Annotated in this window: 200 protein-coding genes, 3 tRNA genes, 1 other RNA gene and 10 pseudogenes (1 of these 214 only partly in view); 115 read left to right on the top strand and 99 right to left on the bottom strand. The window is 63.8% G+C overall.

Annotated features, from left to right (window positions below):
* On the top strand, positions 1-393 hold the 3' portion of the coding sequence (locus DTS01S_RS11485; protein WP_034367439.1) for a type II toxin-antitoxin system VapC family toxin. The gene continues 54 nt to the left of window position 1, outside the view; only the last 393 of its 447 coding nucleotides appear in the window; its start codon lies beyond the left edge, outside the window; it ends in the stop codon at positions 391-393.
* Between the two features lie 63 nt (positions 394-456).
* Positions 457-1,662: an MFS transporter gene (locus DTS01S_RS11480; RefSeq protein ID WP_061287739.1), complete on the top strand. Its 1,206-nt coding sequence runs from the start codon at positions 457-459 to the stop codon at positions 1,660-1,662.
* Positions 1,663-1,674: 12 nt separating this feature from the next.
* On the opposite strand, the gene DTS01S_RS11475 is transcribed toward DTS01S_RS11480, so the two are convergent.
* From DTS01S_RS11475 to DTS01S_RS11460, 4 genes are read right to left on the bottom strand one after another with little or no spacing between them, the layout of a single operon-like run.
* Positions 1,675-2,808, bottom strand: coding sequence for an ABC transporter permease (locus DTS01S_RS11475; protein WP_061287738.1), 1,134 nt, complete (start codon positions 2,806-2,808; stop codon positions 1,675-1,677).
* Position 2,809: 1 nt separating this feature from the next.
* A complete protein-coding gene (locus tag DTS01S_RS11470) occupies positions 2,810-4,024 on the bottom strand; it encodes an ABC transporter permease (protein ID WP_017406195.1) in 1,215 nt (404 codons plus the stop codon).
* A gap of 13 nt (positions 4,025-4,037) precedes the next feature.
* Positions 4,038-5,087: an HlyD family secretion protein gene (locus DTS01S_RS11465; RefSeq protein WP_016448246.1), complete on the bottom strand. Its 1,050-nt coding sequence runs from the start codon at positions 5,085-5,087 to the stop codon at positions 4,038-4,040.
* On the bottom strand, positions 5,084-6,535 hold the full coding sequence (locus DTS01S_RS11460) for a TolC family protein (RefSeq protein WP_061287737.1): 1,452 nt from the start codon (positions 6,533-6,535) through the stop codon (positions 5,084-5,086). The genes DTS01S_RS11465 and DTS01S_RS11460 overlap by 4 nt, the downstream gene beginning before the upstream one ends.
* A gap of 283 nt (positions 6,536-6,818) precedes the next feature.
* Between DTS01S_RS11460 and argA the strand changes: the two genes are divergently transcribed.
* Positions 6,819-8,165 (top strand): amino-acid N-acetyltransferase, encoded by a 1,347-nt coding sequence (argA, locus tag DTS01S_RS11455; protein ID WP_012206372.1) that lies wholly within the window; start codon positions 6,819-6,821, stop codon positions 8,163-8,165.
* Positions 8,166-8,336: 171 nt separating this feature from the next.
* On the opposite strand, the gene bla is transcribed toward argA, so the two are convergent.
* Entirely contained in the window at positions 8,337-9,248 is a 912-nt protein-coding gene (gene bla / locus DTS01S_RS11450) for a class A beta-lactamase (protein ID WP_012206373.1), read from the bottom strand.
* A 109-nt stretch (positions 9,249-9,357) separates the two neighbouring features.
* Between bla and DTS01S_RS11445 the strand changes: the two genes are divergently transcribed.
* The 3 genes from DTS01S_RS11445 (at position 9,358) to DTS01S_RS11435 (ending at position 11,734) form a co-directional block, all read left to right on the top strand.
* Positions 9,358-10,215: a LysR family transcriptional regulator gene (locus DTS01S_RS11445; RefSeq protein WP_012206374.1), complete on the top strand. Its 858-nt coding sequence runs from the start codon at positions 9,358-9,360 to the stop codon at positions 10,213-10,215.
* Between the two features lie 93 nt (positions 10,216-10,308).
* Positions 10,309-10,980 (top strand): glutathione S-transferase, encoded by a 672-nt coding sequence (locus DTS01S_RS11440; RefSeq protein ID WP_013801706.1) that lies wholly within the window; start codon positions 10,309-10,311, stop codon positions 10,978-10,980.
* Between the two features lie 106 nt (positions 10,981-11,086).
* On the top strand, positions 11,087-11,734 hold the full coding sequence (locus DTS01S_RS11435; protein WP_016453272.1) for a LysE family translocator: 648 nt from the start codon (positions 11,087-11,089) through the stop codon (positions 11,732-11,734).
* Positions 11,735-11,769: 35 nt separating this feature from the next.
* On the opposite strand, the gene DTS01S_RS11430 is transcribed toward DTS01S_RS11435, so the two are convergent.
* The 7 genes from DTS01S_RS11430 to rpiB all read right to left on the bottom strand — a co-directional run bounded on the left by DTS01S_RS11430 (position 11,770) and on the right by rpiB (position 18,829).
* Entirely contained in the window at positions 11,770-12,726 is a 957-nt protein-coding gene (locus tag DTS01S_RS11430; RefSeq protein ID WP_012206377.1) for a sugar-binding transcriptional regulator, read from the bottom strand.
* A gap of 45 nt (positions 12,727-12,771) precedes the next feature.
* Positions 12,772-13,893 (bottom strand): erythritol/L-threitol dehydrogenase, encoded by a 1,122-nt coding sequence (locus DTS01S_RS11425; protein WP_012206378.1) that lies wholly within the window; start codon positions 13,891-13,893, stop codon positions 12,772-12,774.
* A 48-nt stretch (positions 13,894-13,941) separates the two neighbouring features.
* Entirely contained in the window at positions 13,942-14,922 is a 981-nt protein-coding gene (locus tag DTS01S_RS11420; RefSeq protein WP_016448253.1) for an ABC transporter permease, read from the bottom strand.
* A 48-nt stretch (positions 14,923-14,970) separates the two neighbouring features.
* On the bottom strand, positions 14,971-15,735 hold the full coding sequence (locus DTS01S_RS11415) for a GolD/DthD family dehydrogenase (protein ID WP_017406190.1): 765 nt from the start codon (positions 15,733-15,735) through the stop codon (positions 14,971-14,973).
* On the bottom strand, positions 15,732-16,787 hold the full coding sequence (locus tag DTS01S_RS11410) for a substrate-binding domain-containing protein (RefSeq protein WP_016453276.1): 1,056 nt from the start codon (positions 16,785-16,787) through the stop codon (positions 15,732-15,734). Before DTS01S_RS11410 ends, DTS01S_RS11415 begins: the two co-directional genes overlap by 4 nt.
* Positions 16,788-16,850: 63 nt before the next feature.
* Positions 16,851-18,353: a sugar ABC transporter ATP-binding protein gene (locus DTS01S_RS11405; RefSeq protein ID WP_061287736.1), complete on the bottom strand. Its 1,503-nt coding sequence runs from the start codon at positions 18,351-18,353 to the stop codon at positions 16,851-16,853.
* Between the two features lie 2 nt (positions 18,354-18,355).
* Entirely contained in the window at positions 18,356-18,829 is a 474-nt protein-coding gene (rpiB, locus tag DTS01S_RS11400; protein ID WP_012206383.1) for a ribose 5-phosphate isomerase B, read from the bottom strand.
* Positions 18,830-19,123: 294 nt separating this feature from the next.
* On the opposite strand from rpiB, the gene dhaL reads away from it, so the two are divergent.
* Positions 19,124-20,932, top strand: a complete 1,809-nt coding sequence (gene dhaL / locus DTS01S_RS11395) for a dihydroxyacetone kinase subunit DhaL (protein ID WP_061287735.1) — start codon at positions 19,124-19,126, stop codon at positions 20,930-20,932.
* 3 nt (positions 20,933-20,935) lie between these two features.
* Here dhaL and DTS01S_RS11390 read toward each other — a convergent pair whose 3' ends face one another.
* The 7 genes from DTS01S_RS11390 to DTS01S_RS11360 all read right to left on the bottom strand — a co-directional run bounded on the left by DTS01S_RS11390 (position 20,936) and on the right by DTS01S_RS11360 (position 27,519).
* The gene (locus DTS01S_RS11390; protein WP_016453280.1) at positions 20,936-21,442 is read right to left on the bottom strand and encodes a disulfide bond formation protein B; all 507 of its coding nucleotides are present in this window, start codon (positions 21,440-21,442) and stop codon (positions 20,936-20,938) included.
* A 98-nt stretch (positions 21,443-21,540) separates the two neighbouring features.
* A complete protein-coding gene (locus tag DTS01S_RS11385; protein ID WP_016448258.1) occupies positions 21,541-22,668 on the bottom strand; it encodes a sulfate/molybdate ABC transporter ATP-binding protein in 1,128 nt (375 codons plus the stop codon).
* 36 nt (positions 22,669-22,704) lie between these two features.
* Positions 22,705-23,703 (bottom strand): sulfate ABC transporter permease subunit CysW, encoded by a 999-nt coding sequence (cysW, locus tag DTS01S_RS11380; RefSeq protein WP_061287734.1) that lies wholly within the window; start codon positions 23,701-23,703, stop codon positions 22,705-22,707.
* A 1-nt stretch (position 23,704) separates the two neighbouring features.
* A complete protein-coding gene (cysT, locus tag DTS01S_RS11375; protein ID WP_026062881.1) occupies positions 23,705-24,610 on the bottom strand; it encodes a sulfate ABC transporter permease subunit CysT in 906 nt (301 codons plus the stop codon).
* 74 nt (positions 24,611-24,684) lie between these two features.
* Positions 24,685-25,686, bottom strand: coding sequence for a sulfate ABC transporter substrate-binding protein (locus tag DTS01S_RS11370; RefSeq protein WP_026062880.1), 1,002 nt, complete (start codon positions 25,684-25,686; stop codon positions 24,685-24,687).
* A 157-nt stretch (positions 25,687-25,843) separates the two neighbouring features.
* Positions 25,844-26,479, bottom strand: coding sequence for an RBBP9/YdeN family alpha/beta hydrolase (locus tag DTS01S_RS11365; RefSeq protein WP_017407343.1), 636 nt, complete (start codon positions 26,477-26,479; stop codon positions 25,844-25,846).
* A gap of 110 nt (positions 26,480-26,589) precedes the next feature.
* Entirely contained in the window at positions 26,590-27,519 is a 930-nt protein-coding gene (locus tag DTS01S_RS11360) for a LysR family transcriptional regulator (RefSeq protein WP_017407342.1), read from the bottom strand.
* A gap of 175 nt (positions 27,520-27,694) precedes the next feature.
* Here DTS01S_RS11360 and DTS01S_RS11355 point away from each other — a divergent pair, with 175 nt between their 5' ends.
* Positions 27,695-28,333 carry an FMN-dependent NADH-azoreductase gene (locus tag DTS01S_RS11355; protein ID WP_012206392.1) on the top strand — a complete coding sequence of 213 codons (639 nt, stop codon included), beginning with the start codon at positions 27,695-27,697 and terminating at the stop codon, positions 28,331-28,333.
* Positions 28,334-28,420: 87 nt separating this feature from the next.
* Here DTS01S_RS11355 and DTS01S_RS11350 read toward each other — a convergent pair whose 3' ends face one another.
* Complete coding sequence (locus DTS01S_RS11350) at positions 28,421-29,536, bottom strand: NHL repeat-containing protein (RefSeq protein WP_026062879.1); 1,116 nt, start codon at positions 29,534-29,536, stop codon at positions 28,421-28,423.
* Positions 29,537-29,877: 341 nt separating this feature from the next.
* Between DTS01S_RS11350 and DTS01S_RS11345 the strand changes: the two genes are divergently transcribed.
* Complete coding sequence (locus tag DTS01S_RS11345) at positions 29,878-30,282, top strand: hypothetical protein (protein WP_017407339.1); 405 nt, start codon at positions 29,878-29,880, stop codon at positions 30,280-30,282.
* A 91-nt stretch (positions 30,283-30,373) separates the two neighbouring features.
* Here DTS01S_RS11345 and DTS01S_RS11340 read toward each other — a convergent pair whose 3' ends face one another.
* From DTS01S_RS11340 to DTS01S_RS11325, 4 genes are all read right to left on the bottom strand, one after another.
* Positions 30,374-30,922 (bottom strand): NADPH-dependent FMN reductase, encoded by a 549-nt coding sequence (locus DTS01S_RS11340; RefSeq protein WP_016448265.1) that lies wholly within the window; start codon positions 30,920-30,922, stop codon positions 30,374-30,376.
* An 84-nt stretch (positions 30,923-31,006) separates the two neighbouring features.
* Positions 31,007-31,837: a MetQ/NlpA family ABC transporter substrate-binding protein gene (locus DTS01S_RS11335; RefSeq protein WP_017407338.1), complete on the bottom strand. Its 831-nt coding sequence runs from the start codon at positions 31,835-31,837 to the stop codon at positions 31,007-31,009.
* A 62-nt stretch (positions 31,838-31,899) separates the two neighbouring features.
* Positions 31,900-32,565 carry a methionine ABC transporter permease gene (locus tag DTS01S_RS11330; protein WP_012206396.1) on the bottom strand — a complete coding sequence of 222 codons (666 nt, stop codon included), beginning with the start codon at positions 32,563-32,565 and terminating at the stop codon, positions 31,900-31,902.
* Between the two features lie 50 nt (positions 32,566-32,615).
* Positions 32,616-33,497 (bottom strand): methionine ABC transporter ATP-binding protein, encoded by an 882-nt coding sequence (locus DTS01S_RS11325; RefSeq protein WP_016448267.1) that lies wholly within the window; start codon positions 33,495-33,497, stop codon positions 32,616-32,618.
* A gap of 386 nt (positions 33,498-33,883) precedes the next feature.
* Here DTS01S_RS11325 and DTS01S_RS11320 point away from each other — a divergent pair, with 386 nt between their 5' ends.
* The 6 genes from DTS01S_RS11320 (at position 33,884) to DTS01S_RS11295 (ending at position 39,330) form a co-directional block, all read left to right on the top strand.
* Positions 33,884-34,624 (top strand): energy-coupling factor ABC transporter ATP-binding protein, encoded by a 741-nt coding sequence (locus DTS01S_RS11320; protein WP_061287733.1) that lies wholly within the window; start codon positions 33,884-33,886, stop codon positions 34,622-34,624.
* 17 nt (positions 34,625-34,641) lie between these two features.
* The gene (locus tag DTS01S_RS11315; RefSeq protein WP_017406442.1) at positions 34,642-35,235 is read left to right on the top strand and encodes an energy-coupling factor transporter transmembrane component T family protein; all 594 of its coding nucleotides are present in this window, start codon (positions 34,642-34,644) and stop codon (positions 35,233-35,235) included.
* Between the two features lie 74 nt (positions 35,236-35,309).
* Positions 35,310-35,903: a biotin transporter BioY gene (locus DTS01S_RS11310; protein ID WP_016448270.1), complete on the top strand. Its 594-nt coding sequence runs from the start codon at positions 35,310-35,312 to the stop codon at positions 35,901-35,903.
* Positions 35,896-37,404 carry an AMP-binding protein gene (locus DTS01S_RS11305; RefSeq protein WP_017406443.1) on the top strand — a complete coding sequence of 503 codons (1,509 nt, stop codon included), beginning with the start codon at positions 35,896-35,898 and terminating at the stop codon, positions 37,402-37,404. The genes DTS01S_RS11310 and DTS01S_RS11305 overlap by 8 nt, the downstream gene beginning before the upstream one ends.
* Complete coding sequence (locus DTS01S_RS11300) at positions 37,401-38,600, top strand: thiolase family protein (RefSeq protein WP_017406444.1); 1,200 nt, start codon at positions 37,401-37,403, stop codon at positions 38,598-38,600. The genes DTS01S_RS11305 and DTS01S_RS11300 overlap by 4 nt, the downstream gene beginning before the upstream one ends.
* Positions 38,601-38,604: 4 nt before the next feature.
* Positions 38,605-39,330 (top strand): nitroreductase, encoded by a 726-nt coding sequence (locus DTS01S_RS11295; protein WP_017406445.1) that lies wholly within the window; start codon positions 38,605-38,607, stop codon positions 39,328-39,330.
* A gap of 184 nt (positions 39,331-39,514) precedes the next feature.
* On the opposite strand, the gene DTS01S_RS11290 is transcribed toward DTS01S_RS11295, so the two are convergent.
* The 4 genes from DTS01S_RS11290 to ydiJ form a co-directional block, all read right to left on the bottom strand.
* Positions 39,515-40,333, bottom strand: a complete 819-nt coding sequence (locus tag DTS01S_RS11290) for a MetQ/NlpA family ABC transporter substrate-binding protein (protein WP_016448274.1) — start codon at positions 40,331-40,333, stop codon at positions 39,515-39,517.
* 134 nt (positions 40,334-40,467) lie between these two features.
* Positions 40,468-40,818 (bottom strand): single-stranded DNA-binding protein, encoded by a 351-nt coding sequence (locus DTS01S_RS11285; RefSeq protein ID WP_012206405.1) that lies wholly within the window; start codon positions 40,816-40,818, stop codon positions 40,468-40,470.
* 201 nt (positions 40,819-41,019) lie between these two features.
* Positions 41,020-41,096 (bottom strand) — tRNA-Pro (locus tag DTS01S_RS11280).
* A 107-nt stretch (positions 41,097-41,203) separates the two neighbouring features.
* The gene (gene ydiJ / locus DTS01S_RS11275; protein WP_017406895.1) at positions 41,204-44,263 is read right to left on the bottom strand and encodes a D-2-hydroxyglutarate dehydrogenase YdiJ; all 3,060 of its coding nucleotides are present in this window, start codon (positions 44,261-44,263) and stop codon (positions 41,204-41,206) included.
* A gap of 53 nt (positions 44,264-44,316) precedes the next feature.
* On the opposite strand from ydiJ, the gene DTS01S_RS11270 reads away from it, so the two are divergent.
* Positions 44,317-45,315 carry a LysR substrate-binding domain-containing protein gene (locus tag DTS01S_RS11270; protein WP_074931561.1) on the top strand — a complete coding sequence of 333 codons (999 nt, stop codon included), beginning with the start codon at positions 44,317-44,319 and terminating at the stop codon, positions 45,313-45,315.
* Between the two features lie 100 nt (positions 45,316-45,415).
* Here DTS01S_RS11270 and DTS01S_RS11265 read toward each other — a convergent pair.
* From DTS01S_RS11265 to DTS01S_RS11220, 10 genes and pseudogenes are all read right to left on the bottom strand, one after another.
* Positions 45,416-45,492, bottom strand: a tRNA-Pro gene (locus DTS01S_RS11265).
* Positions 45,493-45,522: 30 nt separating this feature from the next.
* Positions 45,523-45,933 carry a MerR family transcriptional regulator gene (locus DTS01S_RS11260; protein ID WP_016453295.1) on the bottom strand — a complete coding sequence of 137 codons (411 nt, stop codon included), beginning with the start codon at positions 45,931-45,933 and terminating at the stop codon, positions 45,523-45,525.
* Between the two features lie 181 nt (positions 45,934-46,114).
* Positions 46,115-46,447 carry an integration host factor subunit alpha gene (locus DTS01S_RS11255; RefSeq protein WP_061287732.1) on the bottom strand — a complete coding sequence of 111 codons (333 nt, stop codon included), beginning with the start codon at positions 46,445-46,447 and terminating at the stop codon, positions 46,115-46,117.
* A gap of 33 nt (positions 46,448-46,480) precedes the next feature.
* Positions 46,481-48,928 carry a phenylalanine--tRNA ligase subunit beta gene (gene pheT, locus DTS01S_RS11250; RefSeq protein WP_017406031.1) on the bottom strand — a complete coding sequence of 816 codons (2,448 nt, stop codon included), beginning with the start codon at positions 48,926-48,928 and terminating at the stop codon, positions 46,481-46,483.
* A 211-nt stretch (positions 48,929-49,139) separates the two neighbouring features.
* A complete protein-coding gene (pheS, locus tag DTS01S_RS11245; RefSeq protein WP_012206411.1) occupies positions 49,140-50,192 on the bottom strand; it encodes a phenylalanine--tRNA ligase subunit alpha in 1,053 nt (350 codons plus the stop codon).
* Positions 50,193-50,302: 110 nt separating this feature from the next.
* On the bottom strand, positions 50,303-50,662 hold the full coding sequence (gene rplT, locus DTS01S_RS11240) for a 50S ribosomal protein L20 (RefSeq protein ID WP_012206412.1): 360 nt from the start codon (positions 50,660-50,662) through the stop codon (positions 50,303-50,305).
* A 26-nt stretch (positions 50,663-50,688) separates the two neighbouring features.
* Positions 50,689-50,892, bottom strand: coding sequence for a 50S ribosomal protein L35 (gene rpmI, locus DTS01S_RS11235; protein ID WP_012206413.1), 204 nt, complete (start codon positions 50,890-50,892; stop codon positions 50,689-50,691).
* Positions 50,893-51,095: 203 nt separating this feature from the next.
* Positions 51,096-51,716: a translation initiation factor IF-3 gene (infC, locus tag DTS01S_RS11230; protein WP_074923479.1), complete on the bottom strand. Its 621-nt coding sequence runs from the start codon at positions 51,714-51,716 to the stop codon at positions 51,096-51,098.
* Between the two features lie 81 nt (positions 51,717-51,797).
* Positions 51,798-53,729 carry a threonine--tRNA ligase gene (thrS, locus tag DTS01S_RS11225; RefSeq protein ID WP_016448317.1) on the bottom strand — a complete coding sequence of 644 codons (1,932 nt, stop codon included), beginning with the start codon at positions 53,727-53,729 and terminating at the stop codon, positions 51,798-51,800.
* Between the two features lie 301 nt (positions 53,730-54,030).
* Positions 54,031-54,261, bottom strand: a pseudogene (locus DTS01S_RS11220) (isocitrate lyase); the annotation flags it as partial.
* 500 nt (positions 54,262-54,761) lie between these two features.
* Here DTS01S_RS11220 and DTS01S_RS11215 point away from each other — a divergent pair.
* The 3 genes from DTS01S_RS11215 (at position 54,762) to DTS01S_RS11205 (ending at position 57,366) form a co-directional block, all read left to right on the top strand.
* Positions 54,762-55,658 (top strand): hypothetical protein, encoded by an 897-nt coding sequence (locus DTS01S_RS11215; RefSeq protein WP_143343394.1) that lies wholly within the window; start codon positions 54,762-54,764, stop codon positions 55,656-55,658.
* A 191-nt stretch (positions 55,659-55,849) separates the two neighbouring features.
* Positions 55,850-56,017: a hypothetical protein gene (locus DTS01S_RS30370; RefSeq protein WP_156493767.1), complete on the top strand. Its 168-nt coding sequence runs from the start codon at positions 55,850-55,852 to the stop codon at positions 56,015-56,017.
* A gap of 29 nt (positions 56,018-56,046) precedes the next feature.
* Complete coding sequence (locus DTS01S_RS11205) at positions 56,047-57,366, top strand: hypothetical protein (protein ID WP_061287729.1); 1,320 nt, start codon at positions 56,047-56,049, stop codon at positions 57,364-57,366.
* Here DTS01S_RS11205 and DTS01S_RS29555 read toward each other — a convergent pair.
* The 8 genes and pseudogenes from DTS01S_RS29555 to DTS01S_RS11165 form a co-directional block, all read right to left on the bottom strand.
* Positions 57,363-57,506: pseudogene (locus tag DTS01S_RS29555) on the bottom strand (DUF3418 domain-containing protein); the annotation flags it as partial. The gene DTS01S_RS11205 and the pseudogene DTS01S_RS29555 overlap by 4 nt on opposite strands.
* 250 nt (positions 57,507-57,756) lie before the next feature.
* Positions 57,757-58,929, bottom strand: coding sequence for a site-specific integrase (locus tag DTS01S_RS11200; protein WP_061287728.1), 1,173 nt, complete (start codon positions 58,927-58,929; stop codon positions 57,757-57,759).
* A gap of 285 nt (positions 58,930-59,214) precedes the next feature.
* A complete protein-coding gene (locus tag DTS01S_RS11195; protein ID WP_082774897.1) occupies positions 59,215-60,423 on the bottom strand; it encodes a DUF3631 domain-containing protein in 1,209 nt (402 codons plus the stop codon).
* 1,035 nt (positions 60,424-61,458) lie between these two features.
* The gene (locus DTS01S_RS11185; RefSeq protein WP_061287725.1) at positions 61,459-61,935 is read right to left on the bottom strand and encodes a hypothetical protein; all 477 of its coding nucleotides are present in this window, start codon (positions 61,933-61,935) and stop codon (positions 61,459-61,461) included.
* A 120-nt stretch (positions 61,936-62,055) separates the two neighbouring features.
* Positions 62,056-62,424: a hypothetical protein gene (locus DTS01S_RS11180; protein ID WP_061287724.1), complete on the bottom strand. Its 369-nt coding sequence runs from the start codon at positions 62,422-62,424 to the stop codon at positions 62,056-62,058.
* 141 nt (positions 62,425-62,565) lie between these two features.
* On the bottom strand, positions 62,566-63,189 hold the full coding sequence (locus DTS01S_RS11175; protein ID WP_061287723.1) for a hypothetical protein: 624 nt from the start codon (positions 63,187-63,189) through the stop codon (positions 62,566-62,568).
* Positions 63,186-63,674, bottom strand: coding sequence for a hypothetical protein (locus DTS01S_RS11170; protein WP_061287722.1), 489 nt, complete (start codon positions 63,672-63,674; stop codon positions 63,186-63,188). The genes DTS01S_RS11175 and DTS01S_RS11170 overlap by 4 nt, the downstream gene beginning before the upstream one ends.
* A gap of 1 nt (position 63,675) precedes the next feature.
* Complete coding sequence (locus DTS01S_RS11165) at positions 63,676-64,119, bottom strand: DUF4177 domain-containing protein (RefSeq protein ID WP_223275331.1); 444 nt, start codon at positions 64,117-64,119, stop codon at positions 63,676-63,678.
* A gap of 79 nt (positions 64,120-64,198) precedes the next feature.
* On the opposite strand from DTS01S_RS11165, the gene DTS01S_RS29550 reads away from it, so the two are divergent.
* On the top strand, positions 64,199-64,531 hold the full coding sequence (locus DTS01S_RS29550) for a helix-turn-helix domain-containing protein (RefSeq protein ID WP_074931555.1): 333 nt from the start codon (positions 64,199-64,201) through the stop codon (positions 64,529-64,531).
* Between the two features lie 938 nt (positions 64,532-65,469).
* Entirely contained in the window at positions 65,470-67,056 is a 1,587-nt protein-coding gene (locus DTS01S_RS29545) for an NYN domain-containing protein (protein WP_074931552.1), read from the top strand.
* 221 nt (positions 67,057-67,277) lie between these two features.
* Here the strand turns inward: DTS01S_RS29545 and DTS01S_RS11160 are convergent, their stop codons facing one another.
* Positions 67,278-69,053 carry an ATP-binding protein gene (locus tag DTS01S_RS11160; protein ID WP_061287752.1) on the bottom strand — a complete coding sequence of 592 codons (1,776 nt, stop codon included), beginning with the start codon at positions 69,051-69,053 and terminating at the stop codon, positions 67,278-67,280.
* Positions 69,054-69,059: 6 nt separating this feature from the next.
* Entirely contained in the window at positions 69,060-70,082 is a 1,023-nt protein-coding gene (locus tag DTS01S_RS11155; protein ID WP_217649254.1) for an SIR2 family protein, read from the bottom strand.
* A 614-nt stretch (positions 70,083-70,696) separates the two neighbouring features.
* Here DTS01S_RS11155 and DTS01S_RS11150 point away from each other — a divergent pair.
* Complete coding sequence (locus DTS01S_RS11150; protein ID WP_061287750.1) at positions 70,697-72,061, top strand: DUF2130 domain-containing protein; 1,365 nt, start codon at positions 70,697-70,699, stop codon at positions 72,059-72,061.
* 232 nt (positions 72,062-72,293) lie between these two features.
* Here DTS01S_RS11150 and aceA read toward each other — a convergent pair whose 3' ends face one another.
* Entirely contained in the window at positions 72,294-73,625 is a 1,332-nt protein-coding gene (gene aceA / locus DTS01S_RS11145) for an isocitrate lyase (protein WP_016448318.1), read from the bottom strand.
* A gap of 362 nt (positions 73,626-73,987) precedes the next feature.
* Here aceA and DTS01S_RS11140 point away from each other — a divergent pair, with 362 nt between their 5' ends.
* The 8 genes from DTS01S_RS11140 (at position 73,988) to DTS01S_RS11105 (ending at position 79,483) form a co-directional block, all read left to right on the top strand.
* A complete protein-coding gene (locus tag DTS01S_RS11140) occupies positions 73,988-74,938 on the top strand; it encodes a DMT family transporter (RefSeq protein WP_026062532.1) in 951 nt (316 codons plus the stop codon).
* Between the two features lie 216 nt (positions 74,939-75,154).
* Positions 75,155-75,454, top strand: a complete 300-nt coding sequence (locus tag DTS01S_RS11135; protein WP_012206418.1) for an SWIB/MDM2 domain-containing protein — start codon at positions 75,155-75,157, stop codon at positions 75,452-75,454.
* Between the two features lie 101 nt (positions 75,455-75,555).
* A complete protein-coding gene (locus tag DTS01S_RS11130; RefSeq protein WP_026062531.1) occupies positions 75,556-76,683 on the top strand; it encodes an alpha-hydroxy acid oxidase in 1,128 nt (375 codons plus the stop codon).
* Positions 76,684-76,789: 106 nt separating this feature from the next.
* Positions 76,790-77,062 (top strand): (2Fe-2S)-binding protein, encoded by a 273-nt coding sequence (locus DTS01S_RS11125; RefSeq protein WP_016448321.1) that lies wholly within the window; start codon positions 76,790-76,792, stop codon positions 77,060-77,062.
* 101 nt (positions 77,063-77,163) lie between these two features.
* Positions 77,164-77,868, top strand: a complete 705-nt coding sequence (locus DTS01S_RS11120; RefSeq protein ID WP_061287720.1) for an energy transducer TonB — start codon at positions 77,164-77,166, stop codon at positions 77,866-77,868.
* A gap of 15 nt (positions 77,869-77,883) precedes the next feature.
* A complete protein-coding gene (locus tag DTS01S_RS11115) occupies positions 77,884-78,606 on the top strand; it encodes a MotA/TolQ/ExbB proton channel family protein (RefSeq protein WP_016448323.1) in 723 nt (240 codons plus the stop codon).
* A 3-nt stretch (positions 78,607-78,609) separates the two neighbouring features.
* Positions 78,610-79,023: an ExbD/TolR family protein gene (locus DTS01S_RS11110; protein WP_016448324.1), complete on the top strand. Its 414-nt coding sequence runs from the start codon at positions 78,610-78,612 to the stop codon at positions 79,021-79,023.
* Between the two features lie 238 nt (positions 79,024-79,261).
* Positions 79,262-79,483: a hemin uptake protein HemP gene (locus DTS01S_RS11105; protein ID WP_016448325.1), complete on the top strand. Its 222-nt coding sequence runs from the start codon at positions 79,262-79,264 to the stop codon at positions 79,481-79,483.
* 265 nt (positions 79,484-79,748) lie between these two features.
* On the opposite strand, the gene DTS01S_RS11100 is transcribed toward DTS01S_RS11105, so the two are convergent.
* Positions 79,749-80,156, bottom strand: a complete 408-nt coding sequence (locus tag DTS01S_RS11100) for a GlcG/HbpS family heme-binding protein (RefSeq protein ID WP_017405970.1) — start codon at positions 80,154-80,156, stop codon at positions 79,749-79,751.
* 190 nt (positions 80,157-80,346) lie between these two features.
* Here DTS01S_RS11100 and DTS01S_RS11095 point away from each other — a divergent pair, with 190 nt between their 5' ends.
* On the top strand, positions 80,347-81,039 hold the full coding sequence (locus DTS01S_RS11095) for a Bax inhibitor-1/YccA family protein (protein WP_012206426.1): 693 nt from the start codon (positions 80,347-80,349) through the stop codon (positions 81,037-81,039).
* 68 nt (positions 81,040-81,107) lie between these two features.
* Complete coding sequence (locus DTS01S_RS11090) at positions 81,108-81,536, top strand: hypothetical protein (protein WP_016448327.1); 429 nt, start codon at positions 81,108-81,110, stop codon at positions 81,534-81,536.
* Between the two features lie 88 nt (positions 81,537-81,624).
* Here the strand turns inward: DTS01S_RS11090 and rlmD are convergent, their stop codons facing one another.
* Positions 81,625-83,091 carry a 23S rRNA (uracil(1939)-C(5))-methyltransferase RlmD gene (gene rlmD, locus DTS01S_RS11085; RefSeq protein ID WP_061287719.1) on the bottom strand — a complete coding sequence of 489 codons (1,467 nt, stop codon included), beginning with the start codon at positions 83,089-83,091 and terminating at the stop codon, positions 81,625-81,627.
* Positions 83,092-83,167: 76 nt separating this feature from the next.
* A complete protein-coding gene (locus DTS01S_RS11080) occupies positions 83,168-83,485 on the bottom strand; it encodes a hypothetical protein (RefSeq protein WP_043791529.1) in 318 nt (105 codons plus the stop codon).
* A gap of 187 nt (positions 83,486-83,672) precedes the next feature.
* Between DTS01S_RS11080 and DTS01S_RS11075 the strand changes: the two genes are divergently transcribed.
* Genes DTS01S_RS11075 through DTS01S_RS11060 form a run of 4 tightly spaced genes read left to right on the top strand, consistent with a single transcriptional unit; the run spans position 83,673 to position 86,008 of the window.
* Positions 83,673-84,227, top strand: coding sequence for a GbsR/MarR family transcriptional regulator (locus DTS01S_RS11075; RefSeq protein WP_046985774.1), 555 nt, complete (start codon positions 83,673-83,675; stop codon positions 84,225-84,227).
* 38 nt (positions 84,228-84,265) lie between these two features.
* A complete protein-coding gene (locus DTS01S_RS11070) occupies positions 84,266-85,135 on the top strand; it encodes an NAD-dependent epimerase/dehydratase family protein (protein ID WP_016448330.1) in 870 nt (289 codons plus the stop codon).
* Positions 85,128-85,532: a DoxX-like family protein gene (locus DTS01S_RS11065; RefSeq protein ID WP_017405965.1), complete on the top strand. Its 405-nt coding sequence runs from the start codon at positions 85,128-85,130 to the stop codon at positions 85,530-85,532. Before DTS01S_RS11070 ends, DTS01S_RS11065 begins: the two co-directional genes overlap by 8 nt.
* The gene (locus DTS01S_RS11060) at positions 85,529-86,008 is read left to right on the top strand and encodes a DUF2269 family protein (RefSeq protein WP_012206433.1); all 480 of its coding nucleotides are present in this window, start codon (positions 85,529-85,531) and stop codon (positions 86,006-86,008) included. The genes DTS01S_RS11065 and DTS01S_RS11060 overlap by 4 nt, the downstream gene beginning before the upstream one ends.
* Positions 86,009-86,036: 28 nt before the next feature.
* Here DTS01S_RS11060 and DTS01S_RS11055 read toward each other — a convergent pair whose 3' ends face one another.
* From DTS01S_RS11055 to DTS01S_RS11025, 7 genes are all read right to left on the bottom strand, one after another.
* A complete protein-coding gene (locus tag DTS01S_RS11055; RefSeq protein WP_012206434.1) occupies positions 86,037-86,252 on the bottom strand; it encodes a TOBE domain-containing protein in 216 nt (71 codons plus the stop codon).
* 54 nt (positions 86,253-86,306) lie between these two features.
* Positions 86,307-87,287 carry an ATP-binding cassette domain-containing protein gene (locus DTS01S_RS11050; protein ID WP_061287718.1) on the bottom strand — a complete coding sequence of 327 codons (981 nt, stop codon included), beginning with the start codon at positions 87,285-87,287 and terminating at the stop codon, positions 86,307-86,309.
* A 15-nt stretch (positions 87,288-87,302) separates the two neighbouring features.
* Positions 87,303-88,154, bottom strand: coding sequence for an aliphatic sulfonate ABC transporter permease SsuC (gene ssuC, locus DTS01S_RS11045; protein ID WP_012206436.1), 852 nt, complete (start codon positions 88,152-88,154; stop codon positions 87,303-87,305).
* Between the two features lie 11 nt (positions 88,155-88,165).
* Complete coding sequence (gene ssuD / locus DTS01S_RS11040; RefSeq protein WP_012206437.1) at positions 88,166-89,326, bottom strand: FMNH2-dependent alkanesulfonate monooxygenase; 1,161 nt, start codon at positions 89,324-89,326, stop codon at positions 88,166-88,168.
* Between the two features lie 38 nt (positions 89,327-89,364).
* On the bottom strand, positions 89,365-90,420 hold the full coding sequence (locus DTS01S_RS11035) for an aliphatic sulfonate ABC transporter substrate-binding protein (RefSeq protein ID WP_017407895.1): 1,056 nt from the start codon (positions 90,418-90,420) through the stop codon (positions 89,365-89,367).
* A 23-nt stretch (positions 90,421-90,443) separates the two neighbouring features.
* Positions 90,444-91,445: a sulfonate ABC transporter substrate-binding protein gene (locus tag DTS01S_RS11030; RefSeq protein ID WP_016448337.1), complete on the bottom strand. Its 1,002-nt coding sequence runs from the start codon at positions 91,443-91,445 to the stop codon at positions 90,444-90,446.
* 372 nt (positions 91,446-91,817) lie between these two features.
* Positions 91,818-92,840 carry a sulfate ABC transporter substrate-binding protein gene (locus DTS01S_RS11025; RefSeq protein ID WP_012206440.1) on the bottom strand — a complete coding sequence of 341 codons (1,023 nt, stop codon included), beginning with the start codon at positions 92,838-92,840 and terminating at the stop codon, positions 91,818-91,820.
* A gap of 144 nt (positions 92,841-92,984) precedes the next feature.
* Here DTS01S_RS11025 and DTS01S_RS11020 point away from each other — a divergent pair, with 144 nt between their 5' ends.
* The 8 genes from DTS01S_RS11020 to DTS01S_RS10985 all read left to right on the top strand — a co-directional run bounded on the left by DTS01S_RS11020 (position 92,985) and on the right by DTS01S_RS10985 (position 101,897).
* Entirely contained in the window at positions 92,985-93,257 is a 273-nt protein-coding gene (locus DTS01S_RS11020) for an oxidative damage protection protein (protein WP_012206441.1), read from the top strand.
* A 172-nt stretch (positions 93,258-93,429) separates the two neighbouring features.
* Positions 93,430-94,098: a trimeric intracellular cation channel family protein gene (locus DTS01S_RS11015; protein ID WP_016453307.1), complete on the top strand. Its 669-nt coding sequence runs from the start codon at positions 93,430-93,432 to the stop codon at positions 94,096-94,098.
* A gap of 15 nt (positions 94,099-94,113) precedes the next feature.
* On the top strand, positions 94,114-96,063 hold the full coding sequence (mnmC, locus tag DTS01S_RS11010) for an FAD-dependent 5-carboxymethylaminomethyl-2-thiouridine(34) oxidoreductase MnmC (protein WP_061287717.1): 1,950 nt from the start codon (positions 94,114-94,116) through the stop codon (positions 96,061-96,063).
* A 189-nt stretch (positions 96,064-96,252) separates the two neighbouring features.
* Positions 96,253-98,307, top strand: coding sequence for a TonB-dependent receptor plug domain-containing protein (locus tag DTS01S_RS11005; protein ID WP_017407412.1), 2,055 nt, complete (start codon positions 96,253-96,255; stop codon positions 98,305-98,307).
* 132 nt (positions 98,308-98,439) lie between these two features.
* Positions 98,440-98,991, top strand: coding sequence for a DUF2478 domain-containing protein (locus DTS01S_RS11000; RefSeq protein WP_026062896.1), 552 nt, complete (start codon positions 98,440-98,442; stop codon positions 98,989-98,991).
* 5 nt (positions 98,992-98,996) lie between these two features.
* A complete protein-coding gene (locus tag DTS01S_RS10995; RefSeq protein WP_017407414.1) occupies positions 98,997-100,058 on the top strand; it encodes an iron ABC transporter substrate-binding protein in 1,062 nt (353 codons plus the stop codon).
* Positions 100,058-101,071, top strand: a complete 1,014-nt coding sequence (locus DTS01S_RS10990) for a FecCD family ABC transporter permease (RefSeq protein WP_061287716.1) — start codon at positions 100,058-100,060, stop codon at positions 101,069-101,071. Before DTS01S_RS10995 ends, DTS01S_RS10990 begins: the two co-directional genes overlap by 1 nt.
* Entirely contained in the window at positions 101,064-101,897 is an 834-nt protein-coding gene (locus tag DTS01S_RS10985) for an ABC transporter ATP-binding protein (RefSeq protein ID WP_013801651.1), read from the top strand. Before DTS01S_RS10990 ends, DTS01S_RS10985 begins: the two co-directional genes overlap by 8 nt.
* Here DTS01S_RS10985 and DTS01S_RS10980 read toward each other — a convergent pair.
* On the bottom strand, positions 101,833-102,750 hold the full coding sequence (locus DTS01S_RS10980; protein WP_017407098.1) for a hypothetical protein: 918 nt from the start codon (positions 102,748-102,750) through the stop codon (positions 101,833-101,835). The genes DTS01S_RS10985 and DTS01S_RS10980 overlap by 65 nt on opposite strands.
* 381 nt (positions 102,751-103,131) lie before the next feature.
* Between DTS01S_RS10980 and DTS01S_RS10975 the strand changes: the two genes are divergently transcribed.
* The 8 genes from DTS01S_RS10975 to DTS01S_RS10940 all read left to right on the top strand — a co-directional run bounded on the left by DTS01S_RS10975 (position 103,132) and on the right by DTS01S_RS10940 (position 110,399).
* Positions 103,132-104,964, top strand: a complete 1,833-nt coding sequence (locus tag DTS01S_RS10975) for a nitrite/sulfite reductase (RefSeq protein WP_017407097.1) — start codon at positions 103,132-103,134, stop codon at positions 104,962-104,964.
* A 28-nt stretch (positions 104,965-104,992) separates the two neighbouring features.
* Positions 104,993-105,376: a DUF934 domain-containing protein gene (locus DTS01S_RS10970; RefSeq protein WP_017407096.1), complete on the top strand. Its 384-nt coding sequence runs from the start codon at positions 104,993-104,995 to the stop codon at positions 105,374-105,376.
* Between the two features lies 1 nt (position 105,377).
* The gene (locus DTS01S_RS10965; RefSeq protein WP_013801647.1) at positions 105,378-106,136 is read left to right on the top strand and encodes a phosphoadenylyl-sulfate reductase; all 759 of its coding nucleotides are present in this window, start codon (positions 105,378-105,380) and stop codon (positions 106,134-106,136) included.
* 40 nt (positions 106,137-106,176) lie between these two features.
* A complete protein-coding gene (gene cysD / locus DTS01S_RS10960; RefSeq protein ID WP_016448348.1) occupies positions 106,177-107,109 on the top strand; it encodes a sulfate adenylyltransferase subunit CysD in 933 nt (310 codons plus the stop codon).
* Positions 107,109-108,476, top strand: a complete 1,368-nt coding sequence (locus DTS01S_RS10955; protein WP_016453316.1) for a sulfate adenylyltransferase subunit 1 — start codon at positions 107,109-107,111, stop codon at positions 108,474-108,476. Before cysD ends, DTS01S_RS10955 begins: the two co-directional genes overlap by 1 nt.
* A 165-nt stretch (positions 108,477-108,641) precedes the next feature.
* A complete protein-coding gene (fdxA, locus tag DTS01S_RS10950; protein ID WP_012206456.1) occupies positions 108,642-108,971 on the top strand; it encodes a ferredoxin FdxA in 330 nt (109 codons plus the stop codon).
* A gap of 16 nt (positions 108,972-108,987) precedes the next feature.
* Positions 108,988-110,040, top strand: a complete 1,053-nt coding sequence (locus DTS01S_RS10945) for an NAD(P)/FAD-dependent oxidoreductase (protein ID WP_017406952.1) — start codon at positions 108,988-108,990, stop codon at positions 110,038-110,040.
* A 71-nt stretch (positions 110,041-110,111) separates the two neighbouring features.
* Positions 110,112-110,399, top strand: coding sequence for a hypothetical protein (locus DTS01S_RS10940; RefSeq protein WP_016448351.1), 288 nt, complete (start codon positions 110,112-110,114; stop codon positions 110,397-110,399).
* Positions 110,400-110,447: 48 nt separating this feature from the next.
* On the opposite strand, the gene asd is transcribed toward DTS01S_RS10940, so the two are convergent.
* Positions 110,448-111,302, bottom strand: coding sequence for an archaetidylserine decarboxylase (asd, locus tag DTS01S_RS10935; protein ID WP_026062786.1), 855 nt, complete (start codon positions 111,300-111,302; stop codon positions 110,448-110,450).
* A gap of 453 nt (positions 111,303-111,755) precedes the next feature.
* On the opposite strand from asd, the gene infA reads away from it, so the two are divergent.
* Positions 111,756-112,004, top strand: a complete 249-nt coding sequence (gene infA, locus DTS01S_RS10930) for a translation initiation factor IF-1 (RefSeq protein WP_012206460.1) — start codon at positions 111,756-111,758, stop codon at positions 112,002-112,004.
* A 60-nt stretch (positions 112,005-112,064) separates the two neighbouring features.
* Positions 112,065-112,141 (top strand) — tRNA-Pro (locus tag DTS01S_RS10925).
* A gap of 93 nt (positions 112,142-112,234) precedes the next feature.
* Here the strand turns inward: DTS01S_RS10925 and DTS01S_RS31170 are convergent.
* Positions 112,235-112,417, bottom strand: a complete 183-nt coding sequence (locus DTS01S_RS31170) for a hemolysin III family protein (RefSeq protein ID WP_017406950.1) — start codon at positions 112,415-112,417, stop codon at positions 112,235-112,237.
* Positions 112,418-112,493: 76 nt separating this feature from the next.
* A pseudogene (trhA, locus tag DTS01S_RS31165) lies at positions 112,494-112,889 on the bottom strand (PAQR family membrane homeostasis protein TrhA); the annotation flags it as partial.
* 204 nt (positions 112,890-113,093) lie between these two features.
* On the opposite strand from trhA, the gene DTS01S_RS10915 reads away from it, so the two are divergent.
* Both DTS01S_RS10915 and DTS01S_RS10910 read left to right on the top strand, forming a co-directional pair.
* The gene (locus DTS01S_RS10915; protein ID WP_017406949.1) at positions 113,094-113,513 is read left to right on the top strand and encodes a CopG family transcriptional regulator; all 420 of its coding nucleotides are present in this window, start codon (positions 113,094-113,096) and stop codon (positions 113,511-113,513) included.
* Positions 113,514-113,523: 10 nt separating this feature from the next.
* Positions 113,524-114,633: an extracellular catalytic domain type 1 short-chain-length polyhydroxyalkanoate depolymerase gene (locus DTS01S_RS10910; protein ID WP_026062785.1), complete on the top strand. Its 1,110-nt coding sequence runs from the start codon at positions 113,524-113,526 to the stop codon at positions 114,631-114,633.
* 642 nt (positions 114,634-115,275) lie between these two features.
* On the opposite strand, the gene DTS01S_RS10905 is transcribed toward DTS01S_RS10910, so the two are convergent.
* A complete protein-coding gene (locus tag DTS01S_RS10905; protein ID WP_016449500.1) occupies positions 115,276-115,563 on the bottom strand; it encodes an H-NS histone family protein in 288 nt (95 codons plus the stop codon).
* Positions 115,564-116,227: 664 nt separating this feature from the next.
* Here DTS01S_RS10905 and DTS01S_RS10900 point away from each other — a divergent pair.
* Complete coding sequence (locus tag DTS01S_RS10900) at positions 116,228-116,662, top strand: YbaY family lipoprotein (protein ID WP_061287715.1); 435 nt, start codon at positions 116,228-116,230, stop codon at positions 116,660-116,662.
* Positions 116,663-116,733: 71 nt separating this feature from the next.
* On the opposite strand, the gene DTS01S_RS10895 is transcribed toward DTS01S_RS10900, so the two are convergent.
* Positions 116,734-117,357, bottom strand: a complete 624-nt coding sequence (locus tag DTS01S_RS10895) for a glutathione S-transferase family protein (RefSeq protein WP_017406946.1) — start codon at positions 117,355-117,357, stop codon at positions 116,734-116,736.
* A 101-nt stretch (positions 117,358-117,458) separates the two neighbouring features.
* Between DTS01S_RS10895 and DTS01S_RS10890 the strand changes: the two genes are divergently transcribed.
* A complete protein-coding gene (locus tag DTS01S_RS10890; RefSeq protein ID WP_074931549.1) occupies positions 117,459-117,923 on the top strand; it encodes a ribonuclease HI family protein in 465 nt (154 codons plus the stop codon).
* 17 nt (positions 117,924-117,940) lie between these two features.
* On the opposite strand, the gene DTS01S_RS10885 is transcribed toward DTS01S_RS10890, so the two are convergent.
* Positions 117,941-118,267, bottom strand: coding sequence for a tetratricopeptide repeat protein (locus tag DTS01S_RS10885; RefSeq protein WP_017406945.1), 327 nt, complete (start codon positions 118,265-118,267; stop codon positions 117,941-117,943).
* 610 nt (positions 118,268-118,877) lie between these two features.
* Between DTS01S_RS10885 and DTS01S_RS30365 the strand changes: the two genes are divergently transcribed.
* Positions 118,878-119,138, top strand: a complete 261-nt coding sequence (locus DTS01S_RS30365; RefSeq protein ID WP_139223781.1) for a hypothetical protein — start codon at positions 118,878-118,880, stop codon at positions 119,136-119,138.
* A 102-nt stretch (positions 119,139-119,240) separates the two neighbouring features.
* Here DTS01S_RS30365 and DTS01S_RS10880 read toward each other — a convergent pair whose 3' ends face one another.
* Complete coding sequence (locus DTS01S_RS10880; protein ID WP_061287714.1) at positions 119,241-123,062, bottom strand: ExeM/NucH family extracellular endonuclease; 3,822 nt, start codon at positions 123,060-123,062, stop codon at positions 119,241-119,243.
* Between the two features lie 466 nt (positions 123,063-123,528).
* Between DTS01S_RS10880 and DTS01S_RS10875 the strand changes: the two genes are divergently transcribed.
* Positions 123,529-123,825, top strand: a complete 297-nt coding sequence (locus DTS01S_RS10875; protein WP_034364579.1) for an H-NS histone family protein — start codon at positions 123,529-123,531, stop codon at positions 123,823-123,825.
* A 62-nt stretch (positions 123,826-123,887) separates the two neighbouring features.
* On the top strand, positions 123,888-124,106 hold the full coding sequence (locus DTS01S_RS10870; RefSeq protein WP_061287713.1) for a hypothetical protein: 219 nt from the start codon (positions 123,888-123,890) through the stop codon (positions 124,104-124,106).
* A 299-nt stretch (positions 124,107-124,405) separates the two neighbouring features.
* On the opposite strand, the pseudogene DTS01S_RS10865 reads toward DTS01S_RS10870, so the two are convergent.
* Positions 124,406-125,791: pseudogene (locus DTS01S_RS10865) on the bottom strand (IS701 family transposase).
* A gap of 232 nt (positions 125,792-126,023) precedes the next feature.
* On the opposite strand from DTS01S_RS10865, the gene DTS01S_RS30360 reads away from it, so the two are divergent.
* Complete coding sequence (locus DTS01S_RS30360) at positions 126,024-126,182, top strand: hypothetical protein (RefSeq protein WP_156493766.1); 159 nt, start codon at positions 126,024-126,026, stop codon at positions 126,180-126,182.
* 231 nt (positions 126,183-126,413) lie between these two features.
* Here DTS01S_RS30360 and DTS01S_RS30355 read toward each other — a convergent pair whose 3' ends face one another.
* Positions 126,414-127,334 (bottom strand): ribbon-helix-helix domain-containing protein, encoded by a 921-nt coding sequence (locus tag DTS01S_RS30355; protein WP_139223780.1) that lies wholly within the window; start codon positions 127,332-127,334, stop codon positions 126,414-126,416.
* Positions 127,335-127,623: 289 nt separating this feature from the next.
* Here DTS01S_RS30355 and DTS01S_RS10860 point away from each other — a divergent pair, with 289 nt between their 5' ends.
* Positions 127,624-127,815: an AlpA family transcriptional regulator gene (locus DTS01S_RS10860; protein ID WP_061287712.1), complete on the top strand. Its 192-nt coding sequence runs from the start codon at positions 127,624-127,626 to the stop codon at positions 127,813-127,815.
* 251 nt (positions 127,816-128,066) lie between these two features.
* Entirely contained in the window at positions 128,067-128,720 is a 654-nt protein-coding gene (locus DTS01S_RS29540) for an inovirus Gp2 family protein (RefSeq protein WP_074931546.1), read from the top strand.
* A gap of 286 nt (positions 128,721-129,006) precedes the next feature.
* Here DTS01S_RS29540 and DTS01S_RS10855 read toward each other — a convergent pair whose 3' ends face one another.
* From DTS01S_RS10855 to DTS01S_RS10840, 4 genes are all read right to left on the bottom strand, one after another.
* Positions 129,007-129,840, bottom strand: coding sequence for a hypothetical protein (locus tag DTS01S_RS10855; RefSeq protein ID WP_139223779.1), 834 nt, complete (start codon positions 129,838-129,840; stop codon positions 129,007-129,009).
* Between the two features lie 92 nt (positions 129,841-129,932).
* A complete protein-coding gene (locus DTS01S_RS10850) occupies positions 129,933-130,961 on the bottom strand; it encodes a hypothetical protein (RefSeq protein ID WP_139223778.1) in 1,029 nt (342 codons plus the stop codon).
* Between the two features lie 135 nt (positions 130,962-131,096).
* Complete coding sequence (locus tag DTS01S_RS29535) at positions 131,097-132,062, bottom strand: DUF2628 domain-containing protein (RefSeq protein ID WP_139223777.1); 966 nt, start codon at positions 132,060-132,062, stop codon at positions 131,097-131,099.
* A 236-nt stretch (positions 132,063-132,298) separates the two neighbouring features.
* The gene (locus DTS01S_RS10840) at positions 132,299-132,745 is read right to left on the bottom strand and encodes a zinc ribbon domain-containing protein (RefSeq protein ID WP_139223776.1); all 447 of its coding nucleotides are present in this window, start codon (positions 132,743-132,745) and stop codon (positions 132,299-132,301) included.
* Here DTS01S_RS10840 and DTS01S_RS10835 point away from each other — a divergent pair.
* On the top strand, positions 132,735-132,998 hold the full coding sequence (locus DTS01S_RS10835) for a helix-turn-helix domain-containing protein (RefSeq protein WP_061287707.1): 264 nt from the start codon (positions 132,735-132,737) through the stop codon (positions 132,996-132,998). The two genes, DTS01S_RS10840 and DTS01S_RS10835, sit on opposite strands and share 11 nt — an antisense overlap.
* Before the next feature lie 762 nt (positions 132,999-133,760).
* On the opposite strand, the gene DTS01S_RS31160 is transcribed toward DTS01S_RS10835, so the two are convergent.
* The 4 genes from DTS01S_RS31160 to DTS01S_RS31155 all read right to left on the bottom strand — a co-directional run bounded on the left by DTS01S_RS31160 (position 133,761) and on the right by DTS01S_RS31155 (position 137,430).
* Positions 133,761-134,921 carry a recombination directionality factor gene (locus DTS01S_RS31160; protein ID WP_061287706.1) on the bottom strand — a complete coding sequence of 387 codons (1,161 nt, stop codon included), beginning with the start codon at positions 134,919-134,921 and terminating at the stop codon, positions 133,761-133,763.
* Positions 134,922-135,032: 111 nt separating this feature from the next.
* Positions 135,033-136,061, bottom strand: a complete 1,029-nt coding sequence (locus tag DTS01S_RS10825; RefSeq protein WP_061287705.1) for a YqaJ viral recombinase family nuclease — start codon at positions 136,059-136,061, stop codon at positions 135,033-135,035.
* 166 nt (positions 136,062-136,227) lie between these two features.
* Positions 136,228-137,205, bottom strand: coding sequence for a DUF932 domain-containing protein (locus DTS01S_RS10820; protein WP_061287704.1), 978 nt, complete (start codon positions 137,203-137,205; stop codon positions 136,228-136,230).
* Positions 137,206-137,223: 18 nt separating this feature from the next.
* A complete protein-coding gene (locus tag DTS01S_RS31155; RefSeq protein ID WP_255247314.1) occupies positions 137,224-137,430 on the bottom strand; it encodes a hypothetical protein in 207 nt (68 codons plus the stop codon).
* Between the two features lie 338 nt (positions 137,431-137,768).
* On the opposite strand from DTS01S_RS31155, the pseudogene DTS01S_RS10815 reads away from it, so the two are divergent.
* From DTS01S_RS10815 to DTS01S_RS10745, 18 genes and pseudogenes are all read left to right on the top strand, one after another.
* Positions 137,769-138,439: pseudogene (locus DTS01S_RS10815) on the top strand (DUF932 domain-containing protein); the annotation flags it as partial.
* Between the two features lie 21 nt (positions 138,440-138,460).
* Positions 138,461-139,765, top strand: a pseudogene (locus DTS01S_RS10810) (IS4 family transposase); the annotation flags it as partial.
* 18 nt (positions 139,766-139,783) lie between these two features.
* Positions 139,784-139,879, top strand: a pseudogene (locus tag DTS01S_RS31550) (DUF932 domain-containing protein); the annotation flags it as partial.
* Positions 139,880-139,960: 81 nt separating this feature from the next.
* A complete protein-coding gene (locus tag DTS01S_RS29525; protein ID WP_074931537.1) occupies positions 139,961-140,197 on the top strand; it encodes a hypothetical protein in 237 nt (78 codons plus the stop codon).
* A gap of 143 nt (positions 140,198-140,340) precedes the next feature.
* Entirely contained in the window at positions 140,341-140,586 is a 246-nt protein-coding gene (locus DTS01S_RS10805; RefSeq protein WP_437438703.1) for a helix-turn-helix domain-containing protein, read from the top strand.
* Positions 140,586-143,348, top strand: a complete 2,763-nt coding sequence (locus DTS01S_RS10800; protein WP_061287703.1) for a DUF499 domain-containing protein — start codon at positions 140,586-140,588, stop codon at positions 143,346-143,348. The genes DTS01S_RS10805 and DTS01S_RS10800 overlap by 1 nt, the downstream gene beginning before the upstream one ends.
* Positions 143,348-144,367 (top strand): hypothetical protein, encoded by a 1,020-nt coding sequence (locus tag DTS01S_RS10795; RefSeq protein ID WP_061287702.1) that lies wholly within the window; start codon positions 143,348-143,350, stop codon positions 144,365-144,367. Before DTS01S_RS10800 ends, DTS01S_RS10795 begins: the two co-directional genes overlap by 1 nt.
* Before the next feature lie 34 nt (positions 144,368-144,401).
* A complete protein-coding gene (locus DTS01S_RS10790; RefSeq protein WP_061287701.1) occupies positions 144,402-145,430 on the top strand; it encodes an AAA family ATPase in 1,029 nt (342 codons plus the stop codon).
* Positions 145,430-148,051, top strand: coding sequence for a S8 family peptidase (locus tag DTS01S_RS10785; RefSeq protein ID WP_061287700.1), 2,622 nt, complete (start codon positions 145,430-145,432; stop codon positions 148,049-148,051). The genes DTS01S_RS10790 and DTS01S_RS10785 overlap by 1 nt, the downstream gene beginning before the upstream one ends.
* The gene (locus tag DTS01S_RS10780) at positions 148,052-151,318 is read left to right on the top strand and encodes a DUF1156 domain-containing protein (protein ID WP_061287699.1); all 3,267 of its coding nucleotides are present in this window, start codon (positions 148,052-148,054) and stop codon (positions 151,316-151,318) included.
* Positions 151,315-151,827 (top strand): hypothetical protein, encoded by a 513-nt coding sequence (locus tag DTS01S_RS10775; RefSeq protein ID WP_003058379.1) that lies wholly within the window; start codon positions 151,315-151,317, stop codon positions 151,825-151,827. The genes DTS01S_RS10780 and DTS01S_RS10775 overlap by 4 nt, the downstream gene beginning before the upstream one ends.
* A 9-nt stretch (positions 151,828-151,836) precedes the next feature.
* Complete coding sequence (locus DTS01S_RS10770) at positions 151,837-153,960, top strand: DEAD/DEAH box helicase (RefSeq protein WP_239009705.1); 2,124 nt, start codon at positions 151,837-151,839, stop codon at positions 153,958-153,960.
* A 101-nt stretch (positions 153,961-154,061) separates the two neighbouring features.
* Positions 154,062-154,987: pseudogene (locus DTS01S_RS29520) on the top strand (IS5 family transposase).
* Between the two features lie 215 nt (positions 154,988-155,202).
* Positions 155,203-156,477: an aromatic ring-hydroxylating dioxygenase subunit alpha gene (locus DTS01S_RS10765; RefSeq protein WP_047219865.1), complete on the top strand. Its 1,275-nt coding sequence runs from the start codon at positions 155,203-155,205 to the stop codon at positions 156,475-156,477.
* 41 nt (positions 156,478-156,518) lie between these two features.
* Entirely contained in the window at positions 156,519-157,505 is a 987-nt protein-coding gene (locus tag DTS01S_RS10760) for a Bug family tripartite tricarboxylate transporter substrate binding protein (protein ID WP_052862776.1), read from the top strand.
* A 3-nt stretch (positions 157,506-157,508) separates the two neighbouring features.
* A complete protein-coding gene (locus DTS01S_RS10755; protein WP_047219863.1) occupies positions 157,509-158,288 on the top strand; it encodes an SDR family NAD(P)-dependent oxidoreductase in 780 nt (259 codons plus the stop codon).
* A 4-nt stretch (positions 158,289-158,292) separates the two neighbouring features.
* Positions 158,293-159,270 (top strand): PDR/VanB family oxidoreductase, encoded by a 978-nt coding sequence (locus tag DTS01S_RS10750; RefSeq protein WP_047219862.1) that lies wholly within the window; start codon positions 158,293-158,295, stop codon positions 159,268-159,270.
* 156 nt (positions 159,271-159,426) lie between these two features.
* Complete coding sequence (locus tag DTS01S_RS10745) at positions 159,427-160,236, top strand: IclR family transcriptional regulator (protein WP_082138180.1); 810 nt, start codon at positions 159,427-159,429, stop codon at positions 160,234-160,236.
* Here the strand turns inward: DTS01S_RS10745 and DTS01S_RS10740 are convergent.
* Both DTS01S_RS10740 and DTS01S_RS10735 read right to left on the bottom strand, forming a co-directional pair.
* Positions 160,196-160,810, bottom strand: a pseudogene (locus DTS01S_RS10740) (DDE-type integrase/transposase/recombinase); the annotation flags it as partial. The gene DTS01S_RS10745 and the pseudogene DTS01S_RS10740 overlap by 41 nt on opposite strands.
* 115 nt (positions 160,811-160,925) lie before the next feature.
* Entirely contained in the window at positions 160,926-161,693 is a 768-nt protein-coding gene (locus tag DTS01S_RS10735; RefSeq protein ID WP_034369210.1) for an IclR family transcriptional regulator domain-containing protein, read from the bottom strand.
* Between the two features lie 109 nt (positions 161,694-161,802).
* Between DTS01S_RS10735 and DTS01S_RS10730 the strand changes: the two genes are divergently transcribed.
* Genes DTS01S_RS10730 through tphA1I form a run of 5 tightly spaced genes read left to right on the top strand, consistent with a single transcriptional unit; the run spans position 161,803 to position 166,453 of the window.
* The gene (locus DTS01S_RS10730) at positions 161,803-162,771 is read left to right on the top strand and encodes a Bug family tripartite tricarboxylate transporter substrate binding protein (protein ID WP_047219861.1); all 969 of its coding nucleotides are present in this window, start codon (positions 161,803-161,805) and stop codon (positions 162,769-162,771) included.
* 15 nt (positions 162,772-162,786) lie between these two features.
* Positions 162,787-164,028, top strand: a complete 1,242-nt coding sequence (gene tphA2I / locus DTS01S_RS10725) for a terephthalate 1,2-dioxygenase terminal oxygenase subunit alpha TphA2I (protein ID WP_047219860.1) — start codon at positions 162,787-162,789, stop codon at positions 164,026-164,028.
* Positions 164,025-164,489, top strand: coding sequence for a terephthalate 1,2-dioxygenase terminal oxygenase subunit beta TphA3I (gene tphA3I / locus DTS01S_RS10720; protein WP_034369201.1), 465 nt, complete (start codon positions 164,025-164,027; stop codon positions 164,487-164,489). Before tphA2I ends, tphA3I begins: the two co-directional genes overlap by 4 nt.
* Complete coding sequence (tphBI, locus tag DTS01S_RS10715) at positions 164,486-165,433, top strand: 1,2-dihydroxy-3,5-cyclohexadiene-1,4-dicarboxylate dehydrogenase (protein ID WP_047219859.1); 948 nt, start codon at positions 164,486-164,488, stop codon at positions 165,431-165,433. Before tphA3I ends, tphBI begins: the two co-directional genes overlap by 4 nt.
* Before the next feature lie 9 nt (positions 165,434-165,442).
* On the top strand, positions 165,443-166,453 hold the full coding sequence (gene tphA1I, locus DTS01S_RS10710; RefSeq protein WP_034369195.1) for a terephthalate 1,2-dioxygenase reductase TphA1I: 1,011 nt from the start codon (positions 165,443-165,445) through the stop codon (positions 166,451-166,453).
* Positions 166,454-166,619: 166 nt separating this feature from the next.
* On the opposite strand, the gene DTS01S_RS10705 is transcribed toward tphA1I, so the two are convergent.
* A complete protein-coding gene (locus tag DTS01S_RS10705) occupies positions 166,620-167,552 on the bottom strand; it encodes an IS5-like element ISAav2 family transposase (RefSeq protein WP_047219986.1) in 933 nt (310 codons plus the stop codon).
* Positions 167,553-167,561: 9 nt separating this feature from the next.
* Here DTS01S_RS10705 and DTS01S_RS29515 point away from each other — a divergent pair.
* Positions 167,562-168,245: pseudogene (locus DTS01S_RS29515) on the top strand (TolC family protein); the annotation flags it as partial.
* Here the strand turns inward: DTS01S_RS29515 and DTS01S_RS10700 are convergent.
* The 4 genes from DTS01S_RS10700 to DTS01S_RS10685 are packed head-to-tail and all read right to left on the bottom strand — an operon-like array spanning position 168,232 to position 172,750.
* The gene (locus tag DTS01S_RS10700) at positions 168,232-168,846 is read right to left on the bottom strand and encodes a recombinase family protein (protein ID WP_061287698.1); all 615 of its coding nucleotides are present in this window, start codon (positions 168,844-168,846) and stop codon (positions 168,232-168,234) included. The pseudogene DTS01S_RS29515 and the gene DTS01S_RS10700 overlap by 14 nt on opposite strands.
* Positions 168,847-168,906: 60 nt before the next feature.
* The gene (locus tag DTS01S_RS10695) at positions 168,907-170,124 is read right to left on the bottom strand and encodes a TniQ family protein (protein WP_061287697.1); all 1,218 of its coding nucleotides are present in this window, start codon (positions 170,122-170,124) and stop codon (positions 168,907-168,909) included.
* Positions 170,121-171,029: a TniB family NTP-binding protein gene (locus DTS01S_RS10690; protein WP_061287696.1), complete on the bottom strand. Its 909-nt coding sequence runs from the start codon at positions 171,027-171,029 to the stop codon at positions 170,121-170,123. The genes DTS01S_RS10695 and DTS01S_RS10690 overlap by 4 nt, the downstream gene beginning before the upstream one ends.
* A 2-nt stretch (positions 171,030-171,031) precedes the next feature.
* Complete coding sequence (locus tag DTS01S_RS10685) at positions 171,032-172,750, bottom strand: Mu transposase C-terminal domain-containing protein (protein ID WP_061287695.1); 1,719 nt, start codon at positions 172,748-172,750, stop codon at positions 171,032-171,034.
* Positions 172,751-172,889: 139 nt separating this feature from the next.
* On the opposite strand from DTS01S_RS10685, the gene DTS01S_RS10680 reads away from it, so the two are divergent.
* Positions 172,890-173,585 (top strand): hypothetical protein, encoded by a 696-nt coding sequence (locus DTS01S_RS10680; RefSeq protein WP_239009703.1) that lies wholly within the window; start codon positions 172,890-172,892, stop codon positions 173,583-173,585.
* Positions 173,586-173,829: 244 nt separating this feature from the next.
* Here the strand turns inward: DTS01S_RS10680 and DTS01S_RS29505 are convergent, their stop codons facing one another.
* From DTS01S_RS29505 to ompA, 5 genes are all read right to left on the bottom strand, one after another.
* A complete protein-coding gene (locus DTS01S_RS29505; protein ID WP_074931536.1) occupies positions 173,830-175,071 on the bottom strand; it encodes a tyrosine-type recombinase/integrase in 1,242 nt (413 codons plus the stop codon).
* A 282-nt stretch (positions 175,072-175,353) separates the two neighbouring features.
* Positions 175,354-175,731, bottom strand: a transfer-messenger RNA (tmRNA) gene (gene ssrA, locus DTS01S_RS10675).
* Positions 175,732-175,743: 12 nt separating this feature from the next.
* On the bottom strand, positions 175,744-176,409 hold the full coding sequence (locus DTS01S_RS10670; RefSeq protein WP_016449508.1) for an HAD-IA family hydrolase: 666 nt from the start codon (positions 176,407-176,409) through the stop codon (positions 175,744-175,746).
* A gap of 5 nt (positions 176,410-176,414) precedes the next feature.
* Positions 176,415-177,137: a bifunctional 2-polyprenyl-6-hydroxyphenol methylase/3-demethylubiquinol 3-O-methyltransferase UbiG gene (gene ubiG / locus DTS01S_RS10665; protein ID WP_017406940.1), complete on the bottom strand. Its 723-nt coding sequence runs from the start codon at positions 177,135-177,137 to the stop codon at positions 176,415-176,417.
* 85 nt (positions 177,138-177,222) lie between these two features.
* On the bottom strand, positions 177,223-177,882 hold the full coding sequence (gene ompA, locus DTS01S_RS10660) for an outer membrane protein OmpA (protein ID WP_016449510.1): 660 nt from the start codon (positions 177,880-177,882) through the stop codon (positions 177,223-177,225).
* Positions 177,883-178,111: 229 nt separating this feature from the next.
* Here ompA and gyrA point away from each other — a divergent pair, with 229 nt between their 5' ends.
* The 17 genes from gyrA to DTS01S_RS10575 all read left to right on the top strand — a co-directional run bounded on the left by gyrA (position 178,112) and on the right by DTS01S_RS10575 (position 198,196).
* Positions 178,112-180,778, top strand: a complete 2,667-nt coding sequence (gene gyrA, locus DTS01S_RS10655; RefSeq protein ID WP_061287694.1) for a DNA gyrase subunit A — start codon at positions 178,112-178,114, stop codon at positions 180,776-180,778.
* A 123-nt stretch (positions 180,779-180,901) separates the two neighbouring features.
* A complete protein-coding gene (gene serC, locus DTS01S_RS10650) occupies positions 180,902-182,011 on the top strand; it encodes a 3-phosphoserine/phosphohydroxythreonine transaminase (RefSeq protein ID WP_016454363.1) in 1,110 nt (369 codons plus the stop codon).
* An 18-nt stretch (positions 182,012-182,029) separates the two neighbouring features.
* The gene (pheA, locus tag DTS01S_RS10645) at positions 182,030-183,130 is read left to right on the top strand and encodes a prephenate dehydratase (protein ID WP_016454364.1); all 1,101 of its coding nucleotides are present in this window, start codon (positions 182,030-182,032) and stop codon (positions 183,128-183,130) included.
* Complete coding sequence (locus tag DTS01S_RS10640) at positions 183,130-184,008, top strand: prephenate dehydrogenase (protein WP_016449514.1); 879 nt, start codon at positions 183,130-183,132, stop codon at positions 184,006-184,008. The genes pheA and DTS01S_RS10640 overlap by 1 nt, the downstream gene beginning before the upstream one ends.
* 102 nt (positions 184,009-184,110) lie before the next feature.
* Complete coding sequence (locus tag DTS01S_RS10635; protein ID WP_026062204.1) at positions 184,111-186,138, top strand: bifunctional 3-phosphoshikimate 1-carboxyvinyltransferase/cytidylate kinase; 2,028 nt, start codon at positions 184,111-184,113, stop codon at positions 186,136-186,138.
* Between the two features lie 145 nt (positions 186,139-186,283).
* Positions 186,284-188,008 carry a 30S ribosomal protein S1 gene (rpsA, locus tag DTS01S_RS10630; RefSeq protein ID WP_255247313.1) on the top strand — a complete coding sequence of 575 codons (1,725 nt, stop codon included), beginning with the start codon at positions 186,284-186,286 and terminating at the stop codon, positions 188,006-188,008.
* Between the two features lie 90 nt (positions 188,009-188,098).
* Positions 188,099-188,437, top strand: coding sequence for an integration host factor subunit beta (locus tag DTS01S_RS10625; protein ID WP_017404723.1), 339 nt, complete (start codon positions 188,099-188,101; stop codon positions 188,435-188,437).
* A gap of 80 nt (positions 188,438-188,517) precedes the next feature.
* Positions 188,518-188,835, top strand: a complete 318-nt coding sequence (locus DTS01S_RS10620) for a LapA family protein (protein ID WP_017404724.1) — start codon at positions 188,518-188,520, stop codon at positions 188,833-188,835.
* Positions 188,825-190,000, top strand: a complete 1,176-nt coding sequence (lapB, locus tag DTS01S_RS10615; protein WP_061287693.1) for a lipopolysaccharide assembly protein LapB — start codon at positions 188,825-188,827, stop codon at positions 189,998-190,000. The genes DTS01S_RS10620 and lapB overlap by 11 nt, the downstream gene beginning before the upstream one ends.
* A gap of 260 nt (positions 190,001-190,260) precedes the next feature.
* Positions 190,261-190,662, top strand: a complete 402-nt coding sequence (locus DTS01S_RS10610; RefSeq protein WP_016449520.1) for a ComEA family DNA-binding protein — start codon at positions 190,261-190,263, stop codon at positions 190,660-190,662.
* A gap of 139 nt (positions 190,663-190,801) precedes the next feature.
* On the top strand, positions 190,802-193,780 hold the full coding sequence (locus DTS01S_RS10605) for a monovalent cation/H+ antiporter subunit A (RefSeq protein ID WP_016450500.1): 2,979 nt from the start codon (positions 190,802-190,804) through the stop codon (positions 193,778-193,780).
* Complete coding sequence (locus tag DTS01S_RS10600) at positions 193,780-194,145, top strand: Na+/H+ antiporter subunit C (protein ID WP_016450499.1); 366 nt, start codon at positions 193,780-193,782, stop codon at positions 194,143-194,145. Before DTS01S_RS10605 ends, DTS01S_RS10600 begins: the two co-directional genes overlap by 1 nt.
* Complete coding sequence (locus DTS01S_RS10595; RefSeq protein WP_017404727.1) at positions 194,142-195,938, top strand: monovalent cation/H+ antiporter subunit D; 1,797 nt, start codon at positions 194,142-194,144, stop codon at positions 195,936-195,938. The genes DTS01S_RS10600 and DTS01S_RS10595 overlap by 4 nt, the downstream gene beginning before the upstream one ends.
* On the top strand, positions 195,935-196,426 hold the full coding sequence (locus DTS01S_RS10590; RefSeq protein ID WP_016450497.1) for a Na+/H+ antiporter subunit E: 492 nt from the start codon (positions 195,935-195,937) through the stop codon (positions 196,424-196,426). The genes DTS01S_RS10595 and DTS01S_RS10590 overlap by 4 nt, the downstream gene beginning before the upstream one ends.
* Positions 196,423-196,701 carry a K+/H+ antiporter subunit F gene (locus DTS01S_RS10585; protein WP_012206532.1) on the top strand — a complete coding sequence of 93 codons (279 nt, stop codon included), beginning with the start codon at positions 196,423-196,425 and terminating at the stop codon, positions 196,699-196,701. Before DTS01S_RS10590 ends, DTS01S_RS10585 begins: the two co-directional genes overlap by 4 nt.
* On the top strand, positions 196,698-197,084 hold the full coding sequence (locus DTS01S_RS10580; RefSeq protein ID WP_017404730.1) for a monovalent cation/H(+) antiporter subunit G: 387 nt from the start codon (positions 196,698-196,700) through the stop codon (positions 197,082-197,084). Before DTS01S_RS10585 ends, DTS01S_RS10580 begins: the two co-directional genes overlap by 4 nt.
* A gap of 242 nt (positions 197,085-197,326) precedes the next feature.
* The gene (locus DTS01S_RS10575; protein WP_016450495.1) at positions 197,327-198,196 is read left to right on the top strand and encodes an LOG family protein; all 870 of its coding nucleotides are present in this window, start codon (positions 197,327-197,329) and stop codon (positions 198,194-198,196) included.
* Between the two features lie 70 nt (positions 198,197-198,266).
* On the opposite strand, the gene DTS01S_RS10570 is transcribed toward DTS01S_RS10575, so the two are convergent.
* The 6 genes from DTS01S_RS10570 to DTS01S_RS10545 all read right to left on the bottom strand — a co-directional run bounded on the left by DTS01S_RS10570 (position 198,267) and on the right by DTS01S_RS10545 (position 205,382).
* Complete coding sequence (locus DTS01S_RS10570) at positions 198,267-199,448, bottom strand: MFS transporter (RefSeq protein ID WP_017404731.1); 1,182 nt, start codon at positions 199,446-199,448, stop codon at positions 198,267-198,269.
* A gap of 1 nt (position 199,449) precedes the next feature.
* Positions 199,450-200,940, bottom strand: a complete 1,491-nt coding sequence (gene rmuC / locus DTS01S_RS10565) for a DNA recombination protein RmuC (RefSeq protein ID WP_026062205.1) — start codon at positions 200,938-200,940, stop codon at positions 199,450-199,452.
* 110 nt (positions 200,941-201,050) lie between these two features.
* On the bottom strand, positions 201,051-202,058 hold the full coding sequence (locus tag DTS01S_RS10560; protein ID WP_016450492.1) for a 2-hydroxyacid dehydrogenase: 1,008 nt from the start codon (positions 202,056-202,058) through the stop codon (positions 201,051-201,053).
* A gap of 37 nt (positions 202,059-202,095) precedes the next feature.
* Positions 202,096-203,523 carry a sodium:proton antiporter gene (locus DTS01S_RS10555; RefSeq protein ID WP_047218008.1) on the bottom strand — a complete coding sequence of 476 codons (1,428 nt, stop codon included), beginning with the start codon at positions 203,521-203,523 and terminating at the stop codon, positions 202,096-202,098.
* 61 nt (positions 203,524-203,584) lie between these two features.
* A complete protein-coding gene (gene pncB, locus DTS01S_RS10550) occupies positions 203,585-204,805 on the bottom strand; it encodes a nicotinate phosphoribosyltransferase (RefSeq protein WP_047218007.1) in 1,221 nt (406 codons plus the stop codon).
* 115 nt (positions 204,806-204,920) lie between these two features.
* Positions 204,921-205,382 (bottom strand): acyl-CoA thioesterase, encoded by a 462-nt coding sequence (locus DTS01S_RS10545; RefSeq protein ID WP_017404735.1) that lies wholly within the window; start codon positions 205,380-205,382, stop codon positions 204,921-204,923.
* A 323-nt stretch (positions 205,383-205,705) separates the two neighbouring features.
* Between DTS01S_RS10545 and DTS01S_RS10540 the strand changes: the two genes are divergently transcribed.
* From DTS01S_RS10540 to DTS01S_RS10530, 3 genes are all read left to right on the top strand, one after another.
* Positions 205,706-206,254, top strand: a complete 549-nt coding sequence (locus DTS01S_RS10540; protein WP_016450488.1) for a phasin family protein — start codon at positions 205,706-205,708, stop codon at positions 206,252-206,254.
* A 276-nt stretch (positions 206,255-206,530) separates the two neighbouring features.
* Complete coding sequence (locus DTS01S_RS10535) at positions 206,531-207,577, top strand: extracellular solute-binding protein (RefSeq protein ID WP_016450487.1); 1,047 nt, start codon at positions 206,531-206,533, stop codon at positions 207,575-207,577.
* Between the two features lie 131 nt (positions 207,578-207,708).
* Positions 207,709-208,467, top strand: coding sequence for a 3-hydroxyacyl-CoA dehydrogenase (locus tag DTS01S_RS10530; protein ID WP_034363673.1), 759 nt, complete (start codon positions 207,709-207,711; stop codon positions 208,465-208,467).
* Between the two features lie 153 nt (positions 208,468-208,620).
* On the opposite strand, the gene DTS01S_RS10525 is transcribed toward DTS01S_RS10530, so the two are convergent.
* On the bottom strand, positions 208,621-209,475 hold the full coding sequence (locus DTS01S_RS10525; RefSeq protein WP_061287692.1) for a hypothetical protein: 855 nt from the start codon (positions 209,473-209,475) through the stop codon (positions 208,621-208,623).
* Positions 209,476-209,496: 21 nt separating this feature from the next.
* Complete coding sequence (locus DTS01S_RS10520; protein ID WP_061287691.1) at positions 209,497-211,212, bottom strand: cyclic peptide export ABC transporter; 1,716 nt, start codon at positions 211,210-211,212, stop codon at positions 209,497-209,499.
* 247 nt (positions 211,213-211,459) lie between these two features.
* On the opposite strand from DTS01S_RS10520, the gene DTS01S_RS10515 reads away from it, so the two are divergent.
* From DTS01S_RS10515 to DTS01S_RS10495, 5 genes are all read left to right on the top strand, one after another.
* Positions 211,460-212,425, top strand: coding sequence for an alpha/beta hydrolase (locus tag DTS01S_RS10515; RefSeq protein WP_061287690.1), 966 nt, complete (start codon positions 211,460-211,462; stop codon positions 212,423-212,425).
* 143 nt (positions 212,426-212,568) lie between these two features.
* Complete coding sequence (locus DTS01S_RS10510; protein ID WP_061287689.1) at positions 212,569-213,681, top strand: GNAT family N-acetyltransferase; 1,113 nt, start codon at positions 212,569-212,571, stop codon at positions 213,679-213,681.
* Positions 213,682-213,692: 11 nt separating this feature from the next.
* Positions 213,693-214,991, top strand: a complete 1,299-nt coding sequence (locus DTS01S_RS10505; RefSeq protein WP_061287688.1) for a lysine N(6)-hydroxylase/L-ornithine N(5)-oxygenase family protein — start codon at positions 213,693-213,695, stop codon at positions 214,989-214,991.
* Between the two features lie 214 nt (positions 214,992-215,205).
* Positions 215,206-215,805, top strand: coding sequence for an RNA polymerase sigma factor (locus DTS01S_RS10500; RefSeq protein ID WP_061287687.1), 600 nt, complete (start codon positions 215,206-215,208; stop codon positions 215,803-215,805).
* An 11-nt stretch (positions 215,806-215,816) separates the two neighbouring features.
* Positions 215,817-216,851: a FecR family protein gene (locus DTS01S_RS10495; protein ID WP_061287686.1), complete on the top strand. Its 1,035-nt coding sequence runs from the start codon at positions 215,817-215,819 to the stop codon at positions 216,849-216,851.
* A 76-nt stretch (positions 216,852-216,927) separates the two neighbouring features.
* On the opposite strand, the gene DTS01S_RS10490 is transcribed toward DTS01S_RS10495, so the two are convergent.
* A complete protein-coding gene (locus tag DTS01S_RS10490) occupies positions 216,928-219,327 on the bottom strand; it encodes a TonB-dependent siderophore receptor (RefSeq protein ID WP_061287685.1) in 2,400 nt (799 codons plus the stop codon).
* 179 nt (positions 219,328-219,506) lie between these two features.
* Positions 219,507-226,937 (bottom strand): non-ribosomal peptide synthetase, encoded by a 7,431-nt coding sequence (locus tag DTS01S_RS10485; protein WP_255247312.1) that lies wholly within the window; start codon positions 226,935-226,937, stop codon positions 219,507-219,509.
* Between the last annotated feature and the right edge of the window lie 40 nt (positions 226,938-226,977).

Below are 226,977 nucleotides of genomic sequence, written 5' to 3'. Positions count from 1 at the left end.
ATCCCTGCCGTGCGCGAACAGCTGGTTCGCGTACCCATGCACCAGATCGCAGTGTCGGCGGTCACGCAGGCCGAACTGATGTACGGGGTCGCCAAGCGCGGCCACCCTGCCGGGCTGTCGCTGCGGGTGACAGGGTTCCTGGCCCGCGTCGAGGTGCTGCCCTGGACGGCCCAGGTGGCCGATGCCTACGGCCACCTGCGCGCCGCTTGCGAGGCGGCCGGCATCACGCTGGCCTCCATGGACATGATGATTGCCGCGCACGCCCTGCTCCTGCAGCAGCAGGCCGCGCAGGCCGGCGAGCGCTCGGTGCTGGTCACAAGAGACCGGGTGTTCAGCCGCATTCCCGAACCCGGACTGGCCATCGCGGACTGGACGACCGGCCCGGCTGGCTGAATCGGCGCTTAACCCAGCCCTCATGCTTTTCGGTGAAGATGCGGTCTTTCCGCCGCACAAGCCATGACACCAGAACAACACACTCCAGCGCTGCAGCGCCGCAACCTCGGCCTGCTCGTGGCCGCGCAATCGCTGGGGGGCGCGTCGCCACCCATCATCATTTCGCTGGGCGGCCTGGTCGGCCAGCAGCTGTCCACCAATCCCACGGCCACCACGCTGCCGGTCAGCATCTACCAGCTGGGCCTGGCGCTGTCCACGCTGCCTGCGGCCTGGCTGATGCAGCGCATGGGGCGGCGCACGGCCTATGTGCTGGGCGCCATCCTGGGCGTGGTCTCGGGCGTGATCGCGGCCCAGGGCATTGCGCACTCCGATTTCGTGACCTTCTGCATCGGCACGGCGCTGGCGGGCTTTTACGCGGCCTGCGTGCAGAGCTACCGCTTCGCGGCCACCGACGCCATGACCGCCCCCGCCGAGCAGGCGCGCGCCATCTCGCGCGTGATGATCGGCGGGCTGATCGCGGCCATCATCGGCCCGCAGGTGGTGATCTGGACGCGCGACGCCCTGCCCATGACGCCGTTCGCCGGCAGCTTCTACAGCCAGGCCGTGCTCGCCCTGCTGGCCCTGCCGCTGCTGCTGGGCCTGAAGCTGCCGCCGCCCCAGGCCCGCGCCGTGGCGGGCGAGGCCCGGCCGCTGGCCGAGATTGCGCGCACGCCGCAGTTCATCGTGGCGGCTTCGGCCGGCGTGGTCAGCTACGGCCTCATGGCCTTTCTGATGACGGCCGCGCCCATGGCCATGGTGGGCTGCGGCCACACGGTGGGCGAGGCGGCGCTGGGCATCCAGTGGCATGTGCTGGCCATGTTCGCGCCCAGCTTCGTCACGGGCCGGCTGATCGCGCGCTTCGGCAAGCGCCGCATCACGGCGCTGGGGCCGGTGATGATCGCCGCCTCGGCCCTGATGGCGCTGATGGGGCTGGAGCTGCTGCACTTCTGGGGCTCCCTGGTGCTGCTGGGCGTGGGCTGGAACTTCGGCTTCATCGGCGCCACCGCCATGGTCACCGAGTGCTACCGGCCCGCAGAGCGCGCCAAGGTGCAGGCGCTCAACGATTTCCTGGTCTTCGGCACCGTGGCCGTGGCCTCGTTCGGCTCGGGCCAGCTGCTGCACACGGCCGGCTGGGACGGCATCAACACCTGGCTGCTGCCCATCGTGGGCGTGGTGCTGCTGATGCTGGCCATGCAGGGACGGGGTCGCGGCGCGGGCGCGCCGGCCTGAAGCCCCGACCGGTCAATCGCCAGGGTCCGCACGGCGGCTGCCCAGCCAGAGCACGGCCACCCAGCCCAGCAGCGCCAGGGCCAGCAGCACGGACAGATGCCATAGCGCCGCCTCCAGTGGCGCGCCGGCCTGGTTCAGTCGCAGCGAGGCCTGGATGGCGGCCGTGCTGGGCGACAGCCAGCGCAGCGCCTGCAGCAGTTGCGGCAGGGCCTCGGCCGGCCAGCTGAAGCCGCCGACGAAGGCCAGCGGGATGGAGGTGAACAGCACCACCTGCATGGCACGCTCGCGGTTGGCCAGCCACCAGCCCAGCAGCGCCGCCGCTCCCGCCACGGCCGGGACGAAGACGGCCAGCAGCGCCAGCGCGCCCCAGGGATTGCCGCCGCGCGGATAGTCGTGCCAGACAAAGATCCAGCCGAAGTAATACAGGCTCGAGAGCCAGCCCAGCGTGCACAGCGCCAGCAGCCGCGCCAGCCAGGTGCGTGCCGGCGCCCTGTCCAATCCCTGCTCGCGCCAGGTTCCCACCAGCAGCGCGCCGCCCATGAGCAGCGTCTGCTGCAGGATGATGATGGCCACGGCGGCGACGACGAAGCTGCCGTAGCCTTCCGTCGGATTGAACAGGGCCTGCATCTGCAGGTTGACGGGCGAGCGGCTGGCCTGGGCCTGCAGTGCGCTCTGTCCGCCGGCCGTCAGCCGCCGCAGCTCCACGCCTGCCGAGACCGTGCCGAAGGCTTCGGCAAAGCCGTACTGCACCTGCTTGGCGGCCAGCGGGTAGGCACCGTTGGCATAGACGGGGACCACGGCCTCTTCGCTGCGCACCACGCGGCGCTTGAGGTCGCGCGGCAGCAGCGCGTAGCCCATGACGCGGCCATCCAGCAGGGCCTGCTGCGCCTGGGCCTCGTCGCCCGTGACCAGAGCGACTTCGATGCGCGGGCTGGCCTGGGCAAAGCGCATCATCTGGCGTGCCAGCCCGCTGCCGTCGTGCTGCACCACGGCCACGGGCACGCGCTGCACCACCTCCTGCCCATAGAACCAGGGATAGAAGAAGCCGTAGAGCACGGGCGCGCCCACCAGCAGCATGAGCACGCCCACGTCGCCGAACACGGCACGCAGGGCGTTGAGGAAGTCATGCGCAAAGCCCCTGGCCATCTCAGCGCCCTCCCCATTTGTCGGGGCGGGAAAGGCCGCGCGCCAGGCCTGCCGTGGCCAGCAGCAGCAACACCAGCGCGGCCAGCAATAGCCCGGCCACCACGGGCAGGCTCTGCACGATGGGCGCGCCCATCTGCAACTGCTCTATCTGCAGCCGCGCATAGTGGGTATAGGGCATGGACAGGGCCCAGGCACGTGCCGAATCCGGCATGGCCAGCAGCGGAAAACCCACGCCGCTGAACGCAAAGGCCGGCGCCGACAGCAGGCCCGCGCCCGAAAGCGCCGTGCGCAGCGACAGCGTGAGCGCCGCCAGCAGCGCCCCGGCCGCCAGGCTCACGGCGATCAGCAGCAGCAGGGCCAGCGCCACCCAGGCCAGGCTGGCAGCGCCCTGCCCCGGATGCCAGCCCCGTCCGGCCGTGAGCCACAGCATGGCCAGCGTACCGCCCAGGCCCAGGCTGGCCCAGGACAGCGCCAGCTTGCCCGCCAAGGCGCCCGCAATGGCGCTCCAGCCGGGCTTTGCCGGGCCCGCAGCCTCGGCCATCCACTGGCCCAGCGTGCGGTCGCGCAGCTCGCGCCCCACGGACCAGGCGCCGGCCGTCATGCCCAGGATGTGCAGCAGCGCGGGAATCAGCGCCGCCGCCAGGAACTGCTCGTAATTGGTGGAGATGTTGAACAGCGACACCAGGTTGGTGCGTATGGGCTCCATGCGCACGCGCAGCGCCTGGGCCGGGTCGCCGCGCTTGGCACGGGCCTGCATTTCCACGCCGGCCGACAGCGTTCCCACCACCTGGCGCAGGTCGCGCTGGATCAGGCTGGAATGCGTGGCCAGCTGGGCGTTGTGCATGAGCACCACGTCGGCCCCCTGGCCCCGCTTGATGTCGCGCGCAAAGCCGGGCGGGATCTGCACCACGGCGTAGGCATTCATGGACTGCAGCGCCCATTGCGCCTCGGAGGCATTGAGCGCCTGCGACTGCACGGCCAGGCCCGGCGTGGCGTCCAGCATGCGCACCAGCTGGCGCGACAGGGCGCTGTGGTCCTGGTCCCAGACGGCGACGGGCAGGCGCTGGACCAGGCCTGCCGAGAAGATCCAGACCATGAGCAGCAGCGCCAGCAGCGGCACCCAGCTGACCATGGCCAGGTCCCAGGGCCGTCCGCGCAGCAGACGCCATTCGCGCCGCAGGCTGGCGGCAAAGGCCGTGGGCGGGTTCGCGCTCACTGCCGCCGGCCGCTCAACGGCCGCCTTCCACGACCACGCTCATGCCGGGCCGCGCGCCTGCAATGGGCTGCTGCGGCCGCGCGCGGACCTCGAAGGTGCGCGCATCGAAGCCCTGGCCGGCGCGCGTGGCGCGCCAGGTGGCGAAGTCGGGCAGCACCCCCAGGTAGTAGACCTCGAAGCCGGCCTCGCGGTTGTCCAGGCCCGGCAGGCGGCCGGTGAAGCGGCTGCCCTGGGCAAAGCGTGCAAGCTGGTCCTCGCGCACATTGAGCACCACCCACTGGTCGGCCAGGTCCACCACGGTGACCACGGCCACGCCCTGCGGGGACAGCTCGCCCTGGCGGGCCAGCACCTGGACCACCTCGCCGCCCACGGGGCTGCGCAGCTCGGTCTCGGCACGCGCGGCCTCCACCTCGGCGACCACGCCCTGCACCTGGCGTGCCTGGGCCTGGGCGGCACTGCGATCCTCCTGGCGCGCGCCCGAAGCCGCCATTTCATATTGCGCGCGCGCAGCCAGCGCCTGGTCGCGCGAGGCGCGCCAGTTGGCATCGGCTTCATCGCGCTTCTGGGCCGCAACCAGTCCCTGGTCGAACAGGCTTTGCACGCGGCGCAGCGAGGTCTGGGCCAGGTCGGCGGCCGTCTGGGCGCGCTGCCAGTTCAAGCGCGCCATCTGCACTTCCTGCGGGCGGGCGCCGGCCTGCGCCTTGTCGGCCTGGGCCTGGGCGGCATCGCGCGCGGCCTCGGCCTGGGCCAGCTTGGCGCGCACCTCGGGGCTGTCCATCTCCACCAGCAGATCGCCGGGCTGGATCTTCTGGCCTTCGGTGACCCGCACCTTGGCGATGCGCGCCGTGACCTTGGGCGCGATGTCGGTCTCGCGTGCCTCCATCTGGCCCTGGAAATACAGGGGGGCGGGCTGCGCCGCACGCCAAAAGCCCCAGGCCACGAGCAGCAGCACGGCCAGCACGATGGCCAGGGCCAGCCAGGGGCGCCTGCGCCCCGGCGGCACGGGCGCGGGGCCGGGTGCTTCGGTGGCGCTGCGGGGATGGTCGGGCGTGGCTGTGCTCATGGTGCGTCGGGTGGGATCTGTATGTCGGCCTGGGCCATGAATCGGTCGAATTCCTCGCTCTGGCCCGTGCTCTCCAGCAGTGCGGCCAGGGCCTGCACATACTGGTTGGCCAGTTCGGCACGCTGGGTCTGGACCTTGGCGAGATTGAGGCTGGCATCGATCAGGTCCAGCGTGGTGCTGGTGCCTTCCCGCAGGCCGGCCTCGCGCAGCCGCAGCAGCTCGCGCGCAAGATCCTCCTGGGCCTGCTGGGCCTGGTACTGGCGGCGTGCCTGCTCCACGCCCAGCCAGTTCTTCTCGACCAGCAGCGCGATGTCGCTGAGCGCCTGGGCTTGGGTCAGCTCGGCCTGCTCTATCTTGCGCTGCGAGGAGGCGGCCAGCGCATCGCGGTCGATGCTGTCCCACAGCGTCCAGCGCACGGCCACGCCTGCCACCCAGTTGGGCTTGCCGCTGGTGTTGACCTCGCGCGAACCGAAGGCCAGCAGCTGCGGCCGGCGCAGCGCCTCCTGGGCCTCGTGCAGGGACTCGGCCTGGCGCTTCTTGGCCTGGACCTTGTCCAGACCCGGATGGTGCGACTGGGCCGCGGTGACGAAGCCGTCCAGCGGCGGCAAAGGCCGGCTGCTGACGAACAGCGGCGTGCTGGGCAGCACCTGCCGCTGCGCCTTGACCGTGCGCGCCAGCGCCGCTGCGGCCAGGTCTGCGTCGTCGCGCGATTTGCGCGCCTGCTGCTCGGCGTCGGCCAGCGCGGCACGGGCCTGCAGGCGCTCCAGCCGGGAGATCACGCCCGCCTTGAGCATGCTTTGCGCGGCCGCGTCATGCACGCGCACGCCTTCAAGCGCACGCTCGCGCAGCCGTGCGGCCCGCTCGGCCAGCTGGGCGCCGAAGTAGCGCTGCACCAGCAGCGAATGCAGGGCGTGGCTGCTGCTGGCGGCATCGGCCAGGGCTTCGTCGGTGGCAGCGTCCAGGCCACTGCGCACCGCATCGGACAGGCCGCCCAGGTACAGCGGCCAGACCAGGGACAGGCTGGCCGAGGCATTCGTGCTCTTGCGCTGCAAGGCATAGGAGGTGGGCAGTTGCGGCAGCGAGGGAATGGCCGGCCCCACCGAGGGCGGCAGCTGGCCGAGGACGCCGTCCAGGGTGCGCCGCGCAGGATCGAGATCGATGTCGGCATTGGCCGAATAGCGGTAGCCCAGGCCCGTGATGGCCACGGAAGGCCCGCCCAGCCCCTGCGTACCCTGGCGTCTGAGCCGCGCGCTTTCGACGGCCTTGGCCGAGGCGGCCAGTTGGTCGGAGCCCTGCAGCAGCGCCTGGCGGGCCTGCACGAAGCTCATCGCGGCGGCAGCCTGGGAGGCCGGAGCCTCCCCTGCAGCCTGGGCCGCCCCTGCGACCATGCCCAGCGCCGCCAGCCACGGCACAAGGCGCGCGGGCCGCGCAAGCAACGGAAAAAACATGGAAGCGCTCAATGGCATGAATGGGGGCGCCTTGCGTGGTTCACCGATGGTGGCGAAGCTTACACGGGCTTGCAGGCGGGCTACCGTCGGACAAGGTCCTGTGCCTTGTGCCCCCGGCACTGTGCAGCAGGGTCGATTTGCCTGGCGTTCCATCCCATTTCTGTGCGCAGGTGCCGCGCCATGCCGCTACACTGGCGCCTGCCTGCGCGAGCATGTCCTGGCGGACCTGTCCGCAGGCCTTTTTTTTCTGCCCGGCATCGGCCCGATGCCCCGACTGACCACCATGTCCACCGTCTTCAACTTCACCTTCGTCCCCTGGTTCCGGTCCGTGGCTCCCTATATCCACAAGTTCCGACACCAGACCTTTGTGGTGGGACTGACGGGCGAGGCCATCGCATCGGGCAAGCTCAGCTCCATCGTCCAGGACCTGGCCATGATCCAGGCCATGGGCGTGAAGATCGTGCTGGTCCATGGCTTCCGTCCCCAGGTCAACGAACAACTGGCCGCCAAGGGTCATGAGGCCCAGTACTCGCGCGGCGTGCGCATCACTGACTCCGTGGCGCTGGACTGCGCCCAGGAAGCCGCCGGCCAGCTGCGCTACGAGATCGAGGCAGCCTTCAGCCAGGGCCTGCCCAATACGCCCATGGCCGGCGCGCGGGTGCGGGTGATCTCGGGCAACTTCCTCACGGCCCGGCCCGTGGGCATCGTGGACGGCGTGGATTTCAAGCATTCGGGCCTGGTGCGCAAGGTCGATGTCAGCGGCATCCGCAGCGCCCTGGACATGGATGCCATGGTGCTGATGTCGCCCTTCGGCTTCTCGCCCACCGGCGAGGCCTTCAACCTGAGCATGGAAGAGGTGGCCACGCGCGTGGCCATCGAGCTGAAGGCCGACAAGCTGATCTTCATGACCGAGGTGCCGGGCATCCGCATGGACCCCACGGGCCCGGCCGATGAGACCAACCCCATCGACACCGAGCTGCCGCTGGCCACGGCCCGCCGCATGCTGGCCGAGCTGCCCACGCCCGAGCAGCCCACGGACACGGGCTTTTACCTGCAGCACTGCGTGCATGCCTGCGAGCACGGCGTGGAGCGCAGCCACATCCTGCCCTTCGCCATCGACGGCGCGCTGCTGCTGGAGATCTATGTGCACGACGGCATCGGCACCATGATCATCGACGAGAAGCTGGAAGAGCTGCGCGAGGCCACGCCCGACGACGTGGCCGGCATCATCCAGCTGATCGAGCCCTTCGAGAAGGACGGCACCCTGGTCAAGCGCAGCCGCACCGAGATCGAGCGCGACATCGCCCACTACACCATCATCGAACACGATGGCGTGATCTTCGGCTGCGCCGCGCTCTACCCCTATCCCAGCGCCAGGACGGCCGAGATGGCGGCCGTCACCGTCTCGCCCAAGAGCCAGGGCACGGGCGATGGCGAGAAGCTGCTCAAGCGCATAGAGCAGCGCGCCAAGGCCCAGGGCCTGGACAGCCTGTTCGTGCTGACCACGCGCACCATGCACTGGTTCATCAAGCGCGGCTTCCAGCCCGTGGACCCCGACTGGCTGCCCGAGGCGCGCAAGGCCAAGTACAACTGGGACCGCAAAAGTCAGGTCCTGGTCAAGAAGTTGTAACCCCCTGAGGCGCTGTGCGCCTTCCCCCTCGCGAGGGGGGCATACGGGCGACCGGCGACACCCTCGGTGCGGGGGCGGCGCGGCCGGCCCAGGCCCTTCCTCGGTGTCTCTCGTCTTCAGGCAGCGCCAATTTTTTGAAATCGCCCAAATCAAGCGACATGGTGGCGCAACTTAGCCTTGCACTGCTGCCTGCCAGCGTGCGGCCGCCTTGCCGGCCGCTGCCAGCGCCGCATCGCGCTGCGGCGCGTCGGCCGGGCATTCGGTGAGGTAGCCCGTCACCAGCAGCGGTGCGCTTTGCGGCGTGGGCCAGGCGATGACGGCATCGTTGGCCGTGCCGCGATCGCCGGTGCCCGTCTTGCCACCCACACGCCAGCCGGCCGGCATGCCCGCGCGCAGGCGCTTGTCGCCCGTGCGGCTGGCCACCAGCCACTGCTGCAGCAGCGCGCGGCCATGGCCGTCCAGCACCGATCCCAGCAGCAGGCGCTGCATGCTTTGCACCATGGCCAGGGGCGTGGTGGTGTCGCGCTCGTCGCCGGGCAGGCCTTCGTTGAGCTCGGGCTCCATGCGGTCCAGGCGCGTGGTCTCGTCGCCGCTGGCGCGCAGCCACTGCGTCAGCGCCTGCGGGCCGCCGCTGGCGTCCAGCAGCAGGTTGGCGGCCGTGTTGTCGCTGAGCACCACGGCGGCCTCGCACAGCTCGGAGATGGTCATGCCGCCGCCATCGCCGGCACGCGGGCCGCTGGCCGGCGAGTAGGGAACCAGCCGGGAGCTGGCGTAGTGCACGCGGCGCGACAGGCGCTCATCGCCCTGCTGCACGCGGTCCAGCACCTGGGCGGCCAGCAGCAGCTTGAAGGTGCTGCACATGACAAAGCGCTCGTCGCCGCGGTGGTCCACGCTGGCGCCCGACTCCGCCTCCAGCACGGCCACGCCGAGCCGGCCGCCCACACTTTTCTCGATGCGCGCCAGCTCGGTCCTGAAGGCCTGGTCGGCAGCCCCCTGTTTTTTTGATGGCAGGGCGCAGCCTGCCAGCCCGGCCGCCATCCAGGCGGCCGCGCCGCCCGTCATCAGAAAATCGCGTCTTTGCATTGTTTTTCCTTTTCAGTTGCAGATCGACAAACGCAACGATAGCGCCGCGCCCAATCTGCGACCAGCGTGAATAATTGGCAGCATCCCTTAGAAAAACTATTGGCTCACCATGCAACTGCCCCTCAATGCCCTGCGCATGTTCGACGCGGCCGCGCGCCATCTCAACCTGACGCGGGCGGCCGACGAGCTGTGCGTGACCCAGGCCGCCGTCAGCCAGCACATCCGCAACCTGGAGGAGCGCCTGGGCAAGCCGCTGTTCCGGCGCCTGCCGCGCGGCCTGGCGCTGACCGACGAAGGCCATGCGCTGTGGCCTGCCGTGGCCGAGAGCTTTGCGCGCATAGAGCATTCGCTGCAGCAGGTGGCCGAGCCACGCCCGCGCGAGGTCCTCACCGTGGGCGTGGTCGGCACCTTCGCCATCGGCTGGCTGATTCCCAGGCTGGGCCAGTTCCAGCAGCAGCACCCCTACATCGACCTGCGACTGCTCACGCACAACAACCGCGTGGACCTGGCCGGCGAAGGGCTGGATGCGGCCGTGCGCTTCGGCGACGGCGCCTGGCAGGGCACGCGCGCCGAGCTGCTGCTGCGCGCGCCGCTGACGCCCATGTGCACCCCGGCCCTGGCCCAGCGCCTGCGCCAGCCGGCCGACCTGGCCGGGCAGACGCTGCTGCGCTCGTACCGCCTGCAGGAGTGGGAGAGCTGGTTTGCCACGCTGGACCAGAGCGCGCCGCTGGCGCGCGGGGCCATGTTCGACTCCTCGCTGACGCTGGCCGAGGCGGCCGCCCAGGGCGCGGGCGTGGCCCTGCTGCCGGCGCGCATGTTCCAGCACCTGCTGCAGCAGGGCCGGCTGGTGCGCCCCTTCGAGCAGGAGGTGGACACGGGCGCCTACTGGCTGACCCACCTGCGCTCGCGCGCACCCAGTGCGGCGCTCAAGACCTTCAGGCAATGGCTGCTGGCGCAGTTGCAATAGCCACGGACGCCCGCGGCAAGACCCGCAGGCCGCCCGACTTTGGCCCCGGCGCTATCATCTGCCGCTTTTGGCCCCTAGCCCCGTTCCCGCTCCATGACCCAGACCCTGCCGGTTCTCTACTCGTTTCGCCGCTGCCCCTACGCCATCCGCGCCCGCCTGGCGCTGGCCCATGCCGGCCTGGCCTGCGAGCTGCGCGAAATCAACCTGCGCAACAAGCCGCAGGCGCTGCTCGACGCTTCGCCCAAGGGCACGGTGCCCGTGCTGGTGCTGGAGGACGGCCGCGTGATCGAGCAAAGCCTGGATGTCATGCTGCACGCGCTGCGCGCCAATGACCCGGACGGCTGGCTGGCACCGACCAGCGGTTCGCTGCCGGACATGCTGGCGCTGATCGAACGCAACGACGGCTTTTTCAAGCACGCCCTGGACCGCTGCAAGTACCCCGAGCGCTACACGGCCGAAGAGGTCAACCACGCCCAGGCCGATGCCCTGACCTGGCTGGCCGAGCTGGACGACCAGCTGGAGGCCACCGGCTACCTGTTCGGCCAGAACCCCAGCCTGGCCGACATGGCGCTGCGCCCCTTCGTGCGCCAGTACGCGCGCATCGACGAGTCGCAATGGAACGAGCAGCCCTGGCCGCACCTGCAGGCCTGGCTGCAGCGCTGGATCGACTCGGCCCTGTTCGCCGAAGTGATGGAAACCTACCCGGGCTGGGTGCCCGGCACGCGCGGCCCGGTCTTTGCCGCCGGCGGCGTGGGCAGCGACTGACGCCTGCCCGCCCCGTGTGCCCTGCCCCGGGTCGGCAGGGGCTGCGCAAGGCAGGCAAAGCTGGCACAGTGGCAGGCTGTTGCCAACCGCATGAGCCTTCGCCGACATGACCCTCGCCACCCTGCTCGTCTTCTCCCTGGTCGCGCTGATCGCGATCATCACCCCCGGCCCCACCGTGCTGCTGGCGCTGGCCAATGGCTCGCGCCACGGCGTGCGCCGCGCCCTGCCGGGCATGCTGGGCGCCGTGCTGTCGGACTTCGTGCTGGTCGGCGCTGTCGCGCTGGGCCTGGGCGCGCTGCTGGCGGCCTCGGAGTTCTGGTTCTCGGTGGTCAAGTGGGCGGGAGCGGCGTACCTGGCCTGGCTGGGCCTGCGCATGCTGCGCAGCCAGGGCGGATCGCTGTCGGCACCCCAGGGTGACGGCAAGGCAGAGGCCGGCGCCGACGGCTACAGCGCCCGCACCGTGCTGCTCAAGTCGTTCCTGGTCGCCGTGACCAATCCCAAGGGCTACCTGTTCTGCTCGGCCCTGCTGCCCCAGTTCATCGACCCGGCGGCCGCCCAGGCGCCGCAGTACATCGCCATTGCGCTGGTGTTCGCGCTCATCGATTTCCTGGTGATGCTGGCCTATGCCTTCGCCGGATCGCGCGCCGCGCGGCTGCTGCGCGGGCGGGCCGTGATGTGGCTGGACCGCCTGTGCGGCGGCATGCTGCTGGCGCTGGCAGGCTCGCTGGCCTTCTACCGCCGCGCGTCGAACTAGGCGCGCCGCCCAAGAGCCGCGCCTCCCCCGCTGCGTCAGCGCGTCGTCCCCATGACATCGTCCAGCTGCAGCACGGCCGCCGCGTTGGCCGTGGTGGTGGCAAGGGTGTCGATGGCGCCGGTGCGCAGGGCGCCCAGGATGGCCGTGACCTTGCTGGATTCGGCCGCCACGGCGATGACGTTGGGTATGCGCAGCAGGTCCTCGCGGCTCAGGCCGATGACGCGGTCCTGCATGGGGGTTGCGGCCGGCTGGCCGTGGATGTCGATGAAGTCGTAGCCCATCATGTCGCCCACCGTGCCCGCGCGGCGGGCGTCCGAGATCTCCTGCGCGGAAAACCAGCCCATGCGGGCCATGTTGCTGTCCACGCTGACATCGCCCACGCCGATGAGGGCGATGTCGGCACGGCGCGCCTTGTCCAGGGTGTGCCTGACGGTGTCGTTGTCCAGCAGTGCCTTGCGCAGTTGCGGATCGCCCACCAGGGCCGGCGCATAGAGCGATTCGGACTTGCCGCCAAAGCGCGCGGCCAGGCGGCGCGCGATGTGGTCGGCGTTCATCGCCTCCCCGCCACGGTAGGAGCCGCCGATGGCACTGACGAAGTGGCACTCCCGCCGTGTGGCGGACAGGGCGTGCTCGGAGACCGAGGACACGTTGCGCCCCATGCCCACGGCCACGATGGAGCCATCGACCAGGATGCGCTCCAGCTCGCTGGCCACCAGGCCTGCCAGCAGTTCGCGCTGCCGGTCGGCATCCTTGTGGTCCACCGCGATCAGTGCGCGCTTGATGTGAAAGCGCTCGGTCAGCTGCCGCTCCAGGTCGGCGGACACCAGCGAATGCGGCCGCACGCGGATCTCGACGATGCCCTCTTCCTGCGCGCGGCGCAGCAGCCGCCCGACGGTGGCGCGCGAGATGCCGAACTCCTTGGACAGTTGGTCCTGCGTGCATCCATCGACGTAGTACAGGGTCGCCAGTCGCGTCAGGTCGCTTTCAGTCAAGGGTGCCTCCAAGGGTGCCGGGAAAGGCGCGCAGTGTAGCGCCGCTCACCGGGCCTCGCCAGCGTGGGGCAGCAGCAGGACCTTGACCGAGTCCATGGAATCGGCCACCCGGATGGCGCTCTCCCACTCCGACAGCGCATAGCGGTGGGTGACGATGCCCTCGGAGGTGACCAGCCCGCGCGCCAGCAGGTCGATGGCGATGGGGTAGCAATGGGCGCTGAGGTGGGCGCCGCGCAGGTCCAGCTCCTTTTCCTCGCCGATGATGGACCAGTCCACCGTGGTCTCGCGCCCGAAGACGCTGAACTCCACGAAGCGGCCGAGCTTGCGCACCAGGTCCAGCCCTTGCGTCACGCCCGAGGGCGCGCCCGTGGTCTCTATGTACACATCGCAGCCATAGCCGTCGGTCAGCGCGTGCACGATGGCGCGGGCATCCTCGCGCGCGGGGTTGATGGTCACGTCGGCGCCGCAGCGGCGCGCCAGCGCCAGGCGCTGGTCCGACAGGTCCATGACCACCAGCCGGCGCGGCGTCTTCAGGCGCGCCACCTGGGCCATGAGCAGGCCCAGGGTGCCCGCGCCGGCGATGACCACCACATCGTCGAGCTGGATGTCGCCGCGGTTGACGGCATGGATGGCGCAGGACAGCGGCTCGGTGATGGCCGCATCCTCGAAGGCCACGCTCTCGGGAATCCGGTGCACCACGGCGCGGGCGGACAGGCGCATGTACTCGGCCATGCCGCCATCGGCCACCTGGCCCTGGAAGCCGTAGACATCGTGCACCTCGCACATCCAGCGAAAGCCGGTCCTGCAATAGCGGCAGGCATGGCAGGGCACGATCTGCTCGGCGATCACCCGGTCACCCAGCTGCACGCCGTGGTGCTCCTGGGCACCCTCGCCCACCTGCACCACATGGCCCCAGAACTCGTGGCCCGCGATCACCGGCGGGCGCACATAGGCGGGGCGGCCTTTTTCCGGATCTCCCCAGAAGCGCGGCGCGCCAGCCCAGCATTTGCAGTCGCCCGCGCAAATGCCGCAGGAAGCCACGCGGATGACCAGCTCGCGCGGCCCGGCCTGCGGACGCGCGACGCGTTCGAGCCGGTAATCCCTGGGGCCGTGGCATACCACGGCCAGCATGTTCGTATCGGCGGCGTCAGGCAGGGTGTTTTGCATGGAACTCTCCCGGGTTGCAGATGGTGGACAGGACGTGGGCGCAGCGCTTCATGCCCTGCGGCGCGAACTGTCGAGCAGCACGGCGCCGACGATGATCACGCCCTTGATCAGCTGCTGGTAGTACGAGGACACGCCCAGCAGGTTCAGCCCGTTGTTGATCACGCCGATGAGCAGCGCACCGACGACCGTGCCGCCCAGGCTGCCCGTGCCGCCCGACAGGCTGGTGCCGCCGATCACCACGGCCGCGATGGCGTCCAGCTCGTAGGACACGCCGGCCTGCGGCAGCGCCGCCGTGGTGCGCGACGCCAGCAAAATGCCGGCCAGCCCCGCGAGCAGGCCGCTGACCACATAGACCAGCAGCACGATGGCGCGGGTGTTGATGCCGCTGGTCTTGGCGCTGCGCAGGTTGCCGCCCACGGCGTAGATGTAGCGGCCATACACGGTGTAGCGCAGCACGAAGGCGAACACTGCGACGGCAACGGCAAAGATCACGATGGGCATGGGCACGGGGCCCAGCTGGCCGGCGCCGATGGCAAGAAAGCCGTCGGGCAGCTCGGACACCGGCATGCCGTCGTTGTAGATGTAGGTCAGGCCGCGCGCCGCACTGAGCATGCCCAGCGTGGCCACGAAGGGCGGCACCGCGAACCAGGCCACCAGCAGTCCGTTGACGCCGCCCAGCAGCATGCCCACGCCCAGCCCGGCGCCCACGCTCACCGCCAGCCCCTGGCCATCTGCCGCCAGCCAGGCGCCGACCATGCCGGCCAGCGCCAGGATGGCGCCCACCGACAGGTCGATGCCCGCCGTCAGCACCACGCACGTCATGCCGATGGCCAGGATGCCGTTGATGGAGGTCTGGCGCAGGATGTCGGCCCAGTTGCCCCAGGTCATGAAATGGGGGTTGGCCAGCGCCAGCGCCGCGCACAGTGCAACCAGCGCGATGACCACGCCGTAGCGCTCGCGCAGGCTGCGCAGGTCCAGCGCGCGCCGCCCCAAGAGCGGCGGCGAAGATGCGGCTTGAAGATTCGTCATGGAGGACTCCCGCGTTGATGGAAGAAAGGCGTGGGGCCGGCAGGCCGCTCACTGGATGGAGTAGCCCCCGTCGATGACGATGTTCTCGCCCGTCAGCATGCCGGCGTGCGTACCGGCCAGGAACACGGCCAGCCGCGCCACCTCCTCGGGCTGCGCAAAGCGGCCCGTGGGGATGAGTGCCCGCATGGCCTCCCCCACCTGCCCGGCCCAGGCCTGGCGGCCCAGCGGCGTGTCCACCACGGTCGGCGAGATGGCGTTGACGGTGATGCCGTCGGACGCCCACTCCAGCGCCAGCACGCGCGTCAGCCCCACCAGGCCCGCCTTGCTGGCGCAATAGGCGGCATGGCGCCGGAGCGCGACCACGCTGGCCTGCGAGGCCAGGTTGATGATGCGGCCGTGGCGCTGGCGGCGCATGGCCGGGGCCACTGCCTGGGCCAGCAGCAGCGGCGCCGTGAGGTTGACGGCCAGCGTGCGCTCCCAGGCCGCCTCGCTGATTTCGCCGGCCGGCTCCAGCAGCGCCACGCCGGCGCTGTTGACCAGGATGTCGATGCGGCCCGTGGCCTCCAGCACCGTGGCCACCGCCTGCTCCACGCCCTCGGGCCGGGTCACATCCGCCGCCAGCGCCAGGTGGCGCCGGGGCTCCGCCAGGCTGGCAGCGGCCACGTCCAGTGCCTGCCGCTCCAGGTCCACCAGGACGACACGCGCACCGCCTTGGGCGAGCTGCCGGGCAATCGCCAGGCCGATGCCGCCCGCGCCGCCGGTGACCAGGGCCGTGCGGCCGTCGAAGTCCCGCTCCAGGCCGGCGGCGCTCATTTGCGCACCTTCTGCAAGAAGGCGTCGGCATTGGCGGGCACGATGGCGGTCCAGGGCACCTCGTAGGATTTGGCCGTGCCATCGCCCCAGGGCATGGCCTGGGCATACTCGCTCCATACCACCGAGCGCGGCCGGTAGGACGGGCCGACAAGCTGGCGCAGCAGCACATCCAGCGCGCCCTGCGCCTGGGCCTGGGCATCCTGGAAATTGGTGGTCATCTCCCCGCGCTTGACGGCCGTGATGGCGGCGGCCACGCCGTCCACGCCCACCACCGGGATGGTCTTGATGTCGATGCCCTTGGTCTTGATGGCCTGCACCGCGCCCAGGGCCTCGTCGTCGTTCTGGGCGATCACGCCCTGGATCTGGCCCGGGAATGCGGTCAGCCAGTTCTCCATCAGTCCCATGGATTCGGCACGCGACCAGTTGGCGGTCTTGCGCGCCAGCACCTTCACGTCCTTGTGGCGGGCCAGCACCTCGTCATTGCCGCGCGCCCGCTCGATCTGTGCCGACTGGCCTATGGGCCCCTCGATGACCACGATATTGCCCTTGCCGCCGATGGCCTTCATCAATGCCTCGGCCTGCATGCGGCCGGCCACCACATCGTCATTGCCCACGTAGGAGGTCAGCACATCGCCCTGCACGCGCGTGTTGGAGCCCACCACGGGAATGCCGGCCTTCACCGCCTTGTGCACGGGCGCCGCGCCCGCCTTGAGGTCGATGGGCACGAAGAGGATGCCGTCGTACTTCTGCGTGATCATGGTGTCGAACTGGTTGCTCTGCGTCAGCGCGTCGTAGTTGCCGTCGAACACGGTGATCTGCACCGTGCCGTCCTTCACGGCCGGATGCGCCTTCAGCTCCTTGGTCCACATCTGCATGAACTCGCCCTTGAGCCCATAGACGGCCGCGCCTATGCGGTAGGGCTTGGCCGGTGCGGGCACTGGTGCTGGTGCCGACAGCGGGGCCGGAGCCTGGGCCCGGACCTGCGCTGCGGCCAGGAACAGCCCACCGGCAAGCGCGGCGGCAAGCACGGTGGTGAAGCGGAAAAACGGCATGGTCATGTCTCCTGTGTGTTGTGAAAGGCAAGGGGAAAAACGCAGCACGGGCATCGCCCGGGCTCAGGACGCGAGGTGCATCAGCGCCTCCTGCGTGATGCCGTGGCCGGCCACCACGCGGTCAAGCCGGCCTTTGCGGAAGATGGCGATGCGGTCGCTCAGCTCCAGCAGTTCCGGCGCCTCGGAGGACACCACCACCACGGCATGGCCCTGCTCGGCCAGCGAGGCCAGGAAGGCGTACACCTCGCGCTTGGCGCCTTCGTCGATGCCGCGCGTGGGCTCGTCGCACAGCAGGCAGACGGGGTTGGTGGCCATGCAGCGGGCCAGCACCACCTTCTGCTGGTTGCCGCCGCTCAGGCCGGAGACCGGCATTGCCGGGCTGGCCAGCTTCACGCGCAGGCGCTGCAGCAGGCCGCCCACCAGCACGCGCTCTGCCGCGCCATCCACCACCCCGGCGCGCTGCAGGCCCGGCAGTGCGGGCAAGCTGGTGTTGAAGCGCACCGAGGAGCTCATCACCAGCCCCGTGGCCTTGCGGTCCTCGGTCACCAGGGCCAGGCCCGCCTTGATCGACGCCGCCGGATTGCCGCGCGGCAGGGGCCGTCCGCCCAGGCTCGCCCGCCCCTGGTCGGCGCGCGTGAGGCCGTACAGGCAGTTGAGGAATTCGCTGCGGCCCGATCCCATCAGTCCGTAGATGCCCAGCACCTCGCCGGGGGCGACGTCCAGGCTGATGTCCTCGAACTCGCCCCGGCGCGTGAGCCCCTGCACCGACAGCAGCGGCTCGCCCGGCGCCGCAGCCCTGCGCTCGCTGGCGGCAGCGCGGACCTCCCGGCCCACGATGAGCTTCACCAACTGCCGCCGGTCGATATCGGCCAGCGCGCCGGTCTGCACGAAGCCGCCATCGCGGAACACCGTGTAGCTGTCGGCAATGGTGAAGATCTCCGTCAGGCGGTGCGACACGTAGAGGATGCCGGCGCCCTGCGCTGTCACGCGGCGTATCGCGTCGAAGAGGATGGCGGTCTCGCTTTCGCCGATGGCCGAGGTGGGCTCGTCCATGATGATCAGCTCGCTTTGCCGGCTCAGGGCCTTGGCAATCTCCACCAGCTGGGTCTGCGCCAGGCTCAGGCGGCCCATCTGCGCACGCGGATCGATATCGAAGCCCAGCTGCCTGAGCAGCGCATCCGCCTGCTCCAGCAGCGCGGCATGGCGGACCACCACGCCGGCGCGCCGGGGCTCGCGGCCCAGGAAGATGTTCTCGGCCACGCTCATGCCCGGGATGGGCGACAGCTCCTGCGTGATGATGGACAGGCGGTGCGCCAGCGCCTCATGCGGCGTGGCGAAATCCACCGGCCGGCCCTTGAGCAGTATCTCGCCGGCATCGCGTCGCAACAGGCCCATCACGATGTTCAGGAAGGTGGATTTGCCTGCGCCATTGCCCCCGCACAGCGCGTGCACGCTGCCGGCCTGCAGCTCAAGGCAGCCGTTGCGCAGCGCAGGCACGCCGCCGAAGCTCTTGGCCACGCCGCGCGCCTGCAGCAGTGCGGTGCCGGTGCTGGTGCCGGTGTCCATGGTCACGCGCCCTGCCCGCGCCCGGCCGCGGCGGCCTGCGAGCGTTCGAAGCCGGTGATGGCATCCACCTTCAGGGCCGAGCTGCCGCCATCGAAGCGCGATGCGAGGAAGCGGTCCACGATGGCCTTGGCCAGCTCCACCCCGATCACGCGCGAGCCCAGCGTGATGATCTGCGCGTCGTTGCTGCGGCTGGCGCGCTCGGCCGAATAGGTGTCATGGGCCTGCGCGGCGCGGATGCCTGCCACCTTGTTGGCCGCAATGGCCATGCCTATGCCCGTGCCGCACAGGAGAACGCCGCGCTCATGGCGGCCCTGGACGATGGCCTGCGCCACCGCGATGCCGATGTCGGGGTAGAGCACCGGCTCGCCGTCGTGCGTGCCGAAGTCGGCCACTTCGTGGCCCTGGGCCAGCAGATGCTGCTTCACGGCGTTCTTGAGGTCGCAGGCGGCTTCGTCGCAGCCGATGGCCAGCTTCATGGCATCCCCTTCATTACAAAAGACCAACACATGATCATTTGATCAATGTTTTACGAGAGTCTTCTCAATCGAAGAGAAGTTGTCAAACAACGATAGCTATGTGATCCGGCAAGATGAATACGTAACCCGTTGAATTTTCTACAAAATTCATCAAACCCTATCGTTTTCCCTTGGCTATTGAATAGCCAAAAGGCATTGACATGCCAATTTCAACAAATCAAAAATGACCACTCAATGATCATATGAACAGTCTTCGGCACACCCGCCGGGACTGCACCTGGAGGAGACAACGGCATGACGACCAACCGCGTGATCAACGACCCCGACCGGGTGGTGGAGGACATGCTCCAGGGATGGATCGCCGCCCATGGCGACACCCTGCGCATCGACGAAGGCAATGCCCGCGTCGTGCGCCTGCATGGCGCGCCACGCAGGGGCAAGGTGGGCATCGTGACGGGCGGCGGGTCGGGGCACGAGCCGGCCTTTCTGGGCTATGTGGGCGCAGGCCTGTGCGACGCCGCCGCCGTGGGCGAGGTCTTCTCGTCCCCCACGGCCAGAAGCTTCTACGACGCCATGCGCGCGGCCGATGGCGGCGCCGGCGTGGCCTGCCTGTATGGCAACTACGCAGGCGACAACATGAATGTGGCCATGGCCGTGCAGATGGCCGCGGCCGAAGGCATGGCGGTCAGGACCGTGGTGGCCAACGACGACGTGCCTTCTGCCGCGCGGGGCGACGAGGCCAGCCGCCGCGGCGTGGCCGGCGAGATCCTGATGTGGAAGGTGGCGGGCGCCCGGGCGGCCATGGGCGCCAGCCTCGACGAAGTCATCGCCATCGCCCGGCACGCCATGGCCCGCACGCGCAGCATCGGCATCGGTCTGTCGGCATGCACCATTCCCGCCGTGGGCAAGGCCAATTTCCATATCGAGCGCGGCAGCATGGAGGTGGGCATAGGCCACCATGGCGAGCCCGGCATGTCCGTGCACCCCACGACCACGGCGGCTGGGATGGCCGAGCGCATGCTGGGCGCCCTGCTGCCCGACCTGCCCTTCGCCCCGGGCGACCGCGTGGCCGTGCTGCTGTCCGGCCTGGGCGCCACGCCGCTGATGGAGCAGTACATCCTCTATGGCGAGGTCGCCCGGCGCCTGCAAGAACGCGGCATGCAGGTGGCCTTCCGGCTGGTGGGCAATCTCTTCACCTCGCTGGAGATGATGGGCATCACGCTCACGCTGATGCAGCTGGACGATGCGCTGGAAGCCTGCCTCAAGGCGCCCTGCCAGTCAGTCGCCCTGACCCTGGCCGGCGGGCCGCCGCCCCAGGCGCTGGAGGCCATTCCAACGCTGCCCGCTGTTCCGGCACGGACGCCGGCACAGGCGCAGGAACAGGCGCAGGAACAGGCACAAACCGCCCGCCCCCCAGCCGCAAGGCGCACCAGCCAAAGGCCGGCCATCGCGCTCGATGGCGCGGGCAGCATCGTGCGCGAGCTGATCACGGCCATCGTCGGCCACCGGGAGTTCCTGAGCGAGATCGACGGCCTGATCGGCGATGGCGACCACGGCATCAACATGGCCAAGGGCTTTTCCGGCTGCGGCGCACGGCTCGATGCCATGGACGCCAGCCAGGCGGCGCAGCTGCCTGCGGCGCTGCAGCAGCTGTCCCAGGCCTTGATGGACGATATCGGCGGCTCCATGGGCCCGCTGTACGGCAGCTTCTTCCAGGGCTTTGCCGATGTTCTTGGGCCGGAGCAGGAGATGGATGCCGCCCTGTTCGGCCAGGCGCTGGCGCGGGCCGTCGCCGATGTGCAGGGGATGGGCAAGGCCCGGGTGGGCGACAAGACCCTCATCGACACGCTGGCCCCGGCCCTGCAGGCCTACCGGCAATCGCTGCAGGCCGGCGCCGGTTTCCGCGAGGCGCTGCAGGCCATGGAGGCCGCAGCCGAAGCGGGCAAGGAATCCACGCGCCACCTGCAGGCCCGCATCGGGCGCTCGGCCCGGCTGGGGCCGCGCTCCATCGGCGTGCTGGACGCGGGCGCCACGTCCTGCTGGCTGATTCTGAGCACCCTGGCGCAGTCGCTGCAGCGGCGACTGGCGCAAGCCTCAGCCTAGGGCTCAGCGCCTGCGGGCAGCGCCGCGCACCAGCAGCACCAAGACGGCCACGCTCATGATGGCGAAGCAGATGAAGGACCAGTTGGCGATGGAGCCGCCCAGGAAGCTCCAGTCCACGGCAACGCAGTCACCCGAACCACGGAAGATCATGGGCACGGCACGGCTGATGGAGTAGTTCTCGATCATTCCGTAGAAGTCGCGCCCGCAGGTGGCGAACTCGGGCGGATACCACTGCAGCCAGCTCTGGCGCGCGGCGACGAAGGCGCCAAAGCCTGCGGCGACCAGCGCCGCGATGCCCCAACCCATCAGCCAGCCGCGCCCGCCGCGTGCGCTGCCCAGGCCCGCGAAGATGGCCACGCCGATCAGCGCGTAGCGCTGCACGATGCACATCGGGCAGGGCTCCAGCCCGACCACATGCTGCAGATACATGCCGAAGGCCAGCATGGCCACGCAGGCCAGGCTGATGAGCGCCAGGATGCGGCGCGGAGCGTTGTCAAACCATTGAAGCATTCTTGTCTTTCGTCACCCGGTTGAATGAAATCAGGGCTGCGGCGCCGGCCCGGCGCTGCAGCCCTGTTCAGCGGGTGCAGGAAACCGTTGCCGCGCCGTCAGATGCCAGCCGCCTCGTCCAGGAACACCTTGGCGCGGCGCGGTGTCACCACCAGGGTTTCCCCCTCGCGCAGCGCCATGTCCCTGAACTGCTGCGCAGGAATCTGCGCCTCGATCAGGCCACCCTCTTCGGCATTGTCCGTGCTTTCGGTGCTCTCCGATGGAATAAGTTCCAGGCGCGCAATGGGCCCCACGACGATGGCGCGGGCCAGCTGCACGACGATGCCCGTGGGCCGTCCCTGGACGTCCAGGTTCTGGCCGGGCGAGTAGCGCTCCACCTCCAGATCGTGCGGGCGCACATAGGCGAAGGCCTTGCTGTCGCTGGCGCCCTTGGCGTCGTGGCTGTCCAGCTGGGTGCCGTCGTCCAGGTAGACGCGGCCATCGCTGGCGCGGCCCTTGAACAGGTTGACGTCGCCCAGGAAGCCGTAGACGAAGGGCGTGGCCGGGTTGTCCCAGACCTGCTGGGGCGTGCCTTCCTGCTCGATGCGGCCCTGGTTGATGACGACCACGCGGTCGGCCACTTCCAGTGCCTCTTCCTGGTCGTGGGTCACGAAGATGGAGGTCACATGCAGCTCGTCATGCAGGTGGCGCAACCAGCGGCGCAACTCCTTGCGCACCTTGGCATCCAAGGCGCCGAAGGGCTCGTCGAGCAGCAGCACCTTGGGCTCCACCGCCAGGGCGCGGGCCAGCGCGATGCGCTGGCGCTGGCCACCCGACAGCTGGGACGGAAAGCGGTCCGCGATCCAGTCCAGCTGCACCAGCTTGAGCAGGCTCATCACCTTGTCGCGGATCTGGGCTTCGCTGGGGCGCTGGCTGCGGGGCTTCACGCGCAGGCCGAAGGCCACGTTCTCGAACACCGTCATGTGGCGGAACAGCGCGTAGTGCTGGAACACGAATCCCACGTTGCGCTCGCGCACATGGACGTCGGTCGTGTCCTCGCCGCTGAAGTGGATGCTGCCCACGTCGGGCGTCTCCAGCCCCGCGATGATGCGCAGCAGCGTGGTCTTGCCGCAGCCCGAGGGACCGAGCAGCGCGATGAGTTCGCCGGACTGGATGTCCAGGCTCACATCGCGCAGGGCCTGGAAATCGCCGAACTGCTTGCTGACGTTGCGTATTTCAATGCTCATGGTCTTGCTCTTGCTCTTTTCTGGTCGGGGCGGGCCTCAGGACACCTGCGGCACACGGGATGCCTGGGAAGCCGGCGTGGGGCGCTCGGGAGGCAGCTCGGCTGCGGCCTTGGCCTGGTGCTCGGCACGCCACTCGGCCACCGACTTGATGACCAGGGTCACCAGGGCCAGCAGAGCCAGCAGCGATGCGGCAGCGAAGGCGGCAACGGACTGGTACTCGTTGTAGAGGATCTCCACATGCAGCGGAATGGTGTTGGTCTGGCCACGGATGTGGCCCGAGACCACGGACACCGCGCCGAACTCGCCCATGGCGCGCGCATTGCACAAAATCACGCCGTACAGCAGGCCCCACTTGATGTTGGGCACGGTGACCTTCCAGAAGGTCTGCCAGCCCGTGGCGCCCAGCACGATGGCGGCCTGCTCCTCGTCGCTGCCCTGCGCCTGCATCAGCGGGATCAGCTCGCGCGCGATGAAGGGGAAGGTCACGAAGATGGTGGCCAGCACGATGCCGGGCACGGCGAAGATGATCTTGATGTCATGCTCGGCCAGCCAGGGGCCGAACCAGCCGTGGGCACCGAACACCAGCACGTACATCAGGCCCGCCACCACGGGCGAGATCGAGAACGGCAGGTCGATCAGGGTGATCAGAAAGGCCTTGCCCCGGAACTCGAACTTGGCGATGCACCAGGCCGCCGCCACGCCGAACACCAGGTTCACCGGCACGGCGATCAGCGCCGTGATCAGCGTCAGCTTGATGGCCGACCAGGCATCGGGCTCCTGCAGGCCGGCGACATAGGCATCCCAGCCCTTGCGCAGCGCCTCGGTGAATACGGCCGCCAGCGGCAGCACCAGGAACAGGCCGATGAAGGTCAGCGCAATGCCCGTGAGAATCCAGCGCACGGCGCGCGGCTCGGTGGTGGAGAGCTTTTCACGCCGGCCCTTCGGGGGCGCCGTGAGCCTGTACAGCACCAGCACGGCGACCAGCACCGCGCCAATGATCTTGAGAAGCAATGCTTCCTGTGGAGACAACGCCATCTCAAGCCCCTCCCGAATGCTTGCGCTGCCATGCCTGCAGCGCGTTGATGACCAGCAGCATCACGAAGGAGAACAGCAGCATCACCACGGCCACGGCCGTGGCGCCTGCGTAGTCGTATTGCTCCAGCTTGCCGATGATGATCAGCGGTGTGATCTCGGAAATCATGGGCATGTTGCCCGCGATGAAGATGACCGAGCCGTACTCGCCGATGGCGCGCGCGAAGGCCATGGCAAAGCCCGTGAGCAGCGCGGGCGTGATGGCCGGCAGGATCACCTTGTAGAAGATCTGCCAGCGCGAGGCGCCCAGGCTGGTGGCGGCCTCCTCCAGCTCCTTCTCCGAATCCTCCAGCACAGGCTGCACCGTGCGCACCACGAACGGCAGGCCGATGAAGATCAGCGCAATCACCACGCCGTTCGGATTGAAGGCCAGCTGGATGCCGTAGGGCTCCAGGTACTGGCCCACCCAGCCATTGCCGGCCAGCAAGGCGGTCAGCGAAATGCCGGCCACGGCCGTGGGCAGGGCAAAGGGCAGATCGACGAGCGCATCGACGATCTTCTTGCCCGGGAACTTGTAGCGCACCAGCACCCAGGCGATCAGCAGGCCGAACACCAGGTTCACGCAGGCCGCCGCGAACGAGGCGCCAAACGTCAGCCGGTACGAGGCCAGCACGCGCGGCGAGGCCACGGCCTCCCAGAACTGGGGCCAGGTGAGCGAGAAGGTCTTGAACAGCAGTGCCGACAGCGGGATCAGCACGATCAGGCTCAGATAAAAAAGCGTATAGCCCAAGGTCAGCCCGAAGCCGGGCAAAACGCGCTTGGCGCCGCGCCCCTTGCGCGCCGCACCGGTCGGTGCGGGCACAGGAGCGTCGGCGCCAGGCCTTGGGCTGGTCGGAACGGCAGACACCATGTTGGATTCCAAATCAGCCAGTGTGGGGAGGGGGCCTCAGGCGGACTGCGCCGCCTTCATGCCTGCTTGCGTGCTTACTTGCCGGGGACGTAGATCTTGTCGAACTGTCCGCCGTCGTTGAAGTGCACCTTCTGGGCTTCGGACAGCGAGCCGAAGTACTTCGCCACGGTGAACTGCTTGATGGGCTTGAACACGTCGGCGTGCTTCTTGAGCACGGCCTCGGAGCGGGGGCGCAGCGCGTGCTGTGCGGCGATTTCCTGGGCCTCGTCGGAGTACAGCCAGGCCAGGTAGTCGTGCGCCAGCTGGCCCGTGCCCTTCTTGGCCACGGTGCGCTCGACCACGGCCACGGGGTTCTCGGCCACGATGGACACCGAGGGATGGACGGCATCGACCTTGCCCTTGCCGAATTCGCGCTCCACGGAAACCACTTCGGACTCGAACGTGATCAGCACGTCGCCGATGTTGCGTTGCAGGAAGATGCTGGTCGCATCGCGCCCGCCCTTGCCCAGCACGGGCACGTTCTTGTAGAGCTGCTGCACGAACTCGGCCGCCTGCGCGTCGGTGCCGCCCTTCTCGCGCACCGAGCCCCAGGCCGCCAGGTAGGCGTAGCGGCCATTGCCGCCGGTCTTGGGATTGACCACCACGACCTTCACGTCGGGACGGGTCAGATCGCTCCAGTCCTTGATGTTCTTGGGGTTGCCGTTGCGCACCAGGAAAAGCATGGTCGAGGTGGTGGGCGATGCGTCATTGGGGAATTTCTTGGCCCAGTCCTTGGCGACCACGCCGCTGTCGGCCAGGAACTGCACGTCGGTCGTGGTGTTGAAGGTCACCACATCGGCAGCCAGGCCGTCGTTGACGGCGCGCGCCTGGGCGCTGGAGCCGCCGTGCGACTGGTCCACCTTGATGTCCACGCCCTTGGTCTTCTTGTAGTGGGCGACGAAGGCGGCGTTGTAGTCCTTGTAGAACTCGCGCGCCACGTCGTAGGAGACGTTGAGCAGCTGGTTCTGCGCCGATACGGTTCCTGCGGCGGCCAGCGCCAGGGTGGCCAACAAAGTCTTGAGCTTCAAAGAATGCATGGTTCGCTGCCTTTTATTAGTGGACATCTCTGCGGTGGATTCACAGACAGTCACATTGTGCGAACGCTGGCTTAAAACTCAAAAGAATATATTTTTGTTTGTTAATGGCCTGCTTCCATATAAGAAGCCTGGCCCACCGTCTTCGCCAGCCGCCACCTCACAGCCCGGCGGCCCAGGGGGCGCCCGCGCCTGCCGGCACCGCTGCCCGTGCAGCGGCAACGCGCGGCGCACGCACGGCAGGCCGGGGTTGCGCGGGCTGCCAGCTGTCACCCTGCATCAACGACTGCAGCAGCGCCAGGCCCAGGGGCCAGTCGCCAAAGCCTGATTCGACATTGATGTGCCCCGCGTTCTGCAGCCGCACGAACTCGCTTCCCCAGGCCCGCGCATAGGCGCCGGCCCGGCGGATCGGACAGTAGGGATCGTTGCTGCTGGCCACCAGCACGCTGCGGTAGGGCAGCGGCGCATAGGGCACGGGCGCAAAGTCGGCCAGCTGGGCACGGCGCTCGGGATCGGCCGGCGCCACCAGCAGCGCACCCTGCACGCGGGCGCTGGCCTCGGGCCCCATGTGCGCGGCCGTGATGCAGCCCAGGCTGTGGGCGGCCAGCACCACGGGCTCGGGCCGGGACAGCACCAGTTGCTCCAGCGCGGCCACCCAGGGATCGCGGTGCGGCACGAGCCAGTCGTCCTGCTCCACCCGCTCGGCATGCGGCAGCTGCTGTGCCCACAGGCTTTGCCAGTGGTCAGGGCCGGAGTTGCGCCAGCCGGGCACGATGATGATGCGGTGGGGATTCATGGGTTCTCCTGGACTGTCCATTGCTGGACATGGGCCCCGATTGTGGAGAACGCCGCCGACGATCCCAACGAACGATTTGTTGTTTTCTTATGGCATGGCGGGGTGCAGCCTCAGCGCACCACCGGCTCGCGCGTGGCGTGGCTGTTGCGCCCCGGCACGGTCTCTCCCAGGAAGTCCAGGAAATGCCGCACGGCCGGCGCCAGGCCGCGCCGCGAGGGGAAGACCGCATGCACGATGCCCTGCGGCGGCTCCCAGCCCGGCAGCAGATGGACCAGCCGGCCTTCGGCCAGTTCCTCATGGCACATGTAGTCGGGCAGCCAGCACATGCCGCTGCCGGCCAGCGCCGCGAATTTCAGCGTCAGCAGGTCATCCACCACATAGCGCGGCTGCAGCTGCAGGCGTTGCTCGCGGCCTTCGGGGCCGACCAGCAGCAGGCTGGACTGGCCATCCACCGCCGACATGGACATGCTGTCCAGGTGCTGCAGGTCGGCCAGTGCACGCGGCGTGCCCTGGCGCTCCAGCAGCTCCGGGCTGGCCACGAGGATCTGGCGCGCCACATCCAGCCGCTTGACGACCATGGAGCCGCTGTCCTCCAGGCTGGGGCGCACGCGCAGCGCCACGTCGATGCCCTCCTCCACCAGGTTCACGGGCCGGTTGGTCACCTGCATTTCCACATGCACCAGCGGGCAACGCTGCAGGAACTGGGGCATGAGCTCGCCCAGCACGGTCTGGGCCAGGGTGACGGGACAGCTCACGCGGATGGTGCCGCGCGGCTCGGTCTGCACCTCGGCCACGGTGTCGGCGGCGGCCAGGGCCGCATCGCGCATGGCCTGGCAATGGCGCAGATAGGCCTCGCCCACCTGGGTCAGCGAGAGCTTGCGCGTGGTGCGCTGCAGCAGGCGCACGCCCAGCCGGGCCTCCAGCTCCGCCACGCGCCGCGACAGCCGCGACTTGGGTATGCCCAGCGCCCGCCCGGCAGAGGCGAAGCCGCCGCGCTCCACGACCTCGGCGAAGTACAGCATGTCGTTGAGATCCATCATGTCGCTCGTCCCTCCCTGTGCTCATTGGCTGCAAATTCAGGACAATCTATCGCAATTTCTGCGGCTTATCAAAGACTCTGTCCAAATTCACAATTGATCCCATCGTCGGCCCTACAAGCTTTCCCGAATGGCCGATCCCAACCGCGATCCCAACCGACATCCCAGGAGCTTTTCCATGCAAGTGCTGCACATCGACTCTTCCATCACCGGCGCCGCTTCGGTGTCCCGCCAGCTGACCGCCCAGACCGTGGCCGCCCTGGTGGCCGCCAATCCCGGCGCCAAGGTCGAGTACCTGGATCTGGCCGTGAACGCCCCCGACCACCTGAACGCAGTGTCCATGGGCTTTCGCACCGGCCAGGCCGCCACGACGGAAGCCGAGCGCGCACAGAACGCCATCTCCGAAGCCCTGGTGAGCCAGTTCCTGGCGGCCGATGTGGTCGTGGTCGGCGCTCCGTTCTACAACTTCACCATCTCCAGCCAGCTCAAGGCCTGGATCGACCGCATCGCCCAGGGCGGCCGCACCTTCCGCTACACCGCAGCCGGCCCCGAAGGCCTGGCCAAGGGCAAGAAGGTCATCGTGGCCTCCACGCGCGGCGGCGTGTACTCCACCAGTGAAATGGGCCAGGCCCTGGAGCACCAGGAAAGCTACCTGAAGACGGTGTTCGGCTTCCTGGGCATCACCGATGTGAGCATCGTGCGCGCAGAAGGCGTGGCCATGGGCGATGAGTCCAAGGCCAAGGCTCTGGAATCGGCCCGCAGCGACATCGTGCGCGCAGCGGCTGCCGCCAATCAGGAAGCGGCCATCGCCGCCTGAGCTCGGTCTTGCGCATGAAAAAGCGCAGGCACCCTGACCGGGGCGCCTGCGCTTTTTGCTGGCCGCCGAGCCTGGCAGCCGTCGCAATCAGCGCACCAGCGGACTGGTGCGAACGACGGCGTACGCGCCGGCGATCAACAAGCGGTCCTGGCGGTCGAAAGCAATGGCTTTGACGTGCAGCAGCTTGCCAGGCAGCGGCCCCAGCTCGTATGCCAGGGGTGCGCTGTCCACACGTCCTGCCACGATGCTGAGCTGCCCGCTATCCGAAAGTTTTTGGACCAGGGTGCTGCGGTTGCTGGTCACAACGTAGATGCCATTCCTGCTGTCCAGGGCCATGGAAGTCACGTTGTCATCCAGCCTAGCCAGCGTTTGGCCTGTCGTGTAGTTGAGGATTTCTCCACCACGGGCCACCAGCAGTTGCCCATTGCTGGCGACGGCGAGCGCGTTGAAACCTTCGCCTGGCAACGTGGTGACCTCACCATCGGCCGTGACCTGGCGCAGCCTGTTCCCATCCAGCACGAACAGCCGGCCATCGGGCGTACGTCGCATGGCATGGGGGCCGGAAAAAATCGCTGCAGCGCCAACGCCATCCTTAGGGCCACTTGAATTGGGCCCACCACCGGCCAGCGCCCGCACTGCGCCCGATGCCTGCTGCACCCAGACGCCCATGCCATTGCGGGGCATGCCTCCACTGAAGACAGCGCACTCTGCACAGGTCAGGCCATCCGCAACAAAGACCTCGCCACTGCCACCTGCTGCAATAGCGCGCGGATACAGATAGTTGCGGGGCTCGCCCCAGTCGCGGTCACCCCCTGTGGAGAAGGTGGACACCACACCTTCCCCCGCAATCCGGCGAATGCGAGAACGCTCGGGTGTGGGGCAAGGCGGCTGCGGTGACACAGGCGGATAAACATCTTCCGACACATAAATGTCGCCAAGCGGCGAAAGGGCGAGATCGGTGATTCTCGAAAACCGCGCCTGCGCGCCCACGCCGTTGACCTGACCACAGTGGTCCTGAGCCAGTGCGTCGGGCTTGCTTGCAAGCGAACCCGCCAGCAGCGACATCTGCACAGGCGCCGGCTGCGGCTCGACAACTGAGCCATTGCCATCGCCTCCCCCACCGCCGCACGCCGCCAATACGGTCACCAATGCCACGCTCAGCGCGGCGCCCCTGCACAGATTTTTCCAGCCCTTTTTTTGCATCTTGTCTCGCCCTTATGGATGAATGCCGTCATGAACGTCACGCCAGCAGTCTAGTGGGCGTTACCAAACAAAACAGGTATCCGCTTTTTCCGCTTCTTTGAAAAATCCAATGCCTGCCTGGCCTTGCACGACACACGAAGCTGTTAGGCTGAACCATCACCGCCATATTCGCGGCTTTGTCCGACACGAACCGTCTGTATTTCAGAAAGTCGGCGGACCTGCCGATATCCAGGCAGCCTCATTGCATTCACTGCCTTCCATCCATGCCAGCCACAAGTCCCCGCCCCCATGTCCGGCCCCGCGGCCCTGTCCATGCCCGCCCTCCGTCCGATGAAAACCTGGTGATCACGGTGATCGCCGTGTCCCTGCTGGCCATCACCGTGGTGGGCATTGGCGTCTACCAGTTCCTGCAGTACCAGCGCGAGCAGGATCAGGAGCAGCTCAATTCCCGCGTGTACCGCAGCTATGTGCGCAACACCGACGAGGCACCTGCGCCCGAGGAGCCCGATCAGCCTGCCGCAGCGCCCACCCCCGCCAAGCCCAGCCAGCAGCAGCTGAATCAGGAAATGACGCGCAAGCTGCTGGCCCATCCCGGCGTGACGCCCGGTGCCGGCTTTTCGGCGCCCGGTGTCAAGTCGACCGGCGTGGTGATCATCGACGCCATCGACCAGGCCCAGGCGCGCGAGAAGGCGTCGTCCGCCGCGCGCCCTGCTGCGGCGATTGCCAACCCGTCTCCCGCTTCCTGACGCGTCCTGACCTCTGCGCTCACAGGAGCTGCAACGCAAAAGCCCGGCATTGCCGGGCTTTTTTGTGTCTTGAGCGGCCTTGCCGCACCGCTCACTGGTGCTTGCGCGCCCAGGCCGCGAACTTCTGCACGAAGCCGTTCACGAAGTCGCGGCTGCCGGCGCCAATGGAGCCGTCTTCGGCAAACAGGCCGTCCTTGGCCTGGATGAAGATTTCGGGCTGGGCCAGCGTGGGCATGTCCAGGTAGGCCAGCACATTGCGCAGGTGCTGCTGCGCCAGCGCCGTGCCGATGGCACCCACGGAGACGCCGGCCACGGCAGCGGGCTTGCCGGCCCAGACGCTCTTGCCGTAGGGGCGCGAGCCCTGGTCCAGCGCGTTCTTGAGCACGCCGGGAATCGAGCGGTTGTACTCGGGCGTCAGGAACAGCACGGCCTGGGCCGACTGGATCTGGGCGCGGAACTGCTTGACCACGTCCACCTCATTGCCGTCATGGTCCTGGTTGTACAGCGGCAGGGCATCGATGGCGACCTGCTCGAAGACCAGGCCTTCGGGTGCCAGGCGCGCAATGGCGTCGGCGAATTTGCGGTTGAAGGAATCCTTGCGCAGGCTGCCCACGATGACAGCGACCTTGATCTGGCTCATGCATTGCTCCTGGAGGAAGTGGCGAAAAACGGGCGGGAGGCGTACCTCCCGCAGGCAGCCATTATGTGGCTGCCTGCACGGCGCTTACTGTAGGAAAGTGGGCTTGGCATAGCCCTGGAACTTGCTGTCCACCACGGCCTTGAATTCGGCGGAGCGGTAGACCTCGGCCAGGTCCTTGGCCCATGCCGCGCCCTGGTCCTTCTTCTTGATGGCCACCACGTTCAGGTAGTGGTCGGGGGTCTTTTCCAGCGAGACGGCCTCGGTCAGCTTCAGGCCCGAGGAAATGGCGAAGTTGCCGTTGATGATGGCGTATTCGGTATCGCCCAGCGAGCGCGGCAGCTGCGCGGCTTCCAGCGGGATGAACTTGAGCTTGCGCGGGTTCTCGGCCAGGTCCTTTTCGGACACGCGCAGCGGGTCGATGCCGGGCTTGGCCTTGATCAGGCCGGCCTGCTCCAGCAGCACCAGCGCGCGGGCCAGGTTGCTCGGGTCGTTGGGCAGGGTCACGCGGTCGCCTTCCTTGGCCTCGGCCAGGGTCTTGCGGGTCTTGGAGTACACGCCCAGGGGGGCGATGGGGCCTTGCACCAGCTCCACCAGGTCCAGCTTCTGGTCGGCCGCGAACTTCTGCAGGTAGACACGGTGCTGGAAGAAGTTGGCATCCAGCGAGCCCTGGGCCAGCGCCAGGTTGGGCTGCACGTAGTCGTTGAACTCCACCAGCTTGACCTGGTAGCCCTTCTTTTGCAGCAGCGGCACGATGCCCTGCTTGAGCTGGTCGATGTTGGAGCCTGCCGTGCCGCCGATCACCAGCTGCTTCTTGTCGGCCTGGGCATGGGCGGGCAGCGCCAGCACGCTGACGGCGGCAAGGGCGGCGGCCGAGGCCAGCAGGTGGCGGCGCACGAAGGAAAGGGATGCGGTCATGTCGGAATCCTTTTTTTGGGAGGGAGCGGGAAGAAAGAAGAAAGCGGGTCTGGACAGCGCGCTCAGCCGCGCTTGTCCAGGCGGCGGGCCGCCGTGTTGCCCACGAACTGGATGACCTGGACCATGGCCACGAGGATGGTCACGGTGAGCACCATCACATCGGTCTGGAAGCGGTAGTAGCCGTAGCGGATGGCCAGATCGCCAATGCCGCCGCCGCCCACCACGCCGGCAATGGCCGAGTACGACAGAAAGCTCACGGCCAGCACGGTCAGCGCCAGCACCAGGCCCGAGCGCGCCTCGACGATGAGCACGCGCCAGACGATCTGCAGCTCCGAGGCGCCCATGGCGTGCGCGGCCTCGATCACGCCGCGCGGCACGTCGCGCAGGCACTGGTCCACCAGGCGTGCCAGGTAGGGAATGGCCGCCACGGACAGCGGCACGGCCGCAGCCAGCGGGCCGATGGAGGTGCCGGCCAGCCAGCGCGTGAAGGGCACCAGCGCGACCAGCAAGATGATGAAGGGGAAGGACCGCACGGTATTGACCGTCCAGTTCAGCACGGCAAAGGCCGGGCGGTTGTCCAGCGACTGGCCGGGGCCCAGCAGGAACAGCAGCACGCCCAGCGGGCCGCCGATCAGCACGGCGGCCGACAGGCCGATGCCCAGCATCAAAAGGGTCTGGCCCATGGCCAGCCACAGCTCGGGCAGGATTTCGACGATGTTTTCAGACATGGGAATGCGGAAGCTAAAAGAAGAGGAAAACGGGACCGGGCGAAAGCCCGTCAGTGCTCGGAGCCGCCCACGGCGCGCAGCACCACGGGGCGGGTGGCGCCGCGCTCGCGCAGGGCCTTGTCGGCACGCTCCACGCGCAGGGCCTCGAGTTCGCTGCCCAGCAGCGTGGCGCGCTGCGGCGCCTCGTAGGCACGGCCTTGCGGCAGGGCGGGCAGCGTGAAGCGTTCTGCCACCTGGCCCTGTTCGATGATGGCCACCTCGCTGCACAGCGCATCGACCACGGCCAGCTCGTGCGTGACGATGACGATGGTCACGCCCAGGCGGCTGTTGATGTCCGCCAGCGTGGCCAGGATGGAGCGCGTGGTCTCGCTGTCCAGCGCCGAGGTGGGCTCGTCGCACAGCAGCACCTGCGGGCGCGGCGCCAGGGCACGCGCAATCGCCACGCGCTGCTTCTGACCTCCGGACAACTGGGCCGGATAGCTGCCGGCCTTGTCGGCCAGGCCCACGATGTCCAGGCATTCGCGCACGCGCTGCTCGATCTGGGCGCGCGAGTGGCCGCCATGGATGCGCAGCGGAAAGGCCACGTTCTCGAACACGCTGGCGTTCTGCAGCAGGTTGAACTGCTGAAAAATCATGCCGATGTTCTGGCGCGCCTCGCGCAGCGCGCGGCGGCCCAGGTCGGTCAGGCGCTGGCCTGCCACCACCACCTCGCCGCTGTCGGGGCGCTCGAGCAGGTTGATCAGGCGCAGCAGCGTGGACTTGCCCGCGCCGCTCTTGCCGATCAGGCCGAAGACCGTGCCCTGGCCAATGTCCAGCGACACCGAACGCACGGCATCGAAGTGCTTGCCATCGGCTGTTACAAATTTCTTTTGCAGGTCGCGCAGGCGGATCAGCGCGTTTTCCGGGGCGAAATCGGCGGTCTGGACGGTCATGGAGTCTCGGTTCGGCAGTGAAAACGGTCCTGGGATCGGCAACGGCAGCCTTTGCACCGCCATCTCCAGGCAATGGCGCGCAATTTCCGGGTCCTGTGCTACGCAGTTGGACGCAGTTGCAAGCCGATGGGCATGCGTTGTCTTGCGTCGTCGCCAAGCACAGGCGAATCCCCAGGATCTGCCGTCATTAGTGTTCTAACAAGTGTGTTGCAAAACGTTGTTCAAACAAAAGAATAAAAAATACGGTGCTTATATCGATTGCCGTCTTTCAAGCCTTGATGTACGGCCTGGACGGCATTGCTAGAATCCGCCCCCGACAGGCCTGTACAACGGCAAGATTCCTTGTGGTTGCGTGCATTACAGGTAAGTACCCGCTTTCATTCGCCATGCCTGAATCCTCCCGAACTGCCGACTGCCCCGCCTGCGCCGCCAGCCTGCGCGTGGAAGCCGTGCGCCTGCGGCGCGGCATCACGACCGTCTTTGACGGCCTGGACCTGCAGCTGGACGAGCCGCGCGTGGGACTCATCGGCGACAACGGCGCGGGCAAGACCAGTCTGTTCCGGCTGCTGTGCGGCCTGGATGCGCCGCAGGCCGGGCGCGTGCTGCTGGACGGCACCGAACTGCACGAGGCCCGCGCCAGGCGGCCGGGCCAGGTCGGGCTGATGTTCCAGAACCCCGACGACCAGATCATCTTCCCCACCGTGGAGGAAGAGCTGGCCCTGGGATTGCGCCCTTCGGGCATCTCGCGGCGCGAGGCCACGGAGCGCGCCCGCGCCCTGCTGAGCAGCCGCGGCCTGGCCGACTGGGCACCGCGCGCCGTGGCCGGGCTCAGCCAGGGCCAGCGCCAGCAGGTGTGCTGGCTGGCCCTGCTCATTGCCGCGCCGCGCGTGCTGCTGCTGGACGAGCCCTTCGCCAGCCTGGACCTGCCGGGCCAGGCGCGGCTGGCCCGGGACATCGCGGCCGCCGAGCAGCAGGTGCTGGTCTCCACCCATGTGCTGGACCACGTGCGCAGCTTTGGCCGCGTGCTCTGGCTGGAGCGCGGCCAGGTGCGCGCAGACGGCCCCGGCCATGAGGTCTGCGCAGCCTATGAAGCCGACGTGGCCCGCCGGCTGCAAGCGCAGGACTGACGCAGGAGCCGGCCGCCATGGGAAGCCTCTACAGCGAATACACCAGCTGGCTCCATGCCTGGAGTGCGGGCCGCAAGCTGCTGCTCATGGCGCTGCTGGGAACGGGCCTGTTCCTCATCGATTCACCGTGGCTGCTGGCCCTGGCCGGCGCCGCCTGCGGCCTGCTGTGGCTGTCGCTGGGCCGCGCCACCGAGGGCGCACGGCGGCTCATGCTGTCGGTCACCGTGGCCGCCCTGCTGGTGGCCGCCTTCCATGTGTGGATGCAGCATTACGCCCTGGCCGCCTCCAGCGCGCTGCGCCTGGTCTGCGCCTCCACGCTGGGCATGGCGCTGACCGTGAGCACGCGCCCCAGCGATCTGGTCGATGTGCTGGAGCGGCTGCTGGCGCCGCTGGAGCGCATCGGCATCTCCCCCGAACAGGTGGCCCTGCAGCTGGCATTGATGCTGCGTTTCACCGAGCATTTCTTCGTGCAGTGGAAGCGCATGGACGATGCCCACCGGCTGCGCACGGGCCGCGCCGGCGGCCTGCGCCTGATTGCGCCGCTGACCATCCACATGCTGCAGGCCACGCGCCGCGTGTCCGATGCGCTGTGGGCGCGCCTGGGCCGCTGAGGCCTGCCCTGCCGATTTGCCCTTCCGATTTGCCCTGCTGAACTGCCCTTCCTGACCGACAGCGAGAACTCTCCATGACCGCTCCCTCCACCGTCTCACGCGCCTCGGCGCGCTCCATGGCCCAGGTCTCGCTGTTCGCGGCACTGATGGCCGTCATGGGCCTGATTCCCAAGATCGACCTGCCGCTGGGCGTGCCCATCACCATCCAGTCGCTGGGCGTGATGCTGGCCGGCGTGATGCTCGGCCCCTGGCGCGGCATGCAGTCCATGCTGCTGTTCCTCGCAGCCGTGGCCGTGGGCCTGCCCCTGCTGTCGGGCGGGCGCGGCGGCATTGCCGTCTTCATGGCACCCTCGGCCGGCTACCTGCTGGGCTACCCGCTGGCGGCCTGCATTGCCGGCCTGGTCATGCGTGCGCTGCCCCAGGGCTCGCCCCGGCGCGCGGCGCTCAGCGCCTTTGCGGCCTCGGCGCTGGGCGGGCTGGTGGCCCTGCATGCCTTCGGCGTGCTGGGCCTCATGCTGATGGCCAAGCTCAGCCTGTCGCAGGCCTTCATGGCCACCTTGCTGTTCGTGCCCGGCGATCTGGTCAAGTGCGTGCTGTGCGCCCTGGTGGTGCACACGGTGGCGCGCGGCATGCCGGACTGGCCGTTCGGAGGCCGCCAGCATGGCTGAGCCATTCGCGCGTCATCCGCTGGCCGCGCCGCTGCAGCACCCGTGGACCCTGGTCCATGGCCCGCTGGAGCATTGGGCCCGGCAGCGCCCCGATGCGATGGCGCTGCAAAGCGAGGCCGGCCAATGGAGCTTTGCCGCGCTGCATGCCGCCGTGCTGCAGCGCTCGGCCGCGCTGGTGGCCAGCCAGGTGCCAGAGATGCTGCTGGTGGACACGGGCGGCAGCGCCAGCACCGTGGATGCCATCGTCGAATTCCTCGCCATCCTGCACAGCGGCCGCTGCGCCGCCGTGGCCGATCCTGATTGGCCCGATGCCGTGCGTAGCCGCATCGAGGGCTGGCTGCCCACGGCGCCCAGCGCTCTGGCCGAGGCCACGGCCACCGGCGCCTTCTACACCGGCTTCACCTCGGGCAGCACCGGGCTGCCCAAGGGCTTCATGCGCCACCACCGTTCGTGGACAGAGAGCTTTCGCGTCTGCCTGCAGGACTTCGGCGCCGTGGCCGCGCAGCGCACCATGGCGCCCGGTCGCATCTCGCATTCGCTGTTCCTGTTCGGCGTGATGCAGGGCCTGTGGTGCGGCGAAGGCGCCGTGGTGCAGGAGCGGTTCTCGGCAGCACGCTGCCTGGCCAGCCTGGCGCGCGGCGAAGCCCCCTGCCTGGTCGCCGTGCCCAGCCAGCTGCTGCTGATGCTGCAATGGGCCGCACACCGCGCGCTGGCGCCCATCCCCGAGGTGGAGCTGATCATGATCAGCGGCGCGCGCTGGATGCGCGCCCAGACCCCAGCCCTGCGCGCGCTGTTTCCGCGCGCACGCATCATCGAGTTCTACGGCGCCTCGGAGGCCAGCTTCATCGCCTGGATGGAGGCCGACGAACAGGCCCCGCCCCAGGCCGTGGGCCGGCCCTTCAGCAATGTGCAGTTGCAGATCCGCCCCGCCACCCAGCAGACCGGCGACCACACCCTGCAGCCGGGCGAGGACGGCCTGATCTACATGCGCAGCCCCATGCTGTTCATGGACTATGTGGGCGAGGCGCGCGACGGCACGGCCGCGCTGCGCGACGGCGAATGGCTGTCCGTGCGCGACATGGGCCATATCGATGCCGGCGGCCAGCTGTGCCTGGCCGGGCGCCAGAGCCGCATGCTCGTCACCCAGGGCAAGAACCTGTTCCCCGAAGAAGTCGAAACCCTGCTGGCCGCGCACCCGGGCGTGGCCCAGGTCTCCATCCAAGGTCTGCCCGACGCGCTGCGCGGCATGCAGGTGCACGCCGTCGTGCAATGGCACGGCGCCGCGCCCGCAGGCTCCGCACAGGCGCTGGCGGCCTGGCTGCGCGACCGGCTGGAAAGCTACAAGCTGCCGCGCCAATGGTGGAGCTGCACCGACTGGCCGCAGACCGCCAGCGGCAAGACCGACCACGGCCGTCTGGCGCGTGCACTGGCCGCCACTGCCACTGGCACGGACGCTGGCCAGGCACTGCCCGGCGAACCCGCGCTGCTGCCCCTGCCATGAACCCGCACGACGCCCCCGTCATCCTGGCCTGGGCGCGCAGCCCTGTCGCCCCCGTGGGCGGTGCATTGCGCGAATTTGCCGCGCACGAGCTGGGCGCGCCCGTGCTCCAGGCCTTGCTGGCCCGGGCCGGCCTGCCTGCCCGGGCCGTGGATGCCGTGGTCTTAGGCAACGCCCTGGGCGCAGGCGGCAACCCGGCCCGCATGCTGGCCCTGGCGGCAGGCTTGCCCGAGCGCTGCGCAGCACACAGCGTGGACACCCAGTGCTGCTCGGGCCTGGACAGCGTGGCCCTGGCTGCAGGCCTGCTGATGTCGGGCCAGGCCGATATCGTGGTGGCCGGTGGTGCCGAGGCCTGGAGCCGTGCCCCCATCCGCCAGACGCGCCCGCGCCATGCAGGCGAGCTGCCCGTCACCTATGACCGCCCCGCCTTCGCCCCCGATCCCGCACGCGACCCGGACCTGCTGCAATCGGCCGCAGACCATGCCCTGGCCCACGGCATCACCCGCGCCGTTCAGGAGGCCCATGCCATGCACAGCCACGCGCAGGCGCTCGCGCACCGCGACCGGTTGGCCCAAGAGATCGTGCCCATGGCGGGGCTGGACCACGACGCCTATCCGCGCGCCTTGAACCCGGCCCGCGTTGCCCGCATGCCCGTGGTGGCCGAAGCGGGCAGCGCCTTTGATGCCCAGGCGCGCCAGCGCCATGCGCTGAGCACGCCCACCATCTCGCCCAAGGCCGATGGCGCTGCCCTGGTGCTGCTGGCCACGCCGCAGGCCTGTGCACGCCTGGGCCTGCAGCCACGCGCCCGCTGGGTGGCCAGTGCCTCGCTGGGCCATGCGCCCGAAACACCGCTGGTCGCCGCCGCACTGGCGGCCCAGCAGGTGCTGGAGCGTGCAGCCGCAGCGCTGCAGCTGCCTGGCCTGACTGCGGCAGAGCTCCAGGCTGTGGAGCTGCACGATGCCTTCGCCGTGCAGGCCCTGGCCTTTGCCGAAACCCTGGGCCTGCCGCTGCAGCAGCTCAACACCGGCGGCGGTGGCCTGGCGCGCGGCCATCCCATAGGCGCATCGGGCGCGGTTGCGCTGGTGCGCATGCTCTCAGACCTGCACCGCACGCCAGCAGCCCACAGATCGGCCCTGGGCCTGGCCGCCATTGCAGGGGCTGGCGGCATAGGCGCGGCCTGCCTGGTGCAGGCGCTTTGAATCCATGGACTCCGCATTTCCCATGTCCGCCAACCCACCGTCCGACACCCTTCCCTTTGGCGATGCGCATGAGGCCCTGGTGCACGCGCGCCGCTCCGTGCGCGCCTACCGGCCCGATCCCGTGCCGGACGCGCTGCTGCACCATTTGCTGCAATCGGCCCGCCGGGCGCCCAGCGGCGGCAACCTGCAGCCCGGCCAGTTCATCCAGGTGCGCGGCAGCCTGCGCGGCGCACTCACACAGGCGCTGCTGGCCGACTGGCAAGGCGGAGCACCTGAGCGCGAGGACTACGGCTACTTCCCCCGCCCCATGCCCATGGCGCTGCGCAAGCGCCAGGTGGCGTCGGCCCAGGCCCTGTACAGCGCCCTGGGCGTGGCCCGCGAGGACCGCGCCGGGCGCGACGCGCAGTTCGGCCGCAACTACCGCTTCTTCGATGCGCCCGTGGCCCTGGTCGTGAGCATTGATGCCCGCTTCGGAGCAGGCGGCTACATGGACCTGGGCATGACCCTGTACGGCCTGCAAATGGCCGCAGCCGCCCAGGGCCTTGGCAGCTGCGCCATCGGCGCCCTGGCCTCCTACCCCGACACCGTGCGCCGCGTGCTCGACCTTGCGCCCGGCGAGCACATCGTCTGCGGCCTGGCCCTGGGCTGGCCCGACGAGGCCGCCCCCGTCAACCGCACCCAGACCACCCGCGCACCGCTGAGCGAATATTTCAAAGTGCTGGGGGAATGAAAAAAAGCTGCCAATGGCAGCTTTTGCAATTCAGCCCTCGCTCGCACTGAACACGGCGACCGAAACCGGCGCAACCCAAGGCGAGGGACACCGAGCAAGGGCCGCCCCGAAGCGAGGGTGTCGTCCCCCTCCCGCGAAGCGAGAGAGGGGGAAGCGGCGTCAGCCGCTCAGGGGGTGCTTCCTATCAAAACGCAGGGATCACCGACCCCTTGAACTGCACATCAATGAACTGGCGCACTTCATCGGAGTGGTAGGCCTTGATCAGCTGCGCCACCCAGGGCTTGCCCTTGTCGGCATCGCGCGCGACCAGGATGTTCACATAGGGGTTCTTGGCGGCTTCCTGCGCAATGGCATCGGTCTTGGGGTTCAGGCCTGCCGAGATCGCGAAGTTGGTGTTGATGGCCGAGGCGTCCAGGTCATCCAGCGAGCGTGGCAGCTGGGCTGCGTCCAGCTCCACGAAGCGCAGCTTCTTGGGGTTGGAGACCACGTCCAGCGGCGTGGCCTTCAGGCCCGCGCTTTCCTTGAGCTTGATCAGGCCCTGGGCCTGCAGCAGCAGCAGCACGCGGCCACCGTTGGTGGGATCGTTGGGGATGCCGAACTTGGCGCCCTGGGGCAGGTCGGCCAGCTGCTTGATCTTCTTGGAATAGATGCCGATGGGGAAATTCACCGTGTCGGCCACCCAGCCGATCTTGTAGCCGCGGTCGCGCACCTGGGCGTCGAGGTAGGGGCGGTGCTGGTAGCTGTTGGCGTCCAGGTCACCGGCAGACAGCGCGGCATTGGGCTGCACGTAGTCGCCGAATTCAACGATCTGGATCTTCAGGCCGTTCTTCTCGGCGACCTTCTTGACCTGCTCCATGATCTGGGCGTGCGGGCCGGCCGTGACGCCGACCTTGATGGGCTTGTCCTGCGCCTGCGCGGGCATGGCCAGCAGGGTCATGGCGGCGGTGCTGGCAATCGCGGCGGCCGTGAGCGTGCGGCGGAGGAAATGGCGCTTGGTGGGCATGGATGCGGTTCCTTGTAACCTGTCAAAAACACAGGCGCACACTGTAGCGCCAACACAGCGCGCGGCGACCGTACCGGCACACTGCGGCTAGACAGTTTTTTCAGTAGCTCACAACCGGCGCCGCAGCGCGGGCGTCAGCGGTCCTGGAACTCGGGCGTTGCCATCACCTGGTGGGCCACGACATCCAGTACGGGATGGGGTTGCTCCTGGCGGTCTATCCAGACCTTGGGCGTGAAGCTGCCACGCAGCGCCACGGCATCGCCTTCGATCAGATTGCGCAGCACCTCGCAGGCCTGGGCGTCGAATGCAACCACGTTGACCGGGATGGAAGTGCCATCGGATGCCTCGGAACGCACGCGGGCCACCATGAAGGGGCGCCGATTGCGGTCGCTGCGGTGTTCGGGCGTACCGGTGAGTCTGCCGGTAATCAGTCCATCCATCATGTGCGAGACCAGGAAGAAATCGTCAGTTACAAAAGACGCCATTGTAGGTGCAGGTCTTACGCATCCAGACCTGGCGGCGCATCTTCACGGTGCATGGAGTTTTCTGCGCTGGCTACCCTCGCCATCCGCGAGGGAGCCGCCTGGCGGAACTGCACCCGCTCTTCGCCGCAAGGCACAATCGCGCGCAAAATCGAACGTACAAAGCAAAAAGCTCCTGACGTTTCCGTCAGGAGCTTTGCGTTGTGGTCGGCGTGGCGGGATTCGAACTCGCGACCCCTTGCACCCCATGCAAGTGCGCTACCAGGCTGCGCTACACGCCGAAGCATTGAATTATAGGGACTAAAAACGGGCCTTCAGGGAAAACGCAGAGTTTTTTCCAAAATGTCTGCAAATTCCTGAAATGGCGACGATCAGCCCCCGCATCTTCTCACCCCAGATGCGTGGCGCGCACATGGTCCAGCAAGGCCTCCAGCGGATGGCGCAGCTGCCGTGCAGACAGGCGCTTGACCTGGCTGCGGCAGGAGTAGCCGGTGGCCAGCGGCTCGCCCAGCTCCTGCTTGCCTTCGATCTGCCGGGCCCATGACTGGGCATAGATCGTCTTGGAGGTTTCGAGGTTGCGCGCCTCATGCCCGTAGGTGCCCGACATGCCGCAGCAGCCCGTGGCCTCCACGCTCAGGCGCAGGCCCCGTCGCTCGAAGAGCTGTGCCCACTGCTTGCCGCTGTCGGGCGCGTTGGTCTTTTCGGTGCAATGGGGCAGCAGGCGGTACGCAGTGCCTGCACTGCCCTCGTTCGTGCGCGCCTCGGGCAGCACCTGCTGCAGCCATTCCTGGGGCAGCGCCACCTTGGGCACCTCGCCCATGCCCGGCACCTTGAGGTATTCCTGCCGATAGGCCAGCGTCATGGCCGGGTCCAGCCCCACCAGCGCCACACCGGGCTGAGCCAGTTGCGCCAGCTGCGCGGCATTGCGGATGGCCGCCTTGGCAAAGGCGCCCATGAATCCCTGCACATGCAGCGGCTTGCCATTGGGCAGCAGCGGCGCCAGCCAGACCTGGAACCCCAGGCGCGCCGCCAGCTCGATCAGCACCTGCAGCTGGCCGGTCTCGAAGTAGCGGGTGAAGCTGTCCTGCACGATGACCACGCTGCGCGCGCGCTGCTCGGGCGCGAGCGCGGCCAGCGCCTGCGCATCGGCCGCGCGCACCTTCCATTGCCGCAAGGTGGCTGCCAGGTCCAGCCGGCTCAGCAGCGGGCCGTCGACCATGCCGATGCGCCGGCTGAGCACATCGCGCATCCATGGCGAGCCCATCACCCCGTTGTAGAGCGCGGGCATGCGCGCCAGCCAGGGCATGGTGAACTCCAGCGAGCCGATCAGGTAGTCGCGCACGGGCCGCAGGTAGCGGCGGTGGTACAGCTCCAGAAAGCGCGAGCGGAATTCGGGCACGTTGACCTTGACGGGGCACTGCCCGGCGCAGGACTTGCAGGCCAGGCAGCCGGCCATGGCGTCATAGACCTCGTGCGAGAAATCGGCCTCGCCGCGGCGCGCCGCGCGGCTGTTGCGCCAGCGCGCGGCCAGGCTGGACAGAAAGGGCTGGGGCCGCTGCGCGACCTCCAGCACATTCACGCCTGCCTGCCCCTGCAGGCGCAGCCATTCGCGCATCAGCGAGGCCCGGCCCTTGGGCGAATGCACGCGCTGGCGCGTGGCCTTCCAGGACGGGCACATGGCGTCGTCCGGGTCGAAGTTGTAGCAGGCGCCATTGCCGTTGCAGTGCATGGCCGCGCCATAGCTTTGCCATACGCGCTCGTCGATCTGCCGGTCCAGCTCGCCGCGCGTGGTGACGCCATCCACCTTGAGCAGCAAGGTCTTGCTGGCCGGCGGCGTGGCGATCTTGCCGGGGTTGAGCTGGTTGTGCGGGTCGAAGGCGGCCTTGAGCTGCTGCAGCGAGGGATACAGCTCGCCGAAGAAGGCCGGCACATATTCGGAGCGCAGGCCCTTGCCGTGCTCGCCCCACAGCAGGCCGCCGTGGCGCTGCGTGAGTTCGGCCACCGCGTCGGAGATGGGGCGCACCAGGGCGGCGTCCACGGGGTTCTTCATGTCCAGGATGGGGCGCACATGCAGCACGCCGGCATCGACGTGGCCGAACATGCCGTACTGCAGGCCGTGGCTGTCCAGCAGCGCGCGGAACTCGGCAATGAACTCGGGCAGGTTCTCGGGCGGCACGGCCGTGTCTTCGACAAAGGGCTGGGGCCGCGCCTCGCCCGCCACGTTGCCCAGCAGGCCCACGGCGCGCTTGCGCATGGCATAGACGCGGTGCACCGCTGCATTGCCGGCCGCCAGCGTGTGGCCCAGCCGCTCCACGGAGGTATCCGCGCCCAGGTGCGCGATGAAGGCCTGCACGCGGCCATCGACCTCCTGCGGATCGTCGCCGCTGAATTCCACCAGGTTGATGCCCAGCGTGGGGCGCTGCCCGTCCTGCGGGAAGTACTCGGCCACGCTGCTCCAGACGAAGTCCTTCATGGCCAGCAGCAGCACCTTGGAATCCACCGTCTCAATGGACAGCGGCCGGTGCGCCATCAGCGCGCGCGCATCGCGCAGCGCATCCATGAAGCCCGCATAGCGCACGTTGACCAGGACCGAGTAGCGGGGAATGGGCAGCACGTTGAGCCGCGCCTCCACCACGAATCCCAGCGAGCCTTCGGCGCCGCACAGCACGCTGTTGAGGTTGAAGCGCCCGTCGCCTTCGCGCAGATGGGCCAGGTCATAGCCGGTGAGGCAGCGGTTGAGCTTGGGGAATCTGGCCTCGATCAACTCCGCCTGGTCCTCGCTGATGCGCCGCGCCGTGCGGTGCACCTTGCCGATGCGCCCCGAATCGGCGCACATGCGCTCCAGCGCCTGAGCATCCAGCGGCGCGCTGTGCAGGCGCTCGCCGCCCAGCAGCACGAAGTCCAGCGCCAGCACGTGGTCGCGCGTCTTGCCATAGGTGCAGCTGCCCTGCCCGCTGGCATCGGTGTTGATCATGCCGCCGATGGTGGCGCGGTTGGAGGTGGACAGCTCGGGCGCAAAGAACAGTCCGTATGGCTTGAGCGCGGCGTTGAGCTGGTCCTTGACCACGCCGGCCTGCACGCGCACCCAGCGCTGCTCGGCATTGATTTCGAGGATGCCGTTCATGTGCCGCGACAAGTCCATGGTCACGCCATGCGTGAGCGACTGCCCGTTCGTGCCCGTGCCGCCGCCGCGCGGTGTCAGCACCACATCGCGGAACTCAGGCCGCGCCAGCACCTGCGCCGCCCTGGCCACATCCTCGGCGTGACGCGGGTAGATGGCCGCCTGCGGCATGCGCTGGTAGATGGAGTTGTCCGTGGCCAGCACGGTGCGGCTGGCATGGTCCGTGTCCACGTCGCCCTCGAAGCCGGCGGCCTTCAGCGCTTCAAGAAACTCAAGGTATTGGGCAGGCACGGGGGCGCTGGCATGGGGCAGTGGGGCAATCGACATGGAAGGCAAGGTGGGGAGATTTGTTGCTGGTGATCAGCCCAGGAAACCCATGCATGAAATACACGATTTCAGGCCGACCATGGCCGCAAGTATCTCTACACTCTTCCTGTGCAACAAACGAAAATTGCGGCTGCGAACACTGCATAAAACTCATGAATTACCGACGCCTGACACCCTCCATGTCCCTGCTGCTGGTCTTCGAGGCGGCCGCGCGCCACGAAAGCTATGCGCGAGCGGCCGAGGAGCTGTCGCTCAGCCAGAGCGCCATCAGCCGGCAGGTGCAGACACTGGAGGCGCAGCTGGGCATCAGCCTGTTCCGCCGCGAGGGCCGCACGGTGCGCCTGACTGATGTGGGGCGCCGCTACTTCATCGACCTGGGCGCCGCGCTGGGCCGCATACGCAGCGCCACCCTGCAGGCCATGTCACGCCAGTCCGGCGGTGGCACGCTCAACCTGGCCACCCTGCCCACCTTCGGCTCCAAATGGCTGCTGCCGCACCTGCATGGCTTCTACCAGGCGCAGCCCGGGGTGACGATGCACATCCACTCGCGCATCGGCGATATCGACTTCGACAGCGCAGAGATAGACGCCGCCATCACCGTGGGCACGGGAGACTGGCCCGGGCTGACCGCGCATCGCCTGTACCACGAGTTCCTGGTGGCGGTGGCCAGCCCGCAGGCGCTGCAGCAGGCCGGGCAGGCAGCAGCCTCGCCGGACTGGGCGGGCCAGCAGGTGCTGCTCACGGTGGCCAGCAACCGGCAGGCCTGGAGCGAGTGGTTCACGCACTATCGGCTCGATCACCGGCAGATGCGGATAGGGCCGAGCTTCGAGCTGACCTCGCACCTGATACAGGCCGTGCTGGCAGGCATGGGCGTGGGCCTGGTGCCACGGGTGCTGGTGGAAGAGGAGATGGCGCGCGGTGAGCTGCACGTGGTGGGAGACGCCATCCCCAGCCAGCGCAGCTACTACCTGGTCTATCCCGAGAGGAACGCGACACTGCCGGCGCTGGCAGCCTTCCGGCAATGGCTGCTTGAGACCTGCGCCCAGGGTTGATTCCCGCGCAACGGCCGCTCCCCTTCAGCGGTTGGTAGCGGTTGGCGATGGCACAAAGAAAAACGGACCACAGCCAGAAGCTGTGGTCCGTTTTCATTTATGGTCGGCGTGGCGGGATTCGAACTCGCGACCCCTTGCACCCCATGCAAGTGCGCTACCAGGCTGCGCTACACGCCGAAGAATTCAATTATATACAGCTTTTTGCTCTCAAATAGAAAGCAGCGCACGAATCTGCAAAAGCTCCTCGCGCACGGCCTCCGGCTCCAGCGGAACGCTGGCCGCGGCATCGCCACCGAGCAGCGGCGCGGCAGCCGGCGCCGACACCGCGACACCGGCCTGCAGCGCGGGAACCACGGCAGACCCCGAGGCTTCGCGCAGGCGGTTGCGCGCACCGTTGATGGTGAAGCCCTGCTCGTAGAGCAGCTCGCGGATGCGCCGGATCATCAGCACTTCGTGGTGCTGGTAGTAGCGGCGGTTGCCGCGCCGCTTCATGGGGCGCAGCTGCGTGAACTCCTGCTCCCAGTAGCGCAGCACATGCGGCTTGACGTCGCACAGATCCGCGACCTCACCGATGGTGAAGTAGCGCTTGGCGGGAATCTGGGGCAGAAGTGAAGCCATGGCAAATGTGGATGAAGTCAGGATGTGCAATGCCGCTGGCGCGCGGACGCTGATCCGGGAAGAAGGCCGAGCCTACTGCACAGCTCGCCTGCAGGCCAGCACCCTGTCGTAAAAACAGCCCATCCACCGCGAGGCAGACAGGCTGGCGACAGCTGGCCATGCAGGCCCGGGCAGGCTTTCCTCAGGCCAGGGAGCCCGATGTGCCTTCCTGGATCTGCTCCTTGAGCTTGCTGCTCGCATGGAAGGTCACGACGCGGCGCGCCTCGATCGGAATGGCCTCGCCCGTGCGCGGATTGCGCCCCGGACGCGGCGCCTTGGTGCGGATCTGGAAGTTGCCGAAGCCCGACAGCTTCACATCCTCGCCCGACACCAGGCTTTGCGAGACCAGCTCGAAGAACGCATCCACCATTTCCTTGGATTCGCGCTTGTTCAGGCCGATCTCGTCGAACAGCAGATCCGCCAGCTGCGCCTTGGTCAGCGCAGGCGAATCAAGACTTTCCACCGCCAGTTCCATCACAGGATCTCCTTTCACGGCATGCACCCTCCATCATGCGCGCAGGCGCGCACCCAGACGCTGCTGCAGCTGCTCGAGCACGGCCTGCACGGCCTGCTCGATCTGCACATCCGTCAGCGAGCTGTCGTCATGGCCCAGCGTCAGGCGCACGGCCAGGCTCTTTTCGTCCTGCGCCAGCGCGCCCGGTGCCGCTGTCTCGCCGGCCTTGAGCGCCTTGGGACGGAACACATCGAACAGCACGGCAGAGCGCAGCAGGCCGCCGGTCTGGGCAGCTTCCACCGCCTGCATCAGCTGGGCATGCGTGGTCTTTTCGTTCACGACCACGGCAATGTCGCGCTCCACGGCCTGGTGCTTGGCCACGGGCTTGAACACCGGCACCTCGCGCGCCAGCACGGCATCGAGCTCCAGCTCGAACAGCACGGGCGCCTGGGCCAGATCCCATTGCTGGCGCCACTGGGGATGCAGCTCGCCGATGAAGCCGATGGACTGGCCATCGAGCAGCACGCGTGCGCAGCGGCCCGGGTGCATGGCCGGATGCTCGGCCGGCTCGAACACGGGCTTGCGCGGCGCCAGCAGCGCCTCGACATCGCCCTTGACGTCGTAGAAGTCGACCTTGGTCTCGCCACGAGCCCATTGCAGCTGCTCGGCAGCTCCCCAGGCCAGGCCCGCCACGCGCATGGGCTGGTAGAAGCCCTTGACCGTGGTGTCGCTGTCAACAACGCTGTCATCCTTGAGGAAGACACGGCCCAGCTCGAACACGCGCACGCGCTCGGCCTTGCGGTCGGCATTGAACTTGAGCACCTGCATGAGCGAGCCGATGAGGCTGGAGCGCATCACGCTGAGCTGGCTTGCGATGGGGTTGAGCAGCTGGATGGGATTGGCGTTGCCGGCCAGATCCTTCTCCCACGCGGCTTCCACAAAGCTGAAGTTGATGGTTTCCTGGTAGCCCAGATCGGCCAGCGCGCGGCGAACGGCGAACTGGCTGCGGCGGTTCTCGGCGCGCAGCTTGGGCGCAATGGGCGCCAGCGGCTTGCTCGTGGGCAGGTTCTCGTAACCCACCATGCGCGCCACTTCCTCGATCAGGTCTTCCTCGATGTTGATATCGAAGCGGAAGCTGGGCGGCGTGACGGTGAGCACGCCATCGCCCTGCTCCACCGGCAGGCCCAGGCCGGCCAGCGCATCGTGGCACTGCTGCTGCGTGAGCGGCATGCCGATGACCTTGGCCGCACGCGCCACGCGCAGCGTGACGGGCTTGGGCTGGGGCATGTTGGACTTCTGGTCGTCGATGGGGCCGCAGACGGTCTCGGGCGTGCCGCAGATCTGCAGCACCAGTTCCGTGATGCGCTCGATGTGCTCGACGGTCAGCTCGGGATCGACGCCGCGCTCGAAGCGGTGGCCCGCATCGGTGGAGAAGTTGTAGCGGCGCGAACGGCCGGCAATCGACTTGGGCCACCAGAAGGCCGCCTCGATGTAGATGTGGCGCGTGTCGTCGGACACGGCCGTGGCGTCGCCGCCCATGATGCCGGCCAGCGATTCGACTTCGCGCTCATCGGCGATCACGCCCACCTGTCCATCGACGGTGACGGTGTTGCCGTTGAGCAGCTTGAGCTGCTCGCCTTCCTTGCCCCAGCGCACCTGCAGGCCGCCGTGGATCTTGTCCAGGTCAAAGATGTGGGAGGGGCGGCCCAACTCGAACATCACATAGTTGGAGATGTCCACCAGCGGCGCCACGCTGCGCTGGCCGCAGCGCGCCAGGCGATCGACCATCCACTGCGGCGTCTTCGCCTGGGTGTTGACGTTGCGCACCACGCGGCCCGAGAAGCGGCCGCACAGGTCGGGCGCCTCGATCTTCACGGCCAGCCTGTCCTGCACGCCCACCGCAGCAGGCGTGAACGACTGGGGCTTGAGCGGCGCACCGGTCAGCGCAGCCACTTCGCGCGCCACACCATAGACGCTCAGGCAATGCGCCAGGTTGGGCGTGAGCTTGAGCGTGAACAGGGTGTCATCCAGGTTCAGGTATTCGCGGATGTTCTGGCCCAGGGGCGCGTCCAGCGGCAGCTCCATCAGGCCGCCATGGTCCTCGGACAGCTTGAGTTCGCGCGCCGAGCACAGCATGCCGAAGCTCTCCACGCCGCGCAGCTTGCCGATCTTGATGAGGAAGGGCTTGCCGTCTTCACCGGGTGGCAGCTCGGCGCCCACCGTGGCGCAGGGCACGCGGATGCCCACGCGCGCGTTGGGCGCGCCGCAGACGATGGTCAGCAGCTCGGGCCCGCCCACATCGACCTGGCACACGCGCAGGCGATCGGCATTGGGATGCTGCTCGGCAGCCTTGATCTCGCCGACGACGATCTTGGTGAACGGCGGTGCCACGGGCTCCAGCTCCTCCACCTCCAGGCCGGCCATGGTCAGGGTGTCGGCCAGCTCTTGGGTGGTCAGCGGCGGATTGCAGAACTCGCGCAGCCAGGATTCGGGAAATTGCATATCAGACTCTTTGGCGTTGGTTCGGTCCGCGCGCCGCGGCGCTGGCGGACCCCATGAACGTATTGACGACTCTCATTCCACCCCCCGAACAGCCTGACCATGCGACTGGCGTGGTTCAGGCCGGAGACGCCGAGCAAGAGCCGCCTCGCGGCGAGGGCGTCGTCCCCCTCCCAGGGGGATGGCGCGCAGCGCCTCAGGGGGCGGTCCATTTCTAACGGAATTGCGACAGGAAGCGGATATCGCCGTCAAAAAACAGACGCAGATCGTTGACGCCATAGCGCAGCATGGTCAGGCGGTCAGGGCCCATGCCAAAGGCAAAGCCGATGTACTTCTCGGGGTCCAGCCCCATGTTGCGCACCACGTTGGGGTGCACCTGGCCGGAGCCGGCCACCTCCAGCCAGCGGCCGGCCAGCGGGCCGCTCTGGAACTGGATATCGATCTCGGCGCTGGGCTCGGTGAAGGGGAAGAAGCTGGGACGGAAGCGCAGCACCAGGTCGTCGCTCTCGAAGAAGGTCTTGCAGAAGTCGGTGAAGACCACCTTCAGATCCTTGAAGCTGACGTTCTCGCCGATCCACAGGCCTTCGCACTGGTGGAACATGGGCGAGTGCGTGGCATCGCTGTCCACGCGGTAGGTGCGGCCCGGCGCGATCACGCGGATCTCGGGCATGCCCTGGCCGGCGTCCAGCCGCTCACGGTATTTCTTGACGTGCTGCACGGCATGGCGCACCTGCATGGGGCTGGTGTGCGTGCGCAGCAGATTGGGGGCCTGCTCCGTGCCGCCTTCCACGTAGAAGGTATCGTGCATGGAACGGGCGGGATGGTCTTCGGGCGTGTTCAGCGCCGTGAAGTTGAACCAGTCGGACTCGATCTCGGGGCCCTCGGCCACATCGAAGCCCATGGAGCCGAAGATGCCCTCGATGCGCTCCAGCGTCAGCGACACGGGGTGCAGGCCGCCCTGGCCACGGCGACGGCCTGGCAAGGTCACATCCAGCACCTCGGCCTTCAGGTGGGCCTGCAGTTCGGCATCGGCCAGGGCCTTGCGGCGCGCGGTCAGCGCGGCCTCGATGCCTTGCTTGGCCACGTTGATGGCGGCTCCGCGCGACTTCTTCTCTTCGACGGAAAGCTGCGCCATGCCCTTCATGAGCTCGGTCACCTTGCCCGACTTGCCCAGAAACTGCGCCTTGGCGTTTTCCAGATCAGCGGGGGTTTGTGCCTGCGCGAACAGCTGCTGCGCGCTCTCGACCAGAGAATCCAACTCGTTCATATCGACTCTTTATCGACTGTGAAAAGAAACAAGGGCTAGCAGCCTTTTCAAGCCCTAGCCCTTGCTGTTTGCGCTGCAGACCATCACGAGGATGGCCGCAGACCGTTATCTCAAGCAGCCAGCTTGGCCTTGACTTGATCAACGATGCTGCTAAACGCAGCCTTGTCGTGCACCGCGATATCGGCCAGCATCTTGCGGTCGATCTCGATGGCTGCCTTCTTCAGGCCGTTGGCGAACTGGCTGTAGGTCAGGCCCAGTTCACGTGCAGCGGCGTTGATACGGGCGATCCACAGACGGCGGAACACGCGCTTCTTGGCACGGCGGTCACGGTAGGCATATTGCCCAGCCTTCATCACCGCCTGCTTGGCGATGCGGAAGACATTGCCGCGGCGGCCGCGGAAACCCTTGGAAAGGGCCAGAACTTTTTTGTGACGGGCGCGGGCCGTTACACCACGTTTGACGCGAGGCATGTGTTTTCTCCTTGTTCGTCAGTGAATTACAGGCCAGCCATCGGCAGCATTTGTGCGATCGAGCCCATGTTGGTCTCATGCACAGACACTGCACCACGCAGGTGACGCTTGTTCTTGGTGGTCTTCTTGGTCAAGATGTGACGCTTGAAGGCTTGACCGCGCTTGACGGTGCCACCGGGACGAACGCGAAAACGCTTCTTCGCGCTGCTCTTGGTCTTCATTTTGGGCATTTGAATGCTCCTGTTGTTTGTGCTCGTGAGGCGGCTCGCAACACTGCGCGCACTTGCTGGCCCCGAGACACTTCTGTGCCAGCCCGGAGGCCGGCAAGAACAAGGGACATGGATACCATGTCCCTTGCATCGCACGCCCCGCGCAATCGACTCGCGCAAGGCCTGCAAATTCTGTCGCCCCTCAGCGAAGGGCGAAACCGCGATTATGCCTTATCAGCCACCGCAGGTGCAGCAGAAACCTCTGCTTGCGGTTTGCCACCGGTGGTGGGCTTCTTGCGCGCAGGGGCGATCATCATCACCATCTGGCGGCCTTCGAGCTTGGGGAACTGCTCCACCTGGATGGAGTCCGCCAGATCGTCACGCAGACGGTTCAGCAGGTCCAGACCGATCTGCTGGTGCGTGATTTCACGGCCGCGGAAACGCAGCGTGATCTTGCACTTGTCACCATCGGCCAGGAATCGGCGGATGTTGCGCAGCTTGATGTTGTAGTCGCCGTCGTCGGTACCAGGGCGGAATTTCACTTCCTTGATTTCGATGACGGTCTGCTTGGCCTTGGCTTCGGCAGCCTTCTTCTGTTCAAGGTACTTGAACTTGCCATAGTCCATCAACCGGCAGACAGGCGGAGTGGCCGTGGCGGCGATTTCCACCAGGTCCACGTCCAACTCGCCCGCCATGCGCAGCGCTTCCTGCAGAGGCACGATGCCCAGCGGCTCGTTCTCCGGGCCGGACAGACGCACTTCAGGCGCCATGATTTCACGGTTGAGACGATGCTTGCGCTCTTCACGGTGGCGCCGATCACGAAATTCAGTAGCTATGGTTCTCACCCTTGGATTTAAGTTGCTACAACAGCGTAGCCGCTTGTGTGCAGTACACGCCAAACGGCTAACGCCTTTGGAGATGCTCCGTCAGGCCTTCGCCGCGATGTCCTTGGCCACGAGTTCAATGAACGCGTCGACCGACATCACTCCGAGGTCCTTGTTGCCCCGTGCGCGCACTGCCACTGCACCAGCGGCCTTCTCCTTGTCGCCTGCAACAAGGATGTAAGGCAGCTTTTGCAACGAATGCTCCCGTATTTTATACGTAATCTTTTCGTTGCGCAGATCTGTCGCCACCCTAAGGCCTTGATTCGGAAATGCTTTTTGCAGCTTTTGCGCGACTTCCCGCACATAGTCCGCCTGCGCGTCAGTGATATTGAGCACGGCCGCCTGAACAGGAGCCAGCCATGTCGGCATGGCACCGGCATGCTGCTCGATGAGGATGCCGATGAAACGCTCCAGGCTGCCGACGATGGCACGGTGCAGCATCACGGGGCGATGGCGATCGCCGTCTTCACCCACGTATTCCGCATCCAGGCGCTCGGGCATGGAGAAGTCGACCTGGATGGTGCCGCACTGCCACTGGCGACCGATGGCGTCCTTGAGCGTGTACTCGATCTTGGGACCGTAGAACGCGCCATCGCCGGGCGAGATCACGTACTCGCAGCCCGAAGCCTCCAGGCTGTTGATCAGCGCGGCCTCCGCCTTGTCCCAGCTTTCATCGGAGCCGATGCGCGCCTCGGGGCGCGTGGCGACCTTGTAGATGATGTCGCTGAAACCGAAGTCCGCGTAGACCTTTTGCAGCAGCGTGGTGAAAGCCAGCACCTCGGGCTGGATCTGGTCTTCGGTGCAGAAGACGTGGCCGTCATCCTGCGTGAAGCCGCGCACGCGCATGATGCCGTGCAGACCGCCCGTGGGCTCGTTGCGGTGGCACTGGCCGAACTCGCCGTAGCGCAGCGGCAGGTCGCGGTAGCTCTTGATGCCCTGCTTGAAGATCAGGATGTGGCCGGGGCAGTTCATCGGCTTGAGCGCATAGTCGCGCTTTTCCGACTCGGTCGTGAACATGTTCTCGCGGTACTTGTCCCAGTGGCCGGTCTTCTCCCACAGGGTCTTGTCCAGGATCTGCGGACCCTTGACCTCCTGGTAGCCGTTGTCGCGGTACACGCGGCGCATGTACTGCTCGACCTCTTGCCACAAAGCCCAACCCTTCGGATGCCAGAACACGGTGCCTGGCGAATGCTCGTCGATGTGGAACAGATCCAGTTCACGACCCAGCTTGCGGTGGTCGCGCTTTTCGGCCTCCTCCAGCATGTGCAGGTACTGCTGCAGGTCGTCCTTGGTAGCCCAGGCCGTGCCGTACACGCGCTGCAGCATCTCGTTGCGATGGTCACCGCGCCAGTAGGCGCCAGCCACCTTCATCAGCTTGAAGAACTTGAGCTTGCCGGTGCTCGGCACGTGCGGGCCGCGGCACAGATCCTCGAAACCGCCTTCGCGGTACAGGCTCACATCCTCGTTCGAGGGGATGCTGGCGATGATCTCGGCCTTGTAGTTCTCGCCCATGCCCTTGAAGTAGGCCACGGCCTCGTCGCGCGGCAGCACGCGGCGCACCACGGGCTCGTCCTTGGCAGCCAGCTCGGCCATGCGTTTTTCGATGGCGACCAGGTCCTCGGGCGTGAAAGGACGCTTGTACGAGAAGTCGTAGTAGAAGCCATTCTCGATGACGGGGCCGATGGTGACCTGGGCGTCAGGAAACAGATCCTTGACGGCGTAGGCCAGCAAGTGGGCCGTCGAATGACGGATCACGTCCAGGCCATCTGCATCCTTGGCCGTCACGATGGACAGGGGCATGTCCTTGTCGATCACAAAGCTGGTGTCCACCACCTTGGCGTCGTCGCCCGTGCCAACCTTGCCAGCCAGTGCAGCCTTGGCAAGGCCCGTGCCTATCGATGCAGCCACTTCGGCCACGGTGACCGGACCGGGATACTCGCGTTGCGAACCATCGGGAAGCGTAATGTGGATCATGGGATTCCTAAAAATATTTCTCAGGGGGTGCGCCATCCCCCAAAAGCAAAAAAGCGCGGAGCCTGGTCCGCGCTTTGTTGGGGTCGAGTGAATCTCGTGCAGGCGCGAACCGCCAGCCGCTAGCGGCCGGTGTACATCTCCGATGTAGTTCGCGGTGTCATAACCATGATGCCTTTCTCGCCCTTGTCAGTTGAAAACTCCTTGCATTTTAACCCCAGCAAAGAAAAAGCGCCCGAAGCACAAGGCCCCGGACGCTTTTTCACCCCTATCTACCTGAAGTTGCACTCACCGAAGCCGCGCTTCAGTGGAATTGCTCCTCTTCCGTGGAGCCGGTCAGTGCCTTGACGCTGGACGAGCCACCCTGGATCACCGTGGTCACGTCGTCGAAGTAGCCTGCGCCCACTTCCTGCTGGTGAGACACGAAGGTGTAGCCTTGTTCGCGGGCTGCGAATTCGGGCTCCTGCACCATGTTCACGTAGTGCTTCATGCCTTCGCCGTTGGCGTAGGCGTGGGCAAACTTGAAGGTGTTGAACCTTCCAGCAATACTGTAAGTAGCAGATTTTCAACGGGTTTTTCCATTTTTCGTGTCTGCTCTTCACACCCACCCAACAATGCCCCAAGCCGCCAAGGTGGCCCGTTGCCGGTTGAGCGACTGCTGCACCCTTGCCCTGCCGATAGTGGGGCAGCCCAGCTCCCACGCCCCTCCCAACCCCATACGATGGGCAGGTGATCGCGTCCGGGGTGCGCCACTTCTGCCTAAATTTTAGGCAGTTTTTTTAGACACTGGGTCTCCAACTTGTTTCCATCACTTTTGCCGCTGCATCCCATGATGCCCGCAGTCTAGTAACGCACAGGCTGCGCCACAACGCCATCGTGCGGCCTGCATCTGTGCAGGTTCTGCACAGATGCCCCCTCCTTTGAAAAATACCCAATCTCAGTGATAGCACAAACGGCACTGCATCGCTCTAATGGGCCGCGCCGATGCTTCAGGTTTTGAGGGCATCGCACCTCTCTTTGGAGCTGCGCAGGCAGATGCATCAGATGAGACACATGGGGAGCCAGGTGGGACAGACGGATTTCTTCACGCGACTAGGGCCGATGCGGCCGGCGCAGCAGTTGCGGCAGCTGCTGTGCTGCAGCCTGCTGTGTCTTTCACCGCTTGCGCAGGCTGCGCAGCTGCAGGTGGGAGCAGGCTCACGCGTGGACTTCGGAGATGCCACGGTGAGGCTGGGCTGCGCGGACCTGCATGTGAACGGATCGGCCGCAGCATCGGCATCGACATTGAACGGCATCGCCACTCTGAACATTGGAGCTGCAGGCGGGCTGCAGGCCGGAACGGCGCAGGTGGCGCTGTCCGGGGATTTTGTGCGCAGCGGCAGCTTCGATGCCGGGGGTTCCACCGTGTCCATCATGGACAGCTGCGCGCACAGCATATCGCGCGTGAGCGGTGGCACGGTGTTCAACCACCTGTCCGTGACCAGCGGCACGGGCAAGACCCTGGAGCTGGCGGCAGGCCAGAGCACGACGGTGCTGGGCCAGCTCACGCTGCAGGGCGCACAGGGCCGGTTGCTCAGGCTGCGCAGCTCGGCCGCAGGGACGGCGGCACAGCTGTCGGCCACGGCCCAGCAAAGCGTGCAGTTCGTAGATGTGGCCGACAACCGGGCCACGAGCGAGGTATTGGCCTTTGGCAAGCCGGACCAGTTCCAGTCCCAGGCCAGCGGCAATCTGTTCCGCTGGTTCCAGTTCGATGCGCAGGGACAGGACCAGGGCGGCGGCAGCGGCGGCAGCGGCGGCAGCGACATACGGCGCGTTCCTTCCCTTTCCATTGCGTGGACCGCCACGCTGGGAGCGCTGCTGGCACTGGCCGGCATGGCACGCATGGCGGCCCTGCGCCGCAAGCCACAGCGCAGCCCCCTACGCCGGTTCTAGCCCACACAACGGCGCCACAGCGCTGCAGAAAGATTTCCATGCATTGCATGCCATCCCAGGCCATCGCGGCGCTAATCCTGTTCATCGGGGGTTGCGCCAGCCCAGCGGCCTTTGCCCAGCCATCCGGACTGCTTGCCTCCGAGCAGGCACCCGCAGAGCACCCATACACAGCGCAGGCCGCACAACGGGCGGTGAACGAAACATCGCAGGAATCCAGCGTGCTGGCATCGGAGCAAGGCCTGGAGACCCTGGACAGCGAACGCGCCCGTGCTCGGGTCGAGGCCCGGAGCATGCCCCGGCTGATGCAGGCGCCCCAGCCACTGGCCTCAGACAGTCCCGCCGAAGCGACGGGGCAATGAACCCCCTACCCAGAAAAAGGAAGACCAACATGCCCTTGAACACCTCACGCACCACTCCACCGCTGGTGCTGGCCCTGGTTTGCGCAATGGCCTCGGCATTCGCTCCTGCACAGGCGGCCGATGTAGTGGTGCAGCCGTCCGCAGGCAGCTCCCTGATCGTCACCGACAGCGCGGGCGGCGCGCAGCGGCTGCGCGTGCAGGAGGACGGGCGCATCGCCCTGCCCGGCTGGCAGGGTTTGGCCCAGCAGACGGGGCCCATGTGCATCGACGTGACCCTGGGCTTTGTGGGGCCCTGCCCGGCGACCACGGGCTTTTCCCTGCCCTATTCCGCCACGGTCGGTTCGGTGGTGCCGCTGTTCGCCCTGAACCAGTCGGGCAGCGCCGGCGGCATCAGCGTGCAACTGCCAGCAGGCAATTCGGCCGCCGCCATCAGGGTCCAGCACACAGGCAACGGGGCCGGCATCCAGGTCGATACAGGATCAGGATTTTCCGTCCATGGCAGAACCGATGTCCGCACCTCGGCGGCCTTCGTGGGCGACAACTCCTCTGGAGAAGCCATTGTCGGACGGCAAAGCGGCACCGGCTGCAAAGATGTCCTGCCCGATAGGTGCAAGGGCATTGGCGCCGTCGTGGGGCGCCACGATGGCCCGGGCGGCTACGGCGTGCGTGGCTTCGTCACCAGCGCCGACGGAGCCATCGGCGTGCTGGGCCAGGTGGGAATCAATGGGGGCCAGGGGGTTGCAGGCCGCTTCGAGAACCAGAATGCGGCGAACACCTTCAACACCCTGGAGGTCTCGACCACGGGCAGCGGCGCTGCGGTGCATGTGACGGGCGGAGCCAACACGCAGGACCTGGCGGTGCTGACCTCGTCCGGCACCAAAGTGGCGCGCATAGACAAGACCGGCAGGGGCTTTTTCAACAACGGCACCCAGACCGGCGGCGCCGACATTGCCGAGGTGATCGACACCCAAGGCCCGCTGCCCCAGCCCGGCGACGTGGTGGAGATCGACCCCGACCACCCCCTGCACTACCGCCTGTCCAGCGGCGCGCAGAGCCCGCTGGTGGCCGGCGTGGTGACCACGCGGCCCGGCGTGCTGATGAATGCGGATGTGCAGGACGCCACGAACCTGCCCGCGCTGGCGCTGGCAGGCCGCGTGCCGGTGAAGGTGACGCTGGAGGGCGGCCCCATACAGGCCGGCGACCTCCTGGTGTCGGCCAGCATCCCGGGCCATGCGGCCAGGGCGCCGACCCCTCCGGTGCCGGGGACGGTGATCGGCAAGGCCATGCATGGACATGACCAGCCCCAAGGCCAGACCGGCGTGGTCGAGATGCTGGTGATGCTGCGCTAGTTCTGCAGTTGCTGCCAGACTTTGTCCAGCCGCTTGATGCTCACCGGGTACGGCGTGCGCAGCTCCTGGGCGAAGAAGCTCACGCGCAGCTCCTCCAGCATCCAGCTGTGCTCCTGCATGCGCGCATCGATGTGACCTTCACTACTGCCAGAGCGTGCAGGGCGCGCTCAATCTTAATGGACCTGCCCGCGACTGTATTGACCCAGTGAAAACCTGCTCAGGCGTTAACGTCGAGAGGAAGACGCCATGCCCACACAGTGACCTGTTGCCGGTTGATCAACTGTGGCACCGTTGCCCGCAGCCCAGTCGCCACACCTCTCCCAACCCCATGCGATGGGCAGGTGATCGCGTGCGGGGCGTGTCACTTCTGCCTAAATTTTAGGCAGTTTTTTAGACACTGGGTCTCCAACTTGTGTCCACCACTTTTGCAGCTGCATCCACAGCAGACATCAGCGTCTCGTCTGCCAAGTGGCTGTAGCGCGCCGTGGTCTTGATCTGGGAGTGGCCAAGAAGTTTGCTCACCACATAGATGGATTGCCCCGAGTTCACCAGGTTGCTCGCGAACGTGTGGCGCAGGTCATGCATCCGCAGGTCTGCGATCCCCGCCGCCTTGCGGACCTTGTCCCAGAGATAGAACAGGTTGCCAAACGGCCGCTTGGTATCCGGGTTGGGAATCACATAAGGGCATCCGCTCCAACGTGGCAGCCCCCGCAACACCTCCAGAGCCCTGTCAGAGATCGGAATGCATCGGGCTTTCCCGCTCTTGGAAAGAGGAATGCGCCAGTTGCGCCGCTCCAGATCAACGTCTTCCCAACGTGCATCCAGCAGCTCACGCTTGCGGCATCCGAGCAGCAGCAAAAGAGCAACGATGCTCTTCAACTGGGGAGAACCACGCTGGGACAGGGCCTCGTGCAGGCGCTGGGTTTCAGCCGCGCTGAGATACCGCTCCTTCGCGTTGTTCGGGTTGAACAGCACCACACCGTCGGCAGGGTTGGACTCACTTCCCGGGATGCCTTTCTTCCTCGCCAGATTGAACATGATCTTGAACAGGATGGGTATCTTGTTGGCATGAGCCAACGCATAGCCCTTCGTGCGCAGATCCTGGTGAGCCTCGGCCAGCATGTTGGTCGTGATTTCGTCCAGGTGCTTGGCTCCAAAACGCGGCAGGACATGGCACTTGATGAAGCTCAGCGTGGACTGAAAATTCCTCCGGTGCAGGTGGATGTGCGGCACATAGGTATCGCGGATGAACTCGGCCAAGGTCGGCACCGCACGCAAGGCTTGGCGCTCCTCCAGCGGATTGCCGCCCAGCTCCACCTCCGAGCGCAACCGCATGGCCTTCTGCCGGGCCTTGTCGTAGCTGACCGCAGCAGCGTCACCGATCTTGCATTGGCGCAGCTTGCCGTGGCTATCGTGATAGCGCAGGTAAAAGGTTTTGCCACCTGAAGGTCGAGCCTCCAGGATGAACCCTTTGAGTGCGTTGTCGTAATAGTCCACCTTGGATTTTCCGGGCGGGCAAACCGCTTCACGCACGAACTGCGCACTGAGTTTGACAATGGGCATACAGCCTCTCCTTTCATGAAGTTGATTGATAAAGATCCGCGCCCATGGAGATCGGCGCCTAAGCAATAGACGCACGAACGCCTCTCCACATGGGCGTGGCCATTAACAAGACAATGGGTTAATAAAGATGCGGAACAGTCCCGCAGAGACCATCACCGCAGGAATCGACGATGATCAAAATCATCGGCTTAGGAAAACTCACTTGAAAACTCCAGGAAACGGCCACCACTGGTTTCACAAGTGAGCCCACCACCTTTCACTGTGACGGCACCCCCGATCACTATTTCAGAACTCTGGAATCGGCGGCTTTCCTGCACGCAAAGGCTTCTCTTCTTCCGGGGGCAGCTCACTTGGCAACTCTGGCAGATACCGTGCAAAAGCATCAGCAAAATCACGCACCTCATAGCCCTTGGGCGTATAGTCCGCATTCATGCGCACAGTCTTGGTTTTTATTCCATAGGCACTCATGAATTTTGCCAGCTGACGCGCCGAAAGCGGTTTACCGCCATTGTAGGTGCCCCAGTCCATATCATCATCGTCATGGAGCTCTTGCAACAAATATGCCGACGGAATGTACTTTTCCGAATAGTCAGACAAGACCTCGCGAATATCCTCCAGCAATTGATTGGAAGATGCCTTAGGCGGCGCTGTTTCTTCACAGTTTTTCAGGGCTGCCTCACACGCTTTTTGATACCACTCTTCGCCAAGGCACTTTGCAATGGCCAGCAAGGGCTCCCAATTATCTTGCTGGCGATCACTGAGTTCCTGTGGCATCTCATCCCAGCCTTTCGCTAAGGCGTCCTTGTTATCTATAACAAATTTCAGAATACGAGAACGCAGGCCTTTAAAAACCTCTGGATCGGCAGAACGTAAGCGCTGAACATTGTCGCCCTTGGTCTTGCGCCTCATGGGAATCTGAATACCTCGACTCATTGTGGCGCTCGGCAAGTGCCGCTCAAGCATGATTCCGGCCATGACTTTAGGGCCATAAACCACATAGGCACGCTCGACAAGCTCTTTCCCCACGGCCTCTACCCGCAAGACAAATCCTCCTTTTTCGTAGCCCTTGTTCACTACCCCAGCAAATTCTGTTTTTCCCTCCATAAATGTGTCTGCTTCATCGATCAGTAGCGTGGGCATGAAATTAGTGATCAACCTAAAAAGTGCTGCCAAGGTAATATTGGCTGACTCCATTGGTCGAAACACAAATTTCTCCACCACCTTTAGCAGCTGAGTTTTCCCACATTCTTTCTCTGGAGCATTAATCAGCAACAGAGGGCAACGCTGAAAATCCCTATAGCACCATGTATTAATAGACCATAGCCCCACAATCAAGGCATCATGATCCGATATGATCACGTGATTTTTAATGGCACGCATAATTTCAGTCATCAGCATGCCGCAATCGATCGCACCCTCAAACGGCTCGACATTATTCGCGTCCAGGCTCTTTGAAATGATCGACGAAGTTGAACTCACAGGCTTAGTTTTCATGATCCATCCTTTGAAATTTTTCGGTTGCTTTGAAATTACGCGGTTGAGAAGATGGATTGGCCAATCCGTGGTTCGCTGAGTGCAGGCAGCGATCCAGGACTGAATTCTTCATAAAAACCGCATCCTCGCAACCCACGCCACTTAACCCTCCATGGCGCTCCCCTTAAAATTCATGCCAACTCTCGGATCACGGTAATCAAAGCACTAAGGATGGAGGCACAGCAAACAAGGAAATTAAAATATATAAGCCTTAACGTACTTCTGTATGGGATTGAATTTTCTCTAGAAATAGAGCGCCTTCAAGAAGCGAGTCGCAAAAATCTAAGGAATGGAGGCACACCAAACAAGGAAAACAAAATTCCTTGGCTTGGAAGCACTTCTAGCTGGGGATTTTTTTGAGCTTAGGAAAGAAGTACTTCTGCGAAGGAGCAAAGAAGGCAAGAAGCCAACCATCGCACTCCAAATGTACAAAATTTGAAACTCTTGTAACCAATGACAATAATTCTCTTGCTTACAACATCACTGCTTTTCAGGCAACATATTGGGCAGCACCCCCTCTGCCCCGCCCCGATACGCAACATCCGCAACGCCGCAACGTTGTTGCAGGGCATGGCCCGATGGGTGGCGCCGTGGCAGATGTGGCGGAGTCCGGGGAGGGCAGCCCCCGGGGGCCGGGGGGGCCGGGGGGCTGGGCAGCACCGCGTCGCCCCGGCTGGTGCCCAGGTTGCCCCCAGGCGAGCCCGGCAGGGGTCCGGGATCACCCCCCTCATGGAGCGGCCGTCGCGCGCCGCCCTGGCCCAACCCCCGCCCCCCAGGGCGCAGAGGCTGGAGCGGACTTCCTCCGGGAGCTTGGCTCAGGCTATTTCCGAAGGTAGCCCACCCACAGGGCAGCCCCCGCACCAACCAGAATCACGATCAGCAACAGGGGATACATAAAGGTCAGCGCAGCGGCAGCAGCTATGGACATGGGGCGTGTAGCGTTGAACCACATTCCCAGTACCAATACCGTAACCAAGGCGGCCTGTATGCCCGGGGTCAAGCCCCCTCCTTTGCCTTCCGGCGCGACTTCCCTGCCATGCTGGCGGCACTGCCCTCGTCCTTCGCCTTGGGCGGGTTGCGCGTGATCCCCTCCAGCGTGGCTCCGGGCACATGCTCATGGAGCCGCGTGTTCACCTCGCCCGGCCGGATGAGCCCAAGATCCCGTAGCGCAGCCAGCACGAAGCCGCCTGTGTTGATGGACTTGCCTGGATGCAGGCTATGGAAGCTCTTGGCGGTCAGCTCCTGCGCTCCCGAAACGATCGCCTCGATGGCCGAGGCTGGCGCCCAGTCCTTGCACCACACGCCGTTGCCGGTGCTATCGGCGATACGCAGGTACAGCGCGTTGTCGCCCTTGCCCTGGCCCACCGTGTAGGTGAGCGTGCTTCGGCCCGACACTGACAGGCACTTGCCGTTGTAGATGCTGTCGATCGATACGGGTTGCTGCCCGTTTTCTGTCGCTTCGAATTCACTCATAAAGTTCTCCTTAGTAGATCGATGCAATAGGCAGGTGGCCTATCAGATAAGGTGGCAAAACGCCCTCAGACAAAAAAAAGCCGCCTCGATGGGCGGCAGGTGGTGGGCGATGAAGGCAGGTCACTGTGATCTGGCCCTCACTTGGCTGGCGCAATAGGCCGTGAGCAGGGGATCAAGATCCGCATGTTTGGGCACGTAGATCACGACACCGAAGCCGTCATCACTGAGCACCAGGGTCAGTTCGAACCAATCCCGATGGCTTTCGGCGACATCGCAATGGCGGCCAAGAAGTGAAAAACCCAGTTCCGCATCAATAGTAGTCAATGCGTCACTGGGCTCCAGAACCAGGATTTTGATGAGACTGGACAGGTCATCCACCTCATATTCGGCCAACTCTTCAATACGCAGGCTGATCAGTTTATCCAGCTCGATGCACCGGACTTGACCGCAGGCTTCATGAATAGATAGGAAATCCGCATAAACGCGCATAAAACTCCTTTCTGTTAGAAAAATAAAGCCCGCCGAGGATCTCTCCAGGGCGGGCCAACAAGGAAACAACCAAACAGCTACTCTTATTCAGTCAATAAATACCCTTTAAATGGTTAGCACAAGAAACATGGCCATTAAATTTCACTTTGACTTGAGTGCAGAAAAAGTGACACCTCCGATTGACACCAGCAAAGGCACTCCGAGCATTACGGCAAACAAAGGCAGCAAACGTCCCGTTCCTATCAGAGAGACCCCCTCCGATATCAACCCCAGCGTTAACGCGTTGACACCTGTGCTGAACAAGGCGATCAAGTGCCAGGTCGCCATTCCCACCGCCAGCAACAATGTGCCTATCCAGACCCGCTTGAGCACGGTGTAGGTCGCCTGCGGAAGGAACGAGCACCAAGCCATAGCAGCAAGCAGCGCAGCCGCCACGCTCGTCTTGGGCCAGAGATACATGAGCAGCAGCACCCACACGCAAGCAGAGGACAGGATGGCCGTGGCCCAACGGGCGAAGTACTCACTCGCTGGCAACTGGTCAATGGCCTGCAGATAGGGCCCTGACAGCTTCTCCCCGAACAGCTTCAGCAGCAGACCGCCCAGGATCAAGGTCACGCTCAGGATGATGTTGACCAAGCGGTCATGCATCAAGCCGTTGTTTGTGATCCTTCTGCCGCCCATGCCATCAACAGCAACATCGCTGCCCAAGGCGAGGATGAGCATGACGATCCCCACAAGCATGATCGCGGTTGAAACCCTCTTCATTCGTTGCTCCCTTCTTTGGATTGAGCCAACTCGGCCCTGATCTCGGTTTCGTGGCGATTGCTTACCTTGGTGACGTAGTAGCACGTCCAAATCAGCATTCCCAGGCCAAACCACCACGCCATAAAGAAACCAAGGGCGGTGCCCAGCATGAGGAGGCCAAATGCCCAGTTTTCTCCTTTCGTGAATCGTTTTCCGGCAAGTGCGCTGATATGCGCATCTACCTTCTTCTTGGCCTCCTGGCTTACTCGCTCATCCAGCACGGGAGCTGTATCAGTTGATACTTGGTCCTTGGTGCCGTGCAGTTGGGCCTCGATCTCTTGAATCTTCTGCGCCGCCTCCTTCTCGGCAGACTCTTTGATCGCCCTCTCGCGCGCTTGCTCCTGTTGCCTCTTTTCAAGCAACTCCTGCCGCTTGAGCGCGTCCTGCGCCGCCTCTTCCTTCTGCAATTGCGCCCTTCTCTCGGCAATTTTTTGGTTCAGATCCAATTTATTCCTCGCTCAGTAGACTGCTCAAAGCCGCTCCTGCGGCAACCATGCCCGCTGCCCCAACGGCAGCTCCACGCCCCTTGCGCTTGGCTGCGTCTTCAGCACGAATCACTTCGTCAATGCACCTCGCGGCTCTTGCGGCACGCTCGGATTCCGGCACTCTCCTTTCAAAAGTAATCATCAAGGTTTCTCTGTCTGCAACGACGAGATGTCTTTGCATGACCTTTTCCATAAAAACCAGGCGCCATCCTTCCGACGCCATGGCATTTATATAGGCCTCTAGGACTTCAGTTTCTATTCTCCCTTCTCCTAGTAATAGCGAGCTGATCGCCCCATCTGCCACGTCAATGACCTTGTATTCGTAATCCATATAATCCTCCAAGTTGAAATAAATATATACACGGACAAATTTTTTCGCCACCTCAATTAGTTTATTGAAACCCATTAATAATCAATCAACCACCTTTTAATGATGTAACGTTTTTCGTGACGACAGAATATCACAGTGTAACGAAACTCGCTACATGAATTCCGTCTCTCTCGAGCCTTCCAATGTCGTAGGACGCCGTATGCGTGCCCAGCGTGAAGCCCTTCAGTGGTCCCAGGAAAAAGTGGGAGTACTGATCGGCATTGATGAGTCCTCAAGCCGTGCGCGCATCAGTAGGTATGAGCTGGGGACACACGAACCCCCTGTGAAAACCGCTCGACAGATCGCCGAAGTACTAAACGTCCCCTTGGCCTATCTTTATTGCGAGGATGATGAGATCGCCGAACTTCTTTTGGTGCTGTTCAAGCTCAGTTATCCACTTCGCCATCAGATCGTTGCTTCATGGATAAATCAAGCAAATGAAATATAGCGCTGTTGCGTGCGATCTGCATATGCATCAATGGACCGCAATTTATGTCCGATACCATTTTTCAATTTATTCACAATTGGCTAAATAAATTAATCAAGAAAACTCAAAACCCCCTACGTTCAACATAATAATTTTGAAAACTTTAATTCACCAAAACCCCAATTAAATAAGAAAACCAACCGGGTTAACACTCATAAGCAAGAGCGCACTCCGGCGTCACCGCACAGACTGCAAGGAAGTGACTCGGCAAACATCTAACTGGTGGCGAAGCTACCCTGGCCGATTCGTACTCCAGGCCAGCGCACCAGCCCTAGCGCTATCGAAGAGTCCACGCTGATGCTCTTCAGCATCGAATTGCGCCACCGTCGGATGCTGTAGTCGCGGATTGCCAGCTATGGGAGGCCCCCCCCCACTGCCGACAGTATTCTGATTAGTACTGGCTTGTCTCACCCCAGCGACGTACAGCCCACTGAGTCGGTGATTTGCATGAGCATGAGGCACTTGGTGACATACTGCACATTGACACCTAGAAGCTCGGCCGCGTCATCAGACTCATCGAGTAACGGGCAACCCGCGCGACTTGGTCGAGGTATAGTCTGAAGACCTTTTTATGTGACTATCGAAGATGGTATGCGAATCACCTTCACTGCTATGCATCCCGACAAGAAGAGTCATGATTCTTTCGTACTCCCTCAGAACACAGTGGCGTAGGAGATGCCTGTCAAACGAGGGGATCACTTGAGACTCGCTTGCCGATGTATGCTGCATGGCGAATTGCCATCGTACTTGCGAAGTCTTTAAGCCAAATAATGCACAAGACTTCCTAGAACCATATCGCTGAAATAGGAAATAATGGGATAGAAATTCCGGAACTTAGATATTTTTTCTGTTAATTTTCAGCATCGGTCACCGCATCACCAAATCTTGGGAGAGAGACTTTGAAAACAGCTTTGTTTGTTGATTTCGATAATGTATATTCCGGCCTACGGCGTATCAGTACACTGGGGGCGGATCGATTAGCCCGTCAGCCTGCAAAGTGGCTGCAGTGGCTCACTGACAACCTTCCGACGACAGTGTCGGAGTCAGAAGCGATTAGAAATCGTAGAGTACTGGTGCGCCGCTGCTACTTGAACCCGGTTATGTTCAATCAGTTTCGACGTCCTTTTCACGAGGCGGGATTTGAAATCGTCGACTGCCCACCTACAACTGCTTCTGGAAAAACCAGTACAGACATACACTTGGTGCTAGACACTATCGACGCTTTACAGGATGCTACACACTTCGATGAGTTCGTCGTTTTCTCCGCCGACGCCGACTTTTCACCATTATTGCGTCGTTTGCGAAGACATGACCGGCGCACCATCATTTTTGCAGCGGGTGCCATGTCAGAGTCCTACAAAGCTGCTGCAGATGCCGTGATAGATATCTCGACTTTCATTCGGGAAGCCCTTCAGCTAATCGAGGACGAAATAGACATAGAAACCGATCAAGTTGTTGGCAACAGCATGCCATCCTTACGCATGGTTGAACTCCGAAAGAAAGCTGAGGGATCAATACGTCGCCTGGTCCTTGACGCAGCAGATCCGGTCCCGCTACCAAGGCTAGCACAACAGTTACAACGCGAAATTCCTGGACTGAAGGAATCTATGTGGGCAGAAGCCGGCTCTTTTAGCAATTTGATACGTCAGCTGTCTCCCGCAGGCGTCCAATTCGACTTTAAGGATGAAATGGCATTCGATATAGTTAGGAAAGAGCAAGCCAATTTCAGACAACCAAGCTCTGCATTAATAACATCGACCCCTGCAGAAAAAAATAGAGCACCCAACAACTCGCTCTCAGCTGAAATGCAGGAATTATTACCCATATCAAGTGATCAAATCGATGAAGCTGCAGTCCGTATGATCCGTCAATGGATAGGGGCAGCCACGCGTCCCATGCTATTCTCGACTCTTGGAACCGAGCTCAGGAAGGCGCTTCCGCAACTAGCGGATGGATGGAACGGTGCTCCAACGCTGGCTGCATATCTTCAACGGCTTCCCCTAGAGCCACTAATGCGGGGATCGCTGGAAGATGGTTCAACATTCGTTCTCTACGACCCAGAGCAACATCAAGCACCGGCCGGGGTTGTCGGGGACTCAATGGTTTCAGCGATGCTCCGAGCAGCAGAACTGCCAGTTATCCGCGCACAGGACTTCGTACGCATACTGCATCAAGCACGTGTGCATATGGGCCAACAAGAACCTTTTGAGATTGCTGCAGTCAGTCGGAAAGTTTCAGAGTCGCTTGGTGCCGAAAACCGACATATTCCGATCAAACGCATTACAGCCACCCTTCAAGCCTTAATATTTGGAGGCCTTGACACCACTCAGGCATTTTCTTCTCCGCAAGCATTAGTTACTGCAGCAATGGGCGTGATCTTGGCATCTTGGTCGCGTGAAACCCAAGTCCAAACAGACAATGAGGCAAGGAATCGTCTTATTTCATGGCTTACCAGAACCAGCCCTTCTACCGCTAACGAAAAATGAAATAGCACTCCTGATTCACAGCTCTGCCCTGTCGCTTATCTGTGAATCGCTCATCCACAAAGTGAGAAACATACCGCCGGCCACAAAGAAGTTGGCACCTTGGTTGGAGCAACTCAATTCCCTACGATCAGCCAAAACGTGGTTGCCGTGGCGTAGGCGCCCAATATGTTTAGGAAAACCTGAGCTATCACGGCATGATGGCATGGGTGGGGCAGTATATTTTATTCGGTAGGAACTTTAGAAGTATTCATGGTCTGTTTACGCCAACCGTCGACTGCAATCGAGAGGTCAGCAACCGCCTCGCCCGAAGCCCAGCGTTCCCAGAATTCCACAGTGCCACTGTTTGGTCGATGCTCCGGCATTGAAACCCGGATCCGAGTAGGCAGCAGACTAGCATCCCCAACCACCAATGCTTCACCAGTGTCAAGCACCGGTAGGAGGTCGCCGAATCCCGCCAAGCTGTCTGGGAGCAGCCTACGCACCACTGACTGGTCGTCGCCATTAGTGAGACGCATAGCAACCAAGTTGTTGCACTGACTCAGGACGGTACGGTTGACCTCGGAGGGTCGCTGGCTGATTACGACCAATCCGACGCCATACTTGCGGCCTTCCTTAGCAATCCTCTCGAATATCTCAACAGATATCTCTCCAGCTCCACCGGACTGTTGCCGCTCAGGAATATAGAGATGCGCCTCATCGCAGAAGATCGCTATTGGGTGGCGCATACAGGCTTCGGTCCACTGCTGCACAGAAAAGGCGAGCTTCGCAACCAGACTTACCATCAAAGGCAAAACATCTGATGGCACTTCGGAAAAGTCGATGATCTTCACACCACCTCCGCCATCCTTCTGGTTAATCGAACCAGCCAACAGTGCCTTGACCAAACGCTCAAGCCAGTCAAACATGTGCGTTTCAGTAGTGCCTTGGAACAGGAAGCCAAGTCGCCGGTCCGTGCGTTTATTCTCCAACCGCTGAATCATCCGGCTCAGCTTTCCATTGAATTCACCAGCCTTCTCTGAACCGGCGCGTGCGCCCGGTACCATTTCATCGTTGAGCTTGCCCAGTTCGTCTATAACACAATTGAGATCAAATGGAATCGGACTATCAATCGTGAAGTTATCGAGCACGTCTTTGCGGCCGTGCGCCTCAAGATAGGCCTGCTTGGCTGCCAGGATGGCACGGGACATCACCATCGCCTGGTTCGGCGCGTTCTGATCGGTGCGCTCGACAAACATTGATGTCATGGCTTCGTAGCCGAGCAGCCAGTAAGGCAAAAATATTACGCCGTTGTCAAGTGATGCCTTACCGTCCAGATCAGCAGGGCCTGCGACGCGAAAATGCTGGAACCCTTTCGCGTTCAATGGCGCATATTCGCCATGAATATCGAAAACGACCGCATTGGCGTTTGGCAGTGCTGCTACCTGTTCAAGGATCCTGGCTGTAGTCCAGGACTTGCCAGATCCCGTGCTGCCAACGACGACTGCATGGCGTTGAAAGAATTTATTGCCGTTCAAAAATGCATCGGCACTCGCATCAAGAGTGTAGTGCCCGAGCGTGAGTTTCTGCCCATCTCCCGAAATATTGGCGATGACGCGCATGAAAGCTGTCAGCCGCTCACCCTCAAGCGCAAAGCAGTTGGCATCAATCTCCGGAACTGTTTCCAACGTGCGCAGGAAGACGTTGCTGCGATTCCCAACCTTGTCTATCAGCGTGCCGATGAGTGCGATCCGCACAACATTGAGTTCCGCCACTTGGTCGCCATCCGTTGTCTCCTCCGTGTCCACCGAGCTTCCAATGCCGTCGACCGCTGTACGCGTAATCTTCTGAATGATACCGATCAGGTACTGACCAGCACGGCTGCTTTGCAGCACTGCCAAACGGTTTACCTGCAGCTTGCGTAGCCGCTCAACATCATCCACCGCTATCACCACGGTAGCTGTATCCACAGAGCGGACCCGCCCCAAAGATTCGTTGTCTTTATAATCGAGGATACTCATATGCATTTATCCAATAACAAGAGGAAGAAGTCGATCGAGACGCCAGAAGGATTCACCAGCAAGCTCTAGGCCATCCGGCGCTTCGTGGCTGAACATCCGGGTGCCCGCCGGTGACTCCTCGAGTGCAACGTAGCGGCTGCAGCGTCCGCTTTTAAGGAACTTGTGGGCCGTGGGGCTGATTTCCTTAGTGATAAGAACCAACGGAACCTCAGGACGCGTGCAGCGCTCCATCATCAGAGGCTGTAAGTGATCGTCATTGAAACCGTAGCCAATGCATAGAAATGCGCTGGCACGGGCGACTGCATCGTCGGCGCTGTGCATAGCACTACGGAATGGCTCTTCATGGGTTCTGCGGTATTTCTCGGTGCCTGGCGTGACGATGACTGGAGTAAAGTCTCTCGGAACCGTTCCAATGGGGGGTAACGCAACGACCGATCCGTCCATTCCGCTGAACCAGCCCAGCGAGCCATGCACCTTCCAGACATTGACCGTACGCGCTGGTCTACGCGCTGTGTGGATCCGCGGAACATCGACAGCGCGCGAGCCGAACATGCCAAAGGTGAAACCGGTGTAAGCACAGTAGCCGGCGGCCTCCGCAGCATACTCTGCAAGGCGGTCATAGTTGGGGGTCACAACCTGGATTTCCATGGCAGTACTGCGCAAGAGGTGCTGGAACAGTTGGCTAAGCGGCAACAACCGCCGGTTAGCGAGCACCTGCTCGAAAATCTGGAAGTCTGCTGCGTTGAGAAATTTCCAAGTGGTGTGTACTATATGCTTGAGCACCTGAGGTGTCACATTGACATCGGTCAAAGCGGACTCAAGATCCATCTTCTGAACTTTGTCGAGGAATCCGGTCCATCCTATGAGATGCGGGTCAAACTGGCAGTCCGCAGGCAGAATCGAAGCTGCTAGGTGACTGCCTAGGGGGCCCATACCTGGAATGCCATGCGCTGCAGACGCACCGCTACCCAGCACGATGACAGGTAGCTTGCTGATGCAGTCTTGGATATGTGACTGCATCGCATTCATTGCATTCAATGACTCCACTTCCTCACCTCTTTTCTCAACGTATTGATACGATACATGATTTCACTGACTGTGTCATCCTGTCGAAATCAGAATCAACCAGTCTTCGGCCCCACCAGAGCCTCCGCCGGAGGAAGCCCTGTCAGCAACTTCAGGCATAAAACAACCCTGTAGAAAATTCACTGAATGACGGTCGATTAGCACATCTGCACAACAACCACCACCCCCCGAATCCCCTAGCTAGACCCTAGGTCGATTACCACGCAATGCTACCCAACGCTCTTTAATTCCAATTGAATCAAGAATTGAAGAGCTTCCAGACAACTCTCAATATTCAAAATTCCATGCACGAAATCATTTGCCCTCACTGTAAAAAAGCATTCAAGATCGATGAAGCTGGTTACGCTGATATTCAGAAGCAGGTTCGCGACAGCGAGTTTGACAAGCAAAGAGAAGAGCTAGAGAAGCAGTTGCATGAGCGCCTACAATTTGCGGAGCAAGAAAAGTGCAACGCCGTCGCACTGGAAAAAGCCAGAATGGAAAGTGAATTGATGAGCAGCGCCGCCAACAAGGATGCCGAAATCCAAGATCTCAAAAGCCAGCTGGATGCCGCGGCTATGGCCAGCCAACTGGCAGTGGCTCAAGCCCAGAGCGGGTTGGAAAAAGAGCGTGATGCACTGATCAACCAATTAGCCCAAGCACAGAGCGAGCAGCAAAGCGCCGAACAACTGGCTGCTACACGGCTGCAGGCCGAGTTGGAGAAGACTGCTGCGGCCAAAGATGCGGAAATCCAAAAACTCAAGTCTCAGTTGGACGGTGAAGCTGTGGCACGCCAGTTGGCAGTGAGCACCGCTGTCAGCGATGCACAGAAACAGCGCGACGAACTGGCGCAGCAACTGCGCCAAACCCTGCTCGAGCAAAAAGCCCAGGCCGAGCTGGCGCAAGCCCGACTGGAAAGCGAGTTGCAAAAAGCCGCTACGAGCAAAGAGCTTGCGTTGCAAACACTTAAATCTCAACTGGATGCGACGTCGGTTAGCCACCAATTGGCGATTACCGAGGCCGTGGGCAAGGTGCAGCAAGAGCGCGACACTTTTAAAAATGATCTAGATCGCGCTGCGCTGGAAAAGGAGCTGGCCGAAAAATCGCTCAAGGACAAGTACGAAACCCAACTCAAGGACCGAGACGAGGCCATTGAGCGCCTGCGCGACATGAAGGCCAGGCTGTCGACCAAGATGGTGGGCGAGACGCTGGAGCAGCACTGCGACATCGAGTTCAACCGAATCCGCGCCAGCGCTTTCCCGCGCGCGTATTTCGAGAAGGACAACGACGCCAGCAGCGGCAGCAAGGGCGACTTCATCTTCCGCGAGAGCGACGATGCCCAGACCGAGATCGTCTCCATCATGTTCGAGATGAAGAACGAGAACGACCAGACGACCACCAAGAAGAGGAACGAAGACTTCTTCAAGGAGCTGGACAAGGACCGCACGGAAAAAGGCTGCGAGTACGCGGTGCTGGTCTCGCTGCTGGAGCCCGAGAACGAGCTCTACAACAGCGGCATCGTCGATGTCTCGCACCGCTATCCCAAGATGTATGTGGTGCGGCCGCAGTTCTTCATCCCCATGATTACGCTACTGCGCAATGCGGCCATGAACTCGCTGCACTACAAGTCTGAGCTGGCCCTGGTGAAAGCGCAGAACCTGGACATCACACGCTTCGAGAGCCAGTTGGACGATTTCAAGACTGCGTTCGGCCGCAACTGGCGCCTGGCCTCCGATGGTTTCGAGGAAGCCGTCAAGCGCATCGACGAAGCCATCAAGGACCTGGAAAAGACCAAGGAGGCGCTCCACAAGTCGGCCAACAACCTGCGCTTGGCCAATGACAAGGCCGAGGACCTCACCGTCAAGAAGCTTACACGCGGCAACCCGACCATGGCAGCCAAGTTTGCCGAGCTGAAGAACGAAGGTTCCACCGCGCCAAATTGACGTGGCAGTAAGCCCACCTGCTGCCGTTCATGTGTAAGGCTCTGAATGAATCAAGCAAGCCTGAAGTCGATGGCTGCTGGCGGGGTTGCGGCTGCGTTCGGGCAAGTGCAGTATTCGGGAGCGTTCCCACAGGCTACGGCTTCACCCAGCAAAGAAAAAGCGCCCGAAGCACAAGGCTCCGGACGCTTTCTCACCCCTATCTACCTGAAGTTGCACTCAACGAAGCCGCGCTTCAGTGGAATTGCTCCTCTTCCGTGGAGCCGGTCAGTGCCTTGACGCTGGACGAGCCACCCTGGATCACCGTGGTCACGTCGTCGAAGTAGCCTGCGCCCACTTCCTGCTGGTGAGACACGAAGGTGTAGCCTTGTTCGCGGGCTGCGAATTCGGGCTCCTGCACCATGTTCACGTAGTGCTTCATGCCTTCGCCGTTGGCGTAGGCGTGGGCAAACTTGAAGGTGTTGAACCAGTTGATGTGAATGCCGGCCAGCGTGATGAATTGGAACTTGTAGCCCAACGCAGACAGCTCTTCCTGGAAGGAGGCAATCTGGCTGTCGTTGAGGTTCTTCTTCCAGTTGAACGACGGCGAGCAGTTGTAGCTCAGCAGCTTGCCTGGGCAGGCACCATGCACGGCCTGGGCGAACTCGCGGGCAAAGCCGATGTCAGGCACGCCGGTTTCGCACCACACCAGGTCTGCATAGGGTGCGTAGGCCACGCCGCGGCTGATGGATTGCTCCATGCCGTTCCTGACCCGGTAGAAGCCTTCCTGCGTGCGCTCGCCGGTCAGGAACGGCTTGTCGTTGGCGTCATGGTCGGAGGTGATCAGGTTGGCGGCTTCAGCATCGGTACGGGCCAGCACGATGGTGGGCACGCCCATCACGTCGGCGGCAAAGCGCGCGGAGATCAGCTTCTCGACGGCTTCCTGGGTAGGCACCAGCACCTTGCCACCCATGTGGCCGCACTTCTTCACGGCGGCCAACTGGTCCTCGAAGTGCACGCCTGCCGCGCCAGCGGCAATCATGTTCTTCATCAGCTCGAACGCGTTGAGCACGCCGCCGAAGCCGGCTTCGGCATCCGCCACGATGGGCAGGAAGTAGTCGATGAATTCCTTGTCGCCGGGGTTGATGCCACGGCTCCACTGGATTTCGTCGGCGCGCTTGAAGGTGTTGTTGATGCGGCGCACCATGGTGGGCACCGAGTCATAGGCGTACAGCGACTGGTCGGGGTACATGGTTTCGCTGGTGTTGCCGTCGGCAGCCACCTGCCAGCCCGACAGGTACACCGCTTCCAGGCCGGCCTTGGCCTGCTGCATGGCCTGGCCCGCAGAGATGGCGCCAAAGGCATTCACGTAGCCTTTCTTGGCACCGCCGTTGATCCTGTCCCAGAGCAGTTCCGCGCCGCGCTGGGCCAGAGTGTATTCAGGCTGCAGGCTGCCGCGAAGACGCACCACGTCAGCGGCGCTGTAGCCACGCTTGACACCCTTCCAACGGGGGTTCTGCGCCCAGTCTTTCTCAAGGGCGGAAATCTGTTGTTCGCGGCTCAGTTGCTGGGTCAGGGATTGGGGCATGTTGCTCTCCTGGGAGGTTGTTGAAACAAGCGGCTTTCTTGCGTCGGCCTTGGGATCAAATTTAAGTCTTATAGAAGACCCGATCAACATCTTGTGTCTTATACAAGACTAAATTTTTCTTCATAAAAATCAACAGCTTATTTTCATATTTTTCAATATGAAATTGCATTTCTCGTATTGAGAAAAAATGGCGCAACGCAGCAATCCAATTTTTCACAATGCAAAAAGAAGATTCCATGCAGTGAAAAATTGCCACAGCATGGCAAGCATTCGCGACACAGGTATGTCACGGGTGCCTGCCGTGCTCGCAGGTACCATCGCGCGTTCAGGCAGCGCCACCGCCGCCCCAAACTCCACAAGCCGTGAACACCTCCCATCGCAGATCTGCCTATGCCTGCCTGGCGCTGAGCATGTCCCTGGTCGGCAGCTATGTCGCCCTATCCAAGCCCTTGGCCGCCATTTTTCCGGTGCTGTTGCTGGCCTGGCTGCGCTTTGGCATAGGAGCCATCGCCATGCTGCGATGGCTGCGCAAGCCGGCTGACGAGGCTCCCTTGCCGCGCCGCACACAAGGACTGCTGTTCCTGGAGTCGCTGTTCGGCAACTTCCTCTTCACCATCTGCATGGTTACCGGCGTCAGCCTGACCAGCGCCGTCACGGCAGGCGTGACCATGGCCGCCATTCCGGCCGCCGTGGCCTTGATGAGCTGGCTGTTCCTGCGCGAGCGCGTGGCCGCGCGCACCTGGCTGGCCATTGCACTGGCTGTGACCGGCATAGGCTTGTATGCACTGTCGCGCCCCGACGCGGGCACCGCGGCAGCCTCTTCGACCTCGTCGCAGGCATGGCTGGGGCAGATGCTGCTCGTCGGCGCCGTGCTTTGCGAGGCGTTTTACGCCGTGATCGGCAAGCGCCTGACCACATCCCTGGGGCCCAAACGCATCACATCCATCGTCAACCTCTGGGGATTTGCGCTGTCAACTCCCTTCGGGCTGTATCTGGCCTGGCACTTCGACTTCGGCAGCGTGCAATGGAGCATCTGGGGACTGCTGCTGTTCTACGCCCTGGCTGCCTGCGTGTGGACCGTATGGCTGTGGATGACGGGCCTGCGCAGCGTGCCAGCCTCGCAGGCGGGCACTTTCACGGTTTTGCTGCCGATCAGCGCCGCCTTGGTCGGCATGTGCGTGCTGGGCGAACGGGTCACATCCATGCAGGCACTGGCCTTCGCGATCGCCCTGCTGGGCATTTTTGTGGCTACCTGGCCCGCCCGAAAACTCTCTTCGGAACCTTCTTCCACAAGCGAGGCCCGCCTCCTCTGAGAGCGCTGACTCCGACGGCCCTCCAGCCATGGCGGCCCCCGAAAGGGAGCAGGAATGCAAAAACTCTTCAAAAAACAGCGCCACAGCAACAAATCGAGGCAAAAATTTGACGGGTGAGCTTGGAAGACCGTTTTTTTCCCATTAGCATCAGCCTGCCAGTGGATAGCGACGGTTTTTCGCTGGTAAAGAATCCACTCCATACTAGGAACAAGCAACATGGCAACTGCAAAGAAGGCAACGGCTGCTCCGGCAGCTCCCGCAAAGAAGCGCACTCCCAACGCCGCCTTCATGAAACCCCTCACCCCCAGCCCCGCTCTGGCTGCCGTGGTGGGTTCCACCCCCCTGCCCCGCACCGAGATCATCAGCAAGCTGTGGGTCTACATCAAGGCCAACAAGCTGCAAGACGCTGCCAACAAGCGCATGATCAACGCTGATGCCAAGCTCAAGGAAGTGTTCGGCAAGCCCCAAGTCTCGATGTTCGAGATGGCTGGCCTGATCGGCAAGCACGTCAAGTAATCCCCGGGCCTGCCCCACGGATGAAAGCCGGCCCATGGGCCGGCTTTTCTTTTTTCCGGATGTCTGCCACCGGCAATGCGCCATCGCCCCCCTCCAATGCCATGAGCCAAGTGCCCGCACTGCAAGCCGTTCCCGACGGCATCATCAATCTGGCCGACCACGAGATCCAGGCGCGGCAGCGGTTGGACGACAACGCCTGGGCCTACTTCTCGGGCGGCGCGGCCGATGAGCACAGCCTTGCCGCCAACCGCAGCGCCTGGGATGCGCTCACGTTGTGGCCACGCGTACTCAGGCCTCTTGCAGGGGGAAACACACGGCTGCAACTGCTGGGGCGAGAGCTGGCCTGCCCCCTGCTGGTCGCCCCCATGGCCTTCCAGCAAATGGCGCATGCCGACGCAGAGCTTGCAACAGCCTATGCGGCTGCGGCGCTGGGCGCGGGCATGGTGCTCAGCACCCAGGCCAGCCTGCCGCTGGAGACTGTGGCGAAGGCCGCACAGCTCACGCCGACCCGCGGGCCGCTATGGTTCCAGCTGTACCTGCAGCACGACCGGGGCTTTACCAGGCAATTGATCGAACGGGCCGAGGCGGCAGGCTACGAAGCGCTGGTGCTGACGGTGGACGCCCCCGCCAGCGGCGTACGGGACCGTGAACGCCGCGCGCGCTTTAGCCTTCCCGCCGGCATTTCTGCCGTCAATCTGCAGGGCCTGGCTCCATCTCCGGCCGTCCGGCTCACACCGGACCAGAGCGCACTGTTCGACGGCCTGCTGCAGCATGCGCCCACCTGGGATGACGTCGCCTGGCTGCAGCAGCAGACACGCCTGCCAGTGCTGCTCAAGGGGGTGCTGCATCCGGCTGACGCGCTGCAGGCGGCGAGATCGGGCGTGGCAGGCATCATTGTTTCCAACCACGGGGGACGCACGCTGGATACCGTTCCCGCAACGGCCACCGCACTGGCGCGCGTCACCAAGGCCTTGCACAACTCGGGCCATGCGCTCCCTGTGCTCGCCGACGGCGGCATACGGCGAGGCACCGATGTGCTCAAGGCCATCGCTCTCGGTGCAACGGCTGTGCTGATAGGCCGCCCGATAATCTGGGGTCTGGCCAATGCAGGTGCCGCTGGCGTGGCCCACGTACTGAGGCTGCTGCGCGACGAACTGGAGGTCGCCATGGCCCTGACAGGCTGTGCAACCCTCGCGCAGGCCACTGTGGAGCTACTGGATACCGAGTAAAGCGCAAGGCCATACAGCCCTACAGACAACCAAGAATTGCAAATGCGATGAATTCTCATTTATAATTTTTCATCTCATCAATAGCCAGCCATTACTGCCTGTAGCCATGATCGTCTGTGTATGTCGCCGGGTTTCCGACCGTGAGATCGCACGCCACGCTCACGCTGGCATGAGCTTTGACGAAATCCAATTCGAATTGGGTATCGCCATGCAGTGCGGCCGGTGCGAGAGTTGTGCCCGGGATGTGGTGGCGCAATGCTGCGCAACCCAGCCCGTGGCGGCCATACACAACGAGATCGCGGCCCAGACCGTCCAGCTTGCCAACAATATCCTGGAGAGCAAAGCATGGTCCTCCTCTCAGCACTTGTCGGCAGCCTGATCCTCGTCGTTACATGCACCTGGTGGATCCTGCGCAGCTGATACTCCGTCTTCCGAGCGACAGCACCCGGCACCTATCCGCTGTCAGCTCCTTCTGTCTCTATGTCCCAGTCTGATCGTTTTGGCCCCCCCGGGGGCCTTGGCCGTAACGTGGCCATCGCGGGTTCGGTCGTGGTCTTGCATGCAGCAACCCTCTGGGCGATGCAGCATGGCCTGCTCCAGCGCGCCCCCGAAGAGGTCATCGTGCCAGCCCAGGTGATCGCGGAATTCATTTCGCCACCCGCTCCCGAGCCCGAGGCCCCCAAGCCACCTCCGCCGCCACCGCCCCCCCCCAAGCCACAGCCGGTCGTGAAGAAGGCGCCGCCTCTGCCCAAGGCCATTGCCGATCCCAAGCCGGCACCTGCGGCGCCGCGAGGCACGCTGGAAGACGAGCCCAAGCCCGTGGCGGAGGCACCGCCGGCCCCCCCGGCACCGCCCGCCCCACCTGCCCCGCCCGCGCCTCCTGCCCCTCCGGCACCGCCCAAGATCGAGCTGCCATCCAACAATGCAGCCTACCTGAACAACCCGGCGCCCAACTACCCTGCCATCAGCCGGCGCATGGGCGAGCAGGGAACCGTGATGCTGCGCATCTTCGTGGATGCGCAAGGCTTGCCTCAGAAGATCGAGGTCAGCAAATCCAGCGGCTACGACCGTCTGGACCAGCAGGCCGTGGACGGCGTCAAGAACTGGAAGTTCGTCCCCGGCAAGAGCAACGGCACGCCAACCCCCATGTGGGTTACGGTCCCGGTCAAATTCACCCTCAATTGATTCTCAGGAGTATCCATGGATTCCCAATTCGGCATTGCCCACGTCTGGACGCAGGGAGACTTCGTCACCCGTGCCGTCGCCGTCATCCTGCTGGCCATGTCGGTGGCCTCTTGGCTGGTGATGATCATCAAGGCCCTGGACATCGTGAAGTTCAAGAAGTACGCCCGCAACGCCCAGGACTTCTGGCACAGCCCCGACCTGGCCAGCGGCCTGGAAAAGCTCGGCAATGACCGGTCCAACCCCTTCCGCTACCTGGTGCTCGAAGGCCGCGAAGCCACTGCCCACCACCGCAAGACCAGCGCCCACCTGCACGACACGCTTGACATCAGCGACTGGGTGACCCGCTGCATGCGCAACGGCATCAGCGAGTTCACGGCCCGCCTGCAATCGGGCCTGGCGATTCTGGCCTCCGTGGGCTCGACAGCTCCCTTCATCGGCCTGTTCGGCACCGTCTGGGGCATCTACCACGCACTGGTCGCCATCGGCCTGTCGGGCCAGTCCTCCATCGACAAGGTGGCAGGCCCCATCGGCGAGGCGCTGATCATGACGGCCCTGGGTCTGGCCGTGGCCATTCCGGCCGTGCTCGGCTACAACGCCGTGGTGCGCGGCAACAAGTCCATTCTCAACGCACTCAACAGCTTTGCCCACGACATGCACGCCTACTTCGTGACCGGCGCCCGCGTGTCCATCGACGGCAAGGAAGCCGGCAATGTGCTGCCGCTGAAGAAAGGCGCGTAAGCCATGGCATTCGGAACAATGGATGATGACGGCGAAGAGGTGATGAACGAGATCAACATGACGCCGCTGGTCGACGTCATGCTGGTGCTCCTGATCATCTTCATCATCACCGTGCCGGTGATGAAGCATTCGGTGAACGTGGACCTGCCCCGCGCCACCAACCAGCCCGAAGACGTCAAGCCCGCCACTGTGCGCCTGGCCGTGTCCGCTGATGGCCAGTACCACTGGAATGGCGTGGCCGTGAGCGATACGCAGTTCGAGGAAAACCTCAAGGCCGAGGCAGCCAAGGAGCCGCAACCCGACCTGCACATCCAGGGCGACAAGGAAGTGCGCTACGAGCGTGTTGCCCAGGCCATGGCCGCCGCCCAGCGTGCCGGCGTGCGCAAGATCGGCTTTGTGACGGACCCCGTCAAGTAGGCCGCGAGAGCGGCATTCGTTGCCTGGCGCTCAGCGACAACGGCCCTTCGGGGCCGTTTTCCATTGCGGCCCGCTCTTGGAACAAGCTCGCGAGGTGATCAGGCGTTCGGTCGTTCGGTCGTTCGGTCGTTCGGTCGTTCGGGGGGGCAGAAACCACAATGAGAGTAAGTCTCACTTGATTTTCAATTGAGAATTGTTATCATTCACAAAACTTTCCAATTTTTGAGGAATTCCCTGCATGTCTGCCACTTCCGCCGCCACCTCGCATCTGTCCGGCAACTCCACAGCCCAGGCCTTTGCAGCGCTGCAGGCCGCAGCATCCGCAGCCCTCAGCGGGGCCGCCAGCGGACTCGACAGCACCTTGCTGCTCAATGGGCAAAAGGCTGTGACCATCGTGCACAACGGCACACCCTATCGTCTGCAGGCCACCAAGCTGGGCAAGCTCATCCTGACCAAATAACCAAGATTGCAGCCGTCGGCGGGTCATGTTCGGGTCCGCTGACCGCTTCTTTGTTTCATCGTGGGGCGACCTTGGGGCTTCCAGTCCCAAAGGTCGATTAGCCAGCCAACAGAATCTTCGGATTTTGCGTAGCCAAGCATTTTTTCCCTGCGCTGCAATGTGGATCGCTTCAAAGAAAAAGCCCCTGTACCTCAGTACAGGGGCTTTTTCTTTGCCTCATGAATCGGCCCGAAAGGCAGATTCATGCAGGGTGCATCAGGGGCTTTTACAGACCCAGAGCCGCAATGCCGGCGCTGGCCACCTGGGCATCCTCGTTGGCCTTGACGCCGCTGACGCCCACGGCACCCAGGCACTGGCCGTCCTTCATGATGGCCACGCCGCCTTCGAGCAGGCCGTCCACCGTGGGGGCGCTCAGGAAGGCCGTACGGCCGTTGTTGATCATGTCTTCATAGCCCTTGGTGTCGCGGCGGCCCAGGGCAGCCGAACGGGCCTTGGACGGAGCGATATGGGCCGAGACTGCGGCGGCGCCATCGAGGCGCTGCAGCCACAGCAGGTGACCGCCGTCATCGACGATGGCAATGGTCACGGCCCACTTGTTCTTCAGCGCCTCGGCCTCTGCGGCGGCGGCAATGGCCTTCACGTCGGCCAGTTCGAGTTCATGCTTGGTCTTCATAAGATTGCAGTTATCCATTCCATCACAAATGTCCTATAAGCATAGCAATCGTATGAGGACTGACAATGCATGCGCAGAACAAAACATTCGAAACCAAACCATGGCAGCGGCTCGGGGTATTGCAAGCGGCGCGCGAGCCGCCACCTAGAATGGGCAAGTCGCAACAACACTCCTTCGGAGGACTGGCCACATGAATGATCAAGTCACCACACTGGGCTCTGCGGGCTACGGTGTCTCGCAGCAAGAGCGCAATCGCGTATTGCGCAACACCTACTGGCTGCTGGCCCTGAGTCTTCTCCCCACCGTGCTGGGCGCTTGGCTGGGCGTGGCCACGGGCATCACGCGCTCGCTGAGCGGCGGTCTGGGGCTCATCGTCTTCCTGGGCGGCGCCTTCGGCTTCATGTTCGCCATCGAGAAGACAAAGCACTCGGCAGCCGGCATTCCCGTGCTGCTGGGCTTTACCTTCTTCATGGGCCTGATGCTGTCGCGCATGATCGGCATGATCCTGGGCTTCAAGAACGGCTCCGAGCTGATCATGACCGCCTTTGCAGGCACGGCCGGCGTGTTCCTGGTCATGGCCTCGCTGGCCACGGTGATCAAGCGCGACCTGTCGGGCATGGGCAAGTTCCTGTTCGTGGGCGTGCTGGTGCTGTTCGTGGGCTCCATCATCAACGTCTTCATCGGCTCCACGGCCGGCATGATGGCGATCTCGGTGGCGGCCATCGGCATCTTCAGCGCCTACATGCTCTATGACCTCAAGCAGATCATGGACGGCGGCGAGACCAACTACATCAGCGCCACGCTGGCCCTGTACCTGGACCTGTTCAACGTGTTCCAGAGCCTGCTGGCCCTGCTGGGCATCATGGGTGGCGAACGCGACTGATGCCGCACGCGCCAAGGCTGCGCCTTGCGTGCTGCAACACCAAAGGCCTCCTTCGGGAGGCCTTTTGCATGTCCGGGATCATCATTCGTGCAAGGCGGGCTCAACTTTTTCCGGGTCGTGCCGATAATCTCGTCAAGATGACCATGCCTAATCTTCCCCGCACCTTCGCCATCCTGCTGCTGCCCACGCTGCTTGCCGGCTGCAAGCTGGATGATATTCCGGGCCTGGGGCCGGACCCCCGCGCCGTCGCCAAGGAGGCCGAGGCCAAGGCCATTGGCGGGGCCTGCCGCCATGCCCTGCGCGGGCTGGAGGATTGCTACACGCTCAACCCCAAATCGCCCAAGGCCCTGGTGTTCGCAGGCTGGAAGGATATGGACGAGTACATGCGCGCCAACAAGATCGAGGGCACGCCTTCGGTCCTGGGCCAGAGTGACCGCCGCCGCAGCGACAAGGAAGATGTGCCTGCCGAGCCTTCGGCAGGACGCAATCGCAGCTGATCCGGCAGGCATCCGGATCCGGCCGCAAAAAAGCCGTGGCGCCCTCAGGCGGCCACGGCTTTTTCATGCAGGGCCTGCGGGGCCGCCGTCAGTCCACGCGACGCTCGAACACCGCCATGCTCTCCACATGGGCCGTGTGCGGGAACATGTTGACCACGCCGGCCGAAACACAGTGATAGCCGGCCAGGTGCACCAGCAAACCGGCATCGCGTGCCAGCGTGGCGGGATTGCAGCTGACATAGACGATGCGCTCTGGAAAGCGCCAGTCCTCATGCCCTGCCGGCAGGGGCTCGGCGCCTTCGGCGCCGATGCGCGCCTGGTGGATGTCGGCCAGGGCCTTGGACAGCGCAAACGCTCCTTCGCGCGGCGGATCGACCAGCCACTTGCCGGCGACGCCGTCGGCGAACAGCATCTCGGGCGTCATCTCGAACAGGTTGCGCGCCACAAAGCGCGTGGGCGCGAGCTTGTCGCCTTCCGCCCGCTGCGCGTTGTTGGCCGCGTAGTTTTCATGGGAGCGCTTGACCAGGGTGTCGCTGCCCTCGATGCCCAGCACCTCGCGCGCCTGCGTGGCCAGGGGCAGGGTGAAGTTGCCCAGACCGCAGAACCAGTCGATCACGCGCTCATCCTTCTTGACATCCAGCAAGCGCAGCGCGCGCGTGACCAGCACGCGGTTGATGTGCGGATTGACCTGGGTGAAGTCCGTGGGCTTGAACGGCATGGTGATGCCGAAATCAGGCAGGCCGTAATCGAGCTGGGCGCCTCCCTGCTCCATAAGGTGCACGGTGTCCGGGCCCTTGGGTTGAAGCCACCACTGCACGTTGTGCTCGGCCGCGAAAGCGCGGAGCCGGGCCTGATCGTCCTCGGACAGCGGCTCCAGGTGGCGCAGCACCAGGGCCGTGACGGAGTCGCCGCAGGCGACCTCGATCTGCGGGCAGGTTTCGCGCGCATCCATGGAGGCGATCAGCGCGCGCATGGGCAGCAGCATGGCATCCACATGGGGCGGCAGGACCTTGCAGGTCTCCATGTCGGCGATGTAGCGGCTCTTGCGCTCGTGAAAGCCCACCAGCACCTTGCCCTTCTTGGCCACGTAGCGCACCGACAGGCGCGAGCGGAAGCGGTAGCCCCAGGACGGACCCTCGATGGGGCGCAGCAGCGTCTCGGGCCTGACCTTGGCCAGATGCCAGAGGTTGTCCTCCAGCACGCGCTGCTTGATGGCCACCTGGGCAGCGACGTGCAGATGCTGCATCTTGCAGCCGCCGCAGGCGCCGGCATGCAAGCCGAAGTTGGGGCAGCCGGGGCGCACGCGCTGGGAGGATTCGCGGTGGATGGCCGTCAGGCTGGCGGCTTCCCAGTTGTTTTTCTTGCGATGGGTATTGGCGCTGACCAGCTCGGTCGGCAGTGCGCCGTCGATGAATACCACCTTGCCATCGCTCTTGCGGGCCACGCCCTGGGCGTCCATATCCATGGACAGCACCTGCAGCCAGCCTTCGGGCAGTGCAGGGGCGTCGGCTTCGGGCAGGTTGTCGGGGATCTTGTTGTCGCGGGGTTCACTCATGGGGCACGATTGTCTCAGGCTCTCCCCTTGCCCCGTTGGCGGCTCCCCAAAAAAGCCCCCAACTCGCTTTTGCCTCTCAGGACCGCGGAGTGCTGCTGCGGCCCAGGTCCCGCTGGCGCTCCTGGCGTGCACGCGCCAGTTGCTCGCGTTCGGCCAGCAGGTTGACTTCAGTGAGGCAGTTGAACTCGTCCAGCGTGAACACCATGGTGGCGCCGCGCTCGATCTTTTCCACGGTCTGGTGCAGCGGCAAGGTCAGGTCCACCGGCGGGCGGTTGGAGCGGTAGATCAGTTCCTGCTCGGGCGTGTAGACGGAATAGCAGGCGGCAGACGCAGCCTGCGCCAGCGCGCAGGCGGCCAGCACGGTGATGGCACGCAGGTTTTGCACAGCAGTCATGGTGTTCCCCTCAAAACGGCGGCCCGCCTGTGTATGTACTGGGTGGCAGGCCAGGCTGCCCAGCATTATGGAGCAGCACATGCCGCGCCCCGCCAGGTGCCGCCTCCGCGCTGCAGCCGGTCTGGATTTTTCAGCTTTCACAAATTTCTCTCTTGACAGAAATTTCAGGTCTGCAGACACTGAGGCCATGCAACTGAGTCCCATCGCACACCGTTTCATCCACCATTGGGGCGACATGGGCAGCTCCTGGGGAGTGAACCGCACGGTCGCCCAGATCCACGCCCTGCTGTTTTTCCATGGCCGCCCGCTCAATGCGGAAGAGATTGCCGGCACGCTGGGCGCCGCTCGCTCCAATGTGAGCAACAGCCTCAAGGAACTGCAGGACTGGGAGCTGATCCGCATCAGCCGCAGGCCCGGCGACCGCCGCGACTACTTCGAGACCTCGTCCGATGTCTGGGAGCTGCTGCGCACCATCGTGCGGGAGCGCAAGCAGCGCGAGTTCGACCCGACCTCCGAGATGCTGCGCGAACTGATCGCCGAGCCCGGTTTCGATGCCGAATCCCCCGACACCCAGGACCGCGTGCACGAGACGCTGCGCCTCATGGAGTCGCTGGGCATCTGGACCGACGAGATGCTGCGGCTGTCGCCCTCCACGCTGGACAAGCTCCTGCGCCTGGGCGCCAGCGTGCAGCGCTTCGTGCGCTCCGAGGCCGCTGACACCCGTGTCAAGCGCGGACGCTGAGCCTGAAATTTCCGTCACAAGAGAAACTGGAGGTCACCATGCGCATTCTGGTCTGCGGCGGCAACGGCTTCATCGGCCGCCATATCGTCAACCTGCTGGCACTGGCCGGCCACGACCCCGTGGCGCGCAGCCGCCATTCACTGCCTGCGCTCGACTACGCCAAGGCCACCACGCCCGACGCCTGGCTGCCGCACCTGGCGGGCGTGGATGCCGTGGTCAATGCCGTGGGCGTGCTGCGCGACAGCGCCTCCCGGCCCATCGATGCCATGCATGCCAAGGCCCCCATCGCCCTGTTCGATGCCTGCGCGGCAGCCGGCGTGCGGCGCGTGGTGCAGATCTCTGCCCTGGGCATAGAAGGCAGTGCCACGCGCTACGCCACCACCAAGCGCGCCGCTGACGAGCATCTGCTGGCACTCACGGCAGCCGGACATCTGCAAGGCTGCGTGGTCCGCCCCAGCGTGGTGTTCGGCGCTGGCGGCGCCAGCAGCGAGATGTTCCTGTCCATGGCGCGCCTGCCGGCGCTGCTGCTGCCGCGCCCCGTGCTGCAGGCCCGCGTGCAGCCCGTGGCCGTGCGCGACTTGGCCGAGGCCGTGGCCGGCCTGGTGACGCGCCCCGAGCCCGTGGGCATGATCGAGATCGGCGGCCCCCTGCCCTTGCCGCTGGCCGCGCTGATTGCCAGCCTGCGCGCGCAGATGGGCCGCGCCCCCGCTCGCGTGGGCACGCTGCCCGGCTGGCTCACCCGCGCCAGCGCACGCGCTGGCGACTGGGTCAGCGCCTCGCCCTGGTGCAGCGAGACACTGGCCATGCTGGCCAGCGACAACGTCACTGATCCGGCTGGCCTGCAAGGCCTGCTGGGCCGGCCCGGCGTTGCGCCCTCCCAACTGCTGTCCACCTTGCGCCATGGATGAGCGCCGCTCTCGCACCGTTCCAGCGCCGCTGCGCACCATGCACTTGAGCCTGATCGCCGTCTGGCTGGGCACGGCCCTGGTCAGCGCCATCGAGCACCGCGGCCTGAGCGTGCAGGTGCTGGCCGATGCCGGCATCCACGATGCGCGCTGGCAGACATACCTGATCTGGAGCGGCCTGCTCGCCGACCTGGCCGTGGGCATGGCGCTGTGGCTGCGGCCGGGCCGGGAGAGCTATCTGGCGGCTTTGCTGCTGATGGCTGCAATGACGGTGCTGGCCACGGTGCTGCAGCCCACACTGTGGCTGCATCCGCTGGGGCCGCTGCTCAAGAACCTGCCGATCGCAGCCATGCTGCTGCACCTGATGTCGGCGCCCGTCACGTCCAAGGAGTCCGCATGAATCTCTACCTGTTGCTCAAGACGCTGCATATCGCGTCCAGCGTGCTGCTGGTCGGCACCGGCCTGGGCTCGGCCTTCTACATGTTCTTCGCCAACCGCAGCGGCAGCGTCGCTGCCCAGGCCGTGGTCAGCCGCCTGGTGGTGCGTGCGGACTGGTGGTTTACCACGCCCTGCGTGGTCATACAGCCTGTGAGCGGCATTGCCCTGGCCCATATGGCGGGCTGGCCGTTGACCACGCCGTGGCTGGCACTGTCGCTGGGCCTGTACCTGCTGGCCGGCGCCTGCTGGCTGCCCGTGGTCTGGCTGCAGGTGCGCATGGCCGCCATGGCGCGCGGCGCGCACGCAGCGCAGGCCGCCCTGCCCGCGCTGTATGCCGTCTACGCCCGGCGCTGGGAGGCGCTGGGCTACCCGGCCTTCATCGCCATGGCCGTGACCTACTACCTCATGGTCAACAAGCCGATGCTCTGGGGCGGTTGAGCATCGGCAGTGCCTTCAGTGCCTGGCCTCAGAGCTTGGCAATGGACACTTCGGTGGACTTGACCAGGGCCACCACGTCGGAGCCCACGACCAGGCCCAGCTCGTCCACCGAGCGCGTGGTGATCACCGAAGTGACCACGCCCCAGGGCGTCTGCACATCGACTTCGGAGACAACGTCGCCTCGGATGATTTCGCGCACCTGGCCCTTGAACTGGTTGCGCACGTTGATGGCTTGAATGGACATGTTTTTCTCCTGGGGATCAAAAGGAATCAAAGGAAGGTTGGGGAAAACGAAAAGTCAGACCGCCCAGCGCAGGCCATGGGCCGGCACGCCGGGCCAGGCCGTGGTGTCGGTCAGGGGGTTGGAGTCGGGCTCGGCGGCGGGCTTTTGCAGCACGCGGTCGAGAATGCGTTGCTCGATGGCCGCCAGCGCCACGCTGCCGTGCACGCGCGGCCGTGGCAGGGCAATGCGTTCGTCCAGCGCGATGCGGCCGTCCTCGATCAGCACCACGCGGTCGGCCAGGGCCACGGCCTCCTGCACGTCATGCGTGACCAGCAGGGCCGTGAAGCCGTGGCTCTGCCACAGGCCTTCGATCAGGCGGTGCATCTCTATGCGGGTGAGCGCATCGAGCGCGCCCAGCGGCTCGTCCAGCAGCAGCAGTTGCGGGCGGTGCACCAGGGCGCGCGCCAGGGCCACGCGCTGGCGCTGGCCGCCGGACAGGCGCGCCGGCCATTCGCCCTCGCGGTCGGCCAGGCCGACCTGGGCCAGCACTTCGCGGCCACGTTCCTGGGCCGAGGCGGGCAGGCCCAGCGTCACATTGGCCAGCACGCGCCGCCAGGGCAGCAGGCGCGCATCCTGGAACATGATGCGCGTGCCGCCCTGCGCGCCCTGCACGGCGCGGGCGGGCTCGCCGTCCAGCAGCAGGGTGCCGGCCGTGGCCTGTTCCAGGCCTGCGACCAGGCGCAGCAAGGTGCTCTTGCCGCAGCCGCTGCGGCCCACGATGGCGACGAATTCGCCAGGCTCCACCTGCAGCTGCACTTCGTGCAGCACCTCGCGCTGGCCGTAGCGCTTGGTCAGCCCGCCGGCCTGCAGGCGCACGCCACGGCGCGGTGCGGATTGGGGGGATGCGGACTGCGGCGCATCGTCGTTCTGGGCCAGGTGGTCGCTGACGTCCAGGCCATCGGCGTCGAACGAGGCCTCCCAGGCCATCGCCGGCGCGGTGGTGTTCAGCTCCACGGCCTGTGCCAGCGTGGTCTTCATGCGGTTCCATCGGCTCATGTCGTGCTCCTTGTGTCACTTGGGCTGGTAGCCCGGATGCCAGCGCAGCCACCAGTGCTCCAGCGCACGCGCAAACCAGTCGGCCAGCTTGCCCAGCAGGGCGTACAGCAGGATGCCGACCAGCACCACGTCGGTCTGCAGGAACTCGCGGGCGTTCATGGTCAGGTAGCCGATGCCCGACTGCGCCGAGATGGTCTCGGCCACGATCAGGATCACCCACATCAGGCCCAGCGAAAAACGCAGGCCCACCAGGATGGAGGACAGCGCGCCCGGCAGGATGACCTCGCGGTACAGCTGCCAGCGCGTGAGGCCGTAGCTGCGCCCCATCTCGATCAGCGCAGGGTCCACATTGCGTATGCCGTGGAAGGTGTTCAGGTAGATGGGAAAGAACACCGACACGCTGATCAGGAACAGCTTGGCGCTCTCGTCGATGCCGAACCACAGGATGACCAGCGGAATCAGCGCCAGCGCGGGAATGTTGCGCACCATCTGGATGGTGGAGTCCAGCAGCGTCTCCGCCCAGCGCAGCGAGCCCGTGAGCAGGCCCAGCGCCAGCCCCAGCCCGCCGCCGATGGCCAGGCCACCCAGCGCGCGGCCCGCGCTCACCTGCACATGCTTGAGCAGCTCTCCCGACTCGGCCAGCGCCTGCGCGGCGCGCAGCACATCCAGCGGAGCGGGCAGCACCCGCGTGGACAGCCAGCCCCACGCCGAGGCGGCCTGCCAGACGGCGATCAGCGCCAGCGGCACCAGCCAGGGCACCAGGCGGCGGCCCACGCCGGCCGCAAAGCGCAGCAGCGGCGACCAGGCATCGCCGGCCGGGGGGGCCGAGGAGGCCGGCAGCGCAGTAACGGTACGTGCATCGGACATGCGTGACTCCCTCAGCTTTGCGACGCGCGCGGCGAGTACAGGTTGGCAACGGTCTCGCCCAGCGGCCCGCCCACGCCGCCAGCCAGCCTGTCGCGCACGGACAGCGGCAGCAGCGGGAAGACCAGCTCGGCAAAGCGGTAGGCCTCTTCCAGGTGCGGATAGCCGGACAGCACGAAGGTGTCTATGCCCAGGTCCGCGTACTCCTTGATGCGGTCGGCCACGGTCTGCGCATCGCCCACCAGGGCCGTGCCCGCGCCGCCGCGCACCAGGCCCACGCCGGCCCAGAGGTTGGGGCTGATCTCCAGCTCGGCCCGCGTGCGGCGGCTGCCGCCGGCATGCAGGGCGGCCATGCGGCGCTGGCCTTCCGAGTCCATGCGCGCGAAGGCGGCCTGGGCCTGAACCACGGTCTCGTCCTTGAGGCGGCTGATCAGGCGATCGGCATCGGCCCAGGCCTCGTCCTCGGTCTCGCGCACGATGACGTGCAGGCGGATGCCGAACTTCACGCTGCGGCCATGGCGCGCCGCCTTCTCGCGCACATCGGCAATCTTCTTGGCCACCTCGGCCGGGGGCTCGCCCCAGGTCAGGTAGGCATCGACCTGCTCGGCGGCCAGGTCGTGCGCGGCCTCGGACGAACCGCCGAAGTACACGGGCGGATACGGCTTTTGCAGCGGCGGGAACAACAGCTTGGCGCCCTTGACCGAGAGGTGTTCACCTTCGTAGTCGAGCGTGCCGCCCTCATGGCTGCGCTCAAGGATCTCGCGCCAGATGCGGATGAACTCGGCCGATTGCTCGTAGCGCTGCGCATGGTCGAGGAAGACGCCGTCGCCCTCCAGCTCGGCACGGTCGCCGCCCGTGACCAGGTTGATCAGCAGCCGCCCGCCCGACAGGCGGTCGAACGAGGCCGCCATGCGCGCCGCCAGGCTGGGCTGGTGCAGGCCGGGCCGCACGGCGACCAGGAACTTCAGGCGCCTGGTGACCGGAATCAGGCTGGAGGCGACGACCCAGGGGTCCTCGCAGGAGCGGCCCGTGGGAATCAGCACGCCCTCGTAGCCCAGGCTGTCGGCCGCGATGGCGACCTGCTTGACATAGTCGTGGCTGAGCGGGCGGGCGCCCTCGGCCGTGCCGAGGTAGCGGCTGTCGCCGTGGGTGGGAATGAACCAGAAAACCTGCATGCGCTGCTCCAGTCAGGGGACGGAATCGAGGAAGGAAATCAAAGGGCGGAAGAAGGCCGTGCCGCCGCAGGCTCGGCCAGCCGCGCGTACTCGGCCGCCGAGGGCCGCCAGACGATGTCGGCCACCTGTACCTGGCGCGGAATCAGGCCCAGCCGAAAAAATGCATCGGCCACGCGCTGCTGCTCCACCACGGTCTGCGCAGCCAGCAGGCCCACGGGGGAGCTGGGCCGGCGCGCAATGAAGCGGCTGACCACCGCCGCATCCAGGCCGCTGAAGCCGGCCACCAGGGCCACGGCCTCCTGGCGTGCGCTCTGGGCCAGGCGATCGGCGCGCGTGAGCTCGTCGAACAGCGCGCGCAGCACCTGCGGATGGCGCTCCACCAGTCCGCGCGCGGCCAGGTAGAACGAGGCGTTACCCGACAGGCCTTCGCCATTGGCCAGCACGCGCGGGCGAATCGCCAGCTCGGTGGCCGCGTAGAACGGGTCCCAGATGGCCCAGGCGTCCACGCTCTTGCGCTCGAAAGCGGCGCGCGCATCGGCCGGGGCCAGGTACACGGGCTGGATCTCGTTCCAGGCCAGGCCCGCCTTGTCCAGCGCACGCACCAGCAGGTAATGGGCGCTGGAGCCTTTTTGCAGCGCCACGCGCCGGCCCTTGAGATCGGCCAGGGCGCGCAGCGGCGAGTCCGACGGCACGAGAATCGCCGAGCTTTCGGGCTTGGGCGGCTCGGCGCCCACGTACAGCAGGTCGCGGCCCGCGGCCTGGGCAAAGACCGGGGGTGAATCGCCGGTCAGGCCGAAATCCAGGCTGCCGGCGGCCAGGGCCTCCAGCAGCTGGGGGCCGGCCGGAAACTCCAGCCAGCTGACCTTGGTGCCCGCAAAGCGCTTTTCCAGCACGCCTTGCTGCTTGAGGATGACCAGGTTGACGGCCGACTTCTGGTAGCCGATGCGCAACTGCTCGGGCCCGGCCACGGCGGCCGGCGTCTCGGCGCGTGCGTACTGGCCGGCCAGGCTCCAGCTGAAGGCGGTGGTGCCCAGCAGTTGCAGGGCCTGGCGGCGCACGCGGTCCAGGCGGGGCTTCTTGGAATTGGCATTCATGGTGCGGACTCCTTGCAGTGGGCTCAGGGGCGCGACGCGATCAGGTCCACCGGCGCGGCATGCAGCAGGTTGAGCTTGCGGGGGATGAGCTTGAGCTCGAAGAAGGTGTCGGCGATCTGCTGCTGCTCGGCCAGGATCTCGCGCGTCACGGACGAGGTGCCGAAGCGGGCACGGCTCAGGTACAGCTCGGTAATGGACTTGTCCAGGCCCAGGATGCTGGACAGCTCGGCGGCCGCCGCCGTCTGGTTCTTCGAGGCCCAGCGGTCAATCCCATCGACCTCTTCGATGGCAATGCGCAGCACATCGGCATTGCGCGTGGCGAAATCGCGCGAGGTGAAGTAGTAGGCGCGGTTGTTGACCACGCCCGTGGCATCGGCCAGCAGGCGGGCGTCCAGCGTCTTTTGCGCGGCAGCCAGGAAGGGGTCCCAGATCAGCCAGGCATCGACGGAGCCGCGCTCGAAGGCGGCGCGCGCATCGGCCGGCGCCAGGAAGACGGACTGCACATCGCCGTACTTCAGGCCATGCTTTTCCAGCAGCTTGACCAGGAAGTACTGCACGTTCGAGCCCTTGTTGTAGGCCACGCGCTTGCCCTTGAGGTCCTGCACGCTGCGGATGGGCGAGTCCTTGGGCACGATCACCGCCTCCAGCCCGGGGCGCGGCACGGTGGCGCCCGCATAGACCAGGGGTGCGCCTGCGGCCTGCGCAAAGATGGGCGGGGCCTCGCCCACATCGCCGAAGTCGATGGAGCCCACGTTCAGCGCCTCCAGCTGCACGGGGCCGGCGTTGAACTCGATCCAGCGCACCGACACGCCCAGCGGCGCCAGCCGCTTTTCCAGCGTGCCCCGGCTCTTCAGGATGGACAGCCAGCCCTTTTGGTGGCCCACGCGCAGCACGCGGTCACCCGCCTTGTCCTGGGCCAGGGCCGGGCCGCCCACCGTGGCGACTGCTGCGGCAAGGCCCGCGCCCAGCAGTTGGCGTCGGCGCCAGTTGGCTGTGTGTCGGGGGAAAGAATCAAACGAGACCATGACGGACATCCTTGGAAGAGTGGTGCGTGGTGCGCGGCGCACAGGCAAAGCGCTGCCCATGCATGCGCGCGGCATGCAGCCAGAAAACAAAAAAAGGGAAGGCGGAGCAAGGGGCAGCCGCCTGCAGGGCCGGGCCTGCAGGCGCACCGCACGGAGTCGTCAGGTGCTACATCGCCGGCTGGCGAAGGCCATGGTCTCGAAGCGAGGAAAAGAGCTGGATGCCACCACGCCTGCCTGCGCCGTGCGGCGCGGGGCCTGCAAAGAGTGGCGGGAAGTCAGCAAGATGGACATGGCGGATCGTGGTAGTTGGCAGAGATCTGGGAAAGCGGGTGAATTCAGTGGGTGGGCGCCGGCCGGGCCGGCGCGCCGCACTCACTTCTTGGTGTAGATCTGGTCGAAGCTGCCGCCGTCGGCAAAGTGGTCCTTGTCGGCCTTGGCCCAGCCGCCAAAGGCCTGGTCGATGGTGACCAGCTCCAGCTTGGGGAACTTGTCCGCGAATTCGGCCTTGACCTTGGCATCGGTGGGACGGTAGTAGTTGCGGCCGGCGATGCGCTGGCCTTCCTCGGAGTACAGGTACTTCAGGTACTCCTCGGCCACGGCGCGTGTGCCCTTCTTGTCCACGACCTTGTCGACCACGGCCACCGAAGGCTCGGCCAGGATGGACAGCGAAGGCACGACGATCTGGAACTTGTCGGGACCGAACTCCTTGAGCGCCAGGAAGGCCTCGTTCTCCCAGGCCAGCAGCACATCGCCCACGCCGCGCTGCACGAAGGTGATGGTGGCGCCGCGCGCGCCCGTGTCCAGCACGGGCACGTTCTTGAACAGCTTGCCGATGAAGTCCTTGGCCTGTGCGTCGCCGCCGTACTTGCGCTTGGCGAATTCCCAGGCGGCCAGGTAGTTCCAGCGCGCACCGCCGCTGGTCTTGGGGTTGGGCGTGATCACCTGCACGCCGGGCTTGACCAGGTCGTCCCAGTCCTTGAGGTTCTTGGGATTGCCCTTCTTCACCAGGAAGACGATGGTGGAGCTGTAGGGCGCCGAGTTGTGCGGCAGGCGCTTTTGCCAGTCGGCCTTGAGCAGGTTGCCGTTCTTGACCAGGGCGTCGATGTCGCCGGCCAGCGCCAGCGTGGCCACGTCGGCGTCGATGCCGTCGATGATCGAACGCGCCTGCTTGCCCGAGCCGCCATGCGACTGCTTGACGCTCACGTCCTGGCCGCTCTTGGCCTTCCAGTGCTTGGCGAAGGCCTGGTTGTATTCCACGTACAGCTCGCGCGTCGGATCGTAGGAGACATTGAGCAGTTGCACCGACTGGGCCAACGCCGGCAGAGCCGACAGGGTCAAGCCCGCGATCAGGCCGGCGGCGACAGGAAACTTGATAAAGTGGCGGCGAATTTTCATTGGAGTGTCGGTAGAGAGTGGAGACGACGGTCTGGTGCCGTGGAAAGCATTCTCAAAGCCAACTCTTAAAACTCAAACCAATAAGATTTCAGTTTGTTATTCCCAAAACATCTGAATCTCTGCAAGACAAGGACTCAATTCCCCATGGCACGTACCGTTCACTGCATCAAGCTTGGCGTTGACGCTGAAGGCCTGGATTTCCCGCCCTACCCCGGCGAGCTGGGCAAGCGCATTTTTGAAGGCGTGAGCAAGCAGGCCTGGGCCGACTGGCTCAAGCACCAGACGATGCTGGTCAACGAAAACCGTCTGAACCTGGCCGACGCACGCGCCCGCCAGTACCTGGCCCGCCAGATGGAAAACCACTTCTTCGGCGGCGGCGCCGATGCGGCGGCCGGCTACGTGCCTCCTACGGCCTGAGCCGCTTCGTGCCCTTTCACCGCCCCCGTCGCACCGCGCCGGGGGCGGTTTCATTTGCGGTGCCGCAAACGGCCGCCGCCCAGAGACCGCCTACAATGCCCGCCTTCTTGCGCTGGACGGCGCAGTGGCCGCACACCCTGCGGCGCGGGCCGGTCTTCATCCGAGGTTTTCCGTGCTTCCATCCGTCTCCCTGCTGGAATCGTTCCAGGCATCGCAGTTCACCGTCATGCTGGTGATCTACCTCGTGGCCATCACGGCCGAAGCCATGTCGGGCGCGCTGGCGGCGGGCCGGCGCAACATGGACATCTTCGGCGTGGCCGTGATCGCCTTCGTCACCGCGCTGGGCGGCGGCACCATCCGCGACATGGTGCTGGGCCACTACCCCATCGGCTGGACGCAGCACCCTGAATATGTCTACCTGGTCATCTCGGCCGGGCTGCTGACCATCGTCGTGGCGCGCCACATGCACCATCTCAAGCAGGTCTTTCTGCTGCTGGACGCCATGGGGCTGATCGCCTTCTCGCTGATCGGCTGCAACGTGGCGCTGGAGCTGGGCTACCCGCCCGTGGTGGTGGTGATGTCGGGCATGCTGACCGGCATCAGCGGCGGCATTCTGCGCGACGTGCTGTGCAACCAGGTGCCGGTCGTCTTCCGGCGCGAGCTGTACGCCAGCGTGTCCCTGGCCGTGTGCCTGCTGTTCCTGGGGCTGCGCACGCTGGACGTGGGCTCCAACCTCAGCACCGTCGTCTGCTTTGCCGGCGGACTCACGCTGCGCCTGGCCGCCATCCGCTTCAAGTGGCGCCTGCCCGTGTTCTCCTACCAGCAGCGCTGGGAGGAGTAGTTCTGCCCCTTGCCCATGTCCGAACCCATTGACTGGCTGCCCGATGGCACGCCCTACAGCCCGCGCTTCGGCGACCGCTACCACAGCGAACTCGGCGGCCTGGACCAGGCCCGCCACGTCTTTCTGGGCGGCTGCGGCCTGCCGGCGGCCTGGGCCGATGCGCCGCAATGGCGCATCCTGGAGACCGGTTTCGGGTTCGGGCTGAATTTCCTCGTGGCCTGGGAAGCCTGGAAGGCCGATCCCCGGCGCCCGAGGCTGCTGCATTTCGTCTCGGCCGAAGCCTTTCCCGTCAGCGCCGACGCCATGCGCCAGGCCATGCCGCGCAAGCCAGGATTGCGCCTGCTGGCCGAGGAGCTGGCCACCCGGTTCCAGGGCCTGCTGCCCGGCGTGCACCGCCTCGCCTTCGAGCAGGGCCGCGTGCTGCTGACGCTGTACATCGGCGATGCCCAGGCCATGCTGCGGCGCCAGCAGCTCACGGCCGACAGCATCTACCTGGACGGCTTCACGCCGGAACTCAACCCCGACCTCTGGAGCGCCGATACCCTGCGCGCGCTGGCGCGCCATTGCCGGCGCGGCACGCAGCTGTCCACCTGGTGCGTGGCGCGCACGGTGCGCGATGGCCTGGCACAGCACGGCTTTCAGGTGCGCAAGGTCGATGGCGTCCCACCCAAGCGCCACAACCTGCATGCCGTCTTCGACCCGGCCTGGCAACCGCGCGGGCCGCGCGGGCCGCGCGGGCCGGGAGCACAGCCGCAGGAACCCATCACCCCACGGCGCTGCATGGTGCTGGGTGCAGGCATCGCCGGTGCGGCCGCCGCCGCCAGCCTGTCGCGCCGTGGCTGGCAGGTCACCGTGCTGGATGCTGCCGACGCGCCTGCAGCGGGCGCCTCGGCCCTGCCCGCGGGCCTGTTCTGCCCCCATGTCTCGCCCGATGACAGCCTGCTGTCCCGCCTGAGCCGCGACGGCGCACGCCTGACCCTGGCGCAGCTGCAAATGCTCTCCGGCCAGGGCCTGCTGCAACCGGGCACGGACTGGTGCGATACCGGCGTGCTGGAGCACGGCGTGGAGGCCGCCCCGCGGCTGCCGCGCGACTGGCAATCCCCCGGCCCGGGCGACCACTGGAGCCGGCCCGCAAGCGCCGATCAACTCTCGGCGGCCGGCCTGCCCGCCGACGCCCCGGCCTGCTGGCATGCGCAAGCTGGCTGGGTACGCCCGGCACGGCTGGTGCAGGCGCAACTGGCGCTGCCGGGCGTGCGCTGGCAGGGCCGCGCCTGCGTGGCGCATCTTGCACGCACCGACACAGCCGGTGGCGCGCCCGTCTGGCAGGCCCTGGATGCACAGGGCAATCTGCTGGCCGAGGCTGAACTGGTCGTTCTCGCACTGGGCCCCGCAACCAATGCGCTGCTGGAGCACAGCCTGGGTGCGCAGGCCGCCTGGCCGCTGCAGCCCATTCGCGGCCAGGTCAGCTGGGATGTGCACACCCCGGCCAGCGCACAGGCCATGCCGCCCTTTCCCGTCAACGGCCATGGCAACCTGGTGCCTGCCATGCCGCTGCCCGGCGATGCAGCCGGGCCAGGCTGGGTCATGGGATCGACCTTCGAGCGCGACCAGACCGCGCTGCCGCCCAGCCCCGGAGACCAGGCCGCCGCCCATGCAGCCAATGGCGCCAAGCTGGCGCAGCTGCTGCCACGTGCCTACCAGGGCCTGCAAGGCTTCTTCGACGCGCCACCGCGCGCCACCTGGGGCGCCGTGCGCGTGGCCTCGCCAGACCGGCTGCCCGTGGTCGGACCGGTGTCCGACCAGGCTCCCGGCCTGTGGGCGCTGACGGCCATGGGCTCGCGCGGGCTCACGCTGTCGCTGCTGTGCGGCGAGCTGCTGGCAGCACGCCTGCACGACGAACCGCTGCCCCTGGATGCCAGGCTGGCGGCTGCCCTGGCCAGCGAGCGCCTGGGCCGCAGGCGCTGAGCCGTTGAACCGCCCGGCCGCTGAACGGCCCGGCATTCACACAACGGCCTGAAAGAAAACCCGAGTCTTCCCGCAGACGGTTTTTTGTCACTCGTTATGTTTGTTGGTGCATATCGCTAGAATCCGGAACCTGTTTTCAAAAGGAAACAACCAGCCGCTCCGCGTCCACTCACACAACCACCGAAAATCGTGCCCCTCCAGCCCCGCTACAGCGCCCAAGCCTCCTCCCCTGCCTTCCGCCTGCAGTCCACGCTGGCCCACGCCCTGCTGCTTGCGGGCCTGGCCGCCAGCACCCAGGTACAAGCCCAATCGGGCACGTCCGCAGCACAGGCTTCGCAGACCTTCCAGCTGGGCACGGTCGATGTGCACGGTGCGCGTGATGAAGCAGAGGCCATATTCGGCGATGAACAGCGACTGGGCGCCGCCGAGATGCGCCAGCGCAATGCCGACACCGTGGCCGACGCCGTGCGCCTGCTGCCGGGCGCCACGCTGTCGCGCAACAATCGCAACGAGGAAATGATCTACCTGCGCGGCTTCGATCCGCGCCAGGTGCCGGTCTTCGTGGACGGCGTGCCCCTGTACGTGCCCTATGACGGCTATGTGGACTTCGGCCGCTTCACCACGTTCGACCTGTCCGAGATCCGCGTGGCCAAGGCTGGCGCCTCGCTGATGTACGGCCCCAATACGCTGGGCGGCGCCATCAACCTGGTCACGCGCAAGCCGGTCAAATCCTTCGAGGGCGATGCACGCATCGGCGCAGGCGCAGGCGGCGAACGCAAGGCCGCCGTGAACCTGGGCGGCAACCTGGGCACTTGGTACTACCAGCTTGGCGCCTCCTACCTGGACGCGGACAGTTTTCCGCTGCCCAAGGGCTTCAGGGACTTCAAGAAGCAGCCCACCGACACGGGCAACTACCGCGACAACGCCTACCGCACGGACAGGCGGCTGTCGTTCAAGCTGGGCCTCACGCCCAATGCCACGGACGAGTACGCGCTGGGCTATGTGCGCCAGGAAGGCGAGAAGGGCAACCCCGTGTATACCGGCAGCGCCACGGGCAAGAACGTCATCCGCTACTGGCGCTGGCCCTATTGGGACAAGGACAGCGTGTACTTCCTGAGCACCACGCGCATCAATGCCGACAACCTGCTCAAGACGCGCATCTACCACGACACCTACCAAAACGGCCTGGACATGTACACGGACGCGAGCTACACGCGCCATGACCCCACCAGCAGCTACAAGGACGTGAGCCAGGGCGCCAGCATCGAGTGGGCCAACTACAGCTTCAAGGGCCATGCGCTGCGCCTGGGCGCGCACTACAAGATCGACGAGCACACCGACGCCGCCTCGGCCAAGGACCCCAGCAAGCACTACCGCGACGTGACGCGCTCGCTGGTGATCGAGGACACGATCTCCCTGGCCGAGCGCTGGAGCCTGAACCTGGCGCTCAGCCACGATCAGCGCGATGCGCGCGAGGTCTACCAGTGGCCCACGGGCTCCGCCAGCGCCACCAATGGCGTGGCCAAGCTCGGCTATGCGCTGGGCGGTGGCAGCGAGGCGTATTTCATCGCCTCGCACAAGACGCGCTTTCCCACCATCAAGGACCGCTACTCGGCACGCATGGGCACGGCCCTGGCCAACCCCGACCTGCAGCCCGAGACGGCCAACCACCTGGAGCTGGGCGTCAGCGGCTCGCCCTGGCAGGGCGGCCAGGGCCAGGCCGCGCTGTTCTACAGCCGCGTGCGCAACCAGATCCAGACCGTGGTCCTGGCCTCGGCCGAATGCGGCGGCACCACCTGCAACCAGGCGCAGAACGTGGGGCGCACGCGCAACATCGGCATGGAGCTGTCCCTGGCCCAGCAACTGTCGGCGCAATGGGGCGTGAACGCCGGCTACACCTACCTGAACCGCCGCAACACCAGCGACTCCAGCATCACGCTGACCCACACGCCGCGCCACCGCCTGCTGGCCGGTGTCCAGTGGCGTCCGCTGGCGCAGTGGGAATTCAATGCTGAGGTCGAGACCGAGAAGGGCCGCTACGTGCCGCTGTCGGGCAGCGGCCAGCTGCAGACGCTCAAGCTGCCCGGCTACGGCATTGCCAACCTGCGTGCACGCTACAAGCCGCGCAGCGACATCACCGTGGACTTTGGCGTGGCCAATATCGGCGACAAGTGGTACCAGCTCGATGACGGCCTGCCCATGCCAGGCCGCAGCTGGTATGTCAACCTGGGCTATCGCTTCTGAGGAGCGGACCTGGCGCGAAGCGCCCGCCCACGCCTGCCTGCGCTCCGGGTCCAGCCAAGCTGCCCATGGTCAACGACACCGGGGTCGGGCAGGAGTACAACAGCCCCATTGATACGCATCAACCTGCATGCCATGAACCCGCCCTTCACCACCCTGCCCCTGGCCGCCCTGGTCCATCCCGACGACGAGCATGCAATGGAGCTGCTGCTCGAACGCGTGGCACGCCGCCTGCAAGGCGCGGGCTGGCGCGTGGGCGGGCTGGTGCATCGCCAGGACCGCTATGCCAACGGCAACAAGCGCATGCAGCTGTTCGACCTGCGCAGTGACCGCCAATTCGAGCTGTCCCAGGACCTGGGCTGCGCCTCGCGCGCCTGCAGCCTCAACCCCCAGGCCCTGGCCCAGGCCAGCGCCGTGCTGCGCCAGGCGCTGGACGATGGCGTGGATCTGGTGGTGATCAACCGCTTCGGCATCGTCGAGGCCTCGGGCCAGGGCTTTGCCGCCGAATTCGCGGCCTTTGTCGAGGCCGGCACGCCCGTGCTCACGGCCGTCGCGGCCCGCCATCTTGAAGACTGGCGCAGGTACACCGGCAGGCTGCATGCCGAGCTGGCAGCCGATGAGGTGCAGATCGAGCAATGGTGCCAGGCACAGCTTGAGCGCCGTGGCTGCGCCAGCCCCATCCCCTGATTTTCATGACCGATCTTCTGTTCACCCGCCGCCGCTGGCTGGGCCAGGCCATGGCGGCACTGGCCTCATCGGCTCTTGTTCCCGGCCATGCCCAGGCAACCACGATTGCCGCCCGCATGGGACAGTTGCCGGACCCTGCCAGGCTGCGCCGCGTATTCGCGGCCGGACCGCCCGCAGGCGTGCTGGTGGCCACGCTGGCACCGCACAAGCTGCTGGGCTGGCCCCAGCAGCTGGACGATGTCTCGCGCGCCTATCTGGGGCCCACACTGCAGGCGCTGCCGCATCTGGGCCGCCTGTCCGGGCGCGGCAGCACCATGCCGCTGGAGTCGCTGCTGAAGCTGCAGCCCGACCTGGTGCTGGACGCCGGCACGGCCGATGCCACCTATATCTCGGCCACCGAGCGGCTGGCGCGCCAGACCGGCCTGCCCTGCGTGCTGATCCAGGGCTCGCTGGCCGACCACGCACGCCAGTTGCGCGAGGTCGGCGCCCTGCTGGGCGAGGCCGCACGTGGCGAAACCCTGGCCCGCCATGCCGATGCCGTGGCGGCGCTGGCGCAGCGTTCGACCCAGGGCATGGCACCGGCCGAGCGCCCGCGCGTGTATTTCGCGCGCAGCGCCAATGGCCTGGAGACAGGGCTGGCGGGCTCCATCAATGTGGAAGCCGTCGAATATGCGGGCGGGTGCAATGTGGCCGCCGATGCAGGGCGTGGCGGGCTCACGCGCGTGTCCATGGAGCAGATCCTGGCCTGGGACCCGCAGGTCATCGTCACGCAGGAACCCGGCCTTGCCGAGCGCATGCGCCAGGACCCGCTGTGGCGCGGCGTAGCCGCCGTGCGCTCGGGCCGCGTGCACTGCGCGCCGGTCTGGCCCTTCGGCTGGCTGGATGGTCCGCCCGGCGTCAACCGGCTGATCGGCGTGCGCTGGCTGCTGGAAAAGCTCCACCCACAGGCGCCGGCCCAGCAGGGACTGCCGCCGTTGGAGCGCGAGGTGCGCGACTTCTACCGCCTGTTCTACGGCGCCGACCTGTCGCCCGCAGCGCTGGGCAGGCTGATGGAGACTGCGCGTTGATGCCTGCCACAGGCCGCCGCCTGGGGTGGGTGCTCGCGCTGGCCTTGCTGGCCGCCGTGCTGCTGTGGGCGCTGGCGGCGGGTCAGTTCTCCATCGCGCCGCAGCAGCTGTGGCAGTCGCTGCTGGCGCGCGCCACGGGCACGGCATCCCCCTTGTCCGCCAGCGCCGAGACCGTGCTCTGGAACATCCGCCTGCCGCGCATCGCCGCAGGCCTGGCCGTGGGCGCCACGCTGGCGGCGGCAGGCGCGGCCTACCAGGGCATGTTCCGCAACCCGCTGGTCTCGCCCGACATCCTGGGCGTCTCGGCCGGTGCCGGCCTGGGCGCGGTGCTGGGCATCTTCCTGGGCTGGTCCATGACGGCCGTGCAGGCCCTGGCCTTTGGTGGCGGGCTGGCCGCCGTGGCCGTGGTGGTGGCCATCAGCGCCAGCGTGCGCCGCCATGACCCGGTGCTGGTTCTGGTGCTGGCCGGCATTGCGCTGGGCGCGCTACTGGGCGCGGGCATCGCCCTGGTCAAGACGCTGGCCGACCCCAATACGCAGCTGCCATCCATCACCTTCTGGCTCATGGGCGGCCTGAGCGCCGTGACCCTGCCCGAGCTGGGTGCCACGGCACCCGTGATGCTGTGCGCCCTGCTGCCCCTGCTGCTGCTGCGCTGGCGCATCAACCTGCTGGGCCTGCCCGACGAGGAGGCGCTGGCCCTGGGTGTGCCCGTGGCACGCCTGCGCCTGCTGCTGGTGGCCTGTGCCACGCTGGGCACGGCGGCCGCCGTATCGCTGGCCGGCATCGTCGGATGGGTGGGGCTGGTGGTGCCGCATGTGGCGCGCCTGCTGGTCGGCCCCAATTTCGTGCGCCTGCTGCCGGCCTCGGCGCTGCTGGGCGCGGGCTTCGTGGTGGCGGCCGACACGCTGGCGCGCAGTGCGGCGCGCATCGAGCTGCCGCTGGGCATTCTCACGGCCCTGGTCGGCGCGCCCTTCTTTCTCTACCTGCTGTCGCGCACGGGCCGCAATGACTGAGGTGCAGGCCCCACCCGTGCTGCAGACGCTGGCCCTGGCCACAGGCCATGGGCGGCGGCGCGTCAGCCAGGGGCTGGACCTGGCCATTGCCGCAGGCGAGGTGCTGTGCCTGCTGGGACCCAACGGCTGCGGCAAGACCACGCTGTTCCGCACCGTGCTGGGCCTGCTGGCGCCGCTGGCCGGAGAGGTGCGCGTGCAGGGCCAGCCCGTGCACAGCTGGCCGCGTGCCGAGTTTGCGCGGCGCGTGGGCTATGTGCCCCAGGCTCAGGCCGGCGTCTTCGGCTTCGAAGCGCTGGACATGGTGCTCATGGGCCGTGCCGCGCGCCTGCCTGCGCTGGCACGGCCTTCAAGTGCCGACCGTGCCCTGGCGCTGGGCTGCCTGGAGCAGTTGGGCATCGCCCATTTGGCGCTGCGTCCCTACACCGAGCTGAGCGGCGGCGAGCGCCAGCTGGTGCTGATCGCACGCGCCCTGGCCCAGGAGCCAGCGCTGCTGGTCATGGACGAGCCCACGGCCAGCCTGGACTTCGGCAACCAGATCCGCGTGCTGGACCAGATTGCCGCGCTGCGTGCACGCGGCATGGCCGTGCTGCTGTCCACCCACCAGCCCGAGCATGCGCTGCAGGTGGCCGACCGCATCGCCCTGCTGGGCCGCGGCGGCCTGCAGGCCTGCGGTGCGGCGGCGCAAGTGGCGACACCGGCCGCGCTCGCTGCGCTCTATGGGGTGAGCGAGGCGGCGGTGGCGGCGCGGCTGCCGGCAATCCCTAAGGTCTGGGCGGGCGCCACTTCCAGCACGGCGGCGGCGTCAAGGGCCGGCCTGCATCCTTGAGCAAGCGCTGCAGCAATTGCTGCTCGCTGTGGATGGAAGGATCGGCCAGCAGCCGGGCAAACCGGGCTCCTCCGTCCTGCATGCCGAGCGGGGCGGACGCTTGCATCAGCCACTCCAACTGGCGGCGCCGGGCCTGGGCCGCGGCGCGCTCGGTCGGGGTTTTGGCCAGCCGGCGTTGAATCGCCAGCCCAAAGCCCTCGTCCAGCACGGTCGATGAGCGCTGCGTCAGCAGGTGGGCTACATGCAGGCAGTCGGCCTCGCGCGCCGGGGTTTTGCCCATCGCTTCGGGTTTGCAGGTATCCAGCAGCGTCTTGTAGCCCGTCAAGGGAAAGGCTGTCCAGATACCTATTGCAGTGATCACCGCGCCTTCCTCGAGCCGGTAGTTCGGACTGCCACCCAGCGCCTGCAGCTCCTGTGCCGTGGGCGGATGGCGCAGCAAAGCGGACTGCATCCAGCGCACGCCGTCATACATGTGCAGGTCCGCGTAGCGGCTTTCGCGCGCTGCAACCAGCAGTTCCTGCGGTCCCAGCGCCTGCTGCATCAGCGCAGAGAAATTGCTGGGCTCCAGCGCCAGCCAGCGGCGGGCAGCCTCGGAGCGCACTTCGCCTTCGTCCTCAGGGGCCTTGGAGGCCAGCAGTTGATAGGCCAGCGCATCCTGCCCTGCCCGCTCCAGCGCGTCCTGGCGCCAGCCCTCGGCCTGGCTGACAGCGCTTTTGTCGCGGGGCGACAGATTGATCAGGATGGCCGCAAAGGCCAGATCGCGCCCGCTGCCGGAACCGGCCAACTGCGCCGCCACGCGATGCAGATACGCATCCCAGGCTGATTCCTGTGCGGATTTGTCGGGTTCAGGCATGTCAGCTGTGTGCGCTGCTGACAACGCAGACGGCGGCGGTGCCGGCTTCTGGGCCTGCGCCTGAGCAGCAGTTGCCAATGCCAAGGCCAGCCCGATGGCGGCACAACGGTTTCGCATTCTGAAATCCTCCCTCTGGCCGGCAAGCATATCGGCCGCCCATGCGTTTGGCATGCCCAGCCCCGCAAAGTCTGCTGCCATTCACTTATATCCATATCCACATACTTGCAGGACAAAACAATCGTTTGCTTCTATAAGGCCATTGCTTACATTCCCCTCCATGCAGGGTTCTGTGCGCGTGTCCCGCAAGTGCCTCGGTGCCACGCGATGAGCCCCTGCACCGCCGCCACTGGCGGCAGTCGAAGACCCCACATCCGAAGCGCCATGTACCAATACACCGAATTCGACAAACAGTTCATCCGCCTGCGCGCCGAGCAGTTCCGTGACCAGCTCGAACGCTGGCAGGCCGGCAAGCTCTCGGAGGATGAGTTCAAGCCCCTGCGCCTGCAAAACGGCTGGTATGTGCAGCGCTACGCGCCCATGCTGCGCGTGGCCGTGCCCTACGGCGAGCTGTCCAGCGCCCAGCTGCGCGTGCTGGCCCGCGTGGCCCGCGAGTACGACCAGCCCGACGCCGCCCTGCTGGCCGAGGCCCGCGACACCCAGGCCAAGCTGGGCGACATTCCCCTGCACGACGGCCGCCGCATCGGCTCCGACCTGAAGTTCGGCTACGGCCACTTCACCACGCGCACCAACGTGCAGTACAACTGGATTCCGCTGTCCAAGGCCGCCGACGTGATGGACCTGCTGGCCAGCGTGAACCTGCACGGCATCCAGACCAGCGGCAACTGCATCCGCAACATCAACAGCGACGCGCTGGCCGGCATTGCCATCGACGAGATCGCCGACCCCCGCCCCTTCACCGAAATCCTGCGCCAGTGGAGCACGCTGCACCCCGAGTTCAGCTTCCTGCCGCGCAAGTTCAAGGTCTCCATCAGCGGCGCCGAGGAAGACCGCGCCGCGCTGGGCTGGTACGACGTGGGCCTGCAGCTGCTCAAGAACGAGGCTGGTGAGCTGGGCTTCAAGGTGCGCGTGGGCGGCGGCATGGGCCGCACGCCCACCATCAGCCCGGTGCTGCGCGAGTTCCTGCCCTGGAACCAGCTGATGAACTACCTGGAAGCCGTGATCCGCGTCTACAACCGCTACGGCCGCCGCGACAACGCCTGGAAGGCGCGCATCAAGATCCTCGTGAAGTCCGAGGGCCAGAACTACATCGACCAGGTCGATGAGGAGTTCCGCCAGATCGTCGAGGTCGAGGGTGGTCCCCACACCATCACGCAAGCCGAGTACGACCGCGTGGCCGCCAATTTCCGCGAGCCCGAGCTGGACCTGTCGCCCGCCAATGCCGAGGCCGAGACCCTGGCCCTGCTGCGCACCGCCGCCGAGGAAGACAAGGACTTCGGCCGCTGGCTGACCAGCAATGTGCGCCCGCACCGCCACCCGCAGTTGCGCGCCGTGCTGCTGTCGTTCAAGCGCCTGGGCTACGCGCCCGGCGACGCCACGGCCGACCAGATGGATGCCGCCGCCGAGCTGGCCGACCAGTTCTCGGCCGGCGAGATGCGCGTCACCCACGAGCAGAACCTGCTGCTGCCCTGGGTGCGCCGCGACCAGCTGCCCCAGCTGTACAAGGCGGCCAAGGCCCTGGGCCTGGCCAAGCCCAACATCGGCCTGCTGACCGACATGATCGCCTGCCCCGGCGGCGACTTCTGCTCGCTGGCCAATGCACGCTCCCTGCCCATTGCCGAGGCCATCACCGAGCGCTACCAGGACCTGGACGAGCTGTGGGACCTGGGCGAGATCGACCTGCACATCAGCGGCTGCATCAACAGCTGCGGCCACCACCACAGCGGCCACATCGGCATCCTGGGCGTGGACAAGGACGGCAAGGAGTGGTACCAGATCACGCTGGGCGGCGCCGACGGCTCCCACCTGTCCGGCCCGGCCACGCCCGGCAAGATCATCGGCCCCTCGTTCAGCGCCGCCGAAGTGCCCGGCGTGATCGAGGCCCTGCTGGCCACCTACCGCGAACAGCGCCAAAGCGAAGGCGGCCGTTTCGAGACCTTCATCGCCACCGTGCGCCGCGTGGGCATCGAACCGTTCAAGGCCGCCGGCAATGCAGCCCGCCACCCCGCCAAGCACACCGAGGAAGCGGCCGCCTGACCCCAGGTGAGAGCCGCAGGAGATCCCCATGAAAATCATCGCCGCCCACGAGCACCAAAGCCCGGCCGAAGGCCAGCAGACTGTCATCGCCCCGGCCAATGACGCCGACCCCTTCACGCTGGACCTGACCGGCGTGCAGCGCATCGACCTCAACTTTCCCAAGTTCACCGACGGCCGCGCCTTCAGCCAGGCCCGCCTGCTGCGCAAGCGCCTGGGCTTCCAGGGAGAAATCCGCGCCACGGGCGACGTGCTGATCGACCAGTTGGTGCAGATGCAGCGCTGCGGCTTCGACGTGGCCGTGCTGCGCGAAGGCGTGGACATCTCCGATGCCCAGCGCCAGCTGGAACGCTTCCACGGCTTCTACCAGGGTGATGCCGTCCATCCCGAGCCCCACTTCGTCAAGGCAGCCTGACATGGGTGCGCAAAGCTTTCTGTCGCGACAGGCATCGGCCAAGGCCACCGAGGTCAACGGCCGTGCCAGCAGCGGCTTTGCCGACAAGCTGGCCGCCACCGAGGCCTTGCTGCGCGAGGCAGCGGCGCTGGGCGCCGAGGCCGTGACGCAGGCCTCCAGCCTGGGCGCCGAGGATGTGGTGATCACCGACATCATCCACCGCCTGGGCCTGGACATACCCGTCTTCGTGCTGGACACCGGCGCGCTGCACACCGAGACCCTGGCCCTGCTGGAGCGCACCCAGTCGCTGCCCGGCCTGAGCGTCAAGGTCTACCGGCCGCAGCTCGAATCGGTGATCCACTTCATCCGCGACAACGGCCAGGACGCCATGTACCGCAGCATCGAGCTGCGCAAGGCCTGCTGCGGCGTGCGCAAGATGGAGCCGCTGGCGCGTGCGCTGGCCGGCAAGAGCGCCTGGATCACGGGCCTGCGCCGCGAGCAGTCCAATGCCCGCGCCGACGTGCCCGCCGTGGACCGCAGCGAGGTCGAGACCAAGGGCCTGACCAAGTTCAACCCGCTGACCGACTGGACCCAGGGCGATGTCTGGCACTACATCGCCAGCCATGGCGTGGACTACAACCCGCTGCACGACCAGTTCTATCCCAGCATCGGCTGCGCACCCTGCACGCGCGCCGTCAGCCTTGGCGAAGACTTCCGCGCCGGCCGCTGGTGGTGGGAGGATGAAGCGGCCAAGGAATGCGGGCTGCACGCCAAGAAGTGAAACAACAGCGTTTGACACCGATTTGATTGGAAACCAAGAAATGAACGCCCGTGTGGACACCTCCGTGCTGAGCCATCTCAGCAACCGCCACCTCGACGCCCTTGAAGAGGAAACCATCTTCGTGCTGCGCGAAGTGGCCGCCGCCTTCGAGCGCCCCGCCCTGCTGTTTTCGGGCGGCAAGGACTCGCTGGTCATGCTGCGCTGCGCCGAAAAGGCCTTCGGCAAGGGCCGCATCCCCTACCCGTTGCTGATGATCGACACCGGCCACAACTTCCCGGAAGTGACCGATTTCCGCGACCTGCGCGCCAAGGAGCTCGGCGCCGAACTCATCGTGCGCAGCGTCGAGGACTCCATGGCACGCGGCACCGTGCGCCTGGCCCATCCGGGCGAAAGCCGCAACGTCCACCAGTCGGTGACGCTGCTGGAGGCCATCGATGAATTCCGCTTCGACGCCCTGATCGGCGGCGCGCGCCGCGACGAGGAAAAGGCCCGCGCCAAGGAACGCATCTTCAGCCACCGCGACAGCTTCGGCCAATGGCAGCCCAAGGCACAGCGCCCCGAACTGTGGACGCTGTTCAACACGCGTCTGGCCCCCGGCGAGCACTTCCGCGTGTTCCCCATCAGCAACTGGACCGAACTCGACGTGTGGCAATACATCGAGCGCGAGCAGATCGCCCTGCCCAGCATCTACTACACGCACAAGCGCGAAGTGGTGGAACGCCGCGGCCTGCTGGTGCCCGTGACCGAACTCACACCGCCGCGTGACGGCGAGGAAGTCGTGGTGCGCGACGTGCGCTTTCGCACCGTGGGCGACATCACCTGCACCTGCCCCGTGGAAAGCGATGCCGCCACGGCGGCCGACATCGTGCTCGAAACCCTGGCCGCCGATGTCAGCGAGCGCGGCGCCACGCGCATGGACGACAAGACCAGCGAAGCCTCCATGGAAAAGCGCAAGAAGGACGGATATTTCTGATGACCACCGCAAGCATTGCCGCCGGCGCAGCCGTTGCGGATTCCCCCGCCACCGAGGCCTCCAACGCCTCGGCCCTGCGCTTCATCACCTGCGGCTCCGTCGACGACGGCAAGAGCACGCTGATCGGCCGCCTGCTGGTGGACACGCGTGCCGTGCTCCAGGACCAGCTCGCCGGCGTCACCAAGAGCGGCGAGACCGACCTGGCGCTGCTGACCGACGGCCTGTCGGCCGAGCGCGAGCAGGGCATCACCATCGACGTGGCCTACCGCTACTTCGCCACCGAAAGCCGCAAGTTCATCATCGGCGACGCGCCGGGCCATGAGCAGTACACGCGCAACATGGTCACCGCCGCCAGCAGCGCCGACGCCGCCGTGGTGCTGGTCGATGCCACCAAGCTCGACTGGAAGAACCCGCAGCTCACCCTGCTGCCGCAGACGCGCCGCCACAGCCTGCTGGCCCACCTGCTGCGCGTGCACTCGCTGGTGTTTGCCGTCAACAAGCTCGACGCCGTCGAAGACCCGCAACTGGCCTTCGTCCACATCCGTGGCGCGCTGCAGCGCTTCACGGCCGAGGCCGGCATCGCCTCCGCGGCCACCGTGCCCGTCTCGGCCCTCAAGGGCTTCAACGTGGTCAACGCCGAGCCCGGCTGGGCCGGCTACGACGGTCCCAGCCTGCTGCAACTGCTGGAGCAGTTGCCCAACACGCCGACCGACACCGGCCTGGCGCTGGCCTTCCCCGTGCAGTGGGTGGAGAAATTCTCGTCCTCGGCCGATACCAGCCAGGGCCGCCGCGTGTTCTGGGGCCGCGTGGCCGCAGGCCGCGCACGCGTGGGCGACGCCGTGCAGATCCTGCCCAGCGGCCAGCAGGCCGTGATTGCCCAGGTGCTGGACCATGCCCGCGTTCCCGGCTCCATCGACGCGGGCCTGTCGGCCGGCATCACGCTGGACCGCGAGGTCGATGTCTCGCGCGGCGACTGGATCGTCGCCGCCCCGGTGGCTGCGGCAGCAGTGGCAGACGACGACTTCGATGCCCCCGGGACACAGCCGGCATGGCCCAGCCAGCGCGAGCTGACCGCCACCGTGGCCTGGATGGACGAGCAGCCGCTGGTCCCCGGCCGCACCTACCTGGCGCTGCACGGCCACCGCTGGATCAAGGCCAAGGCCCGCCGCGTGGTGCACCGCCTGAACATCCACACGCTGGCCCAGGAAGAGGCCACCCAGCTGGAGCCCAACGCCATCGGCCGCGTGGAGCTGCTGCTGCAGGAAAGCATTCCCGCGGCGCCCTTCGCCCAGGCCCGCCAGCTGGGTGCGCTGATCCTCGTGGACACGGCCAGCCACGCTACCGCAGGCGCTGCACTGCTGGATTGAGCAACTGGACAGTCCCGCTTCGCGAGCCGGCACATGCCGGCTCGTGGGCTTTCAGAAAACCGCAGCAGTCCGCGCCAGAATCTCTTGCATGTGCAGGACCGTGTTCCGAAAAATTCTAGAATCCCGGGTTGATACCGACATTCACACCGCAAATAAAAGACTCCCATGACTCACGTCGTCACCGAAAACTGCATCAAGTGCAAATACACAGATTGTGTGGATGTCTGCCCCGTGGACTGCTTCCGCGAAGGCCCCAACTTCCTCGTGATCGATCCTGACGAGTGCATCGATTGCGCCGTGTGCATTCCCGAATGCCCGGCCAATGCCATCTTTGCCGAGGAAGACGTCCCCGCCGACCAGCTCGCCTTCATCAAGCTCAATGCCGAGCTGTCGCTGGAAAAGGGCTGGAAGAGCATCACCAAGCGCAAGGCCTCGCTGCCCGACGCCGACGACTGGAACGGCAAGCCCGGCAAGCTGGACCAGCTCGAACGCTGAAGCCGCGCAGCAGCCCATGCAAGACACCTCCGGCGCGCAACCGATCCAGACCGATGCCCTCGTCATAGGCGCAGGCCCGGCGGGCCTGTTCCAGGTGTTCCAGCTGGGGCTGCAAGGCATCCGCTGCCATGTCGTCGATGCCCTGCCCCATGTGGGCGGGCAGTGCGCGCAGCTGTACGGCGACAAGCCCATCTACGACATTCCCGGCATTCCGGTGTGCACGGGCCATGAACTGGTCCAGTTGCTGCAGCGGCAGGTCGCGCCCATGGACGCGCAACTGCACCTTTCCCAGCAGGTCGCCCAGCTGCAGCGCATGGACGATGGCCGCTGGCTGGCGCAGACCTCGCAAGGCCTTGAACTGCATGCGCGCAGCGTCTTCATCGCGGCTGGCGTGGGCGCCTTTGTGCCCAAGGCGCTGAAGGTGCCCGGCGTGGAGCGGCTGGCTGCAGGCCAGCTCCACTACCATCCCGCCGATCTGGACATGGTGCGCGGCCGGACCGCCATCGTCCACGGTGGCGACGAAGAGGCCGTGGCCGCGGCCATTGCCTGCGCCGACAGGGCCCAGACCACCTGCCTGCTCTACCGCCGCGACGCCTTCCAGGCTTCGGCGCCGTTGCTGGAGCGCCTGCAGGAGCTGCGCGACAGCGGCGCCATCCGCGTGGTGATCGGCCAGATCACGCAACTGCATGCCGACTCAGGCCTGCTGCGTGCCGTGCAGTGGATGGATGGCGAAGGGCAGGAGCATGAACTGGCGGCGCAGCAACTGGTCGTCTGCCTGGGCATCTCCCCCCGCCTGGGCCCGGTCGCCGAATGGGGCCTGGCCATGGAGCGCAAGCAGCTGCTGGTGAACCCTGCAACCCAGGCCACCGATGCGCCAGGCATCTATGCGATCGGCGACATCGTCAGCTACCCGGGCAAGCACAAGCTGATCCTGTGCGGCTTCCATGAAGCCACCATGGCGGCCTTTGCCGCCGCCGAGTACCTGCAGGGCGAGAAACCGCTGCTGCAGTACACGACGACCAGCGCACGGCTGCACGCCATCCTCGGCGTTTCCCATCCGGACGCCTGAGCTTGGTGTTCGCCGCCCGGCGACCCTACAGTTCGGCGCGGCAGTGCCGATAAGGTGGGCAGCGTCCACTCATGCACATCAAGCCTATGGTTGCCACTCTAGAAGCCCCTCCCAGCACTGCCGTCGCGCCACCGGCCGATCCGCGCAGCTTCACCTTCCAGATGCCGCTGTTCCGCCCGGGCACGCAGGTCACACAGAACGGGAAGGCCGAGAAGGTCAGCCACGTCATACTGCGCCGCCGTGAACTGATGGTCTATCTGGTCGGCCATGAAGACCCCGTCAGGCCAGAGCGGCTGAGCATCGCACCCTCGATGTTCACCACACAGCGGCGCCCTGAAGCCTTGAGCTGGATTCTTTGACAGGAAACCGGGCCTGGGCCCGGTTTTTCATCGACGATCCTTCGAGACTCAGGCCTCGCCGCGCCCGGCCATCTTCTGGCCCAGGCGCACGGGCGCGGCATGTGTCCACTGCGCGTTGAAGCGCAGCCCTGCCGATGCGGGAAACAGCATGACCACGGTGGAGCCCAGCTGGAAGCGCCCCATTTCCTCGCCCTGGCCCAGGACGATGGACTGGTCGTCGTAGCGCCAGTCCTGGATGCGACCGGGCCGCGGCGGATTGACGATGCCGTGCCACACCGTTCCCATGCTGCCCACGATGGTGGCCCCCACCAGCACCAGCACCATGGGACCGTGGTCCGTATCGAAGACGCAGACCACGCGCTCGTTGCGTGCAAACAGGCCCGGCACGCCGCGCGCCGTGACCGGATTGACCGAGAACAGTTCGCCGGGCACATAAATCATCCGACGCAACCGGCCGGCACAGGGCATGTGGATGCGGTGGTAGTCGCGCGGGCTCAGGTAAATGGTGGCGAAATGCCCGTTGTCGAACTGCCGCGCCAGCTGTGCATCGCCGCCGACCAGCGCCGTGGCGCTGTAGCTGTGCCCCTTGGCCTGGAAGATCTGCTCGCCCTCGATGGCGCCGATCTGGCTGATGGCGCCATCCACAGGACAGACCCAGTCAGCCGAAGCCAGCGGCCGCACACCGGGCTTGAGCGCCCGCGTGAAGAACTCGTTGAAGCTGGCATAGGCCGCAGGATCGGAATCGGCCGCCTCCGACATGTCCACGCCATAGCGTGCAATGAAGCGACGGATGACTGCCGTGGTCAGGTCACCCGCACGCGCCTGGGCCAGGCGCCCCATGACGGCAGTCAGCGCCTGCTTGGGCAAAAGATACTGGGAGAGAACGGCAAGTCGATCAGACATCGAGGTTTTGCTATAAAAGTAATAGAAGCTGTGGGCGGATTCTAGCCAACCCGCGACCATCGCCCCCTCCTCGGCTACCGCGGCCTTCAACCCTGGCCGGACCGCCGCAAAGCCTCGCGCACGTTTTTCGAGGCCATCTCATCACACGCGGATGACAAAAGCCTCGCCGTCCCAGCACGAATCCGACCTGTGTTTTGCGTACGATGGCCGCTTTGAACACCGCCCGCACGGCGACGAATACAACACTGTAGAATCAGGAAGTTTAGGTGTTGCCGGGCTTCGTCTTTGCGACACCGTTGTGACCTGGTCCTCTGTCCGGTCTGCGCCTTTTGCGCAGAACATCCACAGCCTTTTCAGCCTGACCACGTACCCCATGTTCTGTGGGCCAGGCAAGGTTTTCGTGGTTCCGACAAATGAGTGCCGCAACCGACCCAGACCTAAGAGATTGAACACATGGCCAAAGAAGAACTGATTGAAATGCAAGGCTCCGTCACGGAAGTCCTGCCTGACTCTCGCTTTCGTGTGACGCTGGAAAACGGACACCAGCTGATCGCCTACACCGGCGGCAAGATGCGCAAGCACCATATCCGCATCCTGGCTGGCGACAAGGTATCGCTGGAGATGTCGCCCTACGACCTCACCAAGGGCCGCATCACCTTCCGCCACCTGGCCAACCGTGGCCCCGGCCCTGGATCGCGTTGAACAGAAAATTCGCACATTGCGAAAATACCCATTTTTTTGACGCTACAATAGCGTTTTAGTCGGAGCGTAGCGCAGCCTGGTAGCGCATCTGCTTTGGGAGCAGAGGGTCGCGAGTTCGAATCCCGCCGCTCCGACCAAATGATTCAAGCCCCTGGTTCGAAAGAGCCAGGGGCTTTTGTCTAACAGAATCCAAAGCGTCCAACGCAGCGCCGCCAGCACGAGCCCTCGCTTCAGGCCAGCAAACCGACCACCGCGACGGTATGGCAGGCGCTGCCGGCAACCACGAACAGGTGCCAGATGCCATGCGAATGGCGCATGCTCGAAAGGCTTCGGTAGAACACCGTTCCTGCCGAATAGAGCAGTCCGCCCGCGAGCAGCCAGGCCAGGGTCTGCGCACCGTGGCGCAAGGCCATCGGCACCGCGCCCCCCCAAGCTGAGCCAGCCAAGGCTGATGTACAGGGACAGGCGCGGCGGCGAATCGAAACCAAGTGCACGTATCGCGCCCTGCAATGCGAGCGCCCATACACCGGCAAGCAAGGACCAAGCCCACAAGCCAGAGGGCGCCATCAAGGCAAAAGGCGTGTGGCTGCCGGCAATCAGCAGGTAAATGCAGGCGTGGTCGACGCGCTGCCAAAAACGCTTGCGTGCCCCGGTGCAGCCATGAAAGAGGGCCGAGGCACCGAACAGCGCCGCCAGAGAGAGGCCAAACACCACAGAGCCCGCAATCTTGCGCGCATCGCCGCCGGCCACCGTTTCGCAGATGAGGCCCACACTGGCCACCACGCCCACGAGCAGGGCTGCCAGATGACTCCAGGTATTGAACCGCTCGCCGGGCTGGCACCAAACGCTCGTGCCGCTCGGCAAGCCTGCCTGCAAGTCTGGCATGAAGCCTCCTGTCGCATGACCAAGGAACGCCGGACGCCGTGCCCGGCTCCGCCACCTTACGGCTCAGACGTTACAGGGCAATGATTGCAACTCACACGCTGCAGCGCCGTCCGCCGGATACCCCACGACGTGCCGCGTCAAATTGCAACGCCAGGCCTTGAAACCATCCCTAAACCATCCATATGGATGGCATAAGGATGTTCCATGGCCGCAAACACAACCACCTCCAACCCTCGCGTGAGCGAATCCGAGAAGCTCACCATCAATCTGGGCTATGTCGACCTGGGCCAGATCGACCTGCTGGTCGCCGAAGGCTTCTACGCCAACCGCAGCGATTTCATCCGCACAGCGATACGCAATCACCTGCGCAGCCATGCGGACGCGGTGCAACAGGTCGTCGCCCGCAAGATGCTGGTCCTGGGGATGCAGCATTTCTCCCAGGCCGATCTCATGCGGGTGCAGGCTGCCGGGGAAAAGCTGCAGATCCGCGTGTTGGGCCTGGCCAGCATCGCGCAGGACGTGCCTGCGCAGCTTGCCGCCGAAACCATCGAATCCATCACGGTGCTGGGAGCGCTCCAGGCCAGCCCCGCCGTTCGTGCCGCTCTGGCCGGCCGCATTACCTGAGAACCATTCCATGAAACAGCTTTTTCAAGACATGCTGGGCGAGGCGACACGCCTGACGCGCACCGGCCATCTGCTGGAAGCCACCGAGCTGATTCAGCGCACGCTGCGAGGCCAAAGTGCGCCCACACCCCACGACAAGCCAGCCGCAACCAGTCATCGGGATGCAGGCTGGATCGTCGATGCCGAAGCCCGCTTCATCGACGATGCTCCCGAACTCGCCGTGCCTGCGGGCACATCGCAGGCAGGCACCTCCAGCGACGAGCAATGGCTGCTCGGCAGCTACTCTCACGGAGGCCGGCAGCTGGCCTATCGGCTGTACGTGCCGCCAGGCAGTGCCCTCGAAGCGGGACCTCGCCCGCTCATCCTCATGCTGCACGGCTGCACCCAAGGGCCGCAAGACTTCGCCGCCGGCACGCGCATGAATGACCAGGCGCGCAGCGCTGGCGTACTGGTGCTCTATCCCGAACAAACACAGCATGCAAACTCGCAAAAGTGCTGGAACTGGTTCAAGGCCCAGCACCAGCAACGGGGCCGGGGCGAGCCCGCACTGCTGGCAGGCCTCACGCGCCAGGTGATGGCCGACCATGGCGCGGACGCATCGCGGGTCTATGTCGCCGGACTTTCGGCCGGAGGTGCAATGGCGGACATATTGGGACGCACCTATCCCGAGCTGTTCGCCGCCGTGGGCGTGCATTCGGGCCTGGCCGCCGGTGCCGCGTCCAATCTGCCCTCAGCCCTCGAGGCGATGCGAAGAGGCGCAGCATCTGGCTCGGCCAGCGGCCCCAGCGTGTGTCCAGTGATCGTGTTTCATGGTGACGCGGACACCACGGTACATCACGACAACGGCGCGGCCGTCGTGCATGCTGCACGCAGCGCGCAAAGCCCCACAGGCGCACCTCGCGTCAGCCAGGGCCATGCGCCGAACCGCCAACGGTTCACCCGCTCTGCCTATATCGCAGCCGATGGCAGTACCGCCATCGAGCACTGGCAGCTGCATGGCGCAGGCCACGCCTGGTCCGGCGGCAGCGCTGCGGGCAGCTACACCGCGCCGGGAGGAATCGACGCCAGCGCCGAGATGCTGCGCTTTTTCCTTTCGCACCAGCGTGCGCGCAACTGCTGATTCGGCGCCGCTGCTCGCATTCGCCAACCACATGATTTCAAAGGCTCACAAGGGTTAGGAATGGTTGAGCATGGGCCTATTACTCCGGAAGAGCAGGCTCAGCAATAAATGGGCTGGCCAGGACAGCAAAAGGGCCCCCAGGCTCCTTTTTTGCCTGCATGGAGTCAAGCTGCCTCGAAAGGCATGGGAAATCACCGCGAGGCACAAGAGACAAGGCAGCCATATGAAATTCACGATGGGTCGAAAGCTCTGCCAGATGAGATAAGCGCAGCCCTGACCATTTCGGAAGCTGGAATACAGGAGCCTTGTCCATGCTGGAGACCTTGATAAATCAGGGCTACGCCTGCGAAGGATATGCAGTGAAAGCCAGGCAGGACGTACAGGATCTTCTTGTAAGCCTGGCCTGCAGGCCTGCATGGCAGCAGATGCTGCGCAGTAATACGCGGTGGACGCACTGCCAGCGCCAGCGGCATGGTCCGCGAGAGATACCTTTACCGCGCTCTTCCACACGTCCACCTCGATCTGGGAGACCTTCGGGCAAGACAGCGCTCAGTCGCCCTTTCCCGGACAGCTGCCGGCCGATCAAAACCACACGGGGACCCACAAAAGAAAAGGCCCGCAACTGCGGGCCCTTGATCAGATTCAGATCTCGAAAGCGGTTCGGTCCGCTGCGTCCTTGATCCAGCCGGGAGGCTTGCCCCGGCCGGTCCATGTTGCGCCAGTAGACGGATCACGGTACTTGGCCACACCTGTGCCAGCAGGAGACTTGCGCTTACCGGTAGCAAACACGTCTTCCTGGGTCAACTGGAACTGCTGGACCAGTTCACGGACCTTGGCGATGGCACCGCCTTTTTCGGCTTTGAGGACCTCGGCAATGCGAGCCTCGATCTCGGCCTTTTGCTGAAGGAGAGTCTTGTAATCAGATGTCATGGCTTTTTCTTTGGATGCATGCTAGCAAAAACGCATTCTATTCAAAAAATGCTCCGCACCCCAAAGCACAAGCTTTCCACCGCCGTGTGCTGGGACAGAGAAGCCCTTCCGCTTGGCACCCCACAGCCGTGGAGCGAGGCTCCGTGGCCGACGCGGCGGCTGCCCAGATCGATCGCTGCCGCACCTCTGCACACTTGCGCACACCTGTGCGCGCCAAGGAGTCAGCCCCTTGGGCTGCAATGACTTGCCCTCGGCTGCCGCGATGTGGAATGTGGAGATAGTTGCCCCGACACGTCAAAAGAAACGGTGCTCTCCCCTGCGGCGAGCGATGGCAAAAGCAAGAACGATTCACCGCCCAAACAGGAGTGGCGGATTGATGAGAAGCAACGCAAATAGATCGGGACGCTTGACCCATCGCTCTTGGCATGGCGCAGGCCTCGAACGATGCAGCCCCCCTCCGAAACCCTGTGGACTGTCTGGCAGCGTCCTTCATGCGCCGGCGCGACCTGATCTTTCACACGCCCGTCGCCCTGGCTGGCAACCCGACCGCAGATCGGCGTATGCGACTTTGGGAAATGGCAGCAGCCTCTGTGGAACCCGTTCCTACAGCCCTCCAGAATGCGCCAAGCCAGACTGGGACCTTTCCAATCAAGAAGGAATTCCCATGAACCCCAACCTCCTCCAGCGCCGAACCTCTCTCGCCATCGTAATGACCGCCGCACTTTTGGGCGCATGTGCCCAGTCCCAGCCCTCACCCAACGCGCCGGTCACCGCCGTCATGGGCACGGTCGATCTGAGAGAGCGCATGCCGCTCCCGTCCGATGCCGTGCTGGTTGTGGAGCTGCAGGACACCTCTCGCGCCGATGCCGCCGCCTCCGTGATATCTCAGCAATCCGTGCGGCTTGAAGGCCTCAAGCCCCCGTTCAGCTACAAGCTGCCCGTGGAGCCCAATCGCCTCAATCCTGCGGCGCAATATACGGTGACCTCACGCATCACCCAGGGCAACCAGCTCATCTTCACTAATGACACCGTCCACCCGGTCCTGACCCGTGGAGCAGGCCCGAAGGCCGATATGGTGCTGGTGCGGGTTGCCCCCTGACCTTCCCTAAAAAGACAAAGCCCGCAGGACATTCCGGCGGGCTTTGTAGCGCAGAGGGCACCAGGCGGCCATCAAGGCATGCCGTTGGCACCATGCTTGCGAAAGCCTGGGCGCTCGCAAAGCCGCTCATAGTACGCACGGACTGCGGGCAAGTCAGGGCGCTCCATCGGGGCAGACAGCCAGCGGTGGGCAGACAGGCCCAGCACGATGTCGGCAAGGGTGAGTTGCGCGCCTGCAGCAAAGGCGCCTGTGCGCGACAGTTGCTCCTCCAGCATGCGCATGTGGCGATGCCAGTTCGCCATGCTGCTGGCCAGCAGCGCAGGATCCTGATGCTCGGGACTGTTTCTCACCAATCCCATGAAGGCATAGCGCCAGGAGTTGTTCAGTTCGGTCGCCTGCCAGTCCATCCATTGCTCGACGCGTGCGCGCTCTGCGGGTGCTGCAGGCAGCAGGTCATGCCGAGCCTGGCGCGCGGCAAGATAGCGGCAAATGGTGTTGGACTCCCACAGCACCAGCGCCCCATCAAGCAGCACGGGAACCATGGCATTCGGGTTGAGTGCAAGAAATCCCGGCTCCTGCGTTGACCGATGGCCCGAACCCCACTCTTCCTGTTCGAACGAGACTCCCAGCTCCACGCAAAGCCACAGCACCTTGCGCACATTGATGGACGATGACTTTCCCAGAATCCTGATCATTCGCAGCCTTCTTCGGTTTCGGTGATTTGCAATCCTGCATTGTCCCGTCCAATCCGATGAGGAATGCGGTCAGATTCCCACTGCTGCCGCATGATGCAGACATGCCTCTGGAACAGCCGTCATCCCGCCGAAACCACTCTGGCCCTTCTCCGACCGACACAGACCTGTGGACTGCATACATCGATGCAAGCGCACTGCCCAACCCGGGTCGCATGGCCTTGGGAGCCGTCATCACGGCGCCCGACGGAACACGGCAGCTTCTGTCCCAGGTCTGCCCCGACCAAGGCTGCAACAACGAAGCCGAGCTGCGGGCCTTGATGGCTGTGCTGCAGACCCTGCTAGGCCTGCAGGCTCGCCGGCTGGCCATCTTCACGGACAGCAGCGTCCTGGTAGAGCAGTTGGCGCCATCGCCCCGCCCCACCAGGCCCATCGTGCGGCTGGCCGACCTTTTCGATCAGGCCCGCGCCATGCTGGCCGAGTTCGAGCATGTGCAACTGCGCTGGATTCCTCGTCACCGCAACACCGAGGCCGACGCGCTGGCCAGAGCGGCCCTTTTGCAGCCGTGACCCCGCGCTTGCCGCACTCAGGCGGACTGCTGCCTGTCCAGCCGCTTGAGGAACACACCAATCTCCTTGACGACCTGGGCATCTCCCTTTTCCTCAGCACAGGCCAACCCCGTGCTCCACGCCTGCCGAGCCCCCGAAGCATCGTCCAGCGCCAGCAATGCCCGGCCCAGAAGCTTCCATGCCACCGAATAGCCGGGATCGAGTTCAGTGGCGCGCTGCAGGTGCGAGTGCGCCACAGCAGGCGCATCGCCATCAAGATACGCCTTGCCCAACGTGCAGCGCATCAAAGCCGAGTCCTTGCCGGACGCCAGGAGGCCCTCGAGCCTTTGCGTCATTTCGTTCATGGTTTCATCCTTTGGTGGCAATGCATGTTCTCGATCCAGCTGAAATTGCGGTCATGCTACAATCTCGCGGTTGTCTGCGCAGACAATGCTGTATCTCACGCCGGCGCGTCGTGCACTACGACGAAAAAAACAACGGTGACAGCCGCAGAGACGTTCTGCCGTAAAACGATGGTCGCGTAAGAGCCATCGTCCACATCACCCGCAAAAAGCCCGCTTTCAAGCGGGCTTTTTGCATTCCCACTGCATGGCTGGTCTCACGATGGCGTGTGAAAAACAGGATTTACGACTCAGTTGCATGCAACTTCACCCGAGTTAGCTCCGTCAAGCACCTTGTTTCAATTTACACTTGACAACCAGGAAGGACCGGAGGCGCCAGACGCCAGCGCTCTCATTTCAAACTCTTAGCATGTGTCCTTCCTGGATTGATCGCATGGAACGCTCCATTCAGCGCCCCGGCCGCCTCCGCAGCCGGGGCGTTTTTTCTTGACGACGATCGCTCAGGCGCCCTGGCAACAACCGAAACGGGCACAAAGGCAAGTTTTTTCTCAATTCCAGAGAAAAGCACAGGTTTATTTGAGAATGATTCTTGTTTGCGTATATGATTCAACCCATGCCGCAGCATTCATGGTGTTGCAGCAGTTCAGTTTCATCGTGGGGCGACTCGTCAGGCCAGTTCAGCCTGCAGTCGTTTTTGCCAGCCAGCGGTATGCCGGTTAGCCAGGCTCTTTTTTTAAAGCACGATCATTTCTGGATATTCAATGCATCAGTTGCATTGAGGCAGCGTCCACAGCAGGCGCTTTTTCTTCGCCTCAACACTGCCATCGCGCATCCATCGCGCACCGGCCTGCGACTGCACGCCAAATTTCTCTGAACTCCATCGCATCCAGGCAATGCCCTGACTGCAGATTTCCTTCGCGCAATGCAACAGGCCCGGCCCGCGCCAAGCGCAAGCCGGGCCTTTCCCGTTGCCGGATCAGGAACCGCGACGGCGCAAACGGATGGCCAGCCCGCCCATCATCAGACTCAGCAGAGCCACAGCCCATTCGCTCAGTAAAGGAATCGCCGCTGGCGTGCCGCCGCCGACCGCCGCAGCAGGCACAACCAGTGCAGAGGGATCTTCCACCCGGCCGTTGGCCACCAGATCGTCATCACCCAGGCCACCATCGCGCAGCACGAAGGAGACGACGCGCCCCTGCAGCGTTGCCGGTATCCGATACCAGTGCTGCGTGGCGTTGTCGCTTGTGCGCCCCCACTTCCAGTACTCGGCACCGCTGGGCAGATCACTGGGATAGGTCAGCTTGACAGTCACGAGCGCACCCGCATCACAGCCATCGGTATTCAGCTTCAGCAGTCCGTGGGGCACCACAGCCCCCGGACGCGGTGTGCCAGGCGCCGCCATGACCTGAGGCGGCTCGGCCAGGCGGCAGTTGATACCGCCGCCGGCGACTTCGCCCGATACCGCCATCTGGCCCGACCCGGTGATGTTGAAGCGGTTGGCCTGGTCCACAGGACCTGCAGCAGCCGCCAGCAACGGATAGCTGGCAGTCACAGCCGCATGGACCCCATCGCTCACGCTCAGTTGCAAGCTGGCCGAACCGGCCACCGATACCAGATAGACGGCGGAGCGAAATTGCTCCGACACCTGAGCGGGGCTGCCGCGCAACTGTATGCCCGGCTGCGCGGCATCGGCGTCTTCGAGTCCAAGCACCTGCCCGTTGCTGGCAACAATGGACAGCGTCACGACAGGGCTGTCGGCATCTGCCACCTGCACATCGGCCAGATCGGCCGCCTGGCCAACCACCACGGATTGCGCATTGGCGGGCAAGCCACTGAGCGATGGCGCCTGCCCACCGAAATTCAGACCCAGCAAAATCGGATTGTGGTCGCTGGAACGATAGGCCGTCGGCGCATAGAAGCTGGCCTGCTGGTCCAGCGACTTGTACTCGAGGTTGTAGTCCAGGACTTCAGGCTCCTCGGCATTGATGGCCCACTTGACCGCGCGCCCCACGCTCGGCTGCAGGCTGGCACTTACCAGCACATGGTCCAGCGAGCCCCACATTCCATCGAACGCATAGGACAGGCCCTGAGACACCTTGGCGTAGCCGCCATCCTCCAGCGCCTTGATGGGGTCCTCCTTCGAGTACGCATTGAAATCCCCGACCAGCACCACATGCGGGCTGGTCGTGCCTGTGGGCCGGGTTGCCAGCCAACTGCTCAGTTGCTCGGACGTCTTCACACGCGCGGCGTTGTTGGCGCCCTGGCCGTCAAGCGCGTCTGCATTGCCCGGGCTGCTGAGCACACTGCCCTTGGATTTGAAGTGATTCACCACCAGCGTGAACTGCTCCGTGCTGCCGCCTACCGCAAAAGTCTGTGCAATCGGTACGCGTGCGCCGCCTACGCCTGGGTTGAAGGCGTCGTAGGTGGTGACGCTGGGTGCCGCTGCGCTGCCCACCGGCGTGACACGATCGCTGCGATAGAGGATGGCCACGGTGATCGCATCCGTGCCAGCACCCGCCACCGTACCTGAAGCCTCGCTGAAAGGCGCCTTGACCACTGCATATACGGCGCCGGCAGGCTTGTCCGCACTCGCGTTCAAGGCGTCGGCCAGATCCTGGATGGCGCTGCCCGGGCCAAAGCCGTTGTTCTGCACCTCCATCAGGCCATACACATCGGCGCCCAGCCCCAGCAGATTGGCCACGATCTTGGCGCGCTGCCTGTCCAGCTCGGCAATGCTGTTGGCACCACGAATGCCCTGCTGATTGCCCAGGGGCGTGCTGAACATCACCTGGGAAGAGCCGCTGGTGGCGCCCGTCAGGTTGAAGAAATTGAGCACGTTGGCCGAGGCAATCTTGAGCGATGCCGCCCCCACAGCCTGCTGCAACTGAGCAGCCGAGGGACGCGCCGCCCCCGAGAACTGCGGCGTCTGCGTAGGCTGTACGCGGTAGCTGGTCAGATATGGCTCGCTGGCAGCTGCATCCGAGAACTGATCGAGCACGCCGATGACACGGTCCACGCCATCGCCGGCACGCAGCGTGTTGGAGGCCGACAGAGACTGTCCGCCGCGGCCCGGCACAGAGGCGGGATTCTGTGCGCCCGAGCGATCATCCAGAATGATCTGGCTGCGCTGCAATGTCTGCACATAGGCGGCATAGCCCGTCACGCTGGGCGCATTGAGTTCGGTGTACTGCGCCAACGGCGCGTCGGCAGACAGCGTGACATTGCCGTAGCGGCCCAGCGTGCGGTTGTCGCTCACCACCAGCTTGCCGCCCGCAGTGGCGGACGCGACCTCCACACGCATCCCCTCCAGACGCTCCCACTGCCCCATGTCGCTGACAGGCAGCGTGACGCGCACGGGCTCCGGCAAGGCGGCCGCGCCACGGACCACGAAGTCCGTGACGGCGCTGAGCTGGGTCTGGTTGCGAAACTCGCTCACCGAGGCGGAGACCTGCACCAGCTTGCCTACCGTGCCCTCATCCACCCCGGGATTCGCATTGCCGTAATAGACGAAGACGCCCTCCGAGGTGGCAGCATCGCCATCGGAATCCGCCTCCTCCTCCTGCACGAAGAAGCCGCTCAACCCTGGCATATAGGCCGTTACCACGGCGCTCACTGTCACCTTCTGCCCCACCAGGGGAGACTGGTCGCCGGAACCCTGGAGTGCAGAAATTCTGGTGATGGGCGGCTCGCCCCCCGTCGTGAAGCCCAGCGCCGTGCCGGTCCACACATTGCCCGAGGTATCCAACACCGGCTCGCCCACGGGAACCAGGCTGTAGGACGTATTGACCGCCAGCCGCACACCCGCGTTGAGCGTGATGGTCGAGCCACTGAATTTCACCTTCGCCGCATCGCCAGCCTGCAGCATTGCCACCACGGTGCTGCCCTGGCGCAGTTCGAAGCTGCCGCTACCGGGTTTCACCGCCTCATCAAAGCTCAGCTTGATTTCGGGATTCAGCGCCACCCCGGTTGCCGCCGCAGCAGGAATGGTGGCCTGCACTGTGGGTGGCGTGGTATCGGGCAGTGCCAGGGCGATGGAGACATCGTCAACGGCCAGGCCGTGATCGTTGCCCACATCATTGAGTTCGACCCAACGCAGCCACAACGTGGCCCCTGGCGCCCAGCCCAGACCGCGCAGATCGCCGCCCACATCATTCACCCGTCCGGCCACATTGCCATCCACCGGGGCGGCAGTACCGGTAGCGATCGGCGATTTCCAATTGAAATTCGCACCGGCAGGCAGCCATTCAGGCACATCGGCAAAGGTCGCGCCCATGCCGTACTCCAGCTCCATGGGCTGCTCGGAGGTGTTGCCGCCATTGCGCCATTGCTCGCCACTGAATCGCAGGCTGATCCCATCCACCGCGCCGCCCGTGTCATTGCGCATCGCCAGTGCAATCCAGCCGGCCACGGCACCCTGGGAGGGGCTGCCAAAGTAAGCTCCACCCGATGCCACGCCACCCAATGCACGGTCCGCATCCAGCCCCAGGCTGTAGAAGCTGCCGGCATTGGACGCGCCATTGCCTGCCGCATATGCAGTGATGGCCGCCAGGCTCCTGTTAAAGAGAAACCAGCCCGGCAGGGTGCTGTCATTGGCCCAGGCCAGCCCCGTCCCGGACGCGGCCAGGGTGTCGAAATTCTGCGCATAGGTGCCAGTGAAAGGAACCTGCGCCCATACGCCGGCGGAGGCCGAAAGAAGCAGGCCTGCACCATACAGACGCCAACGATGGCGCTGCAGCGGCGGACTCATCGGATTGGCCGGGTTGAACACAAACGGAATCAGCGTGCGGGCAATGGACATGGATGTGCAATAAAAAAATAATGCGCATCCCCCCGTGGTTGCGCAACTTTCGGTTTATCGCGCATGGACATGACCAGCCTGTGACTCGGCGGATGCTCCCGCGTCCTACGCGCAGACTGGCCGCTCACCCATCTGCCACTTCCCACACGGCATGCATCATTGCACCCAGTTGCTGAATCGTTTCATTGCCGGCCCTGGGGCATTTCCTCCTCCCTCCCTCTCATTCCCCCAGGAAGCCTTCAAAAAGGCACCGGCTCTTTCTTCCCAGGCCAGCGCAAGCCGCTGGCCTTTTTCTTGGGCGCGCCTCGTCGCCACAACCATCCTCGTCACCCGTCTTGAACGCGCCACGTCACTGGTGGCTTTTCGTGCGTCCGCACACTCCCACACTCTTTTTCTTACTCATAACTTACAAAAAATTTATTCCCGTGATATACACGCACATCTCTCACTGAAAATCATCATCGCCATGACATCCGACTACAGGGCCCTGCTGCAACAAAAAGCCGATCTTGAGAAAAAGATCGACGCTCTGATCAAGCACGCAAGAACGGATGCGATCACTGAAGCAAAGGCCATGGTGCAGCAATATGGCCTGACGAAAGAGGATGTCTTCCCCTCCGCCAGGATCAAACCTCGCCAGACCGGACAGCGCAGCGTGGGCGAACCCAAATTCCGCAACCCCGAAACCGGCGCAACCTGGACAGGCCGCGGAAAGCCGCCCAAGTGGATAGAAGGCAAGGACCGCGCAAGCCTCGCCATCTGATCGCCAGCCATATTCAGGCGCGATGCCATACCATGTGCTTCCATCACCAGGAGGAAGCACACATGAGCAAACAGAACTCGGACACGCTGTTGGCTGCAGAACTGGCCGACCACTTCATAGAAGTCATTTTGTCGACCAAGCCCGAACTGCTGGTGTCGGGCATCGGCGGAGTGGCAGACCTGCACCACATACAGCATGGGGCCAAGGCCCTGGCACATTTCCGCCTGACGCTGATCCAGGAACTGTCCCAGCAGCCCATGCCCGACATGAGCAGCCACTGAGGCGGGCGCGAGGCAACGAACAGGCAAGAAAAAACCGCCACACACTGAGGTCTTCAGTGTGTGGCGGTGTCTTGGATGGTGGAGCTGGCGTCAATTGAATGTTCCCGTATGATCCCAATAGAATATTGACTGTAACAATTTATCACCATTCTTCATACCCCCACTTGTACCCCCACTTCTAAGCTATTAGAGCGTTGGCTCTTAGCCCCCCCTATCGAGCCACCGCCTACGAAGGCGCATTAAATTCACAGCCCCGACTCCAGCATCCACTAGTCTTACTGTGTCATAAGTTTCGTCTCTCACTTGCCCTTCCGCAGCAGGGGCACTGCCCGAGGCGGGCGATCAACTGGTAGCTCAGGCGTTGGCGCAGGCTCGTGATCGAGGTCGCCACGTGGCGCTGCGCGCGCACGACTGCCGCGGGGGATGTAATCCTTGGGAAGGGCAGGCACTTGGCGTTCGATGAAGTTTTTTTTACCGCCGACAGACTTGTCGGCGATGAGACGTTCCGCCATCAGGAATCCGTAGGCCGCAATGCTCAAGGCGGCATGATGGTGGAATCCCCGCCAGCCTCGGCCCTCGTAGTGCCCGAGACCGAAGTCCTGCTTCAGATCCTGGTAGTCGCGCTCGATGCGCCAGCGCTGATGGGCGACACTGACGAGTTCGACGATGGTGACGTCCTCGGGTAGCGTAGACAAGAAGTACTTGCTTGGCTCTTCGTCTTTCTCCGGCCATTCGATGAGAAGCCATTGCTCAGGACGCAGACGTGCCTTGCCGACGTTGCCGCCAGCGTGGCGCACCCGCACGGCCGCGAAGCGCTCGCGCAGTGGTGTGTTGCTGCCCTCGCGCCAGGTGATGGTCTGGAACGCCTGCGGCGGCAGGGACATCGCCAATGCCTTGACATTCATGGGCTGGAGAGTGGCTGTGCGCCGAGGCACAACAGGAGGGCGACCCACGCCACTGTAGTGCTTGGGTGGCAGCGGCTGGACCCCGGGCGGCCAGACCACGACGGCCTAGGTGACGCCGACCGCGTAGAGCAAACCCATGTCGCTGAGCGACTGCCGGAAGGCGTTGTCCACGCCGTAGCCGGCATCGGCCAGCACGCAATAGCGCGGCGCACCCTCGTCCAGCAGAGTGCGCAATTGCCGCAGGGCGATCTGCGTCTTCGTTGCGAAGCCAACCTCCTCGGGAATGCCGGCCTTGGAACGTCGTTCAGTATCTGCCGCCCAATCCTCGGGCAGGTACAGCTGCCAGGCCACGGGCAAGCTACCCTGATTGCTTGCAAGCGAGATGCTGACGGCCACTTGGCAGTTGTCCTGCTTGCCAAGCACCCCGCAGTACTGACGGGTGACACCGACCGAGTGGCGACCCTTCTTCGGGAACCCGGTGTCATCGATGATCCACCAGCCGCCCTGGCTGAAGTCCATCTTGGGCATCACCCACTGGCATACGCGACGCAACATCTGGGTATCAGACCACTCGGCCTTGGTCACGAAGTGGTGCAGTGACTGGTGCCGCGCGCTCGCGTGCATCGGATCCACCCGCGCGGCCATGGGCTCCACGCTCTTGCGCGACAGCGGGAGCATCAGGCCCGTGCAGTAGCCACGAAGGCCGGCGTGCCGATCTGCGTGACCCAAGCCCTCGCTCAGGTGCTTCATGTAGCTTTCAAAGCGTTCGGCTGCATTCATCAATCCTCCGGCACGAAGTCGAGAGGATCGCATTCTGATGTTTATGACACAGTAAGACTAGAGCAACACATAGGATGCAAAAGTGATTCGAATATAGAAATTTACGACTACCCTCTACACCAGGCCGGGAACTGGAGTGGGGCCTCGTACGAAGGCTGCATAGATTATTAAAGTCACTTATTTATATCGAAAACAGAGAAATACCATTTCCGGGAACCAAAGGACCTCCAATATGACCATGACAGTCGTAATGCGGCAAATGAATATTCATGCTCTACTCCAAGAATTTCGTGCCACATTCAAAGACTGGGCTGGAGAGCAAACCAACTCTCCAAGAAAGGCCGCCGAGCAGGTTATCGCACACACCTTGGAAAGCCAAGTGAAGGTATGAAGAAGCGCTGCCAGATGATGCGAGAGTGGCAGAATTTATTGAGCACAAAGCATAAATCTGGTCAACCCAATGCGCCATCTACTCACCAGTGAAATATCCTTCCTTACAAAAGTGGATCACGCACTAGTAATCCACCAAATTAAAATCACCAAAGAAGATCATCAAAAATTGACTTGATAAAATATTTTCAAAATAGACCTACCCGATTCCCTCTTCAAACTTATAACTTAATTACTCCTGCTTCTCATCAAGAGAAGGAAGCAAATCTGGCAAAGAGAAATCCAATCGATCTTTCAATGCCATATCAATTTGCTTTGCAAGTGAGGGACTTTTAAAAAGGGTGTCCACAATCATTGATTTTGTTACCCCATGCTTTCTAGCTATCTTTTCAATGTTATTTATGGATTTATCAGACAGAGAGAAATTTGCTTGCTTAGTCACCTTTTTTTCTCTAGATTTTTTATTATGATAATAGCGCCGAAAGTTCAAATCCATCAGCCTAATTTGTTCTGGCGTTTTTCCCCCATCCCAAAAAAATATCTTCAAATCATGAATATCTAGAAAATTCTGCTGAAGAGAAAAATACAAGCCTTTATTTTTAAAATACTCGAATGCAAGCGGAACTCTATCTTCCGCTTCTTCATACCATTTTATGAATTTTATTTTCTGGGTATATTTATAAAAAGTTGATTTGGCAATTTCAACAAAGCTCCTTTTTGCATCCAATAAACCGATTTGCACATCAATAAGGAAAATTAGAAAATCCTTGTGACCCAACACATGGTTTACCCTTCCAGATCTCATGTTTCCATAAAGAGAGAATTTTGAATTATTTTGCAAATTTTCAATTATTTTCTCCACCAGAAAATTATGAGACTTTGAATTTTCGATAAATGATAGCTCGTCGGCATCAAATCTAGCCTCCCTAAGAGATCCATTGATAAATCCAATTTGCTCTTTTCTTGCATGCTTTTTTATGTTTAAAAGAACTTCACTTTGGATTGCTGACTCGGTTAGTCTTTCAATTTCGCAATTGATCGCCAAGTATCCAATTATAAATTTTAGCTCTCTAAAGCCAATCTTTACACCTGGAAAAAAGTCCTGCAACTCTTCTTTGTCAGACTTGGATATAAATATACTCGAATCATTCATACCTAGGTTCCATGTAGATGTTTTTATGATTCTATATAGATTATTTCCGCATGTCTACTAGGAGAATCCTACGAAGGTACCGCTATAGATACGCCATTGTTCCTTGGATGGTGAAAATCATAGATGATCTTTGATTGACGTCTGAGCCCAAGGGGTGTGGATTCCGGACAGCCTGCGTGAGGTGTTGCAGCACTCATAGTGGCAATAAACCTCTTCCAAGAAAAGATCTTTAAAAAATCAAATTCCTCTATCAAAGGCACATCCAATGTCTTAATCATTGGAAATCATCATGCGTGTCTTAAAGCTGAAGGAAGTTTTGCTCAAAACAAGTCTCGGGAAGACAACTCTGTATATACTCATCAAAGACGAAGCCTTCCCCAAGCCCATCCCTTTGGGATTGCGCGCAGTAGGCTGGTTGGAGTCGGAGGTTGATACCTGGATTCAGAGCCGGATCTCTGTGAGGGATCAGAGCCACAATTAATTATTTTCAAGAGTGAAAACAAAAAATCAAAGGGCAGTCGATTGACTGCCCTTCTCCATATTCCCCGATGATTTTTATAAAAGACCCCATGATCCATTTGCTTCTTGCTGTATGTTTAAGTATTATTAATAAGAAACAAGGGATGAGTATAGGTCGATGCAGCAGGATTAATTCTGCCCTTTGATATCTAAAGATGGATATTTTCCATCCAACGCCAAACGTATGCCTCAAACAAATTCAAAGCATACATCATGAAGCGCAATCCTTTCAACACAAACCATCACATTTACACCAAACCTACTTACGAGGGTTATGAGATTCAACTGAAACATGGACTCGTCATCAGAGAGTATTTGGATAAGACGTTTAAGATCTTTCAAAAGGCCTTGGATCAATATGGGCGTGTTTGTATGCTTCGTTTTGATTTACATGTGCCTGAAGGCTGCGATCAGATCACAAAGAATAGCAATCAGCTGATGTCCAAGTTCATCGCCTCACTTAAAGCAAAGATCAAACACTCTCAAGCTCAAAGCAAAAAGAAAGGTAACCGGGTTCACGATACCGAGGTGCGATTCCTCTGGTGCAGAGAAGTTAGTAGCTTTGGTGGAGTTCACTATCACGTTGTCTTGCTCTTGAATCACGATGCCTATAGGTCCATTGGCAAATTTGAACTTGAGAGCGATAATATGTACTCTCGAATTCATGAAGCATGGGGAAGTGCTTTGGAAATGTACCCAGAGGATCTTTTGGGTCTGATTCATATTCCCCTCAACCCAACATATTGCATTTGGAGGAATGATTCGAAGTCATTCCAAGACGCGTTTTATCGTGCAAGCTATTTGTGCAAAATGGAGACCAAGGACTACGAGCAAAGCATTCACTCTTTCGGGGGAAGTCGAATCTGAGTTGTATTTAAATATTAGAGGGTCAGTTTCAAGGCCACATAAAGCACTTGCCTTTATGCTGAGCCCGACATCCAACAGATGTCTTTGCAGAGGCCAATTGCAAGATTTTTCTTGAACAACAAGGTCGTTTCAACCATGGGAACTACCGCAGCATGTGGAAGAAGCTCAAGGCGTTGCGGCAATTGTTAAAAGGAGACGAAGGGATTTGGGCCATAGGACATAAGCATCGACTGGGAGATTTGACTTGGCAAAACGCTCGCCAGCTACCCCTCGGTTTCGACAAGAATTACCTCCCCAATGCACCCGTAAAAGAAGCCAGCCCGATCCCGCGCATATAGTCCAGGATTTTGCTCTCCTGCGCCTGGGTCGCTAGATTGAGCATCGCCCCCGGTTGGTTGTATTTCATCAGCGTCTGCTCCTGACCATTGGTACCCACGGCCTGGATCTCGCCATAGGTGAGAACTGCCCGCCCTTCCCCATTCACGATCCATTGAAAAACCTCTGCGGCATCCTTGTGAACGGGGTGCCGTGCGAGGGCCTCTTTTCTGAGCATCTCGGGATTGTTCCTCTCCTTGGCAGTCACGATTGCTCGCTCCGATGATTCCAGCTCGCGCTGAGCATCGCGTCTCCTCTCGCCCAGAACCCGTTCGATTTCCTGTATCTGGAACAATCGGCCATTTATTTGTTCCTTCTCAGTCAATCCCTGTGTAGGCAGTGCCTGAACCCTCTCGATCCCGCTTTGCAAACGCTCAATGCTTCTCCGGGAATCGGGGTAGTCCTCCTCAATCATTTGCAAGATGCTGTCACGCGTCCCCACAGCGCTCGTCACTGCAATCTCCGCATCTTTGATTGCGCGTTCCAAGTAATCATCTCTCCTATCCTTCAAGAAATCATCGCCATCTACGATGGCGCACTTGTACTGCACGACCGCACGACCTTTGTCGTCCTTGAAGCTATCCCAATGGGTGCTTTTGCACAGTGGACGCTTGCTCAGACCGTTGGCGACTGTCGTGGTACGAGCATCATCGATATAACTGGACTTGACGATGTCAACGGGACTCTTGCTGCAAGCAGAAAGAGCGATGGCGGAGCAAGCCACAACGAGGGAGAGATTTTTCATAGGTGTGTGAGAGGTGAACGAGGCTGCTACCGCAGCCCATGAAGAGAAGCCATAGAGAGACGTCCAAGAGGGATAACAGGCATGGATGAGGCTCACCCAGCCTCCCATGCACTGCGATAGGTCACCGTCGATCCTGGCGGTACCGCATTGCCTGGCGCAGGCACGATGCGGTAGGCACATCCATAGCCCTTGAAGTCTTCGTCTTCAGGACCATGGATGGAGACCTCGTTCGCTTTTAGACCTGCACCGCGTAGCCGCTTGTCGTAGTCCATGTCACACTGTCCTGCTGGCTGCGGGACCATGACCATGCCGGTGGGGGCAGCCAATGCTCCTGCCTTCGGTTCATCATTTGATGCCGCCTCTGCCGTTGGACACTTGGGGAACTCCAACTCATCCCCAAAGCTGAAGAACTCGGGTTTGACAGTGTGCAGCGCCTGCGCTGCCACATCCCGGTATTTCTGAGGCTGGCAATTGAACCCCAGATCTCTCACCACCCAGTCTTCGGATTCCTTGGCCACCATGGCGTCAGCCCACTGCCCTGCCGCCTCAATGACGGGATCTGCTGCCAGTTCTGCTGTGAGCATTACTTGCCTGAACTGCAATGCCCTGCTCCCTTGTGCTACCAGGTAGACACTGGGAACATAGGCATTGCCGCAGTCCCGAAGACAGTCTGCCAGGTACTGCCCTGAGCCCATGGCTTCATCAAAGGCCCCAAAGCTCAGCGCCTTGAGTGGTTGCCGCTGTGGCATGCCCAGCAACCCACCAACATCCACATTGCACTCTGGCCTGAGTGCCACCTGGACCGAGCGTATGGCTCTGTCCTGCCCATCACTCGTCAGCACCAGTTGGCAGCCTTGGACCATGTAGTGATGCCGGTGGTCTTCGGGCCGAATGGTGGGCCCCGCCCTTTGCTGTACATAGGCCAGATTCATGCCGATGGCATCCCAGGAGATCAGTTGGGTGAGCAAGTCCGGCGTCGCTGGCGCTGGCTCTTTGGTGTCCTTGGAGCCAAATACCGATTGGGCCCGCTCGACCAAGGAGGAGACGCGATCTCGTGCACGGTCCGTGCATCCCGCCAGAGCCACCGCCATGAGCAGCGCGCCGCATGTTGTCAGTTTCATAGGGAAGTCAGAGATGGATATTGGTGGTCAAAGGAGCCCGGCGATCTAACGCACCGCGGAAAATCGGAATCGGGGAACCATGGCAATCGCACCGGTTGATCCGATCCACCAGGGCGGTTTACTGGATCAAGGGGGTCAACCTTCCGCAATGACGCCGATCATTCCGAGCAAGACAAGCAGCGCGGCCACAAAGCCGACTGCAGCACCGATGTTGGTGTTACCCTGCCGGGCCAGTTCGATGCGGGCCTGCTCTGGTGCGTGGGTTGCCAGTATCTGGTCCACCCGCTGATTCACATGCTGCAGGTACCAGGCATTGCCCTTGAGACCAAAGCCGATCGCAATGCCGAGGTTGATGCTGCTCGTAATGGAGCTGGGAATGCCAATGGCAAGTTCTGCAATCAGTTCAGCAGCCACTACGCCGATGAAGATCCAGGAATAGAGGTACATCTTGCGATACCCCATCCAACCAAAGCCGACCAGAAAGGCAGCCCAGTTCCAGGACAACTGGTGCTTGCGCTGCGCCGCCTCCTTCCACTTGCGCTCGAAGTAGTCATGGTTCTTGCCAACAAAGATCTGGATGGCCTCTTGGCGAAGCAAGGATGAAGCTGGAGCAGATCGCGGTTGCATTGCCGGCGCAGGGGTGACTGCGGGAGGTGCAATAGGTGCCGATGCAGGAGTGGATACCGTTGCGGGCGCTTGTATGGCGTCAGCAGCAACTCCAGAAGAGACTTGCATTCCAACTTCACCGACAAAGACGGACGGCGATGGAGATACAGAAACAGCCGAGAGAACAGGTACTACATCAAAATCCAACGGTGCTTCCTGAGGAGCTAACTGGATGATGCATTGGGCGCCCGTGCTCTCAATGGCCCGCTTGTACTTGTCAGCAGCGTCTGCTGTCACATCCTTCTTGACCACACAGGATGCTTGCGACAGCAGGCGTCCTGCCTGCTCGGGCGTGCACTTGAACAGGGTCGCGAGCTTTTGCGCCACTTGGTGTGTATCTGCTGCAGGGTGCTTCCCGCTCAGGACAACGTTGTATTTTTCTTGCATGGTGTGACTGTTCCTCTTGTCGTTATTGGTGGTGCTGTAGATGGACATAACCCACAGCGGTCTCACCTCTACAGCCCTACAAGTGAAGCAAACTCATCAAATCAGAACGTACCATGGCCAAGACTGAAGCAAGCAGTGCGTCCGCTCAGCGGCCTGTCAGGGGTGGTTCAGTGGAAATGCGCCAGTGACGAGACTGGCAATGAAGCTGGGACGCAAGGACTGGCAGATGGAAGACGAGAGGCAAATGCCGGTTGCTCCATCAGATCAATGCCCTCATCCATGATTCAGCTCAAATCAGAGCCGCAGTGCTTGCACTTCCTGGCCTTTGCCAGGATAGGTTCTGCGCAGTAGGGACAGTCTTTGGTGGCTTGTGTCATGGGCTGGGCGATGGCGTGTGGAACGCCTTGCTGCGGCTGCGCACGACCCAGGCCTCCAAAGATCATCTGGAACCAGAACTTCCAGAGCTTGATAAAGCCCCATACCAGGATGGGCAAGAAGATGATCAAGCCTAGGACGATTCCGCCCCCTCCTCCACCAGCCATGGCGATGTTGGGCATCAACACCCCAGGCAACAGACGCTCTAAGCGCATGCGTGCACTCCTTTTTTTGGTATTCAGTACAGGCAGATGCTGGGCTGATGCCAGATTGGTTTTTTTTCCTGCATCCATATGTGAAGCAAACTCCGTAGATGTAAATGTATCAGAAACGGATGCTTGGAGGGTGTCTGCCAAACCCAAGCCTCCCACTCATCTTCCCGATCCGGACAACCTGCGCGATGTCTTGGCCTACTGGGTGCGTCTCAAACGTGTCGAGAAAGGTTGGTCGCAGGAGCGTCTGGCGCTGGAGTGCGAGTTAGACAGAACTTACGTGTCAGCTGTAGAGCGCTCGCGGTGGAATGTGTCGCTGGCTAACATCGAGCGCATCGCACAGGCACTGGATGTGAAGGCCTGGGTGCTGATCAAGCCACCCGAGACCCACCGGTAGCAACAGCCTGCCAATGTGCATTTCAGCAAAAAAAGAAGCTCTAAAAGATGAACCCAGCCTTCGCCGGGTTCATTCTTTCTCCTCTTTCATTCAGCTACTGGCCTGCGTTTTGGCGTAATCGTCACGACCGCCACACAACGCCCTTGTAGTCGCAGGCCATCCACAGAGCTCAGAACACATGGACCAGCCTCCTCCCAGGACACTCGTGCCCCAAACCCGCTGGCCCAGGGCGCAGACAACGTCTGGCTCACGACCAAGGCGGCCCTGACCTTGGGTTTCGCGGGGGAGCAATTCCCGTGTGGCCCAGAAGACCAGCTCTGCAACTCCACGCCCACGACCCATACCCAAGATGCTGCATCCTTCCCACTATGAAGCGGTCTGCGGCGCAGCGCCAACTTCAGCAGTGCGCATCCGCCTCGCTCCATTACCGCAGCCAGGCACGCCATGGAGGTCTTGTCTGTCCCGATGAAGCGCCCGATCTCGCTCTCCGGAAACAGCGCTTCCCATTCAGTAGCACTGTCTGAGCTGGTGGGAATCCGGGTGTGGTCTGGATCTTCTGGCATAGGTCGCTGCGCCATGGCTGCGGCGCATCTCGTCAAGCACCACCCCAGGCCATCGGGATCCGCGGCTTGGGCTCCACCCGCATCCAGGGGCAGCAGTTTCCAGCGTTTGCGCCCGGATGGCGTGGCGACTTGGTACTGCCACAGCCCATCAAAGCGGATACCGCGCATGTATTGATGCACGAGCCCCTGCCCTGCTGCCCTAGTCATGGGATAGCTCCCGAACCAACGGGTAGTTCTGGCGCTTGTGTCCAGCAGGTCTGTCATGGCGAACGCCATGGCCCTGGGAGTCACCGGGTGGATAGAACTCCTGCATGATCTCCACGGCCTCCCCTTCCAGCTCTTCAAACAAGCCCAAGGCATAGCCCTCTCTGGCAGCCTGCTCCAGCCCCTTTTGGTCATAGCCACTGCGCTTGGCCTGCTCGGCTACCTGTGCTGCGTGGTTGATGGCGGCCTCCAGGGACAGTGGCTCGCGCACGCCCAGATCCACATAGTAAATCGGGGTGCGGCGGGACTGTGCAGTGGATTTACCGCGCAGGCGGATCTCCAAGGGCAGATAGGCCAGCAGCCCTCCCGAGACGGCTTGCAGGTACTGCATACGCGCCAGGAGCGTGCGCAAGGTGTTGATGCCTGTGGTGCGCAGCACAAAGGTACTCAAGGCGTCCGCTGAATTGCCCGCATGTTCAATCCGCATATGGAAGCGGCCAAACGGTTTGCACCCGCTTTCCTGGGCCAATGGACACAGATCGGGGCCGGCACAGGGCAACTGTTTGATACCCATCTCTGTGACCCGTTTACAGCTTTGGCCGTCTCCCACACACAGGGGCCGGGCGGTGGCCCGTTCAAACAAGGTGTAGTTGGCCCGCAGGTTCAGCGCCGGGTCGTTAAAGAGCAGACGTACGGGGATGCGGCGCAGCTTGGGGTTGGTGGTGGCGCGGGTTACTGGTTTGCTGGGTGGGTGTTGCTCCAAGCCTGTACCCTGGTTCACCGTCGATCCGCGGTTGCCCATTGCTCGCTGTGAGAGCTTGTCTCTCAGGCTGGGTTGGGGGGATGGCCTGAATTGCGGCAGTGCCTGTTCTTCAGGATGCTGCTGATGCGCTCCAATGAAGTGATCAGCAAACTCCGGAGGGATCTCATGCAACTCGGTGACCTCCACGCCAGTGCTCACCTGCGCCCGCTCAAGCTCTTCTGCGCGCAAGATGCCATCAAGCGGATGCAGCATCCAGCCATTGCGACTCTGTACCTGGGTGGTGATGGTGAATTCGTCGTCTTTCTCGGGCAAGCGCATGCCATTGCGCTCTACGACGCGGCCAATCGATATCCGGCCCACCACGGGCGGGGTCATCATCAGTCCTTTGATCATGGGTTTCTCCATTCATAAATGCAAAGACCCCGTCTGCCTGGTGTGGCGGACGGGGTCTATGCGTTGGGGGTTAGTTGGTTGGTAAATTGCTTGCTTGGTTTTGCGCAGCGCTCAGTGCTCGGCATGGAGCAGAAAACGGCGCGAGCCCGGTTTGGTGCCCAAGTAGGCTTGGGCGATCTCGGGGTGTTCTTTCTGCAGCAAAGCTGCATGGAATACCTGGCTGTCCTTGCTGCGCTTCCAGCTCACTGCTCCACCTGCAAACCGGGCAAAGCTGGCATTGCCCATGCGCTGCTGGATCTGATGTTTGAGCAGGGCCTCCTTGGTTTCGCAGTCCTGGAGATGGCAACGGATTTGCTGGAGCTGGGTGAAGGCACTGGAGGCCGCTTCGTCTTCAGACAAATCGATCTCTTCCCCGGTGTCTTGGGTATACAGGCACCGCAATGCGGTGGCAGCGCTTTCTGAGGCTTCGGCTGGCGGCTCCTGCTCTGTCTTGACCCATTCCCAGAATTGCGCCTCCAAGGCAATCAACTGGGTGATCATGGTCTCGTCACGCTCGATGCGATGAATCTGCAATTCCTGACCGCAGATCAGTACGGCCACATCGGCTGCTTGCTTGCCTGTCACTGCCAATTGGTGCATGACCTGCAGCTGGATGTATTCCGGAACGCCCTCCTTCCACAGTTTGGCGCCGTTGATGCCAGCCGTTTTGCATTCCAGAATCTGCACATCGGACGCACCCACCACCTCCCGGTCGATATTGGCCAGCATCCAGGGGATCTGGGGATGGCCCAACACGGCATTGACACGGCGCACGCGGTTGCCGGTGCGCTTGGTGTAATGGGCCGCTACGATGGGTTCAAGCAAGGTGCCCCAGTACATGGGACTGGTTTCATCGTTGGGATCTGCGGCAGGCAAGAGAGCTCCCTTGCCTGTTTTATGCATCCACAGCTCCAGCTGGGACTGGTAAGGATTGAGGCCCACGGCTGCGGCCGCATCGGAGCTGCCAATGCCTTGGCGGCGGACATCGAGCCAGGTTTCGCGCGGCATGTCTTTGGTGGAAACCAGGCGCAAGGCGGGACGTTGACGGGGTGGAAAAACTGCAGCATCTTGCGCTGCGGGTGTTGAAACAGTGACGGGCATGGTGCCTCCTGAAGAATCCATGCCTCCACAAAGTACAAAGCCCTCACCGCAATGGCGAGGGCTTTGGCTGAGAGGTTGATGGTTGGGGTGGTTGGTGGTTGGTGGTTGGAGAAGCTGATGGTGGTGAGCACATGCTGTTGGACCATCTCTCTCCTGCGGTTTGCATTCACGCGACCAATTGCAAGGCGTGTTCCAAGGCCCGTTGCTTGAGGGCAGCGCCTTGGCCGAACCAGGCACTGTCCAGGCGGTTGTCCTGGCTGCGGGCTTGTTTTTCATGATCGACGAATTCAGTCACGGCACTGAGTAGGCCCCAAGCGGTGTCTTTGGCTGCCAATAGTTCTGCGCCACGACCATGGCCTTCGAACAGGGTTTGGACCTTCTTGAGAGCACGTTCGTTGGCAAGGCCTGATGCACCCTCTCCCTGCTGGTCTGTCTGGCAGATCACTTTAAGGAAGTAGTTCATGGCCTCGTGGGTCTTGACCTTGCGCTCTGCCAGGGTCTTCATGCGGTACATGAAGCTGTCCCATTGGCCAACGGCAATACCCAACTGCCGTTTAACGCCCTGGGCGTTGAACAGAGTCGAATGCGGCACCTTAATGGATCCAGCACTGGCGCCCTGCAATGCCATGGCCAGGGTGTTGTTGCAGACCACCCGAACAGAAGTCGGAATCGCCATGGTGGCGAGGGTTCCGTCACACGAGGTGGCCAGCAGCAGATAGCTGTGCACTACGTCGTTGCCTTTGAGACAAGCAGATTTACCAGTGCGGGCCAATGCCCAAAAGCGCCGGCCTGCCTTGAGCACGCCTGCGGTTTCCAGCTCAAAGCCTGCAACTTCGGACAGATCCCGGTAGAACTCCAGCACTTCCTGAGGCTGCACCACTTTGTAGCGCTGGCTGACGACGGACAGGGCTGCATGGGTGTCACTGCGGTAGAGCACCTTTTGCTCGGGGAACTCCAGGGCTTCGCCGTACAAGGCGTCGGCATCACCGGTTGCCATATATCGCACGGGTGTTTCCTGGATCTTCCACTGCATGCCAGCGGCTTGCGCCCAAACATCAATGGATTGCTTCTTGGGTAGCGCGCGGCCCAGTTGGTGCCACGGGGTTTGGCCGGTGTAGGCCATGGTTTCGACAAGATGGGACATAGTAAATATCTCCTTGAATCAAGCTTGAAAGGAATGGCCGCAGTTCAGACATTCGTGGTTGTCGAGATAGGTCTGGTCGATCTGCTCGCCAATACGGCCTCCGACTTCGTGGCCAACGGTACCGCCTAAAACGCCACCGATGATGGCTCCGAGCAAGGAGCCGAGAACACTGCCGACGGGGCCAGCAGCTAGACCGACGCTTGCGCCGGTAGTTGCACCTTGCATGGCTCCTGCGATACCGGTGGCAGTTCCTGCAGCTGAGCCAACTCGCTGACCCACCTGTTTGGCGACACCCTTGGCACGAACATTCAGAGAATGGCAATGGGGACACTGGATAGACATAAATGCTCCTGACGTAAAAAAACGCCCTTGTCACGAAGCCAAGGGCGCGGGTTGAAGAGAGAAATCAATGCGGAACGAGTCGCTAGAAAGCAAACCGCTCCCGCATCACATCAGGAATATATGACTGAAAAGAACTGGGATCTTGGGGATGAACTACTGCTTCAGGTTGGTGGACTAAACCGCTCGCTCGGTAGACCGCCGTGAAGGCGATGACGCCGGGCATCCCCGCTGCCACGGTGCTGACCGAACTGCGCAAGGACGGGTTTCAGCCCTTCATGGTGACGCAGACCCGCACCCGCCACGAAGACCGCCGCGACTACACCAAGCACATGATCCGGCTGCGCCACGCCAGCCAGATCAGCGCCCGAGGCGAGGCCAACGAAATCATCCTGCTGAACTCGCACGATGGCACCAGCAGCTACCAGATGCCGGCCGGAATGTTTCGCTTCGTGTGCAGCAATGGACTTGTCTGCGGCGACACCGTGGCCGATGTGCGCGTGCCACATAAGGGCGACGTGGCCGGAAAAGTGTTCGAGGGTGCTTATCAGGTGCTGAACGGTTTTGACCGTGCACTGGAATCCCGCGAATCCATGCAGGCCATCACGCAGGACGAAGGCGAGGCCGAGGTGTTCGCCCGCGCAGCGCTGTCGCTCAAGTACGACGACCCGGAAAGCCCGCGCCCATCACCGAATCGCAAATCCTGATGCCGCGCCGTTTCGAAGACCGCCGGCCGGGCTTGTGGAGCGTTTTCAACCGCACCCAAGAGAACCTGACCAAAGGTGGTTTGCATGGGCGCAGCGCCAATGGACGCCACCAACAGACCCATCCCATTACACACATCTCCCGACTGATGTCCAATAGGCCCTCCTCCGGGAAGCAAGCAGAAGGATAGAGGTTCATGAGTTGATCGCAGGAAGAATTCAAGACACTGGATCTGGGCGATGAGCGCCTGAATGCCCGAGCAGTACTGCTGGCTCAGCGGCTGGCAGCCAAGCCCACCGAGAGCATCCCCAACGCCTGCAGCGGCTGGGCCGAGACGCAGGCAGCCTACCGGTTCCTGAGCAACCCGCGCACCGATTGGCAGGCCGTGCTGCAGCCGCATTGGGACTGCAGCGTGCAGCGCATGCGGGGCCACGCGGTGGTGCTCAACATCCAGGACACCACGGAACTGGACTTCAACGGCCGAGGCAGCCAGGGACTGGGGCCGCTGAGCTACGAAGCCCAGCGGGGCATGTACCTGCACCCCACCTATGCCATTACCCCGGATCGCGAGCCCCTGGGCGTGATGGACGCCTGGATGTGGGCGCGCGAGCCCAGAGGCGCAGATGGTTCGCGCGCAGGTATCAAGGAAAGCCTGCGCTGGCTCGACGGCTACGAGCGGGTGGCCGAGCGCGCGCGGGAGTTGCCCGAAGTGCGCCAGGTCTATGTGGCCGACCGGGAGGCCGACATCCTGGCGCTGCTGCTCAAGGCCCGGCAGTGGGAGCATGCGGCCGACTATCTTGTGCGCTGCCAGCACAACCGGGCCCTGCCAGAGGGCGGCAAGCTGTGGGCGCGGCTGGGCCAGGCGCCGGTGCTGGGGCAGGTGGGCTTTGATCTGCCTGCCGGGCGAGGACGCCAGGCCCGGCGCGTGATCCAGCGCATCCGAGCCGAGCGCATTGAGCTCAGTGATGGTGCCAAAGGCCGCCTGGCGGTGAGCTGCGTATTGGCCGAGGAGATCGATGCGCCCAAAGGCGCCAAGCCCGTGGTCTGGCGGCTGCTGAGCAACCGGCCCGTCGATACCCTGAAGCAGGCAGTGGAGCTGATTGATTGGTACCGGGCGCGCTGGGAGATCGAGCTGTACTTTCTGATCCTCAAGGAGAGCTGCAGGATAGAGGCGCTGCAGTTGGGCGACGTCGAGCGCATCGAGACGGCACTGGCTCTGTACCTGGTGGTGGCCTGGAGGATCAACCGGCTGATGCGGCTGGGGCGCGCAATGCCGGATTTGCCCGCAGACCTGCTGTTCGAGAAAGACGAGTGGCAGGCGGCGTACGTGCTGAACAAGAAAAAGCCACCTGGGGAGATCCCGGCCTTGAACACGGTGGTGCGCCTGGTTGCGCAGTTGGGAGGTTTCCTGGGGCGCAAGGGTGACGGCGAGCCCGGGGCCAGGACGCTGTGGCTGGGCATGCGCGATGTGGCGGTCTTCGTTCAGGGCCTGAGGTTTGCTCGCATGGCGGTGTGAGTTGTGTGTAATGGGATGCAACAGACCCGCCCGGTGCAGGGCATTGATTCCGATCTTCGCCTCAATCGCGCCTTGTGGCTGCTGGCCGATGGCCCGCGCCAGTTGAAAGCCTGAATCCCCACGCGGCAGGGGTCAGGCAGCAGCCCTAGCCGCTTTCTTCGCTCCTACATCCCTGAACCGATAGGAGTTATCACCATGAACGCCGTTACCCAAACCGAAACCCGCGGCATCAATACCGCTGCCGCTATCCCGATGGAAGCCGCCGACCCGACCAATAGCCTGACTCTGGTGCCGCTGTCGCGGCTGATGGCAGCGGCCGCCTCGCTGTGCAAACCGCACGAAAACGCAAGCGCGCAGGCCCGGATCAGGAAGCCGGGCCGTAGGCGTCAGGGATGTGGAAGGCTGGCGAATGCCAGTCCCGTCAAGGGATGAGCGAACAACGAACCTGGCGCAGCGTGGTCCGCAAAGCAGAGACGCACGAAAAATTTCAAAGCGATGAACAACATTGAAAACTTGCCAAGTTTGCCGTTTTCTACCAAATTAGACTAAAATTCGCCAAACCATGAACTGTTTTGTTGGGCCACAACGCCATGCCGACCGATAGCGATGAAATTCTTACCATTGAAGAAATGGCCGTCTATTTAAAGGCGGGCAAGCGCACGGTTTACCGCTTGGCGGCAGAAGGAAAAATTCCCGCATTCAAAGTTGGTGGGACTTGGAGATTCCTGCGTGCGGACATCGAGCACTGGATCAAGCAGCAGTCAGCCGGCCAGTCCAAGGACGGTATCCGAGAAAAATCGCGTAAAGAGGAAGAAAACTAATGCTTGGATTGACTCTACGGGATGAGTTTCGGGGCAAGCGCCTCAAGGGGACGGCCATTGAGCTTTCCAACGACTCGAACACTGGCGCCACCCAGATTGCCGCACAGGCATTCTTGGAGATTACCTATCCCACCCACGATCTGCTGAAGGGCATTAAAGCCGTTGGCCCTAACCAAGGCCGGCCGGTGGTCGTGATCGGCGAGCGCGGCCTGGGTAAGTCGCACTTGATGGCAGCGCTCTACCACGCAGTCAACGATGCCGCATCGACGGGCGCATGGCTCAGTTCCTGGTCAAGCACCCTGGGTGACCCCAGCATCGGCAAGATTGCACTACGCGATGGCATGTTGGTCATTGGCGAGAGCCTGCACCGTCAACGCTATAAATTTCTGTGGGACTTGCTGTTCGAGCGCCATCCTCGCGGCCAGTTCATCAAAGGCAAGTGGGAAGGCATGGGATCGGCCAAAACTGACATCCCCTCAGACAAGCTCATCATCGAGTTGCTTGAGCATCAGCCCGCGATGCTCCTTCTCGACGAATTCCAGACTTGGTACGACGGCCTGACCAATACCAAGCAGTACCCATGGAAGCAATGGGCCTTCAACTTCATCCAGATACTGTCGGAGATTGCCAAAGAGCGCCCCGACTTGCTCGTGCTTGTGATCTCTGTGCGCAACGGCGGAAGCGATGCCTACCAGCAGGTGCACCGCGTCAACCCGGTGGCCGTTGACTTTAAGGCGGGAGGCAACGCCGAGCGTATCCAGCAGGATCGACGACGGATGCTATTGCATCGCCTGTTCGACAATCGTCTGCAGATTGCAGATGGCACCATCGAATCACTGGTTGCGCAACACGTCTCTGAATACTTCCGCCTGTTGGATGTGCCGCCCGCCGAGCAGGATCGCAAGCTCCGTGAATTCACGGAGTCCTGGCCTTACGCTCCGCACTTGCTGCGCCTGCTTGAGGAACAGGTGCTGATCGCTACAGATGCGCAAGAAACGCGTGACATGATTCGCATCCTGGCCAACCTCTACAAGAGCCGGGGCGAAGCGGTGCCTGTGCTCACTGCCGCTGATTTCCGCCTGGATGACGATGCCTCGGGCATTGGAGCGCTGCTGGATTCAGTTTCCAACGAACACCACCGCACGCTGCGCGAAAAAGCGCAGCACAACATCATTTCGGTGACCGAGGCGGTATACGACCACGCCAACCTTGCTCCACACCTGCAAGAAATCCTGGGCGCGCTGTGGCTGCGTTCCATCGCCGTCGGTAATCTTGCCGGGGCCGATCCGGCCACGTTGCAGATGGACATCACTCGCAGCAAGCCAGTGGATGGCAACGCCTTTCAGGTCGAATTGGCGACTATTGTCGAAAACAGCTTCAACATTCATCAGGATGGCCCACGATTGGTTTTTCGCGAGGAAGAAAACCCTCGTGCCAAGCTGATGGCCTGCGCGCGCAACGACAAGCTGTTCACCGATGGTTCCGATCAGGTACAGCTTGCCAAGCAGGTGCGCTACGTCATCGGAGGCAGCGATGAGGTCGCTAAAACCTTCCGCGTGATTGCCCTGCCAAAATCGTGGCAGAACGACCCGTGGACATCGCTCGACGAAACCGAGCAGCCGGAGCGCTGGGATGACCGGCTACCCATTCTGGTGCTGCCAGAAGAGCCGGAAAAAATTGACCAGACACTGGGCCACTGGCTCAAGGACCACCTGCAAAAGCGCCGCAACACCATTCGCTTCTTGTTGCCCCGTGCCGGTTCCACCAACGCCTTTCAAGACCGCGACCTCCTCATCCTTGCCCGCGCAGAAATGAAGGCCCAGGAATGGAGTGGGCAGAACCCCGAATACAAGAAACTTCATAGAGAATTTGAAGGCACGCTGCGCGACAACCTGAAGAAGCGCTTCGATCGGTTTGCCATCCTGCACCGCTATGACCACCAGAACCCGCAGCAATCCCTGTTCAGTGTCGAGCACCTGAAAAAGCAAGGTGCTCAAATCCCCGAGGGCATCGAAGAAACCCTGACCAACGACCTCTTTGTTCCCGAAGATTTCGAAGACCTCGTTCTTGAAGCCGCCTCGGAGAACGCCCCCCTAGGCAAGCTGCTGCGTGAACTGCAAGAGCCGCGCCCTGCGGGTCAGGATTGCATCCCCTGGCTGGGGGAAACAGCGATGAAGGAACGCCTCCTGCGCTTGTGCGCGCGCGGCAAGATCGCCATCAACCTGCGCAATCTGGAGCACCTTCAAACCCACGCGGGCGAGGACGAGGAAACTGCATGGCGGCGCTTACGCCCCAAGCTCTCCTACACCGGGCGTCAGCTTGATGAAGTGTTTCTGGTGGAGCCCTCGGCCGTGCCCGCGACCGGCGGTACCACGCCACCCGCTCCGCAGCCGCCTGCTGGCGGCAATGGTGGATTGGGCGGCGATATTTTTGGTGGTGGCACCACTCCGGCTCCCGGCGTACAAGAGCCGCAGCCTGGCACGACATCTACACCAGCTTCTACGCCGGGCGGAATTTTCGGCGGCACAAACAGCACCGCCAAACCACGCGTCCCGCTCTCTTACCCGCCAACCTCACCGCTCAACCTGATCGGCAAGCTCGAAGGCTGGGGCATTGGTCCGGCCACCCCTGTGGCAGAAGTCTCGATCAAGGTGTCTGCTGGCCAAAACACGCAGATTACGGGCGCGCAACTCAAGGAACTGCTCAAGAAGCTGCCTGATGGCATGACTTTTGAGTTGAGTCTTGAAAAGGAGGGCAACTGATGGCGTTAGATGCGCAAACATTGCAGCGCCTGACTCAGGACAGCCCGAGAGAAGCGTGGCGCATCATTACCGAACGGGCGCTAGAAATTGCCTCCAAACCGCTTGCCGAAGGCAATGCCCCCAGCGAGGTGGTCAAGCGAGACCGCGAGATTGGCGAACTCGATTTTTTCCTGGCCTCCAGCGGCTGGGATCTGTGGCGGGCCTTTGGTCAAACCGAAATCAGTGGTGTGGAACGTACCTCAGACCGGCTTGCGCGATGGTGGAGCGAACCCGGCTATGGCCATAGCGCCGCGCGCGCCGTACTGATTCTGGATGCCCTCTCGCTGCGCGAGATGCCTTGGCTGCTGCAGGGGGCCGAAGAGCGTGGCTTCACCCTGCACACAATAGCCGCTACTGCATCCGAACTGCCCAGTGAGACCAACCCGTTCGCCCGCGCATTGGGGCTGACCAGCCGTAGCCAGCTACAAGCCAACGGCGGCGGTTTGGCGCACAAGCTGCAACCAGCGCAGACCGAAACGATCGACCTGCCGTGGAAGGACTGCGAGGGCTTGGTGGGCAACGCATCGGGCGCGAAGAACTGGGTGTTCTGGCATCACTGGCCCGACGCCAAGCTGCACGACTACGGCGCGGGCCAAGGTCTGGAGCTGCTGACCAGGGATGTCGCGCAGCAACTCTCCAGTGACGACTTCTGGGCCTTTGTCGAGCGCCTCGCCACGGGGCGGCGCTTAGTCATTACTTCAGATCACGGCTACGCCGCCACCGGTTACTTCCCCGATGCCGATGGTGAGGTGGCCTCGCATCTCAAGCAAGCTTTTTCCAGTGGACGCAGCAAGGCAGGCAATGGCGACGCAGGCCCCTTCGTTCCGCCGGTCGCCTTGCAAATCGACAGCCCACATGGTGCGCATCTGTTGGCCTTGGGCCGCAGGAAATGGCGCAGTCAAGGTGGCTATCCGACGTTAACGCATGGTGGCCTCTCGCTGCTGGAGGTGCTGTCGCCTTGGATTGAGATAAGCAAATGAGCAGGTTTGAGCACATTTTTCGGAGCATGGGCTAATGGCGCAAGCTGATTTATTAGTTGCTCTGGTCAAAACCGCGACCAGCGGGGATCAGCTTGCCTTTCGCAAAGCGGCTGAAGGGCTGATCCAGGAGGAGACGCAGAAAGGGCACCGGCTGCTTGCAGAGCGGCTTGCCAAGGCATTGCAGCCCAGTGCCATTCAGGCCGCCCGCCCGCCGGCTGGCAAGACCGTGGGCAACAGTCCGCACAAAGACCTGTTCTACGAGATCACGCCTGAGCGCAACCTGCAAAGCTTGGTATTGCCAGAAAAGATCAGGGTGCAGATACAAGAATTGGTGGAGGAACAGCATCGGGCAGAGTTGCTGCACGCCCACAATTTGCGCGCCAGAAACAGCGTCCTGCTCGCTGGCCCGCCAGGCAACGGAAAAACCACTTTGGCGGAAGCGCTGGCATTCGAGCTGATGTACCCGCTCATCGTCATTCGCTACGAAACCTTGGTTGGCAGCTATCTGGGTGAAACCTCCAGTCGGTTGAAGAGCGTAATGGAATACGCCAGAACGCAGCGTTGCGTTCTGTTCTTCGACGAATTTGAAACGCTTGGCAAGGAGCGCGGCGATACCCATGAAACGGGAGAAATAAAGCGCGTCGTCAGCACCTTGCTGATGCAACTAGATGAAATGCCTGACTACGTGGTAGTCGTTGCAGCCAGCAACCATCCAGAGCTTTTGGATAAGGCGGTCTGGCGGCGCTTTCAGTTGCGCATTGAATTGGCAACCCCGACCCGTGAGCAACTGGCGCAATACATCGCCTCCATTGGCGAGCGATGCAGTGTGAAATTCGGCTACGAACCTGAAACTTTGGCAAAGCATCTGCTGGGGCTGAATTTTGCAGAGACCGAAGAATTTTGCTTGGGCGTCGTTCGTCGTGCCGTGCTCGACATGAAAACGGATAACGCCCAACAAATTACCAAGCTGAAGCTGGAGCAATGGAAAGGCCGCCTGAAGCCAGCCGCAAAAAAACATCCAAAAGCCGCTGGCGATGTGACTGAAAAGGGGACGAACCGCTGATGGCGACCTCTCTTCCGCTTTTGATGTTTCCGCAAGCAAGAACCATCCCACCGCCCAAAGGACGGCCTATCGTAATCGGCCAACCCCATGTTCCCGGACATGGAAAGCAGGTGGAGCGCTTGGATGCGCAACTGACCACGTTGCAACAAGACTTCGAGCGCTACAAAGCCAGCGTCAGCGGCTCCGTGGCTGGCCTTGAGCCTGAAACGGTCTTGGTGATTGAAATTGCAGGCAGCGTCAATGAGTTTCGGCAGGCCGTCGAAGCCATTGGCCTTGAGTGGATGGGCGAATGGGATATTGATGACATTCCGCCCGATGAGGATTTTTTCGAGCGCAACACCAAAGGGGAGCGCACGAACAAGGCCGTCAAAGGACGCATGTTCGTCTCGCTCGGCAACGAAGCAGGAATGCGGGAGCTTCTCTCGCTGTGGGAGAAGTGGCGGGACAACAAAACGCTGCCAAGCGGAAAAACAAAATGGCGCGATGTCTTCAACCAGACCGTGCAAATCCGCCGTTGGGGAATTGAAGAGGCGCTGCGCGAGACAGGCATGCTGGATCGCTGGCAGGATTTGCTGAACCCCATCACTGCTCAAGCGATCCGCTTTCAGATCGAGCTGTTTTACCGCAGATCAGAAGACAGGCGCAGGCAGAGCGAACGCAACGTCGCCACTCTTCTGCAAGCTGCGGGCGGTAAAACTTTGGGCGGCTTCATCGACATGCCGGAAATTGCCTTTCACGCGGTGAAGGCTGAACTGCCCGCAGAGCGCATCCAGCAGCTTTTGAACGACCTGGAATCCGAGAGCCACGACACTGACATCCAGCTCTTCAAATTTCATGGCGTCATGTATTTCCGCCCCACCGGGCAAAGCCTTGCCGTCACCGAAGATGGTGAAGGTGTCGATACGGAAATAGCCGAAGGGGTCGTTGACCTTCCTCCCATCGCGGCCATTCTCGACGGCGTGCCCAATGTGCAGCATCAAGCACTGAAGGGCCGATTGCTGTTGGACGACCCAGACAATCTTTCCGCGCAGTACCAACCGGGCGACAGAAAGCACGGCACGGCAATGGCGTCTTTGGTGGTGCATGGAGAAATGGCCGACGGCCAAGCCGATCCGTTGCCGCGTCTGGTGTATGTGCTGCCCATCATGCAGCCAGACCCTCACTCCATGAACCGGAGCGAGCATGTCCCCGACGAGGTATTCTTCGAGGATCGCATCGCGCGAGCGGTTCGGCGGATGTTTGAAGGCGAAGGCGCGGCGCCTGCACAAGCTCCCACCATTTGCGTCATCAACCTCTCTATCGGCGACCCTTCACGCCCGTTCATTCACACACCCAGCCCTTGGGCAAGACTGCTGGATTGGCTGTCGTGGAAATACCGCGTGCTTTTCTGCGTCAGCGCCGGGAACTATCCCGAAGCCATAGACATTGCACTGTCTGGAACGGACTACTTGGCCTTGACCGACCCGAAGAAGATCGAGCATGTGCTCAAGTGCATTCAGGCCCAGTTATCCGGACGGCGCATCTTGTCCCCGGCAGAAGCCATCAATGCCATCACTGTCGGTGCGACCCACGCTGACAATGGCGGAAACTACTACCAAGGGCAGCGTACCGACTTGCTGCCCGGCGCGTCGTTGTTCAGCCCTGCCTCACGGCTTGGGCATGGCTTCCGTCGCTCAGTCAAGCCGGAAATCCTGTTCCCCGGTGGTCGGCAGTTATATCGCACGCCAGTGCTGGATAGCCAAACCGTCTATCAACCCGATGGTGGGCTTGCAGCGCCGGGGCAACAAGTCGCCTGGGACAGCAATCAGGCTGGCGCTTTGTCGAAAACCGCCCATACACGCGGCACCAGCAACGCCACCGCCCTTGCCACGCGCAGTGCGGCACGCATTTATGAAGTGCTGGATGCGCTGCGCGGGGATCACGAAGACAGCATTCCGCAGGGGCTGATTTCCGTACTCATCAAGGCGCTACTGGTTCATGGCGCCAAGCAGGATGATGACGCTTGCGAGGCCATCGCTGCCGCGTTGAAAACGCGAGATAACTCGCGTCAATTCAAAGAGGTGATGTCGCGCTATCTTGGCTATGGTGCAGTGCAGATCGAACGCGTGTTGGCGTGTACCGAGCAGCGCGGCACGGTGCTGGGCTGCGGCGAAATCCGTGAGAACGAAGTCCACGAATATCGCCTGCCGCTACCGCCCGGCCTGTCCAGTAGCCAGGAATGGCGTCGGATGGTGGTGACCTTGGCATGGTTCAGCGCAGTCAATCCTAACCACCGGAATTTCCGCGAGGCAAAGCTGGAAATGTCCCCAGCCAATAACTGGGGCACTTTGCCGCTGAAGCTTGCGCGTCAAGACGGGGATCACAATCAGGTACTGCGCGGAACGGTGCAGCATGAGGTGCTCGAAGGCGCAGACCAAATTGCGGTATTTCAGGATGGGGACAGCATCTTGCTGCACATCGCGTGCAAAAAGGACGCAACGGCACGTCTCGACGATGCCATTCCTTATGGCCTAGCTGTCACCCTAGAGGTGGCAGAAGGCATCCAGATTCCAATTTACGAACAACTTCGCACCCGACTTCAGCCACAAGTCGCTGTCAGTGCAGTTGGGGGTACACCTTAAATGGCCACCAAAAAAGAACTACTTCAACAAGCCGTCGCCAAAGCCGTCAGTGCGGGAAAGCCTGTCGCACTGGAAACAGTCGATTTCAACGACCCCAACCGTCCCAAGACCTGCCTAGAGGTGGACTTCCCGATTCTGGCCGTCAATCAGGTGGCGGTGATCGAGGGCAACGCGGGCAAGCCGATTTACCAGATGTCTAAGTGGTGGGCGCGGCGGCGTTCCAGCGTGTTCCGCTCGATGCTGATCGCGGCGGCCACCAAGGCCCCGGAAGATTCCTCGCACGCCGCCAAACTGGTGTGGGACAACTACTACGCCAACCACCAGAAGAAAGGCGCGTTCAAGCACCTGAAGGTGGCGGACATCTTCATGGGCGGCGGCACCACGCTGGTGGAAGGCTCGCGCCTGGGTATGCAGATGGTCGGCAACGACCTGAATCCGGTCGCGTGGTTCGTGGTCAAGCAGGAGCTGGCCAACGTCGATCTGGAACAAGTGAAGAAGCTGCTCGCCGACATCGAGGCCGAGGTCAAGCCGCAGATCATGCCGTACTACTACTGCGACGGCCCGGAGGGGGAGAAAGGCAAGTGGACGCATCTGCCCAGCAACAAGGCGATGCCTGCCGATTTCGACCCGTTGACCATCCCGCAGAGCGAGCGCAAGGACTACCGCTACGAAGGCCCGGAGGCGATCTATACGTTCTGGGCCAAGCATGGCCCTTGCCAGGTGACGGGCTGCGGTCACCGCACGCCGATCATGACCAGCCCGGTGATGGCGGTGAAGACCATCAGCGTGAAGCACTGGGAACACACATGCAGGAAATGCAGCGGCGAATTCCACGTTGAAGAGGAAGCCGCAAGGATGGCGCCGGATGCGCCGCTGGTTGTCGCGCCGGATGAACACCCGTTCTCTGTGCTCGACAAAAAACGCGGCGTGATTTGCCCGCACTGCGGCCATGTGGAGGAGGCTACCATCCGCGTCAAAGATGGTCTGGTCATTGAGGTTACGCGTGGGCAGATCAAACTGGGCAAGGGCAAGAACAAGAAGGTCGAGTTGAGCTTGCTGGTGCATCCGCAATGGCTGGCGGGTTCGCCCAAGCAGGATGCGGAAGGCCAGCCCTACGGCGGCTCGGCGCAGGACGATGTGGCGGCGACCACGCGCTGGGATGTTGCGCGCGCTGCAAAGATTCGCCTGCTGGAGGTGCGCGGCAGGCTGCCGGATGAAGTGACGTGCCCAGAAACTAAGGTCACATTTCCGACAGACCGCGCCAATAAGGCTGGGAATGGAAAATTCACCTGCACAAAGTGTGGCACTACCCAAGACATCATTGCTGCATTGCGGCCAACAGAGAAAACAGCGCCTTTTGGTGCTTACGCTGTGCAGGGCTACGCTCCCCTGCGTGATGAAGCGGGCAAGCCTTACAGCGGTCGTTTCTTCGCAGCCTTCGATGTAGGGCATGCGAAGCAATACGATGCGAGCTTTTCTGAATGGGAAGCGCGCAAGAATGACGATCTAAAGGCCTACTGGCCACAATCCGATATACCACCAAGCCTGCGTGCCATGGTCAAAGATTTGATCGCCAACGGGCACGGATACAAGCAGTGGGCAGACATGTTCAACCCCCGCCAGCTTTTGGTGCATGCACAGCTGTTGAAGGCAATTGTCAATGTTGGGAACTATGACTGGTCGGTGCGCGAGTATGTGTTGGGGGCTTTCCAGCAATATTTGCGTAACCAATGTTTGTTTAGTTTTTGGAATCCACAGCGAGACACACCAGAGCCGATGTTCTCGAACAGCAACTATCATCCGAAATTAACGGTAGTTGAAAACTGCGTATTTCCTGCTTTGGGTCGTGGTAACTGGGCATCCAGCACAGAGGGCATTCTCGAAGGTCGAGAATGGGCTATCCACCCTTGGGAAGTTGTCAGTATCGAAAGTCTGAGTCGTCGTGATCTTGTTCTAGCCGAAAAACTGAGTGGAAAAAGTGAAAAGGTCCAACCGGGCGACCCGGTGTTGGATGTGGCAGTGCATCAGGGCTCTTCCACCGATTTAATCCAGCTTGAAACTGGCAGCCTAGATTTAGTCATCACTGATCCGCCATTCGGCGACCTTTTGCAGTATTCCGAACTGGCTGACTTTTTCTATGTCTGGCTGCGTCTGGCGCTTAAGAGTAAGTACCCGGAGATTTTTAGTGCGGAATACACGCCGAAGTCGTTGGAGGCCGTTGCCAATAGCTTCCGCGAGCCAGAAGACTCCAATGGCTTCTATCAAAGGCTGCTAACGCAGTGCTGGCGCGAGGCGCATCGCCTTTTGAAGCCGAGTGGCATCCTGGCTTTCACCTTCCACCACAGCGAGGACGAACCGTGGGTAGCGGTGCTGGAGTCGTTGTTCGACGCAGGCTACTACCTCGAAGCGACCTACCCAATTCGCTCCGATGAAACCAAGGGCGATAACGCTGAGTTCGGTGCACAAAAAATCGAATACGACATCATCCACGTCTGCCGCAAGCGCACCGAGGAACCCAAGCCGGTGAGCTGGGGCCGGATGCGTCGGGAAGTGATGGCCGATGTGCGCCAGTTGCAGGCCATGCTGGAGAACCACGCCAAGGAAGGTCTGCCCGCCGCCGACATCCAGGTGATCCGGCGCGGCAAGGCGCTGGAATACTTTTCGCGCCACTACGGCAAGGTGTATGTGGATGAAGGCCGCACCATCTCCGTGCGCGATGCGCTGGTGGGTATTAACCAGCTCATTGACGAAGACGCCGACAAGGGCAAGGAAGCGCCGCCGGTCAACGCCGAGCCGATGACGCGCCAATTTCTGCGCACGTTCGGCACAGCCACCGAGATGAAGCGTGACCAGCTGCAGAAGTTTCTGCGCGGCACCATCACCACGCCGGATGACTTTGAGCAACGTGGTTGGTGTAGTGAGGTGAAAAAGGTCTTCACCCGCACCGCGCCGCTGGATTTCGCTCGCGATTGGCAAGGCAAGCACAAGCGCAAGCTCACTTCTGACCTCGATCAGGCATTGGTGCTGATCGGCGCCTGCGTGGATGGCAGCGGCATCAATGCCTCGGACACGCTGACGAACGAAAACTTCAAGCCGCACATCGCACTCAAGCCGCTGCTGGAGTGGTTGCAAAAGAACGGATCGGATCAAACCACCCGCAACGCGGCCTCGCGCGCGGTGTCGATCTTTTCAGCCTGGCAAGCCAGCCAGGCACCCAAGCCACTGCAGGTTTCGTTGTTCGATGACGATGAGGAGTATGCTAAATGAGGCAGGTGCTCGATACGGTATGGCAACGGCGAGGCACCAGTTGGCTGTGGGACGAGGAAGCGCGTAACACCGTGTGTGCAGCGAGCGAGGTTTGGAGCCTGCGGCAGTTTTTGCAGGCGGCAGCCCCCGGTGCGCAGGGCTGGCCGGATGACCTGCCCAGCAACGGCGGGCAGACGTTGGTGGTGGCCGGGCTGGAGGGCAGCCTTGATTTGCTGGCTCCCGATCAGGCCGAAATCTGGCTGGGCGACACGATCAAACGCGCCATCCTGTCATTTCAGGATGCATACGCAGGCGAAGCAGCCTTGATCTTCTGGCTGCCGCAGGGCCAGGGCCGTTTGCGCGTGCAGGCATCCACCGACGCAGTAACCTGGCTGTGCGAAGCGCCGCATCGGGGGCAACTGCTCGACTTTGGGCGCCTTCTGTGGGGTGAGGCCAACGAGTATCCGCAGGAAATCCTTCTGCGCGAGGGCGCGAAGGCGGCCGGCCTGTTTCACCTGCGGATCACTTGAGGCCAGCGCGTGCAAGCAGACGATTTTCAGGATTCGTTCCAGCCCGGCGAGCGCATCACCCACACCGAATTCGGTCCAGGCGTGGTGCTCGAACCCGGGCACGATGGCTATCTGCGCGCGTTCTTCGGCGTGGTGGGCGAGCGCCGCGTACCGACCAGTTCGTTACGCCGCGAGCGCACCCGTACCGAGCGCATTCTGCAATCGGTGGCAGGCGGCTCCGACCGGGCACGCAAGGCATGGCTGTCTTACGAGGCGCACGCACTGCCGGTGATGGAGAGCGCCTCGGCGCTTACCTCGGCACGCATTGATCTGCTGCCACATCAGGTGGTGCTGACGCACCGCATTGCCACTGCCTCACCACGGCGTTACCTGATCGCCGACGAGGTGGGCTTGGGCAAAACCATCGAAGCCGCGCTGATTCTGCGTGAACTGGCCAGCCGGGGCGAATTGACCCGGGCGCTGATGGTGGTGCCCGCAGGCTTGGTGAACAACTGGCACCGCGAATTGAACGAGGTGTTCAATCTCGACTTCGAGGTGTTCGGCTCCGAAGGCGACATCACCGACCGCAAGACCAATGCCTTCGCCAAGCACGACCGGCTGATTGCCAGCATCGACACCTTGAAGCGCCCTGCCCGTATCAAGCGTCTGCTGGATGCGCCACGATGGGACCTGGTGATATTCGACGAAGCGCATCACCTGACCGCACACCGCACGGGCGGCAAGGTGCGCAAGACGGAAAACTACAAGCTGGCCGAAGCGCTGAAGGATCACGCGCGTGATCTGTTGCTCCTGTCTGCTACGCCGCACCAAGGCAATCACTTCCAGTTCTGGATGCTGGCGCAGCTCTTGAACCCCACGCTGTTTGGTAATCCCGAGGACATGCTGGAAAACCGCCATCGTCTGAATACGGTGATGTTTCGCCGCACCAAGGCCGATGCCTGCCAACCCGATGGCTCACCGCTGTTTGCCCGGCGCTGGGTGCATACCGAGTCCTTCTTGATGAATCAGGAGGAGCGGCTGTTTTACGAGAAGCTGCGCGAGTACCTGGAAGATGGTTTCGATCTGGCCCGCCGCCAGGGCAACCAAGGGCGCGCACTGGGCTTCTTGATGGCGATCTTCCAGAAGATCGCGGCATCAAGCTTTGCCGCCGTGCGCCGCACGCTCAAGCGCCGCTTGTTGATGCTGACGCTGCACGAGGCATTTCTGCGCGACAAGGAGCTGGACATCGAAGGCCGCGAACGCCTGACCGAGGAAGCGCGCGAGCTGATTCATGAGGAATTTGGCTTGCCACGCGACAGTGTTGGTCGCAGCGAGGTGGATCGCGTGTTGGCTGACCTCAAGTACCGGCTGGTGAAGAAGCTGGATGAAGAGGCGCTGGAAATGGCCTCCGACCCCTATGGCAGCGAGTATTCGGCAACGCACGCCGAGGAGGCAGCGTGTGCTGTGGTCGATTTGCATCTGCCCGAGGAGCGCCTGCGCATTGGCGACTTGCTGCGCATCTTCCCGCAGCAGCGCGAGACCAAGGCGCAAAAACTGCTCGATGGTTTGGGGCATCTGTGGCGACAGAACGCCAATGAAAAGATCGTGATCTTTGCCACCTACCTCGGCACGGTCGATCTGATTTCCCGCGAGATTGAACAGGCTTATCCCGGCCAGGGTGTGGTGGTGCTGCGTGGCGGCGACCACGGTGCCAAGCTGGCAGCAGAGCGGAAGTTCCGCCTGAAAGACGGGCCGCGTGTGCTGGTGTGTACAGCGGCTGGCCGCGAGGGCTTGAATCTGCAATTCGCCCGCATTCTGTTCAATTTCGACCTGCCGTGGAACCCGATGGACATGGAGCAACGCATCGGGCGCATTCACCGCTATGGACAGAACCACACGGCGCAGGTCTACAACCTCGTGCTGTCAGACACCATCGAGGGGCGCATCTTCCTGCTGCTGGACGAGAAGTTGACTGAAATTGCGCGCACGGTCGGCAAGGTCGATGACCAGGGCAATGTGGCCGAAGACCTTCGGGCGCAGATTCTGGGGCAGCTTTCCGAACGGTTGAACTACGATCGCCTGTACCAAGAGGCGCTGTCATTTTCAGAAGACGACCGCACCAAACATCAGAAGTCGATTGCACTGTGCCGGTGAAAGAAAAAAACTGACTAAATTCAGTACGCGCTAAACCTGCCTGTAGGGGCCAACCGGCGTTGTTGCATAAATCGTTGCTCTTCCAGCGGTAGGCTTGCTGCATGAGTCAGCCCCGCAAACCCCGCTATAGAACCAGCAACTGGAAGCAGTACAACGCATCCCTCAAAGCTCGAGGCTCTTTGACGGTGTGGCTGGACAAGGGTATGTGCTGGTTTGCCACGGCAAGTGGCAAACGCGGACGCAGTCGGAAGTTCTCTGATGCAGCAATCCAATTTTGTTTGACGCTCAAGAACCTGTTTGGCTTGGCGCTGCGGCAGACCACGGGTCTTGCCGAGTCGGTGCTGCATTTGTGTGGGCTTGCTTGGCCGGTACCTGACTTCAGCACGTTGTGCCGGCGCCAGCTCGATTTGAACGTACAAGTGCCGTACACACGCAGCCAAGCGGGACTGCATTTGCTGGTTGATTCAACGGGAATCAAGTTCTTGGGTGAAGGCGAGTGGAAATGCAAAAAGCATGGCCCTGAGCGTCGTCGGCAATGGCGCAAGTTGCACATTGGCATTGATGCCCAGACGCTACAGGTCAGGGCTATCTGCGTGACATCCAACAACGTCAGTGATGCAGCAGTGATACCGGATTTGCTGCAGCAATTGCCCGAAGATGAGGTGCTGGAGAGCCTAACGGGCGACGGCGCTTACGACACGCAACCAGTCCATGAAGAAGTCATCAAGCGAGGAGGTATTCCCATTATTCCTCCTCGCAAGAATGCTCGAATACGCAAAGGCAAAGCCTTTGTGCATCGAAATGCGGCGATCGCTGCATGTCGAAGGCTGGGGCGAAGTATCTGGAAACGTTGGATCGGGTATCACCGGCGCAGCTTGGTGGAAACCAAGATGAACTGCATCAAACGATTGGGTGAGCGGCTGATGTCTCGTCCTTTGAGCGACAAGTCAACGAGCTGCACATTCGAGCAGCCATCTTGAATCGATTTACAGAACTTGGCCGTCCTCAGACGGCAGCCGTGGCATAGCCACGGCTGGGGTTTGGGGGAGCTTGGCCTGAAATCGATTTATGCAACAACGCCCCCACTCGTGAAGTCTCGTCGGTAGAGCTTCGTTGTCTTCTTTGATGTCCATAGAGCGGACAAGATCGATAAATTTGACATGGATCAGATGATCCATAAAATGGACATTAGTCTCATTTTGCGAACAAGATCGAGATCAAACCACCTCACGGAGACAAAGCATGAACAAGGAAATGTCCGAGACGCTCACCCGCGTCGGCCCCAATACACGAATGGGAAATCTGCTGCGCCGCTACTGGGTGCCAGCATTGATGTCCAGCGAGATCGCCGAAGCGGACGGGCCGCAGGTGCGGGTCCAATTGCTGGGCGAGAAGCTGCTGGCCTTTCGCAATACGGATGGCAAAGCTTGCCTGATCAGCGAGTTCTGCTCTCATCGCGGCGTCTCGCTGTACTTTGGTCGTAACGAGGAGAACGGCATTCGCTGCGCCTACCATGGCGTCAAGTTCGATGGCAACGGCCAATGCGTGGATGTACCCTCTTCGCCGCAATCCTGCGCCCGCATGCACATCAAAGGCTATCCCTGCGTGGAGCGCGGCGGTATTGTCTGGGCCTACATGGGACCCGAGGAACACAGACCCGTTCCTCCGGAGCTGGAGTGGTGCACCCTGCCACCGGAGCATGTATTCGTCTCCAAACGCCTGCAATACAGCAACTGGCTGCAAGCCATGGAAGGCGGCATCGACACGGCCCATGTGTCCTATGTGCACCGCTTCGAGGTGGATACGGATCCCATGCACCAGGGTGTCAAGGCGCTGGATTACATCAAGGCCGACGGCAACGTGAAGTTCGAGATCGAGCAGACGCCCTTCGGGCTGAGCCTGTTCGGGCGCCGCAATGGCGAGCCCGATTCCTATTACTGGCGCATCACGCAGTGGCTGTTCCCCTGGTTCACGCTGATCGCTCCTTTCGGTAAGCATGCGCTGGGTGGCCACGTGTGGGTACCTATCGACGACTACAACTGCTGGGCCTGGAGCATCAATTGGCAGCCGGATCAGCCGCTTACTGAAGAAGAACGACGGTCCATGGAGGAGGGCAAAGGCATACACGTGGAGTATGAAGCGCCCGGCAGCTTCATTCCCAAGGCGAATCGCAACAACGACTATGGCATGGATCGAGTGGCGCAGCGCGAAGAGCGCTCCTATAGCGGCATCTTTGGCTTCTCCGCACAGGACTATTCGCTGCAGGAAAGCATGGGTCCCATCCAGGACCATGCCGCGGAGAGGCTGCTACCCACAGACAAGGCAATCGTTATGGCGCGTCGCATGCTCAATGAAGCCGCCCTCGGACTGGAGCAGGGAGAAACCCCTCCCGCCCTTGACGCAAGCGAGCAGCACGTGCGGCCCGCAGGCGTGCTACTGCCCCGCGATCAGGACCCGGTGGCCTGGGCCCGCGAGGAGCTGGCAGACGCGACGAAGAAGCCGGTCTTCAGCCTTTGAACAAGAAACGCCACGACGAGAAATGACGGAGACAAAATCAAATGAAGTTCCCCACGACACTCAAGGCCGTCCTAGTCGCAGGCGCCTACATGGCGACTGCGGCCTGGGGCCAGGCAACAGCGCCCTCCGAATGGCGCCCCACCAAGCCCGTACGCATCGTTGTGCCCATTACGGGCAGTACGAATGATGTACTGGCGCGCCTGATTGCGCCCAAGCTTCAGGATGCGTTGGGGCAACCCTTCGTGGTAGAGAACAAGCCTGGAGCTGGCGGGAACATCGGGGCCTACGAAGTCAGCCGCTCGTTGCCGGACGGCCATACCTTGCTGATCGGCTACAACGGGCCTTTGGCCATCAATGTCACCCTGTTTGACAAGATGCCCTATGACCCGCTCAAGGATTTGGCGCCCATCACGCTGGCGGTGAAATCGCCGCAGTACCTGGTGGTCAATCCTGATGCTGGTTTCAAGGATGTGAAGGACTTCATTGCCAAGGCTAAGGCGAATCCCAGCAAGTACTCTTATGGCTCCGTGGCTATGGGCAGCGCCTCGCACCTCACCATGGAGATGATGAAATCGGCGGCGGGCTTCCAGATGACCCATGTGCCTTACCGTGGCGCAGGGCCTGCCGTGACGGACCTGATTGCCGGCAATATCCAGGGCGGCTTCTTTGTTCCGGGCAATGTTCAGGGCTTCGTCAAGGAAGGGCGCCTGAAGCTGCTGGCCTCCACGGGAACAAAGCGCTTTCCCAGCACACCCACGATTCCTACGCTGACTGAATCCGGCCTCAAGGACTTCGAGGCCACGTCCTGGATCGGACTGCTAGCGCCTGCCGGAACGCCGCCCGTGGTCATCAATACCTACCACCAGGCCATGGTTCGCATCCTCAACTCCCCGGATATACGCAAGCATCTGGACGAGATGGAGTTCGAGACCATCGCCAGCACCCCCAAGCAGTTCAGCGACTGGATAGCCACTGAAACCGTGCGCTGGGGCGAGGTCATCAAAGCAACGAATGCAAAGGCGGATTGAACAATGAGTGAATCCAGAATGGCGGGACGGACCGCCTTGATTACCGGCGCCGGTGCGGGCATAGGCGCCGCCGCCTCCCATCTCTTCTGCCAGGAAGGGGCTGCGGTGCTGATGGTGGACGCGAACGCCGAGGCCCTGGAGCGCACGCGCGAAGCCATTTTGCAGGCCCTGCCTGGAGCCCGGCTGGCATGTGCGACTGCCGATGTGTCAGATGAGGCCGCCGCAGCAGCAGCCGTAGGACAGTGCGTGCAGCAGTGGGGCGGTCTCGATACCCTGGTGAACAACGCCGCCATGCGAAACTACAGTGCCGCAGCCGATGCCACTGCAGCCGAATGGCAGGCCATGGTCGGCGTCAATCTGGTGGGGATGTCCAACTACTGCAGGGCTGCGCTTCCTGCGCTGAGGCAGTCGGGAACAGGCAGCATCGTCAACGTGTCCTCCTGCTATGCGGTCACGGGTCGCAAGGGCATGGCCCTGTATGACGCGACCAAGGCGGCGCAACTGGCCTATACCCGTAGCCTGGCATTCGAGGAGGCCGCTCACGGCGTGCGCGCCAATGCGGTGTGCCCGGGCTCCACGTTGACCGACTTCCACGTCGGCAGGGCACGCAACGCGGGCAAGAGCGTGGAGCAGCTCAGGACGGAGCGCAAGGACACATCGCTCATAGGTCGCTGGGCGTCGCCGGAGGAGATCGCCTGGCCCATCCTCTGGCTGGCTTCCCGCGAGGCGTCTTTCATCACCGGGACCACTCTGATGGTCGATGGTGGCCTGCACATCATGTAACGCCATGGCCTCTACATATCTTCAGGCGCGCGTTCACCAGATGCGCTACGAAGCGGTCGGCACCCTCAGCGTGGAGCTGCGGCCGCTTGCTGCGGTGCAGGAGTTTTCCCAGCCTGTGCAGGCGGGTGCCCATATCGATCTGCACCTGGCCGATGGGTTGGTCCGAAGCTATTCGCTGATCAATCCGGGGGAACGCCATCGCTATGTGGTGGCGGTGTCACTGGACCCGGCCAGCCGTGGCGGTTCACGCTTTGTGCATGAAAAGTTGCGGGTTGGGCAAGCGATTCAGATTGGCGGGCCGCGCAATCATTTCCCTCTGGTCGAAACTGCCCCCCATAGCGTGCTGGTAGCCGGAGGGATCGGCATCACGCCTGTTCTGGCCATGCTCCGGAGGCTGGATGTCCTGGGCAGGACGGCGCACCTTATCTATTGCGCATCCAGCCGCGCGAGCGCCGCCTTTGTGCCGGAGATCGAGGCCATCGCTGCCCGGGCCGGCGGCAGGGTGACGGTCGACTGGCACTTCAAGGATGAAAAGGGTGTGCGTGCCGATCTGTACAGCCTTCTCCAAGGACACGCCGAAGGCGCACACTTCTATGCTTGCGGGCCTCTGGCTTTTCTGGCGTCTTATGAAGACAGCTGTCAGAAGCTCGGGCTGGAGCATGTGCACTTGGAGCGTTTTGCTGCCGCACCGCTGGCAGCCCCCCGGACACCGGAAGTCGGCTATGCCGTCGAGTTGCGCAGGACCGGCAAGACCGTGCAGGTGGCTGCGGGGACTTCCTTGCTGGATACCTTGATCAACGCGGGCATGAACCCCGAGTACAGCTGCCGTGAGGGTGTGTGCGGGGCCTGCGAGGTCCGGGTCATTTCTGGCGATGTGGATCACCGCGACCAGATACTGAGCGAGCAGGAGCGGGCGGCGAACAAAAGCATGATGATCTGCGTCTCTGGTTGCCGTTCAGGCAACCTGGTCCTGGATTGCTGAGCGGCATCGGAACAGTGTGCGGATGACAGGTAAGGGCAGTAGCGCCTAGGGAATGCCGCCAGCCGCATGCTCTTCCCATGTGGCGAGCGCTTGTGCACAGCGCAACTGCCCATGTTCGCTATCCATTAGATGGACAATTGCAGGTAGAGTATCGGCATGAATCAGAAAACCGTTGACATGTCCGAATCCGATAAATCCGAAGGCGGGGTGCGCGCAGTCCAGCGGGCTCTTGACGTGCTTCTGGCTTTCAGGCCCGGAGATGATGGGTTGCTGGTGGCCGAACTGCTCAAGCGGGTCGACCTGAGCCGGCCGACCCTCTACCGCTTGCTCGATACGCTCAATACCAAGGGGTTTCTCGTTTCCGAGGGCGAACCCCAGCGTTTCCGGCTCGGCCCGGCAGTCCCTCAGATGGCTCATGCCTGGTCCGCAGGCATGAGCTACGAAACCGTTGCCCAACCCATGATGCGCCGCCTGTGGGAGAAAACCCGCGAGACCATTTCCCTGCACGTACATGAGGGTGCTTTCAGGATATGTGTTGCCGAACTTCCCAGCACGCAGCCTCTGAGCTTCAAGCGGGGCGTAGGTTATCGCGAGAAGCTCGTGCGGGGCGCCAGTGGTCGCTCGATCCTGGCATGGCTGAACGTGAGCAAGCAAGACCTTAGCGCTTATGGCGCGGAAAACGCCGCCGAAGCTAAGCGGTGCACCGAACAGCTCAAGCAGATTCGCCTCGAAGGCTACGCCACCAGTCGCGATGAGCTGATTGAGGGCGCTGTCGCTATTGCTGCGCCGTTCTTCGACAGCAGCGGCCGCGTGGTGGGATCGCTAGGGCTATTCGGTCCCAGCGCAAGACTCGACGAAGAGGTTGTGCAGGGCTATGCCGCGCTGTTAAGGGAAGAGGCTGCACAGCTTTCGGCGGCATTGGGATTCAAGAATTGTCAGGTCCCGGATGATTGCGCACGTTCTTGACGAATAAATCAGGTGCTTTCATCTTCCATTTTTTGAGTGCTTGAACTGGGGCTTCGTGCCCCAGTGCCTTTTGCGGTAAGTGGTGGTTATACAGCCAGACAAACCTGTGCAGCGTCTTCTCCAAATCCTCTGCGCTGTTGAAGTGGTGCGAGCGCAGTACTTGATTCAGGCGGCCATTGAAGCGCTCGACCATGCCGTTGGTTTTTGGCGTCCTGGGCTTGGTGAGCCGATGTTCTATCCCCAGTGCTTGGCATAGCTGGTCGAATTCGTGCTCGCCTGTGGGCTGGCGAGTGCGACTGCCAAACAAGCGGTCTGTGAACTCTTTGCCGTGGTCGGTGAGGATGGTGTGAATCCTAAATGCTGCAGCTTTGCGGACGGCGGCCAAGAAGGCTTTGGCGGACGCTGCCGTCTTGTGTTGCTTGATATCAATGAACACCCAGCGTGTGGCCCGATCAATGGCAACAAAGACATAGCGGCGCTTGTCCTCATCTTGCATCTGGGGCAGGTACTTCACATCTACATGCACATAGCCAGGCTCATACGCCTTGAAGGGTTTGTGCTCGCTCTCAGGCTTGGGCTTGCCGGGTCCGATCAGGAACAACTGCACGCCCCGCGCATGCGCCCGACATCGGAAGGACGGCGCAAACCCGAGCCTCAGCCGCTGCGCTAGGCAAAGACATGGTGGCGCATTACATCCCTTGCGGATACAACTTTTTTTCCAACTCATTGCGAGCGCGCTTCAGCGGCATCAAAAAAGTCTCTTTGAACTCGCTCATGCTGAGTCTCTCTGCTCTAACTGCAATGCTCATGGCAGCAATTGTGTTGCCTTGAGGGTCGCGCACTGGCGCCGCCATGGAGCGCACACCCAGCTCCAACTCTCCATCGCTGCATGACCATCCGGATTGCCGGCAAGTATCAAGCAGACCCAGCAACTCCTCCAAGTCAGTCACTGTCTGATGGGTCAGAGCCATCCGCTCAATCATCTCCAGCCTTGCACGCGCCTCCTGCTGGGGGAGTCCTGACAACAGCACCCGACCAATCGCAGAACAGTACACCGGCAACCTGGATCCTATTCCTAGGCCCGTGCTCAAGCTGCGCCGTGCGGTCGAACGGCCAATGATGATGGCATCGTCTTCCAACAAAGTACCAAGCGAAGCGGACTCTCTGGTGCGCTCCGACAGTGCGTCCAGTAGCGGCTGGGCCAACGCAGGCATGGGGCGCGATGACAGAAATGAATAGGCGATCAGCAGCGACTTGGGCTGCATCCAGAACAGCTTCCCGTCACTCTCTAGATAGCCAAGCTGTACCAGCGTGCTGAGTGAACGTCTGGCCGATGCTGGTGTGGACTGCGTGAGCCTGGCCACTTCCGACAGCGTGAGCCGGGTATGCCGACGGTCAAAGCAAGTCAGTACCCCCAATCCCTTGCGCAGCGATTCCACAAAGTTCTTGTCCTGCATAGCGATCAAATCAAGGTGTTTTCAACATTTTTGCGCATAGCGCAAAAACAGGTTTAACACTAAGTACGACATCCCCATACTGCAGTTCCCCACACAAGAAGGAGACAAGATGCGCAACGCATCCATTCGCAGACGCGAAGCATTGATCGGCATTGCCGCTGCGGTCGCCGCAACAGGTAGCCTGGCTCAGTCAAATCAACCTCTCAAGATCGTCGTGCCTTTCTCAGCGGGAGGTACCGCCGATGTACTGCCGCGCCTAGTAGCCGAAAAAATCCGCGCGGACTACGCAGGTGGCGTGATCATTGAAAATAAGCCCGGGGCTGGTGGAAACATCGGTGCCGATCTAGTGTTCCGGGCACCGCCGGACGGAATGACTGTGCTGGCCTCCCCTCCGGGGCCCATCGCCATCAACCACAACCTCTATCAGAAGCTCAGCTTTGACCCGACTAGCTGGGTACCGGTGACGATTTTGGCCACAGTGCCCAACGCCCTGGTCATCAACCCGAAGCTGCCTGTTAAGTCACTTGGCGAGTTCATTGTATACGCCAAAGCCAATCCCAAAAAAGTGACTGTGGCGACGCAAGGCGACGGCTCCACATCTCACCTGACTGCTGCCATGTTTATGCAGCTGACTGGCACTGAACTGACTGTCATCCCTTACAAGGGAACAGCCCCGGCACTGATTGACCTGATCGGTGGCAATGTGGATGTGTTTTTCGACAACATCAGCTCGTCGGCCACCTACCACCAGGCCGGCAAGGTGCGCATTCTGGCCGTTGCCGACGAGCAGCGCTCTCAAATATTGCCCCAGGTCCCCACCTTCGCCGAGCAGCAATGGCCCGCCATGCAAGCCTTGACTTTCTTTTCTGTTGTGGCTCCCCCAGGCACGAGTGCAGAAATCGCACAGAGGCTTCAGAAGCAGATGGCCCAGGCTCTGTCATCAAATGACATCCGCAAGCACTTTCTGGAACAGGGTGCCGTGCCCTGCGGTTGGGATCCCACCAAGACTGCTCAGTTCATCCGCCAGGAAACCGAGAAGTGGAAGAAGGTGCTGAAGGCCGCCAACGTCAAGCTCTAACCCTTAGGAATCAACATGCAAGAATCCATCATCCAGTGGCATGGGGCCACTAATACGCGCGTGCCTTTCGGTATCTATACCGACACAGCCAATGCTGATCAGGAACAGCAGCGCATCTATCGCGGCGAGGTCTGGAACTACCTGTGCCTGGAATCTGAAATCCCCGAGGCGGGTGATTTCCGCACGACCTTTGTTGGTGAAACACCGATAGTTGTCGTGCGGGATGCCGACCAGGAAATCTATGCCTTCGAGAACCGCTGCGCGCATCGCGGCGCGCTCATCGCGCTGGAAAAATCGGGCCGTGCGGATAGTTTCCAGTGCGTCTATCACGCCTGGAGCTACAACCGACAGGGAGATCTGACCGGCGTTGCCTTCGAGAAAGGCGTCAAGGGCCAGGGTGGCATGCCGGCCTCGTTCTGCAAAGAAGAGCATGGCCCGCGCAAGCTCCGTGTAGCTGTCTTTTGCGGTTTGGTCTTTGGCAGTTTTTCCGAGGATGTACCCAGCATTGAGGATTACCTTGGCCCTGAGATTTGCGAGCGCATAGAGCGCGTGCTGCACAAGCCCGTAGAAGTCATCGGTCGCTTCACGCAAAAGCTGCCTAACAACTGGAAGCTCTACTTCGAGAACGTGAAGGACAGCTATCACGCCAGCCTCCTGCATATGTTCTTCACCACCTTCGAGCTGAATCGCCTCTCACAAAAAGGCGGCGTCATCGTCGACGAGTCGGGTGGCCACCATGTGAGCTATTCCATGATCGATCGTAGCGCCAAAGACGACTCGTACAAGGACCAGGCCATCCGCTCCGACAACGAGCGTTACCGGCTCAAAGATCCCAGCCTTCTAGAGGGCTTCGAGGAGTTCGAGGACGGCGTGACTCTGCAGATCCTTTCTGTGTTCCCTGGCTTTGTGCTGCAGCAGATTCAGAACAGCATCGCCGTGCGTCAGTTGTTGCCCAAGAGCATCTCCAGCTCGGAACTCAACTGGACCTATCTCGGCTATGCAGATGACAGTCCCGAGCAGCGCAAGGTCAGACTCAAACAGGCCAACCTCATCGGCCCGGCCGGATTCATTTCCATGGAAGACGGAGCTGTCGGTGGATTCGTTCAGCGCGGCATCGCAGGTGCGGCCGACCTTGACGCGGTCATCGAGATGGGCGGAGACCACGAAGGCTCTAGCGAGGGCCGCGCCACGGAGACCTCGGTACGCGGCTTTTGGAAAGCCTACCGCAAGCACATGGGACAGGAGATGCAAGCATGATCAATGAAATTCAAATCGCGGCCTTCAATGCCGCTTACGCGAAGACCATAGACAGTGACGCCATGGAGCAATGGCCAACCTTCTTCACGAAGGATTGCCACTATCGCGTCACCAATGTCGACAATCATGCTGAAGGGCTTGCTGCCGGCATTGTCTGGGCGGATTCACAGGACATGCTCACCGACCGAATTTCTGCGCTGCGCGAAGCCAATATCTACGAGCGCCATCGCTATCGCCATATTCTGGGTCTGCCTTCGATCCAGTCAGGCGATGCAACACAGGCCAGTGCTTCCACGCCGTTCATGGTGCTGCGCATCATGCATACAGGGGAAACAGAGGTCTTTGCCAGCGGTGAGTACCTCGACAAATTCACCACGATCGATGGCAAGTTACGCCTGCAAGAACGCATCGCGGTTTGCGACAGCACGGTGACGGACACACTGATGGCATTGCCGCTATGACAATAGTGCACCGTAGATTGGCTTTGGCCATCGGCGATCCCCACGGTATTGGCCCTGAAATTGCACTGAAAGCTCTTCAGCAGTTGTCTGCCGCCGAAAGATCCCTGATCAAGGTCTATGGACCGTGGAGCGCTCTTGAACAAGCAGCGCAGATCTGCCAAATGGAGCCCCTTCTTCAAGACCTCATTCATGAGGAAGCCGGCTCGCTGGCACAACCAGTGCAATGGGGAGAGATCACCCCGCAGGCAGGCCTATCCACGGTGCAATCTGCAACAGCAGCCATCCGGGCGTGCGAAAACGGCGAAGTCGACGCCGTCATCGCCTGCCCCCACCATGAAACGGCCATTCACCGCGCGGACATAGCGTTCAGCGGCTACCCATCTTTGCTCGCCAATGTTCTTGACATGAACGAAGACCAGGTATTCCTGATGCTGGTAGGGGCTGGCCTGCGCATAGTGCATGTCACTTTGCATGAAAGCGTGCGCAGCGCATTGGAGCGGCTCTCTCCTCAGTTGGTGGTCAACGCGGCGCAGGCTGCCGTGCAGACATGCACCTTACTCGGGGTACCTAAACCAAAAGTCGCTGTATTCGGGATCAACCCTCATGCATCTGAAGGACAGTTGTTCGGCCTGGAGGACTCCCAGATCACCGTTCCCGCTGTCGAGACACTGCGCAAGCGCGGCCTAGCAGTAGACGGCCCCATGGGAGCTGACATGGTTCTGGCACAGCGCAAGCACGACCTGTATGTAGCCATGCTGCACGATCAGGGCCATATCCCCATCAAGCTGCTGGCACCTAACGGAGCCAGCGCACTCTCCATCGGTGGCAGGGTGGTGCTTTCCAGTGTGGGCCATGGCAGCGCCATGGACATTGCAGGCCGTGGCGTGGCTGACTCCACGGCCCTCCTGCGCACGATCGCCCTGCTCGGAGCCCAACAGGTCTGAGGCCCTTCCATGAATCACCAAATCCATATCCACGACTCTGATATCGCGTTCCCCTGCGCGCCCGGGCAATCCGTGCTGGATGCCGCCCTGCAGGCTGGCATCGAACTACCTTATTCCTGCCGCAAAGGTAGCTGTGGCAATTGTGCGAGCACCCTGCTCGATGGAAATATTACTTCCTTCAATGGCATGGCCGTGCGCAGCGAACTCTGCACCTCGGAGCAGGTATTGCTGTGCAGCTGCACCGCCGCCAGCGATATCCGTATTCAGCCGAGCTCCTTTCGCCGCCTCGACCCGGAAGCCCGCAAACGTTTTACGGCCAAGGTGTACAGCAATACACTGGCGGCACCCGATGTCTCGCTGCTGCGCCTGCGCCTGCCTGCGGGCAAGCGCGCCAAATTTGAAGCCGGCCAATACCTGCTGATTCACCTCGACGACGGGGAAAGCCGCAGCTACTCTATGGCCAATCCACCCCATGAGAGTGATGGTGTCACATTGCATATCCGGCATGTACCGGGTGGCCGCTTCAGCACTATCGTCCAGCAGTTGAAGTCTGGTGACACATTAGATATTGAACTGCCATTCGGCAGCATCGCACTGAAGCCTGACGACACCAGGCCCCTGATTTGCGTTGCAGGTGGCACGGGATTTGCGCCCATTAAATCCGTTCTTGATGACTTAGCCAAACGCAAGGTTCAGCGCGACATAACGCTGATCTGGGGGGCTCGCAACCCCTCGGGCCTGTATCTTCCTAGCGCCATCGACAAGTGGCGCAAAGTCTGGCCACAGTTTCGCTACATTGCAGCCATCACCGACCTAGGCGATATGCCTGCGGATGCTCACGCAGGTCGGGTGGATGACGCGCTACGCACACACTTTGGCAACCTGCACGATCATGTGGTGCACTGCTGTGGCTCACCCTCCCTGGTTCAATCAGTGCGCACAGCAGCTTCCGATATGGGCCTGTTAGCACAGGACTTCCACGCGGATGTTTTTGCGACGAGCCCGACTGGTAGCCACTAGAAGTAGCTATTCATGCGATATCAACACGGCGGGATATGACGGAGGCTGAGCTTGCGAGTGACTTGATGGGGAATGTTTGATAAACACTGAAAGGGGCTTTATGCCTAATGCCGGCTTTGTTGCATAAATCGGCCATAGGCCAAGGCATCCCCAATCCCAAAAAGATTTACGCAGCAGCGACCGTCTGGGGCGTGCCCAGATCGGTAAATTGATTGAGGATTGAAGCTCGGATGTGCAGCTCGGTCACCTGGCGCTCAAACGTCCTGGCCATGACCTTCTCGCCCAGGCGCTTGAAGCAATTCATCTTGGTCTCCACCAGTGACCTTCGGTGGTAGCCGCTCCAGCGTTTCCAGATAGCCCGCCCCAACTGCCTACACGCCTTGACCGCTTCATTGCGGTGAGCAAATGCCAGCCCTTTGCGCAGCTTCGCTCCTTTGCGCGGCGGGATGATTGGAATGGCTCCCCGCAGGTAGCACGCCTTATGTACATCCTGCGTGTCGTACGCCCCATCACCGGTAAAGCTAGCTATCTCTTCATTGCTTGGAATTTGACCTAGCAGGTCTGCTGCCATGGGCGAGTCGCCCACTTCATTGGTTGTTACTGCGATGGCCCGAATCTGCAGTGTCTGGGCATCAATACCCAGATGCACCTTGCGCCACTGGCGGCGCCGCTGTGCGCCGTGCTTTTTGGTTTTCCACTCACCTTCGCCCAAGAACTTGATGCCCGTGGAGTCGGCCAGCATGTGCAAGCCTTTGTCACTTGCACGGTAGCGCACCTGCACATCCAAGCTCTTTTGCCTGCGACACACCGTGCTGTAGTCGGGCACTGGCCAATCCAGGCCTGCCATACCCAATAGCGACTCAACCAGGCCCAGTGTCTGGCGCAAGGGCTGGCCAAACAAGCACTTGATGGTCAGGCAAAACTGGATGGCCGCATCTGAGAACTTCTGGCAACGACCACGCTTGCCCGTGGGCCGAGCTAGCCACTGCATATCCCTATCGAGCCAAATGGTCAGCTCACCTCGCGCCTTCAACGCTGCGTTGTAAGCCTTCCAGTTCGTTGTGCGGTACTTAACCCGACCCCAGCTCGTCTCTCTCATCTCCCGAGCCTACCTCAGCTGCGACCGGCATTTGTGCAACAACGCCACGCGAAGGTGCCGGATTTCACTTTGGCCGAGTTCAAACTGCCCACCGAATTGCCTCTTGTGATGCCTTCTGATCTGGTGCGCAGACGGCCTGATATTCAGGCGGCAGAAGCATTGCTTCACGCGGCGAATGCCGAATATGGGGTGGCGATCGCCAAGCTGTATCCACAAATCAACCTCAGTGCAAACCTTGGCTCACAAGCACTCACAACCGGGGCTCTTTTTGGCGGCAACTCTGCTGTTTGGAGTGTGCTGGGGCAGTTGACCCAGCCACTATTCAATCCGGGACTACCCGCAGAAAAACGGGCATCGCTGGCGGCATTGGATGCCGCAGCGGAAAATTATCAGGGCGTTGTGCTCGACGCTCTGCGCAACGTGGCGGACACATTGAGCGCACTGGAGCACGATGCACAGGCATTGAGTTCACTCGCGTTTGCAGACTCAACTGCACAGTCTTCCCTTGAATCCACGGGGCGTCAGTATGCGCTTGGCGCAGCCAGCTACACGCAATTGCTGATTGCAAGGCAGCAGGCTCAACAAAATAGCATTGCCTTGGTCGCAGCGCAGGCGCAACGACTTGCCGATAGTGCCGCTCTATTTCAGGCGATGGGTGGTGGTTATGATGGAATGAAGGTCAAGCCTTACTGAGCAACTTCGTTCCGTCGGAACGCAACTGACCGGAGGGTGAAATATGCCGATACAAGGTCTGCCGGGTAATCCCGAGTTCCTGGCACAAATCGCTGACCTTGGTTTCCGGCTGCCCCATCGCTGCCATCGCCAGGCGCAGCTTGGCTGCGGTCATCTTGAACGGCCGCCCGCCCTTCCTGCCGCGCGCCCGCGCCGACGCCAGCCCCGCGATGGTCCGTTCGGCGATCAGTTCACGCTCGAACTCGGCCAGTGCTGCGAAGATGCCGAAGACCAGCTTGCCGGCGGCGGTTGTGGTGTCGATTGCCGCACCATGGCCGGTCAGCACCTTGAGGCCAATGCCACGCCCGGTCAGATCATGCACGGTGTTGATCAGGTGACGAAGGTCGCGCCCGAGCCGGTCGAGTTTCCACACGACCAGCGTATCCCCTGGTCGCAGCGCCTTTAAGCAGCTCGCCAAACCGGGCCGATCCTCGCGTTTGCCAGATGCCTGGTCTTCGTAGAGTTGCGCCGGATCGACGCCGGCGGCGACCAGCGCATCGCGTTGTAAGTCGGTAGCCTGGGAGCCGTCTGCCTTCGATACCCGCATGTAGCCAATCAGCATGCCGCACCTGTCACATATACGTTCGATTATGTGACAGTGTGCGCCGGAAAGCGCTGGCCGTCAAAATTTGTCACTTAACCCGTCATTCTGTCTAAGACATGCAAAGGGTCCATCAGGCTCATAATGTGACAGAAATTCCGGGGGGATGCCTTCCTCCGCGAAGGTGGCGCGCAACTGTTCCAGGGAAGCTGGGTCGCGCCGACCATAGGAAGCCAACGCGAACAGCGAGCGTGCCGTCTCGGGGTTGTGCCGCGCTTCAATGATGGCCTCGTCGATGGCCTGGACTGCACGCTGCCAGTGATTGATGGGTTCGGGCTTCGGCGCTTTCGTCGGCAGGCCACTGGTGAACCCGGTTTGCGGCTCGGACCAGAATAGCTTTGCCTGCTCGCCTGGCGGGCTTATGTCCCTCGCCTCAATCAAGCTGATTGCCGTTGCCGCCGCCTCCAGCATCTGCAACCGTACTGCCGGGTTCAGGGTTTCATACGGTCGCCACAGACTTTGCCCAGCACGCAGCGGATGCCCGCAGCCTTCCCAGACTTGGCGGAGATACCCTGCGCAGGTTCCGCACGCGGAAAGCGGGGTGTTCAGCTCATCGAGCAGCGTGCGTAGCAGCCGAAACCACAATCCGGCGTGGATGCTTCGGCGCGGCAGCTCCACGTGACCGGTTGTCAGTGCCTGCCAGGTACGCTGGTCCATCGCCGCAATCGCGTCGCTGGCGGTGCGCGGTTCGGCGTCGGCGTTCTCCCAGCCGATAAACCGCCCTGGCACGCCCCAATAGGATTCCAGCCAGCAGCCATGCAGCGGGCAACTCAGCATCAGGGGCAGCTTCCACGCGAGCAGTACGGCTTGGTTCTCCGGATCGTTCAGGCAGAGCGGACAGGCGCGGTTTATCGGCTGGCTGGGCAGCCAGGCACGCCAGCTCGTGATGGATCGCGTCTTACGGCGGAATCTCGGCAGCAGTACCGAGAGCTGGAACGCATAGGTTTCCAATGCGGCTGGAATCTGATCATCAAGGCCGTCCAGTAGCCAAGGCACCCAGCCAGCGAAACTCATGCAGCGCAGCCGATCCAGCTCGATACCGCTCCGCTGGGAGAGCATCGCCAGCAGCGCCAGTGGTGGCGCGGTGTCCAGGTCATCAACCTGGCCGTGACCAAGATCGTGCTCCAGCAGCTCGGACACTTCCATGTGATAGCAAAGGGCCACGCGGTTGAGCCATGAGGACAGCGCCTCGCCTTCTTTCGGGGCGGGATGCAGCGGCCAGCGCGGCGCAGGCTTCACATCAGTTCCCGCTCGAACTGTCGTCGCCGCTCGCTGGGGCCGGTGTAATCGGCCATGCTGAGCGTGCGGTGGTTGATCGCTTCCTCGCCGCTCTCCACGGCGACGATGGCCGCCGCCATCAGCAAGTGCGCCAGTTCGCCGATAGTGCCCTCGCTGCGTGTGAGCAGGTAGCGAGCCATGTCCAGCGTGGCAATCGACGAGGGTCGCCGCAATGGAAGCGAAGCGGCGAAGCTGGCCAGCAGTGAGAAGCAATCGTCGTTGGCCTCCCACACCGGCAGCATCATCGGCTCGAACCGATTTTCCAACTGGTCATCCGAGCGGATCGCCAAGTAGGCGTCGCGCGTGCCGACCCCAACCAGCGGGATGCGCAGCTCGTTGCCGAGAAAGCGCAGCAGGTTGAGGAATTCCCGGCGGTTGACGCTGTTGCCGGCCAGGACGTTGTGCAGCTCGTCGATCACCAGCATGCGCACACCGACCTTTCGCAGCAGTGCCAGCGCCAGTTGCTCCATTTCCGGCAGCCGTGGGCGCGGTCGCAATGGTGCACCCATCGCCGCGAGCAGCGCGACGTAGAAGCGGATCACCGACGGCTCGGACGGCATCTGCACGACCAATACCGGGATGTGCTCCTGGTCGGCGTCGGAGCTGGCCGGGTGGGCGCGGCGGAACTTCTCGACGATCATCGACTTGCCGTTGTTGGTTGGACCGACCAGCAGCAAGTTGGGCATGCGTTGCTTGTTCGGCCACGTATACAGGGCTTCCAGCCGGTTCAACGCCTCGACTGCTCGCGGATAGCCGATCCAGCGGTCGGCGCGCAGGCGATGGATGCGCTCGTCCGCCGGGAGACGGGCCAGGCCCTGGGCCGCCGGCAGCAGGTGGGACAGGTCGATGATGGGATATTCGTCCACGGCTACCACTCCTCAATCTGGTCGAACGGTTTGGCAGGTGGCTGGTTGTCCGCCTGCGCGTCTGCCATGTCCGTGTCCGCTGGTGGCGTGGCTTTGATAGGTTGTTCCGTTGACTTGAGATGCTGGCGTCGATCCGCGTCGCGCCGCGCCTTGCGCGTGGCTTTCTGCGCAGTGGTCACGATTTCGCGCATCTGCCCTATCATGCGGAACAGCGCCGACTCATCCACCTGTTCGCGCCCTTGTTGCCGCAATTTCGCCAGTGCCTGCCGTTGCTCCCAGAGGGTGACAGCCGGGTGCGACAAGGTACGGTAGGGGATTTCCAGATAGTGCGGCCCCTCCGGCTCCAGCACCCAAATGCGGCTAATGTCGCGTGGGTCGCGCCGGATCAGGAACGCAGGCAGGCGGTCGCGCCGAGCTATCCACGGCTTGAGCGCATCGGCGTAGTAGTGGATGTGGTCGATGACGAAGCCAGTGCGGGTCAGGGTGCGGCGGAGGACGGGCAGGAAATCGACCAGAAAGGCAGTGGCGCGGGTGACGACGGTCGGCACGCCGACGCGCGCCACGGCCTCGGCCCAGCGCGCCGCCGGTGGCTGAAGCAGACCGTTGTGCACCGAGCCGTGGTAGGTGCCGACCGCCAATGTGAGCCAGCGCTCCAGCTCGCGCAGCGTCAGGGCGGCCTTATTTTCGGAATCGTAGTCGCCGCGCTGGTCCGGGTTGGAGAAGGTTGTTCCCGGTAGATCGTCGTGGATCATCTGCATCGCCGTGCCGATGATTCGCTCCACGATGCCACCATAGTGCGGCTGCCCGAGCGGCCGATAGTCCAACCGGATGCCATGCTGCTCGCAGCCCCGGCGCAGGGCCTCGCTCTTGAACTCGGCCGCGTTGTCCAGGTAGAGCAGCATGGGCTTGCCGCTCATTGGCCAGTTCATTTCCACGGCCAAGCCCTCCAGCCAAGGGCGCTTGTCGCAGGCGACATGCGCGAGGCACAGGCCGACAGAAACAGCGGAAGGCGCTTCCAACGTGACCACCATGCCGACCACGCAGCGGGTGAACACGTCGATGGCAATGGTGAGGTACGGACGGCCAATCGGTTGCCGGTCGCGCTCGTCCACCACGATCAGGTCGATGACCGTGTGGTCGATCTGCACCTGTTCCAGTGGCGCGGCAACGGCGGGAGGCTCACCGCCGACACCTTGCAGGTTGCGGGCCGCATCCTTGCCTTCTCGGCGGCGAACGGCCTCACGCGGATCGAGGCCGGCGATTCGCAACGCCACGGTGTTGCGCGCCGGCACCCGCAGCTTTTGCGCTTTGCAAGCCTGCGCGACCTCACGGTAGAACGCCGCTAGGCTGCGCTTCTGCTTGGTCAGGAAGCGCTTTTGCAGCAGCTCGCGGATGATGCGTTCGACCGACTCCGGCAAGCGGCCTTTACCTTTGCCACCGCTCGACTGCCCAAGAGCCAAGTCAGTGACCAGTCCCGAACCTTGCCGGGCACGGCGGATCAGGACGTAGACCTGCCGCCGGGACAAACCCAGTGCCTGGGCTGCCGCGTCGGCCGCTTCATGCCCGACCGTCTCCGACTGCGCCAGCGGCCCAATGATCTCCGCACGACGACGCGCTCGCTCCCATGCCTGTTCTGGCAGGGTGGCTACGCCGTGCTCGGCAATCGGTACGGTATCGGTCGCCATGCTCACCTCGCTTTGGTGCACACGAGTATTAAGCATAGACGAGATTGGTGCAGCCGACTGCTGATATCGGTCTGTCAGGAGTGGGCTGCACAACAGCCGTTATGCCCATTCAATTGGTGCAGTCGTGTTCTGAAAATGACAGGCGCTGTCTGACCCTGAACTGAAACGCACCCAGGTGGAGCTGGAAGCGGCGCTGTCCAATTCCCGCGAGGCAAGGCAGGTGGTGTTCGACCTGTTTCAAGACCTCGACGGTTTCAGCCTCGATGACTACCAGCCCTTCTCGGATGTGTCCTCCAGCCTGGATCGGCTGGTGCGCTTTCTGTCGGCAGCAGTGGCAGACCACCAGCAGAAGCTGCTGAAGGTGGACGAAGAAACCTACGATCTTGTAACAACAGATGGCACGCGCCGTGCACGTTTCACACTGAACCGAGATACCGCCACCAGCAGGGACGATCTGGAGCTGATGGGCTTGGATCACCCCTTGGTACAGGAAGAACTGGGCCGCTGGCGCAGCGTGACGCCCGAAGACATCGGCATTGCGGTGGCTGGGGATGTTGACGAGCCGGTACTGCTGTCCTTGTGGATGGTGGAGGCGTCTGCCGACAACGGTGAGCGCTGTGTGGTGGTGCAGCCCATCGCAGTCAAGCAGGACGGGACACGGGTGCCGACTATTGAGCGGCAATGCGAACGGTATCTGCAAGCGCCGGCGATCTCGCCGAGTTTTACACCGGAGCAGCGCCTGGCACTGTTTGCCCACACCGTGGAGCCGACACTACAACGGGAGCTTAAGCACAAGGGAGCGGCAACTGGGGGCGGTAGCTACTCAGCAGAGCTGATTGGATATGTTGAAATCATTGTTCAGGCAAATTGATGCTGGAAGCCGAGGGCATCAGAAATCAGCGATGCATGGCTGCGACTCGGCAGGAAGTACAAGGGTACTGGTGACTTGGAAATAGTCATACGAGAAGTGATTGGCTTGGCGTTCTGAATGACCTCTATAAGGAGGTGACCGGTAATTAAGCCTGCTACCAAGCGCGGCAGCAATCGCTGCAGACCAGCCGCACACTTCAAAAATCAGAAAGTATTACTCCCCCGTCACATCGCAAGGCTAACCTTCAAGCCTGTCGGACCAAAGGAACAAGTTCCACACCCAACCGTAGTTGATCAAGGTAGTCAGCCCATAGCTGAACCATCTCAAATCTCTTCGCTAAATACTTCGTCCGGTTGTAGCTACGTCCATTAGCATCCTTCACCATATGCGCCAGATTCGCCTCAATTGCGAGCGGGTCTAAATCAAGTTGATCAACAAGCATCGTTCGAGCACTTGCACGGAAACCGTGCCAACTCTGTTCAGTCCCGAATCCAAGGCCATATAAAGCACTTCGCACAGAGTTATCAGACATCGGCCGCTCATGGTCACGCTGCCCAGGGAAAACATAAGAGCTCCGACCTGTTAGCTTCTGCAGGTCTCTCAGCAGCTCGACTGCTTGCGTCGGCATAGGCACCACATGCGGTTCTCCGTTGGCCTTTTCCTCAACTGTTCGCTTCATCTTGGCACTTGGAATCATCCATGTGCCTGCATCTAAGTCCAGCTCAGCCCATTCCATCATGCGCAAATTTCCGGGGCGCTGATAAAGCATTGGAGCCAACAACAGCGCTGTACGGACAATCGGACCACCCTTATATGCATACATAGCCCGAAGTAATTCACCAAAACGCTGCGGCTCAACAATTGCAGGGAATTTCTTGCCACGATAAGGTAGCAATCGACTTTTCAAGCCTTCCGTGATGTCCCTTTGATCATTTCCAGCGGTTGGAAGCCAGTAACGCCATATTTGACGAACAAGCATCAGACCTCGATCCGCCGTTTCGATAGCACCCCGTTCTTCCACTTTCTTCAGAACGGACAGGAGCTCCATTGGCTCAATGCTTTCCATTTGTCGATCACCGATCCATGGAAATAAATCTCGTTCAAGCTGGCGTTTGGTACGTTCAGCGTGGCTGGCACTCCATGTCCCTACTTGCTTGGCGTGCCACTCCAATGCCACAACTTTGAACACGCTTCCGTCAACTGCCAAGCCCTTGAGCTTTTCCATTTTTCGAGCCTGCACAGGATCGACACCTTCCGACTTCTTCAATTTGGCAATATCACGCGCCTTGCGAGCCGCCGTCAGAGAGACCGTCGGATAGCTGCCCAATGCAAGCTGCTTTTCCTTATTTTGGATTCGGTACTTGTAGAACCACCGCTTGGAGCCATTCGGACTCACCTGCAAGTAAAGCCCTCCGGAATCAGCAAATCTCGCTTGTTTGCGATCAGCGGGGCAACTGGCGTTTCGGCATTGCACATCGGTCAACATGGGTGTGAACTCAATTGGCTAGGGGGTACAACGCCCACCTGATACGTACCCCACGGGGGTACAAGTGACACGCTAGAAGGCCCATGTAGCAAGGCCTAGCGCCAATCAGGGGGTACAGATTGGCTAAAGTATATGCAAAAACAGGATTGCACCCCCACTCGTACCCCCATCATCCTCCGGCTACCTGCGAACGACAATGAACCACCACGAACTATAACTCGTTGATTTAACAAAGAAAAAAGGCGCTCACCGAACTTCAGTGAACGCCTTTGAACGTTATGGTGGTGGAGCTGGCGGGAATTGAACCCGCGTCCGCAAGCCTTCGCCGGGCAGATCTACATGTTTAGCGTTCTGTTTTGAGTCTCGCCTCCCGAGTCGCGCAGGCGCACGCTACCCGGGATGCCAGCTTCCTTGGATCTTGCCACGTACTAAGAAGCCCAGTACGCAGCCAGCTGATGTGAATTCCCTTGCAGCCGGGAGGTATTGCTACCCCCTTGCCCAGCCCATCAGCGTGCTGTTGCAAGGCTCACCGGATTTAAGCGGCGAGTGCGAAACGTTCGTCGTTTGCAGTTAGTTTTTTGAATGGAGATTTACGAGCGTCAATCAAGCTCGACATGCACCACACCGGTCCCGAACCCACGTCGAAACCAGGACAGCCCCAAGGCTCCTATCTTAGCCTCTTTCCAGCAGTTTCAAGAGCTCCAGCGGAGAATTGATTTGCGCATCCGCCTGCCAGTGCAGCGTATCGCCGGCTGCGCCAAGGTAGCCGTAGCAAGCCGCCACGGTCTTCATGCCTGCGGCCTTGCCTGCAACGATGTCGCGCTCGTCGTCACCGACATAGACAAAACTCTCGGGAGGAAGGCCGATACGCGCGGCAGCCTCCAGCAAGGGTGCAGGATGGGGCTTTGCATGGGGCGTGGTGTCGCCGCTGACGACGGCTGACGCAGTTGCGAACAGCGGCATCTGTTGCGTCAGCGGATCGGTAAAGCGCATGGACTTGTTCGTGACCACGCCCCAGGGCATGGACACAGCCTGGAGTCGTGCAATCAGTTCCTCGACACCCTCGAACGCATAGGTGCGCTCTGTCATGCATTGCTCGTAGTTGCGGAAGAACTCCTCGCGCATCTGCGCAAACTCGGGCGAGTCGGGCGTGAGCCCGAACCCCACCCCCAGCATGCCCCGCGCCCCCGCGCCCGCCATGGGTCGATATCGCTCATAGGGAATTGAAGGCATCCCCCGATCCGTACGCATCCTGTCTGCGGCTGCACCCAGGTCTGGTGCACTGTCGATCAAGGTGCCGTCCAGATCGAACAGCACGGCTCGGACTTCTTTCCACATGCGGCTTACCCTTCGGCCCGGCGCGTGGCCAGCATGTAGTTCACAGATGTGTCTGCACTGAGCCAGTAGCGCCCGGTGATGGGGTTGTGCTGCAGGCCCTTGCTGGCCTGCAGATCAAGGCCAGCCTGACGGGCGAACATGGCGAGTTCGCTGGGCTGGATCAGTTTCGCGTACTCATGCGTTCCCTTGGGAATCATCTTGAGCAGGTATTCTGCCGCGACGATGGCCAGACCGAAGGCCTTTGCACTGCGGTTGATCGTGGAGAAGAACACCCAGCCGCCAGGCTTGACCAGCTCAGCACAGGCCGATACCACGGAGGCGGGATCGGGCACATGCTCCAGCATCTCCATGCAGGTCACCACATCAAAGGAACCAGGCTGCTCCTGGGCCAGACGCTCCACACTCACTTCGTGGTAGTGAATGTTGGGCGTACCCGTCTCCAGTGCATGCAGCTGGGCCACGCGCAATGCCTTGGTGGCCAGATCGATGCCAACCACTTCGCGCGCACCCTTGCGCGCCATGGAGTCGGCAAGGATGCCGCCGCCACACCCGACATCCAGAATTCTGCGCCCCTTCAAGGGAACTTGCGCATCGATCCAGTCCAGCCGCAGCGGATTGATCTGATGCAGGGGTTTGAACTCACTTTCCGGGTCCCACCAGCGATGGGCCAGGCTGGAGAATTTCTCCAGCTCCGCCGGGTCGGCGTTGAGGTTGATTGCGTTGCTCATGGCGTCGATTGTCGGCGATTGCGGTGACCGTTCAGCCATAAAAAAAGCCCCGTTGCCGGGGCTTTTGCGAGAAGCAATCGAAAGATTACTGGGCGGCGCGGGTGCCGACCACTTCGATTTCCACGCGACGGTTCTTCGCGCGGCCTTCCTTGGTCTTGTTGTCGGCGATAGGCTGCTTTTCGCCCTTGCCTTCGGTGTAGACGCGATTCTTTTCGATGCCCTTGGACACCAGGTAAGCCTTCACGGCTTCAGCGCGGCGGACCGACAGCTTCTGATTGTAGGCGTCAGAGCCAACGGAGTCGGTGTGACCCACGGCGATGACCACTTCCAGGTTGATGCCCTTGACCTTGGAGGCCAGGTCGTCCAGCTTGGCCTTGCCTTCGGGCTTCAGAACCGACTTGTCGAAGTCGAAGAAAGCGTCGGCAGAGAAGGTCACCTTGGAAGCCACGGCCGGAGCGGGTGCCGGTGCGGGTGCGGGAGTTGCCGGAGCGGGCGTTGCGGCGGGAGCCACAGCGGCGGCCACAGGCTTCAGAGCGCCGTCGCAGTCAGCAGCTGCAGTGGCGGGCGTCCAGTTGGCATCGCGCCAGCACAGTTCGTTCGTGCCGTTCTTCCACACCAGTTCGCTGGTGCCGTTTTGCCAGTTGTCGATGGTCTTGCCACCGTCAGCAGCCTTCACTTGTGCGCCAGCGGCCGTTGCGAGGGCGGCAGAGGCAAACAACATCGCCACTTTGTTCAGTTTCTTCATGGTTCTCCTCTTGGGGAAAAAGCCGCAGCAGGGCTGCGAATCTGTGGACGTCATCAGTGACCATCACCAAAAACGTTGAATTGATTGTGCCATACGTCACATGCAGACGGACCGCCAAGCGGGGGCCAACAAGTAGGACAGCGGCGGAATTCCAGGGTTATGTTGCTCGGCTGCTACACGTCATTCGACCTAAAATGGGCCTTTTCCCGCCGTCAGAGTATCGCCACACATGACCCAGTTTGCTAAAGAAACCCTGCCCATCAGCCTCGAAGAGGAGATGCGTCGCAGCTATCTCGATTACGCAATGAGCGTGATCGTGGGCCGGGCGCTGCCCGATGCGCGAGATGGTCTCAAGCCTGTGCATCGGCGCGTGCTTTTTGCCATGCACGAGCTCAACAACGACTGGAACCGGCCGTACAAGAAGTCGGCGCGTATCGTCGGTGATGTGATCGGTAAATACCACCCGCACGGCGACAGTGCGGTGTACGACACCATCGTGCGCATGGCGCAGGATTTCTCGCTGCGCCACATGCTGGTGGACGGTCAGGGCAACTTCGGTTCGGTGGACGGGGACAGCGCGGCGGCGATGCGTTACACCGAAATCCGCCTGTCCAAGATTGCCCATGAAATGCTGGGCGATATCGACAAGGAAACGGTCGATTACGGCCCGAACTACGACGGCAGCGAGCGCGAGCCGCTGGTGCTGCCTGCGCGGCTGCCCAATCTGCTGGTCAACGGTTCCTCGGGCATTGCCGTGGGCATGGCCACCAATATTCCACCGCACAACCTCAACGAGGTGGTGGACGCCTGCCTGCACCTGCTGCAGACGCCCCAGGCCACCATCGACGAGCTGATGGAGATCATCCCCGCGCCCGACTTCCCGACGGCCGGCATCATCTATGGCATCAACGGTGTCAAGGAGGGCTATCGCACGGGTCGCGGACGCGTGGTGATGCGTGCCAAGTGCCACTTCGAGGACATCGACCGCGGCCAGCGCCAGGCCATCATCGTCGATGAGCTGCCCTACCAGGTCAACAAGAAGACGCTGCAGGAGCGCATGGCCGAGCTGGTGCACGAGAAGAAGATCGAGGGCATCAGCCACATCCAGGACGAGTCCGACAAGTCGGGCATGCGCCTGGTGATCGAGCTCAAGCGCGGCGAAGTGCCCGAGGTCGTGCTCAACAACCTGTACAAGCTGACCCAGCTGCAAGACACCTTCGGCATGAACATGGTGGCGCTGGTCGATGGCCAGCCCAAGCTGTGCAATCTGAAGGATCTGGTCGAGGTCTTCCTGCAGCACCGCCGCGAAGTGGTCACGCGCCGCACGGTCTATGAACTGCGCAAGGCGCGCGAGCGCGGCCATGTGCTGGAAGGCCTGGCGGTCGCGCTGGCCAACATCGACGACTTCATCGCCATCATCCGCAACGCGCCCACGCCACCTGTGGCCAAGGCCGAGCTGATGACGCGCAACTGGGACAGCAAGCTGGTGCGCGAGATGCTGACGCGCACCCGTACCGATGGCGGCGTGGTCAATGCCGACGACTACCGCCCCGATGGCCTGGAACGCGAATTCGGCATGCAGGCCGATGGCCTGTACCGCCTGTCCGAGACCCAGGCCCAGGAAATCCTGCAGATGCGCCTGCAGCGCCTGACCGGCCTGGAGCAGGACAAGATCGTCGCCGAGTACAAGGACGTGATGTCCATCATCGAGGACCTGCTGGACATCCTGTCCAAGCCCGAGCGCGTGTCGGCCATCATTGGCGACGAGCTCAAGCAGATCAAGGCCGAGTTCGGACAGAGCAAGGTCGGCGCCCGCCGCAGCACGGTCGAGTACAGCGCGCAGGACCTGTCCACCGAGGACCTGATCACGCCCACCGACATGGTGGTCACGCTCAGCCACACGGGCTACATCAAGAGCCAGCCGCTGTCCGAGTACCGCTCGCAAAAGCGCGGCGGGCGCGGCAAGCAGGCCACGGCCACCAAGGAAGACGACTGGATCGACCAGCTGTTCATCGCCAACACGCACGACTACCTGCTGTGCTTCTCCAACCGCGGCCGCCTGTACTGGCTCAAGGTCTGGGAAGTGCCGGCGGGCTCGCGCGGTTCGCGTGGCCGCCCCATCGTCAACATGTTCCCTCTGCAGGATGGCGAGAAGATCAACGTGGTGCTGCCGCTGACGGGCGAGTACCGCAGCTTCCCGGCCGACCACTATGTGTTCATGTCCACCAGCATGGGCACCGTGAAGAAGACGGCGCTGGACGAGTTCTCCAACCCGCGCAAGGCCGGCATCATCGCCGTGGGCCTGGACGAGGGCGACTTCCTGATCGGCGCAGCCCTCACCGACGGCAAGCATGACGTGATGCTGTTCAGCGACGGCGGCAAGGCCGTTCGATTCGACGAAAACGACGTGCGCCCCATGGGCCGCAATGCGCGTGGCGTCAAGGGCATGACCCTGGAAGAGGACCAGAGCGTGATCGCGATGCTGGTGGCCGAGGACGAATCGCAAAGCGTGCTCACGGCCACGGAAAACGGCTACGGCAAGCGCACCTCCATCGTCGAGTACACGCGCCATGGCCGAGGCACCAAGGGCATGATCGCCATCCAGCAGTCCGAGCGCAACGGCAAGGTGGTCGCCGCCACCCTGGTCCACGCCGATGACGAAATCATGCTGATCACCGACACTGGCGTGCTGGTGCGTACCCGGGTGTCGGAAATCCGCGAGCTGGGCCGAGCCACCCAGGGCGTGACGCTGATCTCGCTGGACGAAGGCGCCAAGCTGGGCGGCCTGCAGCGCATCGTCGAAAACGATGCCAACGAGGTCGAGGGCGAGGCCACAGGCGAGGAAGCCCCGGGCGGCGACGAAGCCGCTGCCGAAGGCACGGGCGAGCCCGCCTGATGACCCGGCCGCCGCTGGGGCTGCCTCCCACACCGGGAGCGCAGCCGTAGCGGCGGCCCAGATTTTTGACAGTTGCAGGCCCCGCCCGAACTGGCGCCTGCGCGTGACTTGACAGTGAACTCCATGAACCGCCCTTACAACTTCTCCGCCGGCCCTGCCGCCATTCCCGCCGAAGTGCTGCAGCAGGCAGCCGCCGAAATGCTCGACTGGCACGGGTCCGGCATGAGCGTGATGGAGATGAGCCACCGCGGCAAGGAGTTCATCTCCATCTACGAACAGGCCGAGGCCGATCTGCGCGAGCTGCTGGCCGTGCCGCCCGAATTCAAGATTCTGTTCATGCAGGGCGGCGGCCTGGCCGAGAACGCCATCGTTCCGCTGAACCTATCACGCGCCGGCACGGTGGACTTCGTGCTCAGCGGCAGCTGGAGCCAGAAGTCGGCCAAGGAAGCACGCAAGTACGTGGCCGATGCACACATCGCAGCCAGCGGCGAGGACAGCCAATTCACCACCCTGCCCGCCCCTGAAAGCTGGCAACTGAGCCGTGGCGCCAGCTACGTGCACATCTGCAGCAACGAAACCATCCATGGCGTGGAGTTCCAGGAACTGCCCGACCTGAAGGCGCTGGGCTGCGATGCTCCGCTGGTGGTGGATTTCTCCTCGCACGTGGCCTCGCGCCCCGTCGATTGGAGCCGCGTGGGCCTGGCGTTCGGCGGTGCGCAAAAGAACCTGGGCCCGGCCGGCCTGACCCTGGTCATCGTGCGTGAGGACCTGCTGGGCCACGCCCTGCCCGCCTGCCCTTCGGCTTTCGACTACAAGACCGTGGCCGACAACCAGTCGATGTACAACACGCCGCCCACCTGGGGCATCTACATCGCGGGCCTGACCTTCCAGTGGATCAAGCGCCAGACCGAAGGCGGCCTGACCGGCGTGGCGGCCCTGCAGGCGCGCAATATCGCCAAGGCCGACCTGTTCTACCAGTACGTGGACCAGTCCTCGTTCTACGTAAACAAGGTCGCTGCCAATTGCCGCTCGCGCATGAACATCCCTTTCTTCCTGCGCGACGAGTCGCGCAATGACGCCTTCCTGGCCGGAGCCCGGGAACGCGGCCTGCTGCAGCTCAAGGGCCACAAGTCCGTCGGCGGCATGCGTGCCAGCATCTACAACGCCATGCCCATCGCTGGCGTGCAGGCGCTGGTGGAGTACATGCGCGAATTCGAACAGCGCAACGCCTGACCGACCACACCCCCTTCCATGAGCACCCCACCCCAAGCCTCTCCCGATCTGGCGCATCTGCGCGTGCAGATCGACGATATCGACCAGCAACTGCTGGATCTGCTGAACCGACGCGCCCGCGTGGCCGAGCAGGTCGGCGAGGTCAAGAAGCGGGAAGGCACGCCCTTCTTCCGCCCTGACCGCGTGGCCCAGGTCATCCAGAAGATCGAGTCCGCCAACCCCGGCCCGCTCAAGAACGCCCATGTCTCGGCCATCTGGCGCGAGATCATGTCGGCCTGCCTGGCGCTGGAGTCACCCCAGCGCGTGGCCGTGCTGGGCCCGGCGGGCACGTTCTGCGAGGAAGCGGCCATCCAGTACTTCGGCGGCGCGGCCGACCTGATGTACTGCAACAGCTTCGACGAGGTCTTCCACGCCACGGCCGCGGGCAGCGCGCAGTACGGAGTGGTGGGCGTGGAGAACTCCAACGAAGGCGTGGTCACGCGCTCGCTGGACATGTTCCTGCATACGCCCTGCCACGTGGTGGGAGAGGTCAGCCTGCTGGTGCGCCACAACCTGCTGCGCAGCACCAACACGACCGAAGGCATCAAGGTGGTTGCGGCTCACCCCCAGGCCCTGGCCCAATGTCAGGGCTGGCTGTCCAAGCATCTGCCACATGCCGAACGCCGCCCGGTGTCCAGCAACGCCGAAGGCGCCCGCCTGGCGGCGCTGCACCCCGACATCGCCGGCCTGGCCAGCGAACGCGCGGCCCAGCAATTCGGCCTGCACGTGGTGGCGCATGCCATTCAGGACGATGCCTACAACCGCACGCGCTTCGCCGTCATCTGCCTGCCGCACACGCTGGCGACGCCCGCACCCAGCGGGCAGGATTGCACCAGCATCATCATCTCCGTGCCCAACCGTCCCGGCGCCGTGCATGACCTGCTGGTACCGCTCAAGCGGCACGGCGTCTCCATGACGCGCTTCGAATCGCGCCCCGCACGCACCGGCCAGTGGGAGTACTACTTCTACATCGACCTCGAAGGCCACCCGGCCCAGCCCAACGTGGCCAGCGCGCTGCAGGAGCTGCGCGAGCTGTGCGCCTTCTACAAGGTGCTGGGCACCTATCCGGTCTCCAAGTGATGCAGCCGTTCGAACAACTGGGGTTGATCGGCTGCGGCCTCATGGGCGGCTCGTTCGCGCTGGCGCTCAAGCAGGCCGGGCTGGTCAAGCGTGTCGTGGGCTACAGCAAATCCCCGTCCACCACCGAGCGCGCACGCCAGATGGGCGTCATCGATGTGGAGGCACCCTCGGCCCTGCTGGCCGCCGCCGGCGCAGACCTGGTGCTGCTGGCGGTGCCCGTGGCGGCCACCGAGGCCACGCTCAAGTCCATCAAGCACCTGGTCACGCCCGGGATGATGATCATGGACGTGGGCTCCACCAAGGTCGATGTGGTGCATGCCGCCCGCTCGGCATTGCGCGACCAGCTCGGCTCCTTCGTGCCGGCCCACCCCATTGCGGGCAAGGAAGTCTCGGGCGTCGAGCATTCCGACCCCCAGCTGTACAAGGGCGCACAGGTCATCCTGACGCCCACGGAACGCACACTGACCGAGCACCTGCAAAAGGCCCAGTCCCTGTGGGAGCTGCTGGGCTGCCGCGTGCGCGCCATGTCGCCAGAAGCCCACGACAGCGCCTTTGCCACGGTCAGCCACCTGCCGCATCTGCTGGCCTTCGCCATGATGCAAAGCGTGATCACCCAGCCCGATTCCGATGAGGTGCTGTCCCTGGCCGGCCCCGGCTTCCGTGACTTCACGCGCATTGCAGCAGGCGACCCCAAGATGTGGCGCGATGTGCTGCTGGCCAACAGCGAACAGGTGCTGGCGCAGTCGCGCCAGTTCCAGCAGGCGCTGCAGCAACTCGAATGCCTGATCCAGGCCGGCGACGGCCAAGGCCTGGAAGACCACCTGACCCTGGCCAGCGCGGCGCGTGCCCACTGGCGCATGGGCGTACCGCGCCGCTGACGCGCAACGCCGGCCGCGCTCCAAGCGCCCCCGAGCGCATCTGTGGATTGCGGCCAGCGCGGCCGCAATGCCTTCCGACAGCCTGTTTGCCTCCGAATTGCCATGTTCAGTACCGCCTTCCTCGATATCCCCCCTCTTTCCCGCGCTCAGGGCACGGTGAGCCTGCCAGGCTCCAAGAGCATCTCGAACCGCGTGCTGCTGCTGGCAGCGCTGAGCCAGGGCACGACCGTGGTCCACGACCTGCTTGACTCGGACGACACGCGCGTCATGCTCCGGGCCCTGCAGCAACTGGGCTGCACGGTGGAGCCCACCGCCATCACCCTCGGCCAGCCTGTGCGCATCACCGGCCTGGGCGGCGCCCTGCCCTCCGGCGCCAGTGCCGAGCTGTTCATGGGCAACGCCGGCACGGCCATGCGGCCGCTGACGGCTGCCCTGTCCGTGCTGGGCGGCGACTTCCAACTCAGCGGCGTGCCGCGCATGCATGAGCGCCCCATCGGCGATCTGGTCGATGCGCTGCGCCAGCTCGGCTGCCGCATCGACTATCTGGGCAACGAGGGCTTTCCTCCGCTGCACATCCGCCAGCCCGATTTCTCGCAGCTGCCGCACAGCCCCATCCAGGTGCGTGGCGATGTCTCCAGCCAGTTCCTGACCTCGCTGCTGATGGCACTGCCGCTGCTGGCCACCACGCGCGACATCACCATCGAAGTCGTGGGCGAGCTGATCTCCAAGCCCTACATCCATATCACGCTGGAGTTGCTGGCCCGCTTCGGCATCGCCGTGCACAACGAGAACTGGCAGCGCTTCACCATCCCGGCCGGCAGTCGCTACCGCTCGCCGGGCGAGATCCATGTCGAGGCAGACGCCTCGTCGGCCAGCTACTTCATCGCACTGGGCGCCATCGCCTCGGACAGCGCCGAAGGCATCCGCATCCTCGGCGTGGGACTGGATTCCATCCAGGGCGATATCCGCTTTGTCGAAGCCGCGCGCGCCATGGGCGCCGAGGTGGAGGGAGGCCCGAACTGGCTGCGCATCCGCCGCGGCGCCTGGCCGCTCAAGGCCATCGACCTGGACTGCAACCACATCCCCGATGCCGCCATGACGCTGGCCGTCATGGCCCTGCATGCCGATGGCACGACCACGCTGCGCAACATCGCAAGCTGGCGCGTCAAGGAGACCGACCGCATCGCGGCCATGACCAAGGAGCTGCGCAAGCTGGGCGCCGAAGTCGAGGAAGGCGTGGACTTCATCCGCGTCACACCACCCGCATCCACCGCCGCATGGCGCGCGGCCAGCATCCACACCTACGACGATCACCGCGTGGCCATGTGCTTCTCGCTGGCGGCCTTCAACCCGGCCGCCCTGCCGGTGCGCATCGAAGACCCCAAGTGCGTCGCCAAGACCTTCCCCGACTACTTCGAGGCCCTGTTCTCGGTCTGCGAGACCGCCCGTGCCCGCATCCCCGTGATCTGCATCGATGGCCCCACCGCCTCCGGCAAAGGAACCATCGCCGCCGAGGTGGCCGAGGCCCTGGGCTACCACCTGCTGGACTCGGGCGCGCTGTACCGCCTCACAGGACTGGCCGCGTCGCGGGCCGGCATGGTGCTGGACGAATCCCACGCCCCGCAGATTGCCGCGCTGGCGCGCGCGCTGCCCGTGCGCTTTGATGCCGAGCAGCGCATCTGGCTGGGCGACGAGGATGTCACCCTGATCCTGCGCAGCGAGGAGTCGGGCATGAACGCCTCGCGCGTCTCGGCCCTGCCGGCCGTGCGCGATGCACTGGTGGACCTGCAGCTGTCCTTCCAGCAGCTGCCGGGGCTGGTCGCCGACGGCCGCGACATGGGCACGGTGATCTTTCCCCATGCTCCCCTCAAGGTCTATTTGTCGGCCTCCGCCGCCTGTCGCGCCGAGCGCCGGCATAAGCAGTTGATTTCCAAAGGAATTGCCGCTAACATAAGCGCCCTTCGGGCAGACCTTGAAGCACGCGATGCGCGGGACATGAACCGCAGCGTTGCACCCCTCAAGCCCGCCCAGGATTCCATGCTGCTTGACAGCTCCGAGCTTTCCATCGAAGAGGTGGCAGAGCAGGTGCTTTCATGGTGGCAGGAACGCCAGCCGTTCGGCCGCGACTGATTGCCAGTTGCGCCGCACGGTCGGCAACCCGCCCTCAGGGCCCAGACATGGCGGCACCGCCCCGTGTACGGCCCGAGGTTCATAGACTCCAACCCCGTGGTTGAACCCACAACACCTCCGCAAACAGTCCTAGAAACGCTTGGCAATGGTGCCAACGGAAACCTGTTTGCGGGCAAGGAAATACATGTCTGAATCTTTTGCCTCCCTGTTTGAAGAATCGCTGCAACGCACGGAAATGCGTCCTGGCGAGGTCATCACCGCTGAAGTCGTGCGCGTCGAGCACAACTTCGTCGTCGTGAACGCTGGCCTGAAGTCGGAAGCCTATGTGCCGATCGACGAATTCAAGAACGACCAGGGAGAAATCGAAGTCCAGGTGGGCGACTTTGTGTCGGTCGCCATCGGCTCGATCGAAAACGGCTACGGCGACACCATCCTGTCGCGCGACACCGCCAAGCGCCTGGCCTCGTGGCTGGCTCTGGAAAAGGCCCTGGAATCGGGCGAATTCGTGACCGGCACGACCTCCGGCAAGGTCAAGGGCGGCCTGACGGTGCTGGTCAACGGCATCCGCGCCTTCCTGCCCGGTTCGCTGATCGACACCCGTCCGATCAAGGACCTGACTCCGTACGAAAACAAGACGATGGAGTTCAAGGTCATCAAGCTGGACCGCAAGCGCAACAACGTGGTGCTGAGCCGCCGCGCCGTGGTCGAAGCCTCGATGGGCGAAGAGCGCGCCAAGCTGATGGAGACGCTGAAGGAAGGCGCCATCGTTCAAGGCGTGGTCAAGAACATCACCGAATACGGTGCGTTCGTGGACCTGGGCGGCATCGACGGCCTGCTGCACATCACCGACATGGCATGGCGCCGCGTGCGTCATCCCTCGGAAGTCGTGCAGGCTGGCCAGGAAATCACGGCCAAGATCCTCAAGTTCGACACCGAGAAGAACCGTGTCTCGCTGGGTCTGAAGCAAATGGGCGACGACCCGTGGATGGGCGTTTCGCGCCGCTACCCCTCGAGCACCCGCCTGTTCGGCAAGGTCACGAACATTGCCGACTACGGCGCGTTCGTCGAGCTGGAACCCGGCATCGAAGGCCTGGTGCACGTCTCCGAAATGGACTGGACCAACAAGAACATTGCTCCGACCAAGCTCGTGACCCTGGGTGACGAAGTCGAAGTCATGGTGCTGGAGATCGACGAAGACAAGCGTCGCATCTCGCTGGGCATGAAGCAGTGCAAGGCCAACCCCTGGCAAGAGTTCGCGCAGAACACCAAGCGCGGCGACCGCGTCAAGGGCCCGATCAAGTCGATCACCGACTTCGGCGTGTTCGTGGGCCTGGCTGCCGGTATCGACGGCCTGGTGCACCTGTCCGACCTGTCCTGGAACGAGCCCGGCGAAGCTGCCGTGCGCAACTACAAGAAGGGCCAGGAAGTCGAAGCCATCGTGCTGGCCGTGGACGTCGAGCGCGAGCGCATCTCCCTGGGCATCAAGCAGCTGGACAGCGATCCCTTCACGACCTTCGTGACCGTGAACGACAAGGGCCAGATCGTGTCGGGCAAGGTCAAGACGGTGGACGCACGCGGTGCTGAAATCGACCTGGGCGAAGACATCGTCGGCTACCTGCGCGCTTCGGAAATCGCCGTGGACCGCGTGGAAGATGCCCGCTCGGTGCTGAAGGAAGGCGACGAGATCACCGCCGTGGTGGTCAATGTGGATCGCAAGACCCGCAACATCCAGCTGTCGATCAAGGCCAAGGACCAGGTTGACCAGCAAGAAGCCATGGCTTCCCTGTCCGCCCAGTCGGCCAAGGAAAACGCCGGCACGACCAGCCTGGGCGCCCTGCTGCGCGCCAAGCTGGACAACTCCGACAAGTAATCAGCAGCCAGTCTGCTGACCGCTGAAGGTCGGATGCGACGGGTGCCTCCGGGCGCCCGTCGCCATTTCAACCCCTGATTCCTATCCTTGATGACCCGATCCGATCTCGTCGAAGAACTCGCAGCACGCTTTGGCCAACTGAGCCAGCGCGACGCCGAGCAGGCCGTCAAGACGATTCTTGACGCCGTCAGCGATGCCCTGGTGCGCGGCCATCGCATCGAAATCCGCGGCTTTGGAAGTTTCTCGGTCAACCACCGCCCGCCCCGCATGGGCCGCAATCCCCGCAGTGGCGAGGCCGTCCACATTCCGTCCAAGCGCGTGCCGCACTTCAAGCCCGGCAAGGCCCTGCGCGAAGCCGTGGACCTGCGCCCCGGCGCGGCGCCCGACACGGTTGCCGCCAGCTCCGCAGGCACCGGCCCTGCCGCCTGAAAGCCGGCTTGCCGGCTGCTCGCACTGCAGCCGTCGTCACCGCCAGGCTCTAGAATCGTTCCCGTCACACAAGGGAACACATGAAGTACTTCCTGTGGCTGCTCAAGGCGGCCATTTTTTTTACGCTGTTCGCCTTCGCACTGAACAATCAGCAGGACGCGACGGTGCACTTCTTCTTCGGCACCTCCTGGACTGCGCCGCTGGTACTGGTGGTGCTGGCGGCCTTCGCCCTGGGCCTGATCGTGGGCGTGCTGGGCATGGTGCCGCGCTGGCTCAAGCACCGCAATGCCGCGCGCTCGACCCAGGTCACCGCGCCTGCAGCCGAAGGAGCGGCGCCAGCCACGGCGCCCAAGGCGCCCCCCTCCCCCATCCTGCCGGGCGACGTGCATGGAATTTGATCTGAGCTGGATACTGCTGGGCCTGCCCGTGGCCTTCGTGCTGGGCTGGCTGGCCTCGCGCTGGGACCTGCGGCAGATCCGCGCCGAAAACCGCCAGGCACCCAAGGCCTACTTCAAGGGATTGAACTTCCTGCTCAACGAGCAGCAGGACAAGGCCATCGACGCCTTCATCGAAGCCGTGCAGAACGACCCCGACACCTCGGAGTTGCACTTCGCCCTGGGCAATCTCTTTCGCCGCCGCGGCGAATACAACCGCGCCGTGCGCGTGCATGAGCACCTGCTGTCGCGCGGCGACCTCAGCCGCGTGGACCGCGACCGCGCCCAGCACGCGCTGGCCCAGGACTTTCTGAAGGCAGGCCTGCTCGATCGCGCCGAGGACGCGCTGCGCCGCCTGGAAGGCACGGCCTTCGAGGCCGAGGCCCGCCTGGCCCTGCTGGCCATCTACGAGCGCTCGCGCGACTGGACACAGGCCGCCGCCATTGCTCGCCGCATGCAGGATGCCAACCAGGGGGACTTCAGTGGCCGGCTGGCGCACTACCTGTGCGAAGACGCCCAGTCCTTGCTCACGCAGGGCCAGCAGGCCGAGGCGCTGCAGCGGCTGCAGCAAGCCATCACCACAGCCCCCCAGGCTGCGCGACCGCGCCTGGAGCATGCCCAGCTGCAGCATCGCATGGGGCAATCGGCCCAGGCCTTGCAAACGCTGGAAAGCCTGGCCGAGCAATCCCCCGCCGCGCTGCCGCTGGCAGCCCAGTTGCTGGTGGACATCGCCGCCGCCGCAGGCCAACACCAGCATGTCCACCAGCTGCTCAGCCAGCAATACACCCAGGCACCTTCGCTGGACCTGCTGCAGGCGCTGGTTGCGCTGGACGCTCAAATTGAAGAACAGCGCACCGATGGTGAAACCAAGGCACCGGGACGCGCCCGCCTGGTCCAGCATCTGGACCGGGAACCTTCCCTGGTGGCTGCTGCGCAGTGGCTGGCTGGCGAGAAACTGTCCGAGGAGCAATACCACCCAGCCGTGCAACGCGCGCTGGACCACGCCGCCAAACCGCTGACCCGCTACCGCTGCGCGGCCTGCGGCTTCGAGGCGCGCCAGCATTTCTGGCACTGCCCCGGCTGCCAGAGCTGGGACAGCTACCCGGCCCGGCGCGTCGAGGAGCTGTGATGGGCTGGGATGGCGAAAGGCGGCCTTATCCCCGGCACCGCGTCACCCCCATTGGCAAACACGGCATGGCCAGTGTATTTTCAGAGTATTCCTAGAAACCGCCCTGGAGGGCGCGTGGCCATTGGCTTTGGGCGCGTGCGGCCGTGCCTGCGCCGGCCTCCTGGAGCCCGCGACTGCCTGGCGGCACGCCAGAGGCCTGCATAAGATGCTTCTGGGTCGCAATGTTGCGGCCCTCAACATTGAGGGATCAGGAGGTTTGTATGTTCAGAAAATTGATGGCTGGCTTCATTGCGCTGCTGTGGTCCGTGATGGCTTTGGCCGCTGTGGAAGCCAACAAGGCGAATGAAGCCGAACTGACATCCATCAAGGGCATAGGCCCGGCCATGTCGGCACGCATTCTCGAGGAACGCAAATCCGCCCCCTTCAAGGACTGGCCCGACTTCATCGCACGGGTCAAGGGTGTGGCCGAACCGACCGCCACCAAGTTTTCGGGCGAAGGCCTGACTGTCAACGGCAGCAGCTACAAAGGCCACAGCGCCAAGCCTGATGCCAAGGACACTGCGGCCAAGGGGGGCAAGGACACGGCGGCCCAGGGCGCCAAGCCGACCAAGGAGCAGGCGGCAAAGCCGGCCACTCCAGCCAAGGCCGGCTCGGCCTCCTGAAGACGCGAACTGTCTCTATCCAACCCGCTTCGGCGGGTTTTTCATGCGTACGACCCTCGGGGTATGCGCGGCCATAGCCTGAAACATGCTCAGGTTTTCATAGCGAAGCAAAAAACCTTGCCCGTAAAATGGACCGCCCATGCCCCTGATCACCCTCATACTCCTACCCTTCATCGGCAGCCTGATTGCCGCAATGCTGCCCGCCAATGCGCGCAATACGGAGTCGACTCTGGCCGGCGTGATCGCATTGGGCTGTGCCATACAGACCGCATTGCTGTTTCCACAGATCGCCGATGGGGAAGTGCTGCGCCAGGAGATCGAGTGGCTGCCGGCACTGGGACTGAACCTGGTGATCCGCATGGACGGCTTTGCCTGGATGTTCTGCATGCTGGTGCTGGGCATAGGCTCGCTGGTCGTGCTGTATGCGCGCTACTACATGTCGCCGGCCGATCCAGTGCCGCGCTTTTTCTCTTTCTTTCTGGCCTTCATGGGCGCGATGGCGGGCGTGGTGCTGTCGGGCAACATCATCCAGATTGCCTTCTTCTGGGAGCTGACCAGCCTCTTCTCCTTTCTTCTGATCGGATACTGGCACCATCGCAAGGATGCACGCCGCGGCGCGCGCATGGCGCTGACGGTGACGGGCACAGGCGGCCTGGCCATGCTGGCCGGCATGCTGGTGCTGGGCCACATCGTGGGCAGCTATGACCTGGACAACGTGCTCATCGCCGGCCAGCAGGTGCGTGACCACCAGCTGTACCTGATCGCCCTGGTGCTGATCCTGCTGGGCGCGCTGACCAAGAGTGCGCAGTTCCCCTTCCACTTCTGGCTGCCGCACGCCATGGCCGCGCCCACGCCGGTGTCGGCCTATCTGCACTCCGCCACCATGGTCAAGGCCGGCGTGTTCCTGCTGGCGCGCATGTGGCCCGTGCTGGGCGATACCGATGCCTGGTTCTGGCTGGTGGGCGGAGCCGGCGCGGCAACCCTGCTCATCGGCGGCTATCTGGCCATGTTCCAGCACGATCTCAAGGGATTGCTGGCCTATTCGACGATTTCCCACCTGGGCCTGATCACGCTGCTGCTGGGCCTGAACAGCAAGCTGGCCGCCGTGGCTGCGGTGTTCCACATCATGAACCACGCGACCTTCAAGGCCTCGCTGTTCATGGCCGCGGGCATCGTCGACCATGAAAGCGGCACGCGCGACATCCGCCGCCTCTCCGGCCTGCGGCACATGATGCCCATCACGGCCACGCTGGCCTGCGTGGCCAGTGCGGCCATGGCGGGCGTACCGCTGCTCAACGGCTTCCTGTCCAAGGAGATGTTCTTCGCCGAGACCGTCTACCTGGATGCCGCTCCCTGGGTGCGCACGGCCTTGCCGGTGGCCGCCACGGTGGCGGGCATGTTCAGCGTGGCCTATTCGCTGCGCTTCACCATCGACGTCTTCTTCGGCCCCAAGGCCACCGACCTGCCGCACGACCCGCACGAGCCTCCGCACTGGATGCGCGTGCCCGTCGAGCTGCTGGTGCTGGCCTGCCTGGTGGTGGGCATGCTGCCGGCGTGGGCCGTGGGCAGCTTTCTCGCAGCGGCCGCCACGCCCGTGGTCGGCGGCGACCTGCCCGAGTACAGCCTGGCCATCTGGCACGGCTGGAACATGCCCTTGATCATGAGCCTTGTGGCGTTGATTGGCGGCATCCTGCTGTACATGCTGCTGCGCTGGCAGCGCCAGGCCGGCCATATGGATACCGCGCCGCTGGTGGGCACGCTCAGCGGCCAGCGTGTTTTCGAGAACCTGCTGGCCCGCCTGTCCCTGCTGGGCCGCTGGTCGCGCCGGCGCCTGTCCACCATGCGCCTGCAGTGGCAGATGCTGTGGCTGGTCTGCACCGCCGTGCTGGCGGGCGTTCTGCCGCTGTGGCTGCAAGGCATCAAGCTTGGAGACCGGAGCATGCTGCCGCTGTCGCCCGCCTTCGTGATGCTGTGGGCCGTGGGCATTCTCTGCGCCCTGGGTACGGCCTGGAAGGCCAAGTACCACCGGCTGACGGCGCTGATCATGCTGGGCGGCGCCGGGCTGTGCACCTGCCTGACCTTCCTGTGGTTCTCGGCGCCTGACCTGGCGCTGACCCAGCTGGTCGTCGAGGTCGCCACCACGGTGCTGATGCTGCTGGGCCTGCGCTGGATGCCCAAGCGCGACAAAAGCCTGCACATTCCCGTGCTGTCCGCCGAGCTGCGCGCCCGCTCGCGCCGCATGCGTGACCTGCTGCTGTCGCTGGTTGCAGGTGGCGGCATGGCCTGGCTGGCCTTCGCCATGATGAGCCGCCCCTTCTATGACGGGGCCTCCACCTTCTTCCTGGAACATGCGCTCAGCGACGGCGGCGGCACCAATGTGGTCAACGTCATGCTGGTGGACTTCCGGGGCTTCGACACCTTCGGCGAGATCGTGGTGCTGGGCATCGTGGCCCTGGTCGTCTATGCGCTGCTCAGGCGCTTTCGCCCGGCCCGCGAGACGCTGGACCTGCCCGAGCAGCAGCGCTACATGCCTGGCGACCTGCAGACCGATCTGTTCAATCCGCGCAACGCAGGCGATACGGCCGTGGGCTACCTGATGGTGCCCGCCGTGCTGGTGCGGCTGCTGCTGCCGTTTGCCGCCCTGGTTTCCGTCTACATCTTCATGCGTGGCCACAACGAGCCCGGCGGCGGCTTCGTGGCCGGCCTGGTGTTCTCGGTCGCCTTGCTGATGCAGTACATCATCTCAGGCACGCAGTGGGTCGAGGCCCACCTGCCGATCTTCCCGCGCCGATGGATCGGTGTCGGCCTGCTGTTCGCACTGGGTACCGGCATGGGCTCCATCGTGGCCGGCTATCCCTTTCTCACCAGCCACACCTTCCATATGACCCTGCCAGTCGTCGGCGACGTGCATCTCGCCAGTGCCCTGTTCTTCGACATCGGTGTGTTCTCGCTGGTGGTCGGCGCGACCATGCTCATTCTGACGGCCATCGCCCACCAATCGGTGCGCAGCCACCGCTACCACGCCCGTCTGCTGGAGGAGCAGCAGCAACAGGCCGAAGAGGCCGAAGCCGCCGTGCAGCAGGCCACCGCTGCAGCGCTTGCACGAGGAGGTTTCTGATGGAAGTCGTGCTTGCCATTGCCATCGGCGTACTGACGGGCTCGGGCGTGTGGCTGCTGCTGCGCCCACGCACCTACCAGGTCATCATGGGCCTGGCCCTGCTGTCTTACGCAGTCAACCTGTTCATCTTCAGCATGGGCCGCCAGGGCCTGGCCATCGACAAGGAGCCCGTGCTGCGCGCCGGCGTGCCGCAGGATCTTGCGCACTATGCGGATCCCATGCCGCAGGCGCTGGTGCTCACGGCCATCGTGATCGGCTTTGCCATGACGGCACTGTTCCTGGTGGTGCTGCTGGCCTCGCGCGGCACCACGGGCACCGACCATGTGGACGGAGCCCATTCCCGCACCGAGCAGGAGATGCCATGAACGAGCTGACCGCCCGTCTCATGCCGCACCTGATGCTGGCGCCCATCGTGCTGCCCATGCTTTCGGCAGCGCTGATGCTGTTGCTGCGCGAAGAGCGCCAGCGTCTCAAATTCGCTCTTGGACTGGTATCCACCCTGATGGGGCTGGGCGTGGCCGTGATGCTGATGCTGTGGACCGACCAGGCCGGCGCGCCCGTCAACCTGGGCGTCTACATGCCGGGCAACTGGCCCATGCCCTTCGGCATCTCGCTGGCACTGGACCGCCTGACCGGCATGATGCTGGTGCTGACCTATACGGTGGCCCTGGCCTCGCTGGTCTTCTCCAGCGCCCGCTGGCACCGCGCGGGGATGCACTTTCACTCGCTGTTCCAGTTTCAGCTGATGGGCCTGAGCGGCGCCTTCCTCACGGCGGACCTGTTCAACCTGTTCGTGTTCTTCGAGATCATGCTCGCGGCCTCCTATGGACTGGTCCTGCATGGTTCCGGGCGGACGCGCATCCAGGCGGGCCTGCACTACATCGCCATCAATCTTGCAGCCTCGTCGCTGTTCCTGATCGGCGTGTCCATGCTCTACGGCCTGACCGGCACGCTGAACATGGCCGACCTGGCACGTGCCATCCCCCAGGTCAGCAGCGACGACCGCGGGCTGCTGCATTCGGCCGCTGCCATCCTGGGCATTGCCTTCCTGACCAAGGCAGCCATGTGGCCGCTGAACTTCTGGCTGGTGCCGGCCTACAGCGCAGCCACCGCTCCCGTGGGCGCCGTGTTCGCGCTCATGACCAAGGTGGGCGTCTACGTGGTGCTGCGGCTGTGGACGCTGCTGTTCAGCTCCGAGGCCGGCGCCTCCGCCCTGTTCGGCAGCACCTGGCTGATCGTCGGCGGCATGCTGACCATGGCCTTCGGCGGCCTGGGCATGCTGGGCTCGCAGCGGCTGACGCATATCGCGGGCTTTGCGGCCGTTCTCTCTTCGGGCACCTTGCTGGCCGCCACGGGGTTTGGCCAGAACGCCTTGACGGCCGGGCTGCTGTACTACCTGCCCAGCTCCACCCTGGCCGTGAGCGCCCTGTTTCTGATCGCCGACGTGGTGGACCGCTGGCGCGTGGATGACGATGCGGGCGAGCCCTATGAGGATGACGAGGCTCCCTTCCTCAACGCCGAACTGCTGCCCACAGAGGGCTTCAACCTCGACGAATCCGAAGAGGTGCTGATCGGCCGCGCCATTCCCGCAGCGGCCGCCTTCATCGGCCTGAGCTTCATGCTGGCCACCCTGGTGGTCACCGGCCTGCCCCCGCTTTCGGGCTTTGTGGGCAAGTTCGCCATGCTGTCTGCCCTGCTCAACCCGCTGGGCCTGGGCAACTCCAGCGGCTTCCAGGCCGGCTGGGCCGGCTGGGTGCTGGTGGCGCTGATGATCGCCACGGGACTGCTCGCCCTGCTGTCGCTGGTGCGCGCCGGCATACGCCATTTCTGGGCGACCGAGGAGCAGAACTCGCCCTCGCTGCGTGTGGCCGAAGGCCTGCCCATCGCCGTGCTGCTGGCCTGCTGCGTGGCGCTCACCGTGCAGGGTGGCCAGCTGATGGGCTACACGCAGCGTGCGGCCGATGCGCTGCTGGCGCCCGATGTCTATGTGCGCTCCGTCATGGGCACGCAGCCGGAGCCGAGCCCGGCAGAAAAGAAGGCGCGGCTGGAAGCCGGCCCCGAAGGCGCCGCGCGCGCCGCTGCCCAGGCCAGCGGCGCGCCCATGCCCGCAGGCATAGGCGATGCAGGCCCAACGGCCGGCAAGGAGGATTCCCGATGATGAAAACCCTGCTGCCCGCGCCGCTGCTGTCGGTGGCGCTGTTCCTGCTGTGGCTGCTGCTCAACCGCTCGTTCAGCAGCGGCCAGATCCTGCTGGGCGCCTTGCTGGGCCTGTTGCTGCCGCTGCTGCTGCGCGGCCTGCGCCCCTTGCCCGTGCGCGTGCGCCATCCGCTGACCATCGTGCGCCTGGGGCTGCGCGTGGTCTGGGACACCTCGGTGTCCAACTTCAACGTCGTGCGGTTCATGCTGTTTCCAGGCATGCGCAAGCACCCGGCCAACTTCGTGCGCATCCCGCTGGAACTGCGCGACCCCAACGGCCTGGCCGTGCTCGCCATGATCGTGTGCATCACGCCCGGCACGGCCTGGGCCGAGATCTCGCGCGACCGCTCCCAGCTCATGCTGCATGTGCTGGAGGTCGATGATCCCGAAGAGATCGTCCAGCACGTCAAGCGCTCCTACGAGCGCCCCCTGATGGAGATTTTCGAATGATGCCCTGGTTCCACTGGACTTTGATGTTCGCGCTGGGCCTGCTGGTCGCCGCCATGGGCTGCGCCGTGCTGCGCCTGCTCAAGGGCCCGCACGCCCAGGATCGCGTGCTGGCGCTGGACTGCATGTACCTCAACGGCATGCTGGCCATGCTGCTGATGGGCATCATCTATGACAGCACCAGCTATTTCGAGGCCGCCCTGCTGGTTGCGCTGTTCGGCTGCGTGGGCTCCACGGCCATGGCCAAGTTCCTGCTGCGCGGCGAGGTGATCGAATGATGCCGGAAACCACCACGCTGCCGCTGTGGTGCCAGATCCTGGTGGCTGCGCTGGCGCTGGGCGGCGCCATCATCGCCTTTCTGGGCTCCATGGGCCTGTGGCGCCTGGACAGCTATTTCGAGCGCGTGCATGCGCCTTCCATCATCGCCACCATGGGCTGCTGGCTGATCATGCATGCCACCTGGATCTACTTTTCCGTCAGCGGCCAGAGCCTGGCCGTGCATGCGCTGCTGATTGCGGTGTTCATCTCGGTGACCGTTCCCATCACGACCATCTTCCTGATGCGTGCAGCCCTGTTCCGCGCACGCCGTGCAGGCCAGGACGTGCCGCCGCCGCTGAGCAGCGTCGTGCGCAACGAGCCGGCCGAACACCCGGACGTCTGAAGCGCAATCGGGCCTGAAAATACCCGCCGATGCGGCAGGCAGCGGCAGGCAAAAGCCCTACTGCCAACTGTCCAGCATACGAATTCGCCCACGGCTGCGTCAATGCGCCAAAGCACCCGGTGCGCGAGCCCCGCGGCTATGAGTTTGTGAGCGTATAGTGCAGTCATCATCTGCGCTGGCAACGTATTTGATGGAACGGCCACAGGCGTGGCCGCCCTGGTTTTTCCTGTGTACGAGGGTTCATGCAAATCTCTTCCCCCCTGACCGATACCGATCTGGCCAACGGCTGGTCGGCCCTTCACAACCAGGCACACAACGGCATGGCATTGCAGCAGAACTCCAATCGCCTCGCCTTCGCGGACCCGGAATTCATGTTCCGCCGCGAAACCCGCGGCATCCGCATGCAGCTGGAGCTGCTCAAGCCGGACCTGGCCCAGATCGAGCGCGGCATCGAGCACACCGTCGTGGTCTATGGCAGCGCCCGCTTCGTGGACCTGGAGCAGGCCGAGCAGCAATTGGCCGACGCACAGGCCAGCGGCGATCCCCAGCGCGTTGCCTTGGCCGAGCGCGCCGTGCGCAATGCGCACCGCTATGAACAGGCCCGCGCCTTCACGCGCATCGTGGCCGCCGACAGCCTGAACCAGCCGCCCGAGGAGCGCCTCTACATCTGCACCGGCGGCGGCCCCGGCATCATGGAGGCGGCCAACCGGGGCGCCCATGACGTGGGCGCGCCCAGCATCGGCCTGAACATCGAGCTGCCGCACGAGCAAAACGGCAACCGCTTCATCTCGCCGGACCTGAGCTTCAAGTTCCACTACTTCGCCCTGCGCAAGATGCATTTCATGATGCGCGCCAAGGCCCTGGTGGCCTTCCCCGGCGGCTTCGGCACGCTGGACGAGCTGTTCGAGGTGCTGACCCTCATGCAGACCGGCAAGACGCATTCCGTGCCCGTGATCCTTTTTGGCACCGAGTTCTGGAAGCGCCTGCTCAACATCGACCTGATGATCGAGGAAGGCACGATCTCGCCCAAGGACCTGCAGCTGTTCCGCTATACCGATGATCCGGTCGAGGCCTGGGCGCTGATCAAGCAGTTCCACGCTGGCGGCTGGTAAGCCGCAGCGGCCGGCAGGCCGCCACCGCATCGCAAGGCGATCTGCGCACCAAGGCGCAGGTCGCTTTTTTTCATTCCGGCTTGCGCGGCGTCAGCCCCATGAACCAGGCCGTGCGGATGCCCGAGGCCACGGCCACGCCCACCACCCAGAACAGCGCAGACACGCCGATCAATGCCCCCGCCGAGCCGAACAGCACGGGCATGGCCACGCTGGAGGCATTGATGGCCATGAGCCGCAGGCCCAGTGCCTCGCCATGGCGGTGCTCGGGCGTGATCTGGTGCAGCATGCTCATGACCATGGGCTGCACAGATCCCAGTGAAAAACCCAGCATCACCGAACACATGCCCATGGTCAGCGCCGAGTCCATGAAGGGGTACAGCGCAAAGACGAAGGCGGTGATGGCCATGGCACCGGAGATCACGGCGCCTTCGCGCAAGCGCTCGGCCACCAGCGGCATGGCCAGGCGGATGGCGGCGGCCGCCACGGCAAAAATGCCCAGCAGCGTGCCGATGACCGAGGCGCTCAGGCCCTTCTCATGGCCCAGCAGCGGCAGCACGAAGGTGTGCACGTCCCAGCATGCGGACTGCAGCCAGTTGACCAGCAGCAGGTTGCGGAAATTGCGGTCGCGCAACAGGTCCCAGGCATGCTGCTTGGGACCGCCGATGGGCGCGCGCACGGGCGGCAGCTCCTGCGTGTGGCGCACCCAGCTCCAGGCCAGCACGGGCACCAGGGCCAGCAGGCCGAAGGCGACGCGGTAGCCCATGGTGCTGCCCTCGCCGCCAAAATTCGCGTGATCGATCAGCAGCCCGGTGCTGAAGGGCCCGATGAAGTTGGAGATGGCCGGGCCTATGGCCAACCAGCTGAACACCTTCTTGAGCGCCACGGCATCGTGGGTGACACGGCCCGCATGGCGCTGCACGGCAATCACCACGGCGCCGCTGGCTCCGCCCGTCAACAACGCCGCAAGGCATAGCACCGGATACAGCGGCAATGCCAGCGCCAGCGCGCAGCCCCCGCTGGCCGCCAGCATGGACAGGAAAAACGGCTTTCGAAAACCATGCTTGTCCGCGAAGCGCCCGGCCGGCAGCGCCAGGAACACCTGGGTCAGCGCGAACAGCGCCAGCAAGATGCCCACGGCCGCCGCGCTATAGCCCTGCTGCAGGGCCAGCAAGGGCGCTGCCAGCCGCATGCCGGCCATGGTGGCATGCACGCTGACCTGCGCCATGATGACCTTGAACAGGGCCAGGTTCATCTCAATCCTGCTCCGATCCCGGCTCCATTCCGGCCGCAGCATCCTTGTCATCCGGCAGGCCGGGCCGCGCTGCACTAGAGGTCGGCGCGGGCAGCTCCTGCACGTCGCGCAGCTGGCGCTGGATGGCGCGCGTGCGCACGCCCACCTGCTCGAAGCGCTTGGCCGCCGCGTCTATGGACTTGCGCGTGGCATCCACCACTTCGCCGAACTTGGCGAACTCGGTCTTGACCTGGCCGAGCACCGCCCAGACCTCGGACGAGCGCTTTTCGATGGCCAGCGTCTTGAAGCCCATCTGCAGGCTGCTGAGCATGGCGGCCAGGTTGGCCGGGCCGGTGACCATCACGCGGCAGCCGTTCTGCACGGCCTCGACCAGGCCGGGGCGGCGCATGACCTCGGCAAACAGGCCTTCGGTAGGCAGGTAGAGCACGGCAAAGTCCGTGGTGTGCGGCGGGCTCACGTACTTGCCGTGGATCTTGCGCGCCTCGAACTTGATCGATGCCTCGAAGGCATTGCCTGCCGAGACAATGGCCGCCTTGTCCGCCGCATCCTGGGCGTCGAGCAGGCGCTGGTACTGCTCCACCGGGTACTTGGCGTCGATGGGCAGCCAGACCGGCGTCTCGTCGCTGCGTCCGGGCAGGCGGATGGCGAACTCCACCATGTCGTCGCTGCCGGGCACGGTCTTGACGTTGCGCGCGTACTGCTCGGGCGTGAGCACGTTCTCGATGATGGCGCCCAGCTGCAGTTCGCCCCAGGTGCCGCGCGTCTTCACATTGCTCATCACGCGCTTGAGATCGCCCACGCTGCCGGCCAACGTCTGCATCTCGCCCAGGCCCTTGTGCACCTGCTCCAGCCGGTCGCTGACCAGCTTGAACGATTCGCCCAGGCGCTGCTCCAGCGTGGCATGCAGCTTCTCGTCCACCGTGCGCCGCATCTCTTCCAGGCGCGCCGCATTGTCCGACTGGATGGTGGCCAGGCGCTCGTTGAGCGTGCCGCGCAGCTGCTCGGCATGGACCTGGCTGGATTGCGCCAGTCCGCCCAGCTGCTGCTGGATGTCGTTCTTGAGGGAGTCCAGCGTGCTGCGCGTGGTCTGCGCCAGCGCCTCGAAGCGCTCCTGCACATGGGCGTTGAAGCGCTGCGTGCTTTCGCCCTGGGCCTCGCGGGCCTGGGCGCTGTCGGCGGCCAGCCGCACGGTGAGCCGGCCCAGTTCCATGCGAAAGGCTGCCAGCGCCTCGCCCTGCTCGCGCCGCGCCGCCTGGGCATCGAGCTGGGCCTGGGCCAGATGGGCCTGCAGCTGCTGCGACACGCGGTCCAGCCCGCCATCGCTCTTGGCCACGGCCATCTGCGTGGCCTGGGCACCGCGCTCGAGCTGCTGCAGCCGCACGTCCAGCATCTGCAGCGCCTGCAGCACCTGCTGGGGCGCCACCCCGTCCTCGCGCTGCGCCGAGCGCCTCCACAGCAGCCAGATCACGGCCGCCTGCCCCAACAGCAGCACGGCCCAGGCCGCCCACCACACTCCGGATATCTGGGTCAAGATTTTGCTTGCGCTCCATGCAGCGGGAAGCGGCCACGGCCAGCCTTCCCGCGATTGTCACAACACCGTGTTCAGGCCTTGGCGCGCGCGCCGGCGGCCGCCGCTTCGGGCTGGTTCACGGGCGTGCGCGGGCCCTTGCCGGACAGGAAGTCGATCAGGTTGTCGGCCGCCAGCTCGGCCATGGCGCTGCGCGTGCCCATGGTGGCGCTGGCGATGTGCGGGGTCAGCACCACGTTGGGCACGGTCAGCAGGTCGGGATGGACCGAGGGCTCGCCCTCGAACACGTCCAGGCCTGCTGCAGCAATGGTCCTGTCGCGCAGTGCCCTGGCCAGCGCCGCGTCATCGACGATGCCGCCGCGCGCGATGTTGATCAGCGTGGCCGTGGGCTTCATCCGGGCGATCTCGGCCGCGCCTATGGTGTGGTGGTTTTCCTTGGTGTAGGGCAGCACCAGCACCACATGGTCGGCCATGGCCAGCAGTTCATCCTTGCCCACGTAGCCGGCCTTGCATTCGGCTTCCAGCTCGGGCGACAGGCGCGAGCGGTTGTGATAGACCACCTTCATGCCGAAGCCATGCGCCCCGCGTTTGGCGATGCCCTGGCCGATGCGGCCCATGCCGATGATGCCCAGCGTGCTGCCGTGCACTTCCGAGCCGGCAAACAGGTCGTAGCGCCAGGAGTTCCACTTTCCTGCGCGCAGGTAGTGCTCGCTTTCGGTCACGCGGCGGGCCGTGGCCATCAGCAGGGCAAAGCCGAAATCGGCCGTGGTCTCGGTCAGCACGTCGGGGGCATTCGTGCCCTGCACACCTGCAGCCGTCATCGCAGGCACGTCGAAGTTGTTGTAGCCCACGGCCATGTTGGCCACCACCTTCAGGCGCGGGCAGGCGGCCAGCAGCGCCGCATCGATGGTCTGCGAGCCCGTGGTCAGCACTCCATCCTTGTCCTGCAGATGCCTGGCCAGTTCCTGCGGGCTCCAGACCACGTCATCCTGGTTGGACTCGACCTCGAAGTGCTGCTCCAGCTTGCGCACCACTTCGGGCGGGATGGCACGGGCGATCAGGATGCGGGGTTTGCTTGCCATGTCTGTCTCTTTCCTTGTCTTGGCGTTAGGCGGTTCTTCAGCGGAACCAGATGAAGCTCATCAATACGAACAGCGGCACCAGAATGCACAGCGACCAGGCCATGTAGCCGAAGAAGCTGGGCATCTTCACGCCGCGCTCCTCGGCAATGGCCTTGACCATCAGGTTGGGCGCATTGCCGATATAGGTGTTGGCGCCCATGAACACCGCGCCCGCCGAGATGGCGGCCAGCGTCGAGGCCATGGCCGTCATCATCTGAGCGGCGTCTCCGCCCGCCGTATTGAAGAACACCAGGTAGGTCGGCGCGTTGTCCAGGAACGAGGACAGCAGGCCCGTGGCCCAGAAATACATCAGCGGATCGGGCGTGCCGTCGGCGCGCGTCACGGCCCCCACGATGGCGCCGAAGGGTCCGGCCGTTCCCGCCTTGAGCATGGCGATCACGGGAATGATGGTCAGGAAGATGCCCGCGAACAGCTTGGCCACTTCCTGCATCGGCCCCCAGCCGAATTCATTGGCCTGGTGCACGCTGCGCGGCGTGAGCCTGAGGGACAGCACAGTCACGGCGACGAGGCCCGCATCGCGCACCAGACCCGGCAGGCCCACATGCGTGCCGGCCAGCACCAGGCCGGCATCGGTACGCCACAGGCCGCTCATCAGCACCAGTGCCACCACGGCCAGCAGCAGCACGAAGTTCACGCCGCCATCAAAGCCCAGGCGGCTGGCGCGGCCCAAGGCATCGACGCTGGGCGTGGGATCGGGCAGATCCGCTTCGCCGGCCTTGCGCAGCAGCCAGGCATCGATCGCGTAGAACAACGCCAGCAGCGCACCCACCAGGAACAGCGTCTCGGTGAAGATGTGACGTACCGTCCAGAAGAAATCCACCCCCTTGAGAAAGCCCAGGAACAGCGGTGGATCGCCCAGCGGCGTCAGCGAGCCGCCGGCATTGGAGACGATGAAGATGAAGAACACCACCACATGCACCTGGTGCCTGCGGTTGTCGTTGGCGCGCAGCAGCGGCCGGATCAGCAGCATCGAGGCGCCCGTGGTCCCCATGAAGCTGGCCAGCACGGCGCCGATCGCCAGAATGGCCGTGTTCAGCCCCGGCGATCCCTTGAGATTGCCGCGCACATAGATGCCGCCCGACACCGTGTACAGCGCCGTCAGCAGGATCACGAACGGCAGGTATTCGGCCAGCAGGGCATGCACCAGGTTGGCCATGGCCGCGCCCACGCCGAACACCGCCGCGAAGGGCAGCAGAAAGACCAGCGCCCAGGCGGCCGTCACCTTGCCGAAATGCCGGTGCCAGAAATGGGGCGCCGCCAGCGGCATCAGGGCGATGGACAACAGCATGCCCGCAAACGGCACGCCCCAAAGTACCGAAAGCTGGCCGCCGTCGATATCGGCGGCCAGGGCCCAGGATGGCGCGCAGGTGGCCAGCAGCGCCAGCAATCCGCGCAATGCCTTCATGGTCCCGTCTCCTCTTTGTTCTCTATTCACTGTCCCCTCCTGGCGGCAGGTGGTGCCGCAATCAAGCCTGCGCCGCAGGCGGCGCAATCTCGAACACCTGACGCAGGTAGGCCAGGTACTTCTCGTCATCGCACATGCTCTTGCCCGGCGTGTCCGAGAGCTTGGCCACGGGCTGGCCGTTGCAGCGGGTCATCTTGATGACGATCTGCAGCGGCACATGGTCGGGCGCGTCGCCCAGGTCGTTGGTCAGGTTGGTGCCTATGCCGAAGGCCAGCTGGCAGCGGCCATGGAAGCGCTGGAACAGCTCGATGGTGCGCGGCACCGTCAGGCCGTCGCTGAAGATCAGCGTCTTGGTCAGCGGATCGATGCGGTTGGCACGGTAGTGGGCCAGCAGCCGCTCGCCCCACTCGAACGGGTCGCCGCTGTCGTGGCGCGCACCGTCGAAGAGCTTGCAGAAGTACAGGTCGAAATCGCGCAGGAAGGCCGACATGCCGTAGACGTCCGACAGCGCAATGCCCAGGTCGCCCCGGTATTCGCGCGCCCAGGATTCGAAGCCGAAGATCTGGCTGTCGCGCAGGCGCGGGCCCAGGGACTGGCAGGCCTGCAGGTATTCATGCGCCAGCGTGCCCAGGGGCCGCACGCCCAGCTTCATGGCGTACAGCACATTGCTGGTGCCGGCGAACTGGCCTTCGGACTCCACGGATGTGCCGGGCCGGCCCAGGCGTGCGCACAGCACGCGCAGCACCTCTTCATGCCAGGCCCGCGAAAAGCGACGGCGCGTGCCGTAGTCGGCAATCTTGAGCTGCTCCAGGCCGGGCTGCTGCAGCAGCGCAATCTTGGCGTCGAGACGGCGCCGGCCTTCCGGAAAATCGGGCACCGGCTGGGTGTTGCGGAAGTACACCTCGTTGACGATGGCCAGAACGGGAATCTCGAACAGGATGGTGTGCAGCCAGGGGCCGCGGATGGTGATGTCGATCTCGCCATTGGGCAGCGCCTGCACCGTGATGCATTTCTCGTTGAGGTGGAACAGGCCCAGGAAATCGACGAAGTCGCTCTTGATGAAGCGCAGCGAGCTCAGATAGGCCAGCTCCGCGTCCTGGAAACGCAGACTGCACAGCGAGCGGATCTCGGAGCGGATCTCGTTCACATAGGGTGCGAGCTGCACGCCGGGGTTGCGGCACTTGAAGCGGTACTCGACCTGTGCTCCGGGAAACTGGTGCAGCACCACCTGCATCATCGTGAATTTGTACAGGTCGGTATCGAGCAGGCTGGTGATGATCATGGACAGAGCCGGGCGGTAAGCGCCCCAGCGGTCAGATGGCAGACAGCTTTCGAGTGTAGGCCATACACACGCTGCCGCGCTGCGAGCGCACGCCTTGCATGCGCCCCGGACGCCATCAGCCGCGCAGCAGCGGCTCCAGCACCTGTCGCAGCGCCTGCGGAATCTGGGCAGGCCGGCGCGTATGCCGGTCCACATAGACATGCACGAAATGCCCGGCCGCCGCCGTCAATGGCTCGCCCTGCGCGAACAGCCCCACCTCGTAGCGCACGCTGGAGCCACCGATGCGGGCCACCCGGATACCGGCCTCCACCTCCTGCGGGAAGGCCAGCGGCGCAAAGTAATTGCATTGCGTCTCTATGACCAGGCCTATCGTCTCGCCCGCGTGGATATCCAGCGCGCCCTGCTCGATCAGATGGGCATTCACCGCCGTATCGAACCAGCTGTAATAGACGACGTTGTTGACGTGCCCGTAGACATCGTTGTCCGACCAGCGCGTGCTGATGCGTCGGAATGCCGCATAGGCCGAACGGGGCTGCGGCGCGGGGCGGCTCGGGGGCGATTCATTCATGGCGGCCATTGTGCCGCCGGCCGAATGCGCCCTGTCCCCAGCCACTGTCGCCATCACGACGCGCACTGCTGCCAATCACTCGCCAAGCGAGTAAGCATGCAAACCGAAAAATGTCGTCAAACCGACATAAAACCAATTCAAAATCAAAGACTTACAAAAAACCCACAGCTTTGCCGATTTTTTTGCTGCACCGCAGCATCAGGTACTTGATTCCTTTTTTGCAATCCCTACAATAAGACCCATGCTGCACTGCAACATGACACTCAGTCAGGTCAGCGCAGGCAATTCCCCGTAACCCGAGACCCCTGTGGTCCGTTTTTCTGGAGACTGACATGAGCTTGACCCCTGACCAAATCCTGAGCGCACAAAAGGCCAACCTGGAAACCCTGTTCGGCCTGACGAGCAAGGCCTTCGAAGGCGTTGAAAAGCTGGTGGAACTGAATGTGACCGCCTCGCGCGCCGCACTGAACGAAGCCGCCCAGCACACCCAGGCCGTCCTGAGCGTGAAGGATGCGCAGGAACTGCTGTCGCTGCAGGCCAACCTGTTCCAGCCCCTGGCTGAAAAGACCGCTGCCTACAGCCGCCACCTGTACGACATCGCCAGCGGCACCGGTGCCGAGCTGGCCAAGGCCTTCGAAAGCCAGGCGTCCGATCTGCAGAAGAACTTCAGCGCCCTGGTGGACACCACCGCCAAGAACGCACCCGCAGGTTCCGAAACCGCCGTGGCCGTGATGAAGAGCGCCGTGTCGGCTGCCAACAATGCCTTCGAGTCGGTGCAAAAGGCCGTCAAGCAGGCTTCGGACCTGGCGGAAGCCAACTTCACGGCCGTGACCAACACCGCCAGCGAAGCCGTCCAGTCGGCCCAGACCCGCAAGCGTTGATCACGCCGTCTTACAACAGGGTTGCGTGCAAGAATTAGTGATTACCCTCATAATTGCATGCATCCCGGGTCGCAAGACCTGACCAGTTGTCTCCTTGGATCCTCTCGAAACCCCCGTTTCTGGATCCTTTCAAAACCCAGTCCTTGGACTGGGTTTTTTTTATTCCCGTCCTCGATACCCCGGGCTGCCATAGCCCTCCAGAACCACCCCCTTTATTAAGAACAATTCGCGTCTGGCCTATCATCGCACTTTGCCAACAAAGAGAGGCCTGTCTTCATGTCGAAATCCCTGAAAGCCCTGTTTGCCGCTTGCGCCCTGGTGGCTGCCGGCACAGCCATTGCCGACTCCCAGGTCGTCAACCTCTACTCCGCGCGCCACTACTCCACGGACGAGGAGCTGTACAACGGCTTCACCAAGGCCACCGGCATCAAGATCAACCGCGTGGACGGCGACGACGCCGGCATCATTGCGCGCCTGAAGGCCGAGGGCCAGGCCTCGCCGGCCGACGTGATCCTGCTGGTCGATGCCGCGCGCCTGTACCGCGGCGAGGTCGATGGGCTGTTCCAGCCCATCCACTCCAAGCTGCTGGAAGACGCCATTCCCTCCAACCTGCGCGCCCAGCCCACGGCCGATGGCATCAGCTGGTTCGGCCTGTCCACACGCGCCCGCGTCATCGTCTACAACAAGGCCAAGGTCCAGCCCGCCGACGTGCAGAACTACGAATCGCTGGCCGACCCCAAGTTCAAGGGCCAGCTGTGCATCCGCTCGGGCTCGCACCCCTACAACCTGAGCCTGTTCGGCACCGTGGTCGAACACATGGGCGAGCAAAAGGCAGAGGGCTGGATCCAGGGCATGAAGGCCAACCTGGCCCGCCCGCCCAAGGGTGGCGACACCGACCAGATCAAGGCCGTGGCCTCGGGCGAATGCACCATCGGCGTGACCAACAGCTACTACCTGGCGCGCATGATGCGCTCGGGCAAGCCCGAGGACCAGGCCGTGGTCGGCAAGATCGGCGTGGTCTTCCCCAACCAGTCCAGCTGGGGCACGCACCTGAACATCGCGGGCGGCGCCGTGGCACGCCATGCCAAGAACAAGGACAACGCCGTCAAGTTCCTGGAGTACCTGGCCAGCCCCGCCGCCCAGAACTACTTTGCCAACGGCAACAACGAGTGGCCCGCAGCCAAGGGCGTGGAACTGGACAACCCTGCCCTCAAGGAGATGACCGGCGGCAAGCCCTTCAAGAGCGAGACCATCCCGATCACGGCCGTGGGCAAGAACATGACCAAGGTCCAGCAAATGCTGGACCGTGCCGGGTTCCAGTAATCCCCATCGCGCCCATCACCAGCCCGGCACTGCCGGGCTTTTTCTTGGGCGCGACATGGCTGCGGCCGGGGCTGCATGCATAATTTGAGAGTTACGTTTACGTCAACGTCAGATAACCAAGGAGACATTCCATGCAGATCAAGGACCGGGTATTCATCGTCACGGGCGGCGCCTCCGGGCTGGGCGAAGGCACGGCGCGCATGCTGGCGGCCGAGGGCGGCAAGGTGGTGATCGCCGATATGCAGGCGGACAAGGGCGAGGCCGTGGCGCGCGAGATCGGCGGCGTCTTCGTCAAATGCGACGTGAGCCAGGAGGCCGATGGCCAGGCCGTGGTGGACAAGGCCGTGAGCCTGGGCAAGCTGGCAGGCCTGGTCAACTGCGCAGGCATTGCGCCCGCCGAGAAGACCGTGGGCAAGAACGGCGCGCACAACCTGGCGCTGTTCTCCAAAACCATCACGGTCAACCTGATCGGCAGCTTCAACATGATCCGCCTGGCCGCCGCCGCCATGTCGGCCAACGAGCCTGAGAGCACGGGCGAGCGCGGCGTGCTGATCTCCACGGCCAGCGTGGCCGCCTACGACGGCCAGATCGGCCAGGCGGCCTATGCGGCGTCCAAGGGCGGCGTGGTCGGCATGACGCTGCCCATTGCGCGCGACCTGGCGCGCAACGGCATCCGCAACATGACGATTGCCCCCGGCATCTTCGGCACGCCCATGCTGTTCGGCATGCCGCAGGAAGTGCAGGACGCACTGGCCGCCGGCGTGCCCTTCCCCAGCCGCCTGGGCACGCCCCAGGACTATGCCAAGCTGGTGCGCCACATCCTGGACAACGACATGCTCAATGGTGAGGTGATCCGGCTGGATGGGGCCATTCGTCTGGCACCGAAGTAAGCACCCCCTGAGCGGCTGCGCCGCTTCCCCCTCTCTTTCTCGCTTCGCGAGGGAGGGGGACGACACCCTCGCGGCGGGGCGGCGCGGCCGGCATAGGCCCTTGCTCGGTGTCCCTCGCTTTGGGCCGTGCCGGTTTTTGAGATACGCGCGTTGTCACACCGTGGTGTCTGCAGGCGTGTCTGCAGGCGCTCTGGCCATCATCTCCAGCCCCTTGCGCAATGCAGGGAACAGGCTGTGCTGGAAGTTGTTCCAGCGCAGCTCAAGAATCGTGTCTTGGGGATCGATGTCGGTGCCCAGCACGTCGGCGATGACTTCGCCGGAGTCGATGCCGTTGTCCACGTAGTGAAAGGATGCGCCGGTCTTGAACAGGGGCGGGACCGGGCGCTGTTCCATGGTCTTCCAGTCCACGATCTTGTAGCCTTGTGCGCCATGCAGCGCGTCCAGCGTGGCGCAGGCGCCCCGGCGTTCATAGGGTGACTCCAGGCGCGTGATGCCGGGGTGGATGTTGGCGATCCTGCGGTGGAACAGGGCCCCGGGCCGCACGAGCCGGTCCAGGATGACGAGCAGGCCATCCAGCACCACCCGCTCGGCACCCAGCTGCACCAGCCTGTCCTGCAACTGCGCCTCGAACATCTGCTTGCCCGCGGCGCGCTGCGAATCGTTCAGCGGCAGGCGCCGGTAGGAAGACGGCACGGCCATGAGCAGGTCATTGACCCTGCGCCCCTGGATGCGCAGGTCCGGCGGATAGAACCAGCGGCCGCCCGGCCGGTAGCTGAAGCCGTAGTCGCCGATCTTTTCGCGGTCGCGCGGCGAGGCCTCGTCGTCGTCGTGGATCACGGCCTCCAGGCTGTAGATATCGCCCAGCGGGCTGGTGTCCAGCAGCTCGCCCAGGTATTCGAGCGGCGACTTCATGTAGCGCGTTGCGCCCTTGTAGGCGATGTGCTGGCCTGCCTGATCGGCGGCGGCGTTTCTCAGGGACCAGATGTAGACGAGTTTTGTCTTTGCCATGTTCGTGGATTCAGCAGGAATTCAGATGTCGGCCAGCGCGCCTTGACTGGCGGGACTGGCCGATGCAGCCGCCACCGGCTGCGCCCCGTCTTGCGGCAGGACCATGCGGCCGGCCTCCATGCGCACGATGCGGTCGGCCAGGTGGAAGTAGCGATCGTCATGGGAGATGACCACCAGCAGGTGGCCCCTGGCGCGCAGCTCGGGCAGCAGCTCGGTGTAGAACAGGTGGCGGAAGCTCGGGTCCTGGTCGGCCGCCCATTCGTCGAAGACCAGCACGGGCCGGCCCTCCAGATAGGCGTGGACCAGGGCCAGGCGCTTGCGCTGGCCGGTGGACAGGTCGATGGTGCTGAAGCTGCCGTTGCGCACGCTGACCTTGTGGGCGATCTCCAGCCGCTGCAGGTAGGGCAGCGCGGCCTCGGGCAGCGCGGCGGCCTGGCCCTCTTCGCCGCCGGCCACCAGGTCCTCGAACAGGTAGAAGTCCGAGAACACCGTGGTGAACAGCTGGCGGTAGTCGTCGCGCGTCTGCGCCGTGACGGGCTGGCCGTCGTGCAGGATCTCGCCCTGCTGGGGCGCATACAGGCCCAGCAGCAGCTTGATCAGCGTGGTTTTGCCCGAGCCGTTGTCGCCCACCACAAAGACCAGTTCGCCCTTGCCCAGCTTCAGGTCGATGGGGCCGATCTCGAAGGCCTTGCCGCCTTCGGGCGCATCGAAGGCATAGCGCACGCCCCGCAGCTCCAGGCCGCGGTCCAGGCGGACCTCGCCGGGCGGGCTGTCCAGGTGCAGGTGCGGCTCGGGGCTGGCAAAGCGCGCCGACAGGTCGGCAATGCGCTGCAGCGCCACCTTGGCACGGCCCAGGTTGGGCAGCGCGCCCGCGATCTGGTCCATGGGGCCCTTGAGGAACAGCAGCACCAGCACGAAGCCGCTGAGCACCACGGGCTCGGTGGTGCGCAGCGCGGCCCAGCCCAGGATGAGGGCGATCAACAGAAAGAACAGCGCCGAACCGAAGGCCGTGGCCAGCACATAGGTGTTGATGGCGCGGCTGTTGATGCGGCGGATGGCATCCACGGTGGAGCCGATCTGCCCGTCGAAGATGCGGCCCCGGCGCGCGCGGTGCATGCGCAACTCCTTGGCGCCTTCGCTGATGGCGCGGTAGGCCTTGTGCAGCACTTCCTCGTGATCGCGCGCCTTCCAGAACCCCGCCACGCCGCGCGACTGGGCCAGCGCCTGCAGGCTGACGCCCAGCACCAGCGCCACCACCAGCATGGCAAACAGCGGCGGCGACAGCAGGGCCAGATAGGCCAGGCAGCCCAGCGCAATGGCCAGGGCGATCACGTTGGAGGCCAGCACGAAGGCCACGTCGCTGATCATGTCCACGTCCTGCGTGAGCACGGGCATGAGGCGGTGCGTGCGGTAGCGCTCCAGCGCGTCGATGGGCGCGGCCAGGATCTTGCTGGCCAGCTCCTTGCGCAGCCGGGCCACCAGGCGCTGCCCCACGAAATTGCCCGACATGTCGGACGCGGCCCGGCACACCAGCACGGTGGCGCACAGGGCGATGAAGGTCAGCAGCAGCCCGCCGGCCAATCCGCCTGGGCGGTTGAGCACCTGGTTGATGGTCGCCAGCAGCGCCACCGTGGCCCCACCCGCGCAAATGCCCGTGACCACGGACAGGGCCATCCACGGCAGGAAGGGCCTGAGCAGGCGCAGTACCTCGGAGGGCGGTCGGCTGGCGTTTTCCATAAGGGATTCCTCTGGCGCCCATGGGCGCATGACCTTGCAATGCCGGCGCGGCCCGGCGTTTTCCTGGGGATGCGGCGCACGACGCACGCTGCCCACTCCCTGCAAGACGTGCGAGCGCGGGAAATGTTCATCGTCCCGGCGATGAACAAATTCCGCCGCCCAGCGTCATCACGGGGAAGGGGCAGCGCGGGCGCCATGCCCTGCATCGGCCCGCCCTGCCTTGTCTGCCGCACACCCGAAGGACGCCATGGCTCTCCACCCCGACCTGCAAGCATTTCTCGAACTCGCCAACGCCCAGGCATCCAGCCGCCCGCGCATGAGCCAGATGACGGCAGCGCAGGCGCGCGCCGCCTACGACAACGCCACGCTGGCGCTGGACCTGCCGGGCGACGATCTGCCCACCGAGGACCTGGATCTGCCCACGCGCGACGGCGCGCGTATCCGTGCCCGGTTCTACCGCGCAGCCCCTGGACACACAGCCGCGCCCTGCCTGCTGTTCCTTCACGGCGGCGGCTATGTGCTGGGCGGGCTCGACTCGCATGACAGCCTGTGCCGCAGCCTGGCGCTGGGCACGCCCTGCAATGTGCTGGCCATCGACTACCGGCTGGCGCCAGAGCACCGCTTTCCCACCGCCTTCCTCGACGCACAGGACGCCCTGGCCTGGCTGCTGGAGCACGGCGGCCGCCATGGCCTGGACGCGCAGCGCCTGGCCATTGGCGGCGACAGCGTCGGGGGCACGCTGGCCACGGCCCTGTGCATCGCCGCGCGCGACGCGGGCATGCCCCAGCCCTTGCTGCAGTTGCTGCTCTACCCCTGCACGGCAGCACGGCAGGACAGTGACTCGCATGCGCGCCTGGCCACCGGCCATCTGCTGGAAGGTGACACCCTGGCCTGGATGTTCGGCCAATACCTGCGCAGCGATGCGGACCGGCAGGACTGGCGCTTTGCCCCGCTGCAGGCATCCGACCTGGGCCGGCTGGCCCCCACGCTGATGGTGCTGGCCGAGTACGACCCGCTGATCGACGAAGGAAAGCGCTATGCCGAGCGGCTGCAGGCCGCCGGCGTGGCCGTGGACCTGCAGATCTACGCCGGCATGGTCCATGACTTTGCGCGGCTGGGCGCCCTCACCGAAGAGACCGAGGTGCTGCGCGACCGGCTCTGCAAGGCACTGGCCCATGCCTTCCAGGCGGCCCGGATCCCGGCCCTGGCATGAACGGCCCTGGCATGAACATTTGCCGCGCCTGCACGTCATCCCGGTCATGAGGCTGCCTTGTGTCCCCTGCGTCCCTTGCGTCCCTTGTGCCCTTGCCCCCATCCGTGTCCCGCACGCGGGGCACTCCATCTGAAAGAGTCCACGTGCGTCCAGCCGAAGCCACCGCTACACCGTCACCGGACGCCTCCGGCGCCAGCTACCTCGCCCATGCAGGCGCCGAGACGATCAGCGTCTTCGGCGATGGACAGCGGCTGCGCCTGGAGCGTTCGGGGTCCGTGGATTCCGGCAGGCCCGGCAAGCACAGTCTCTGGAACCTGTCACCCGCGGCCGCGCCAGGCCTGCTGCGGCTGCAATGGATGGGGCCCTGCTCGGGCATGCCCGAAGCGGATGAACTGCTGGCCGCGCTGCAGGCCGGCTTTGGCCTGCATCCCGATGCGCAAGCCATCGAACTGTCCCTGCCCCGCCTGCCACCGGGCCTGCGCGACAGCATTGCCACAGTGCAGCCGGGCCAGGCCCCGTGCGTGGCAAGAAGCGTGCTGTGGCAGCAGCCCCTGTGGCTGCCCCGCCCGCGCCCACCCTATGCGCTGCACTACACGATCAGCGAAGGCCGGCGCCACCCCGTGCGCCTGCACAAGCCGCGCGGCGAGGTCTACCGCCGCTTCATCCCCTGGCTGGGCCGCACGCTGAGCTTTCGCACCGTGGAGCCCGAGGCCGACCTGCCCCTCATCCACCGCTGGATGAACGACCCGGTCGTCGCGCATTTCTGGGAGGAAAGCGGCGACCTTGCCCACCACCGCGCCTACCTGCAGCGCATGGCCGGCGACCCGCATGCGCTCGGCCTCATCGGCTGCTTCGATGGCGAGCCCTTCGGCTACTTCGAGGCCTACTGGGCCAAGGAAGACCGCATCGCCCCCTTCTATGACGCGGGCGACCATGACCGGGGCTGGCATGCGCTGGTGGGGGAGGCGCGGTTTCGCGGCCAGCCCTACTTGACGGCCTGGCTGCCCTCGCTGTCGCACTACCTCTTTCTGGACGACTGCCGCACGCAGCGCATCGTCGTGGAGCCGCGCGCCGACAACCGCAAGATGCGCAAAAGCCTGCCGCGCTGCGGCTATGCGCTGGTCAAGGAATTCGACTTCCCGCACAAGCGCGCCGTGCTGGGAGTGCTGCTCAGGGAACGCTTTTTCGCAGACGCCTTGTGGATACCGCAGACCGACGCAGCCGCGCCGGACGCACTGGACGCATCGACCCAATGAAAGGACCTTCCATGCAAACCCACCCGCTGATCGGCATCGGCTTCGGCCCCTCCAACATTGCCCTGGCCATCGCCCTCAAGGAGCGCGAAACCACGGCGCGGGCCATGCACCCCGTCTTCATCGAAAAGCAGCCGCGCTTCGCCTGGCACAAGGACATGCTGCTGGAGCAGGCCCACATGCAGGTGTCCTTCCTCAAGGACCTGGCCACGCTGCGCAATCCCACCAGCCGCTTCACCTTCATCAACTACCTGCACGAGAAGGGCCGGCTGCAGGACTTCATCAACCTCAAGACCTTCTTTCCCAGCCGCCACGAGTTCAACGACTACCTGGCCTGGGCCGCCTCCAAGTTCGAGGACCGCTGCGTCTACGGCCAGGAAGTCATCGAGGTGCTGCCTGAAAAACGCGACGGCAAGGTGGAGCTGCTGCGCGTGCGCTCGCGCGATGCGGCCGGCAACGTGCATGAGCGCCTGGGCCAGAACCTGGTCATGAGCATCGGCGGCACGCCCAGCATTCCCGAGCAGTTCAAGCCCCTGCGCGGCGATGCGCGCGTCTTCCACTCCAGCGCCTACCTGCGCAGCATTGCCGAGCATGCCAGGCCGCTGCGCATCGCCGTCGTGGGCGCGGGCCAGAGCGCCGCCGAAATCTTCATGGACCTGCACGGCCGCTACGCCAAGGCCGAGATCGACCTGGTCATGCGCGCCCGCTCCATCCGCCCCTCGGACGACAGCCCCTTCGTCAACGAAATCTTCAACGCCGACTTCGTGGACCATGTCTACAGCCGCCCGCACGACGAGCGCGGCGCCCTGCTGCGCGAGTTCTGGCACACCAACTACGCCTGTCCCGACCTGGAGCTGATCGAGAGCATCTTCAAGGTGTTCTATGAACAGAAGGTCGTCGGCGACACGCGCCACCGCTTCCTGCGCCGCCACGAGGTGCAGGACGTGCGCGCTGCCAGCGACGGCATCCACCTGGGCCTGCGCGACCTCAACAGCGGCATCGACCATGCATCGCGCTACGACGTGGTGGTGCTGGCCACCGGCTATGCGCGCGAGCACCACAAGACCCTGCTGGACCCGCTGGCCCCCTACCTGGGCGACTTCTCCGTGAGCCGCGACTACCAGGTGCACACCACGCCGGACTTTCGCCCCGCCATCTTCCTGCAGGGCGCCTGCGAGGACTCCCACGGCCTCAGCGACACCCTGCTGTCGGTCACCTCGGTGCGCACCGGCGAAATCGGCGACGCCCTGCTGGCAGCGCAAGCCCAAAGACCCGATGTTGCGCGCACAGAACAGCTGGCGCTGCAGGACTGAAAGATCGCACCGGGCATGATGGCGCACGAATCTCCCATGCCATAATTTGAATGCAAACCATTTGCATTTGAATTCGAATCACCTGCGCCGCTGAATCCCATACCCGCTGCTGCACCGCCCCGGCCCTGGCCGGGGTTGCGGCATCCGGTAGGCCCATCTCTGTACGGACCCAGGGGTTCCAACCCATCGCCCTTGCGGAAAGGCAGGTATCCGGATGCGTGACCTGATCCAGGAACTCGTGGCTCACTATGGCGATCTGCGCCGCCAGCTCACGCGCGATCTCCGGGATCCGCACTATGCGGCCGACATCGCGCAATCGAGCTTCGAGCGGGTCTATGTGCACGCCCTGGGCCTGCGCAGCGGCAAGAAGGCCGAGGCGCTGCCCGATGCCGACATCGAATCCCCGCGCGCCCTGCTGTTTCGCGTGGCACGCAACCTGTGCATAGACGATGCGCGCAAGCGCAAGACCTCCCAGGACTGGACGCGCCAGCAAATGGCGGTGCAGCACAGTGCGCCCTCCAGCGAAACCCTGGCCGCCCAGCGCCAGATCCTGGACCGCGTCGTCCAGGCGCTGGAAAGCCTGCCGCCGCGCCGGCGCGAAGCCTTCATCCTCTTTCGCGCCCATGGCTACACGCGCGCGGAAATCGCCGATCAGCTCAACATCACCGAAATGGCCGTCGCCAAGCACATGGTGCGCGCCACGCTGGACTGCTCGCGCGTGCTGGCCCAGCTGCGCTCCGAGCTGATCGAGGACCATGCGCTGGGCAGCGTCATGGATTTCGACAACAGTACACTGACCGACGACGCATCCTGACCCCCCTTTCCATGGCAAGTGCACCTAGCGAGCGCATGGTCGAGCATGCGCTGACGCTGATCGTTCAAAGCGAAATCGCTCCCGACCCGGTGGCCCACCAGGCGCGCCTGACCCTGGGCGAATGGCGCGGGAAATCAGCCCGGCACGATGCCGCCGCGCGCGAGGCGCACCTGCGCTGGAACATGCTCGGCGGCCTGTCCGGCGGACTGCGCGAGCAATTCCAGGAAACCGCCCTGCTGGCGGACAGCGCCTCGCGCTCCACCCAGACCGTCCGGCGCCGCAAGCTGCTGCTGTCGTTTGCAGGGCTGCTGGGCACCGGCGCGCTGGCCGGCCGGGGCGCCTACTGGTACTGGCAGCAGCCCCTGCACACCTCGGCCTATGCCACGCGAAACTCGCAGATGCTCAAGGTCACGCTGGCCGACGGCAAGGCGCCGCTGCAGGCCAGCCGCATCGAGCTGGCGCCCCAGAGCGCCATTGCCGTGACGCTCTACCGCCAGCGCCGCAGCGTATCCATGTCGCGCGGGGAAGCGCGATTCGAAGTGGCCTCGGACCCCGACCGCCCCTTCGAGGTCATCACGCGCGAGGCGCGCATCGAGGTCGTGGGCACGGTGTTCACCGTGCGCGACCGTGGCGGCACGGTCACGGTGGGCGTGGAGCATGGCCATGTCAGGGTCCGCGTGCTGGGCAGGGATGCGCAGGATCCGGCGACCGAGGCGGCGGCCACGCTGGACCTGCTGCCAGGCCAGGTGGTGGACATCCGCAATGGCCAGCCCGAGGCCGTGCGCCAGGCCGATGCCGCCACGCTGTCCGCCTGGCGCGAAGGCTGGCTGGTCTTCGAGAACACCCCGCTGGCCGAGGCCCTGGCCACCGTCAACGCCTACCGCACCCAGCCCATCGAAGCCGCCGATGCGCGCGTGGCCGCGCTGCGCCTGACGGGGCGCTTTCGCGCCAATGACTCGGCCGGCCTGCTGGCCGTGCTGCCCTCCATCCTGCCGCTGAGGGTGCGCGCGCAGGCCGATGGCAGCGTGCAGCTGCAGGCGCTCTGAACGGCGCCTTCGGTTCCCCGACAAAGAAAAGGCCACGGCCGGATCGCTCCAGCCGTGGCCCATGGCCCATGCCCGCTTACCAGCGATAGGTGGCCGTGCCGATCACCTTGCGGGGCTCGCCGTAGAAGCAGCCGTAGGAGCAGCTGGCGATATAGGTCTTGTCGGTCAGGTTGGTGAGGTTCAGGGCGAAGCGCCAGGGTCCGGTGGTGTAGCTGACCATGGCATCCACCAGGGTGAACGCCGGCAGCGAGACGGGAACGCCATAGGCCAGGCCGCGTGTCTGGCCCAGGTACCTGGCGCCCATGCCCACCTTGAGGCCGGCAAGCCCGAAGTCGCCAAAGCTGTAGTCGCCCCACAGCGATATCTGGTTGTAGGGCACGCCGATGGAGCGCTTGCCCAGCTCGTCCGGCTGCAGGGGGCTTGCCTGCGTGGTGCGCGCATCCGTGTAGGCATAGGCGGCAATGATGTTCACATTGCGGCCGATGGAGCTTCGCGCCTCCAGCTCGAAGCCGCGGGAGCGGACTTCACCGGCCTGTATGTTGAACGCCCTGCTGGCGTCCTGGGGATCGGGCACGAGCAGGTTCTGGCGGGTGAGCTGGAAGACCGCCGCCGAAACCATGGCCCTGGAGCCGCTGGGCTGGTAGCGGACACCGGCCTCGTACTGCTGCCCCGTCGTGGGCTTGAACCGCGATCCAAGGCGGTCCTGGCCCTGGGTGGGCTCGAAGGACTCGCTGTAGCTGAAGAAGGGGGCAAGGCCATTGGCGGCGAGATAGACCACGCCCACCCGGCCCGTGAAGGCCGAGCTTTTCTCATTGGCCGCGCTCACGTCCCCGGTGAAGAAGTTCGTCTCGTTGAAGCGGACCTTGTCATAGCGGCCGCCCAGCAGAACCACCCACTTGTCATCGATCTTGATCTGGTCCTGCGCATAGATGCCGAGGCGCTTGTAGTCGTTCTTCCAGGACGATCGGTAGTAGGGGGAGACAGGGCCCACCGGCTTGCCGTAGACCGGGTTGAAGACATCGAGGTCGGCGGCCTGCTGTTCATAGCGCTCGGTCTCGTGCTTTGGCAGGGCGTAGTCGAAGCCCACCAGCATGGTGTGCTTGATGCGGCCCTGGTCCAGCTGGTACTGCAGCGAGGTATCGGTCACGAAGGCCGACGAGCGGTCCCAGCGCGGCTGGTAGTAGCGCTCCACCACCGAGCGCTGGTCGGCGGACAGGCCCCAGCCGTCCGTGCTGAAGTAGCTGCTCTTTGCGTTGTAGTAGCGCATGCTGTTCCTGAGCTTGAGCTTCTCGGAAAAGGCATGTTCGAAGAGATAGCCGATGGAGTAGCGGTCCAGATCGAATTTGTCCCGCCCCGCCTCTCCGATGAAGCGGTTGCGGGGAATCTGTCCATTGATGTTGGGCAGCAGGGTGCCGTAGGCGGGCAGCCCGTAGACGTAGGTGGTGCGGTCCTTCTGGACCTCGGCCAACAGTGTCAGCGAGGTATTCGCATCGGGCTGCCACTTGAGCGATGGGGCGACATAGGTTCTGTCATCGGGGACACGGTCGATGAAGCTGTCGCTGTCGCGCTTGAGCGCCACCAGCCGGTAGGACCATTTGCCCTCGTCGTCCAGGGCACCCGCAAAATCACCCGAGACCTGCCTGCGCCCGAAGCTTCCGGCGTCGATGTTCAGCTCCCGGATTTTTTCCGTGGTGGGCCGCTTGCTCACGGTGTTGACCACGCCGCCCGGGGAGACCGAGCCGAAAATCACCGAAGAGGCGCCCTTGAGCAGCTCGATGCGCTCCAGGCCGTAGGGCTCCTGCCGTCCGTCGTAGATGTTGGCCGTGAACAGGCTGCCGTCCCGGTACATGCCCGTGGTGCGGAATCCGCGCAGGTACAGGCTGTCCGAGGTACGGTCCAGGCCCTCGGCGCGGGTGACGCCGGCGGCGTAGCCCAGCGCATCCTGCAGGCTTTGCGACTTCAGCGTCTCGATCTCCTGGGCACCGATGACCGTGATGGACTGCGGTGTCTCCAGGATGGGCGTATCGGTCTTCGTGCCCGTTGAGCTGCGCCGGGCGACATAGCCCTGCACGGGGCCGGTTGCGGTTTCGCTGTCCGTGACGTTGATGGTCGGCAAGGTCGCGCCGGAGACCGCGGGACGGCGGATGGCGAAGCCTCCGTTGTTCGTCCTGATGGCTTCCAGGGACGTGCCGGCCAGCAGCTCCCGCAAGGCCTGCTCCGATGTCAGGCGGCCGTTGACGGCGCGGGAACTGAGCCCGGTCACCAAGTCGCCTGCGGCAAACATCTGGGTTCCCGCCTGGCGGGACAGCTCGTTGATGGCCGAAGCCAGGGCCTGGGCCGGCACATGGATATCGAACACTTGGGCAGCCTCCTGCCCTGTGGCCTGGGCCACCGCCTCGGTGCTCCAGAACGAGACGGAACCAAAGGCCGTGGCAAGGGCCAGGCTCAGCAGATGTTGACGGGGCAAGGAACGCATGGCTGAAGAATTTCCAAAGGCATTGAATGAGACTGGTTACCAACCGAGCGCGGACCTCGGCGCTGGTTGTTGTGCATTCCAAAGACGTTCTGCGCAGAAAAATGGAGACAAGGTGTAACCCCGATTTCACGAAAAAACCGGGATGGACGGGGGCGTCCTGCCCCCGTCCCCGGCGCCCGTCAGTCCAGCGCGTACTCCAGCGCCAGGGCATCCAGGATTTCAGCCGTCAGCCCCTCGTTCCTCATGATGGCGTAGTGGTCGGCGCGGATCACCGCGCCCTCTGCCCTGTCGACCCCCTCGGCCCCCTCCTGGCGCAGCTGGTGCGCGAGCCGCAGCCGGTGCCCGGCCGCGGTTTCATCGCTCCACCAAAGGCTTGCCGCCGCTTGCACGGGCGCCAGGGCCTGCGCCTGCAGCGCCAGGTGCTTCAGGTGCAGGGTGGTCAGAAAGGCCTGGGCCAGGTCGGCGCCGTCCATGCAGGCATGGCCGCTGGGTCCTCCCGGTCCCTGCCTTGACGCATCACGGCCCAGCGCGGCAGCCAGCAGATCGGCGCGGGGCGGCACCGATGCATCGATGTCCGCAAGGTCCTCGATGCGCGCCAAGGGCAGCATCTGCGAGACAAAGAGCCGGAAGTCATCCCACCACGACGGGGACCCGGCCGCATCGCCAGCAGGCACGAACGGGTCCACCAGTCCCAGGAAACCCACCGTCTGTCCCTGGGCTTCGAGCCGGGCTGCGATCAGGGCCGCCAGGCTGCCGCCCAGGGACCAGCCGAGCAGGTGGTAGGGGCCGGCGGGCTGTACCTGCCTCACCATCGCGCAGTAGTCGTCGGCCATCTGCTCCAGCGAGCGGTCGCGGTAGCCGGGATCGCCCAGGCTGCGGCAGGGTATGGCGTGGACGGTGCGCCGGTCCTGCAATGCCCGCGCCAGCGGCTGGTAGTCAAACACCGTGCCGAACCCGGCATGCACGCAAAACAGCGGTGGCGCGGCTTCACACACGGCGTTGAGCGCCACGACGCCCCCAACTCCACCGGCGCCGGCTGAGCGAAGCTCCAGCAGGCCGGCAATGGTCGGCCGCTGCAGCAGGTCGCGCAGCTTGAAGTCCAGCTGCGGATCGCCCAGCTTGCGCACCTTGGCGTGCATCCTGAGGCTGAGCAGGGAGTCCCCGCCCAGTTCGAAGAAGTTGTCGGTCTCGCCCACGCGTTCCACGCCAAGCACCTCCTGCCAGATGCGGGCCAGCGCCATGGCCGACGCTGTGGACGGTGGCACGTGAACCCGCCCGGCATCTGCCTGCGGCAGCGGCAGCGCACCACGGTCAAGCTTGCCGCTGACCAGTCTTGGCAAGGCGGGCAGGACCAGCGTATGGGCCGGCAGCATGTAGTCGGGCAGGTGCTCGCCTGTCTGCTGGCGGATGCGCTGGACCAGGGTCTGCGCGGCGGTGCCCTCCTCCCCCACCACATAGGCCACCAGCTGCTTGCCTGTACCGGCATCCTGGACCAGCACGGCGGCATCGACCACGCCGGGCACGGCCCGGACGGCCTTCTCGACCTCGCCCAGCTCGATGCGAAAGCCCCGGATCTTGACCTGGTGGTCGGCCCGGCCGATGTACTCGATGTTGCCGTCCGGCATCTCGCGCACCAGGTCCCCCGTGCGGTACAGGCGGCCGCCACCGTCGTCGAAGGGGTCGGCGACGAAGCGCTCGGCCGTCAGGCCGTGGCGCGACAGATAGCCGCGCGCCAGGCCGTAGCCGCCGATGTACAGCTCGCCCACGACGCCGTGCGGCACCCGGTGCAGGTCGGCATCCAGGATGTGCACCGTGCGCTCGCCCACCGGCCGGCCAATGGGGGCGTAGGCGCAGTCGAAGGTCTCGCTGGCCTCGGCCTTCCAGATCAGCGGCGTCACCACCGTCTCGGTGGGGCCGTAGCCGTTGATGAGCAGGCGCGGGCGCAGGCTCTGGCGCACCTTGTCGTAGGCGGCCTTGGGCATGGCCTCGCCACCGAAGACATACAACTCCACCGGCGGCGGCTCCTGCGACTGCTCTGCGGCCCAGTCCGCGATCTGCGCCAGATAGGCCGGAGGGAACGCGGCATTGGAGATGCCATGGTGGCGCAGGGCCTCGCAGGCCTGCTCCGCCGTCCACATCTGCGGCTCGCGCAGCACCAGGCCGGCGCCGATGCTCAGCGCCGTCAGCCAGCGCTCATGCGCGCCGTCGAACGAGAAGGACATGAAATGCAGCTCGCGCGAGTTCGCCCGCATGCCGTAGATCCCGGCCGTGGCCGCGCAGTGCATGGCCAGCGGCCCGTGCTCGACCACCACGCCCTTGGGCTGCCCGGTCGAGCCCGAGGTGTAGATCACATAGGCCAGGTCGCGCTCGTGCACGGCATGGGCCGGCGCCGCGTTGCAGGCCTGGGTGAAGTCCACCTCCTCGGCCACCACCAGATGGGCCACGGCCGGCGTGCCCAGCTTGTGCAGCGCCGCCCTGTGGGCGATCAGGTGGGAGGCACCGCTGTCTGCCAGCATGAACCTCTGGCGTTCGGCCGGCGACGCAGGGTCCAGGGGCAGGTAGGCCGCTCCGGCCTTGAGCACGGACAGCAGGCAGATCACCATTTCCAGCGAACGCTCCATGGCGATGCCGACGATGGCGCCGCGCCCCACGCCGGCCTGCACCAGGCGGTTGGCGAAATGGTTGCTGCGCGCCTGCAGCTCGCCATGGCTGATGGTTTGCTCGCCCATGACCAGCGCCACCGCGCCGGGGTCCCGGCGCGCCTGCAGCGCCATGCAGGCATGCACGGGCAGGAACGGCGGGCGGCAGGCATCCGTGCCCGTGCCTGTGCCCGCCGGCCCATCGCGGCCGGGCTCGGGCAGCAAGGCGATGTCCCGCAGGCAGTGCATGCCCTCGCTCGCCATGGACTCCAGCACCTGCACCAGTTGCCGCAGCAGGGCCTGCACGGTGTCATCGCCGAAGCTGCTCTTCTGGTAGATCATCTTGAGCGACAGCACATCGCCCAGCCGCACCTCCAGGTCCATGGGATAGGAGGTCACATCGATGGCATGCGTCACCGCAAACCGCAGATGCGGGTCGTCATGCGCGGACAGCACGGCATCCATGGGGTAGTTCTCGAACACCAGGATGCTGTCGAACAGGCCGCGCTGGCCCTTGCCCGCCCAGCGCTGGATGTCCGAAAGCGACGTCTGCTCATGCTCGCGCGAGGCCAGGTTCTGAGCCTGCAGCGTGCGCAGCCAGGGGCCCAGCTCCAGCGCGCCGTCGCAGGCCACGACCACCGGCAAGGTGTTGATGAACAGCCCCTGCATTCTTTCCACGCCGGCCAGCTCGGGCGGGCGGCCTGCCACCGTGGCCCCGAAGGCCACCGTGGCCTGGCCCGTGTACCGCGCCAGCACCAGCGACCATGCGGCCTGCACCAGGGTGTTGGCCGTCACGCGCTCGCGCTGGGCAAACTCCACCAGCTGCTGCGTGGCACCGGCATCCAGCGCGGCGCCGGCCTCGTGGTGCCCCTGCCGGGCTGCAGGCAAGGCACCAGGCCGGACAGCAGGCCGGGCAAGGGCATCCACCAGCAAGGAGGGCTCGTGCAGCGGCTGCACCAGGCGCCTCCAGTAGGCCTCGCTGGCCCCGTGGTCCAGGCCTTGCAGCCATGCGATGTAGTCGCGGTAGCTGGTGTCCACGGGCTCCACGGCAATGCCCTTGTAGTCGCGCAGCACCTCGCCCAGCAGGCTCGATGAACTCCATCCGTCCGTGAGCAGGTGGTGGGCGGTCCATATGCAGTGGTGGCTGCCATCGGACACGCGCACCAGGGCCAGCCGCATCAGCGGCGGCTTCCTGAGGTCGAAGGCCGCGAACTGCCCGGCGGCCAGGGCATCCAGGGCCCCAGCCACATCCTCGCTGTGCCGGCAGTCATGCTCGGTGATGTCCAGCAGGACCTGCCTGGCCACCCATTGCAGCGGCAGGGACGCATCGGCCAGGAAGCCGCTGCGCAGCACGGCATGGCGGTCCAGCACCGCCTGCCAGGCCTTTCGGAAACGCGCGGCATCCAGGCCATGCGCGTCGATGCGCAGCTGGGTGACATAGGACAGCCCCGAGGGATCGGACAGGCTGTGGAACAGCATGCCCGACTGCATGGGAGACAGCGGATAGAGGTCCGCCAGATTGCCCGCAGGCAGGGCCAGGCCGTCCAGTTGCGCCTGCGTGATCCTCGCCAGCGGGAAGTCCGAGGGCGTCACCCCCTGCGCGCCGCTCAGGCAGTGGTCGATCAGCCCTTCCAGTTCCTGCCGGTAGCGCCCCATCCAGGCCTGCACATCGGCGGTGTCGTGGCGGGCCGTGCTGAAGGCGGCCGTCATCACCAGCTCGCCGTCGTAGACGCGGCCATTGATGGTGAACTCGTGCGACAGCGGCGCCGAGGCGTCGGCCGGCATGCCGCTGCCCTCTGCAGCCGGCAGCCATTGAGCCGCGCTGTCAAAGCTTGCGTCGAACTGCCCCAGGTAGTTGAAGACCAGGCTGGCCTGGGGCAAGGCCTGCATGGCCTGCCTTTGCTGCGCCGTGCCCAGGTACTTGAGCACGCCATGGCCCAGGCCGTGCAGCGGCACCTCGCGCAGGCTTTGCTTGACGCGCTTGAGCGCGTCGCCAGGGCCTGTGCCCGCATCGAGCGCCACCGGGAAGACGCTGGTGAACCAGCCCACGGTGCGCGAGACGTCCACGCCGGCCGACAGCTCCTCGCGGCCATGGCCCTCCAGGTCCACGAGGATGCGCTGCTGCCCGCTCCACGCGCACAGGGCGCGCCCCAGGGCGGCCAGCAGGATGTCGTTGATCTGCGTCCTGTAGGCCGCCGGCGCGCGGCTGATCAGGGCCTCGGTGCGCTCGCGGTCCAGCCGCAGCTCGACGCTGGACTGCCATGCCAGGGTGTTGGCCCCCTCGGGGCGGGCACAGGGCAGGACGGCCGGCACCTGGGCGAGCGCCTGCCAGAAGGCCAGCTCGCCGCCGCATTGCGCGGCATGGGCCTGCAGCGCCTGCGACCAGCGCTGGTAGCTGGCGGTCTTGTGGACCCTGGCGGGCTCCAGGCCCTGCAGCCGGCTGGCATAGGCCGAACGCAGGTCTTCGAGCAGGATGCGCCAGGAGACCCCATCGACGACCAGGTGGTGGGCCACCAGCAGCAGGCGCCAGCTGCCGTCGCCCACCTCGATGCACAGCCCGCGCAGCAGCGGCCCGTGGACGATGTCCAGGCTGCGCTGCGCCTGTTCGCACAAGTCCTCGATCGCGCCGGCATCCCGCGCCTGGCGCACCCACAGCAGGGCCTGCAGGTCGGCCTCGGACGGGCTTGCGTAGGCCTGCTCCCAGGCGCCCTGCGCCGTGGGGCGAAAGCGCAGGCGCAGGCTGTCGTGCCGGGCCAGCAGGTCGGCCAGGGCCTGGCGCAGCGGCGCAGGCTGCAGCGGCTGCATGCTGCGCAGCAGCAGGGCCTGGTTCCAGTGGGATCGCTGCGGCACGTCCGTTTCGAAGAACTCCGCCTGAATGGGCAGCAGGGGAACGCTCCCTTGGACCGGGGTCTCCTGCTCCACGGCCTCGTCCTGCACGGGCTCGGCCACACGCGCCAGCTCGGCAATGCTTTGCCGCTCGAACAGCTGCCGTGGCGACAGCTTCCAGCCGAAGCGGCGCAGGCGCGAGACGATCTGCAGGCTCAGGATGGAATCGCCGCCCAGCGCGAAGAAGTTGTCGCTGCGCCCCACCTGCTCCAGGCCCAGCACCTCGGCCCAGATACGGGCCAGCAGCGCCTCCAGTTCGCCCTCGGGCGCCTGGCTGGCGGCTGGCATGCCGAACGCGGGCAGGGCCTGCCGGTCCAGCTTGCCGTTGGCGTTCTGCGGCAACTGATCCAGCACCATGATGGCGCCCGGCACCATGTAGTCGGGCAGTACCGTGGCCAGGCGCTCGCGCATCTCCTGCTCGTCCAGGGTGCGCCCGCTGCGGGCAGACACATAGGCCAGCAGCCGCGTGCCCGCCGGGCCCTCGCCGGCCACGACCACGGCCTCGCGCACATCGTCCAGCGCCAGCAGTTGCGCCTGCACCTCGCCCAGCTCGATGCGCAGGCCGCGGATCTTGACCTGGTGGTCCACCCGCCCCAGGTACTCCAGCTGGCCCTGCGCATTCCAGCGCACCAGGTCGCCCGTGCGATAGAGTCTTGCGCCATCGCGGCCGAAGGGGTCGGCGACAAAGCGCTCCGCGCTGAGCCCTGCCCGGTTCAGGTAGCCGCGCGACAGCAGGGGCCCGCCTATGCACAGCTCGCCGGCCACGCCCAGGGGCACGGGGCGCATCCGGTCGTCCACCACCCACATGTGCCGGCCCGCCAGGGGCCGGCCTATGGGAAGGTCCTGGGGCACCGCGCCGGCGCCTTCCACCACGCCCGTGCAGTCGAAGAGGGAGGCCGTGACGGTGGCCTCGGTCGGGCCATAGGCATTGAGCAGCCTCACATGGCCCAGCCCGGCATCGCGCCAGGCCTGCAGGCCGGCGCCCGGCATGGCCTCGCCGCCCACATGCACCTGCCTGAGCCGCCCGTACCCGCGCAGGCCCTGGCGCGCGAAATCCTGGACCAGCAGCAGCCAGTAGGCGGTGGTCAGATCGGCCACGCTGATCTGCCTGGCCATGAGTTCCCTGTGGAAGGTGGCGCTGTCCCAGAGTTCGGGCCCGCGCAGCACCATGGCCGCGCCGGCCACCAGCGGCGCGAACAGCTGCTCGATGCAGCCATCGAAATTCAGCGTGGCGAACTGCAGCACGCGGTCCTGCGGCGACAGCGCGGCAAAGCCGACGGCCAGCTGCGCCTGCTCGGCCAGGCAGCGGTGGGAGATGCCCACGCCCTTGGGCCGTCCGGTGGAGCCCGAGGTGTAGATCACATAGGCCAGGCATTCGCCATGCACGGCGGCGCCGGGGTTGTGGTCGGGCCCCGGCATCGCGCCGATGGCATCCAGGTCCAGCGCCTTCACGCGACCGGCCACCTCCAGCCCCAGGCGGGACTGCGTGAGCAGGCAGGCCATGCCGCTGTCCTCGACCATGTGGGCCAGGCGCTCGGCCGGATAGCCGGGGTCCAGGGGCACATAGGCCGCGCCCGACTTGAGCACGGCCAGCACGGCCACCACCATCTCCACCGAGCGTTCCACCGCAATGCCCACGCGCACCTCCGCGCCCACCCCCTCGGCGATCAGGCGGTGCGCAAGGCGGTTGGCACGCCGGTTGAGCTGCGCATAGCTGATGCATTCGTCGCCAAAGACCAGGGCCGTGGCCTGGGGCTGCTCGTCCACCTGGTGCTCGAACAGCCTGTGCACCAGGGGCTGGGCGTCGCGGCGCGGCGGGTTGCATCCAGACTGCACCGATTGCGCCCATTGCGTCAGCTGCGCCCATTCATCCCGGTCCAGCAGCTCGATATCGCAGGCCGGCAGCGCGGGCGTTTCGGCCAGGGCCGCAACAATGCCTTCCACGGCGGCCAGCATGTAGGCGCACAGGCGCTGCGCGCCCACGGCCTTGCTGGCCTGCCCGACCAGGCGAAAGCCCTGGCCCAGGTCATCGATGGACATGTCCAGCGGGTAGTTGGTGCGCTCCTGCCCGCCCAGGGCCGTCATGCCTTCCCACGCGCCCGAGGCTGCGTCCGCTGCGGCGCCC

The sequence above is a fragment of the Delftia tsuruhatensis NBRC 16741 genome (assembly GCF_001571325.1).
Lineage (GTDB): Bacteria > Pseudomonadota > Gammaproteobacteria > Burkholderiales > Burkholderiaceae_C > Comamonas > Comamonas tsuruhatensis.
This window is presented reverse-complemented; position numbering and strand designations above follow the sequence as displayed.

What these genes read in the sequence shown, in the direction of transcription:
- DTS01S_RS11325 (WP_016448267.1), bottom strand. Translation starts at nt 33,497, where the DNA reads ATGACCGTCCAGACCGCCGATTTCGCCCCGGAAAACGCGCTGATCCGC.
- DTS01S_RS11105 (WP_016448325.1), top strand. Translation starts at nt 79,262, where the DNA reads ATGTCTGCCACTTCCGCCGCCACCTCGCATCTGTCCGGCAACTCCACA.
- tphA1I (WP_034369195.1), top strand. Translation starts at nt 165,443, where the DNA reads ATGAATCACCAAATCCATATCCACGACTCTGATATCGCGTTCCCCTGC.
- DTS01S_RS11120 (WP_061287720.1), top strand. Translation starts at nt 77,164, where the DNA reads ATGTCCCAGTCTGATCGTTTTGGCCCCCCCGGGGGCCTTGGCCGTAAC.
- DTS01S_RS10585 (WP_012206532.1), top strand. Translation starts at nt 196,423, where the DNA reads ATGATGCCCTGGTTCCACTGGACTTTGATGTTCGCGCTGGGCCTGCTG.
- DTS01S_RS11330 (WP_012206396.1), bottom strand. Translation starts at nt 32,565, where the DNA reads ATGTCTGAAAACATCGTCGAAATCCTGCCCGAGCTGTGGCTGGCCATG.
- DTS01S_RS11260 (WP_016453295.1), bottom strand. Translation starts at nt 45,933, where the DNA reads ATGGCTTCACTTCTGCCCCAGATTCCCGCCAAGCGCTACTTCACCATC.
- DTS01S_RS10745 (WP_082138180.1), top strand. Translation starts at nt 159,427, where the DNA reads ATGAATCAGAAAACCGTTGACATGTCCGAATCCGATAAATCCGAAGGC.
- DTS01S_RS11340 (WP_016448265.1), bottom strand. Translation starts at nt 30,922, where the DNA reads ATGAGCCAGATCAAGGTCGCTGTCATCGTGGGCAGCCTGCGCAAGGAT.
- DTS01S_RS10590 (WP_016450497.1), top strand. Translation starts at nt 195,935, where the DNA reads ATGATGAAAACCCTGCTGCCCGCGCCGCTGCTGTCGGTGGCGCTGTTC.
- DTS01S_RS10905 (WP_016449500.1), bottom strand. Translation starts at nt 115,563, where the DNA reads ATGACATCTGATTACAAGACTCTCCTTCAGCAAAAGGCCGAGATCGAG.
- DTS01S_RS10620 (WP_017404724.1), top strand. Translation starts at nt 188,518, where the DNA reads ATGAAGTACTTCCTGTGGCTGCTCAAGGCGGCCATTTTTTTTACGCTG.
- DTS01S_RS10795 (WP_061287702.1), top strand. Translation starts at nt 143,348, where the DNA reads ATGGCGTTAGATGCGCAAACATTGCAGCGCCTGACTCAGGACAGCCCG.
- ydiJ (WP_017406895.1), bottom strand. Translation starts at nt 44,263, where the DNA reads ATGTCGATTGCCCCACTGCCCCATGCCAGCGCCCCCGTGCCTGCCCAA.
- DTS01S_RS10495 (WP_061287686.1), top strand. Translation starts at nt 215,817, where the DNA reads ATGGCAAGTGCACCTAGCGAGCGCATGGTCGAGCATGCGCTGACGCTG.
- DTS01S_RS11390 (WP_016453280.1), bottom strand. Translation starts at nt 21,442, where the DNA reads ATGCTTCAATGGTTTGACAACGCTCCGCGCCGCATCCTGGCGCTCATC.
- DTS01S_RS11290 (WP_016448274.1), bottom strand. Translation starts at nt 40,333, where the DNA reads ATGCCCACCAAGCGCCATTTCCTCCGCCGCACGCTCACGGCCGCCGCG.
- DTS01S_RS11080 (WP_043791529.1), bottom strand. Translation starts at nt 83,485, where the DNA reads ATGACTGCTGTGCAAAACCTGCGTGCCATCACCGTGCTGGCCGCCTGC.
- DTS01S_RS11405 (WP_061287736.1), bottom strand. Translation starts at nt 18,353, where the DNA reads ATGGACACCGGCACCAGCACCGGCACCGCACTGCTGCAGGCGCGCGGC.
- DTS01S_RS10505 (WP_061287688.1), top strand. Translation starts at nt 213,693, where the DNA reads ATGCAAACCCACCCGCTGATCGGCATCGGCTTCGGCCCCTCCAACATT.
- DTS01S_RS10520 (WP_061287691.1), bottom strand. Translation starts at nt 211,212, where the DNA reads ATGGAAAACGCCAGCCGACCGCCCTCCGAGGTACTGCGCCTGCTCAGG.
- DTS01S_RS10970 (WP_017407096.1), top strand. Translation starts at nt 104,993, where the DNA reads ATGAAAATCATCGCCGCCCACGAGCACCAAAGCCCGGCCGAAGGCCAG.
- DTS01S_RS10965 (WP_013801647.1), top strand. Translation starts at nt 105,378, where the DNA reads ATGGGTGCGCAAAGCTTTCTGTCGCGACAGGCATCGGCCAAGGCCACC.
- fdxA (WP_012206456.1), top strand. Translation starts at nt 108,642, where the DNA reads ATGACTCACGTCGTCACCGAAAACTGCATCAAGTGCAAATACACAGAT.
- DTS01S_RS29535 (WP_139223777.1), bottom strand. Translation starts at nt 132,062, where the DNA reads ATGTCCATCTACAGCACCACCAATAACGACAAGAGGAACAGTCACACC.
- tphBI (WP_047219859.1), top strand. Translation starts at nt 164,486, where the DNA reads ATGACAATAGTGCACCGTAGATTGGCTTTGGCCATCGGCGATCCCCAC.
- DTS01S_RS10595 (WP_017404727.1), top strand. Translation starts at nt 194,142, where the DNA reads ATGAACGAGCTGACCGCCCGTCTCATGCCGCACCTGATGCTGGCGCCC.
- DTS01S_RS10670 (WP_016449508.1), bottom strand. Translation starts at nt 176,409, where the DNA reads ATGTGGAAAGAAGTCCGAGCCGTGCTGTTCGATCTGGACGGCACCTTG.
- DTS01S_RS11215 (WP_143343394.1), top strand. Translation starts at nt 54,762, where the DNA reads ATGCATCAGATGAGACACATGGGGAGCCAGGTGGGACAGACGGATTTC.
- DTS01S_RS30365 (WP_139223781.1), top strand. Translation starts at nt 118,878, where the DNA reads ATGCCGCAGCATTCATGGTGTTGCAGCAGTTCAGTTTCATCGTGGGGC.
- DTS01S_RS10895 (WP_017406946.1), bottom strand. Translation starts at nt 117,357, where the DNA reads ATGATCAGGATTCTGGGAAAGTCATCGTCCATCAATGTGCGCAAGGTG.
- cysT (WP_026062881.1), bottom strand. Translation starts at nt 24,610, where the DNA reads ATGGTGTCTGCCGTTCCGACCAGCCCAAGGCCTGGCGCCGACGCTCCT.
- DTS01S_RS10855 (WP_139223779.1), bottom strand. Translation starts at nt 129,840, where the DNA reads ATGAAAAATCTCTCCCTCGTTGTGGCTTGCTCCGCCATCGCTCTTTCT.
- DTS01S_RS11125 (WP_016448321.1), top strand. Translation starts at nt 76,790, where the DNA reads ATGATCGTCTGTGTATGTCGCCGGGTTTCCGACCGTGAGATCGCACGC.
- DTS01S_RS11130 (WP_026062531.1), top strand. Translation starts at nt 75,556, where the DNA reads ATGAGCCAAGTGCCCGCACTGCAAGCCGTTCCCGACGGCATCATCAAT.
- DTS01S_RS11295 (WP_017406445.1), top strand. Translation starts at nt 38,605, where the DNA reads ATGGACTCCGCATTTCCCATGTCCGCCAACCCACCGTCCGACACCCTT.
- DTS01S_RS10750 (WP_047219862.1), top strand. Translation starts at nt 158,293, where the DNA reads ATGGCCTCTACATATCTTCAGGCGCGCGTTCACCAGATGCGCTACGAA.
- DTS01S_RS11385 (WP_016448258.1), bottom strand. Translation starts at nt 22,668, where the DNA reads ATGAGCATTGAAATACGCAACGTCAGCAAGCAGTTCGGCGATTTCCAG.
- rpsA (WP_255247313.1), top strand. Translation starts at nt 186,284, where the DNA reads ATGGTGCCAACGGAAACCTGTTTGCGGGCAAGGAAATACATGTCTGAA.
- DTS01S_RS30360 (WP_156493766.1), top strand. Translation starts at nt 126,024, where the DNA reads ATGACCATGACAGTCGTAATGCGGCAAATGAATATTCATGCTCTACTC.
- DTS01S_RS11475 (WP_061287738.1), bottom strand. Translation starts at nt 2,808, where the DNA reads ATGGCCAGGGGCTTTGCGCATGACTTCCTCAACGCCCTGCGTGCCGTG.
- DTS01S_RS11100 (WP_017405970.1), bottom strand. Translation starts at nt 80,156, where the DNA reads ATGAAGACCAAGCATGAACTCGAACTGGCCGACGTGAAGGCCATTGCC.
- DTS01S_RS10600 (WP_016450499.1), top strand. Translation starts at nt 193,780, where the DNA reads ATGGAAGTCGTGCTTGCCATTGCCATCGGCGTACTGACGGGCTCGGGC.
- DTS01S_RS11035 (WP_017407895.1), bottom strand. Translation starts at nt 90,420, where the DNA reads ATGAATGCCAATTCCAAGAAGCCCCGCCTGGACCGCGTGCGCCGCCAG.
- ubiG (WP_017406940.1), bottom strand. Translation starts at nt 177,137, where the DNA reads ATGAGCAACGCAATCAACCTCAACGCCGACCCGGCGGAGCTGGAGAAA.
- DTS01S_RS11135 (WP_012206418.1), top strand. Translation starts at nt 75,155, where the DNA reads ATGGCAACTGCAAAGAAGGCAACGGCTGCTCCGGCAGCTCCCGCAAAG.
- cysD (WP_016448348.1), top strand. Translation starts at nt 106,177, where the DNA reads ATGAACGCCCGTGTGGACACCTCCGTGCTGAGCCATCTCAGCAACCGC.
- DTS01S_RS11355 (WP_012206392.1), top strand. Translation starts at nt 27,695, where the DNA reads ATGCAAGTGCTGCACATCGACTCTTCCATCACCGGCGCCGCTTCGGTG.
- DTS01S_RS11465 (WP_016448246.1), bottom strand. Translation starts at nt 5,087, where the DNA reads ATGAGCACAGCCACGCCCGACCATCCCCGCAGCGCCACCGAAGCACCC.
- DTS01S_RS11440 (WP_013801706.1), top strand. Translation starts at nt 10,309, where the DNA reads ATGACCCAGACCCTGCCGGTTCTCTACTCGTTTCGCCGCTGCCCCTAC.
- DTS01S_RS10545 (WP_017404735.1), bottom strand. Translation starts at nt 205,382, where the DNA reads ATGGCCGCCATGAATGAATCGCCCCCGAGCCGCCCCGCGCCGCAGCCC.
- DTS01S_RS10490 (WP_061287685.1), bottom strand. Translation starts at nt 219,327, where the DNA reads ATGCGTTCCTTGCCCCGTCAACATCTGCTGAGCCTGGCCCTTGCCACG.
- DTS01S_RS10915 (WP_017406949.1), top strand. Translation starts at nt 113,094, where the DNA reads ATGGCCGCAAACACAACCACCTCCAACCCTCGCGTGAGCGAATCCGAG.
- DTS01S_RS11025 (WP_012206440.1), bottom strand. Translation starts at nt 92,840, where the DNA reads ATGAAAATTCGCCGCCACTTTATCAAGTTTCCTGTCGCCGCCGGCCTG.
- rplT (WP_012206412.1), bottom strand. Translation starts at nt 50,662, where the DNA reads ATGCCTCGCGTCAAACGTGGTGTAACGGCCCGCGCCCGTCACAAAAAA.
- DTS01S_RS10700 (WP_061287698.1), bottom strand. Translation starts at nt 168,846, where the DNA reads ATGCTGATTGGCTACATGCGGGTATCGAAGGCAGACGGCTCCCAGGCT.
- DTS01S_RS10955 (WP_016453316.1), top strand. Translation starts at nt 107,109, where the DNA reads ATGACCACCGCAAGCATTGCCGCCGGCGCAGCCGTTGCGGATTCCCCC.
- pheA (WP_016454364.1), top strand. Translation starts at nt 182,030, where the DNA reads ATGAGCACCCCACCCCAAGCCTCTCCCGATCTGGCGCATCTGCGCGTG.
- DTS01S_RS10730 (WP_047219861.1), top strand. Translation starts at nt 161,803, where the DNA reads ATGCGCAACGCATCCATTCGCAGACGCGAAGCATTGATCGGCATTGCC.
- DTS01S_RS10940 (WP_016448351.1), top strand. Translation starts at nt 110,112, where the DNA reads ATGCACATCAAGCCTATGGTTGCCACTCTAGAAGCCCCTCCCAGCACT.
- DTS01S_RS11055 (WP_012206434.1), bottom strand. Translation starts at nt 86,252, where the DNA reads ATGTCCATTCAAGCCATCAACGTGCGCAACCAGTTCAAGGGCCAGGTG.
- DTS01S_RS10785 (WP_061287700.1), top strand. Translation starts at nt 145,430, where the DNA reads ATGGCGACCTCTCTTCCGCTTTTGATGTTTCCGCAAGCAAGAACCATC.
- DTS01S_RS10900 (WP_061287715.1), top strand. Translation starts at nt 116,228, where the DNA reads ATGAACCCCAACCTCCTCCAGCGCCGAACCTCTCTCGCCATCGTAATG.
- DTS01S_RS31170 (WP_017406950.1), bottom strand. Translation starts at nt 112,417, where the DNA reads ATGGCCTTGCGCCACGGTGCGCAGACCCTGGCCTGGCTGCTCGCGGGC.
- rpiB (WP_012206383.1), bottom strand. Translation starts at nt 18,829, where the DNA reads ATGAAGCTGGCCATCGGCTGCGACGAAGCCGCCTGCGACCTCAAGAAC.
- DTS01S_RS11075 (WP_046985774.1), top strand. Translation starts at nt 83,673, where the DNA reads ATGCAACTGAGTCCCATCGCACACCGTTTCATCCACCATTGGGGCGAC.
- DTS01S_RS11205 (WP_061287729.1), top strand. Translation starts at nt 56,047, where the DNA reads ATGCCCTTGAACACCTCACGCACCACTCCACCGCTGGTGCTGGCCCTG.
- DTS01S_RS11370 (WP_026062880.1), bottom strand. Translation starts at nt 25,686, where the DNA reads ATGCATTCTTTGAAGCTCAAGACTTTGTTGGCCACCCTGGCGCTGGCC.
- DTS01S_RS11480 (WP_061287739.1), top strand. Translation starts at nt 457, where the DNA reads ATGACACCAGAACAACACACTCCAGCGCTGCAGCGCCGCAACCTCGGC.
- aceA (WP_016448318.1), bottom strand. Translation starts at nt 73,625, where the DNA reads ATGCCCCAATCCCTGACCCAGCAACTGAGCCGCGAACAACAGATTTCC.
- lapB (WP_061287693.1), top strand. Translation starts at nt 188,825, where the DNA reads ATGGAATTTGATCTGAGCTGGATACTGCTGGGCCTGCCCGTGGCCTTC.
- DTS01S_RS11435 (WP_016453272.1), top strand. Translation starts at nt 11,087, where the DNA reads ATGACCCTCGCCACCCTGCTCGTCTTCTCCCTGGTCGCGCTGATCGCG.
- ssuC (WP_012206436.1), bottom strand. Translation starts at nt 88,154, where the DNA reads ATGTCCGATGCACGTACCGTTACTGCGCTGCCGGCCTCCTCGGCCCCC.
- DTS01S_RS11160 (WP_061287752.1), bottom strand. Translation starts at nt 69,053, where the DNA reads ATGAGTATCCTCGATTATAAAGACAACGAATCTTTGGGGCGGGTCCGC.
- DTS01S_RS11095 (WP_012206426.1), top strand. Translation starts at nt 80,347, where the DNA reads ATGAATGATCAAGTCACCACACTGGGCTCTGCGGGCTACGGTGTCTCG.
- DTS01S_RS10820 (WP_061287704.1), bottom strand. Translation starts at nt 137,205, where the DNA reads ATGTCCCATCTTGTCGAAACCATGGCCTACACCGGCCAAACCCCGTGG.
- DTS01S_RS11335 (WP_017407338.1), bottom strand. Translation starts at nt 31,837, where the DNA reads ATGACCGCATCCCTTTCCTTCGTGCGCCGCCACCTGCTGGCCTCGGCC.
- DTS01S_RS10735 (WP_034369210.1), bottom strand. Translation starts at nt 161,693, where the DNA reads ATGCAGGACAAGAACTTTGTGGAATCGCTGCGCAAGGGATTGGGGGTA.
- DTS01S_RS10850 (WP_139223778.1), bottom strand. Translation starts at nt 130,961, where the DNA reads ATGAAACTGACAACATGCGGCGCGCTGCTCATGGCGGTGGCTCTGGCG.
- DTS01S_RS11110 (WP_016448324.1), top strand. Translation starts at nt 78,610, where the DNA reads ATGGCATTCGGAACAATGGATGATGACGGCGAAGAGGTGATGAACGAG.
- argA (WP_012206372.1), top strand. Translation starts at nt 6,819, where the DNA reads ATGTCCACCGTCTTCAACTTCACCTTCGTCCCCTGGTTCCGGTCCGTG.
- DTS01S_RS11050 (WP_061287718.1), bottom strand. Translation starts at nt 87,287, where the DNA reads ATGAGCCGATGGAACCGCATGAAGACCACGCTGGCACAGGCCGTGGAG.
- DTS01S_RS11365 (WP_017407343.1), bottom strand. Translation starts at nt 26,479, where the DNA reads ATGAATCCCCACCGCATCATCATCGTGCCCGGCTGGCGCAACTCCGGC.
- DTS01S_RS10625 (WP_017404723.1), top strand. Translation starts at nt 188,099, where the DNA reads ATGACCCGATCCGATCTCGTCGAAGAACTCGCAGCACGCTTTGGCCAA.
- DTS01S_RS11000 (WP_026062896.1), top strand. Translation starts at nt 98,440, where the DNA reads ATGAACCCGCCCTTCACCACCCTGCCCCTGGCCGCCCTGGTCCATCCC.
- asd (WP_026062786.1), bottom strand. Translation starts at nt 111,302, where the DNA reads ATGTCTGATCGACTTGCCGTTCTCTCCCAGTATCTTTTGCCCAAGCAG.
- DTS01S_RS11115 (WP_016448323.1), top strand. Translation starts at nt 77,884, where the DNA reads ATGGATTCCCAATTCGGCATTGCCCACGTCTGGACGCAGGGAGACTTC.
- DTS01S_RS10910 (WP_026062785.1), top strand. Translation starts at nt 113,524, where the DNA reads ATGAAACAGCTTTTTCAAGACATGCTGGGCGAGGCGACACGCCTGACG.
- DTS01S_RS11180 (WP_061287724.1), bottom strand. Translation starts at nt 62,424, where the DNA reads ATGCGCGTTTATGCGGATTTCCTATCTATTCATGAAGCCTGCGGTCAA.
- DTS01S_RS10535 (WP_016450487.1), top strand. Translation starts at nt 206,531, where the DNA reads ATGTCGAAATCCCTGAAAGCCCTGTTTGCCGCTTGCGCCCTGGTGGCT.
- DTS01S_RS11090 (WP_016448327.1), top strand. Translation starts at nt 81,108, where the DNA reads ATGTCCGGGATCATCATTCGTGCAAGGCGGGCTCAACTTTTTCCGGGT.
- DTS01S_RS10765 (WP_047219865.1), top strand. Translation starts at nt 155,203, where the DNA reads ATGAACAAGGAAATGTCCGAGACGCTCACCCGCGTCGGCCCCAATACA.
- infA (WP_012206460.1), top strand. Translation starts at nt 111,756, where the DNA reads ATGGCCAAAGAAGAACTGATTGAAATGCAAGGCTCCGTCACGGAAGTC.
- DTS01S_RS10485 (WP_255247312.1), bottom strand. Translation starts at nt 226,937, where the DNA reads ATGACGGCCCTGGGCGGGCAGGAGCGCACCAACTACCCGCTGGACATG.
- DTS01S_RS11445 (WP_012206374.1), top strand. Translation starts at nt 9,358, where the DNA reads ATGCAACTGCCCCTCAATGCCCTGCGCATGTTCGACGCGGCCGCGCGC.
- DTS01S_RS10875 (WP_034364579.1), top strand. Translation starts at nt 123,529, where the DNA reads ATGACATCCGACTACAGGGCCCTGCTGCAACAAAAAGCCGATCTTGAG.
- DTS01S_RS10945 (WP_017406952.1), top strand. Translation starts at nt 108,988, where the DNA reads ATGCAAGACACCTCCGGCGCGCAACCGATCCAGACCGATGCCCTCGTC.
- DTS01S_RS11195 (WP_082774897.1), bottom strand. Translation starts at nt 60,423, where the DNA reads ATGAAAACTAAGCCTGTGAGTTCAACTTCGTCGATCATTTCAAAGAGC.
- DTS01S_RS11410 (WP_016453276.1), bottom strand. Translation starts at nt 16,787, where the DNA reads ATGCCGTTTTTCCGCTTCACCACCGTGCTTGCCGCCGCGCTTGCCGGT.
- DTS01S_RS11255 (WP_061287732.1), bottom strand. Translation starts at nt 46,447, where the DNA reads ATGGAACTGGCGGTGGAAAGTCTTGATTCGCCTGCGCTGACCAAGGCG.
- DTS01S_RS11300 (WP_017406444.1), top strand. Translation starts at nt 37,401, where the DNA reads ATGAACCCGCACGACGCCCCCGTCATCCTGGCCTGGGCGCGCAGCCCT.
- DTS01S_RS29505 (WP_074931536.1), bottom strand. Translation starts at nt 175,071, where the DNA reads ATGTTGACCGATGTGCAATGCCGAAACGCCAGTTGCCCCGCTGATCGC.
- DTS01S_RS10790 (WP_061287701.1), top strand. Translation starts at nt 144,402, where the DNA reads ATGGCGCAAGCTGATTTATTAGTTGCTCTGGTCAAAACCGCGACCAGC.
- gyrA (WP_061287694.1), top strand. Translation starts at nt 178,112, where the DNA reads ATGACCCAGTTTGCTAAAGAAACCCTGCCCATCAGCCTCGAAGAGGAG.
- DTS01S_RS10885 (WP_017406945.1), bottom strand. Translation starts at nt 118,267, where the DNA reads ATGAACGAAATGACGCAAAGGCTCGAGGGCCTCCTGGCGTCCGGCAAG.
- mnmC (WP_061287717.1), top strand. Translation starts at nt 94,114, where the DNA reads ATGTCCGAACCCATTGACTGGCTGCCCGATGGCACGCCCTACAGCCCG.
- DTS01S_RS11065 (WP_017405965.1), top strand. Translation starts at nt 85,128, where the DNA reads ATGGATGAGCGCCGCTCTCGCACCGTTCCAGCGCCGCTGCGCACCATG.
- DTS01S_RS11360 (WP_017407342.1), bottom strand. Translation starts at nt 27,519, where the DNA reads ATGATGGATCTCAACGACATGCTGTACTTCGCCGAGGTCGTGGAGCGC.
- DTS01S_RS10570 (WP_017404731.1), bottom strand. Translation starts at nt 199,448, where the DNA reads ATGAACCTGGCCCTGTTCAAGGTCATCATGGCGCAGGTCAGCGTGCAT.
- DTS01S_RS29525 (WP_074931537.1), top strand. Translation starts at nt 139,961, where the DNA reads ATGAACGCCGTTACCCAAACCGAAACCCGCGGCATCAATACCGCTGCC.
- serC (WP_016454363.1), top strand. Translation starts at nt 180,902, where the DNA reads ATGAACCGCCCTTACAACTTCTCCGCCGGCCCTGCCGCCATTCCCGCC.
- DTS01S_RS11285 (WP_012206405.1), bottom strand. Translation starts at nt 40,818, where the DNA reads ATGGCGTCTTTTGTAACTGACGATTTCTTCCTGGTCTCGCACATGATG.
- DTS01S_RS10975 (WP_017407097.1), top strand. Translation starts at nt 103,132, where the DNA reads ATGTACCAATACACCGAATTCGACAAACAGTTCATCCGCCTGCGCGCC.
- ssuD (WP_012206437.1), bottom strand. Translation starts at nt 89,326, where the DNA reads ATGCAGGTTTTCTGGTTCATTCCCACCCACGGCGACAGCCGCTACCTC.
- DTS01S_RS30355 (WP_139223780.1), bottom strand. Translation starts at nt 127,334, where the DNA reads ATGAATGATTCGAGTATATTTATATCCAAGTCTGACAAAGAAGAGTTG.
- DTS01S_RS10560 (WP_016450492.1), bottom strand. Translation starts at nt 202,058, where the DNA reads ATGGCAAGCAAACCCCGCATCCTGATCGCCCGTGCCATCCCGCCCGAA.
- DTS01S_RS10685 (WP_061287695.1), bottom strand. Translation starts at nt 172,750, where the DNA reads ATGCTTAATACTCGTGTGCACCAAAGCGAGGTGAGCATGGCGACCGAT.
- pheS (WP_012206411.1), bottom strand. Translation starts at nt 50,192, where the DNA reads ATGAACGAGTTGGATTCTCTGGTCGAGAGCGCGCAGCAGCTGTTCGCG.
- DTS01S_RS29540 (WP_074931546.1), top strand. Translation starts at nt 128,067, where the DNA reads ATGAAGCGCAATCCTTTCAACACAAACCATCACATTTACACCAAACCT.
- tphA2I (WP_047219860.1), top strand. Translation starts at nt 162,787, where the DNA reads ATGCAAGAATCCATCATCCAGTGGCATGGGGCCACTAATACGCGCGTG.
- DTS01S_RS11350 (WP_026062879.1), bottom strand. Translation starts at nt 29,536, where the DNA reads ATGCAAAAAAAGGGCTGGAAAAATCTGTGCAGGGGCGCCGCGCTGAGC.
- DTS01S_RS11175 (WP_061287723.1), bottom strand. Translation starts at nt 63,189, where the DNA reads ATGAAGAGGGTTTCAACCGCGATCATGCTTGTGGGGATCGTCATGCTC.
- DTS01S_RS10860 (WP_061287712.1), top strand. Translation starts at nt 127,624, where the DNA reads ATGCGTGTCTTAAAGCTGAAGGAAGTTTTGCTCAAAACAAGTCTCGGG.
- DTS01S_RS11165 (WP_223275331.1), bottom strand. Translation starts at nt 64,119, where the DNA reads ATGGGTTTCAATAAACTAATTGAGGTGGCGAAAAAATTTGTCCGTGTA.
- DTS01S_RS11030 (WP_016448337.1), bottom strand. Translation starts at nt 91,445, where the DNA reads ATGGTCTCGTTTGATTCTTTCCCCCGACACACAGCCAACTGGCGCCGA.
- DTS01S_RS10530 (WP_034363673.1), top strand. Translation starts at nt 207,709, where the DNA reads ATGCAGATCAAGGACCGGGTATTCATCGTCACGGGCGGCGCCTCCGGG.
- DTS01S_RS10540 (WP_016450488.1), top strand. Translation starts at nt 205,706, where the DNA reads ATGAGCTTGACCCCTGACCAAATCCTGAGCGCACAAAAGGCCAACCTG.
- DTS01S_RS11185 (WP_061287725.1), bottom strand. Translation starts at nt 61,935, where the DNA reads ATGAGTGAATTCGAAGCGACAGAAAACGGGCAGCAACCCGTATCGATC.
- DTS01S_RS10995 (WP_017407414.1), top strand. Translation starts at nt 98,997, where the DNA reads ATGACCGATCTTCTGTTCACCCGCCGCCGCTGGCTGGGCCAGGCCATG.
- DTS01S_RS11020 (WP_012206441.1), top strand. Translation starts at nt 92,985, where the DNA reads ATGGCACGTACCGTTCACTGCATCAAGCTTGGCGTTGACGCTGAAGGC.
- DTS01S_RS10515 (WP_061287690.1), top strand. Translation starts at nt 211,460, where the DNA reads ATGGCTCTCCACCCCGACCTGCAAGCATTTCTCGAACTCGCCAACGCC.
- DTS01S_RS10525 (WP_061287692.1), bottom strand. Translation starts at nt 209,475, where the DNA reads ATGGCAAAGACAAAACTCGTCTACATCTGGTCCCTGAGAAACGCCGCC.
- rlmD (WP_061287719.1), bottom strand. Translation starts at nt 83,091, where the DNA reads ATGAGTGAACCCCGCGACAACAAGATCCCCGACAACCTGCCCGAAGCC.
- DTS01S_RS11415 (WP_017406190.1), bottom strand. Translation starts at nt 15,735, where the DNA reads ATGAGCGCCGCCGGCCTGGAGCGGGACTTCGACGGCCGCACGGCCCTG.
- DTS01S_RS31155 (WP_255247314.1), bottom strand. Translation starts at nt 137,430, where the DNA reads ATGCAAGGTGCAACTACCGGCGCAAGCGTCGGTCTAGCTGCTGGCCCC.
- DTS01S_RS10575 (WP_016450495.1), top strand. Translation starts at nt 197,327, where the DNA reads ATGCAAATCTCTTCCCCCCTGACCGATACCGATCTGGCCAACGGCTGG.
- DTS01S_RS10640 (WP_016449514.1), top strand. Translation starts at nt 183,130, where the DNA reads ATGCAGCCGTTCGAACAACTGGGGTTGATCGGCTGCGGCCTCATGGGC.
- DTS01S_RS10775 (WP_003058379.1), top strand. Translation starts at nt 151,315, where the DNA reads ATGAGGCAGGTGCTCGATACGGTATGGCAACGGCGAGGCACCAGTTGG.
- DTS01S_RS10800 (WP_061287703.1), top strand. Translation starts at nt 140,586, where the DNA reads ATGCTTGGATTGACTCTACGGGATGAGTTTCGGGGCAAGCGCCTCAAG.
- DTS01S_RS10980 (WP_017407098.1), bottom strand. Translation starts at nt 102,750, where the DNA reads ATGCCTGAACCCGACAAATCCGCACAGGAATCAGCCTGGGATGCGTAT.
- DTS01S_RS10760 (WP_052862776.1), top strand. Translation starts at nt 156,519, where the DNA reads ATGAAGTTCCCCACGACACTCAAGGCCGTCCTAGTCGCAGGCGCCTAC.
- DTS01S_RS11305 (WP_017406443.1), top strand. Translation starts at nt 35,896, where the DNA reads ATGGCTGAGCCATTCGCGCGTCATCCGCTGGCCGCGCCGCTGCAGCAC.
- DTS01S_RS10870 (WP_061287713.1), top strand. Translation starts at nt 123,888, where the DNA reads ATGAGCAAACAGAACTCGGACACGCTGTTGGCTGCAGAACTGGCCGAC.
- DTS01S_RS11420 (WP_016448253.1), bottom strand. Translation starts at nt 14,922, where the DNA reads ATGACGAATCTTCAAGCCGCATCTTCGCCGCCGCTCTTGGGGCGGCGC.
- DTS01S_RS11460 (WP_061287737.1), bottom strand. Translation starts at nt 6,535, where the DNA reads ATGTTTTTTCCGTTGCTTGCGCGGCCCGCGCGCCTTGTGCCGTGGCTG.
- DTS01S_RS10780 (WP_061287699.1), top strand. Translation starts at nt 148,052, where the DNA reads ATGGCCACCAAAAAAGAACTACTTCAACAAGCCGTCGCCAAAGCCGTC.
- ompA (WP_016449510.1), bottom strand. Translation starts at nt 177,882, where the DNA reads ATGAAGAAACTGAACAAAGTGGCGATGTTGTTTGCCTCTGCCGCCCTC.
- DTS01S_RS11060 (WP_012206433.1), top strand. Translation starts at nt 85,529, where the DNA reads ATGAATCTCTACCTGTTGCTCAAGACGCTGCATATCGCGTCCAGCGTG.
- tphA3I (WP_034369201.1), top strand. Translation starts at nt 164,025, where the DNA reads ATGATCAATGAAATTCAAATCGCGGCCTTCAATGCCGCTTACGCGAAG.
- DTS01S_RS11200 (WP_061287728.1), bottom strand. Translation starts at nt 58,929, where the DNA reads ATGCCCATTGTCAAACTCAGTGCGCAGTTCGTGCGTGAAGCGGTTTGC.
- DTS01S_RS10825 (WP_061287705.1), bottom strand. Translation starts at nt 136,061, where the DNA reads ATGCCCGTCACTGTTTCAACACCCGCAGCGCAAGATGCTGCAGTTTTT.
- DTS01S_RS10605 (WP_016450500.1), top strand. Translation starts at nt 190,802, where the DNA reads ATGCCCCTGATCACCCTCATACTCCTACCCTTCATCGGCAGCCTGATT.
- DTS01S_RS10890 (WP_074931549.1), top strand. Translation starts at nt 117,459, where the DNA reads ATGCCTCTGGAACAGCCGTCATCCCGCCGAAACCACTCTGGCCCTTCT.
- dhaL (WP_061287735.1), top strand. Translation starts at nt 19,124, where the DNA reads ATGACGACCAACCGCGTGATCAACGACCCCGACCGGGTGGTGGAGGAC.
- DTS01S_RS10580 (WP_017404730.1), top strand. Translation starts at nt 196,698, where the DNA reads ATGATGCCGGAAACCACCACGCTGCCGCTGTGGTGCCAGATCCTGGTG.
- pncB (WP_047218007.1), bottom strand. Translation starts at nt 204,805, where the DNA reads ATGATCATCACCAGCCTGCTCGATACCGACCTGTACAAATTCACGATG.
- DTS01S_RS10705 (WP_047219986.1), bottom strand. Translation starts at nt 167,552, where the DNA reads ATGAGAGAGACGAGCTGGGGTCGGGTTAAGTACCGCACAACGAACTGG.
- DTS01S_RS11150 (WP_061287750.1), top strand. Translation starts at nt 70,697, where the DNA reads ATGGCCAGCCAACTGGCAGTGGCTCAAGCCCAGAGCGGGTTGGAAAAA.
- DTS01S_RS11320 (WP_061287733.1), top strand. Translation starts at nt 33,884, where the DNA reads ATGCCTGAATCCTCCCGAACTGCCGACTGCCCCGCCTGCGCCGCCAGC.
- DTS01S_RS10635 (WP_026062204.1), top strand. Translation starts at nt 184,111, where the DNA reads ATGTTCAGTACCGCCTTCCTCGATATCCCCCCTCTTTCCCGCGCTCAG.
- DTS01S_RS10555 (WP_047218008.1), bottom strand. Translation starts at nt 203,523, where the DNA reads ATGAAGGCATTGCGCGGATTGCTGGCGCTGCTGGCCACCTGCGCGCCA.
- DTS01S_RS11425 (WP_012206378.1), bottom strand. Translation starts at nt 13,893, where the DNA reads ATGCAAAACACCCTGCCTGACGCCGCCGATACGAACATGCTGGCCGTG.
- DTS01S_RS10985 (WP_013801651.1), top strand. Translation starts at nt 101,064, where the DNA reads ATGACTGAGGTGCAGGCCCCACCCGTGCTGCAGACGCTGGCCCTGGCC.
- DTS01S_RS11155 (WP_217649254.1), bottom strand. Translation starts at nt 70,082, where the DNA reads ATGAATGCGATGCAGTCACATATCCAAGACTGCATCAGCAAGCTACCT.
- DTS01S_RS10755 (WP_047219863.1), top strand. Translation starts at nt 157,509, where the DNA reads ATGAGTGAATCCAGAATGGCGGGACGGACCGCCTTGATTACCGGCGCC.
- DTS01S_RS11070 (WP_016448330.1), top strand. Translation starts at nt 84,266, where the DNA reads ATGCGCATTCTGGTCTGCGGCGGCAACGGCTTCATCGGCCGCCATATC.
- DTS01S_RS10990 (WP_061287716.1), top strand. Translation starts at nt 100,058, where the DNA reads ATGCCTGCCACAGGCCGCCGCCTGGGGTGGGTGCTCGCGCTGGCCTTG.
- thrS (WP_016448317.1), bottom strand. Translation starts at nt 53,729, where the DNA reads ATGATCCACATTACGCTTCCCGATGGTTCGCAACGCGAGTATCCCGGT.
- cysW (WP_061287734.1), bottom strand. Translation starts at nt 23,703, where the DNA reads ATGGCGTTGTCTCCACAGGAAGCATTGCTTCTCAAGATCATTGGCGCG.
- DTS01S_RS29550 (WP_074931555.1), top strand. Translation starts at nt 64,199, where the DNA reads ATGAATTCCGTCTCTCTCGAGCCTTCCAATGTCGTAGGACGCCGTATG.
- pheT (WP_017406031.1), bottom strand. Translation starts at nt 48,928, where the DNA reads ATGCAATTTCCCGAATCCTGGCTGCGCGAGTTCTGCAATCCGCCGCTG.
- DTS01S_RS10880 (WP_061287714.1), bottom strand. Translation starts at nt 123,062, where the DNA reads ATGTCCATTGCCCGCACGCTGATTCCGTTTGTGTTCAACCCGGCCAAT.
- rpmI (WP_012206413.1), bottom strand. Translation starts at nt 50,892, where the DNA reads ATGCCCAAAATGAAGACCAAGAGCAGCGCGAAGAAGCGTTTTCGCGTT.
- DTS01S_RS10500 (WP_061287687.1), top strand. Translation starts at nt 215,206, where the DNA reads ATGCGTGACCTGATCCAGGAACTCGTGGCTCACTATGGCGATCTGCGC.
- DTS01S_RS11270 (WP_074931561.1), top strand. Translation starts at nt 44,317, where the DNA reads ATGAAATACACGATTTCAGGCCGACCATGGCCGCAAGTATCTCTACAC.
- DTS01S_RS31160 (WP_061287706.1), bottom strand. Translation starts at nt 134,921, where the DNA reads ATGATCAAAGGACTGATGATGACCCCGCCCGTGGTGGGCCGGATATCG.
- DTS01S_RS11310 (WP_016448270.1), top strand. Translation starts at nt 35,310, where the DNA reads ATGACCGCTCCCTCCACCGTCTCACGCGCCTCGGCGCGCTCCATGGCC.
- DTS01S_RS10610 (WP_016449520.1), top strand. Translation starts at nt 190,261, where the DNA reads ATGTTCAGAAAATTGATGGCTGGCTTCATTGCGCTGCTGTGGTCCGTG.
- DTS01S_RS11315 (WP_017406442.1), top strand. Translation starts at nt 34,642, where the DNA reads ATGGGAAGCCTCTACAGCGAATACACCAGCTGGCTCCATGCCTGGAGT.
- bla (WP_012206373.1), bottom strand. Translation starts at nt 9,248, where the DNA reads ATGCAAAGACGCGATTTTCTGATGACGGGCGGCGCGGCCGCCTGGATG.